At 66.4% G+C, this 228,608-nt stretch carries 206 protein-coding genes, 1 tRNA gene, 1 other RNA gene, 13 pseudogenes and 1 other annotated feature (2 of these 222 cut by a window edge); of the genes and pseudogenes, 122 read left to right on the forward strand and 99 right to left on the reverse strand.

Annotated features, from left to right (window positions below):
• The 4 genes in view from LTT66_RS20665 to LTT66_RS20680 are tightly spaced (at most 37 nt apart) and all read right to left on the reverse strand, a layout consistent with a single transcriptional unit that may run on beyond the window.
• Nucleotides 1-653, reverse strand: the start of a protein-coding gene (locus LTT66_RS20665) for a class I adenylate-forming enzyme family protein (protein WP_233060218.1). 997 nt of this gene lie to the left of the window's left edge; the window shows 653 of its 1,650 coding nt (coding positions 1-653); it begins with the start codon at nt 651-653; the stop codon falls past the left edge of the window.
• A 37-nt stretch (nt 654-690) separates the two neighbouring features.
• Nucleotides 691-1,737 (reverse strand): NAD(P)-dependent alcohol dehydrogenase, encoded by a 1,047-nt coding sequence (locus LTT66_RS20670; protein WP_233069346.1) that lies wholly within the window; start codon nt 1,735-1,737, stop codon nt 691-693.
• On the reverse strand, nt 1,737-2,894 hold the full coding sequence (locus tag LTT66_RS20675) for a serine hydrolase domain-containing protein (protein ID WP_233060219.1): 1,158 nt from the start codon (nt 2,892-2,894) through the stop codon (nt 1,737-1,739). Before LTT66_RS20675 ends, LTT66_RS20670 begins: the two co-directional genes overlap by 1 nt.
• Before the next feature lie 7 nt (nt 2,895-2,901).
• Nucleotides 2,902-4,269, reverse strand: a complete 1,368-nt coding sequence (locus LTT66_RS20680; RefSeq protein ID WP_233060221.1) for a flavin-containing monooxygenase — start codon at nt 4,267-4,269, stop codon at nt 2,902-2,904.
• Nucleotides 4,270-4,479: 210 nt separating this feature from the next.
• Here LTT66_RS20680 and LTT66_RS20685 point away from each other — a divergent pair, with 210 nt between their 5' ends.
• Both LTT66_RS20685 and LTT66_RS20690 read left to right on the forward strand, forming a co-directional pair.
• Nucleotides 4,480-5,094: a TetR/AcrR family transcriptional regulator gene (locus LTT66_RS20685; protein ID WP_233060223.1), complete on the forward strand. Its 615-nt coding sequence runs from the start codon at nt 4,480-4,482 to the stop codon at nt 5,092-5,094.
• A gap of 297 nt (nt 5,095-5,391) precedes the next feature.
• On the forward strand, nt 5,392-6,150 hold the full coding sequence (locus LTT66_RS20690) for a DUF6319 family protein (protein WP_195064796.1): 759 nt from the start codon (nt 5,392-5,394) through the stop codon (nt 6,148-6,150).
• Nucleotide 6,151: 1 nt separating this feature from the next.
• Here LTT66_RS20690 and LTT66_RS20695 read toward each other — a convergent pair whose 3' ends face one another.
• The 3 genes from LTT66_RS20695 to LTT66_RS20705 all read right to left on the reverse strand — a co-directional run bounded on the left by LTT66_RS20695 (nt 6,152) and on the right by LTT66_RS20705 (nt 8,816).
• Nucleotides 6,152-7,621, reverse strand: a complete 1,470-nt coding sequence (locus LTT66_RS20695) for a GGDEF domain-containing protein (protein WP_233060225.1) — start codon at nt 7,619-7,621, stop codon at nt 6,152-6,154.
• A 62-nt stretch (nt 7,622-7,683) separates the two neighbouring features.
• Entirely contained in the window at nt 7,684-8,250 is a 567-nt protein-coding gene (locus LTT66_RS20700; protein WP_233060226.1) for a hypothetical protein, read from the reverse strand.
• Complete coding sequence (locus tag LTT66_RS20705; protein ID WP_228819514.1) at nt 8,247-8,816, reverse strand: pyruvoyl-dependent arginine decarboxylase; 570 nt, start codon at nt 8,814-8,816, stop codon at nt 8,247-8,249. The genes LTT66_RS20700 and LTT66_RS20705 overlap by 4 nt, the downstream gene beginning before the upstream one ends.
• Before the next feature lie 168 nt (nt 8,817-8,984).
• Here LTT66_RS20705 and galK point away from each other — a divergent pair, with 168 nt between their 5' ends.
• The 3 genes from galK to LTT66_RS20720 all read left to right on the forward strand — a co-directional run bounded on the left by galK (nt 8,985) and on the right by LTT66_RS20720 (nt 12,310).
• Entirely contained in the window at nt 8,985-10,112 is a 1,128-nt protein-coding gene (galK, locus tag LTT66_RS20710) for a galactokinase (protein WP_233060228.1), read from the forward strand.
• Nucleotides 10,113-10,327: 215 nt separating this feature from the next.
• The gene (locus LTT66_RS20715) at nt 10,328-12,043 is read left to right on the forward strand and encodes a sodium:solute symporter family protein (RefSeq protein ID WP_233060230.1); all 1,716 of its coding nucleotides are present in this window, start codon (nt 10,328-10,330) and stop codon (nt 12,041-12,043) included.
• A gap of 12 nt (nt 12,044-12,055) precedes the next feature.
• Nucleotides 12,056-12,310, forward strand: coding sequence for a hypothetical protein (locus LTT66_RS20720; RefSeq protein ID WP_233060233.1), 255 nt, complete (start codon nt 12,056-12,058; stop codon nt 12,308-12,310).
• 258 nt (nt 12,311-12,568) lie between these two features.
• Here the strand turns inward: LTT66_RS20720 and LTT66_RS20725 are convergent.
• Nucleotides 12,569-13,018 (reverse strand): annotated as a pseudogene (locus LTT66_RS20725) (SRPBCC family protein); the annotation flags it as partial.
• Nucleotides 13,019-13,162: 144 nt separating this feature from the next.
• Entirely contained in the window at nt 13,163-14,119 is a 957-nt protein-coding gene (locus tag LTT66_RS20730; protein WP_233060234.1) for a hypothetical protein, read from the reverse strand.
• Nucleotides 14,120-14,704: 585 nt separating this feature from the next.
• Here LTT66_RS20730 and LTT66_RS20735 point away from each other — a divergent pair.
• Nucleotides 14,705-15,010 (forward strand): hypothetical protein, encoded by a 306-nt coding sequence (locus tag LTT66_RS20735; RefSeq protein ID WP_233060236.1) that lies wholly within the window; start codon nt 14,705-14,707, stop codon nt 15,008-15,010.
• A 158-nt stretch (nt 15,011-15,168) separates the two neighbouring features.
• A complete protein-coding gene (locus tag LTT66_RS20740; RefSeq protein WP_233060237.1) occupies nt 15,169-15,843 on the forward strand; it encodes a hypothetical protein in 675 nt (224 codons plus the stop codon).
• Between the two features lie 109 nt (nt 15,844-15,952).
• Here LTT66_RS20740 and LTT66_RS20745 read toward each other — a convergent pair whose 3' ends face one another.
• A complete protein-coding gene (locus LTT66_RS20745) occupies nt 15,953-16,312 on the reverse strand; it encodes an Rv2640c family ArsR-like transcriptional regulator (RefSeq protein WP_043696278.1) in 360 nt (119 codons plus the stop codon).
• 98 nt (nt 16,313-16,410) lie between these two features.
• Between LTT66_RS20745 and LTT66_RS20750 the strand changes: the two genes are divergently transcribed.
• Nucleotides 16,411-16,941 (forward strand): ArsI/CadI family heavy metal resistance metalloenzyme, encoded by a 531-nt coding sequence (locus tag LTT66_RS20750; RefSeq protein ID WP_233060239.1) that lies wholly within the window; start codon nt 16,411-16,413, stop codon nt 16,939-16,941.
• Between the two features lie 113 nt (nt 16,942-17,054).
• Here the strand turns inward: LTT66_RS20750 and LTT66_RS20755 are convergent, their stop codons facing one another.
• The 5 genes from LTT66_RS20755 to LTT66_RS20775 form a co-directional block, all read right to left on the reverse strand.
• Nucleotides 17,055-17,813, reverse strand: a complete 759-nt coding sequence (locus LTT66_RS20755) for a hypothetical protein (RefSeq protein WP_233060241.1) — start codon at nt 17,811-17,813, stop codon at nt 17,055-17,057.
• A 98-nt stretch (nt 17,814-17,911) separates the two neighbouring features.
• A complete protein-coding gene (locus tag LTT66_RS20760; protein ID WP_233060242.1) occupies nt 17,912-19,384 on the reverse strand; it encodes a PepSY-associated TM helix domain-containing protein in 1,473 nt (490 codons plus the stop codon).
• Between the two features lie 320 nt (nt 19,385-19,704).
• Nucleotides 19,705-20,268: a hypothetical protein gene (locus LTT66_RS20765; RefSeq protein WP_233060243.1), complete on the reverse strand. Its 564-nt coding sequence runs from the start codon at nt 20,266-20,268 to the stop codon at nt 19,705-19,707.
• A 148-nt stretch (nt 20,269-20,416) separates the two neighbouring features.
• Nucleotides 20,417-22,075, reverse strand: coding sequence for an acyl-CoA synthetase (locus LTT66_RS20770; protein ID WP_233060244.1), 1,659 nt, complete (start codon nt 22,073-22,075; stop codon nt 20,417-20,419).
• Nucleotides 22,076-22,251: 176 nt separating this feature from the next.
• The gene (locus LTT66_RS20775) at nt 22,252-23,877 is read right to left on the reverse strand and encodes an acyl-CoA synthetase (RefSeq protein WP_195064782.1); all 1,626 of its coding nucleotides are present in this window, start codon (nt 23,875-23,877) and stop codon (nt 22,252-22,254) included.
• A 252-nt stretch (nt 23,878-24,129) separates the two neighbouring features.
• Here LTT66_RS20775 and LTT66_RS20780 point away from each other — a divergent pair, with 252 nt between their 5' ends.
• A complete protein-coding gene (locus LTT66_RS20780) occupies nt 24,130-24,729 on the forward strand; it encodes a carboxymuconolactone decarboxylase family protein (RefSeq protein ID WP_233060245.1) in 600 nt (199 codons plus the stop codon).
• Here the strand turns inward: LTT66_RS20780 and LTT66_RS20785 are convergent.
• Nucleotides 24,697-25,197 carry an ArsR/SmtB family transcription factor gene (locus LTT66_RS20785; RefSeq protein ID WP_181719766.1) on the reverse strand — a complete coding sequence of 167 codons (501 nt, stop codon included), beginning with the start codon at nt 25,195-25,197 and terminating at the stop codon, nt 24,697-24,699. The two genes, LTT66_RS20780 and LTT66_RS20785, sit on opposite strands and share 33 nt — an antisense overlap.
• A gap of 85 nt (nt 25,198-25,282) precedes the next feature.
• The gene (locus LTT66_RS20790) at nt 25,283-25,855 is read right to left on the reverse strand and encodes a hypothetical protein (protein ID WP_233060246.1); all 573 of its coding nucleotides are present in this window, start codon (nt 25,853-25,855) and stop codon (nt 25,283-25,285) included.
• A gap of 309 nt (nt 25,856-26,164) precedes the next feature.
• Here LTT66_RS20790 and LTT66_RS20795 point away from each other — a divergent pair, with 309 nt between their 5' ends.
• A complete protein-coding gene (locus tag LTT66_RS20795; protein ID WP_233060247.1) occupies nt 26,165-26,332 on the forward strand; it encodes a hypothetical protein in 168 nt (55 codons plus the stop codon).
• On the forward strand, nt 26,332-27,243 hold the full coding sequence (locus LTT66_RS20800) for a phosphatidylinositol mannoside acyltransferase (protein WP_233060248.1): 912 nt from the start codon (nt 26,332-26,334) through the stop codon (nt 27,241-27,243). Before LTT66_RS20795 ends, LTT66_RS20800 begins: the two co-directional genes overlap by 1 nt.
• Before the next feature lie 465 nt (nt 27,244-27,708).
• Here the strand turns inward: LTT66_RS20800 and LTT66_RS20805 are convergent, their stop codons facing one another.
• Both LTT66_RS20805 and LTT66_RS20810 read right to left on the reverse strand, forming a co-directional pair.
• Entirely contained in the window at nt 27,709-28,932 is a 1,224-nt protein-coding gene (locus tag LTT66_RS20805) for an acyl-CoA dehydrogenase family protein (RefSeq protein WP_233060249.1), read from the reverse strand.
• Nucleotides 28,933-28,965: 33 nt separating this feature from the next.
• Complete coding sequence (locus tag LTT66_RS20810; RefSeq protein WP_408638655.1) at nt 28,966-30,360, reverse strand: acyl-CoA dehydrogenase family protein; 1,395 nt, start codon at nt 30,358-30,360, stop codon at nt 28,966-28,968.
• A 231-nt stretch (nt 30,361-30,591) separates the two neighbouring features.
• Between LTT66_RS20810 and LTT66_RS20815 the strand changes: the two genes are divergently transcribed.
• Nucleotides 30,592-31,290 (forward strand): Uma2 family endonuclease, encoded by a 699-nt coding sequence (locus LTT66_RS20815; protein ID WP_233060251.1) that lies wholly within the window; start codon nt 30,592-30,594, stop codon nt 31,288-31,290.
• Nucleotides 31,291-31,363: 73 nt separating this feature from the next.
• Here LTT66_RS20815 and ftsX read toward each other — a convergent pair whose 3' ends face one another.
• The 6 genes from ftsX to LTT66_RS20840 form a co-directional block, all read right to left on the reverse strand.
• Nucleotides 31,364-32,269: a permease-like cell division protein FtsX gene (gene ftsX / locus LTT66_RS20820; protein ID WP_181719759.1), complete on the reverse strand. Its 906-nt coding sequence runs from the start codon at nt 32,267-32,269 to the stop codon at nt 31,364-31,366.
• Nucleotides 32,269-32,958 carry a cell division ATP-binding protein FtsE gene (gene ftsE, locus LTT66_RS20825; RefSeq protein WP_043696231.1) on the reverse strand — a complete coding sequence of 230 codons (690 nt, stop codon included), beginning with the start codon at nt 32,956-32,958 and terminating at the stop codon, nt 32,269-32,271. The genes ftsX and ftsE overlap by 1 nt, the downstream gene beginning before the upstream one ends.
• 84 nt (nt 32,959-33,042) lie before the next feature.
• Nucleotides 33,043-33,168: a hypothetical protein gene (locus LTT66_RS37105; protein ID WP_267468508.1), complete on the reverse strand. Its 126-nt coding sequence runs from the start codon at nt 33,166-33,168 to the stop codon at nt 33,043-33,045.
• Between the two features lie 16 nt (nt 33,169-33,184).
• Nucleotides 33,185-34,045: a mechanosensitive ion channel family protein gene (locus LTT66_RS20830; RefSeq protein WP_195096630.1), complete on the reverse strand. Its 861-nt coding sequence runs from the start codon at nt 34,043-34,045 to the stop codon at nt 33,185-33,187.
• Nucleotides 34,046-35,161, reverse strand: a complete 1,116-nt coding sequence (gene prfB / locus LTT66_RS20835) for a peptide chain release factor 2 (RefSeq protein WP_181719757.1) — start codon at nt 35,159-35,161, stop codon at nt 34,046-34,048. It abuts the gene before it with no gap.
• 426 nt (nt 35,162-35,587) lie between these two features.
• On the reverse strand, nt 35,588-36,448 hold the full coding sequence (locus LTT66_RS20840) for a helix-turn-helix transcriptional regulator (protein ID WP_233060252.1): 861 nt from the start codon (nt 36,446-36,448) through the stop codon (nt 35,588-35,590).
• A 142-nt stretch (nt 36,449-36,590) separates the two neighbouring features.
• Between LTT66_RS20840 and LTT66_RS20845 the strand changes: the two genes are divergently transcribed.
• Together LTT66_RS20845 and hisN are read left to right on the forward strand one after the other, a co-directional pair.
• Nucleotides 36,591-37,187 (forward strand): NADPH-dependent FMN reductase, encoded by a 597-nt coding sequence (locus LTT66_RS20845; protein ID WP_233060254.1) that lies wholly within the window; start codon nt 36,591-36,593, stop codon nt 37,185-37,187.
• A 115-nt stretch (nt 37,188-37,302) separates the two neighbouring features.
• Nucleotides 37,303-38,088: a histidinol-phosphatase gene (gene hisN, locus LTT66_RS20850; protein WP_233060256.1), complete on the forward strand. Its 786-nt coding sequence runs from the start codon at nt 37,303-37,305 to the stop codon at nt 38,086-38,088.
• A 60-nt stretch (nt 38,089-38,148) separates the two neighbouring features.
• Here hisN and LTT66_RS20855 read toward each other — a convergent pair whose 3' ends face one another.
• Together LTT66_RS20855 and LTT66_RS20860 are read right to left on the reverse strand one after the other, a co-directional pair.
• Nucleotides 38,149-38,679, reverse strand: coding sequence for a GNAT family N-acetyltransferase (locus LTT66_RS20855; protein ID WP_233060257.1), 531 nt, complete (start codon nt 38,677-38,679; stop codon nt 38,149-38,151).
• Between the two features lie 69 nt (nt 38,680-38,748).
• Nucleotides 38,749-39,720, reverse strand: a complete 972-nt coding sequence (locus LTT66_RS20860; protein ID WP_233060258.1) for an NHL repeat-containing protein — start codon at nt 39,718-39,720, stop codon at nt 38,749-38,751.
• Nucleotides 39,721-39,907: 187 nt separating this feature from the next.
• On the opposite strand from LTT66_RS20860, the gene recQ reads away from it, so the two are divergent.
• The 5 genes from recQ (at nt 39,908) to LTT66_RS20885 (ending at nt 44,647) form a co-directional block, all read left to right on the forward strand.
• Complete coding sequence (recQ, locus tag LTT66_RS20865; protein ID WP_408638656.1) at nt 39,908-41,791, forward strand: DNA helicase RecQ; 1,884 nt, start codon at nt 39,908-39,910, stop codon at nt 41,789-41,791.
• Nucleotides 41,792-41,867: 76 nt separating this feature from the next.
• Complete coding sequence (locus LTT66_RS20870) at nt 41,868-42,947, forward strand: metallophosphoesterase (RefSeq protein WP_233060259.1); 1,080 nt, start codon at nt 41,868-41,870, stop codon at nt 42,945-42,947.
• Nucleotides 42,948-43,014: 67 nt separating this feature from the next.
• Entirely contained in the window at nt 43,015-43,257 is a 243-nt protein-coding gene (locus LTT66_RS20875) for a hypothetical protein (protein WP_233060260.1), read from the forward strand.
• Between the two features lie 56 nt (nt 43,258-43,313).
• The gene (smpB, locus tag LTT66_RS20880) at nt 43,314-43,787 is read left to right on the forward strand and encodes an SsrA-binding protein SmpB (protein ID WP_195064766.1); all 474 of its coding nucleotides are present in this window, start codon (nt 43,314-43,316) and stop codon (nt 43,785-43,787) included.
• Nucleotides 43,784-44,647, forward strand: a complete 864-nt coding sequence (locus LTT66_RS20885; protein WP_233060261.1) for a DMT family transporter — start codon at nt 43,784-43,786, stop codon at nt 44,645-44,647. The genes smpB and LTT66_RS20885 overlap by 4 nt, the downstream gene beginning before the upstream one ends.
• Before the next feature lie 101 nt (nt 44,648-44,748).
• Here LTT66_RS20885 and LTT66_RS20890 read toward each other — a convergent pair whose 3' ends face one another.
• Both LTT66_RS20890 and LTT66_RS20895 read right to left on the reverse strand, forming a co-directional pair.
• On the reverse strand, nt 44,749-45,873 hold the full coding sequence (locus LTT66_RS20890; RefSeq protein ID WP_233060262.1) for an ABC transporter substrate-binding protein: 1,125 nt from the start codon (nt 45,871-45,873) through the stop codon (nt 44,749-44,751).
• 185 nt (nt 45,874-46,058) lie between these two features.
• The gene (locus LTT66_RS20895; protein WP_233060264.1) at nt 46,059-47,372 is read right to left on the reverse strand and encodes an ABC transporter substrate-binding protein; all 1,314 of its coding nucleotides are present in this window, start codon (nt 47,370-47,372) and stop codon (nt 46,059-46,061) included.
• Nucleotides 47,373-47,871: 499 nt separating this feature from the next.
• Here LTT66_RS20895 and ssrA point away from each other — a divergent pair.
• Nucleotides 47,872-48,242, forward strand: a transfer-messenger RNA (tmRNA) gene (gene ssrA, locus LTT66_RS20900).
• Between the two features lie 716 nt (nt 48,243-48,958).
• The gene (locus LTT66_RS20910) at nt 48,959-49,849 is read left to right on the forward strand and encodes a phosphotransferase (RefSeq protein ID WP_233060266.1); all 891 of its coding nucleotides are present in this window, start codon (nt 48,959-48,961) and stop codon (nt 49,847-49,849) included.
• Between the two features lie 224 nt (nt 49,850-50,073).
• Here the strand turns inward: LTT66_RS20910 and LTT66_RS20915 are convergent, their stop codons facing one another.
• Entirely contained in the window at nt 50,074-50,826 is a 753-nt protein-coding gene (locus tag LTT66_RS20915; RefSeq protein ID WP_233060267.1) for an SDR family oxidoreductase, read from the reverse strand.
• A 101-nt stretch (nt 50,827-50,927) separates the two neighbouring features.
• Here LTT66_RS20915 and LTT66_RS20920 point away from each other — a divergent pair, with 101 nt between their 5' ends.
• Complete coding sequence (locus LTT66_RS20920; protein WP_233060268.1) at nt 50,928-51,815, forward strand: helix-turn-helix transcriptional regulator; 888 nt, start codon at nt 50,928-50,930, stop codon at nt 51,813-51,815.
• 26 nt (nt 51,816-51,841) lie between these two features.
• On the opposite strand, the gene LTT66_RS20925 is transcribed toward LTT66_RS20920, so the two are convergent.
• Complete coding sequence (locus LTT66_RS20925; RefSeq protein WP_233060270.1) at nt 51,842-52,750, reverse strand: EamA family transporter; 909 nt, start codon at nt 52,748-52,750, stop codon at nt 51,842-51,844.
• Between the two features lie 220 nt (nt 52,751-52,970).
• Here LTT66_RS20925 and LTT66_RS20930 point away from each other — a divergent pair, with 220 nt between their 5' ends.
• Both LTT66_RS20930 and LTT66_RS20935 read left to right on the forward strand, forming a co-directional pair.
• Nucleotides 52,971-53,369: a hypothetical protein gene (locus LTT66_RS20930; protein WP_233060272.1), complete on the forward strand. Its 399-nt coding sequence runs from the start codon at nt 52,971-52,973 to the stop codon at nt 53,367-53,369.
• Between the two features lie 71 nt (nt 53,370-53,440).
• On the forward strand, nt 53,441-54,346 hold the full coding sequence (locus tag LTT66_RS20935) for a universal stress protein (RefSeq protein ID WP_233060274.1): 906 nt from the start codon (nt 53,441-53,443) through the stop codon (nt 54,344-54,346).
• A gap of 3 nt (nt 54,347-54,349) precedes the next feature.
• Here the strand turns inward: LTT66_RS20935 and LTT66_RS20940 are convergent, their stop codons facing one another.
• Nucleotides 54,350-54,805 (reverse strand): hypothetical protein, encoded by a 456-nt coding sequence (locus LTT66_RS20940; protein WP_233060275.1) that lies wholly within the window; start codon nt 54,803-54,805, stop codon nt 54,350-54,352.
• Nucleotides 54,806-54,958: 153 nt separating this feature from the next.
• On the opposite strand from LTT66_RS20940, the gene LTT66_RS20945 reads away from it, so the two are divergent.
• Together LTT66_RS20945 and LTT66_RS20950 are read left to right on the forward strand one after the other, a co-directional pair.
• The gene (locus LTT66_RS20945) at nt 54,959-55,921 is read left to right on the forward strand and encodes a GlxA family transcriptional regulator (protein WP_233060277.1); all 963 of its coding nucleotides are present in this window, start codon (nt 54,959-54,961) and stop codon (nt 55,919-55,921) included.
• 108 nt (nt 55,922-56,029) lie between these two features.
• Nucleotides 56,030-56,644 carry a dihydrofolate reductase family protein gene (locus LTT66_RS20950; protein WP_233060278.1) on the forward strand — a complete coding sequence of 205 codons (615 nt, stop codon included), beginning with the start codon at nt 56,030-56,032 and terminating at the stop codon, nt 56,642-56,644.
• A 20-nt stretch (nt 56,645-56,664) separates the two neighbouring features.
• On the opposite strand, the gene LTT66_RS37110 is transcribed toward LTT66_RS20950, so the two are convergent.
• Nucleotides 56,665-57,105, reverse strand: coding sequence for a MarR family winged helix-turn-helix transcriptional regulator (locus LTT66_RS37110; protein WP_269821965.1), 441 nt, complete (start codon nt 57,103-57,105; stop codon nt 56,665-56,667).
• Between the two features lie 107 nt (nt 57,106-57,212).
• Between LTT66_RS37110 and LTT66_RS20960 the strand changes: the two genes are divergently transcribed.
• Nucleotides 57,213-58,382 carry an MFS transporter gene (locus LTT66_RS20960; protein ID WP_233060280.1) on the forward strand — a complete coding sequence of 390 codons (1,170 nt, stop codon included), beginning with the start codon at nt 57,213-57,215 and terminating at the stop codon, nt 58,380-58,382.
• 7 nt (nt 58,383-58,389) lie between these two features.
• Here LTT66_RS20960 and LTT66_RS20965 read toward each other — a convergent pair whose 3' ends face one another.
• The 3 genes from LTT66_RS20965 to LTT66_RS20975 all read right to left on the reverse strand — a co-directional run bounded on the left by LTT66_RS20965 (nt 58,390) and on the right by LTT66_RS20975 (nt 61,117).
• Nucleotides 58,390-59,523 carry an IS630 family transposase gene (locus tag LTT66_RS20965; protein WP_223520231.1) on the reverse strand — a complete coding sequence of 378 codons (1,134 nt, stop codon included), beginning with the start codon at nt 59,521-59,523 and terminating at the stop codon, nt 58,390-58,392.
• Nucleotides 59,524-59,610: 87 nt separating this feature from the next.
• The gene (locus LTT66_RS20970; protein WP_233060282.1) at nt 59,611-60,531 is read right to left on the reverse strand and encodes a hypothetical protein; all 921 of its coding nucleotides are present in this window, start codon (nt 60,529-60,531) and stop codon (nt 59,611-59,613) included.
• Between the two features lie 70 nt (nt 60,532-60,601).
• On the reverse strand, nt 60,602-61,117 hold the full coding sequence (locus LTT66_RS20975; protein ID WP_233060284.1) for an ester cyclase: 516 nt from the start codon (nt 61,115-61,117) through the stop codon (nt 60,602-60,604).
• Between the two features lie 140 nt (nt 61,118-61,257).
• On the opposite strand from LTT66_RS20975, the gene LTT66_RS20980 reads away from it, so the two are divergent.
• Nucleotides 61,258-62,049 (forward strand): DJ-1/PfpI family protein, encoded by a 792-nt coding sequence (locus LTT66_RS20980; protein ID WP_233060285.1) that lies wholly within the window; start codon nt 61,258-61,260, stop codon nt 62,047-62,049.
• On the opposite strand, the gene LTT66_RS20985 is transcribed toward LTT66_RS20980, so the two are convergent.
• The 3 genes from LTT66_RS20985 to LTT66_RS20995 all read right to left on the reverse strand — a co-directional run bounded on the left by LTT66_RS20985 (nt 62,030) and on the right by LTT66_RS20995 (nt 65,050).
• Entirely contained in the window at nt 62,030-62,560 is a 531-nt protein-coding gene (locus LTT66_RS20985; RefSeq protein WP_233060287.1) for a thioredoxin family protein, read from the reverse strand. The genes LTT66_RS20980 and LTT66_RS20985 overlap by 20 nt on opposite strands.
• Nucleotides 62,561-62,682: 122 nt before the next feature.
• On the reverse strand, nt 62,683-63,621 hold the full coding sequence (locus LTT66_RS20990) for a serine/threonine dehydratase (protein ID WP_233060289.1): 939 nt from the start codon (nt 63,619-63,621) through the stop codon (nt 62,683-62,685).
• A gap of 31 nt (nt 63,622-63,652) precedes the next feature.
• A complete protein-coding gene (locus tag LTT66_RS20995; protein ID WP_233060291.1) occupies nt 63,653-65,050 on the reverse strand; it encodes a bifunctional lysylphosphatidylglycerol flippase/synthetase MprF in 1,398 nt (465 codons plus the stop codon).
• A 541-nt stretch (nt 65,051-65,591) separates the two neighbouring features.
• On the opposite strand from LTT66_RS20995, the gene LTT66_RS21000 reads away from it, so the two are divergent.
• Both LTT66_RS21000 and LTT66_RS21005 read left to right on the forward strand, forming a co-directional pair.
• Complete coding sequence (locus tag LTT66_RS21000) at nt 65,592-66,086, forward strand: hypothetical protein (RefSeq protein ID WP_233060293.1); 495 nt, start codon at nt 65,592-65,594, stop codon at nt 66,084-66,086.
• Nucleotides 66,087-66,176: 90 nt separating this feature from the next.
• Entirely contained in the window at nt 66,177-66,884 is a 708-nt protein-coding gene (locus LTT66_RS21005; RefSeq protein WP_233060295.1) for a helix-turn-helix transcriptional regulator, read from the forward strand.
• Nucleotides 66,885-66,898: 14 nt separating this feature from the next.
• On the opposite strand, the gene LTT66_RS21010 is transcribed toward LTT66_RS21005, so the two are convergent.
• The 3 genes from LTT66_RS21010 to LTT66_RS21020 all read right to left on the reverse strand — a co-directional run bounded on the left by LTT66_RS21010 (nt 66,899) and on the right by LTT66_RS21020 (nt 69,057).
• Nucleotides 66,899-67,303: a VOC family protein gene (locus LTT66_RS21010; RefSeq protein WP_233060296.1), complete on the reverse strand. Its 405-nt coding sequence runs from the start codon at nt 67,301-67,303 to the stop codon at nt 66,899-66,901.
• 54 nt (nt 67,304-67,357) lie between these two features.
• Entirely contained in the window at nt 67,358-67,771 is a 414-nt protein-coding gene (locus LTT66_RS21015) for an arsenate reductase ArsC (protein ID WP_181719716.1), read from the reverse strand.
• A gap of 374 nt (nt 67,772-68,145) precedes the next feature.
• The gene (locus LTT66_RS21020; protein ID WP_233060298.1) at nt 68,146-69,057 is read right to left on the reverse strand and encodes an oxygenase MpaB family protein; all 912 of its coding nucleotides are present in this window, start codon (nt 69,055-69,057) and stop codon (nt 68,146-68,148) included.
• A gap of 109 nt (nt 69,058-69,166) precedes the next feature.
• Between LTT66_RS21020 and LTT66_RS21025 the strand changes: the two genes are divergently transcribed.
• On the forward strand, nt 69,167-69,913 hold the full coding sequence (locus LTT66_RS21025) for an SIR2 family NAD-dependent protein deacylase (protein ID WP_233060300.1): 747 nt from the start codon (nt 69,167-69,169) through the stop codon (nt 69,911-69,913).
• A 28-nt stretch (nt 69,914-69,941) separates the two neighbouring features.
• Here LTT66_RS21025 and LTT66_RS21030 read toward each other — a convergent pair whose 3' ends face one another.
• Together LTT66_RS21030 and LTT66_RS21035 are read right to left on the reverse strand one after the other, a co-directional pair.
• Entirely contained in the window at nt 69,942-71,240 is a 1,299-nt protein-coding gene (locus LTT66_RS21030; protein ID WP_233060302.1) for a D-arabinono-1,4-lactone oxidase, read from the reverse strand.
• Nucleotides 71,241-71,294: 54 nt separating this feature from the next.
• Nucleotides 71,295-71,975, reverse strand: a complete 681-nt coding sequence (locus LTT66_RS21035) for a TetR/AcrR family transcriptional regulator (RefSeq protein WP_233060304.1) — start codon at nt 71,973-71,975, stop codon at nt 71,295-71,297.
• Nucleotides 71,976-72,092: 117 nt separating this feature from the next.
• Between LTT66_RS21035 and LTT66_RS21040 the strand changes: the two genes are divergently transcribed.
• From LTT66_RS21040 to LTT66_RS21080, 9 genes and pseudogenes are all read left to right on the forward strand, one after another.
• Nucleotides 72,093-73,592: an MFS transporter gene (locus LTT66_RS21040; protein ID WP_195064742.1), complete on the forward strand. Its 1,500-nt coding sequence runs from the start codon at nt 72,093-72,095 to the stop codon at nt 73,590-73,592.
• Between the two features lie 753 nt (nt 73,593-74,345).
• Nucleotides 74,346-74,708 (forward strand): DUF190 domain-containing protein, encoded by a 363-nt coding sequence (locus LTT66_RS21045; RefSeq protein WP_233060306.1) that lies wholly within the window; start codon nt 74,346-74,348, stop codon nt 74,706-74,708.
• Nucleotides 74,705-75,004 (forward strand): hypothetical protein, encoded by a 300-nt coding sequence (locus LTT66_RS21050; RefSeq protein ID WP_233060307.1) that lies wholly within the window; start codon nt 74,705-74,707, stop codon nt 75,002-75,004. Before LTT66_RS21045 ends, LTT66_RS21050 begins: the two co-directional genes overlap by 4 nt.
• Nucleotides 75,005-75,051: 47 nt before the next feature.
• Nucleotides 75,052-76,695 (forward strand): phosphoglucomutase (alpha-D-glucose-1,6-bisphosphate-dependent), encoded by a 1,644-nt coding sequence (gene pgm, locus LTT66_RS21055; RefSeq protein WP_233060309.1) that lies wholly within the window; start codon nt 75,052-75,054, stop codon nt 76,693-76,695.
• Nucleotides 76,685-77,869, forward strand: a pseudogene (locus LTT66_RS21060) (MFS transporter); the annotation flags it as partial. The gene pgm and the pseudogene LTT66_RS21060, both read left to right, overlap by 11 nt.
• Before the next feature lie 781 nt (nt 77,870-78,650).
• On the forward strand, nt 78,651-79,352 hold the full coding sequence (locus LTT66_RS21065; RefSeq protein WP_233060311.1) for a DsbA family protein: 702 nt from the start codon (nt 78,651-78,653) through the stop codon (nt 79,350-79,352).
• Between the two features lie 846 nt (nt 79,353-80,198).
• Nucleotides 80,199-80,274, forward strand: a tRNA-Ala gene (locus LTT66_RS21070).
• A gap of 181 nt (nt 80,275-80,455) precedes the next feature.
• Nucleotides 80,456-80,605: a hypothetical protein gene (locus LTT66_RS21075; protein WP_195061857.1), complete on the forward strand. Its 150-nt coding sequence runs from the start codon at nt 80,456-80,458 to the stop codon at nt 80,603-80,605.
• Between the two features lie 48 nt (nt 80,606-80,653).
• Complete coding sequence (locus LTT66_RS21080) at nt 80,654-81,049, forward strand: hypothetical protein (RefSeq protein ID WP_054814856.1); 396 nt, start codon at nt 80,654-80,656, stop codon at nt 81,047-81,049.
• On the opposite strand, the pseudogene LTT66_RS37440 reads toward LTT66_RS21080, so the two are convergent.
• Both LTT66_RS37440 and LTT66_RS21095 read right to left on the reverse strand, forming a co-directional pair.
• Nucleotides 80,930-82,018, reverse strand: a pseudogene (locus LTT66_RS37440) (recombinase family protein); the annotation flags it as partial. The gene LTT66_RS21080 and the pseudogene LTT66_RS37440 sit on opposite strands and share 120 nt — an antisense overlap.
• A 238-nt stretch (nt 82,019-82,256) precedes the next feature.
• Nucleotides 82,257-83,398, reverse strand: a protein-coding gene (locus LTT66_RS21095; RefSeq protein WP_086007605.1) for an IS3 family transposase whose coding sequence is annotated in 2 segments (ribosomal slippage) — nt 82,257-83,131 and nt 83,131-83,398 — 1,143 coding nt in all. Because the reading frame shifts where the segments join, the coding sequence is not laid out codon by codon here.
• 81 nt (nt 83,399-83,479) lie between these two features.
• Between LTT66_RS21095 and LTT66_RS21100 the strand changes: the two are divergent.
• From LTT66_RS21100 to LTT66_RS21155, 12 genes and pseudogenes are all read left to right on the forward strand, one after another.
• Nucleotides 83,480-84,070 (forward strand): annotated as a pseudogene (locus LTT66_RS21100) (cytochrome P450); the annotation flags it as partial.
• Nucleotides 84,067-84,967, forward strand: a pseudogene (locus LTT66_RS21105) (NAD(P)/FAD-dependent oxidoreductase). The pseudogenes LTT66_RS21100 and LTT66_RS21105, both read left to right, overlap by 4 nt.
• Nucleotides 84,968-86,538: 1,571 nt before the next feature.
• Nucleotides 86,539-87,375: an MlaE family ABC transporter permease gene (locus tag LTT66_RS21110; RefSeq protein WP_043737830.1), complete on the forward strand. Its 837-nt coding sequence runs from the start codon at nt 86,539-86,541 to the stop codon at nt 87,373-87,375.
• A complete protein-coding gene (locus tag LTT66_RS21115; protein ID WP_043737831.1) occupies nt 87,376-88,242 on the forward strand; it encodes an MlaE family ABC transporter permease in 867 nt (288 codons plus the stop codon).
• A gap of 6 nt (nt 88,243-88,248) precedes the next feature.
• Nucleotides 88,249-89,301 (forward strand): MlaD family protein, encoded by a 1,053-nt coding sequence (locus tag LTT66_RS21120; RefSeq protein ID WP_043737832.1) that lies wholly within the window; start codon nt 88,249-88,251, stop codon nt 89,299-89,301.
• Nucleotides 89,298-90,317, forward strand: coding sequence for an MlaD family protein (locus LTT66_RS21125; RefSeq protein WP_043737834.1), 1,020 nt, complete (start codon nt 89,298-89,300; stop codon nt 90,315-90,317). The genes LTT66_RS21120 and LTT66_RS21125 overlap by 4 nt, the downstream gene beginning before the upstream one ends.
• A gap of 65 nt (nt 90,318-90,382) precedes the next feature.
• Complete coding sequence (locus tag LTT66_RS21130; protein ID WP_051047371.1) at nt 90,383-91,345, forward strand: MlaD family protein; 963 nt, start codon at nt 90,383-90,385, stop codon at nt 91,343-91,345.
• A 2-nt stretch (nt 91,346-91,347) separates the two neighbouring features.
• A complete protein-coding gene (locus LTT66_RS21135; RefSeq protein ID WP_043737862.1) occupies nt 91,348-92,451 on the forward strand; it encodes an MlaD family protein in 1,104 nt (367 codons plus the stop codon).
• A 77-nt stretch (nt 92,452-92,528) separates the two neighbouring features.
• Nucleotides 92,529-93,533 (forward strand): MlaD family protein, encoded by a 1,005-nt coding sequence (locus LTT66_RS21140; RefSeq protein WP_043737836.1) that lies wholly within the window; start codon nt 92,529-92,531, stop codon nt 93,531-93,533.
• 116 nt (nt 93,534-93,649) lie between these two features.
• Entirely contained in the window at nt 93,650-94,486 is an 837-nt protein-coding gene (locus LTT66_RS21145; protein WP_228815887.1) for an MlaD family protein, read from the forward strand.
• A gap of 32 nt (nt 94,487-94,518) precedes the next feature.
• Nucleotides 94,519-95,154, forward strand: coding sequence for a hypothetical protein (locus LTT66_RS21150; protein WP_228815885.1), 636 nt, complete (start codon nt 94,519-94,521; stop codon nt 95,152-95,154).
• Between the two features lie 105 nt (nt 95,155-95,259).
• Nucleotides 95,260-96,093, forward strand: a complete 834-nt coding sequence (locus LTT66_RS21155; protein ID WP_084538232.1) for an alpha/beta fold hydrolase — start codon at nt 95,260-95,262, stop codon at nt 96,091-96,093.
• Nucleotides 96,094-96,569: 476 nt separating this feature from the next.
• On the opposite strand, the gene LTT66_RS21160 is transcribed toward LTT66_RS21155, so the two are convergent.
• The 5 genes and pseudogenes from LTT66_RS21160 to LTT66_RS21180 all read right to left on the reverse strand — a co-directional run bounded on the left by LTT66_RS21160 (nt 96,570) and on the right by LTT66_RS21180 (nt 101,255).
• On the reverse strand, nt 96,570-96,734 hold the full coding sequence (locus tag LTT66_RS21160; RefSeq protein ID WP_233060312.1) for a hypothetical protein: 165 nt from the start codon (nt 96,732-96,734) through the stop codon (nt 96,570-96,572).
• On the reverse strand, nt 96,731-97,876 hold the full coding sequence (locus tag LTT66_RS21165) for an IS701 family transposase (protein WP_233060314.1): 1,146 nt from the start codon (nt 97,874-97,876) through the stop codon (nt 96,731-96,733). Before LTT66_RS21165 ends, LTT66_RS21160 begins: the two co-directional genes overlap by 4 nt.
• A 9-nt stretch (nt 97,877-97,885) precedes the next feature.
• Nucleotides 97,886-99,045, reverse strand: a pseudogene (locus LTT66_RS21170) (integrase core domain-containing protein).
• 182 nt (nt 99,046-99,227) lie between these two features.
• Complete coding sequence (locus LTT66_RS21175; RefSeq protein WP_051047379.1) at nt 99,228-100,865, reverse strand: MFS transporter; 1,638 nt, start codon at nt 100,863-100,865, stop codon at nt 99,228-99,230.
• A 54-nt stretch (nt 100,866-100,919) separates the two neighbouring features.
• Entirely contained in the window at nt 100,920-101,255 is a 336-nt protein-coding gene (locus LTT66_RS21180) for a DUF4873 domain-containing protein (RefSeq protein WP_014349813.1), read from the reverse strand.
• A gap of 256 nt (nt 101,256-101,511) precedes the next feature.
• Between LTT66_RS21180 and LTT66_RS21185 the strand changes: the two genes are divergently transcribed.
• From LTT66_RS21185 to LTT66_RS21205, 5 genes are all read left to right on the forward strand, one after another.
• Nucleotides 101,512-102,498, forward strand: a complete 987-nt coding sequence (locus LTT66_RS21185; protein WP_014349814.1) for an AurF N-oxygenase family protein — start codon at nt 101,512-101,514, stop codon at nt 102,496-102,498.
• Nucleotides 102,499-102,812: 314 nt separating this feature from the next.
• Complete coding sequence (locus LTT66_RS21190; RefSeq protein WP_233069348.1) at nt 102,813-104,294, forward strand: flavin-containing monooxygenase; 1,482 nt, start codon at nt 102,813-102,815, stop codon at nt 104,292-104,294.
• The gene (locus LTT66_RS21195) at nt 104,291-105,148 is read left to right on the forward strand and encodes an SDR family NAD(P)-dependent oxidoreductase (protein ID WP_014349816.1); all 858 of its coding nucleotides are present in this window, start codon (nt 104,291-104,293) and stop codon (nt 105,146-105,148) included. The genes LTT66_RS21190 and LTT66_RS21195 overlap by 4 nt, the downstream gene beginning before the upstream one ends.
• A 45-nt stretch (nt 105,149-105,193) precedes the next feature.
• On the forward strand, nt 105,194-106,225 hold the full coding sequence (locus LTT66_RS21200; protein ID WP_014349817.1) for a ferredoxin--NADP reductase: 1,032 nt from the start codon (nt 105,194-105,196) through the stop codon (nt 106,223-106,225).
• Between the two features lie 106 nt (nt 106,226-106,331).
• Nucleotides 106,332-107,075 carry a TetR/AcrR family transcriptional regulator gene (locus LTT66_RS21205; RefSeq protein ID WP_051047375.1) on the forward strand — a complete coding sequence of 248 codons (744 nt, stop codon included), beginning with the start codon at nt 106,332-106,334 and terminating at the stop codon, nt 107,073-107,075.
• Nucleotides 107,076-107,551: 476 nt separating this feature from the next.
• On the opposite strand, the gene LTT66_RS21210 is transcribed toward LTT66_RS21205, so the two are convergent.
• Nucleotides 107,552-108,208: a TetR/AcrR family transcriptional regulator gene (locus tag LTT66_RS21210; protein WP_171048474.1), complete on the reverse strand. Its 657-nt coding sequence runs from the start codon at nt 108,206-108,208 to the stop codon at nt 107,552-107,554.
• A gap of 220 nt (nt 108,209-108,428) precedes the next feature.
• Here LTT66_RS21210 and LTT66_RS21215 point away from each other — a divergent pair, with 220 nt between their 5' ends.
• The 4 genes and pseudogenes from LTT66_RS21215 (at nt 108,429) to LTT66_RS21230 (ending at nt 112,624) form a co-directional block, all read left to right on the forward strand.
• Nucleotides 108,429-108,959 carry a PaaI family thioesterase gene (locus LTT66_RS21215; RefSeq protein WP_051047376.1) on the forward strand — a complete coding sequence of 177 codons (531 nt, stop codon included), beginning with the start codon at nt 108,429-108,431 and terminating at the stop codon, nt 108,957-108,959.
• 38 nt (nt 108,960-108,997) lie between these two features.
• Nucleotides 108,998-110,176 (forward strand): cytochrome P450, encoded by a 1,179-nt coding sequence (locus tag LTT66_RS21220; protein WP_178128353.1) that lies wholly within the window; start codon nt 108,998-109,000, stop codon nt 110,174-110,176.
• Nucleotides 110,170-111,210: a BtrH N-terminal domain-containing protein gene (locus tag LTT66_RS21225; protein WP_043737843.1), complete on the forward strand. Its 1,041-nt coding sequence runs from the start codon at nt 110,170-110,172 to the stop codon at nt 111,208-111,210. The genes LTT66_RS21220 and LTT66_RS21225 overlap by 7 nt, the downstream gene beginning before the upstream one ends.
• Nucleotides 111,211-111,377: 167 nt before the next feature.
• A pseudogene (locus LTT66_RS21230) lies at nt 111,378-112,624 on the forward strand (IS3 family transposase).
• Nucleotides 111,659-111,790, forward strand: a sequence feature (AL1L pseudoknot). Its footprint overlaps the pseudogene before it by 132 nt.
• Before the next feature lie 29 nt (nt 112,625-112,653).
• Here LTT66_RS21230 and LTT66_RS21235 read toward each other — a convergent pair.
• The 3 genes and pseudogenes from LTT66_RS21235 to LTT66_RS21245 all read right to left on the reverse strand — a co-directional run bounded on the left by LTT66_RS21235 (nt 112,654) and on the right by LTT66_RS21245 (nt 116,170).
• Nucleotides 112,654-113,037 carry a hypothetical protein gene (locus LTT66_RS21235; RefSeq protein ID WP_127516259.1) on the reverse strand — a complete coding sequence of 128 codons (384 nt, stop codon included), beginning with the start codon at nt 113,035-113,037 and terminating at the stop codon, nt 112,654-112,656.
• Nucleotides 113,038-113,062: 25 nt separating this feature from the next.
• Nucleotides 113,063-114,576 (reverse strand): annotated as a pseudogene (locus tag LTT66_RS21240) (MFS transporter); the annotation flags it as partial.
• A gap of 259 nt (nt 114,577-114,835) precedes the next feature.
• Entirely contained in the window at nt 114,836-116,170 is a 1,335-nt protein-coding gene (locus tag LTT66_RS21245) for an NtaA/DmoA family FMN-dependent monooxygenase (protein WP_043737848.1), read from the reverse strand.
• Between the two features lie 232 nt (nt 116,171-116,402).
• On the opposite strand from LTT66_RS21245, the gene LTT66_RS21250 reads away from it, so the two are divergent.
• On the forward strand, nt 116,403-117,593 hold the full coding sequence (locus LTT66_RS21250) for an IS110 family RNA-guided transposase (RefSeq protein WP_043737874.1): 1,191 nt from the start codon (nt 116,403-116,405) through the stop codon (nt 117,591-117,593).
• A 262-nt stretch (nt 117,594-117,855) separates the two neighbouring features.
• On the opposite strand, the gene LTT66_RS21255 is transcribed toward LTT66_RS21250, so the two are convergent.
• The 7 genes and pseudogenes from LTT66_RS21255 to LTT66_RS21290 form a co-directional block, all read right to left on the reverse strand.
• Nucleotides 117,856-118,602 (reverse strand): nitroreductase, encoded by a 747-nt coding sequence (locus LTT66_RS21255; RefSeq protein WP_233060316.1) that lies wholly within the window; start codon nt 118,600-118,602, stop codon nt 117,856-117,858.
• Between the two features lie 306 nt (nt 118,603-118,908).
• A pseudogene (locus tag LTT66_RS37445) lies at nt 118,909-119,816 on the reverse strand (SMP-30/gluconolactonase/LRE family protein).
• Between the two features lie 69 nt (nt 119,817-119,885).
• The gene (locus LTT66_RS21270; RefSeq protein WP_043737852.1) at nt 119,886-120,479 is read right to left on the reverse strand and encodes a TetR/AcrR family transcriptional regulator; all 594 of its coding nucleotides are present in this window, start codon (nt 120,477-120,479) and stop codon (nt 119,886-119,888) included.
• Between the two features lie 1,021 nt (nt 120,480-121,500).
• A protein-coding gene (locus tag LTT66_RS21275; RefSeq protein WP_098085337.1) for an IS5 family transposase occupies nt 121,501-122,309 on the reverse strand; the annotation gives its coding sequence in 2 pieces (ribosomal slippage) (nt 121,501-121,959 and nt 121,962-122,309; 807 coding nt in all).
• Nucleotides 122,310-122,334: 25 nt separating this feature from the next.
• The gene (locus LTT66_RS21280) at nt 122,335-124,113 is read right to left on the reverse strand and encodes a recombinase family protein (protein WP_187687319.1); all 1,779 of its coding nucleotides are present in this window, start codon (nt 124,111-124,113) and stop codon (nt 122,335-122,337) included.
• 138 nt (nt 124,114-124,251) lie between these two features.
• Nucleotides 124,252-124,608: a hypothetical protein gene (locus tag LTT66_RS21285; RefSeq protein WP_068049976.1), complete on the reverse strand. Its 357-nt coding sequence runs from the start codon at nt 124,606-124,608 to the stop codon at nt 124,252-124,254.
• Nucleotides 124,609-124,968: 360 nt separating this feature from the next.
• On the reverse strand, nt 124,969-125,574 hold the full coding sequence (locus LTT66_RS21290) for a GNAT family N-acetyltransferase (RefSeq protein ID WP_232110912.1): 606 nt from the start codon (nt 125,572-125,574) through the stop codon (nt 124,969-124,971).
• A gap of 265 nt (nt 125,575-125,839) precedes the next feature.
• Here LTT66_RS21290 and LTT66_RS21295 point away from each other — a divergent pair, with 265 nt between their 5' ends.
• From LTT66_RS21295 to LTT66_RS21320, 6 genes are all read left to right on the forward strand, one after another.
• Entirely contained in the window at nt 125,840-126,769 is a 930-nt protein-coding gene (locus tag LTT66_RS21295) for a cytochrome P450 family protein (protein WP_156516443.1), read from the forward strand.
• Between the two features lie 89 nt (nt 126,770-126,858).
• Nucleotides 126,859-127,947 carry a GAF domain-containing protein gene (locus tag LTT66_RS21300; RefSeq protein ID WP_043735737.1) on the forward strand — a complete coding sequence of 363 codons (1,089 nt, stop codon included), beginning with the start codon at nt 126,859-126,861 and terminating at the stop codon, nt 127,945-127,947.
• A gap of 148 nt (nt 127,948-128,095) precedes the next feature.
• Nucleotides 128,096-128,542, forward strand: a complete 447-nt coding sequence (locus tag LTT66_RS21305) for a hypothetical protein (protein WP_138456826.1) — start codon at nt 128,096-128,098, stop codon at nt 128,540-128,542.
• Between the two features lie 90 nt (nt 128,543-128,632).
• The gene (locus LTT66_RS21310; protein WP_043735740.1) at nt 128,633-129,139 is read left to right on the forward strand and encodes a hypothetical protein; all 507 of its coding nucleotides are present in this window, start codon (nt 128,633-128,635) and stop codon (nt 129,137-129,139) included.
• The gene (locus LTT66_RS21315) at nt 129,136-130,344 is read left to right on the forward strand and encodes an MAB_1171c family putative transporter (RefSeq protein ID WP_043735742.1); all 1,209 of its coding nucleotides are present in this window, start codon (nt 129,136-129,138) and stop codon (nt 130,342-130,344) included. Before LTT66_RS21310 ends, LTT66_RS21315 begins: the two co-directional genes overlap by 4 nt.
• 5 nt (nt 130,345-130,349) lie before the next feature.
• A complete protein-coding gene (locus LTT66_RS21320) occupies nt 130,350-131,783 on the forward strand; it encodes a cytochrome P450 (RefSeq protein ID WP_086007582.1) in 1,434 nt (477 codons plus the stop codon).
• Between the two features lie 70 nt (nt 131,784-131,853).
• Here LTT66_RS21320 and LTT66_RS21325 read toward each other — a convergent pair whose 3' ends face one another.
• From LTT66_RS21325 to LTT66_RS21340, 4 genes are all read right to left on the reverse strand, one after another.
• Complete coding sequence (locus LTT66_RS21325) at nt 131,854-133,161, reverse strand: DUF2130 domain-containing protein (RefSeq protein ID WP_054814853.1); 1,308 nt, start codon at nt 133,159-133,161, stop codon at nt 131,854-131,856.
• Nucleotides 133,162-133,252: 91 nt separating this feature from the next.
• A complete protein-coding gene (locus LTT66_RS21330) occupies nt 133,253-133,954 on the reverse strand; it encodes a class I SAM-dependent methyltransferase (RefSeq protein WP_051047160.1) in 702 nt (233 codons plus the stop codon).
• A gap of 132 nt (nt 133,955-134,086) precedes the next feature.
• A complete protein-coding gene (locus LTT66_RS21335) occupies nt 134,087-134,788 on the reverse strand; it encodes a hypothetical protein (protein ID WP_194989595.1) in 702 nt (233 codons plus the stop codon).
• A gap of 88 nt (nt 134,789-134,876) precedes the next feature.
• The gene (locus LTT66_RS21340) at nt 134,877-135,209 is read right to left on the reverse strand and encodes a hypothetical protein (RefSeq protein WP_043735745.1); all 333 of its coding nucleotides are present in this window, start codon (nt 135,207-135,209) and stop codon (nt 134,877-134,879) included.
• Between the two features lie 514 nt (nt 135,210-135,723).
• On the opposite strand from LTT66_RS21340, the gene LTT66_RS21345 reads away from it, so the two are divergent.
• The 9 genes from LTT66_RS21345 to LTT66_RS37450 all read left to right on the forward strand — a co-directional run bounded on the left by LTT66_RS21345 (nt 135,724) and on the right by LTT66_RS37450 (nt 144,725).
• On the forward strand, nt 135,724-136,224 hold the full coding sequence (locus LTT66_RS21345) for a hypothetical protein (RefSeq protein WP_138456828.1): 501 nt from the start codon (nt 135,724-135,726) through the stop codon (nt 136,222-136,224).
• A gap of 20 nt (nt 136,225-136,244) precedes the next feature.
• On the forward strand, nt 136,245-136,970 hold the full coding sequence (locus LTT66_RS21350) for a hypothetical protein (RefSeq protein ID WP_138456829.1): 726 nt from the start codon (nt 136,245-136,247) through the stop codon (nt 136,968-136,970).
• A 74-nt stretch (nt 136,971-137,044) separates the two neighbouring features.
• Complete coding sequence (locus LTT66_RS21355) at nt 137,045-138,814, forward strand: BTAD domain-containing putative transcriptional regulator (protein WP_054814851.1); 1,770 nt, start codon at nt 137,045-137,047, stop codon at nt 138,812-138,814.
• A 1,001-nt stretch (nt 138,815-139,815) separates the two neighbouring features.
• On the forward strand, nt 139,816-140,991 hold the full coding sequence (locus LTT66_RS21360; protein WP_043735057.1) for an AAA family ATPase: 1,176 nt from the start codon (nt 139,816-139,818) through the stop codon (nt 140,989-140,991).
• 43 nt (nt 140,992-141,034) lie between these two features.
• On the forward strand, nt 141,035-142,735 hold the full coding sequence (locus tag LTT66_RS21365) for a VWA domain-containing protein (protein ID WP_054814850.1): 1,701 nt from the start codon (nt 141,035-141,037) through the stop codon (nt 142,733-142,735).
• Nucleotides 142,736-142,816: 81 nt separating this feature from the next.
• Nucleotides 142,817-143,062, forward strand: coding sequence for a hypothetical protein (locus tag LTT66_RS21370; RefSeq protein ID WP_043736129.1), 246 nt, complete (start codon nt 142,817-142,819; stop codon nt 143,060-143,062).
• A 170-nt stretch (nt 143,063-143,232) separates the two neighbouring features.
• On the forward strand, nt 143,233-143,925 hold the full coding sequence (locus LTT66_RS21375) for a hypothetical protein (protein ID WP_156371218.1): 693 nt from the start codon (nt 143,233-143,235) through the stop codon (nt 143,923-143,925).
• Between the two features lie 76 nt (nt 143,926-144,001).
• Nucleotides 144,002-144,463, forward strand: a complete 462-nt coding sequence (locus tag LTT66_RS21380) for a hypothetical protein (RefSeq protein WP_043736127.1) — start codon at nt 144,002-144,004, stop codon at nt 144,461-144,463.
• 22 nt (nt 144,464-144,485) lie between these two features.
• Nucleotides 144,486-144,725: a DUF4314 domain-containing protein gene (locus LTT66_RS37450; RefSeq protein WP_218017685.1), complete on the forward strand. Its 240-nt coding sequence runs from the start codon at nt 144,486-144,488 to the stop codon at nt 144,723-144,725.
• Nucleotides 144,726-144,926: 201 nt separating this feature from the next.
• Here LTT66_RS37450 and LTT66_RS21385 read toward each other — a convergent pair whose 3' ends face one another.
• The 3 genes from LTT66_RS21385 to LTT66_RS21395 all read right to left on the reverse strand — a co-directional run bounded on the left by LTT66_RS21385 (nt 144,927) and on the right by LTT66_RS21395 (nt 148,737).
• Entirely contained in the window at nt 144,927-145,880 is a 954-nt protein-coding gene (locus LTT66_RS21385; protein WP_138456831.1) for a hypothetical protein, read from the reverse strand.
• 309 nt (nt 145,881-146,189) lie between these two features.
• On the reverse strand, nt 146,190-147,641 hold the full coding sequence (locus LTT66_RS21390) for a cutinase family protein (protein ID WP_068049982.1): 1,452 nt from the start codon (nt 147,639-147,641) through the stop codon (nt 146,190-146,192).
• Between the two features lie 427 nt (nt 147,642-148,068).
• Nucleotides 148,069-148,737, reverse strand: a complete 669-nt coding sequence (locus LTT66_RS21395; protein WP_051047221.1) for a hypothetical protein — start codon at nt 148,735-148,737, stop codon at nt 148,069-148,071.
• A 546-nt stretch (nt 148,738-149,283) separates the two neighbouring features.
• Here LTT66_RS21395 and LTT66_RS21400 point away from each other — a divergent pair.
• Complete coding sequence (locus tag LTT66_RS21400) at nt 149,284-149,676, forward strand: hypothetical protein (RefSeq protein WP_043736124.1); 393 nt, start codon at nt 149,284-149,286, stop codon at nt 149,674-149,676.
• 505 nt (nt 149,677-150,181) lie between these two features.
• Here LTT66_RS21400 and LTT66_RS21405 read toward each other — a convergent pair.
• The 7 genes from LTT66_RS21405 to LTT66_RS21435 form a co-directional block, all read right to left on the reverse strand.
• Nucleotides 150,182-151,195 (reverse strand): C40 family peptidase, encoded by a 1,014-nt coding sequence (locus LTT66_RS21405; protein WP_051047220.1) that lies wholly within the window; start codon nt 151,193-151,195, stop codon nt 150,182-150,184.
• Nucleotides 151,195-152,076 (reverse strand): replication-relaxation family protein, encoded by an 882-nt coding sequence (locus tag LTT66_RS21410; RefSeq protein ID WP_197986985.1) that lies wholly within the window; start codon nt 152,074-152,076, stop codon nt 151,195-151,197. The genes LTT66_RS21405 and LTT66_RS21410 overlap by 1 nt, the downstream gene beginning before the upstream one ends.
• 186 nt (nt 152,077-152,262) lie before the next feature.
• Complete coding sequence (locus LTT66_RS21415; RefSeq protein ID WP_082393322.1) at nt 152,263-154,779, reverse strand: type IV secretory system conjugative DNA transfer family protein; 2,517 nt, start codon at nt 154,777-154,779, stop codon at nt 152,263-152,265.
• Nucleotides 154,780-154,791: 12 nt separating this feature from the next.
• Nucleotides 154,792-157,824, reverse strand: coding sequence for a PrgI family protein (locus LTT66_RS21420; protein ID WP_082393304.1), 3,033 nt, complete (start codon nt 157,822-157,824; stop codon nt 154,792-154,794).
• The gene (locus LTT66_RS21425) at nt 157,821-159,359 is read right to left on the reverse strand and encodes a hypothetical protein (protein WP_051047219.1); all 1,539 of its coding nucleotides are present in this window, start codon (nt 159,357-159,359) and stop codon (nt 157,821-157,823) included. The genes LTT66_RS21420 and LTT66_RS21425 overlap by 4 nt, the downstream gene beginning before the upstream one ends.
• Before the next feature lie 389 nt (nt 159,360-159,748).
• Entirely contained in the window at nt 159,749-160,156 is a 408-nt protein-coding gene (locus LTT66_RS21430; protein WP_228792423.1) for a pilin, read from the reverse strand.
• Nucleotides 160,147-161,409 carry a replication-relaxation family protein gene (locus tag LTT66_RS21435; protein WP_162240368.1) on the reverse strand — a complete coding sequence of 421 codons (1,263 nt, stop codon included), beginning with the start codon at nt 161,407-161,409 and terminating at the stop codon, nt 160,147-160,149. The genes LTT66_RS21430 and LTT66_RS21435 overlap by 10 nt, the downstream gene beginning before the upstream one ends.
• A gap of 536 nt (nt 161,410-161,945) precedes the next feature.
• Here LTT66_RS21435 and LTT66_RS21440 point away from each other — a divergent pair.
• The 9 genes and pseudogenes from LTT66_RS21440 to LTT66_RS21480 all read left to right on the forward strand — a co-directional run bounded on the left by LTT66_RS21440 (nt 161,946) and on the right by LTT66_RS21480 (nt 171,655).
• Nucleotides 161,946-162,614: a hypothetical protein gene (locus LTT66_RS21440; protein ID WP_043737879.1), complete on the forward strand. Its 669-nt coding sequence runs from the start codon at nt 161,946-161,948 to the stop codon at nt 162,612-162,614.
• A gap of 104 nt (nt 162,615-162,718) precedes the next feature.
• Nucleotides 162,719-163,672 carry a TRM11 family SAM-dependent methyltransferase gene (locus LTT66_RS21445; RefSeq protein ID WP_082393303.1) on the forward strand — a complete coding sequence of 318 codons (954 nt, stop codon included), beginning with the start codon at nt 162,719-162,721 and terminating at the stop codon, nt 163,670-163,672.
• Between the two features lie 129 nt (nt 163,673-163,801).
• The gene (locus LTT66_RS21450) at nt 163,802-164,278 is read left to right on the forward strand and encodes a hypothetical protein (protein ID WP_156371217.1); all 477 of its coding nucleotides are present in this window, start codon (nt 163,802-163,804) and stop codon (nt 164,276-164,278) included.
• A 134-nt stretch (nt 164,279-164,412) separates the two neighbouring features.
• Nucleotides 164,413-165,012, forward strand: coding sequence for an NUDIX domain-containing protein (locus tag LTT66_RS21455; protein WP_082393302.1), 600 nt, complete (start codon nt 164,413-164,415; stop codon nt 165,010-165,012).
• Nucleotides 164,984-165,493 (forward strand): AAA family ATPase, encoded by a 510-nt coding sequence (locus LTT66_RS21460; RefSeq protein WP_043737884.1) that lies wholly within the window; start codon nt 164,984-164,986, stop codon nt 165,491-165,493. The genes LTT66_RS21455 and LTT66_RS21460 overlap by 29 nt, the downstream gene beginning before the upstream one ends.
• Nucleotides 165,494-165,773: 280 nt before the next feature.
• Entirely contained in the window at nt 165,774-166,208 is a 435-nt protein-coding gene (locus LTT66_RS21465; protein WP_068049986.1) for a GNAT family N-acetyltransferase, read from the forward strand.
• A 64-nt stretch (nt 166,209-166,272) separates the two neighbouring features.
• A complete protein-coding gene (locus LTT66_RS21470; RefSeq protein ID WP_157227746.1) occupies nt 166,273-167,379 on the forward strand; it encodes a DUF4238 domain-containing protein in 1,107 nt (368 codons plus the stop codon).
• A 209-nt stretch (nt 167,380-167,588) separates the two neighbouring features.
• Entirely contained in the window at nt 167,589-168,416 is an 828-nt protein-coding gene (locus LTT66_RS21475) for an IS5 family transposase (protein ID WP_408638657.1), read from the forward strand.
• A 223-nt stretch (nt 168,417-168,639) separates the two neighbouring features.
• Nucleotides 168,640-171,655: pseudogene (locus tag LTT66_RS21480) on the forward strand (Tn3 family transposase).
• 19 nt (nt 171,656-171,674) lie between these two features.
• Here the strand turns inward: LTT66_RS21480 and LTT66_RS21485 are convergent.
• Nucleotides 171,675-172,322 (reverse strand): TetR/AcrR family transcriptional regulator, encoded by a 648-nt coding sequence (locus LTT66_RS21485; protein ID WP_043737888.1) that lies wholly within the window; start codon nt 172,320-172,322, stop codon nt 171,675-171,677.
• 188 nt (nt 172,323-172,510) lie between these two features.
• On the opposite strand from LTT66_RS21485, the gene LTT66_RS21490 reads away from it, so the two are divergent.
• From LTT66_RS21490 to LTT66_RS21505, 4 genes and pseudogenes are all read left to right on the forward strand, one after another.
• Nucleotides 172,511-174,034, forward strand: coding sequence for an MFS transporter (locus LTT66_RS21490; protein ID WP_210747209.1), 1,524 nt, complete (start codon nt 172,511-172,513; stop codon nt 174,032-174,034).
• On the forward strand, nt 174,031-174,474 hold the full coding sequence (locus tag LTT66_RS21495; protein WP_043737890.1) for a universal stress protein: 444 nt from the start codon (nt 174,031-174,033) through the stop codon (nt 174,472-174,474). Before LTT66_RS21490 ends, LTT66_RS21495 begins: the two co-directional genes overlap by 4 nt.
• Before the next feature lie 21 nt (nt 174,475-174,495).
• Complete coding sequence (locus tag LTT66_RS21500) at nt 174,496-175,023, forward strand: PaaI family thioesterase (protein ID WP_051047383.1); 528 nt, start codon at nt 174,496-174,498, stop codon at nt 175,021-175,023.
• Nucleotides 175,024-175,161: 138 nt separating this feature from the next.
• A pseudogene (locus LTT66_RS21505) lies at nt 175,162-175,287 on the forward strand (recombinase family protein); the annotation flags it as partial.
• A 94-nt stretch (nt 175,288-175,381) separates the two neighbouring features.
• Here the strand turns inward: LTT66_RS21505 and LTT66_RS21510 are convergent.
• From LTT66_RS21510 to LTT66_RS21520, 3 genes are all read right to left on the reverse strand, one after another.
• On the reverse strand, nt 175,382-177,604 hold the full coding sequence (locus tag LTT66_RS21510) for a tyrosine-type recombinase/integrase (protein WP_051047384.1): 2,223 nt from the start codon (nt 177,602-177,604) through the stop codon (nt 175,382-175,384).
• Entirely contained in the window at nt 177,601-177,900 is a 300-nt protein-coding gene (locus LTT66_RS21515; protein ID WP_228792424.1) for a tyrosine-type recombinase/integrase, read from the reverse strand. The genes LTT66_RS21510 and LTT66_RS21515 overlap by 4 nt, the downstream gene beginning before the upstream one ends.
• Nucleotides 177,901-177,996: 96 nt before the next feature.
• Nucleotides 177,997-178,791 (reverse strand): site-specific integrase, encoded by a 795-nt coding sequence (locus tag LTT66_RS21520; protein ID WP_232110913.1) that lies wholly within the window; start codon nt 178,789-178,791, stop codon nt 177,997-177,999.
• A 360-nt stretch (nt 178,792-179,151) separates the two neighbouring features.
• Between LTT66_RS21520 and LTT66_RS21525 the strand changes: the two genes are divergently transcribed.
• From LTT66_RS21525 to LTT66_RS21545, 5 genes are all read left to right on the forward strand, one after another.
• Entirely contained in the window at nt 179,152-179,706 is a 555-nt protein-coding gene (locus LTT66_RS21525) for a GNAT family N-acetyltransferase (RefSeq protein ID WP_043737892.1), read from the forward strand.
• Nucleotides 179,707-180,047: 341 nt separating this feature from the next.
• Nucleotides 180,048-180,833, forward strand: coding sequence for a phosphotransferase (locus LTT66_RS21530; RefSeq protein ID WP_253807870.1), 786 nt, complete (start codon nt 180,048-180,050; stop codon nt 180,831-180,833).
• 17 nt (nt 180,834-180,850) lie between these two features.
• Nucleotides 180,851-181,579, forward strand: a complete 729-nt coding sequence (locus LTT66_RS21535; RefSeq protein WP_054814845.1) for a HalD/BesD family halogenase — start codon at nt 180,851-180,853, stop codon at nt 181,577-181,579.
• Between the two features lie 42 nt (nt 181,580-181,621).
• Nucleotides 181,622-182,386, forward strand: a complete 765-nt coding sequence (locus tag LTT66_RS21540; RefSeq protein ID WP_232110914.1) for an alpha/beta hydrolase — start codon at nt 181,622-181,624, stop codon at nt 182,384-182,386.
• Between the two features lie 41 nt (nt 182,387-182,427).
• Nucleotides 182,428-183,045: an acyltransferase gene (locus LTT66_RS21545; RefSeq protein ID WP_232110915.1), complete on the forward strand. Its 618-nt coding sequence runs from the start codon at nt 182,428-182,430 to the stop codon at nt 183,043-183,045.
• Between the two features lie 13 nt (nt 183,046-183,058).
• On the opposite strand, the gene LTT66_RS21550 is transcribed toward LTT66_RS21545, so the two are convergent.
• Both LTT66_RS21550 and LTT66_RS21555 read right to left on the reverse strand, forming a co-directional pair.
• Complete coding sequence (locus LTT66_RS21550) at nt 183,059-183,793, reverse strand: glycosyltransferase family 25 protein (RefSeq protein WP_043737899.1); 735 nt, start codon at nt 183,791-183,793, stop codon at nt 183,059-183,061.
• Nucleotides 183,790-185,010, reverse strand: coding sequence for a hypothetical protein (locus LTT66_RS21555; protein WP_082393300.1), 1,221 nt, complete (start codon nt 185,008-185,010; stop codon nt 183,790-183,792). The genes LTT66_RS21550 and LTT66_RS21555 overlap by 4 nt, the downstream gene beginning before the upstream one ends.
• A 446-nt stretch (nt 185,011-185,456) precedes the next feature.
• Here LTT66_RS21555 and LTT66_RS21560 point away from each other — a divergent pair, with 446 nt between their 5' ends.
• The 3 genes from LTT66_RS21560 to LTT66_RS21570 are packed head-to-tail and all read left to right on the forward strand — an operon-like array spanning nt 185,457 to nt 190,879.
• Nucleotides 185,457-186,416: a PqqD family peptide modification chaperone gene (locus tag LTT66_RS21560; RefSeq protein ID WP_138456833.1), complete on the forward strand. Its 960-nt coding sequence runs from the start codon at nt 185,457-185,459 to the stop codon at nt 186,414-186,416.
• A gap of 24 nt (nt 186,417-186,440) precedes the next feature.
• Nucleotides 186,441-187,835, forward strand: coding sequence for a radical SAM protein (locus LTT66_RS21565; protein ID WP_051047388.1), 1,395 nt, complete (start codon nt 186,441-186,443; stop codon nt 187,833-187,835).
• A complete protein-coding gene (locus tag LTT66_RS21570) occupies nt 187,832-190,879 on the forward strand; it encodes a glycine--tRNA ligase (protein ID WP_051047389.1) in 3,048 nt (1,015 codons plus the stop codon). Before LTT66_RS21565 ends, LTT66_RS21570 begins: the two co-directional genes overlap by 4 nt.
• A gap of 116 nt (nt 190,880-190,995) precedes the next feature.
• On the opposite strand, the gene LTT66_RS21575 is transcribed toward LTT66_RS21570, so the two are convergent.
• Nucleotides 190,996-191,406, reverse strand: a complete 411-nt coding sequence (locus tag LTT66_RS21575) for a DUF397 domain-containing protein (protein ID WP_051047393.1) — start codon at nt 191,404-191,406, stop codon at nt 190,996-190,998.
• 2 nt (nt 191,407-191,408) lie between these two features.
• Nucleotides 191,409-192,290, reverse strand: coding sequence for a helix-turn-helix domain-containing protein (locus tag LTT66_RS21580; protein ID WP_233060319.1), 882 nt, complete (start codon nt 192,288-192,290; stop codon nt 191,409-191,411).
• A 513-nt stretch (nt 192,291-192,803) separates the two neighbouring features.
• Here LTT66_RS21580 and LTT66_RS21585 point away from each other — a divergent pair.
• Nucleotides 192,804-193,589: a hypothetical protein gene (locus tag LTT66_RS21585; protein ID WP_043737903.1), complete on the forward strand. Its 786-nt coding sequence runs from the start codon at nt 192,804-192,806 to the stop codon at nt 193,587-193,589.
• Nucleotides 193,586-193,921 (forward strand): hypothetical protein, encoded by a 336-nt coding sequence (locus LTT66_RS21590; RefSeq protein ID WP_157112997.1) that lies wholly within the window; start codon nt 193,586-193,588, stop codon nt 193,919-193,921. The genes LTT66_RS21585 and LTT66_RS21590 overlap by 4 nt, the downstream gene beginning before the upstream one ends.
• Before the next feature lie 29 nt (nt 193,922-193,950).
• On the opposite strand, the gene LTT66_RS21595 is transcribed toward LTT66_RS21590, so the two are convergent.
• Both LTT66_RS21595 and LTT66_RS21600 read right to left on the reverse strand, forming a co-directional pair.
• Nucleotides 193,951-194,886, reverse strand: a complete 936-nt coding sequence (locus LTT66_RS21595; RefSeq protein WP_082393299.1) for an SUMF1/EgtB/PvdO family nonheme iron enzyme — start codon at nt 194,884-194,886, stop codon at nt 193,951-193,953.
• A gap of 66 nt (nt 194,887-194,952) precedes the next feature.
• Entirely contained in the window at nt 194,953-195,732 is a 780-nt protein-coding gene (locus LTT66_RS21600) for an aminotransferase class IV family protein (protein ID WP_043737908.1), read from the reverse strand.
• 200 nt (nt 195,733-195,932) lie between these two features.
• On the opposite strand from LTT66_RS21600, the gene LTT66_RS21605 reads away from it, so the two are divergent.
• The 15 genes and pseudogenes from LTT66_RS21605 to LTT66_RS21670 all read left to right on the forward strand — a co-directional run bounded on the left by LTT66_RS21605 (nt 195,933) and on the right by LTT66_RS21670 (nt 210,104).
• On the forward strand, nt 195,933-196,136 hold the full coding sequence (locus LTT66_RS21605; RefSeq protein ID WP_043737910.1) for a hypothetical protein: 204 nt from the start codon (nt 195,933-195,935) through the stop codon (nt 196,134-196,136).
• A gap of 6 nt (nt 196,137-196,142) precedes the next feature.
• The gene (locus LTT66_RS21610) at nt 196,143-196,424 is read left to right on the forward strand and encodes a hypothetical protein (protein ID WP_068048176.1); all 282 of its coding nucleotides are present in this window, start codon (nt 196,143-196,145) and stop codon (nt 196,422-196,424) included.
• Complete coding sequence (locus LTT66_RS21615) at nt 196,402-197,370, forward strand: nucleoside hydrolase (protein ID WP_157227750.1); 969 nt, start codon at nt 196,402-196,404, stop codon at nt 197,368-197,370. Before LTT66_RS21610 ends, LTT66_RS21615 begins: the two co-directional genes overlap by 23 nt.
• Complete coding sequence (locus LTT66_RS21620) at nt 197,370-197,597, forward strand: hypothetical protein (RefSeq protein ID WP_043737912.1); 228 nt, start codon at nt 197,370-197,372, stop codon at nt 197,595-197,597. Before LTT66_RS21615 ends, LTT66_RS21620 begins: the two co-directional genes overlap by 1 nt.
• Nucleotides 197,590-198,420: an SAM-dependent methyltransferase gene (locus tag LTT66_RS21625; RefSeq protein WP_051047391.1), complete on the forward strand. Its 831-nt coding sequence runs from the start codon at nt 197,590-197,592 to the stop codon at nt 198,418-198,420. The genes LTT66_RS21620 and LTT66_RS21625 overlap by 8 nt, the downstream gene beginning before the upstream one ends.
• 92 nt (nt 198,421-198,512) lie before the next feature.
• A pseudogene (locus tag LTT66_RS37455) lies at nt 198,513-199,055 on the forward strand (D-sedoheptulose-7-phosphate isomerase); the annotation flags it as partial.
• Nucleotides 199,038-200,516, forward strand: a complete 1,479-nt coding sequence (locus tag LTT66_RS21630; protein ID WP_408638861.1) for a PfkB family carbohydrate kinase — start codon at nt 199,038-199,040, stop codon at nt 200,514-200,516. The pseudogene LTT66_RS37455 and the gene LTT66_RS21630, both read left to right, overlap by 18 nt.
• Complete coding sequence (locus tag LTT66_RS21635) at nt 200,513-201,490, forward strand: NAD-dependent epimerase/dehydratase family protein (protein WP_043736640.1); 978 nt, start codon at nt 200,513-200,515, stop codon at nt 201,488-201,490. The genes LTT66_RS21630 and LTT66_RS21635 overlap by 4 nt, the downstream gene beginning before the upstream one ends.
• Nucleotides 201,491-201,504: 14 nt before the next feature.
• The gene (locus tag LTT66_RS21640) at nt 201,505-202,614 is read left to right on the forward strand and encodes a hypothetical protein (protein ID WP_138456835.1); all 1,110 of its coding nucleotides are present in this window, start codon (nt 201,505-201,507) and stop codon (nt 202,612-202,614) included.
• Nucleotides 202,615-202,766: 152 nt separating this feature from the next.
• Nucleotides 202,767-203,891 carry a cytochrome P450 gene (locus LTT66_RS21645; RefSeq protein ID WP_138456836.1) on the forward strand — a complete coding sequence of 375 codons (1,125 nt, stop codon included), beginning with the start codon at nt 202,767-202,769 and terminating at the stop codon, nt 203,889-203,891.
• Nucleotides 203,888-205,162 (forward strand): PLP-dependent aminotransferase family protein, encoded by a 1,275-nt coding sequence (locus tag LTT66_RS21650; RefSeq protein WP_051047262.1) that lies wholly within the window; start codon nt 203,888-203,890, stop codon nt 205,160-205,162. The genes LTT66_RS21645 and LTT66_RS21650 overlap by 4 nt, the downstream gene beginning before the upstream one ends.
• Nucleotides 205,159-206,310, forward strand: coding sequence for a glycosyltransferase family 9 protein (locus tag LTT66_RS21655; protein ID WP_043736645.1), 1,152 nt, complete (start codon nt 205,159-205,161; stop codon nt 206,308-206,310). Before LTT66_RS21650 ends, LTT66_RS21655 begins: the two co-directional genes overlap by 4 nt.
• Nucleotides 206,311-206,314: 4 nt before the next feature.
• Complete coding sequence (locus tag LTT66_RS21660; RefSeq protein WP_051047263.1) at nt 206,315-208,039, forward strand: carbamoyltransferase family protein; 1,725 nt, start codon at nt 206,315-206,317, stop codon at nt 208,037-208,039.
• Entirely contained in the window at nt 208,036-209,406 is a 1,371-nt protein-coding gene (locus LTT66_RS21665) for a GDSL-type esterase/lipase family protein (RefSeq protein WP_051047264.1), read from the forward strand. Before LTT66_RS21660 ends, LTT66_RS21665 begins: the two co-directional genes overlap by 4 nt.
• A complete protein-coding gene (locus tag LTT66_RS21670; RefSeq protein WP_043736648.1) occupies nt 209,403-210,104 on the forward strand; it encodes an HAD family hydrolase in 702 nt (233 codons plus the stop codon). Before LTT66_RS21665 ends, LTT66_RS21670 begins: the two co-directional genes overlap by 4 nt.
• A gap of 156 nt (nt 210,105-210,260) precedes the next feature.
• On the opposite strand, the gene LTT66_RS21675 is transcribed toward LTT66_RS21670, so the two are convergent.
• Nucleotides 210,261-210,620: a hypothetical protein gene (locus LTT66_RS21675; protein WP_043736650.1), complete on the reverse strand. Its 360-nt coding sequence runs from the start codon at nt 210,618-210,620 to the stop codon at nt 210,261-210,263.
• A gap of 237 nt (nt 210,621-210,857) precedes the next feature.
• Nucleotides 210,858-211,361, reverse strand: coding sequence for an HIT family protein (locus LTT66_RS21680; protein ID WP_043736653.1), 504 nt, complete (start codon nt 211,359-211,361; stop codon nt 210,858-210,860).
• Nucleotides 211,362-211,473: 112 nt separating this feature from the next.
• Between LTT66_RS21680 and LTT66_RS21685 the strand changes: the two genes are divergently transcribed.
• Nucleotides 211,474-212,247, forward strand: a complete 774-nt coding sequence (locus tag LTT66_RS21685; protein ID WP_043736656.1) for a class I SAM-dependent methyltransferase — start codon at nt 211,474-211,476, stop codon at nt 212,245-212,247.
• Between the two features lie 164 nt (nt 212,248-212,411).
• The gene (locus LTT66_RS21690) at nt 212,412-213,245 is read left to right on the forward strand and encodes a dihydrodipicolinate synthase family protein (RefSeq protein ID WP_043736659.1); all 834 of its coding nucleotides are present in this window, start codon (nt 212,412-212,414) and stop codon (nt 213,243-213,245) included.
• 12 nt (nt 213,246-213,257) lie between these two features.
• Here the strand turns inward: LTT66_RS21690 and LTT66_RS21695 are convergent, their stop codons facing one another.
• The 7 genes from LTT66_RS21695 to sigJ form a co-directional block, all read right to left on the reverse strand.
• Nucleotides 213,258-213,869, reverse strand: a complete 612-nt coding sequence (locus LTT66_RS21695) for an AAA family ATPase (RefSeq protein ID WP_051047265.1) — start codon at nt 213,867-213,869, stop codon at nt 213,258-213,260.
• A 55-nt stretch (nt 213,870-213,924) separates the two neighbouring features.
• A complete protein-coding gene (gene sbcD / locus LTT66_RS21700; protein ID WP_113975353.1) occupies nt 213,925-215,427 on the reverse strand; it encodes an exonuclease subunit SbcD in 1,503 nt (500 codons plus the stop codon).
• Between the two features lie 126 nt (nt 215,428-215,553).
• Nucleotides 215,554-217,029: a hypothetical protein gene (locus tag LTT66_RS21705; RefSeq protein WP_043736662.1), complete on the reverse strand. Its 1,476-nt coding sequence runs from the start codon at nt 217,027-217,029 to the stop codon at nt 215,554-215,556.
• Between the two features lie 401 nt (nt 217,030-217,430).
• Entirely contained in the window at nt 217,431-217,766 is a 336-nt protein-coding gene (locus LTT66_RS21710; protein WP_197986988.1) for a helix-turn-helix domain-containing protein, read from the reverse strand.
• 743 nt (nt 217,767-218,509) lie between these two features.
• Nucleotides 218,510-218,725, reverse strand: coding sequence for a hypothetical protein (locus LTT66_RS21715; RefSeq protein WP_233060322.1), 216 nt, complete (start codon nt 218,723-218,725; stop codon nt 218,510-218,512).
• Between the two features lie 280 nt (nt 218,726-219,005).
• Nucleotides 219,006-220,193 (reverse strand): NAD(P)/FAD-dependent oxidoreductase, encoded by a 1,188-nt coding sequence (locus LTT66_RS21720; protein WP_233060324.1) that lies wholly within the window; start codon nt 220,191-220,193, stop codon nt 219,006-219,008.
• An 82-nt stretch (nt 220,194-220,275) separates the two neighbouring features.
• The gene (gene sigJ, locus LTT66_RS21725; RefSeq protein ID WP_233060326.1) at nt 220,276-221,217 is read right to left on the reverse strand and encodes an RNA polymerase sigma factor SigJ; all 942 of its coding nucleotides are present in this window, start codon (nt 221,215-221,217) and stop codon (nt 220,276-220,278) included.
• A gap of 245 nt (nt 221,218-221,462) precedes the next feature.
• Here sigJ and LTT66_RS21730 point away from each other — a divergent pair, with 245 nt between their 5' ends.
• From LTT66_RS21730 to LTT66_RS21745, 4 genes are all read left to right on the forward strand, one after another.
• Nucleotides 221,463-224,222, forward strand: a complete 2,760-nt coding sequence (locus LTT66_RS21730; protein WP_233060328.1) for an ATP-binding protein — start codon at nt 221,463-221,465, stop codon at nt 224,220-224,222.
• Entirely contained in the window at nt 224,219-224,815 is a 597-nt protein-coding gene (locus LTT66_RS21735; RefSeq protein ID WP_233060330.1) for a hypothetical protein, read from the forward strand. Before LTT66_RS21730 ends, LTT66_RS21735 begins: the two co-directional genes overlap by 4 nt.
• Before the next feature lie 106 nt (nt 224,816-224,921).
• A complete protein-coding gene (locus tag LTT66_RS21740; protein ID WP_233060332.1) occupies nt 224,922-225,119 on the forward strand; it encodes a hypothetical protein in 198 nt (65 codons plus the stop codon).
• A 17-nt stretch (nt 225,120-225,136) separates the two neighbouring features.
• The gene (locus LTT66_RS21745; protein ID WP_233060334.1) at nt 225,137-225,571 is read left to right on the forward strand and encodes a hypothetical protein; all 435 of its coding nucleotides are present in this window, start codon (nt 225,137-225,139) and stop codon (nt 225,569-225,571) included.
• A gap of 150 nt (nt 225,572-225,721) precedes the next feature.
• Here LTT66_RS21745 and LTT66_RS21750 read toward each other — a convergent pair.
• The 4 genes and pseudogenes from LTT66_RS21750 to LTT66_RS21765 all read right to left on the reverse strand — a co-directional run.
• Nucleotides 225,722-226,003 (reverse strand): annotated as a pseudogene (locus LTT66_RS21750) (type 1 glutamine amidotransferase domain-containing protein); the annotation flags it as partial.
• Between the two features lie 126 nt (nt 226,004-226,129).
• Entirely contained in the window at nt 226,130-226,447 is a 318-nt protein-coding gene (locus LTT66_RS21755; protein ID WP_233060335.1) for a hypothetical protein, read from the reverse strand.
• Between the two features lie 384 nt (nt 226,448-226,831).
• Nucleotides 226,832-228,091 carry a SpoIIE family protein phosphatase gene (locus tag LTT66_RS21760; RefSeq protein WP_233060336.1) on the reverse strand — a complete coding sequence of 420 codons (1,260 nt, stop codon included), beginning with the start codon at nt 228,089-228,091 and terminating at the stop codon, nt 226,832-226,834.
• Nucleotides 228,088-228,608: the 3' portion of an alpha/beta fold hydrolase gene (locus LTT66_RS21765; RefSeq protein WP_233060337.1), read on the reverse strand. Its footprint extends 289 nt past the window's final position; only the last 521 of its 810 coding nucleotides appear in the window; its start codon lies beyond the right edge, outside the window; it ends in the stop codon at nt 228,088-228,090. The genes LTT66_RS21760 and LTT66_RS21765 overlap by 4 nt, the downstream gene beginning before the upstream one ends.

Here is a 228,608-nt window from a genome sequence, read left to right on the forward strand (position 1 = left end):
ACCAGGTTTCGGTGCGAATGCACCGCGCCCTTGGGTCGCCCGCTGGTGCCGCTGGTGTACAAGATCACCGCGGGGTCGTCTTCGTCGATCGGGGTGTCCGGCAGGACGTCGGTCCGGTATTCGGCGACGAGCGCGGGTACGTCGTGCTCCATGGTGAGCACCGGGATCCGGATGTCGAGTTCGGCCACCAGCGCGGCGCGCTTCGCGTCGACCACGAGCACCGCGGGGCTGGTGTGCTCGACGCCGTAGGCGATCTCGCGCGGCGCCCACCACGCGTTGTAGCCCACCGCGATCGCGCCGAGCGCCTGGGCCGCCCAGAAGGTGAGCACCCACTCGGGTGTGTTCGCCGCCAGAATGCCGACGCGGTCGCCCTTGCCGACGCCGTATCGGTCGCGCAGTGCCGTGGCCAGCGCCGCGACGGCGGCGGCGTGCTCGGTGAAGGAGATCCTGCGGTCCGCGGTGACCAGGTAGTCCCGATCGCCGTGCGCCGCCGCGGCGACGAGCACTTCGCGCAGTGAGCGCTTGCGGTGGCGCACCACCGGCATCGGTGCGCCGAGCACGTCCTCGACCACCATCTCGAATCGACCGCCGGGTCCGGTGAGCCGGCCCGCGGCCTGTGCCACGAACGCCTGCGGGTCGATGGGCTTCGTCATATCGGGTACTTCCTCGTCGCTGCGCTGGGTTGATTCGTCAGGGCTCGGGCACCAGGACCGCTCGGCCGGTGACCAGGCCGCGTTCCAGCCGGTCGAGGGCGTCGCGGCCCTCGGTCAGCGGGTAGCGCTCCACCTCGACCCGTAGCTTGCCCGACCCGGCCAGTGCCACGGCGTCGATCAAGTCGGATTTGGTGCCGCCGTACGATTTGCGGACCGAGGCGCCCCACGGCCAGCCCGTGCCGCTCGCGGGCGCCGCCGTGATCTCCGGTGCGCCGCCGCCGAGGCCGATCATCCGGTACGCACCGTTGGGCGCCACCGACTCCACCGCGAGCCGTGCGGTCGCGTCGACGCCCACGAAATCGAACACCGCGTCCGCGCCGCGGCCTGCGGTGCGGACGAGGATCTCGCGTGCGGTGTCGTCGCTCGCGAGGAGTCCCTCCGCCGCACCGCACCGCGCGGCGAGGTCGAGCTTGTCGTCGCTCACGTCCACGGCCAGCACCCGCGCCGCGGTGGTCGCGGCGAGGATCTGCACCGCGACATGGCCGAGGCCGCCGATCCCGACGACCACCGCCACCGACCCTGGTCCGAGCTGCTCGCGAGCGCCGCGGATGGCGTGATAGCTCGACAGCGCGGCGTCGGCCAGCGGCGCGGCCTGGCCGAAATCGAGGTCGCCGATCGGCACGAACGAGCTCGCGGGGATACGGATGTAGTCCGCCATGCCGCCATCCGGCCCGAGGCCGGGGCACGGCGGCATGGCGGTGCGGCCCGCGGCGCGGCAGACGTTCTCGTTGCCGCCGACGCACTCCCGGCAGACGCCGCACGACCAGCACAGGTACACGATGCCGCGCTCGCCTGCACGGCGGCCGTCCACCGCGACGCCCACGGCCTCGACGGTGCCGGCGATCTCGTGGCCGAGGGTCAACGGCTCCTCGCGCATCCGGAAGGGGATGTGCAGCACGTGCAGGTCCGAGTGGCAGATGCCCGCCGCGCCCACGCGCAGCAGCAGGTCGGTGGGACCGATCTCCGGGATCGGTACCTCGCGCAGTTCCAGCACACCGGGCTCGGTGAGCTGCAAGGCCCGCATCATCCGCGGATCGCCGCGAACGTCGCGCGCAGATAGGCGTCGGCGCGGTCCGAGCCGATCAGGCCGGGAGCCATCCGGTTCATCGCGTAGGCGAACGTGGTGCGGTGTTCGAGGTCGTTGACCACCATCGCGCCGCCGTATCCGGCCCACCAGCACACCCGGCCGCCGGGCACTTCCGGGGCGGTCCGGCGCTGGGGCAGGCCGTAGCCGATGCCGAACCGCAGCGGCACCAGCAGCGCGAGATCCACGCCGTCGGACTGCTGCTGGAAGATCAGCTCGATCGTCTCCTCCGACAGCAGCCGCCGTCCGGCGAGTTCGCCGCCGCAGGACACCAGTGATTGCACCCGCGCCACCGAGCGCGCGTTGCCGTGACCGTTCACCGCGCCGATCTCGGCCTGCCGCCATCCCGCGCTCGCCGTCTCGGCGATGTCGAGCAGCGGGCTGGTGAGCGTCTTGACCAGCACGCTGTCCTGGTCGAGCGCGGCCATGTCGAATTCCGGCATGGTGGGCGGGATCAAGGTGGCGATCCGCCCGTGGTGCTCGGGTGCGGTGCCGATGTGGAAGTCCGCGCCCAGCGGCCCCGCGAGTTCCTCGGCGAAGAACTCGCCCAGCGAGCGTCCGGTGACGCGGCGGATCACCGCGCCGATCAGATGGCCGTAGGCGAGGGCGTGATACCCCGACGCGGTGCCCGGCTCCCACCACGGCGGCTGGCTCGCGAGGCGGGCGGCGGCCGCTTCCGTGTCGTAGATGTCGGCGAGCTCGATCGGCGGCTGCCAGCCCGAGACACCGGAGGTGTGCGCGAGCAGATGGCGGATCTCGATGTCGCCCTTGCCGTTCGCCGCGAACTGCGGCCAGTACCTGGCCACCTTCGCGTACACGTCCAGTTCGCCGCGCTCGACCAGCAGCAACGCGCTGAGCGCGGTCATCGTCTTGGTGATCGAGAAGACGTTGACCAAAGTGTCCTCGGTCCACGGTGCGGTGCGCTCGGGATCGCGGTAGCCGCCCCAGAGGTCGACGACCGGTTCGCCGTCGACCGTGACGCAGATCGACGCGCCCAGTTCCTCGCCGGAGGCGAGCCTGGTCTCCAGCTCCGTTCGGACCCGCGCGAATCGCTCGGCGCAGAATCCCGACGTCACGGTTCCTGTCGTAGTGGTCATCCCGGCCTCACACGTGTTCGAGCGTCCGAGCCGGCACCGGCAGGGCGTTCCCCGCGGCGGCGGCGCGTTTCGCGCCACGTGCCAGCTCCCGCCGCAGGTCCCGCACATACGGTTCGAATTCGATCTGGATGGTGTGCCGGGGCGAGTCGTAGTAGCGCCCCGTCCTGGCCGATTCCGCGGACCGGATGGCCGCCCGCATCTCCTCCGCCGACGGCGGGTGGTAGCGGCCGGTCAGGTAGGCGGCGACCAGCTTGCTCTGCTGCTCGGCGAAGTTCACCAGCGTGGGCAGCGGCTGGGCCAGGCCGAGGAAGAACAGATTGTCGATGCCGGGCTTGATCATCTGCTTGAACAGCGGGAAGCGATTGTCGCTGTCGGGTAGCAGTTCGGGGTCGGTGAAGAACGGGAAGGAGATGCGGTACCCGGTGGCGCAGACGATCACGTCCACCTCTTCGGCGCTGCCGTCGGCGAAGCGCACCCGCGGCCCCTCCAGCGCGGTGATCGCGGGCTTGAACGTGACGTCGCCGCAGCCCGCGCGGTGCAGGAACTCCTCACTGGCCGACGGATGCGCCTCGAACGGTAAGTGGTCGGGCTTGGGCAGGCCGTAGTCCTCCATGTTGCCGCGGAACTTGCGCACGAAGCGCTGCTTGAGCCGAAGGCCCAGTTTCGGCGGCATCCACCGCGGCATCGAGCGCTTGTCACCGACCTTGCCGTTGACGTACTTGGGCAGCACCCAGACCCCGCGCCGGGCGGAAACGAAGAGCTTCGCGGCGAGAAAACGCTGCGAGAGCTCGGAGGCGATGTCCAGGCCGGAATTGCCCATACCGACCACCACGACGCGTTTGCCCCGCATGTCGACGGGGTCGAAAGGGTCGTTGTAGGCGTGGCTGTGCAGCAGCGTGCCGTCGAAATCACCCGGGTAGTCCGGTATCCGGGGGTCCCAGTGATGGCCGTTGCAGACGACGAGCGCGTCGTAGTCGCGGGTGCGCCCCTCGCTCGTGGTGATCAGCCAGCGACCGTCCGCCCCGCGCTCGGCCGCGGTCACCATGGTGCCGAACACGATCCGGTCGCGGATGCCGAAATGGTCGACGTAGTCCCGGAAATACTGGAACAGCTGGGAATGGTGGGGGAAGTCCGGCCACTCGTCGGGGGCCGGAAAGTCCTCGAACGCCAAGCGGAACTTGGACGTGTCGATGTGCAGGCTCTGGTAGCAGGCCGACATGCCGTTGGGGTTCTTGAAGTACCAGTTGCCGCCGACTTCGTCGGAAGCCTCGTAGCAGTCGAAGGGGATGCCGTGGTCGTTCAAGCGTTTGGCTGCGGTGATCCCGGAGGGCCCCGCGCCGATCACACAGACCCGGGGGAGTGCGGTTGACGTCATTCACTGTCCTCGTGCTGGAGGCCATCGCACAGGACGGCCGAACGTCCGATGCGGGTCGCGCACCGGAGTGACGTAGGCAACAAAATAACATTGGGTAGACATCATGTCTAGTGAGTGACGCGCTGTCTATCAAGGCTGTCCGCGCGTAGACTCGGTCGGCGGCAGCCGCACGTCAGCCCACCTTTTACGGATACGAGGTACCTGTTCACCATGCGCACGAACGCGAACCTGCGGGAGGGGCAGAAGCAGCAGACCAGGGCCCGCCTGCTGGAGGCCGCCAAAGAGTTGTTCGCCACCCGCGGTTACGCGGCGGTGCGGGTGGACGACATCGCCGCGGCGGTCGGCTGTAGCCGCGCCACCTTCTACCTGCACTTCCCGGGAAAACTGGAGTTGCTGCGCGCGATCGCCGAGCAGGGCACCGCGCCCACCGCGCTGCACTTCTATCAGGATCTCGACCGGGTGCTGGAGACCGGTTCGCGCGCCGAGTTCGCCGGCTGGATGACCCGCGCGATCGAGTGGTTCCACGAGTACAAGGACCTGCTGCCCGCGTGGGACGAGGCGACGGCGCTGGAGCCGGAGTTCCGCGAGATCGCCCGCGACGGCATTCTCGCCCTGCCCAACGCGATGACCGCCTACCTCGCCGGGTGGCCTGCCGAGCGGCGCGACGAGGCCCGGTTGCGTGTGGAATTGCTTGTCGCGCAATTGGAACGGTTCTTCACCCGTTGGGCGATGCAGGGCACCATCGACGTCTCGGTGGACCAAGCCGTCGAAGTGCTCACCGACATCTGGTTCCCCGCGCTGCGCGCGCCGTCGGCGGCGAGTTGATCGCCACGGCGGCGACCCGGATGCGGCGCGCGGTGCGCCACGTGGACCGCGTTGGGGCGGCGCCGGATCGCCGGTGCGGGCAAACCGATTCGCCGGAATCAACTCACGCCGCGCACCGGGAGCCGAAGCGGGCTACCGGGCTGCCGCTCGCGGCGCTGCCGCGACTGTTGCCGAATATTCGCTGAAGGTTCGGATCGGGTTCTGTGCCGACCCGATTCGACGGTGGCTCGCGAATCTGTCGGCGGCGTGGGGCATCATCTGTGCACGCAGCCAACCACGAAATCGCTCGGAGTCACCATGCCGTCCCCACGAACCAAGCCGCAACCATTGTCGGACAGCGAGATTCGACAGATCGCCACGGACATAGCCGGTGGCCGCCCGCCCATGGTGTGGTTCACCTCGGCCGCGGTGGGCGTTCCGGAGGGGCGCTCGGGCAAGGTGATCGCGCTCGGCGACCCTGCCGACGGTGACTTCCTGCAGGTCCGGCCGACCGGATCGAAGGATGTACTGTCCTTTTCTCCCACCGAGGTGACCTTGACCAAGCCGCCGCGAGGGGCGGCGGGCGCCACTGCCCAGCCGAAGTCGTCAACCAGGAAGGAATCCCCTGTGACCCAGCCGTCGACCGCGACGAGCACCGCGCCGCAGCCCGCTCAGGCGAGCGCCCCCACGGCGGCTGCCGCCCCGAAGCCGGTGGAAGCCACCGGGGAAGCGAGCCGAGCCGAGAGTGCGGGCAAGCAGGCCCCCGCGGCGCCCAAGCCCGCGAAGGCGGCCGCTGCCCGCAAGGCCAAGGCGGCGCCCGAGGTCACCGTGACGCTCACCGGCACCGCCGACGGCGAGTGGTCGGTCGACGTGGTCAGCGGCAAGAAGCGCACCCTGCGCGGCCTGCCGGTGGCCGGTTCGGCGGTGGCGCAGGCGGCGAAGATCCTGCATCCCGAGGTCGCCGAGGTGGTCGCGGGGGTCCTGGACGCGCTGCGCGGCGTGCAGGAGGCCAAGGTGCAGCAGTTACAGGCCGAGCTCGAGGAGGCCAAGCGCCTGCTGGACGAGCTGAGCGACTGAGTCACACCGCGGGACTGGCGGATCGGGTAGCCGTGCGCCAGATCCGGCGCTCGGTGTCGGCGGGCGGGCGGCGCACGTCGTCGTGGAACGCGTAGCCGAGTGAGTCGTGCTTCGCGTGATACATGGCCGCGTCCGCGTCCCGGAGCAGGCTGTGCAAGTCGGGGTCCGAGCTGCGCGGACCGACACACGCGACACCGACGCTCGCGGTGATCGGGATCTCGCCCGCGCTCAGCCCGAACGGCCGGACGAACGCGCCGAGCAGGCGTTCGGCCAGCACGGCGGCCTCCGGCCGGGCCAGTGCGGCGAGCACGACGAATTCGTCGCCGCCGTAACGGCTCACCACGTCCTCGGGGCGCACCACGCGCCGGATCCGGGCCGCCGCGGTGGCGATCAGTTCGTCGCCGACGGCGTGTCCGTAGCTGTCGTTGACCCGCTTGAAGCCGTCGAGGTCGATGAACAGCAAGCAGATCGGTTGCTCGGTCCACTGCGGGCCACGCTGGCGCAGCGCGCGCAACAGCGCGGACCGATTCAGCAGTCCGGTGAGCATGTCGTGGTCGGCCTGGTACTGCGCGCGCCGCTCGCTGCGGGCGCTGCGCACGATCGCGCGCTCGCTGCGCACCAGCATGCCGATCAGCAGCAGCGCGAACAGTGACGACACCACCACCCGGTCGAGCGGGTGCAGGCTGGACCCCACCACCGGCACCAGCGAGGCCACGATCATCGCGATCGCGATGAGGCTGGCGCGCTGCCGGGAGTGGTGCGGATGGATGCGCCGCGGCGTGCCGAGTGTGGCCATGGTCGGGTGCAGGGCCGCCACCCCCACGGTGGCGTAGGCCGCGAGCAGGGGAGCCAGCAGCACCTCGCGCCCGAATGCGGTCGCGCCCGCGGTCTCCAGGCTGTAGCCGAGATCGCCGAGCAGCACCGCGATCAGTCCGGCGTGCAGCAGCCACAGCGAGGTCTCCGCACGCGTGGAGGTGGCCATCGAGTGTGCGACCAACGTGAGCAGCAACGCGTCCAGCACGGGGTAGGTCGCGGCCACGAGCACGTTCAGTCCGGTGTCGGTGGACTGCAGGATCGGTGAGATGAGGAAGGTCCAGGAGGCGAGCAGCGCGCCGAGCCCGATGAGGGCGGAATCCAGGAGCAGGTCGTAGTTGCCGCGTACTTGGCGCGGCCACAACCAGATCAGTGCGGCGAGCCCGACGCCGAGATAGCCGAGCAGGGTGAACGCGTCGTCGAGCGGGTGGACCGCGTGGTCGCCGATGTCACGCAGCGTGGTGCCGACGGCGAACAGCACCGCCGAGCCGGACAGCAGATACCACGGCAGCGGGTGCGCGGGCCGGTGCGTGTGCACGCCGACGGCGATCATGGCGAGGGTCTCGCCGACGATGACCACCATCGTCACGAACGCCACGAGCTCGGAGTCGAGCGCCAGGTGCACCGCGATCGCGGCCCCGCTTCCGCCCAGAAGCACCGCGTGCCAGCCTGATCCGAGAGTCGGCCGGCGGCTCGTCTGTGGCTGTTCACTGGGTGTCATCAGCCCCCCTTGGTCGCTCCGTCCCCGGTGAACCGGGCCGCGTAGTAGATCTGGGAATCCTCCACCGCGACTTCGACGTTCGCCTGTTCGTCGAGCACCGCCCGAATACTGTCGGCGAACGAGAACCGAGTGTTGTTGTACGAGCAGATGTCCCAACCGACCGCAGCGCGTTCGGCAACCAAAACATGGACAACTGATTTGATCATGGCATGGAACGCCGCCCCTTCGCGGGCACTTGGCGCAACAAGGGTGAAACCCGCGTAGTAGATCGCGTCGCGCGCCGCGTGTTCGGGATAGCGGGCCGCGAAATAGTCCGGGCTGATCCACGGCACGGTCTCCAGATGCTTGGTCAGCGTGGTCACGCCGATCGGCTGGCCGCCCGCGTGCGCGACGTACTTCTGCACGCGGGGGTCCACCATCTCCTCCCGGAACTCCTCGGGATGCAGCACCTGTCGCGCGATGGCCTTCGCGCGCAGCGGGCCGAACGCCTCCTCGTAGAGGCGATGGAACACCGCGATCCGTTCCTCCGGAATCGTTCCCTCGACGGTCACGCGGATTTCGCTCATCGCGGGCCCCACGGAACCGTGTGGTAGGCCGCGAGGACCAGCGCGCAGGCCGGATCGCCGTCGGAGGTGGCGTCCACCGTGCACAGCTGGACCGGGCCGAAGCCGCCGCCGCGGTGGCGGGTCATGTCCGCCAGGCTGGCCCGGATCAGTGCGGCGACTTCCTCGCTGGTCTCGGCCTCGTGCTCGACGAAAAGCCCGGCGCCGGAGTCGTCGTCGCGCAGCGCCCAGCCGATGCCCGCCGCGGCGGTCGAGCCGCGCCCGTAGGCGTGCCGCACGGCGTACACGCAGTAGAGCCGGTCGCCCCAGGGGATCGGCTTGCGCACCCGGCCGATGCGTTCGACGGTGGCGCGCGGCGGAATGACCGATGACAACCGGATCAGGTTGGCCTCACCCACCCCGAGGTCGCGCAGCGCCGCGTCGAATGCCGACATGGCGGTCGGTCCCGCCCCGGTCGCCGCGCCGATCTCGATGGTCAGCGGCGCCGGGAGGGGACGGTCCAGCGGCGGCCGCAGCCGATCCGGGCGAGACCGCGCGCGTAGGTCGCCGCGTGGGGTGTCGTGAATCATGATGCCCTCCCGATCCGACGCGGCCACCAGGTTTTTGCAGGCCGGTCTTGCTTCGAAATCGACTGTGCGTCACGAACCGCGATCGCGCACCCGAGAGCGTCGAAAACAATGCTCGTGCGGCGTGTCTCGTACCCTGGCACCACCCCACGAGAACAGCGAGGAACGAGCGTGCGGACATGGGTGGCGCCGGGACGGGTCAACATCATCGGTGAGCACACCGACTACAACGACGGCTACGTGCTGCCGATCGCGTTGCCGCTGGTGGTGCGCTGCGCGGCGGCGGAGCGCACCGACGGGCGGGTGCGGGTCGGGTCGCGGCAACGGCCCGGCGAGCCGGTGCTCGTCGCGGTCTCCGACCTCGCGCCGCAGCGGGCGCGGGTGCCCGGGTGGGCGCGCTATCCGCTCGGCGTGGTCGCCGAGTTCGCCCGGCGCGGCCACCGGATTCCCGGCGTGGATCTCGACCTCGACGGCGCGGTGCCGATCGGTGCGGGCCTGTCGTCCTCGGCGGCGCTGTCCTGTGCGGTGGCGGTCGCGCTGCGTGATCTGTTCGCCCCCGAACTGACCGACCGGGCGCTGATCGACGTGGCCCGCGCCGCCGAGAACGACTACGTCGGCGCTCCGACCGGCCTGCTCGACCAGTCGGCCGCCATGCTGTGCACGGCCGGGCACGCGCTGCTGCTGGACGTGCGGGCATTCGCGGCCGACGCCACCGCGCCGCGCGGGGCCGGGTACGAACAGATCTCCTTCGATCTCGGCGCGTTCGGACTCGAACTGCTGGTGATCGATACCGGACAGCCGCACGAGCTGGTCGACGGCCGCTACGCCGAGCGTCGCGAGCAATGCGCGGCGGCGGCCGGGGCGCTCGGCGTCGCCACCTTGCGCGAGGTGATTTCCCCCGCGGACGCCGACCGGATCGCCGACGGCGTGCTGCGCCGCCGCGCCCGGCACGTGGTGACCGAGAACGCCAGGGTGCTCGCGGTTGCCAAGAAATTGCGTGCGGGCGTCGACCCCCGCGATATCGGCCCCGTACTGACCGCGGGGCACGTCTCGCTGCGGGATGACTTCGAGGTGTCCACCCCGGCTTTGGACGCCGCGGTCGAGGCCGCCCTGACGGCGGGGGCGCACGGCGCGCGGATGGTCGGCGGCGGATTCGGCGGCAGTGTCATCGCGCTTGTCGACCACGACCGCACCGCGATCGTGGTGGATTCGGTGCGGCAGCACTTCGCACGGGCGGGTTTCGCCGAGCCGCGCACGTTCGTCGTCGTTCCCGCCGCGGGAGCACACCGGATCGGCTGAGCGACCGTCCAGAATTTGTGGGCGAATGTGCCACGCCGGTACGGCATGATCACGCAGAGTAAACGTCAGCCGACACCATTCGGCGGGTGACGAGGAGGTCGCGCGCGCCGGGCAGCACCAGCACGACGCACGATCTCGCTCGAAGCCCCGGTTTCACCGCCAGGAGGAACGCTGTGCCGCTCGCCGATCCATCCGTTCTCGCTGCCTTGCCGAGCATGTCCCCCCTGGCCGCATCGCCCCCGCTAGCCGCCGAGACTCTGCGGCTGGATGCCCAGCCGGTCGATTACGCGCTGGTGGCACTGTATTTCGTGTTCGTCATCGGCATCGGTCTGCTGGCCAGGCAGCGCGTGTCCTCCAGCATCGATTTCTTCCTGTCCGGACGCTCGCTGCCCGCTTGGGTGACCGGTCTGGCGTTCATCTCCGCGAACCTCGGCGCGGTGGAGATCATGGGCATGTCCGCCAACGGCGCGGAGTACGGGTTCCCGACCTTCCACTACTTCTGGATCGGCGCGGTGCCCGCCATGCTGTTCCTCGGCGTGGTGATGATGCCGTTCTACTACGGCTCGAAGGTGCGCAGCGTGCCGGAGTTCATGCGCCGCCGCTTCGGCACCGGCGCCCACCTGGTGAATGCGCTGAGCTTCGCCGTCGCCCAGGTGCTCATCGCAGGGGTCAACCTGTACCTGCTCGGCTCCATCCTGAACGTGCTGCTGGGTTGGCCGCTGTGGGTGTCGGTGATCGTGGCCGCCGTGATCGTGCTGTCCTACATCACCCTCGGCGGGCTCTCGGCCGCGATCTACAACGAGGTGCTCCAGTTCTTCGTCATCGTGGCCGCGCTGCTGCCGCTCACCCTGGTCGGCCTGCACAAGATCGGGGGCTGGGACGGTTTGCGGGAGAAGGTCGCCGCGTCGCCCGGCGGTCCGGAGCAGCTGGAATCCTGGCCGGGTAACGCGCTCAGCGGGTTCACCAACGACTTCCTCTCGATCCTCGGCATCGTGTTCGGGCTCGGATTCGTGCTCTCGTTCGGGTACTGGACGACGAACTTCGTCGAAGTGCAGCGCGCGATGGCGACGCATTCCATCGCGGCGGCGCGGCGCACCCCGATCATCGGCGCCTACCCGAAGATGTTCATCCCGCTGATCGTGGTTATCCCCGGGATGATCAGCGCGGTGCTGGTGCCGCAGATGGCGGAGTACAAGGCGGCGGTCACCGCGAATCCGGACTTCGAGAGCGACACCACCTACAACCAGGCGCTGCTGTACCTGATGAAGGACGTGCTGCCCAACGGCCTGCTCGGCGTGGGGCTGGCCGGTCTGCTGGCGGCGTTCATGGCGGGCATGGCCGCCAACATCTCCGCGTTCAACACGGTGTTCAGCTACGACCTGTGGCAGCAGTACGTGCGGCGCGACCGGCCGGACGGCTACTACCTCGGCGTGGGCCGGCTGGCTACCGTGGGGGCGACCGTGGCCGCGATCTTCACCGCGTTCATCGCCTCCGGGTTCAGCAACATGATGGACTACCTGCAAACCCTGTTCAGCTTCTTCAATGCCCCGCTGTTCGCCACGTTCATTCTCGGGATGTTCTGGAAACGGATGACGCCGACCGCGGGCTGGATGGGCTTGGTCTCCGGAACAGGTTCGGCGATCGCAGTTTTCATCCTGCACGAGATGAAAGTGTTCGAATTATCCGGCCAAGGGGCGAGTTTCGTCGCCGCCGGTGTGGCGTTTGTGGTCGACATCGTGGTCAGCGTCGCGGTCACCCAGGTGACCGAGCCGAAACCGGCGGCGGAACTGGTCGGGCTGGTGTACTCGGAGACGCCGAAGGAAGTGCGCACCGACCCCGAGGCGGGCACGCTGCCCTGGTACCAGCGTCCCGTCCTGCTGGCGGGCATCGCGTTCGTGCTCGTGCTCGTACTCAACATCGTCGTCGGATAGGGAGCCGCCGCAATGCTTTTCGATATCCGCACCATCGTCGGCACGTTGCTCGGCTGCTACGCGATCGTCCTCGTCGTCACCGGACTGGTGCACGACACCGCGGCCCAGCAGGCCAAGACCGGCGGCGTCAACGTGAACCTTTGGGCCGGGCTCGGCATGGGCGTGGTGGCCATCGCCTTCGTGGCCTGGGCGCTGCTGCGTCCGGTCCAGGTGCCACCGCAACCGCATCCGGTGGACCACGCCGATGAGGAGCCCGACTCCGCCTGACACGGGCAGCGCCCCCTGGGAATCCCAGGGGGCGCTGGTTGTTGTCGCGCGGCTCAGGCGTCAGGGGCGGGTAGTGCCGCCGGGCCAGTTGCCGGCCCCGCCCTCGCCTGGGATGCCGGTTCCGCCGGCACCCGGGCGGGGGGTTTCGCCGGGCATGGTGCCGGTTCCGCCGACGCCACCGGGGCGAGGAGTTCCGCCGGGCATGCCGCCGGTCTCGCCGGGGCGGGGAGCCCCGCCGCGCTCCGTGGCGGTTTCTCCGGCGCCCGGGCGCGGAATGTCGCCGCGCCAAGCACCCGTTTCGCGACCTCGTTCTTCGACGAAGTGCTTGAAGCGCTCCAGGTCACCGCTCACCCGGTGCTTCAGCACGCCGAGCTTGTCGGCGACGTTTTCCACGAACCCTTCGGGGTCGACATCCATCTGCGCGGTCACCCTGGTGTGGGTGTCGTCGAGCCGATGGAAGGTGACTACCCCCGCGTGCTTGGGTCCGCTGTCGGACTTCCAGGCGACCCGTTCGTCGGGATGCTGTTCGGTGATCGTCGCGTCGAACTCCCGCGTCGACGGGCCGACATGGACACGCCAGTGCATATGCCGGTCATCGAGCTGGTCTACCGCTTCGACACCCTCCATGAACTGCGGAAACGACTCGAACTGCGTCCACTGGTTGTAGGCGGTGCGAACCGGAACGTCGACGTCCACCGTGGCGGCCATTGTGCTCACTTGCTACCCCTTTCCTCGCCCACCCGCACCGATCGCGCGGACGGGCGTCTTTCGGTTGACAAGCGCTCCCTTGGGGGCGACTCGGGACATTCATCGCATACCCGGGTCCTCCGGGGACAAACAGGCGGAGGACTTCTACGCCAACACCGTCGCCGCGTAGACGTCCAGATCCCGGACCGGCCGCGCCGTAGCCCACGGCTCGAACTTCTCCCTGGTCTGCGCGTACGCCTGCCGCAGTCGCGGTGAGGTGTTCCGCGCGGCCAGGTCCAGCGCACGCTCGGCGGCCGCACACGCGCGGTCGATATCACGCGTGATCGTCAGCTGTGCGAGGCTGAGATTCCACAGCGCCCGGTCGCGGGTCGCATGGGCCGGAATGAGCCCCAGCACCGCGTCGATCGTGTCGGCCGCCACGTCCAGCTCGCCGCCGGTTTCCAGGCAGCGGGCGGTCATGGCGCCGGTCGTCCACGCACTCTGGTAGTAGCAGTACGACTCGTCCGGCGTCGTCTGCTCGGTGAATTCGTCGCTCACCTGGAGCAGCTGGCGCCACGCATCGGACCTGCGTCCATCGGACGCGAACGCCTGCGCCGCGCACAGCTTTCTGAAGTCGTCGACACGACCGTCCTGGACGGGTGGTCGCAGCATTCGGTCCGCGATCGTGGCGGCTTTCGGAAACGCGCGCATCTGAACCGCCAATTGTGCTCGATGGCAGAGGATTCCGGTCGCGATGTCGATGTCGCCGGATTCTTCCGCGTGCTGGTAGGCGGTGCGGAACAGTTGTTCCGCCCGCACCAGGTCGCCCTGATCCCACGCGGACCATGCGCTGCTGGCCGTGGCCTCTCCGGTCAACGATTGCAGTGCGGGCCGCAAACCGGTCGGGCAGTCGCGCAGCAGCGCCGCGCACGTGTGTGCTTGCGCTTCGATGATCGGCCGGGCGGCGTCGGAACCGAGCTGATCGTCCAGCACCTGTGCCGAGTGCACGGTTTTTCGCAGATGCCCGATCGCGTCCGGCGTGACGGTCGGAGAACCACCCCTGCTCATTGTCGCCGTGCCGATGACCGCGCTGGTGGCGGCGATGAAGTCTCGCCGGTTCACGTCTGGGTCTCCAATCAACGCCCGGAAACGTCTGTGCGCCCCATGGTCCGCATCTTTCAGAACCCTGTCCAGCCGCGCTTGATGGCTGATACTCACCCGGCGGTACGGTCGGCTTTCCCAAAAGCTCACCGTTCGTTGCGCGCAACGCAGCAGCTCCGCGAGCTCGCTCTGGGTCAACCTGCACGCGTCCCGGAGCGTCTTCACATCCGCGCCGGTCCACATCGTCACTTCTGCCACGGTGCCCCCTTACCCTGCCGGACGGTCATTGCTGCCGATTGCTCGAGTCTGCGTGTCCGTTACCTTCCACCAGGCATTTTGCACCGGCACTCTGTAATCCGTACCCGGAACCGGGAAACCCTGTCGCACAACCGAACCCCGTGTGACGGGACATCCGAATCGTGCACGACGCATCGTGACGGGTGGCGTCCCCGCCCCGGTTCCCGGTCGACCGACGACCGCGAGGGGCCGGACAGTGCAGAACATCCAGGTGTCGCCGCCTCGTGACGAGTCACGGCCTCCCGGACGGGCCGCCGCGGCCATCCGGGGCTGCGTACGCGCGCGGGGGCGTCGTCGGTTGGCGACCGCATGACCTACGACGACCGCGCCGAAGCCGAGATAGCCGTTCTCGCCGACGTGATCGCCGCTGTCGACGCGGCCCTGAGCGATGTGGCCCGCCGGAACCCCGGTGAGCAGCGCGCCTATGTGCTCGCAACAGTGCTCTACGAACTGATCGCCAGCGCTCGAACCGCGGTCGGGCCCGACAGCGGCCGCCTCTACGCCGCTCCGATTCTCGATTCGATCATCGAGAACGTGGCCGCCGCCGACGAGCTGACCCTCCTCGACATCCTGGTGTCTTTCCTCGTCGCCCGGCACAAAACCACGGACCCCTGAACGAGACCGGTATTTCGTCTCGCACCCCGGAGCAATTCCTCGCACACGTCGCGCGGTCCCCGAGGACCACCCGAAATGTGCGAGGCCGACTGACCCGACCGTGGTCAGGGTTGATGGCGAACACCAATCCGACCATCGAGTGACGGAGGGTTACCAGGATGAAGCGAGTCGAGATCTTCGAAAGGCCCAGCCGGAGCGAGATGCGCAACCCCGAGGCGCTGAAGAAGCGCATCCCGGCCACGAACGGCGGCCGGGACGACGCGTACGACGCCTACCGCCTCGCCTGCATGATGGCTGCCACCGAGGCGGAGGAGAACGGGGGTGACGACCAGACCTGCCTCAGCCACTTCGAGGGCGCGCTGCCCGGCTGGTTGAGCCGCCTCGGTGTGCATCTGGACGTCCACGTCTACGGCATTTGCCACGTGGAGGATGACAACAGCGCCGATCGCGGCGACGCGTCCTCGATCTATTGGACGATGTCGGGGTTCAGCGACCGGCCCCGCGTCTACGAGGCTATCGCGTTCCCCGCCGGAACACCGGCGCCTTCCGGCTCGCTGCGGGAGCAATACGACGAGTGGGCGCAGAGTGCCGCCGCGCTGGCCGACCGTGAGTCCAGCGACTCGGCGCGGTTCTCCGCGTTCGTGGCAGCGATGTCCAGCTCGCTGAACTCGTCAGGCAAGAATTTCCCTGGGACCTCGTTCGGCTACTACAACAGCGACGGCGACGAAATGTACACCCCCAGCATCAATGAAACCCGAATGCTCTGGAGCGTGGCCCCTATGTACTACCTCGACGGCCACATGTACGAATGCATCACCGCCCTCCCGAAGTAGGCGTCCGGTAGGAAATCGAGTTACTCCTCGCCCGCGCCGCGACGTGTGCGAGGAGTGGCGCGATTTCCGCCACGGTGATACCCCCAGGGTGCGGTCGAGACCCCGTTGTTCAGCGGCAGCAGTTGGGGTCGAGCACTACGCACAACGCGGCCAGGGCATCGCGGCGAGCGCGGTGAAAGGTGTTCATGCCGCGACGTTCGGACTCGACCAGTCCGGCCTTGCGGAGCTGGCCGAGATGATGACTGACCGTCGATTCCGACAGTCCCACCGCCGCGGCGAGGTCGCCGCCGTTCTCCTCGCCGGGAGCGCTGGTCAACAGCAGTGACAGCAGCTTCACCCGCACCGGGTCGGCGATCGCCTTCAACCGCAGCGCCACTTCCAGCGCGGCGTCGTCGCCGACCGGCCCGGCCGCGACCGGCGGGCAGCACACGGGAGCGGACATGTCGATCACGGGCAGCGTCTTGGGCATGCGATCGACATTACCCGCGGGATTGACATATGTCGAAAAGGTGGCAGACTCGGCATCGAACCAGTTCTTCGATATATGTCACACAAGTGGAGGTAGTCATGTCCCGTATCCAGCTCGCCCTCAACGTCGACGACATCGACCAGGCCGTGCGGTTCTACTCGACCCTGTTCCACGCCGAGCCCGCCAAGCGCAAGCCCGGCTACGCCAACTTCGCCATCGCCGAGCCGCCCGTGAAACTCGTGCTGATCGAGAACCCCGGCCACGGTGGCAGCGTCAACCATCTCGGCGTCGAGGTCGAAACCTCCGACCAGGTGCACGCCGAGATCGCCCGCCTGTCCGAGGCGGGGCTGTTCACCGAGGAGCAGATCGCCACGACCTGTTGCTTCGCGACGCAGGACAAGGTCTGGGTCACGGCCCCGGACTCCGAACGCTGGGAGGTCTACACCGTCCTGGCCGACAGTGAGACTTTCGGCACCGCACCCGAACTCGGAGGCGCAACCGAGGTCTCCGACGCCGAGGCGGTCCAGGCCTGCTGCGGCACCGCCGAGGAAGCCGCCGCCGAAGGCACTTGCTGCGGCACCGCCGCGAAGAAAGAAGCAGTCGCCTCCGGAGCGACTTGCTGCAACTGACCCGCCGCCGCAGCGAGTCCACCGGTTGCGCTTCCCCCGCACCAACCCCGCGAGTGGCACACCACTGCGGCGAACCGCGAGTAGACCTCTCGGTGGTGTGCCACTCGCGCGAGTTAGTTGAGGGGTTTGGTGGGCATGGGCGCGTTGATCGTGGAGAAGTACATGATCGCCGCGCCTATGGCGACGGGGGCCGTTACGAGGATTTGGCCCGCGACCGTGCCGAGGGCGCCGACGGCGACGATGCCGCCGAGGCAGCCGACGGCGGCGGCCGGGATGAACGGGCCGAACATGCCGACGATGGTGGCTGCGGCGACGGTCGCTCCGGCGATGCCACCGAGGATGCAGCCGACCGAGGCGCCGCCGATGCCGCCGACCAGGGTGCCGATGGTGGCGCCCATGCCGATGGTGCTGGTCATGCGCGACCAGGCGGCCTGTTCACGGTCGTATTCGGTCTTCCACGGCGCCTTGTCCTCGAACGGCAGGGCGACCGGCTTGTAGGCCGCGTGCGCGAGGTCGAACTGCGGGGTCAGCGTCGCGGTGCGCTCGGAAATCTCCGCGGCGATGGGGAATTCGAACTCGTCGACCCGGAAGGTCAAGGGCGCGCCCGCGACGACGGTGCCGTCGGCGGCCTTCACCTTCAGCACCTGGTCCTCGACCACCAGTGAGCCGGAGTCGATGCTGATGATGCTCGCGGTCTCCGTGGCGTGCGCCGTGAAGCCGACAGCCTCGGCGGTAGCGGTCTCGGTAGAGGTGGTCTCGACGGACGTGCCGTCCACCGAAGCGGCCTCGGGAGCGGCGGAACCGGTGCCCGCGGCGATGCTGACCGCTGCGGTCGTGAACGCGGCGGCCAGGGCTAGTTTCGTGATCTGCATGGGAAATCCTTGGTTTCGAAGGCATGGCGAAGCGACGGCCATACCGATGACGTTCGATAGGTCGTGTGAGTACCGGGCTTTCGCCCGCGAATCCGGGGTCAGGCGGTGGCGCGCATCCGTCCGGCGAGGCTGATCAGCACATCGATCGCGAGGAAGGCCAGCAGGCTCACCCCGACCAGCGGGACGAACCAGCCGACCACCAGCGCGGCGGCCACCAGCGGTACGACCAGCCACAGCGAGGTCTTGCGCAACGCGCCGCGCCGCGGAGCCCGGCCGAGGGCGAACCGGCCCGCATCCCGGGTCGGCCGCCTGCGCCACCACATCAGGTAGCCGCGCACGACCACGGTGATCAGTCCGATCATCGCCGCGAGCAGCAACAACTGATTGAGCAGCCCGAACATCAGGCCCATGTGGAACTGGATGCCCCAGTTGGTGAGCTTGGCCATCAGCGGCCAGTCCGCGTAGGCCAGACGATCGGTGACGGCGCCGCTCGCACCGTCGACGGCGACCGCGTCGACGGTGTAGGTGCCCGGCATCCGGCGTTCCTTCACCGCGAACGCGTTACCCGGCGCGGCCGGGACGGCGATCTCCGCGGCCTGGGTGATGCCTTCGGCGCGTGCCGTGGCGTACACCCGATCGAGCTGGGCGAGCCGGTCGGTCGAGTCGGCAGGCGCGTGCTCCGCGTGGCCGCCGCCGTGGTGGTCGGAGCCCGAATCATGGCCCGAAGCAACGGTTCCGGGCAGCGCTGTGCTGACCGCGGGCGTGGTCCAGCTGAGCTGCTCACGCAGTTCGGTGATGTTCTCGCCCGCGTAGGTCGACCAGGTCATGCCGGTCGCCGACAGCAGCAGGACCAAGGGCAGCACCCACATCCCGACCGCACCGTGCCAGTTCAAGGTGCGGCCTCGTGCGCGCTGCGAACGATCGGCCGCGAACAGCCAGCCCCAGCCGTTGCGGGCCCGCCGGCCGCGTACCCGGCGAATCCAGATGACCAGACCGGCCAGCGCGACGAGCCACAGCCAGGACGCGGCCAGCTCGCTGTAGAGCCGGCCTGGCTCGCCCAGGTGCAGGTCTCGGTGCAACTGATCGATCCAGGTGCGCATCGGTAACGCACCCGAACTGCCGTAGACGACGGAATCGCCCACCGGCTGCGCGGTATACGGGTTCACGAACACTGCCCGCCGCTCGGATTCGCCCAGCGACGGGTCGCTGAACAGCACCCGGGTGGTGTCCTCGGCGCCCCCGGCCGGGGCGACGGCGACCAAGTGGAGATCCGGCCGGGTGGCGACGGCCGCGCCGACCTGCTCGGTCAGCGGTTTCGGCGTTCCGGTCTGCGTGACCGTCAGCAGGTCGCGCGACACGATCGACTCCAGCGTCGGTGAGATCGCGTAGAGCGCGCCGGTGATGGCGGCGATGAGGACGAACGGCCCGACGAACACTCCCGCGTAGAAGTGCAGTCGCATGGCCAGCGCGTACAGGCTGTTGCGCGCGGTGGTCCGGCGTGCGGCGGGGGAGTCCGACGGCTCCGGTAAGTCGGCGTCGGAAGTGATGGTTTCTGTTGTACTCACGGTCATTTCGTTTCTGACGGCGGAACCCGGCTGGGGCGCAAACCGTTGTCCCGGTGTCCGTGGGCGCGAGCCCATGACGGCGCCGGCGCATACCGCGCGGACAGGATGCCACGGCGACAGCACGCAGGCCGTGGCGAACACACGCGAGGAAGCGTGGTCTCGCCGCGGTGCGCGGAAGGATGGTTTGCGACCCGGACTACGGCGTCGCGTCGGCACGCTCAGGCGTGGGCACGAAGGTGCGGGGCGACGCTGTGCCGCACGGTGAAATGCCGTGGCCGTGAGCAGAACTCACGCCACGTGCTCCGTGCGCCGGGTATGGGAAGAGTTCAGAGAACGACCGCGAGCGGCGGAGCCCGGGTGCGCAGCGCCTCGGTGGCGAACACACGCAGGACAACCCGGTCGCGATGGACCGTACGCAAAGGAGCGCGGTCCGCGACGACGGGCGGAGTATGCCGCAGCGGAAACACGCGGCGCAGCACCGCGGTCCCGATCCGGTAGGCAGCTTCCGCGCCCCGGATCACGATGGCCGCCGCGAACGCCGCGCACACGTGCGCGGTGAGCATGGCCGGAGTCAGCTGGGCGTCACCGTGATGCAGGTGGCCCGAGTTGATTCCCATGGTGAAGTGACCGAGCAGCTGTCCGGCGACCAGCGCCGCGACCAGCCCGGCCGACGTGTCGCGCAGCGGAGCCAGACCCGCCACCAATGCGCCGATCACGGCGGACGCGGCGGCCAGCAGCGCCAGAGCGGTGGTGTCCGGCAGCATGCCGCCGGAAGCCCAGCCGTGCGCCGCGACGGAAATGGCCCCCGAGATCGCACCGGCCGAACCACCGCGCACCCGCGCGACGGCGCCGCGACGTTGCGCGGCAGACCGGTCGAACTCGTAACTCACCCGCTGATGATAGCCGACCGATTGCACACGATCGACCGCATCGGCCGGCGCCGACCGGCTTGGCGACGTGCGGTTTCCAGGTTGAAGTAACTGGGTCTGCCGGGCGGGCGGCGGGCGCACCGCGCGGCAGACCCCGGACGCGCGCCGATCAGCCCGCGTCGACCTCCATCTCGATCAGCGGCTTGCGCAGCAGCTTGCCGGTCGCGTTGCGGGGCAGCTCGTCCAGGAAGACGACCTCGCGCGGGACCTTGTAGCGGGCCAGGTTCGCCTTGACGTAGTCCTTGATCTCCTGCGGGTCGCGCTTGGAATCGGGACCCGGAACGACGAACGCGCGCAGCCGTTTGCCGAACTCGCGGTCGTCCACGCCGACCACCGCGGCTTCGAAGATGTCGTCGCGGCCCGCGATGAGATTCTCCACCTCGAGCGGGAAGACGTTCTCGCCGCCGGAGACGATCATGTCGTCGTCGCGGCCGTCGATGTAGAGCAGGCCGTCTTCGTCGAAATGCCCCACGTCGCCGCTGGACATCATGCCGTCGACGACTTCCTTGGTGCGGCCGTCGGTGTAGCCGGTGAAGGCGAAGCCGTTGTCCACGAAGATGGTTCCGGTGACGTTCGGTTCGGTGATCGGCTTGCGGTTCTCGTCCAGCAGCACGATCCGGATGCCGACCGGAGCCTTGCCCGCCGTGGTCGGCGCCTTGCGCAGGTCCTCGGGGGTCGCGACCGTCATGACGGCGCACTCGGTGGAGCCGTAGAGGTTGTAGAGGCTGTCGTTGAAGTGGTCCAGCGTGCGGGTCACCACGTCCGGCGCGATGGCCGAGCCCGCCGCGAAGATCACCTTGATGCTGCTGACGTCGTACTTCGCCAGCACGTCGTCGCCGAGGTCGAGGATGCGTTGCAGCATGGTGGGCACCACGACCAGCGAATCAGCCCGGTACTTCGCGATATTCGCCAGCGTCAGCTCGGGGTCGAAGCGGCGCTGCTGGAAGATCACCCGGTTGCCCAGCGCGAGACCGAGGGTGAACTGGGACAGGCCGGTGCCGTGGAAGATCGGCGCCGCCATGATCATGGTGCCGCCGTTGGGCAGCGGCACCCGGTCGATGAACTGCGCGGAGGCGAACGGGCTCACCCGGTCGCGCGGCGCGCCCTTCGGGGTGCCGGTGGTGCCGCTGGTCAGGATGATCATGCCGCCCGGCTTGGCGGGGGTGGGCAGCGCGGCATCGGACTGCCCGGCGATCAGCGAGTCGATGGTCGCGATGGCAGGGTCGGCGTTGTCCTTCTCGTCCACCCAGGTCAGGATGCGCGGGATCGTGGCGGGGATGGCGCTCATCAGGTCGATGAATTCGCTGTCGTGCAGCACCGCCTTGACGTGCTCGCGCTCGGCCACGTCGGCGAACTGCGGCTTGGCGAACCCGGTGTTCATCAGCACCCCGCGCACGCCGAGCTTGCCGGTGGCCAGCAGGCTCAGCACCATGCCGCGGTGATCGCGCGCCAGGATCGCCACCACGTCACCGGGATTGATGCCCTTGCTCTGCAAGCCGCGGGCCAGGGCGTTGGACTGCTCGTTGAGCTGACCGAAGGTCAGCTCCCCGCGTTCGTCGACGATCGCCGCGGCCTCCGGCCTGGTCTGCGCGGCGTGCATGACGACACCGGCGAACGGTCCGAACTTCAAGACGTTGAACGCCGAGCGCGCCGCATGGTCGGGGCGCAGCGGATTGAACAGCCGCCGCTTGACCATCACGTTCACGCCGAGGGCAAGATCGCCCGCCTTGCGAGCGGTGCCACCCAGCGCGGGGAGGGAAAGAGACATCGACGACAACCTTCCGACGGTGCCACCCGGTGATCCTCCGAGTGGTGCGAACCGCAATTTCGAGTGCCAGTGCTGGTGCTTACACTAGCAAGCTCCTGTAACCGGATGTGTCACGTATCTCAGCGCAAGCTACCCGCTGGTAGCGGGGTGAGCGCGTCACTCACCCCGCCCGTCGATCAGGCCTGGACCTCGTAGTCCACCAGCACGCGGCGCAGCAGCTTGCCGGTCGCGTTGCGCGGCAGGTCGTCGAGGAAGACCACCTCGCGCGGCACCTTGTAGCGCGCCAGGGTGTTCTTGACGTACGCCTTGATCTCCTCGCCGTCCGGCGAGTGGCCCGGCTCCGGGACGACGAAGGCGCGCAACCGCTTTCCGAACTCCACGTCGTCCACGCCGACCACGGCGACGTCGAAGATGTCGGGCCGTTCCAGCAGCAGGTTCTCCACCTCCTGCGGGAAGACGTTCTCGCCGCCGGAGACGATCATGTCGTCGTCCCGGCCGTCCACCATCAGCAGGCCGTTCTCATCGAAATGGCCGACGTCGCCGCTGGACATGTAGCCGTCGATGATCTGCTTGTGCCTGCCGTCGGTGTACCCCTCGAACGGCGCGCCGCTGCGGATGAAGATCCGGCCCGTGGTGTTGATGGCGGTGACGCGCTGGTCGTTGTCGTCGTAGAGCCGCACCTCGCAGGTGATCGGCGCGCGCCCGACGGTGCCGGGTGCGAGGGCGAGGTCCTCCGGGGTGCCCACGGTCGCGACGGCGCACTCGGTCGAGCCGTACAGGTTGTAGAGCACCGGACCGAACGCCTCGGTGGCCTTGATGGTGAGTTCGGGGGACAGCGCCGAACCGGCCAGCACGATCGCCTTCAGCGAGGACGTGTCGTATTTCGCCCGGATCGCCGGATCGAGCTCCACCATCCGGTGCAGCATCGTGGGCACCGCCACCAGCATGTCGGCCTTGTGCTCGGCGATCAGGGCGAGCGTCGCCTCGGCGTCGAACCGGCGGCGCACCACCACCTTGTTGGACAGGGCCGCCCCGACCAACCAGGTGGCCAGACCGGTGCTGTGGAAGATCGGCGAGACGATCACCTGGGTGCCGCGCTGCGGGAACGGGATGCGGTCGACCAGCTGCGCCGTGGACAGCGGCGTGACCTTGGTGCGCGGCGCGCCCTTCGGCAGGCCGGTGGTGCCGCTGGTGAGGATGATGAAGCCGCCGGGCTTGCTCGGCGCGGGCAGCGGATCGGTGGAGTTGGCGGCGACCAGGTCGTCGAGCGTCTGCGCGCCGCCGGGCAGTGCGGTGCCCTCATCGACCCAGGTGAGGTAGCGCGGCAGGTCGGCGGGCAGTGCGTCGAGCAGGCCGAGGAACTCGCTGTCGTGCAGCACCGCCTTGACCTTCTCGCGCTCGCACACCTCGGCGAACTGCGGCTTGGCGAACCCGGTGTTCATCAGCGCCACCCGCACGCCGAGCTTGCCCGCGGCGGCCATGGACAGGATGAGGCCGCGGTGATCGCGCGCGAGGACGCCGATCACCATTCCCTCGGTGATGCCCGCCGCCTGCAATCCGCGTGCGATCGCCGTGGACCGGTCGTCCAGCTCGCGATAGGTCAGCGGACCTGCCTCGTCCACGATGCCCGGCGCGTCCGGGGCCACCCGCGCGGAGTGCCGGATCAGCGTCGCCTGGGGGCCGTAGATGCGCGACTCCTTCATCGTGCGCAGCGTCTCCAGCGGCTTCCTGGGATCGGAAACTCCCCGGCTGCGCAGCACCCCTAGCGCCTTCACGGCCTCCAGCGTGTGGGCCAAGTTCATGTCGCATAACCTCCACAAAACCCTCGCGTCGGTCCTCGACCTAGCGAACCGGTACGGCGTGTTGACTTGCCACCGTAGCAGTGCGGAGTGTGACAGGTCACAACTAAAACGGACAAATCCGTCTCGGTTGGGTTGCGTCCGCCGCAGGTGGGGGGCGATTCTCGGTCCGATTCGGCTTTTTTGCCCGCAGTTACCGGCCGGTAGGGATAACCTCGCAACGTCTCGAAGACCGCTCGAAGGGAGACGCGGCCAATGTCCGATCCGACGGATCGTGCACCGTTCATCGACATTCCCGGCGATCTGCCCGGCATCCGGGGGCTGTTCGCTTTCAAACCCGAAACCGGCACGGCGCTGAGCGAATTCGCACAGACTCTGCTGCGCGGGACTTCGCCGCTCACGCCGGGGGAGCGGGAAACCATCGCCGCCTACGTGTCGTCGCGCAACAAGACCTACTTCTGCACGCAGTCGCACGCCGCGACCGCGGCGGCGCTGGTGGAGGGCGGTCGTGAGCTGATCGACGCGGTCATCGAGGACGTGGAGTCCGCCGCCATCGATCCGAAACTCCGCGCGCTGCTGAGGATCGCGGACAAGGTGCGTCGGTCGGGGCTCGACGTCACGCCGGAAGACGTCGAGAACGCGCGTGCCGCCGGCGCCAAGGACGAGGACATCCACGACGCGGTACTGGTCGCGGCCGCCTTCTGCATGTTCAACCGCTACGTCGACGGTCTGGCGACGGTCGCGCCCCGGGAGCGGGCGACCTACGAGCAGATCGGTGGCCTGCTCGCGACCGGCGGTTACGTCGCCGCGGCGGCGCCCGGCTCAGCGCCGGGCGCTGGCCAGGGCGACCAGTAGCGGAACCACCCGGGCGGCGGGGACCTCGAACCGCCCCTGGCCCGCGGTGTGCAGCCAGCCGACCGCGGCCAGCTGACGCAGGTGGTGATAGATCTGGCCGGAGGTGCCGACACCGTCCACCCCGGCCAGTTCCGCCGCGGTTCTGCGCCCGCCCATGATCTCGCGCAGCAGGCGCAGCCGGACCGGGCTGCCCAGCGCGGCAAGACATTCCGCGGTCTCGGCCCAGTCGTCCTCGATGAGGTCGCCGGTGGTGAACCGGGCCTGCCATTCGCGTTGCTGATCGTTGGGCAGCCGGACCGACCCGGCGAAGACGACCCCGCCGTTGGGCTCGTCGGCCGCCGCGAACTCGTCCTGCAGGCGGGTCACCGCCCACTGCTCGGTGTCCGCCGGGAGGTTCTCCGGCCGTAGGTTCTCTTCCAGCGCGCTGAGCCGCCGCTCCAACTCGGCGACTCGGTCTTCCAGGCTCACGAAAGCAAAAGCTACGGATCTACGTGAGGTCCGACAAACCGAAGGCTCCAGCCCCCGTGGCGGCGGGAAGCCGGAGCCTTCGCGCTCAGTTGTAGACGGCGCCGAACGACGGCACCGAGATCGTGCCCAGCCGGTAGGCGTACCCGTCCGGGTTCACGTCGCTCACGGGTACCGACCAGCGATGCCACAGCGATCCGTACACCGCGGCGACCACCGGTCCCGCGCCGGTGTCGAGTGCGCGGGTGCGGATGCTGGTGTCCACCGGAACGTCGTTGTGCTCGTAGAGCAGTTCGGTGCCGCTGCGCCCGTTGGCGAGGTTGATCCACAGCACCTCGAGCTTGGCGCCGCCCTGATTCGGCGAGATGGTGCCCGGCCCGCCGAAGAACCCGATCCGGAATCCGTCTACACCCAACGCGATACCGGACCCGTACACACCAGGCCCCTCACCGCGGCCGATATCCGACTGCGCCGGAATCTGGAACGGCTGCGCGGGCAAGGCCACCAGCCCGGCCTCGGTGAGCTGACCGGAGGCGATCAACCGGTCGATCGCCTGCTCGGCCGCCGGATTCCCGGCCGCGGCGGCGCGTAATTTCTGGGCGGAGACGGTCCAGTCCACCGTGGCGGGCTGTGCGGCGGCGGGCCCGGCGAAAGGCGCCACGAACACCGCGGAGGCGGCGAAAAGAGTGAAATACGTTTGCTGACTTGTCGATCCAGCGACTCAGGGCGATAGGCTGCCCGGTCGGTGCGGGCCCTGTCCAGGGGCGAGCGCCGAATGGCGAGATCGTGTCATTGACTCATCGACGCAGCGGCGTTGCGGGCACATCTTCGATAAAACCGTTCCGTATGTTCTGGCCAAGGTAGTGTGGGTTTTCGAGGCGACCGCCGAATCCGCGGCGTTGGTGACCGCGTATGGCGGTATGCCACCCATTTGGGCGTCATCGATCGCGAGTGAGCGGAGAATCCAGAAATGCATCGAAGTAACCGGGCACCCTTGTTCAGTCATCCGAGTGAGCCCGCCGAGGTCAGCGCGCCGGTAGTCGGAGCGGTCCGGCTGCCCGTATTCAGCGACATCGTCGCGGCAGCGCCTTCCGTGGCGACCGACGAAGCGGGGTCGGCCGAGTCCGGCGGCGAGTAGTGCCTCCGGCCGGCCGGGTATGGGACCTGGGTTACGCCGCCGGCTGGCGGCTGGTACGCGCCCTGCCCGAACCGCTGGCCGTGCGCCTGTTCGACACCGGAGCCGAACGCGCCGCCCGGGACGGCGGGCCGAACCAGTTGCGCCGCAACCTGTCTCGGGTACTGGGCACCGCGCCGGAGGCGGTGCCACAGACACTCGTCCGTGCGAGCCTGCGCTCCTATGCCCGCTACTGGCGCGAAGCCTTTCGGCTTCCATCGATGGACCCGGTGCGACTGGCCGACACCATCGAGTCCTCGGCCACCGGGCTCGAGCACATCCACCAGGCGGTCGAACGCGGTACCGGTGCCGTACTCGCCCTGCCGCACAGCGGGAACTGGGACTTGGCGGGGGTGTGGCTGGTGCAACGCGTGGGCTCGCCAACTGTCGTCGCGGAGCGGCTCGCCCCGGAATCGTTGTTCCAGCGCTTCGTCCGCTTCCGCGAACGCTTGGGATTCGAGATCATTCCCCTCACCGGTACCGAGACGCCGCCGTTCGCGCAGCTGGTCACCCGGATTCGACAGGGGCGGATCGTCGGTCTGCTGGGTGAACGCGACTTGTCCGGCACGGGCGTACCGGTCACCTTCTTCGGGGAACCGGCACGGCTGCCTGCCGGGCCCGCGCGGCTGGCGATCGACACGGGAGCACCACTGCTTCCCGTGCACTGCTGGTACACGCCCGACGGGTGGGGGTTCCACGTCGATTCCCCCCTCGACACCAGCGGTGGCGTGCGCGATACCACCCAGGCGCTGGCCGACCGATTCGCCGCCGGTATCGCCGCGCACCCCGCCGACTGGCACATGCTCCAGCCCCTCTGGACGGCCGATCTCACCGCTGCCCAGCTCGCTCGCCGCAACCGGAACGCAGCGCACTGAACCGCGTGGAATGCGTGCGACGGGCCCATCCTCAGTCGCCGGGCAGCCCCCACGCGAATCCAGCGGCAATCACAACACAACTGACAATCGAGATAAGCACGATGCTCCACATGGGTGCGAAGGCTACGGACCATTCGGTTCGAGGTCTATAGCGGCGGGGACACCAAAAATGTTGGGCGGCTGAAGTTGTCCGCTGGCCTACCGCCGAGTTGTGGAGCTGTCGATCGCCGATCCGGGTGCCGGAGCTGAGCGACTGGGTGGGATCACGTACCGATCCACTCCAGTAGCGGGACCGGTTCGAAGGCGTCGAGCTGAGTCAGGACAGGCCAGGCTGAGCTGGAAGCATCCCCGGACGGCCGACAGGCGGCCTGAGCGAGCTGTAGACCGATGAGCCGATCTTCGGACACGAAAAAAACCGGTGCGAGTCGATGAGTGGACTCGCACCGGTTTCCGTTGTCTACCAGGTCACTTCAGCTCGGCGCTGGTCTTGCCGAGGATGCGGCGCGCCACGATGAGCTGCTGGATCTGCTGGGTGCCTTCGAAGATGTCGAGGATCTTCGAGTCGCGGCCCCACTTCTCCAGCAGGGTGCGCTGCGAGTAGCCGATGGCGCCGGCCAGTTCGACGGACTTCAGGGTGACGTCGGTGCCGGTGCGGCCCGCCTTCGCCTTGGACATGGACGCCTCGAGCGAGTTGGGCTTCTTGTTGTCGGCCATCCACGCGGCGCGCAGGGCGAGCAGGTAGGCGGCCTCGTAATCGGCTTCCATCCGCAGGAATTCGGCGGCGGCGGCGTGCTGGTTGTTGGCCGGGCTGTCGTAGGAGATCTCCACGCCCGCGGCGGTCAGGATCGAGCGCAGCTCTTCCAGCGCGGCGCGGGCGACGCCGATCGCCATCGCGGCGACGAGCGGACGGGTGTTGTCGAAGGTCTGCATGACCCCGGCGAAACCCTTCTCTACGTTGACTTCCGGGCTGCCGAGGATGTTGTCCTTCGGAATCCGGCAGTCCTGCAACAGCAGCACGGCGGTGTCGGAGGCCTTGATGCCGAGCTTGTGCTCGAGCCGCGCCACCGAGAGGCCGGGAGCGTCGCGCGGCACGACGAACGACTTGATCGCCGCGCGGCCGAGGCTCTTGTCCACCGTCGCCCACACCACGATGTGGGTCGAGCGCTGGCCCGCGGTGACGAAGATCTTCTCGCCGTTGAGCACCCACTCGTCGCCGTCGAGCACGGCGGTGGTGGACACGGCGGCGGAGTCGGAGCCGAAGGACGGCTCGGTGATCGCCATCGAGGCCCACACCTTGCCGAAGCGCTGCAGTTGCTCGTCGGTGGCGACGGCGGCGATGGCCGCGTTGCCCAGGCCCTGGTAGGGGATCGACAGCATGAGGCCGACGTCGCCCCACGATGTCTCCAGCGCGTTCAGCAGCGCGGACATATTGCCGCCGTTGGTGTTTCCGAGCAGCTCGGTGGCGTGGCTGTCGCTGTCGTCGGAACGGCCACCGGCGGCGCCGCCGATCTTCTGGGTGCCGGAGTCGGCCAAACCCTCGACCATCGCGGCCATGGTGTCCAGCTCGACCGGGTAGTCGTGCTCGCCGAGGTCGTACTTGCGCGAGATCGGGCGGAAGATCTCCTGCGCGACCTGATGCGCCTGATTCGCGCTGGCCCGCAGCTTCTTGGGGAGTTCGAGGTTGATCATGGGGGAGTTCTCCTGGAAAACGGAACGGGCCGGTTAGATGAGCACGACACCTTCGGCGATGCCGATGGCCCGCAGGTCGCGGTACCAGCGCTCGACCGGGTGTTCCTTGGTGAAGCCGTGACCGCCGAGCAGCTGCACGCCGTCGAGGCCGATCTGCATGCCCTTGTCGGTGGCGAGTTTGCGGGCCAGCGCCGCCTCCCGGCCGAACGACAGGCCCTGCTCCGCGCGGGAAGCGCCGCGCAGGGTGACCAGCCGCAGGCCGTCGAGTTCGATCGCGATGTTGGCGACCATGAACGCCACCGCCTGGCGGTGCGAGATCGGCTCGCCGAACGCTTCCCGCTCGTTCACGTACGGGATCACGTAGTCCAGCACGGCCTGGCCGGTGCCCGCGGCGAGCGAAGCCCAGCCGAGACGGGCCAGGCGCACGGCGTCGGCGTACTCCTCTACACGGGTCGTGGCGTCACCGTCGCCCAGGATGGCATCGGCGCCGACCGCGACGTTGTCCAGGATCAGCCTGCCCAGGCCTGCGGCGCGCAGACCCATGCTCGGGTCGGCCTCCACGACCAGGCCCGGTGCGTCCGACTCGATGATGAACAGTGCCGGACGTCCGTCGAGTTCGGCGGCGACCAAGAACAGCTCGGCGTCGGCCGCGGCGGGGACCAGGCTCTTCACACCCGAGAGGCGGTAGCCGCTCGGTGAGCGCACCGCCTTGGTGTCCAGCGCGAACGGGTCGAACAGCGCACGCGGCTCGCTGATCACGACCGAGGCCTGCGGCACGTTCTCCCCGGTGAAGGAGGGCAGGTAGGTCTTCTGCTGCGCGTCGCTGCCCCACTGCGCGAGGGCGACCGCGACGCCGCTGGGCGCCAGGATGGGCAGGGCGAGACCCATGTCGCCGTGCGCGAGCGCCTCGGCGACCAGTGCGTTGGTCACCGCGCCGCGCTCGGAGGCCGCACCCTCGAGTTCCTCGGGGACGTTGATCAGGGTGATGCCGAGTTCGGCGGCGCGCTCGAGCAGGTCGCGCGGCGCCTTGGCGGCGTTGTCGGCCTCGTAGGCGGCCGGGCGCAGGATCTCGGCGGCGAATTCCTTCACCGTCTCGACGATCATCTGTTGTTCGTCGGTCGGCGTCAGGTCGAAGTAGTCCTTGTTCTTCGCCTCGTTGGCGGCCAGGCGCTTCGGCGCACCGCTGCCCGCGACCTTGGCGAAGGCGCGCGTCGCGGCGCCGAGCGTGCGGAAGCCGGTCTTGGTGCCCTCGTAGGTGACGCGCTCGATCGGCTTGCGCAGGTTGTACTTCTCGGCGAGTTCCGACCCGGTGAGAGTCGTCATGACCCGCATCGCCGCGCCCATCCAATCCCGCTTGGGTTGGTTCAGGCCGACCGCGGACGTGTCTGGACGTCGCTTCGTTGCGCTGTCTCGAGTGCTCATCATCACCTGTTTTCTCGGATGGGTTCGGTGCGGTCTGTCCCCAGCTATCTTACTCCGGAGTAAGGCTATCTTACTGCTGAGTAAGAACGGCGTCGAGGGGAAGAATACGCAAGGAATCCGCGCTTTGCTGGACGAGTGCCCAAAGTTGGGCAGTCGATGGTCGGCCGTCGTCTGCCCCCGGGTTACCGCTGTCGCCAGGTCTGCCGCACTATCCGCGCGCGATCCGGTGCAGAAGGTATGGGCGGGGTAGCGGTACTGCGCAGCGGCTCGGCTCCAGCGGCTGAAGACGTAGTCGTGACTACAATCCGACGCATGTCAGCGATCTTCGACTGGGCTCGGCCGGACAACGTCCAGCCCGAGCCGATCACAGTCGACATCTGGCGCGAACTTCCCGACGAGTTCTGCCGCTTGGTGGAAGTGGTGAACGGAGACGCGGTCCGTTGTGAATCACCGACACGGGCGCACCAAAAAGCCGTCCACCGGCTATTGGCGATGCTGGAGGTGGCGGCTCGGGAGTACATGGCCGAAGACCCTTCGGCTTGTCTGGACGCCAATCACGATTTCGATGTAGTGCTGTGGGAAGTGCCTCGTGCGACGATCCGACGTCCTGACATCGCGCTGTTCGAGTGCGTACCGGCCGATCTCCGGCCGATGCCCGCACGGCACCTGAAGATCGCTGTCGAAGTGATCTCGCCCAGCCATGTGAAAACGGACCGGCTCGAGAAAATGGGTGAGTACGCCGCCGCAGGGATTCCCTGGTACTGGCTGGTCAGTGTGTCGGATACCGACGTGACATCCATCGAGACCTACGGCCTCGACCACAGCGTGGGCCATTACCGCCTCGCCCGCGTGCTGAAGCCGCAGACCGGCTTCGCCGTCGACCTGCCGATTCGCATCCAACTCGACTGGGATCAACTGACCGACCTGGTGCTGTGAGCCCGGGGCCGCCCGAAGCGGGCTCAGCTGCCCGCGGTCGAGCCGGTGGCTCGGCGGCCACCGGCTCGGGCGATCACTCGCGGACGTAGTAGCGCAGCGTCGCGTAGGCCGTGATGGCCGCGAAGACGATGCCGACCGGGGCGATGACCAGCGCGGTCATCGCGATGTCGTCGCCGGTGATACGCGGGAACACCTTGCTGGCGAACAGGTCGCCGAGGGCGCGGTCGATCACCAGCGGGCGGGCGATGAGCAGGCCGATCATCGCGAGCAACGAACCGGCCAGCGCGGCGGCCACGGCCTCGAGCAGGAACGGCAACTGGGTATACCAGCGGGTCGCGCCGACCAGCCGCATGATGCCGACCTCGGTGCGGCGGGTGAACGCGGCGATCTGCACCATGTTCGCGATCAGCATCACCGCGGCCAGCGCTTGCAGCACGGCCAAGCCGAACGCCGCGTTGCGCAACCCGTCGAACAGGCTGACCAGCCGGTCCACGATGTCCTTGTCGTTGCGCACCATGCCGACGCCGGGGCGGTCGTAGAACTTCTCGTAGATGGTGGGGTAGAGCTCCGCGTTCTCCATCTTCACGCGCAGCGAGGCGGGCAACGGCGTCTCGCTGACGTACTTGGCCAGTTCGGGCTGGTCCTTGAAGGTCTTCTCCTTGGCCTCCCGGACCGCCTCCTCCCGGTTGAGGAACTGGACCGCCTCCACGCCGCTGGTGGCTTTCAGATCGGCCATGAGCGCGCGGCACGGGTCCTGCGAGCAGTCCGGGTCGTTGGCCGAGACGTCCTCGGTGAGGTACAGCCGCACCTCCAGCCTGTCGAGGAAGTACTGCTCGGTCTTGTCCGCGATACGCACCGCCAGCAGGCCGCCGCCGAGCATGGTGAGCGAGACCGCGGTGGTCAGGATCATCGCGATGGTCATCGTGACGTTGCGGCGCAGGCCCGCGAAGACCTCGCCGAACAGGAAGCTCGCGCGCATTACCGGCCCACCCCGTACACGCCCGTCGCCTCGTCACGCACCAGGCGTCCGTGATCGAGCTCCACCACCCGCCTGCGCATCGCGTCGACGATGTGGTTGTCGTGGGTGGCCATCACCACCGTGGTGCCGATGCGGTTGATCCGCTCCAGCAGCATCATGATGTCGCCGCTGGTGTCGGGATCGAGGTTGCCGGTCGGTTCGTCGGCCAGCAGCACCAGCGGCCGGTTCACGAACGCCCGCGCGATCGCCACTCGCTGCTGCTCACCACCGGAAAGCTCGGTGGGCAGCCGGTCGGCCTTGCCGCCGAGGCCGACCATGTCGAGCACCTCGGGGACGGTGCGGTCGATGAACTGGCGCCGCTTGCCGATCACCTCCAGCGCGAACGCGACGTTCTGGTACACGGTCTTCTGCTGCAACAGCCGGAAGTCCTGGAAGACGCACCCGATGCGCTGGCGCAACTTGGGTACCTTGCGACCGGGTAACCGGTCGACCCGGTAATCGGCGACTCTGATCTCGCCCGCCGTGGGCGTCTCCTCCTTGAGCAGCAACCGCATGAAGGTCGACTTACCCGAGCCGGACGGTCCGATGATGAAGACGAACTCGCCCTTGCCCACATCGACGGTGATGTTGTCCAGCGCGGGTCGCGTCGAGGTCTTGTACGACTTGGTCACGTTCCGCATGGTGATCACGGGGAGCCAGTGTAACCAGCAACCGGATGCGGCCTGCGTCGTCAACCATGGGTGACAGCGCGGCGGCGGCTCGGCCCGCCGGGCTCAGCGGGCGGGCGCTTCGGTGAACACCGCTGCGGGAACAGCATTCACCAGGGTGGCCGGCGCGATGCTCGTTTCATCGGGTTTGACGAATACGTACAGCACGAACGTGGCGACCCAGGTTGCCATCAGGATCGCCGTGGATCTACGTGGTCTCACTGATTCCCTCCCGGCGCAGCGCCGCGGCGACTCGCACCCGCAGCTCGCGTCCGACTTCGAACTGTTTACCCGGCAACGTCCGGGCAACCATTCGGATGTTCATCTGGTCGACGGTGAGGTCTTCCACACCCATGACGGTGGGCTCATCGAGCAACAAAGGCTTCAGCCGAGCGTCTTCGTACGCCTTTGTACCCACCTCGTGCAGGATCTCGTTGACCCTGGTGATGTCAGCGCTCGCGGCCACCGGTACGTCGATCGCGGCACGTGCCCAGTCCTTCGACAGGTTCGTGACCTTCACGATCTGGCCATTGGGCACCGTGATCACTTCACCGTCCGCGTTGCGCAGCGTGGTGATCCGCAGCGTGACGTCCTCGACCGTACCCTCCGCCTGCTCCGCGGCTCCAGTCACCGCGATGCGGACCACATCGCCGAACCCGTACTGCCGCTCGGCGATCAGGAAGAACCCGGCGAGGATGTCCTGCACGATGCGCTGCGCGCCGAAACCGAGCGCGGCGCCGAGCACCGCGGCGGGCGCGACCAACCCGGTGACGGCGAAGCCGAGCCGCCGCAGCACCTCCATGGTGATCAGCACGTAGACGATGGTCAGCACCACCCAGGTGATCACCTGCGCCAACGCGTGGCGGTGCTTGGCCGCCTCGGTGCGCACCAGTGCGTCACTGCTGCGGAATCCGGCGTCGATCTTGCGAGTGATCCGATCCCTGACATAGGTGGCGAATCGGCTGAACAGGACGGCCCCGAGAATGAGCAGCACGATCTCCAGGCCGGAACCGCGTAGCCAGGTGGTGAAACCGGTGGACGCGATAGCCTGGATTCCCGCGACATTCATTTAGTTCGCCTGCTCTCGCATTCTCCAGCGGATACCCGACTCGATGAACCCGTCGATGTCCCCGTCGAGCACCGCGGAGGGATTGTTGACCTCGTAGTTCGTCCGCAGGTCCTTGACCATCTGGTACGGATGCAGCACGTAGGAGCGCATCTGATTGCCCCAGGACGCACCCTCGTTGGTCTTCAGCGCGTCCATCTCGGCGCGCTCTTCCTGCCGCTTGCGCTCCAGGAGCTTGGCCTGCAGCACCCGCATGGCCGAGATCTTGTTCTGGAGTTGGGACTTCTCGTTCTGACAGGTGACCACGATCCCGGTGGGCAGGTGGGTGATGCGGACCGCGGAGTCGGTCGTGTTGACGCTCTGGCCGCCCGGGCCGGAGGAGCGGTACACGTCGACGCGGATCTCCGTCTCCGGGATCTCGATATGGTCGGTGGTCTCGACCACGGGTAGCACCTCGACTTCGGCGAAGGAGGTCTGGCGGCGGCCCTGGTTGTCGAACGGGCTGATCCGCACCAGCCGGTGCGTGCCCATCTCGACCGACAGCGTGCCGTAGGCGTAGGGCGTCTTCACCGCGAAGGTGGCGCTCTTGATGCCCGCTTCTTCGGCGTAGGAGGTGTCGTAGACCTCGACCCCGTACTTGTGCCGGTCGGCCCAGCGGATGTACATGCGCATCAGCATCTCGGCCCAGTCGGCGGCGTCCACGCCACCGGCGCCGGAGCGGATGTTCACCAGCGCGTCGCGCTTGTCGTACTCGCCCGACAGCAGCGTGCGGACCTCCATCGCCTCCACGTCGCTGTGCAGCGCGACGCGCTCGGCGTCGGCCTCGGCGAGCGCGGCGGCCCTGGCCTCGCCCTCTTCGCCCTCCGCCAGTTCGTAGAGCACCGGCAGGTCGTCGAGCCGCTGGCGCAGCTCCTCCACCCGGCGCAATTCGCCTTGGGCGTGGGACAGCTCACTGGTGACCTGCTGAGCGTGGTCCTGGTCGTTCCACAGGTCGGGGTCGGCGGCCTGATGCTCGAGCTCGTCGATACGACGGCGCAACTCGTCGATGTCGAGCACCGATTCGACCGTCTTCAGGGTGGCGTCGAGTTCGGCGAGATCAGCGGAAACGTCAGGATGCACGATTGTCAAGCCTAGCTGCCCCTCTGCGGCGGCAGCACACGAGTGCGCGCCGGGTGGCCGGGGACGGCGTCACCACGGGTGGGCGCCGTCGTTCGAGGGCCGGACGGGGTGATCGCCGGGACGTCACGCACTCGGTCCCTACCCGGCCCCTGGCCGGTGCGCTGTGACGGACGCCTCATGGGTTCCTACCCTAAACGGCGACCGCGCTTGGCGCAGTTGCTGTTTGGAATTCGCAGCCGAGGCGATCGGCGCTTCGCCGGCTCGGCGCCTGCCGCGCCCGTTCCGTTGTGCTGCCCGACCGGCGGGTTCGGTGTGGCGCGCGCGGTGTGTCGAACTCCACTTCGTCCACGCTGGCGAAGGCGTTCGTGCTCCGTGTTCGAGGTGTGGTTCGTTCGCGCGGTCTGTCGCCGAGGACGGTTCGCCCGGTCAGCCCGAGACCGCGTGCAGTCCGCCCGGGCGGCGTCCGTTGAGGGCGTCGAGGGCGGCGGCGGTGGCGTCGTCGGCAGGCAGGTAGACGATCACCCGCTGGTCGTCGTCGGCGGAGAGTTCGAGTAACTCGTAGGCCAGGCGCAGAGAACCGGCCTCGGGATGGACGAGGCGGTTGATACCGGTGGCGGCGGCCAAGCTGGGCACCGTGTCGACCCGGTCGGCGAACGCCGGGCCCACCGTGACGGTGAGCTCGTCGGCGAGGGCGGCGATGTGCGGGTCGGCGCGGAACGGGCCCTGCTTCAACGTGGCGACCGTCTCGTCGGCCACGTGCTCCCAGTCCGCGTAGAGGTTCCGGGCACCGGGCAGGCAGAAGACGAAACGCGCCAGGTTCGCCGGGGTATGGGGTCCGTCGAAGAGCCCGGTCGGCGCCATCAGCCGGTAGTAGCCGTCGGTGTAGGCGAGAACTTCGGTGAGGCGGTTGACCACCACGGCGGGCGCGGGTTCGAGTCGATCCAGGATCGCGCGCACGGTCGGCCGCACCTCACGCAGCGGCTGCGCGTCGCCCATACAGGTGAACCCGCTGTCCACCGACTTGCTCAACCGGTGCAGATGGACGCGCTCGGCGGGGCTCAGCCGCAGCGCGTCGGCGAGCGCGGACAGCACCGGGGGCGAAGGATGCCGGTCGCGACCTTGCTCGAGGCGAGTGACGTACTCCACGCTCACCCCGGCGAGGGTAGCCAGTTCGGCGCGGCGCAACCCGGGGGTGCGCCGCCGTGGACCGGCGGGCAGGCCGACCTGAGCGGGCGTCACCGCTTCACGGCGGGTGCGCAGGAAGAGCCCGAGTTCGTTGTCGCTCACCCGTCGAACCTAACAAGGCCCGACGTCGCGAGGGTGTCCCTGGCACTACCACTCTTACGGCGGTCTCCCTGCCCTGCGTGCCGCAAAGCAGTGTGGGTTCCGCGGCCCGCCCGGGTCGTTCTGTGATCCGAGGAGATGCGACATGTCCAACACCCCACTGAAGCTCGCGGTGATCATCGGCAGCGTCCGGGAGGGACGCTTCGGACCGGTCGTCGCGTCGTGGTTCACCGAACAGGCGCGGCGGCACGGTTCGTTCGAGGTGGACGTCATCGATCTGGCCGAGGCGCACCTTCCGCTCGACCTGCCCGCGGTGCCCCCGGCGCTCGATCCGAATCCGCCGCGCCCGGAGGGCATGGCGGAACTCACCCGTCGGTTGGACGCGGCCGACGCGTTCGTCATCGTCACGCCGGATTACAACCGCAGCGTCCCCGCCTCGCTCAAGGCCGCCATCGACTGGCATTTCACCCAGTGGAACGCGAAGGCGATCGGCTTCGTCGGCTACAGCGGGGCCTCCGGCGGCTTGCTCGCCATCGAGCACCTGCGGCAGATCTTCAACGAACTCAACGCGCATACGGTGCGCGACTATGTGTCTTTCCCGCGCTACTACCTGCTCTTCGACGACGAGGGAACGTTGCTGGAGCCCGAAGAGCCCGCGGCTGCCGCGACGACGCTGCTCGATCAGCTGCACTGGTGGGCGAGCGCGTTGGCCGCGGCCCGGTCGTTGGAGACCGTGGGGTAGGCGCTGGGGACGCTGTCGCCGAGCGAGGGCAGCTGATCGTGCTCACTCGGCTGTGTCCTTCGCCCAGCCGGGACGGAAAGGGGGCGTGACCGGGCGGGCCGATAGGGTGCGGGGCGTGGCTGTGTACTCCTCCGATCTCGAACTGGCCCTGCGGCTGGCCGATGCCGCCGACGCGATCACCCGGGCGCGCTTCGGTGCGCTGGACCTGAAGGTCGACGCGAAGCCGGATCTGACGCCGGTGTCGGACGCCGACCTGGCCGTGGAGCGGGCGATCCGGCAGGTGCTGTCCGAGGCCCGGCCGGACGACGCGGTACTGGGCGAGGAATTCGGCGGCGCCGCCGAATTCAGCGGAAGGCAGTGGGTGGTGGACCCGATCGACGGCACGAAGAACTTCGTGCGGGGAGTGCCCATCTGGGCGACGCTGATCGCGCTGCTGGAAGACGGCGAACCGGTCGTCGGCGTGGTGAGCGCGCCCGCGCTGGTCCGGCGCTGGTGGGCGGCCGCGGGGTCGGGCGCCTGGACGAGCTTCGAAAAGGGAGCGGCCGAACAGATCTCCGTCTCCGCCGTCGGCGAACTCGGCTCGGCCAGCCTGGCGTTCTCCAGCCTGTCCGGCTGGCGCGAGCGCGGGTTGCGGGAGCATTTCCTCGCCCTGACCGACGACGTGTGGCGCGTGCGTGGCTACGGCGATTTCTTCAATTACTGCCTGCTCGCCGAAGGCGCGGTCGACATCGCCACCGAACCGGAGGTCTCCCTGTGGGATCTGGCCGCCCTGGACATCCTCGTCCGGGAAGCGGGCGGTCGTTTCTCCTCGCTGGACGGTAAGCCCGGTCCACACGGCGGCGACGCGATCGCCACCAACAGCCTGCTGCACGACGAGGTTCTCGACCGCCTGCGCGGTTGACCGCCCCATTTCACGCCGCCGTGCTCGGACCCGAGACGGCATGGTCGCGGGCCCCATCAGCTAAGGCACCTCTGGTGCATCCAGGAGCTTCTCCATCAGGACGACGTGAGTGGTGCCGTGGAACTGGGGCGGCAGTCTCGTCTCCCGGAGTTCAGTGAAACCCTGTGCGGCGTAATACTTTCGGAGCACCTGGTTGTCCGACGCGGTGTCCAGGCGTTGACGGGTGACGCCGTGAGCCAGTGTGTGCGCGGCGCAGAACCCGAGGATTCGCGGGCCGAGCCCGCGGCCCCGGTATTCCGGCGCGACCATCAGACCGTGCACGTAACCGGCCTCGGTGTCGTCGTCCGCGCCCCAGAACTCCGGGTCCCGCCAGATCAGGCGAACGGCGGCCACGAGCGCCGCGGACTCGTCGTGCCACACGAACCATTCATCCCGCGCGATCTCCTCCGCGACGACCGCCACCGCGTACTCGCCCGGCACCCATTGCCCGATGCCGTTGTCGACCATCCACCGCGCCAGCCGATCGCGCAGTCGTGCGATGTCCTCGGCGTCCAGCGCGGTGGCCGCCACCATCGGTGCTGTTTCGACCACGGCTTTCCTTCCTCCGACGGGTATCCCAGGCCGGTCGGTGACCTGGGATTCCCCGAAGTACCCGCAGAACTATCCAGCCCGCGTGGGATTCGCGGGAGTGAGGTCGGTGCCCGCCGGTGGGCGCAAACGCCGCAGCGTGCCGTCCATGCTGGTGACGAACAGCGCCCAGGAGTCACCGTCGCGGGCGATGCGGACCGAAGTGGCCCCGTCCGGCGGGTTGCGGAACGGGCCCGGCTTGATCAAGCCGGTGATGATCGCGCAGGTGGCGCCGGTGGTCGTATCCACCCGATAGACGGCGCCGAGAATATGGTCGGCGACGAAGAGCGCGCCGGCCCGGGTGGCCTCCATGTCGTCGGGCAGGGCGACCAGGTCCGGGATGCCGGAGACGACCGTGGGGTGCGCCGGATCGTCCAGCCGGACGCGCAGGATCTGCATCGTCATCGTGTCCACGTAGACCGACTCGCCGTCCGCGGCCAGCGCGAGGCCGTTGGCGGGCGGCAGACTCGACCAGTCCCGCTCGTACTCGTTCGTCTCGGGCCAGTAGCGGGAGATGCCGTTCGTACCGTTGAGGCCGATGGTGGTGAACAGCAGGCTGCCGTCGGGCAGCAACAGCAGGCCGTTCGGCCCGTTCAGCCCGGTGAGCAGGACACTGACCGCGCCGGTCTCGACGTCGTAGCGCTGGAGCGTGCCCGGCGGTTCGCTGAGCCCGTCGCCGGTGAGGAAGTAGACGTAGCGCCCGGCGGCGCGCACACCTGCCGGGCGGTGCACGTCCGTGACCAGCTTCGCCATCCGCCCGGCGGAGTCGACATGCGCCAGGTAGCCGTCCATCAGGCCGGTGACGTAGAAACCGCCCTGCCCGTCGGAATCGAGATTCTCCAGATTGCCGACTCCCTCGACGACGGTGCCGGCCTCCCAGCCGTCCGAGCACATCGCGGGGAATGTCTCCGCCCGCGCCGCGGGCAGTGCCGCGGTGACCGCGGCGGCCACGGCGACGGCGACGAGCATCGCCGCGCGTGCCCTGGTCCCGATTCCTGTTGACATGCGCCACAACATAACAGCGCCGCAGGGAGCCGTCCGGCTGGGAATTTCCACCAGGGCGGGGAAACCCCGAGGTCAGCGAGCCAGGACGGGAAACCCCGGCGTTGGTTGTGCACATGTGCACAACTCGGCCGTCCAGCAGGGCGAACGCCGAACCGTACCGGTACCGCGCCGCCGAGGCGCTCGTAGGATGGGCCGGGTGACTCCCCCCGATGATTTCGCGGCTGTAGCGATCGAAGACGCGTCCGGATCGGACGCCGGATCCGTTGCGGCGCAACAGGTTCTACGCCGAGTCTTCGGTTACGACAGCTTCCGCGGCGACCAGGGCGCGATCGTCAGGCACGTGATCGACGGCGGCGACGCGCTGGTGCTCATGCCGACCGGCGGCGGCAAGTCGCTCTGCTACCAGGTGCCCGCTCTGGTACGCCCCGGCGTCGGTGTCGTGGTCTCGCCATTGATCGCCCTCATGCAAAATCAGGTGGACGCGCTCAGCGCCCTCGGCGTGCGCGCGGGGTTCCTCAACTCCACCCAGTACCCCGACGAGCGCCGGGCCGTCGAGGCGCAATTCCTCGCGGGTGAACTCGATCTGCTGTACATGGCGCCGGAGCGATTGCGCCTGGACTCGACCGCGCAGCTGTTCGACCGCGGCAAGATCGCGCTGTTCGCCATCGACGAAGCACACTGCGTTTCCCAGTGGGGTCACGACTTCCGTCCCGATTACCTGGGCCTTTCCGTGCTGCACGAGCGGTGGCCGGACGTCCCGCGGATCGCGTTGACCGCGACCGCCACCGAGAAGACCCGTGACGAGATCATCCAGCGTCTCGACCTCGGCGGCGCCCGCCGCTTCGTGTCCAGCTTCGACCGGCCCAATATCCAGTACCGGATCGAGCCGAAGAACCGTCCCGAGCGTCAGCTGCTGGAATTCATCCGCACCGAGCACACGGGCGACGCGGGCATCGTCTACTGCCTCTCGCGCAACTCGGTCGAGAAGACCGCGGCGTTTCTCACCGAGAACGGCGTCTCCGCGGTGCCGTACCACGCGGGCTTGGACAACCGGACCCGCGCGGCGAACCAGTCGCGCTTCCTGCGCGAAGACGGGCTGGTCGTGGTCGCGACCATCGCCTTCGGCATGGGCATCGACAAGCCGGATGTGCGCTTCGTCGCCCATCTCGACCTGCCGAAGTCGGTCGAGGGGTACTACCAGGAGACCGGCCGCGCCGGTCGCGACGGCTTGCCCTCCACGGCGTGGATGGTCTACGGGCTCAGCGACGTGGTGCAGCAGCGCAAGCTGATCGATTCCTCCGAGGGTGACGCCGCCCACCGCCGCCAGTTGCAGCTGCACTTGGACGCGATGCTCGCGCTGTGCGAGACCGTCGCCTGCCGCCGCACCCAGTTGCTCGCCTACTTCGGCGAGCCCGGGCTGCCCTGCGGCAACTGCGATACCTGCCTGGCTCCGCCGCAATCCTGGGACGGCACGGTGGCCGCGCAGAAGCTGCTGTCCACGGTGCTGCGCTTGAAGCGGGAACGCGGCCAGAGCTTCGGCGCAGGCCACATCGTGGACATTCTGCTCGGCAAGAAGAACCCCAAGGTCGTGCAGCACGACCACCACGAGCTGAAGGTCTTCGGCGTCGGCACCGATCTGCGCGACACGGAATGGCGCGGCGTGGTGCGGCAATTGCTGGCCCACGGGCTGCTGGCCGTCCACGGCGACTACGGCGTGCTGACGCTCACCGAAGCCAGCAGTGAGGTGCTGTTCGACGGACGGCAAGTACTGCTGCGCCGCGAACCCGAACGCGCGCCCAAGCCCGCGCGGGCCGCGAAGGCCGCCAAGGCGGCAGCCGCCGACCTGACACCCACCGATCTGCCGCTGTTCGAGAAGCTGCGCGAATGGCGCGCGGCCACCGCGAAGGAACAGGGCGTTCCCGCCTATGTCGTCTTCCACGACGCCACCCTGCGCGAGATAGCGGCCCGCAAGCCCGCGAGCCTGGCCCAACTCGGCGGCGTCAGCGGTGTCGGCGAGAACAAACTCGCGAAATACGGAGAGCAGGTGCTCGAAGTGCTCGCCGCCGCGTGAGCCGTCGTCAGCGCGCGGTGCACCGATGGGCGAGGATGGTCGGCGTGGCGGACCGCCGAAGAATGGGGAGGACAGCGTGAGCGAAAGCGAGACGATCGGGCGCCGGGAGTTCCTGGCCGGTGCGGCCACCCTCGCGGCCGGGGCGACGCTGGTCGGCCGGACACCCGCGCAGGCGGTACCCGTAGCCGAAGGCGTCACCAAATTCCCCTTTCCGGACGACCGCCGGGTGCGGGTGCTGGTGACCGGCGACGCGGGCACCGGCACCCGCACCCAATGGGCGGTAGCCGACGCCATGCGCGCGTACCACGGCCGTGAACCCGTCTCGCTCGCACTGGGTCTCGGCGACAACATCTACGAGCACGGGCCCGACAGCGCGGCCGACGTCCAGTTCGCCGACAAGTTCGAGAACCCCAACGCCGGACTGGACTTCCCGTGGCTGATGGTGCTGGGCAACCACGACAACAGCTCTGTTTTCGGTGGCGACGGCGGGTGGCTGCTGCGCGGCAATGCCGAGGTGGAGTACCACGCCAACTCGCGGCGCTGGTGGATGCCGAGCCGCTACTACTCGGTGCGGATTCCGCAGCGCAACCCCGTCGTCGAGTTCTTCGTCCTCGACGTCAATCCCTTGGCTTCCTACGTGCCACCGATCTTCTCGCCCTATTGGGCGGTCGACGGCCAGTTCATGAACGAGCAGCGCGCTTGGCTCGACCGCGCCATCGCCGAGTCGCCGGCCCCGTGGAAGATCGCCTGCACCCACCAGCCGTATCTGAGCAACGGCCCGCACGGAGACGCGGGCCGCTACGAGGGCCTGTCCGTCGAGCCGATCAACGGCGTGCACGTGAAACGCTTCATCGAAGACCATGTGATCGGCCGGTGCCAGTTCATCCTGTCCGGGCACGATCACTCGCTACAGGTGCTCGAACCCACGGCGGCGTCGAAGGGAACCAGGCAGATCGTGTCGGGCGCGGCCGCGAAGACGGCCGGCGCCGAACAGCGGGTCGGCGCGAGCGCGGGCCACAGTGCGCTCTACGAGAACCACCACGAGCTGGGCTTCATGGTTCTCGAACTCACGCAGGGCGGAGTCGAGCTGGGCGTGCACACGGTCGACCTGGCGACCGGCGCATCCGCCGAGGCTTTCCGGCGGCGCCTGGCCTGAGTTCCAACTATGTTGCGCGGGGCGGGAATTGCGGCGCGTCGCCGTCGTGGCGGCTACCGTGCTGGCTATGGCACCGGGTGAGGGTTCCAGCGATGAGCGCGAAGATATTTCCTCCGGCTCTGCGGGGGGTGAGGCTGCGGACGCGCCGCCGCACGTCCGAGGCAGGAGCGATCCGTCGGTCGAGAACGTGTGGCTGCGGCGCCGGCCGCCGCCGGAGCGGCCAGGCGCACCGCGGATGTCCACGGTGGCCCTGCTCGTGGTGTTCCTCGCCGTCCTCGCGCTCTACATCGTGCTGCATCAGGGTGGCTAGCGCGTCCGCGACCTGCGGGAATAAATTGGTTGCCGGGTCACTTAGAGTGGACCGTTATGAAGGAGAAGGGGCGCAAGGTCATCGCGACCAACCGCCGGGCGCGGCACAACTACACGATCCTGGACGTCTACGAGGCCGGGATCGCGCTGGTCGGCACCGAGGTGAAGAGCCTGCGGGAGGGTAAGGCCTCGCTGGTGGACGCCTTCGCGACGGTGGACAACGGCGAGGTGTGGCTGCGCGGGCTGCACATCCCCGAGTTCAGCCACGGCACCTGGACCAATCACTCGCCGCGCCGGGTGCGCAAGCTGCTGCTGCACAAGCGCGAGATCGAGCGGCTGGTCGGCAAGTCGCGGGAGGGCAACCAGACGCTGGTGCCGCTGTCGATGTATTTCTCCGACGGCAAGGTGAAGGTCGAACTGGCGCTGGCCAAGGGTAAGCAGGACTACGACAAGCGCCAGGACCTGGCTCGGCGCACCGCCGAGCGAGAAGTCACCCGCGAGCTGGGACGGCGGGTCAAAGGTATGAAGTGACCGCCGTCCTGCTCGCGCTGGCAGCCGCGGTGGGCTACGGCGTGAGCGATTTCTACGGCGGTGTGGCGTCGCGGCGGGTGACCGCACTGCGCGTCGTCATCTACTCCTATCCGTTCTCGGTGCTGCTGGTGCTCGCCCTGCTTCCGTTCGTGTCGGGCACGCCGGACGCCGCGTCGCTGGCGTGGGGAGCGGCGGCGGGCGTCGCGAGCGGCGTCGCGGTGTGGTGGTTCTACGCGGCGCTGGCCAATGGTCCGATGGCCGTGGTGTCGCCGCTGACAGCGGTGCTCGTGGCGGGCATTCCGGTGCTCGTCGGGCTGCTGACCGGCGAGCGACCCGGTCCGCTCGCCTTCGCGGGCGTCGTGTTCGCGCTGGTCGCGGTGCTCCTGGTGAGCCGGGAATCGCCCGACGAGGTGACCGAGGAGATCACCGGCGGACGCGAACTGCGGTTCACCCGCACCGTCGCCGCGCTGACCGTCGGATCCGGCGCCGCGTACGGCTTCGCCTTCGTCTTCCTGCACAAGACTTCGGCGGACTCGGGACTGTGGCCGCTGCTCATGCAGCGCGTCGCGGCCACCGGCGTCGTCTGGCTCGCCGCGCTGGTCGCCAGGGAGTTCGGCAGGCTGCGCGGCGAACCGTTACGGCTGGCCTGCTATATCAGCGTGCTGGACGTCGTCAGCAACGCGGCGCTGCTGTACGCCTTCCACGGATCGCTGCTGTCGCTGGTGAGCGTGATCGGCTCGCTGTATCCGGCGGTGACCGTGCTGCTGGCGATGGTGCTGCTCGGCGAGCGGGTCCACCGGCAGCAGCAGGTCGGCTTGGTCCTCGCGCTGGCAGCGGTCGCACTCATCGCCGCCGCCTGACTCCCACTGACGCTGCCGCCCAGCCGAATCCCGTTGCCGCAGGCCAGATCACTCGGGCGGCGGGCGCCACAAGGCCTGCCCGCCGCCCGAGTGAGCGCGAATCACCGCGTGCAGGGCTCGCGCATCGCGATCCGCTTCAACGTGGGGCTGCGGTAATCGGCGACCACCGTGCGCGAACCCAGTGACGTGGACGGGTCGGGCACGTTGACCACCGCGCGCTGCGCTGCCACGTCGGGTTCGTCACGGCCGTAGATCTGCGGCGCCGCCATGCCTTCGGAGTCCACGGTGAGCCCGGCCAGTGCCTTGCGCAAGGTCGGCCGGTCCAGACCGCCCGACTCGGCTGCCTTGGTGAGCAGCGCCTTCATCGGATAGGAGATCGCCCAGCCCAGGTTGTAGCCGAAGTTCGTCGGTTCGCTGGTCGCGGCGTTCCTGGCGCGCTGGGCTCCGGTGCTCGTGCCGTCCCAGCCGTCGAACGGCGAGGTGTAGTTGTACAGCGCCGTGAGCGCGGGCGCGGCCGGTGTCTTGAGCAGCGCGCTGTTCCAGGTCGGAGTGGACCCCAGGAACCGGCCCTCGTAGCCGGATCTCGCCAGTTTGCCGACGATCTCGGCGGCTTCGCCCGGCCCGGTGGCCAACAGGACCACGTCGGGCGGGTCGGCCATGATCTCGGCGACCGGGTAGTCCTGATTGCCGACCTCGGTGTTGGGCCCGGTGTCGATGCGCGAGGTGATCGTCGCGCCGTTGTCCAACGCCCACTTGAGCGCCCCGCTGGCGTAGTCGCCGCCGTAGTTGCCGCGGTAGGCGACCACGCCGAGGCTGCGCGGCTGATAGTGGTTCTGCGCGAACCAGTCCAGGCCGAGTACGGCTTCGGTGCAGTACGAGAATCCGTCGTCCAGTACCAGGTCGCGATCGGTGGAGCGATACTGCCAGCCCGACCAGAGCGTGCCCGCCCCGGTCACCAGGTCCGCGTCGTCCATCTCCTGCAGAACGGCCAGCGTCTGCGCGGTTCCGAAACTCATCGCGAGCGCCAGCACGTGCGGCGCCACATTCGCGAATTCCGTGACGTGCCTGCGCGGGTCGTAGGCGGTGTCGCGAGTGTAGGCGGTGATATCGATCTCGTACCCGCCGATACCGCCCTGCTTGTTCACCTCGTTCCAGAACGCGAGCTGCCCTTCCTGCAAGGACTTTCCGAGCGGGGCGAAGGGGCCGTTGTTCAGGTCCGACAGCACGCCCAGATAGATACAGCCCTTGTCGCGGTGGATCGCGCGGGGGCATGGTTCACGAGTGACACCCGGTGTGGCGGCGGGCGTCGAAGTCGAACACCCGGCGGTCAGTACGAGCCCGAGTGCGAGCGGAACGACTACGAGTCGAAGTAGTCGACGGAAAACACGATGAATAGGCATATCTGGCTCGCTTACGGCTGCACGCAGGGCTCGGTGAGGGTGATGCGGTCCTGAGTCGGGCCGTGATACGCGACCGCCAGGGTTTTCGCGCCCAGCGGCGCGGTCTGCTCCGGCGCTTCGATGACCGCCCGCTGACGGGTGAGATCGGGTTTGGCGGCGCCATAGATGTATTCGGGAATCGCGCCCTCGTAGTCGACCCGCAGGCCGTGTACCGCGTCCCGGACGCCCTTGCGGGTCAGTTTGCCTTCGTTCACCGCTCGGGTGAGCAGCGCCTTCATCGGGTAGGAGAACATCCAGCCCGCGCTGTAGCCCCAGGTCGAAGGCTCCCTGGTCGCCGAGGCCCGCGCCTTCTTGGCGCCCGCGCTGGTCCCGTCCCAGCCGTCCAGCGGTGAGGTCATGTTGTAGCGTGCCGTGATCGCCGACGCCGCAGGGCTTTTCAGCAAGCCGCCGTTCCAGGTCGGGCCCGAGCCCAGGAATCGGCCAGGGAAGCCGGCCAGCGCCGCTTTGCCCATGATCTCGCCCGCCTCCGCGGGCCCCGTGGCCAGGAGCACGAGATCCGCTCCGGCGTTCAGGATCCTGGCGACCGCCGCGTCCTGATTGCCGATCTGCGTGTTGGGCTCGGTGTCGATGTGCGCCACCATGTCGACACGGTTGGCGGAGGCCCATTTCTTCGCGCCGGTGGAGTAGTCGCCGCCGTAGTCGCCCTGGTAGCTCACCGTGGCGATCGAGTTCGGCTTCGCCAGGTGCTCGGCGATCCAGTCCAGGGCGATGATCGCCTCCGAGCAGTAGGAGTAGCCGGACTCCAGCAACAGGCCCTTGTCGCTGTTCTCGAATTGCCAACCCGACCAGAGGGTTCCGGCGATGGCGATCATGTTCGCCGCGTCCATCTCGGGAAGGACCTTCTGCGTCTGCACGGTGCCGAAACTCATCGAGAGCGCCAGTACGTGCGGCTCGATCCGCCGGTAGGCCTCGGCGTGCTTCTGCAGATCGTAGTTCGTGTCCTCGGTGTAGGTGGCGATGTCCACCTCGTACTTGCCGCCGATCCCGCCCGCCTCGTTCACCGCCTTCCAGAACGCCAGCTGGCCGTTGTGAATGTCCTTGCCCAGCGCGGCGAACGGCCCACTCGTCAGATCGGACAGCACGCCCAGATGGATACACCCCTTGCGGGTGTCGACGGCGTTCGGGCACGGGTCCGCGGTGACACCCGGCTCGATCCCTTCGGCCGACTCGTCGCGCAGCGCGGAGCACCCGGCTAGGACGAGTCCGGCGATGACGGTGAGGGCGGACAGGCGCAGCAACCTGTCCCGAATGGTGCGAACTGCCAAAGTGTTTCCTTAGTCTGAAATCGAGATCCGCTGCTCAGAGCCGATCGTACGGCTCGTGCAGTGTAAGTCGGGTTGGCCGCCGAGCCGGGAGAATCGACTACCAGCATCCGGGAAGATTTGGCGGGTCGAACGCGCAGTGTTCACCAAGGCGTAGTGGTGGAGAGATTCGGTGCCGATCATGGGAGGTGGCCGACAGACGTGCGCGCGGAGCGCCCGGTCGATCGTCGCCCGATCTGCGGGCATGGCGAGGCCCTCCGGCTTGTCGTGACCCGCCAGCGGTTCGCATCGGTGCCTTCGAGGCCGACCGGAATGCCGGAGCCGGGGCGATGCCCCCGCCCCGATGGCGGTACCCATCGGGGGGTCCTGAACTGCGCCGATGCCCTGCGGCGGCCCGCCGGTCGATGCGGCTGGGCACACCAGCCGCGCCCACCGGATATCGGGATGATCCTGGCTCTCGCCGGTGTTAACATGAACAGCCCGGCAAGGTGCCGGGGCGTACGGGGCTGAACGGTTTCGACTGCGTACGTAGATTCAGGGGAAGCGTGTCGGTGCAGGCAAGAGACCACCGTAAGCGTCGTTGCAACCAATTAAGCGCCGATTCCAATCAGCGCGAGTACGCTCTCGCTGCCTAACCAGCAGAGCGTCTCTGTCGGCCCGGGGCATGCCCTCGGTCCCGGTGCCGGCATCAGCTAGAGGGCTAACCGTCCTACTCGGTCGCGGAGTAGGACGGGACATCGAACAGCGACTGGGATCGTCATCCGGGCTTGTTCGCGGGACCCGGAGATCCGAGTAGAGGCACAGCGGACTGCACACGGAGAAGCCCTGAAGACGCGGCGGAGGACCCGGGTTCGATTCCCGGCAGCTCCACAAGGCCCCCGATCTGATACCAGCAGGTCGGGGGCCTTTTTCATGCCCCGACCACCCGTAATCGGGCCGTGTGGGCACATCTGGGCACATCTCGCCGCGGCATCGCGGAATCCGGCGCCCATCCGATCGGCCACGCCGTCGAGGTCGTCGTCGAACAAATGCCCGTAGTTGTCGAGCGTCATAGTGGCCGACTTGTGCCCGCAGTCGTCGATCTGCCAGGTTGTGATTGCAGGCGCAGACGGCCTATGGCCGCTTGCCTCGCCCTCGCCTTCGAGAATGTTGCTCGAAAATTGCTCTGCGACGGTTCCGCTTTGTTGAATACAGAACCAGAAGTCTCTGGGTGCGGCTGTGCTGGGTGGCCACGCCTGAGGAAGGATGCTCCGCCCGCCCGTGGCATCACCGCCTGAGTGAGTGCAGACGACCTGCGCGAAGGCCTCTTTTGAGCGGCTCGCGGGGCGGGCTCGGCAAGGGCTCCTTGTTCGAGCGGGTGGTCGTCCGGGGGCGGACGAAGGTGATGACCCGCGGCTGAGAAAACGTCAATTCGGGCGAAACGGGCGGATTCTGTTTGGTTGCTGACTGCGGTGGAATTGCCGGGGTAATGTCCACTGAGCAGGGAAAATGGGGTGTTAGCCCCCCGGTATCTGGATGGCTGCCATGAAGCTCGAAGCCGAGATGCGTTACTGCTCCTCAGCGGGGAGCGCGGGGCTTGGGAGGCTGACATGACCGCAGGGATCGCGGGTAACGGGATGCGGTCGATTCTGCGTGCCGCGTGTGTGAGCGTCGGGATCGATGCGAACGGTGCCGAGGCGGCGGGGACGCAGGGCGTCTACCGGCTGCGCGACGGCATAGTCGTGCGGATCGGTGAGCGTGGGCAAAAGCTGGTGACGGGGCGGGAAGTCGCCGTGGCTCGATGGCTCGAGACCTGTGGGGTGTCGGCGGTGCGGGTGGTCCCGGACATCCCGCAGCCGGTGGTGGTCGACGGATGCCCGGTGACCTTCTGGCAGGACTTGCCGCCACACCATCCCGGTACGCCCGCCGAGGTGGCCAGGGCGCTGGGGCAGCTGCACCGGCTGCCGCTGCCCGGGTTCGAGCTACGCCGGATGACGCCTTTGGCCCGGGTGGAGGAAGAGATCGCCGCCGCGCGCACCGTGTCCGACGACGACCGGCGATGGCTGCACAAACACCTGGAGGAATTGCGCGGCCGCTGGAAGACGCTCCCGTCGGGCCTGCCATGGTCGGTGGTCAAAGGCGCAGACTGGGACCAGAGCGTGGTGGTCGGCGACGACGGGGACTTGATCCTGGTCGGCATGGGGCACGCGGTCATCGGCCCGCCGGAATGGGACCTGGTGCACGCGGCGATCGAGTGCTGGACCGCCGCCGAGATCACCGCCGCGCAGTACGCCGAATTCTGCGCCGGGTACGGGCGTGACGTGATGCGCTGGGACGGCTTCTACCTGCTGCGCGACATCCAGGAGTTCCGGATGGCGCTGCAATCGATGCGTGCCGCCGCCATCGACTCCACCTACCAGCTCCAAGCGCTGCGCCGCCTCGCTTATATCCGTGGTGACGAGGGCATGCGGCCTTGGCCTGGGTGGGCGGACCTCGACTAGCTGAGCCGCCAGGCCGCAGCCGGGTTTCGTCTCGGACGTCCGACTACGCGCCGCTGGTGTCGATGGACGCGCGTGGACGGTAACCAGGGTGTCGGGGACGGTGCGCGTCGCGCCAGCCCGGGGCCAGATCTCGGCGACTGCCGAGGTGTCCTCGGGCCGGGCGCGGCGCAGTACCGGGGCAATGTCCGTCATCCGCCGGACTGTAGCGGCGGATGAGCCGGTGATCAGCCCTGCTGGGTCGGGACGACGACGAGTTCGGCGATGTTGACGTGCTGGGGCACACCGACCGCGTAGGTGATCGCGGCGGCGATGTCGGCGGGTTCCAGGATCTCGATCGCCGTGCGCCACTGCTCCAGCCCGGCGCGCTGTTGCTCGTCCTGCATTCCCGCGCCGAGCTCGGTGCCGACGAAGCCGGGTTCGATGTTCTTGACCCGTACGCCGCGCGGCCCGAACTCGGCCCGCAGGTTGCGGGTCAGATGCGCGACCGCGGCCTTGGTGGCGGTGTACACGGCGTAGTTGGGGAAGACCGTGTGCCCGCCGATCGAGCCGACCAGCACCAGATCCGCTTGCCCGCCCTCCGTCGCGGCCGCGAGCAGGTCATCGATGAACGCTCTCGCGGTGTAGAGCAGGCCGGTGATGTTGGTGCCGACCATCTGGTCCCACTCGTCGGTGAGCGCCGACTCGAACGGTGCGGCGAGCATGACGCCCGCGTTCGCGACGACCAGGTCGACCGGCCCGAATGCCGCCCGCACCGTGGCGGCGGCGTCTCGCACGGACTGCTGGTCGCCGACGTCGGCGACCACCGCGAGCGCGTCTGCGCCGATCTCGGCGGCGAGTTCTTCGATGCGATCCTTGCGCCGCCCCAGCAGCGCGACTTTGGCGCCGCCCTGTGCGAGCTGCCGTGCGGTGGCGGCGCCGATTCCACTCGATGCTCCGGTGACGACCGCGACGCGGCCGGTGAGGTTGTTGTTCGTCATGCCGACTACGTTCCGCCTCCGCGCGCCCGCCTGACAGGCTGCGGACTTCCTGGTAGTCGCGGGGCCACCCAGGCGCGGTGCGCCTCACCTAGGCTCGGACCATGAACTCCGACAATCGACTGGGCGCGTTCCTGCGGGCGCGCCGCGAGCTGGTCCGACCGGAGGATTTCGGGATGTCCGGTGGCGGTCAGCGGCGGGTCGCCGGACTGCGCCGGGAGGAGATCGCCCTGCTCGCGGGAGTGAGCGCCGACTATTACGTGCGCCTGGAGCAGGGGCGTGACCGGCATCCCTCCGAACAGGTCATCGCCGCGCTGGCGCGAGTGTTCGCCCTGGACGAGGAGGGCACGGCGCATCTGCGGGAGCTGGCGCGGCCCACGGTCAAGCGATCGCGGGCGCCGCGACGGCCCGAACGGGCGGCCCCGGGGCTGGTACGGCTGATGAACGCGTGGCCGAACACGCCCGCGCTGGTGCTCGGCAGATACCTGGACGTTCTGGCGGCGAATCCGCTGGCGGCCGCGGTCAACTCGTGCTCGGTTCCGGGCGTCAATCAGGTGCGCATGGTCTTCCTCGACCCTGAGGCGCGCGAGCTCTACGCCGACTGGCCGACCATCGCGGCCGACACCGTCGCGAGCCTGCGGGCGACCGCGGGCGCCGACCTGGACGATCCGCGCTTGACCGAATTGGTCGGGGAGCTGTCGCTGAAGAGCGAGGAGTTCCGGCAGTTGTGGGCGCGCCACGACGTGCGAGCGAAGACCGGGGGAGTCAAACATTTCCGCAACCCCATGGTCGGGGATTTGACGCTGTCCTACGAGACGTTCAGCGTCAACGGCGCGCCGGGCCAGATACTGATCGTCTACCACCCGGAACCGGGGTCACCCTCCGAGCGCTCGCTCGCCCTGCTCGGCAGCTTGATCGCGGACGACACCGAGTCGGCCCGGGACGAAAGCCGCGACGCCGGGCAGCCGGGCGCGTCCCGGCAGGCGCGCTGAGCACGAGTCCTCGCCCGGCCGCCGGTTCAATCCTTCGCTTCGGTCCGCGTGGCCCCCGCCGACGCCGCGACCACGCAGGCCACGCCCGCCCACTGCCCGAGGTTCATGACCTGGCCGAGGACGACCAAGCCCGCGATCGCCGCGACCGCGGGCTCCAGGCTCATCAGCACGCCGAATACGCGGGGCGGGATCCGTCGCAGCGCTTCCAGTTCCACCGAGTACGGCAGGACCGACGACAGCATCGCCACCGCGAAACCGGTGGCGAGCACGGCGGGCTGCCACAGCGCGGCGCCCGCGTCGGCGAGGCCGACCGGCAGCATGATCAGCCCGCCGAAGGCCATGGCGAGCGCCAGCCCGCCGCCGCCACTGGTCTGCTCGCCGAGTGCGGCGCTCAGCAGGATGTAACCAGCCCAGCACGCCGCGGCGGCCAGCGCGAACAGCACGCCGACCCAGTCCACGTCGCCGTCGGCTCGGGTCAGCAGCAGCACCCCGGCTCCGGCGAGCACCGCCCACAGCGGGTCGATCCACCGCCGCGATCCGGCGAGCGCGACGGTCAGCGGTCCCAGGAATTCGATGGTCACCGCCATGCCGAGCGGAATCCGGTCGATCGCCGCGTAGAACGAGAGGTTCATCAGGGCGAGCACCGCGCCGTACCCGAGCACGACCGGCAGCGCACCCCGCGCGACCCGCAGCGACGAGCGCCAGATCACCAGCAGGACGATTCCGGCGAAGACCAGCCGCAGCATGACCGCCCCGGCCGCGCCGGTCGTCGAGAAGAGCTGTTTCGCCACCGCCGCGCCCACCTGCACGCTGACGATCCCCGCCAGCACCAGTGCCGTCGGTGGTACGCCGCCGAGCCCTTGACCGGCGACCGAACGCCAGACCGACACCGTCCTCGCCGCGCGCACCCTCCGCTCGAAGTCGATCGCTACCAACGCCGTACCTCCGTCGTTCTCGCCGAACCCCTTCGGACACACAACCATGTGGCGACGACATCACCCGATCAGGCGGCCTCGGATGTGCCGATGCGATCGAGTTTCGGCGGTTCGCGCCCCGCCGAGGGCGTGCGGGAGTGAGGATCTAGTTTGTCGCGCCGGTGCGCGTGGCCGGCGCCCGTTCGACGAAGAGCGAATCACGACCGACAGGACCACCCGAATGCGCAGACGAGTTGGTGCGATAACGGCGGCGATCGGAGCCATCGTGGCGGTCACGATGGCCGGCCCGCCGTCGGCCGGAGCCACGGTGACCCAGGTCGGGATGTATCCCGGCGTCAATTTCGGGTTGGCGACGAACTACGGGACGGGCTGTCGCTACACCGCGCGGGCCGCCGTGACCGACGTGGTCACTCCGGTCGTGTTCTACGACAACGGGCTTCCGTTCGGCGTGGTCCGGCCCTCCGGCGGTGTCGCCCTGATCGACTGGGTGCCCGCCACGGAGGGACCGCACACGATCAGTGCGGTGCAGGAGCCGGACCCGCCCTATGTGGCGAGTATCGACCTCCGGGTGGGTGAAGGCGTCCATCTGGGCTATGCGTGCGCCGTTCTCGGCGGTTGAGGCCGACGTCGCCGCGGCGCCGGTAGCGTCGGGTGCCGAGCTCGATTCTTTCGTCCGGAAAGGAAGTGAGCATGCGAAGCAACGGCCCGATCGTCGTCGGTGTGGACGGGTCCGCCGGTTCCGCGGCAGCGGTCGCGTGGGGAGCCCAGGCCGCCGCGCAGCACCGGGCGCCACTGCGTCTGGTGCACGTTCTCGACCCGGTCGCCGATTACGGGCCCGGCGTGACCGAGCCGCTCACCAGCACCGACTACGCGCGGCTGCAGGGGCACGGCCGCTGGGTGCTGGACACCGCGCGCGAGGAGGCGCGCATCGCGGTCCGCGCCTTGCGCGACATCGAGGTCAGCGCCGAGCTGGTGCACGAGCCGGTCGGTCCGGCGCTGCTGGACCGCAGCGGCCCGGCGCGGATGATGGTCGTCGGCACCCGCGAACGCGGCACCGTGCGGCGTGCCCTGCTCGGATCGGTCAGCGCGGCGCTGGCTCGGCGGGCGCGCTGCCCGGTGGTCGTGGTCCGGGAGGGCGCGCCGCTCACCGGGCAGGCGAGGAAGCAGCTGGTCATCGTCGGGGTGGACGGCACCGAGATCAGCGAACCCGCCATCGAAGCGGCGCTGATGGAGGCCTCGGCGCGGAGTGTGCCCCTGCTGGCGCTGCACGGGTGGACCGGCGTCGAGGTGCCCTCGGCCGGCGCCGAACACGCGGCCGACGCCGAGAAGCAGATCGTGCTCGCGGAAAGCCTTGCCGGATGGCAAGAGCGTTTCCCCGAGGTGGAGATCCGGCGTGAGATCGTGACCGACCGGCCCGAGCGCTGTCTGCTCGAACGCTCCGAGCAGGCCCAGTTGCTCGTGGTCGGCAGCCGGGGGCGCGGCGGCTTCGCAGGCATGTTGTTCGGCTCGACCAGCCAGGCGCTGTTGCTGTCGGTGGCCTGCCCGATCATGATCGTCCACGGCCGCACGATGGCGGTCCGCACCCTGCCCGACTGAGTCTCACGCTCCGGTCGTGGAGCCCGGCCGGACGATCATCAGGACGGTGACCACCGCCCACAGCAGGTTGAACACCCCGGCGTCCATGGCGAGGCGGCGGATCAGCGTGGGAGTGGCCCCGGTGATGTCGGCCAGGACCTTCTGCTGGCCGGGCAGCACGAGCATCGCGAGCACGCCCGCGGCGGCGGCGGTCAGTCCGATCGACACCACCAGCCAGGCGTCGCCGAGCACGCCGAGGCTGAGCGCGGTGAGCAGACCGAAGGCCGGAACGACCAGGCCGAGCAGGGCGTAGACCCGGCAGATGCGGTGCAACGTGCCGAGGACGGCGGGGCTGTGGCCGGTCCCGGGGTCGGCGAGCGCGCGGCGGGTGGTGGCGGGAAACATGCTGGCCGCCACCGTAACGGGGCCTACGGCGATGATCGCGGCGAGCACGTGGACCGAGAGCAGGAACTTCGTCACGCCGGTCGAGACTAGCCAGGATGGCGTGCCGGAGGAATTGGCGAAAGTGCCATATACCGATCAATTCTCGCCAAATATGATGAGCTGCGAAAATTGGGCGAAACCGAGGTGATCGGCGTTGGCTGGAATCGACCGGCCTACTACGCTATTGCCATGCACACCGTGGTCGTACTCGCCCTGGACCAGGTGATCGCGTTCGATCTGGCCACGCCGGTGGAGGTGTTCGGCCGCACGCGGCTGCCCGACGGCAGGCCGGCGTACCGCGTGCTGGTCTGCGCGTGCGCGCCGACGGTGGACGCGGGTGTGTTCACGCTGCTGGCGCCGCGCGGGCTGGAGGCGCTGGCCGAGGCGGACACGATCGTCGTGCCGGGCTGCGCCGACCCGGGCCTGCCGGTGCCGGACGAAGTGATCGACGCCCTGCGCCGGGCGGCGGCCGCGGGCACCCGCATCGCGTCGATCTGTTCCGGCGCCTTCATCCTGGCCGCGACCGGATTGCTGGACGGCCATCGTGCCACCACGCACTGGCTCGCCGCCGCGGCGCTCGCGGCCGACCACCCGTCCATCGACGTGGACCCCGACGTGCTGTACGTGGACAACGGCTCGCTGCTCACCTCGGCGGGCGCGGCGGCGGGAATCGACATGTGCCTGCACATGATCCGCAAGGACTACGGCTCGGCGGTCGCGGCCGACGCGGCGCGGAAATCGGTGGTCCCGCTGGAGCGGGAAGGGGGACAGGCGCAGTTCATCGTGCACGACCAGCCGCCGACGCCGCGCGGCTCGGCGTTGGAACCGGTGCTGCGGTGGATCCAGGACAACTGCGCGCGGGATCTCTCCCTCGACGACATCGCCGCCCATGCCGGGATGAGCACCCGCACGCTCAACCGCCGCTTTCGTGAGCACACCGGAACCACGCCGTTGCAGTGGTTGCTGCGCGCGCGTATCCGGCAGGCTCAGCATCTGCTCGAAGCCACCAGTCATCCCGTCGACCGGATCGCGGGCCAAGTCGGGTTCGGTTCGCCGACCGCGTTCCGCGATCGCTTCAAACGGGTGGTCGGAACGAGTCCGCACAGCTATCGGGCGGCCTTCCACGGTTCGGATGTGCACCGGGCCGGATAGCAACGCCTTCGGGCGGAGCCGAATCGCGCACGCCCACCGATGAGTTCTCCCGCGCCGCCCCGTCGGATCAAGCGACAGCAACCGCCACCTGATCCAGGAGCAACGCACATGAGGAAAATCACCGCAGGTCTGTTCATCGCCCTCGACGGCGTCATCGAGGACCCGCAGGACTGGCACTTCCCGTACTTCGACGACGCCATGGGTGCGGCGGTCGATGCCCAGCTCGGCGCCGCCGACACCCTGCTGCTGGGCCGCAAGACGTACGACGGCTTCGCGGGCGCGTGGCCGGAGCGCGAGGCTGCGGGCGATGCGGACGCGGCGTTCGCGAAGAAATTGGGCGACGCGCGCAAGATCGTGGTGACGCACCAGGATCTCGACTTCACCTGGCGCAATTCCGAAGTGCTGCACGGCGACCTGCTCGAAGCGGTGACGGCGTTGAAGAACGAACCGGGCGGGGACATCGGCATGAGCGGCTCGGTCTCGGTGGTCCGTCAGCTGCTGGCCGCCGGGCTGTTGGACGAGCTGCACCTGCTGGTGCACCCGATCGCGGTCGGCAAGGGCGAGCGCCTGTTCCAGGACGGCGCGCCCACGGTCGCGCTGCGGCTGCTGTCCTCGGAGACCTTCGACACCGGCGTGCTGCACCTGGTCTACACCCGCGACGAGGCGGCGCCCGCCGGGGACTACGAGGACGCGAAAGCCCATCTGTCGCAAAGTGTTCGGTAGGCGCGCAGGGCGGGCCTCGATCAGCTCTCGGTATCGGCGGCCATGGTGAGCAAGAGGTCGCGCAGGGCCTCTTGCTGAGCGTCGGTCAGTGCGATCAGCGGTGAGTTCGCGCCGAGCAATTCGAGCGCGTCCTCCCGCCGCCGCTGACCGGCCGGTGTCAGCACGATCTGTTTCGCGCGCCGGTCGGTGGGATGCGGCTCGCGGCGGACCAGGCCCTGCTGCTCGAGCCGGTCCAGCACGAAGGTCGCGTTGGACGGCTCGCACGACATTCGCGCCGCCAGCTCCCTGGCGGTGATCGCCTCGGACAGTTCGCGCAGGGCGATCACTTGCGAAGGGGTGAGGTCGAGTTGCTCGGCGACGCGGCGGACATGCACGTCGAGCCGGTGGGTGAACTGGTGCACCAGCTTGCACACGTCGCGGTCGAGTTCGGTGTCCACCACGGGGTCCGGCTGCCGCGTCATTGCTCCGAGTCTAGCGTCTTCGGTTCGAACTGTGATAGTTCTAGTTCAAATCATTACAGTTAGAACTATCTGGAGGGCGTGTGATGCGGTCCGCGGTGTTCTCTCTCATGCTCGTCGTATTCAGCCTGACCACCGGCGAATTCGTGATCGCGGGCATCCTGCCCGACGTCGCGGACGGCTTGGCCGTCTCGGTGGCCGCGGCCGGCGCGCTGGTGACGGCGTATGCGGTCGGCATGATCGTCGGCGGTCCGGTGGTCACCGTGCTGACCGCGCGGGTGGCGCGCAAGCCGTTGGTCATCGGGTTGGTGCTGGTGTCGATCGTGGCGAACGCGGGTTCGGCGGTCGCGCCGAATTACGTGGTGCTGCTGGTGATGCGCGGTGCGGCGGGTTCCGTCGTCGCTACCTTCTTCGCGGTCGCGATCGCCACGGCCGTGTCGACCGCTCGGCCTGGATCCGAAGCCGTGGCGGTGGCGCGGGTGGCCCTCGGGATGAATCTGGGCATCGTCCTCGGAACGCCGCTCGGCGCGGCCATCGGCCAGAGCCTGGGCTGGCGAGCGACTTTCGCGTCCGTGGCGCTGTGCGCCGCGCTGGCGCTTCCCCTGGTGCTGCGCTTCATGCCGGACTCGCCGGGGTCGGCCGCCGGTTCGATCGGGCGGGAACTGCGCGTGTTCACCGATCGTGATGTGCTCTGGGCGCTGGCGCTCACCGCCGTCGGAAATATCGGCGTGGTCATGGTCTTCACCTACATCACGCCGCTGCTCACCGAAGTCGCCGGCTTTCCCGCGCGGGCGGTGCCGATCCTGCTGCTGGTCTACGGCTTCGGCGCGGTGGTCGGCAACCAGCTCGGCGGCAAACTCGCCGATCGGGCGCTACTGCCCTCGGTGACCGCGCTGCTCGCGGCGCTCGGCATCGTGCTGGTCCTGCTCTGGACGGCGGGTGACGCCTGGATTCTCGTCGCGCCGCTGATCTTCGCGCTCGGTGCGCTGGCCTTCGCGATCATCCCGGGTATGCAGACCCGGGTGATCGCCGCGGCCACGGCGGCGCCGACCCTGGCCGTCGCGGTGAACGCGTCGGGATTCCAGCTCGCCGCGGCGGGCGCGGGCCGGATCGGCGGCTGGGTCCTGGGCGACTGGACGGGTCTGCGGTCGCTCTACCTGGTCGGCGCGGCACTCACCGGCCTGGGCGTCGCTGTCGCGGTGTACCTGCTCCGGCGCGATCGCCGGGTCGGTGCCGGCCGTCGAACGATCGCGCTCGCAGCGGAATTCGAGAGCAGCTAGTGCCGCATCAGGCTACGTTTGCCCTGTTGACGATTTCGTGTAGCCGTTGGTCTTCGACGTGCTTGTTCCGCCAGATGATGTAGCGCCGGATCATGGACGCCTGTTCACGATGACTGCCGTGGTCGGTGCCGTCGAGCGCGAAGTACCGCAACGCGGTGAACTGCGCCTCGATACGGTTCAACCATGAACTATTCGTCGGCGTGTACGCGATCTCGACGTTGTTCTCCTCGGCCCACTGGGCGACCCGTTGGCACTTCTTCGTCGTCAGATGCGGCGAGAAGTTGTCGCACACGATCGCCATGCGGACCTCGGCCGGATACAAGGTGCGCAGGTACCGGCAGAACTCGAGAAACTTCGTGCGGTTCTTCGTGGCCTTGACATGCCCATACAGCTTGTCCTTACCGAGGTCGTACGCGGCGAACAAATGCCGTACCCCGTGCGGGCGGGTATAGGTTGCCCGCCGACGGCGCCTGGGTTCGCGATCCGGATCCTTATGCTTGCCACCGCGTTCGGCCCACTGCCGGCCCGGATGCGGCTGCAAGTTCAAAGGCCCGAACTCGTCGAGACAGAAGATCACCTGTGGCTCATCGGAGTCGGGCACGACCTCACCGTCGGCGATGGCGTACAGGTGCTCGACTCGGGCCTTCTTGGCCTTGTAGTCCGGGTCTTTCGACCGCTTCCAGGTTTTCACTTTTTGAAACGAGACACCCTCCTCACGGAGCAGCACGCGCAGACCCTCGTGGCTGATGTCGTCGACCACCCCCTCAGCGACCAGGAACTCGGCGAGTTTGGTCAGGCTCCAGGTCGAGAACGGCAGATCGTGTTCGGTCGGGGCAGATTTGGCGAGCTTCTTGATCTCGCGGCGTTCGGGCAGCGTGAACGTCTTCGGTCGGCCACCGGCGTATTTCGGGTACAGCGAATCGAATCCGTCGGCATTGAAGTTGTGGATCACATCGCGGACCCGGTCAGCACTGGTGAAGCTGACCTCGGCGATCTTGGGCACCGGCATGCCCTGAGCGGAGAGCAGGATCATCTGAGCGCGCCGCCAGGTCACCACCGATCCGGTACCGCGGCGAATGATCCGCACCAACCGTCTGCCTTCATCGTCGTCGAGCTCTCGCACCCGTACTCGTTCTGCCACCCGACCAGGCTGACCGATGCCCTGACCGGCACGCCGCAACCTGTCGGCGTGTCGGTTACAACAGGGCAAAGGTTCCCGGGCGCGGCACTAGTGGCCGAGTGCTTTCGCGACGATGCCGCCGGTGACCGCTTTGATCAGATAGCTGGTGGAGTCGTGCGGCGACGCGCCGTTGTCGAAGTACTGCGCGGTGACCGGAACGACGGCGCCGCCGGGACAGGGCGGGAAGAACGGCGTGAGGTCCAGGTGCGCCGCCACGAGATCGTCCTCGTCCACCAGGTTGTGCCAACCCGTCACCGATTTCGGCACGGTGCTCGGCTGCGGGCGCAGCCGGTCGTAGACGACCGTGCGCAGGCCGAGTGGCGAGCCCATGGTCAGCAGGGTCACCGGGTGGTCGGTGCGGTGCAGCGCCTCGTAGGCCACCACGCTGCCGAGCGAATGCGCGACGACCAGGCGGGTGTCGGGACCGACCTGGTCGAGCACCTGCCGCTGGGCGTACTCGCGCACCTCGTCGTCGGTGAAGTAGCGGGCGACCTGGGAGAGGGCGCGGATGACGAACTTCTGCGCCAACCCGAAACCGAACGGCGCGAACCACCGCAACCGCATCAGCGCGTTGAGCGCGGGCCGCAGGCTCGCCTGCGCTCCCTGCGCCACGGCGTCCGGCGGCGGGGCGGTGCCGAGGCGGCGGGCGGTCGCCCGGTCACGCTCGTCGCCTGCGTGGGCCGCGGCGGTCGCCAGCCATTCGGCGGCGAGCTGTTCCATCAGGTCGAGTTGCGCGTCATCGAGTTCGGTCCCCGTACCCTGCGCGCCCTCGACCAGGAACTTGTTGCCGTAGAAGGCCATGCGGGCCGACAAATCACCGGGGGAACCGTTGCGCCACAGGCGATCCGCGAGCTCGGGGGCGCCGTGGTTGCGTACCCCGCCCGCGAGTCCGGGCAACCAGCGCGCCTCCAAGGTGTCGGCCGATTCCTGTTCCTGCGCGATGCCGTGTACGAGGACGATCGTCGCCACCGTTCCACCCCTTTCGATCCCCGATGTCGGGAACAGTGTCCCTCACCGCGGCTGGTTCGGCAGCACCGGATCATCGTCCGGAACGGTTCCTCGCGCGGATCGCTTTGCCGAGTGGGGCAATCGAATTGGCGAGCCCGAACAGCACTCGCTCGGCGATCGAATGCTGCGGGGGCAGGACGGCGAGCTGCCGGGCGAGGTCGAGCCCGTTGACGATCGCGGTGTTCGACTCGATCAGCCCTTCGCGCACGACGAACACGTCGGTGCCGAGCAGGTCGAGCCGCCTTCCGTTCGGCGCCAATCCGATCAGCGCCGCGGTGCCGTCGAACCGGCCCCGCATTCGCCAGTGCACCACGGCGCGATCGTCCTGCGCGGTGACCGAGAGGATGTGTACCGCCAGGTCGGGGACCGCGGCATGCACATCGCGGAAGAAGGCCACGATCTCGTCCGGAGCGCGCAGATCGGCGACGCCGACGAACACGTCGAGCGCGCCGGGCCGCCAGCAGTCCGCGACGGTCTGCCAGTCCTGCTCGCCGATCGCCTCGACATAGCGACGCGCGACCGAGCTCGGGTCACTCGGGTTGGTCACCGGTAGTCCTTTCCTCGGAACGCAGCGGAGTTGCTCCGCTGCGCACATCATGGCGCTCCCGGCGGCGATTGACACCGGTTCGGCACAATGAAACGCTGATTCTCTTCTCTTCTCACAAAGTTGGGCGAACGGGGTCGACGATGACCGGATCCGAAGGACGCGCACCGGGCAAGGCGGTGCGGATCGCGATCGTGACCTACCCGGGGATGACCGCGCTCGACGCGATCGGCCCGTACGAGGTGCTGCGCTTCGCGCCGGGCGCCCAGATCCGCTTCGTCTGGCACGAGCCGGGGCCGATCACGACCGACAGCGGAGTGCTGCTGCTGGGCGCCACGCATTCGTTCGATGAGACGCCCGCGCCGGACATCCTGCTCGTGCCGGGCGGTCCCGGCTCGGCGGCGGCCGCGGTCGACGACGCGCTGCTGGCCTGGCTGCGCAGCGCGCACCGGGGCACCCGCTGGACGACATCGGTGTGCACGGGTTCGCTGGTGCTGGCCGCCGCCGGACTGTTGAACGGACGGCCCGCCACGACGCACTGGCTGGCCCAGTCCGCGTTGCGCGGGCTCGGGGCCGACCCCAGACCGGACGAACGGATCGTGCGCGACGGAAGGATCGTCACGGCGGCGGGGGTATCGGCGGGCATCGACCTGGCGTTGTGGCTGGTGGGGGAGACCTTCGGCGCGGAGCAGGCCGAAGCGGCTCAGCTGATCATCGAGTACGACCCGCAACCGCCGTACGACGCAGGCCACGTCGGCAAGGCGTCGCGCGCGGTCCGGCGCGCCGCCACCGCCCAGCAGGCCCGTGCCGTGATCGAGCCGGACAATCTCGGGGAGTTCGCCAAGTTGTCGGCCGCCGTGCCGCAGCTGGCTTGGCGCTCGGCGGTTCGCCGGGTGCGCGAACGCGGGAAGGGACTCAGGCGTCTCGCCACTTGATCGAGCAACCCATGCTCGGGCGGTGCGGTTCCGGGGCGGGCCCGCCCGCGAGCACGGCTTCGACGGCCGTGCGCAAGTCGTTCCCGGTCAGTGGTTTCCCGTTTCCGGGCGTCGATTCGTCGAAGGCGCCGCGGTAGGCGAGTTCGAGGTTCGCGTCGTAGAGGAAGAACTCGGGGGTGCAGGCGGCGCGGAAAGCCCGGCCCACGTCCTGGGCCTCGTCGACGAGGTAGGGAAAGGTCCACCCCGCGCGGATCGCCTGGTCGCGCAGCCGCAACGGTGCGTCGTCCGGGTAGGCGGACGCGTCGTTGGTGCAGATCGCCACGGTCGGCATGGACGGCAGCGAGTCGACCAGTTCGCCGAGCGCCGCCTCGATGTGTTTGACGTAGGGGCAGTGGTTGCAGGCGAAGACGACCAACAGACCCGGCCCGTCCGCGAAGTCGTCCCGGGAGTAGATCCGCTGATCGAGATCGGGAAGGGAAAAGTCGGGTAGTGGGGTGCCGATGGGAACCATGTGTGAGGTATGCGCCACAATGTGCCTTCCGTCGGGATCGAAGACGACAGCGAGCCTAACGCCGTGTCGTCCGATTCGTCGGAAATACGCGGACCAACCGTCACACGGCGTGGCGGCCGGTCCTACCTGGCCAGATCCGATGGATCGGTGTTCGCTCCGCAGAGCACCACGCACACCCGCTCGCCCGGCGCGGGCCGGAACGCGGGCTGCTCGGCGAGTACCGCCGCCAGGGCCGTCGCCGCACCGTGCTCGACGGCGAGTCGGTGTTCGTCCCACAGACCGCAGCGCGCGGCGACGATCGCGGCGTCGTCGACGAGCACCGAGTCCACCTCGTAGCGCCGTGCGGCGGTCAGCGCCATCTCCGCGGCCCGCCGGGCGCCGAGCGAGTCGGCGGCGACCGAGTCGACCTCGACGTCGACGACTTCTCCGGCTTCGATCGCCGCGTGCAACGCGCGGCAACGGACGGGCTCCACGGCGACGGTCCGGACGCCGTAGTGGGCGGCGGCGGTGGCGACACCCGAGAACAATCCGCCTCCACCGACGGCGACCACGACGGTGTCGAGATCCGGAATCCGCTCGTGGATCTCCGTCATCAAGGTGCCAGCGCCCGCGGCGATGAGGGGGTTGTCGTAGGCGTGCGAGAGCAGGGCGCCGGTGGCGTCGGCGAAATCGCGGCTGGCCGCCAGCGCGTCGGCGTACTGGGTGCCCACCAGACGGACGTCGGCGCCGTAGGAGGCGAGGCGGTCTACTTTGACGCGCGGTGCGGTGGTCGGCAGGAACACCGTGGCGGGCACGCCCTGACTGCGAGCCGCCCACGCACAGGCGAGTCCGGCGTTGCCGCCCGAGGCGATGGTCACGCCCACCTGCGCAAGCGTGCCGTTCTCTCGGTGCGTGCGCAGGAAATTCAGCGCGCCGCGGGCTTTGAAGCTTCCGGTGTGCTGAAGGAACTCCAGCGCGAACCACAGCTCGCCCGTATGGTCGGCCTGCGCAACGGCGACCGGCCTGACCAGCCCGGCCAACCGCTCCGCCGCGGCCTTGACGTCGCTGTGGGTGAGTTCCATGAATCTCCTCGGGACACGGGTCGGTCGACGCTCAGTACTCGTGGCGGTGCGGGACGAACTCGAGGGTGAGCAGCGCCGCGGCGGCGACGAGCACCTCGCGCCAGCGGACCAGCACGTAGCGCTCATCCGACAGCGCGTGGAACTTGCGCAGGAAACGGTAGAGCGATTCCAGCCGGATCAGCGGATCGCCCAGATGGGCCAGCAGGTAGAGGCCCGCCCGTGTCGTGCGGGATTTCCGCTTCTCGGCGAACAGTTCCGGGAACGGGGCGAAAGCCAGCGAGATCCGGCGGATGCCGTGCGCGGCGGCGTACTCGACCAGATCGATGATCATGCGCTCGTCCAGGCCGTTGGGCGCGTCCTTGCGCCGCCACGGCACGTCGAGACTCAGTTCCCGTCCCCGCCCGGAGACGCCGTAGCGCTGGAAGCCCGCGGGGCTGCCGTCCTCCTGGCTGGCGATCACCACCAGCATGTTCGGGTTCCGCCCGTCCAGCAGATGGTCCAGGATCATCGAGAAACCGCGGGACTGCCTGCCGTGTCGCCATTCGTCGACGATGGCCAGCAGTTCCTGCCGCCGCGCCTCCGTGAGCGCGGATTCGGCCACCACCTCGGTGCTGACGCCGAAGTTCTTGGTGCGGCTCACGGCCTGGCGCAGGTTGCGGAACTTGCGGCCGATCAGGTTGAACTCGTGCACGTCGAGCACGACGTCGCGCCCGATCGGGACCGCGCGCAACCCGCGGTGCTCGAGCGCCCGCAGCCGCCACAGCTCGGCCAGCTCCGGGCTCGCGCCCAGCACGGCGACGCGCCAGCCGTGGTCGACGGCGAATTCGGAGAACGCCGTGATCAGCTCCGGGAACGCGGCGCGGTTGCCGATCGGATCGCCCGCCACGACCGCGACGCCGAAGCGAGTGCGATAGCCGATCGCGGCGGTCGAGGACGAGTCGAAGAAGTAGGTCTTGGCGGAATGCAGAGCGAACGGCGCCAGCGGGTCGCCCTCGGTGCGGCGCACCAGTTCGGCCACGCGATACAACTGTTCGGGCTGCGGTTTGCTCGCCAGCGGCCGTACCAGGACGAAGCCGCTGGCGGCGAGCAGGACGAAGCCGGCGCCGGGATGCTCGGCGCGATAGGCGAGGTGGGCGACGACCACGACCAGCACCGTGGCCGTGACGTGCGGGAGGGTGATCGGCCGGCGCAGATGCAGCCCGCGGGCGACGAACACGCCGGACAGCGCGAGGGCGACGAACCAGCCGTGGTCGACGCCGTCCTGGGAGGTGGCATCGGACTCGTAGGCCAGCACCACCGCGATCAGCAGCGCCGCGATGATTCCAGCGGTGCGTGTTGCGGGCGTGGTGGTGAACGCGGCTTCCCGGTAGCCGCTGAGCCTGGCGGTGCGCAGCGTGCGCGAGCCCGAGGTTCCCGGTCCGTCAGCCACGACCCGGACCTGATCCGCTCTCGCGTTCCGCTGCCCACGACACTTTCGCCATGGTGGCCCTCCAGATGATCGCCTACGGACACACTATCCGGACCCGTCGGCATGAGGGGCAACGCCTTTCCGAATCGGCCGCTGACCGGGGCTGCGCGAAGCCGTTCGCGTCCTCGATCGCCTTCTGCGGGTGAGCGCCGCGCGCAGTGGACCGAGCGCCGCGAAGAACCGTCGCGTGCGTCCGGGTCGGTAGTCGCGCATGGGCAGCACCGGCGCGCGGCCGGAGCGGTAGAAAAGGTTCGGCACCGAACGGTGCATCGGCCACATCGATTGCTCGGACATGATCTGTGATCCGATCGAGGGGATCGGTAATTGAACCTGATTTCTTTCTCGGTGGGGATCTTTCGGGTGATTGCGGTCGGATTGCTGATTTCTCGGCGTGTATCCAAGATTTTCTTCTTGCTCGTTGTCATGCTCAGTGCCTGGCTGATCCGAACCAATCGCCTGGTGAGTGGGCACGACGAGAGGTCTGACTGTGAAAATGAGCTGGATGGCGATCCCCGCACTGGTCGCCGCCACTGTGGCCGGGTGCTCCGACGACCCGTCCGCGAGCGGGGAATCGACCTCGACGAGTGCCGCCGTGGCCCCGAGCACTCCGGCGACGACGAGCGAGGCGCGTGACGAGGCAGCGGCGGACAGCGGTATCCGGATTTTGCTGGGCGAAGCGAAGATAGTCCCCGTACCTGCCGACGCGGTGCTCGATATCAAGGCGCCCGCGGCGTGGGGACAGGCCGCGAACGCCATTCGCTGCGCGGTGACCGATAGTTCTGGGCGGAACGAAGATCTGCGTTCGTCGGATGCGAAGAAGACCGAGACGATCGGCGGAGCGGAATGGGTGACGGTGTGGACGTTTTCCTCCGCGCCGAACGGAGACGTCACCGTCGCGTGCAAAGATCCGGAATCGAAGATCGCTGCGGCTCATCGCGATCCGTACCTGCGAGTGGTGCCGCGCGAGATCGTCCCGATCGCACAGCCGCAGCGCTGACCCTCCGTCCATCGGGACTGCCCGGCCTGCTCGGGCGCGTGCCGCGACGACACGCGCGGCCTGTCGGTAGGCCGGAGTAGCGTCGGCGGCGTGAACGAGGTCGCCGCCTATCGAGAGCGGCCGTCGCAGGTCGAGGGCGCCGTGCTGTGGACCAAGACCGTCGATGGCCGTGGCCCGGCGCTGCCGGTGCTGCCCGACGGGTGCATGGATCTGATCTGGATGGCCGGTCGCCTGATCGTCGCGGGGCCGGACACCCGCGCCCATCACCCTGGGGTGTCGTCCGGCGGTCGGTACGTCGGCGTCCGATTCTTCCCGGGCACCGCGCCCGCACTGCTCGGCGTCTCCGCACGCGAGTTACGCGATCAACGGGTCGATCTCACCCAAGTGTGGCCGTCTGCGACGGTCCGGTCGCTGGTCGGACGGCTGGCGGACGCCGACGACTCGGCGGCAGCGCTCGAAGAAATCGTGCTGCGGCGCGCGGCCGACGCCGAACCGGCCGATCCGCTCCTGCGGCGGGTGGTCGGCGCGCTGGAGGCCGGTCGGCCGGTGGCGGCGGTCGCCGAGGCGGCGGGGCTCGGCGAGCGCACCATGCACCGGCGCTGCGTGGACGCTTTCGGTTACGGCCCCAAGACTCTGGCCAGGGTGCTGCGCATGCAACGCGCACTGGCCGCGGCACGCGGCGGCGTGCCGCTGGCCGACACCGCGACGCTGGCGGGGTTCGCCGACCAAGCGCACCTGTCCCGCGAGGTGCGCGCACTGGCGGGAACCTCGATGGGGGATTTGCTCGCTCGGTCCTAGCGTGATCTTGCCGGCTATTCGGCGCCGGTGGGCAGCGCGGCGTACAGGTCGACGCCGTTGCCGTCGGGGTCGAGCACAACGGCGTAGCGCTGCCCCCAGAAGGCGTCCCACGGCTTCAGCTCACCGTGGTACCCCGCCTCGACGAGTTCGGTGTACATGGCGTCGACTTCAGCGGGATCGGCGCACCGGAAGGCGATCCCGAGCCGGCCCGCGGCCGTCGGCGGCGTCCACCCGGTGTGAAACGACGCGATGACGGCTTCGGTGTCGAGCGTGAGCCGCAAACCGTTGGACAGGGCCGCCTCGGCGTGCCCTTCTTGTTCGGAGCCCGCCGGGAAGTCCAGCCCGAGGCGGCGATAGAAGGCCACCGAGGCGGCCATGTCGCTGACGACGATGCCGATGACGTCGAGTTGTGGAGTCATATCCGCAGCGTAGGCAGTGCGACGCCGAGCCGTCTTGAACGAATCGGACAGCGCTCAGCGGGCCGGCGCCGGGACGAGTTCGGCGATCAGGTTCTCCACCAGGATGCGGATGTGGTCGCGAATGGTACGCACCACGTCGATGGTCTGGTCCGCCGGATCCGGCAGCATCCAGTCGCGGTAGCTGATGCCGGGGAAGAACGGGCAGGCATCGCCCGCGCCCATGGTGACCACCACGTCGGAGATGCCGATCGCGTCCATGGTGAGCGGTTTGGGGGTGCGGCCGGAGATGTCGATGCCGATCTCGGCCATGGCGTCCACCACGATGGCGTTGAGTGTCTCGGCGGGCGCGCTGCCCGCCGACCGCACGTCGAACCGGTCACCCGCGAGGGCGGTGAGGAACCCGGCGGCCATTTGCGAGCGGCCCGCGTTCTGCACGCAGACGAACAGCACACTGGGCTTGTGGGACATGGAGAGCGCCTTTCGATGTGCAAGGTGGAGCATGAGTGTGCCGACGGTCCGGCTGCGGTGAGCCGAAACGTTCTCGTAGCGTACGAGATACGTATACCAGCGCGCCGTGAATCGTTACGGCGCGCCGTGCTCTCGCGTGCCCGCGCGGACGAGCAGCGCAGGTCAGCGGCTCGAATCCGTTGCGGCACAGCTCTTGCGGCCCCTGCCGGTGCAGCGGCGCCGGAGTGGACTGGACAGTAGTTGCGGAGTGTCTTGATGTTTCGGTCTTCAACCCGCGCACCCCCGGTCGACACGGGTCGACCGGGGGTGTGGTGGAAAGTCAGCGCAATAGATGGTCTGGCGGGACTCCCCGGGCAGCGGCTCGCGCGGACGGGTCAGATCGGGCGCAGGTCGATCATCTTGCGCAGCCGCTGCCGGTCGCGTTCGAGGCGGCGTGCTTCGTAGGCGATCGGGAAATAGCGCAACCGCTCCGGCAGCAGCGGGACCAGTCGCGCGATCAGCCAGCCGAGCACGCGGAGCTTGCGTTCGTCGGCCGCGGTCCAGGTCAGTCCCAGCTTCTGCCGCGCGACCTCGGGCGTGGTGCCGACCGTCACGAAGTGCTGGAGCCGGCCGATCGGCGCCACCGCCGCTTTCCAGGCCGGATGCAGCGCGCGCGGCAGCTGCTTCGGCGCAGCCACGGAGCGGATCACCCGCAGGTAATCACGCGCGGTGTCGGTGGCGACCAGATGGTTCGCGACGGTGTCGTCGAAGAACTTCTCGAACTCGGCGTAGTTCGCGGGGATTTCCTTGGGCGCCACCGAGAAATTGCGCAACAGCTGCAGTGTCTCCTGGAAGTACGCCTCCTTGTCCGCCTCGGTGAGCGGGCGCTTGGCGAAGTACTTGGCGCTCTCGGTGAAGGCGAACGTTCCGGTGTGCAGCACCCAGGCCCACGGAGCGCTGGACAGCGCGGTGTGCCGGACGCCGTTGGCATCGGTGGTGTTCAGCGACGCGTGCAGCTCGCGCAGCCGGTCGGCCTCGGCGAGCGCCTCCTCGCCGCCGTAGACCCACATCATCACCGACGCCAGGCTGCGCATGGCGCGGCCCATCGGATCGGTGCGGAAGGTGGAGTACTCGTCCACCACCGCGGAGATGGTCGGCTCCATGGTCTGCAGAAGGAAGGCCGAACCAGCGGTGAGGGAGAAGGTGACCAGTCCGGTCTGGTCCCACATCTGCGTGCCCGGTTCGATCGGGCGGCGGGGCGGCAGCGTTCGCGCGCCGGTGGTTTCGTGTGCGACGGACGCGGTCATCGTGATCTCCCTTGATCGGCCGAAGTTATACAATGAGATGATAACCATAACAATCTCTCATCGTCTATCCGTCGCGGCGGACTCGTCGCCGCCCCTAGGCTGTGCAGATATGACGATCGAGTGGCGCAGTCGTACCGGGCGGATCGGGGTGCTCACGGGCGCGGGCATCTCCACCGATTCCGGCATTCCCGATTTCCGCGGCCCGCGCGGCGTATGGACGAAAGACCCGATCGCCGAACTGCTGTCGACGTATCAGAGCTATGTGGCCGATGCCGCCCTGCGGGAACGCGCCTGGCTCGCGCGGCGGGACAACCCGGCTTGGCAGGCCGTGCCGAATGCCGCGCACCACGCCCTCGCCGACCTGGAGCGGGCCGGGCGGGCGGTCACCATCATCACGCAGAACATCGACCGGCTCCATCAGCGAGCGGGGTCCTCGCCGGAACGGGTGATCGAGATCCACGGCAACATGTTCGAAGTGGTCTGCATCGAATGCGACTACCAGACCTCGATGGCGGCCACCTTGGAGCGGGTGGCCGCGGGCGAACCCGACCCGCCGTGCCCCGGCTGCGGTGGCATCCTCAAGGCCGCCACCGTCATGTTCGGTCAGCAGTTGGACCGCCGCACCATGACCAAGGCCGCGCTCACCGCGGAGACGAGCGACATCTTCCTGGCCGTCGGAACGTCGTTGCAGGTGGAGCCTGCCGCGTCGATGTGCTCGATCGCGGTGCAGAGTGGCGCCGAGCTGGTCATCGTGAACGCCGAGCCGACTCCGTACGACGCCATGGCCACCGAGATCATTCGCGAACCCATCGGCACGGCGGTGCCCCGCCTGGTCGCGGAACTGCTCGCCGGGTGACCGGCGCGGCGTCGCGGGTGGATCGAGCTCAGCCGACCGGGCCGAGTATCCGGTCCAGGTAGGGGTTGGCGAAACGCCCTTTCGGGTCGAAGCGCCGCCGCACCTCGGCGAACCGATCCCAGTCGGGATAGCGCTCGCGCAGCGTCGCGGCGGTCTGGAAGTGGCGCTTGCCCCAGTGTGGTCGCCCCTGGTAGCGGTCGAACACCGCTTCGCAGGCCCGGAAGTACGGCTCGAAATCCATGCCGCGGTATTGGTGCACCGCGATGTAGCAGGTCTCGCGGCCGCCCGCGGGAGAGAGGAACGCGTCGTCGGGCGCGACCCACCGCACCTCGATGGGCATCGGGGTGTCGAAGCGAGCGGTGAGTTCCTTGATCTCGCGGATCGCGTCCACGGAGTGCTCGCGCGGGATGGCGTACTCCATCTCGGTGAAGCGAATCAGGCGTGGCGAGGCGAACACCCGGTAGGAGCGGTCCACTTGACGCCGGTAGCTACCCGCGTAGGCGGCGCTGCGCTGGATGAGGGGGACCAGGCGCGGCTGTCTGCGGCTCACCCGGCACAGCGCGTCGAACAGGTGATTGGACATGAGGATGTCGGCGAACCAGTCCACCGCCTTGCCGCGCGGCTGCTCCCGCAGGGCCACGCGGTTGTTGCGCTTGGTCATGGCCAGTGCGCTGTGCGCGAACATGTAGAACTCGAAGTGCTCGTTGCCGTCGACGAACGAATCCAGGTCGGCGAGCACCTGCTCCACCGGGATCGGTCGTTCGATGCCCTCCAGGACGAAAGACGGCACCATGCGCAGCGTCATGGCGGTGACCACCCCCAGGGCGCCGATGCCGACCCGCGCCGCCCGCCAGCCGTCGGGATCGGTTTGCTCGTTCAGTTCGACCCGGCTTCCGTCGGCCAGCAGCAGCTCGACCGAGTGCACCGCGGCGGAGAGGTTCGGCAAGGCCGCGCCGGTGCCGTGGGTGGCGGTGGCGGTGGCGCCCGCGACGGTCTGCACGTCGATGTCGCCCAGGTTGGGAAAGGCGAGGCCGTGCTCGTGCAGGGCCGTGCTGGCGGCGTTCAGGCTGATGCCTGCCTCCACCCGGGCCAGGCCGCTGGTCCGGTCGACGTCGAGCACTCGGTTCAGCTTCGCCAGGTTCAGCAGCGTGCCGTCGGTCAGGACGGCGTCGGTGAACGAATGACCGGTGCCCGCGACGCGGACGGTGCGGCCGTCGGCTTCGGCCTCGGCCAGCAGGTCGGCCACTTCCTCGACGGAGCGCGGTGTGGCGATGATCGCGGGCGCGCACTGTTGATCGCCGGCCCAGTTCACCCACGAATTGGTCATGTGACCAACTTTACGGGAGCGAACGTGACGCGCGCTACTTACGGTTCGATTTCGCTACCGTTTGCGCCAGCCGCAGGTCAGGTGCTGCTTGGCTTGCTCGACCTCGTCGTCGGTCAGCGGCGGGACGACCAGATGCTGGCGCGGCGTACCGTCGCCGCGCAGTCCGTTCAGCATGATCGCCATATACCGTTGCCACACATCGGGATTGACCGGCCTGGCGAATTCGGCGAGGCCGTCGACCATGTGCACGAGCGCGAAGAAATCCGAGGGCTCGATGCCGTCGGCGAGAACGCCCGCGTCGCGCGCCCGGGCGCAGATGGCGGTCACGGTGGGCTTGATGCGATCGCGCACGACCGTGAACCGGTCGGTCTCGCCGTCCTCGAGTTCGAGCATCACTTCGCTGAACCCTCGATTGGTCGCCATGTGGCGACACGCGTAGTCGAAGAACTCGACGAGTCCGAACCAGGGATCGGGATGCCGGTAGGCGGCGTCGGCCGCGTCGGCGAAATCGTTCAGGTTCTGGTCGAAGACCTCGACGATCAGTTCCTTCTTGTTCGCGAAGCGGCGGTAGACCGTCCCGACGCCCACACCCGCGCGCTCGGCCACGTCATCGAGGGTGATCTCGAGTCCGTGATCGGCGAACAGTTCGCGGGCCGCGGCGATGATCCGCTGCTGGTTACGCGCGGCATCGGCCCGCAGGCGCCGGGGTGGAGAGGCGACCGTGGCGTGATTCACATCTTCATTCTATCAAGTTCCGGGATTAACCGGAGGCGTTGTCTCCGTTATCGTGATAGCTTCTTGAATTAACCGGAGGCAATGCCTCCGGATCATGGCTCGAGACAAAGGGGACAAATGACTACCGCGATCGACCGTGGGGCCCCGGCCCCCCAGCAAGCGGGAAGCGGCAGGCGCGGCTCGCACGCGCTGCGCTGGTGGGTGCTCGCCGTCCTCGGCGTCGCTCAGCTCATGGTCGTGCTCGACGCGACCGTCGTGAACATCGCGCTGCCCGCGGCGCAGCAGGACCTCGGCTTCAGCGACGGCGACCGCTCCTGGGTGGTCACCGGCTACGCACTGGCCTTCGGCAGCCTGCTGCTGCTGGGCGGGCGCCTCAGCGACCTGTTCGGCAGGCGCAATACCTTCATCGTCGGTTTGGTCGGCTTCGCGGTCGCCTCCGCCGTCGGTGGCGCGGCCACCAGCTTCGAGATGCTCGTCGCGTCCCGGGTCGGGCAGGGCGTCTTCGGCGCGCTGCTGGCGCCCGCCGCCCTCTCGCTGCTCACCGTGACCTTCATCGAGCCGTCCGAGCGGGCGAAGGCGTTCGGCATCTTCGGCGCCGTCGCGGGCACCGGTGGCGCGATCGGCCTGCTGCTCGGCGGTGCGCTCACCGAATGGGCGTCGTGGCGCTGGGTGATGTTCGTGAACTTGGCCTTCGCGGCTGTCGCCCTGGTCGGTGCGGTGCTGCTGCTGGCCAAGCACGCGAGCACCGAGCGGCCCAAGCTCGATATCCCCGGCACGGTCGTGGTCACCGCAGGCCTGTTCGGCATCGTCTACGGGTTCTCGCACGCGGAGTCGGACGGGTGGACCAACGGCGTCACCCTCGCGTTCCTGCTCGGCGGCGCGGCGCTGATAGCGGTGTTCGCCTGGCTGGAGACCCGGGTCGCGCACCCGCTGCTCCCGATGCGGATCGTGCTCGACCGGATGCGCGGCACCTCCTACCTGACGGTGTTCGTCATGGGCATCGGGATGTTCGCGATCTTCCTGTTCCTCACCTACTACATGCAGCTGACCCTGGGCTACTCGCCGATCATGACCGGCGTGGCGTTCCTGCCGATGGTCGCGGCCATGGTGGCCTCCTCGACCACCGCCCCGTCGCTGCTGCTGCCGAAGCTCGGCCCGAAGATCGTGGTCAGCGGTGGCTTCCTGATCGCGGCGGCGGGTATGGCCTGGCTGACCCGGATCGGCTTGGACACCGGCTACGCCACCCATATCCTGCCCGCCCTGATCCTGCTCGGTCTCGGTCTCGGCGGCGCGATGGCGATCGCCTTCCAGGGCGCGACCTCGGGCGTGCAGCACGAGGACGCGGGTGTGGCCTCGGCCATGATCAACACCAGCCAGCAGGTCGGCGGGTCGATCGGCACGGCGCTGCTGAGCACCATCGCGGCCTCCGCGGCGACCGACTATCTGTCCACCCGCAAGCCGGACCCGCTCACCATCGCGCAGTCCGCGATCGAGAGCTACACGACCAGTTTCTGGTGGGCCACGGCGATCTTCGTGGCGGGCGGCATCCTCACCGCGGTGCTCATGCCGAGCACGACGCCGGTGCCCGCCGAGGGAGAGCCGGTACTCGCTCACTGACCCGAGTGCGGCACCGCCCACCCGGTGGCGGAACCCCACGGCCGCCGTTCCCGCGCCTCGTCGCGGGAACGGCGGCCGTCGTCGTCGGATCACCCGCCACGCAATTCCGTTCGCCCGCCCGGAACCACACACTCGCGAGCCTGCGACCTAGGCCGCCGGACCTGTGGCTGTGCGATTGCCAACGGCCGGGCGCTCGACGGTCGAGTCTCGGCCCGAGGCGAATCTCCGCACCGTGCGCGGTGGCCTGAATTCGGGTCGGCCGCGGTGCAGCCCGGCATCGAGCGTGACCTGCGGTCCCGTGGACCGTGCACCGCAAAGCGCTCCCCGATCACTATTTTTGGTGCAAGATACGACGAAGTCGGATGTGGCGGGCTGTGCTGAACGCCGTCGGCATCGCGCTCTATCCGGTCTCGTGCAGGCGTGCACGGTCCCCTGTCCGACCGACGCGGTAAAAGTCATGGGATGCTTTGCAATCGGAATCTCGATGATTCCGGCCGCCGCGGTATGGGTAGCCAAGGGACTGCTGCATACCCTTCTCGGCATCGGCGTACCCGGCGGTCGCACCACCCTCTCCACCCCTCCCTCGAGGTTCGTAGACTCCTCGGACCGGGCGCGGTGCTCCCCGCGCTCGTCCGCCTCGGGGAGTGGCGGTGGCGTGGCCGGGACGTCGGGGCCCGGCGCGGGCATGGCACGGTGGACACCTGGTTCGGCTCGGCGATCGACGGGAACGGCACGACGGAAGGGGGTCAGGCGATGAGTGGTTCGCAAGCGGGTGCTGCCACGGCGGGCCGATGGCGGCCCGCCGCACGGCTCACCGTGCTGCTCGACGAGGACGACAAGTGGCGGCACACGCCCCTCTACCACGAGGTCGTGCGCAGGGCCAGGGAAACCGGGCTGGCCGGCGCCAGCGTGTGGCGCGGTATCGAGGGTTACGGCGCGTCCGCGCAGGTCCACACCACCCGACTACTGGATGTCGCCGTCCATCTTCCGCTGATGCTGGTGGTGGTCGACGAGCCGGAACGCCTGCGCGCCTTCGTCGAGCGGAATGCCGAACTGTTCACCTCGGTCAACGTCACGTTGGCGCAGGTGGACCAGTGGCAGGAAGGTGAGCGATGAGAAGACCGCGTGGCCGGCGCGACCCCGGCGCCGGATTCCCCGTTGGGCGAGCGGCGCCAGGCGATTTCGCCTCGCCGATGCCACCGCGCACGGCGGCCGTTACCATTGTCGGTTCGGCGCGGCTCGGTGATCTGAGCGGCGCGTCGGCGGGCGATCGGCCGCTCGCCGCCGCGGCAGCAGGCTTCCGCACCGTGCCGACCACGTTCAGCATGTGCGGCTACGAGAGGTTCCGGCGGGTGGCCGACGTGAACGACGTGGCCGTGGGGTCGGCGGTGACCGGGTGGTCGGGGACATGATCCTGATGACGAGCCGGGCGCAGCCGATACGGAAGGGAGACCCGAGCATGGCCCACGATCGAGCCGGGCGTCCCGCACGTCCCACCGACCTGGAAGACATCGCGCACCTGGTGACGGCGTACTACAGCCGCGTTCCGGATGCACGGGAACCGGCCCAGCGGGTGGCGTTCGGAACGTCGGGACATCGCGGCTCCAGCCTGGACGGCGCGTTCAACGAGGCGCACATCCTCGCGATCACCCAGGCGATCGTGGAATACCGTGCCACCCGGGGCATCACCGGTCCGGTCTACCTGGCCAGGGATACCCATGCCCTGTCCGAGCCCGCTTGGACCACCGCGCTCGAGGTCCTCGCCGCCAACGACGTGACCGCGGTGATCGACGCCCGCGGCCGCTACACCCCCACGCCCGCGCTGAGTCACGCTGTGCTGCGCCACAATCGGGGCGGCACCAAGCATCAGGCCGACGGCATCGTGGTCACCCCGTCGCACAATCCGCCCCGCGACGGCGGCTTCAAATACAACCCGCCGCACGGCGGCCCGGCCGACAACACGGCCACCGACGCCATCGCCGCCCGCGCGAACGAACTGCTGCGCGACGGGCTCACCGAGGTCAAGCGCACCACGCTCGAGCGCGCGCTGGCCACCGGCGTGGAACGCTACGACTACCTCGACCACTACATCGACGACCTGCCCAACGTGCTGAACCTGGACGCCATCCGCGGCGCGGGCATCCGGCTCGGCGCCGATCCGATGGGCGGCGCCAGCGTCGACTACTGGGAGGAGATCGGCCAGCGCTACGATCTCGAGCTCGAAGTGGTCAATCCGTTCGTGGATCCCACCTGGCGGTTCATGACACTCGACAGCGACGGCAAGATCCGGATGGACCCGTCCTCCCGCTATGCGATGGCATCACTGATCGCGATCAAGGACGATTACGACATCTCCACCGGCAACGACGCCGACGCCGACCGGCACGGCATCGTCACGCCCGACGGCGGGCTGATGAATCCGAATCACTTCCTGGCGGTGGCCATCGAATACCTGGTCGCCAACCGGATGGGGTGGGACGCGCTGACCAAGATCGGCAAGACCGCGGTGACCTCGTCCATGATCGACCGGGTGGTCTCCGTGCTCGGCCGCGACGTGCACGAGGTGCCCGTCGGCTTCAAGTTCTTCGTGCCCGGATTGTTCAGCGGCAGTCTGGCATTCGGCGGCGAGGAGAGCGCGGGAGCGTCGTTCCTGCGGATGGACGGCACCGTCTGGACCACCGACAAGGACGGCATCCTGCTCGCGCTGCTCGCCGCCGAGATTGCCGCGGTCACCGGGCAGAGCCCGTCGGCGCGCTACGTCGAACTCGAACGCCGCTACGGCAGCCCCGCCTACGCGCGGATCGACGCACCCGCCACCGGGGAACAGAAAGAGCTGCTCGCGAAGTTGACTCCGGACATGATCACCACGAAGGAGGTCGCCGGAGAGCCGGTCACCGCCGTGCTCACCAGGGCGCGGGGCAACGGGGCGCCGCTGGGCGGCCTCAAGGTGACCACGGAGAACGCGTGGTTCGCCGCCCGCCCCTCCGGCACCGAGGACAAGTACAAGATCTACGCGGAGTCGTTCCACGGCGCCGAGCACCTCGTCGAGGTGCAGGCGGCCGCGGAGGAATTGGTGGGACAGGCGCTGTCCGGTGACCGGTAGATCCAAGCCCCTGCCCACCGAGATCTGGGTGTTGGTCGGGGGCGCGTTCGTCATCGCCATCGGATTCGGCTTGGTCGCCCCGGTGCTGCCGCAGTTCGCGCGCGGCTTCGGCGTCGGTGTGGCGGCCGCCTCGGCGATCGTCTCCGCGTTCGCCCTGATGCGTTTGCTGTTCGCGCCGGTGAGCGGCCGGCTGGTGCAGCGACTGGGGGAGCGCTCGGTCTATCTCGGCGGGCTGCTGATCGTCGCGCTGTCCACCGGCGCCAGCGCGCTGGCCCAGAGCTACTGGCAGCTCATGGTGTTGCGCTCGCTCGGCGGCATCGGATCCACCATGTTCACCGTGTCGTCTCTGGCGCTGGTCATCCGGATGTCGCCGCCCGAACAGCGCGGCCGGGTCTCCGGGTTGTGGTCGACCAGCTTCCTGGTCGGCTCGGTGAGCGGGCCGCTGGTGGGCGGCGGGCTGTCCGGGCTCGGGCTGCGCTGGCCGTTCGTGATCTACGCGATCGCGTTGCTGGTCGTCAGCGTCGTGGTGTACCTGAGTCTACGGAATTCGGAACTGGCCGCGCCGGAACCGGTCGGCGGTGTGCGCATGATGTCGTTCCGGGAGGGCTGGGCGCGGCCGGAGTACCGGGCGGTGCTGCTGTCGAACTTCGCCAACGGCGCGGCCGTGTTCGGTGTCCGGATGGCGCTGGTGCCACTGCTGGTCGTCGAGGTGCTGCACCAAGCGCCGGGCATGGCGGGTGTCGCGCTGACGGTGTTCGCCGCGGGCAACGTCGCGGTGCTGTTCGCCGCGGGCCGCTTGTCCGACCGGTGGGGGCGGAAACCGTTCGTGATCATCGGATCGCTGGTGTGTGCGGCGGGAACCGCGGGGCTCGGCCTGGCGACCGACCTGCCCTGGCTGCTCGCCACCTCGTTCGTGGCCGGGCTCGGTTCCGGCATGTTCACGCCCACCCAGCAGGCCGCCGTCGCCGACATCATCGGGCCGAGGGCGCGCGGCGGGCCGGTTCTGGCCGGTTTCCAGATGGCCGCCGATCTCGGCACCGTCATCGGGCCGGTCGCCGTGGGCGCCCTGGCCCAGCAGGTGTCCTACGGGCTCGCGCTCGGCGTGACCGGCGCCCTGCTCGCGGTCGCGGCGCTCGTCTGGGCCGTGGTTCCCGAACCGCTGCGGCGGGGGAGTCCGGTGCATGCGGGGGCGCCGTCCGAACGTTTCGCCGGTGTGGACGACACCGAGCGGCTACCGGCTCGGATCGACCGTGCGGTGAGCGAGGTGTCCGCCGCGCCGGTGGCCGACAGCCCGGTGCCGGTTGTGGCCGATTCCGGGAGGGCGGGTGATCGTCACGGGGGCACGGAGGGTTCGCGTGCGGTGACTGATCAGCCGGGATCGGTGGCGGGTGGTGTCGTCGGAGCAGTGGAAGCGTCCGACGGGCTGACGGGCCGTCCCTCGGCTCTGGCAGGTGATCGCTGCGGTACGGCTGCCGATTCCAGGCAGATGAGGACCGCGCCGGGCACCGCCGCAGTGGTCGACTCGGACGAAGAGGGATCCTCCAGCCCTGCGGGGCGACCGATGTCCCGCCGCAAACCTAGGCGACCGGAGCGACGTAGCCGCCGCAAGCGCTGAATCGCTCGTGATGGGTGTCGGGGGCGGTCGGGTTCGTGGGCCGGAGCGGCGTAGTCGCTGTACGCGCTGAATCGCTCGTGATGGGTGCCCGGGGCGGTCGCGTTCGGTCGGCGTCCTCCGTCCGGTGGCGAGTGAAGTGCCTTCCGTGCTTCTGTCCTACTGTTCGCAGACTCCGTAAGCCGTCCGAACGAGCCCGGCTTCGGGTCCTTGAAATGGCGTCCTGTCGGAGCACGGGGACGGCCGCCACATCTCGGATGCGTGGCCCGGCGGCGTGCCGGGTGGCTGATTGCGGCAAAGTGTCGATGTGAGCGAATCGCGTTCGAAGTACACACCGCGGCCGATGTCCAGTGCGACCACCTATGCGCTGGGCGCGGTCGCTCTCGCGCTGATCGTGCTGATCGTCATCGCGGCGATCCGATGGGGTCGAGACGAAGCGGCTGTCCGCAATGACGGCTACGGTTCGGTGCGCGACCCGGCGGTGCACTCGGTGCTCGAACAGAACGGCTCGATTCTGCTCGGCCGCCCGGACGCGAAGAAGACCATCGACATCTTCGAGGACCCGCTGTGCCCTGGCTGCGGCAGCCTGGAGCGCATCTACGGCCAGGAGATCGCGCAGAAGATCGACGCGGGCGCGTTGGCGGTGCGCTATCGCCTGGTGAATTTCCTGGACGGCCGTTCGCGGAGCAAGGACTACTCGACCCGCGCCGTCGCCGCGAACCAGTGTGTGGCCGAAGCTGGTTCGGGCCCGGTCTACTCCAAGTTCCACACCGAACTGTTCACCACCAAGCGTCCCAGCGAAGGTGGTGCCGACCTGAGCAACGAGGAGCTCGCCGCGATCGCCGGGGACGCCGGAGCCGCCGAATCCGTGCGGCAATGCATCGCGAACGGCGCCAAGGTCGACTTCGCCCGCACCACCGCCATGGCGCAAACGGCGGCGCTCGGCACGGCGCTGGGTGGCTCCGCGGCCACTCCCACCGTCTTCGACGGCACGACCAGAGTCGACACCAATGACGAGAACTGGGTGGTCTCGCTCACCGATTGAGCAGTGGCCCCACCGCCGAGTGCGGACATGCTGCTCGATTCAGCCTTCGGCATCACGACCGGACGATTCTGCTGACCCGCTGACCCGATCATCGAACGCGTGAGTGCCGGTTCAGGTGGCAGCGCGGCCACCGCGGGCAACCGGCGGCACGACTGAGGCGAACAAGGGCGATCGGAAATTGCGCCCACGATTACTTCGTGATCGCCGTTACCTGCACGGACTTCGCTCCGCGCGGCCGAGCGCGATGTGATTCGGCTCCCTACGGCCCAGCCGCCCCAGCGAACGGACGGGCCGGGTACGTCGACTCCACCAAATCGACGCCCCGGCCCACTCGACGGTGCGATCCGACATCCCCAGCCCCCGAGATCGCCGCCCGCCGAGTTTTTCGGTTGGCCTGGGGCCGGGCAACGGCTCCACCTGCCGCCGCCCGGCCCGCGCACTCGACAACGCGATCCGGCCCCCTGTCCCTAGACCGCGCCTCGAGATGTCTCACCGTTCCCTGTCGCGAAACCCTTTCGGCTCCTCGACATTCAGCCGCCGGTCCGGCCGGTCGGACATACCGCGATCAGCGCAGCCGCACTCGGCGCGAGCGCCGACGCGCGCCCAACACTCACCCGCCGGACACTCGGAACGGGCAAACCAGCAACCCCATCTGCTCTATCCGTTCCGAGCGTCCCACCGGCTACCGCCGACGTTCCCACCATCGAACCGACTTCGAACACATGTTCGATACTAACCACATCGACCCTCGTCTGTCACCCCCGAATCGAGGCGATTTGGTGGCCGACGCACCGTTGGTGTAACTTCATTCAGGCGCGGCGGGGAAGCCCGGAGCGCAACCGACCAGGGGCTATGGCGCAGCTGGTAGCGCACCACACTGGCAGTGTGGGGGTCAGGGGTTCGAGTCCCCTTAGCTCCACCATAGGGTCACTACTAGAACCCGGGGCTGAATGAACGCCCTGGAGTAGGACCCCTACTCCTCCCTTCATTCGGGAGTTGCCTGATTCAGGAGCATCCCGGCTTGTCTTGTGCCGGGTTGCGCCGCATGTTCCTGCTTGTGCCCGTTGGGCGGCGTGTAGCTGTCCGAAGGGTTCGTGCAGGCGGTGGCCGTTGATCTGCTCGTCGTCGATGTAGAGCTGTTGGAAGATTGCCTGATTGAACAGGCGGCGCTGGTGTTCGTTGCAGCGGCGATACAGTTCTTGGGGGTTCTCCAGCAGTGTGAGCGCGGCGTCGATGAGTCGGGCGCTGGATGACAGGTCTTCGGTCGTTGTTGCCAGGCGTTCGGTCAGTCGTCGCCGTTGGTGGGCGATGTCGCGGAGTTTGGCTTTGATCTTGGGCTGCGGAAGGGTGGCGTCGGCTGCCAGGTCGATGAGGTTCTCTTCCTGGGCGTCGAGTGCCTGCAGTTCGGTGGTCAGTTGTTTCTGGAGGAGTCGGTCGGCGGTCTCTTGAGCGTTGATGGCTTCGGCGATCTGGTTGCGGATGCTGGTGATGAAGTCGCTGCGGAATCGGATCGTCGCGTAGTGCGCCTCGACGGCGTCTTCGACAAGGGCGACGTTGATGTGTGGCGCGTTGCAGGTGCCCTTCTGTTTGTTGCGGCAGAAGAAGTAGAGGTATTCGTTGCCGTGTCGGTTGGTTGTTCGCTGGATGATCATCCGCCCGACGGTCCCGGTCCGCTGGCAGCGTCCGCAGAACAGTGACCCTTTGAGGTAGTGGTGGTGGACGCGTCGGCGTTCGTGGGCGTTGGTCCGGGATTCGAGGATCTCTTGGACGTTGTCGAAGAGGTTCTCGTCGATCAGCGGCTCGTGTCGGCCCTGCATCTCCTCGCCCTTGTAGATGACGTAGCCGAGGTAGTAGCGGTCGCGCAGCATCGTCGAGAGCTTGTTTTTGGATACTCGTTGGGCGGGGTGGCGGTGGGTCGGTCGGGTGCGCAGTCCGCGGTCGTAGAGTTCCTCGGATAGTTCGTCGAGGGTGTAGTCGCCGGTGGCGTACAGCTGGAACGCGAGCTGGACGAGCGGTGCGCGTTCGGGGTCGACGCCGATGGTGCGGATCTCGCGGCCGTCGAATCGGTCGAAGATGTTGAGGTACCCGAGCCGGGCGCGGCCGAGTGTGCCGCCGTTGCGGGCTTTCTGGCCCATCTTGTAGGAGATGTCGGCGCCGGACTCGCGGGACTGGTACTCGTTGAAGGTGGCGAGGATGCCGTGCATGAGCTGGCCGACCGGCGAGTCGTCGATGGATTCAGTGGCGGAGACCAGGGTGACGTTTCGCTTGCGGAGGTCGGCCATGACGATGGCGTCGTCGAACCGGTTTCGGGCCATACGAGACAGTTTGTAGACGATGACGTAGTCGACGTCTTGATGGTTTCGAATTCGAGCGAGCAGTTTTTGGAACTCGACTCGTTTCGACATTTCGGTCGCACTCCGGCCAGGCTCGATGTATTCGTCGACGATGGTCAGGCCGAGTTGATTTGCCTTGTTCTGGCAGGCGACACGTTGAGCGGGAATCGATATGCCTTCCGGGTCGTAGTCTGTCTTGAACTGCCCCGGCGATGAGACACGTAGGTAGATGACAGCACGGTCGCCCGCCTTCAAAGGTGCTGGCAGTGATGGGAGTTCGGATGCCAAGTCGTCATCCGCATCGTTCCCCGGGCCTACGTACGCGCTCACCATGGAGATTCCTTATTCTCGACGTCACGGTATTTTCGCGATCGATATTATTATGATTCGACAGAGGGTGTTACATTCCCTGACGGTCGTCGATTCGAGATCCGTTGTATTTGCGAATCGGGGAGGTTAGGGCAAACTTTTGCCGGAGTTTAATTATGTAGTTTCGTCCAGGATTGATAATTTGGCCAGTCCCCGATAACGCGACCACCCGGTTTCAGAGTCGGTGTCGTTCGGTCGGTGTTCAGTTGATGTCGCAGCCCACGGGGTGGTGGGTGTGGGTGCAGGCCGCAGCGTACTCGGCCGGGGTGCGGTAGCCCAGCGCCGAATGCCGGTGCCGGTGGTTGTGCTCGTGCTTGAAATCCGCGATCACCACCCTCGCTTCGAGCAGGCTGGTCCAGTGGTTGCGGTTGAGGCATTCCACGCGCAGGCGCCGGTTGAACGATTCCACGTACCCGTTGTTCCAGGGGGTACCCGGCGGAATATACGAGATCCCGACCCGGTCTCGGCAAAATGTTTGCAGTGCTGCCGAAATCATTTCCGGCCCGTTGTCCAGGCGCAGCACCTTCGGCGCCCCGTGGACGGCGAAGACCCGCTCGAGTTCGGCGACCAGATGCTCGCCGGTGATCGACCGCTCGACCAGGTGCAGTAGGGATTCGCGGGTGTGCTCGTCGATCATCGACGCGATCTTCACCACCCGCCCGTCGACGGTAGAGTCGAACTGGAAATCCAGCGCCCACACCACGTTCGGCGCATCCGCATCCACCGCCGGCACCGACGAGGTGCCGGCCCGTTTACGCGGGTGATGCGCCCGCACCTGCAAACCTTCTTCCCGCCAGAGCCGGTGGACTTTCTTGATGTTCATCCGGTGGCCTTCGTCGAACCGCAGCACTGCCCAGGCCCGGCGGAACCCATGACACGGGTTCTTGGCCGCATAATTCCGCAGCCACGCCCGCGTCCCGGCGTCGGGGTCTGCCGGTGTTTGCGTGGCAGGGCACCGGCGGTATGTCGACCGAGCGAGCCCAACGACCTTGCACGCGAACCGTTGCGACATGCCCATGACCTCGCTGAGCATGTCCACGGCGCGGCGCTTGGCCGCTGGGCCTAGAATTTTCCCTTCGAAATCTCGCGCAGCGCGTCTTTCTCCAGTTCCGCGTCGGCGAGTAGCCGCTTCAATCGGGCGTTCTGTTCCCGCAGTTCCTTGAGTTCTTTGGCGGCGTCGGTGTCCATGCCGCCGTACTGGCGACGCCAGTTATAGAGTGTCGCCGCCGAGACTCCCAGGTCAGCGGCGATTTGCTCGCCGGTCAAGCCTTCCGCGGCCAGTTCATCGGCGCGCCGCAGCTTGCGCACGATGTCCTCCGCGGAATGCCGTTTCCGTCCAGCCATGGTTCCCATAGTCCCTTCTAACCCCTGATCAGGGCCAACGAGACTCTAATTCCGGCTGGTCGCATCCATGGGGGACGGGTCATGATCACCATGTTGCAGGGTAACGAGAACACCAAAAATCTGATCGACCGCCCGATGGAGTTCTTGGGCAACCTCTTGTTGCTGATCGTCGGTGGCAACGACACGACCCGGAACTCGATGAGCGGCGGTGTGCTTGCACTCAACCGCTTCCCTGACCAGTTCGATAAGGTGAAGGCGAACCCGGGCTTGATCCCCAATATGGTCTCGGAGATCATCCGGTGGCAAACTCCGCTGGCCTACATGCGCCGGATCGCCAAGGCAGACACAATTCTGAACGGCCAGTTCATCCGCAAGGGCGACAAAGTGGTGATGTGGTATGCCTCGGGCAATCGCGACGAGCGCGTGTTCGAACGACCGGACGAGTTCATAATCGACCGGTCCAACGCCCGCAACCATATCGCTTTCGGCTTCGGCGTCCACCGCTGCATGGGCAACCGGCTGGCCGAGCTGCAGCTTCGGATCCTCTGGGAGGAGCTGCTTCCTCGCTTCGAGAATATCGAGGTCGTGGGGGAGCCCGAGTACGTGCAGTCCAACTTCGTGCGGGGCATCAGCAAGATGATGGTCCGCCTCACTCCGAAGGCAGACGTATGAGTGTACAGCGAGCTCTCATCGTCGGGGCCGGCCATGGTGGAGTCCAACTCGCGGCCAGTCTGCGCCAGGATGGGTGGACGGGCGAGGTCGTCCTCATCGGTGAGGAGCCGACTCTACCCTATCAACGCCCTCCGCTGTCGAAAGCCTATCTGGCCGGGAAGAGCACAATTGACGAGCTCGCGATCCGCAGCGCGGAATTCTATCGCAAGCAGGGAATCAAACTCGTGGATGCGACAGTAGAGGCGATCGATCGATCGGCTGGTCGCCTCGCACTGAGCACTGGCGACGCATTGCCCTATGACAAGCTCGCGCTGTGCACTGGTGCCCGCCCTCGTCGGCTCGCCACCTCGGGCGCCGATCTGGCAGGGGTCTACTACCTACGCACCGCCGCCGATGTCGAGATGATCCGAGCCGCTGCCCGCCCCGGGCGGCGGGCCGTGATCGTCGGCGGCGGCTACATCGGACTGGAGACGGCCGCCTCCCTGCGAGCGTTGGGACCCCGATATCGTCGCGGCTGGGGACTGCGCCAGTCACCGGATGGCCCGTTATGGCCGCCGTATACGCCTGGAGTCGGTGCCGAGCGCCAGCGAGCAGGCCAAGGTCGCAGCCGCGACCATCAACGGGAAGTCCAGGAAGATAGCGGCGCTTCCGTGGTTCTGGTCGGATCAATACGATCTCAAGCTCCAGATCGCCGGCCTCAACACCGGATACGACGAAGTCGTCCTCAGCGGGGACCCATCCGGGGACCGCGACTTCACCTGCTTTTACCTCCGCGCCGGCGAGCTCGTTGCCGCCGACTGTATCAACCGCCCCCGCGACTTCGTATTCAGTAAGCGGGCAATCACGCAGCAACTCCACATCAACCGGGACGAACTGTTGCTCGCCGGCTCGGCCTGAGGCCACGGTCTGTTGGGTGATGGCTACGCGGCAGTGCGTGGGGCGTAGGCCGGCTCAGCGGTGGCTGACCCGCTCTTGCTTCGATGCACCGGTTTTGCCCAACCCTCAGCCGATTGCGCGACGTTCAGTGCATAGCAGCCCGTCTCGTGTTCGGCCGATGGTTGCAGCCCCAGCAGTGCACGATTCGGGACTTAACCAGCCGACTCAGTCCTCGCTGAGGAGCTCGACGTCGTCGAGCCGGGTGAGCGGATCGGCGCCGAAACAGGAATCGCTGGGGATCGCGTCGGTTGTGTGGAGCCGCATCGTGGTTGCTGCCTACGCGTTGGCGTAGGCGTCACCGCCGACCCGACCGACCCGATCGACCGTCGGAGATCCGAGACCGCCAGTGTCTCCACGAGTTTCACTGCGGTGTATCGAGACCTCACATCGGAATGATGTATCGCTCCACCGACCGGAAGACCTTTGCGAGCCCGCAGAGCCACCGCGGGCCGGATCGCCTTCTCCGCAAACGTGGCGTCTTCGCTGGTCGAGCATTCCGAGCCGAGGACGCAGCCGGCGTAGGCATCGACGACGAACGCGGTAGACGAACATCGGTGATCAGGCGGATGTAGGTGAATCGGCCATGAGCCGCATGTTCTGCGCCAGAACCCGAAACTGCCGGTCCGCCAGGTCGGTCGCTCTCGACGCGGCCTGGTTCGGTTTGGTCATGCCGACCTTCTTGCCGCGCACGATCAGCCACTGCTATCGCGGGTCGCTAGTCGCACGAAGAAAGGTGTTGCCGCTTCGCGGATTCCGATCGTTCCTCGGATTCCCTATTCGTGCAGTGCAGCTGGCGAATCTCCCTCGCTGCCTCGGTCGACACGCCTTCGGCGCCGCCGGTGTCGACCGCGGCGCGGCGCACCCAATTGCGCAGGGCTTACGGGTCGCTCCGAGCCTCGCAGAGACCGCTTTCATCCCGCCGAAATGCGTGGGCACCATACCCGGGCGGTTCATCTGCCGGGGCTACCTGGTCGCGATCATTCCCGTCGATCAGGGCTTATGGGTGGAGTGGCAATGCCGAAGCAGGCAGTGCGAAACGGCGCCACCTAGCGACGGAAGCGCGGAGCAAAGTGCAGCCGGAGTAGTGACCGAGGGAGTATCTTCGGTGGCCGATGCCTGCCAACCCGCCCCTGCACCACAACCGCACCTTCCTCGGCCGTAGATGGGCGAGACTGCTCATGTGGATGGTGTCGTCGCACGTCGCGGTTGCTATCGGCCCGACTTTCGCCGGGGCGATATCGCTCGGTTGCCAGAGGGCCGCTCGCGCGTCCCGGGATCGATCGAAATCCTCTATTGACACTGCGTGAGCAGCACCACATACTCATACCCTGAGTATCTGGTACTTGCAGTAGTGCACAAGGAGGTGCCGTGAGCAGGGTGCGCTCGATAATGACCCGACGAGGTACGTCATACCGGCGAAGCCATTCCGATCATTCGGAGAACGAGCTATGCCGGATCGTCGACACTTTCATAGCGGGCGCGCCAGTTGCATTGCGGAGCGATACTCTTGGTTGGGACGGGAATCTGTGGTAATGCCTGAACGTAGCGCGCTATCGACGTCGACGAGGTTGCTCAGGGAAAACTTTTCCGAAACCGTAGTGTCGGCGCTCAGAACTTTTGGCCGGTCGACGCAGATGGCTTCTGAGTCGGCTGCGGGAGCAGTAAGCGATATCGTTCGTTTGAGATTCCAGTGGCGAGAGGCACTGAATCAAGCTTGGTATCTGATCACGGTTACTGCGATTCCGGCCATCCTGATGGCCGTGCCTTTCGGTGTCATCGTTTCCGTCCAGGTCGGAAACTTGATTCATCAAATCGGGGCGGACTCCCTGCTCGGTGCCGCTGGTGGATTGGGTGTGATCAAACAGGGCGCCCCCATGGCAACAGGGCTGCTGCTGGGTGCGGCCGGAGCGGCCGCAATCGCGGCGGATCTGGGTGCACGTAACATTCGCGAAGAAATCGATGCCATGCGAACGATGGGCATCAGCCCCTTGCACCGACTGGTTATTCCTCGGATGGTGGCGATGGTTTTCGTCGCGCCGATGCTCAATATCTTGATCATCTTCACGGGCGTGATAGCTGGATATGCGGTCGCAATCGGCCCCCAGGGAGTGACCCCCGGCAGCTACTGGGGAACGTTCGGCTCTTTCACCGTCGTCGCGGACATCGGTGTCTCGATAGCCAAGTCCGTGCTGTTCGGATTCATCGTGGTCGTGATCGCGTGCCAGCGGGGGCTCGAGGCAAAAGGCGGTCCGCGTGGAGTGGCGGATGGCGTGAACGCGGCTGTAGTTCTCTCCGTAGTTTCCATCGCCATCACGAACCTCATAATTACTCAGCTGGTGTCGATATTCCTTCCGACGAGGCTGGCCTAGATGTCGGAGGTAAAGGTTACTCCACCCCGGCTGGCGAGGCTCAGGAGAAGAATAGCGCCGTTCGGAGCGCGCATCGCGCCCCTGGAGTCGATCGGTTTCGTACTCGCGTTCGTTTGGGAGGCGCTGTCCGCGATCCCGTTCACGATCAGGCGATATCGAGCCGAGACTATGCGCGTGATCACGGATATGACATGGGGCCAAGGGTCCATTATCGTCGGCGGTGGAACTGTACCGATGCTGGTGGTACTCGGTCTGGTGATCGGAGGCTCGGTCGGTGTAGAGTCCTTCACCACTCTCAACCTGATCAGCATGGGGCCGGTGACCGGCATCGTTTCGGCCTTTGCCAATACACGGGAACTTGCACCGATTGCTGCGGGCGTCGGGTTCGCCGCACAAGCCGGATGCCGTATTACGGCCCAAATCGGCGCTATGCGGATCTCCGAGGAGATCGATGCACTCGAGTCGCTTGGACTGCGATCGATACCGTTCGTTGTGACCACCCGGGTCATAGCCGGGGCCGTGGCAATCATTCCGACATTCTTGATCGCCTTGATCCTGAGTTATGCCGCTTGTCGCGCGGTGATCGTGCAAATTCATGGCCAAGCCGCCGGTGTCTACGATCACTATTTTTATCAATTCATCAGCGGCTGGGATGTGACGGCTTCGGTGATAAAGGTTCTCGTATTCGGGACGGCTGTGATTCTTATCCACAGCTATCATGGGTTCTTCGCCGTTGGTGGGCCAGAAGGCGTCGGAATCGCATCTGGACGTGCTGTCCGTGCCAGCTTTGTGGCAATCATCGGTTTGGATATGGTGTTGACCCTCCTCTTGTGGGGCGTCAACTCCTCCATCGAATTTACGGGGTGAGAAACGATGTCTCGCTATGAAACGCCGGGTGTGTCGACATCGAAGCGGTCATCGGTCATGCTGGGTGTTCTCGCCGTGATCATAGTGATCGTAGTAGCCTTGACCTGGACTGTTGTGATGGCCCTCCAGGATGATAATCGAATAGTGGTACTGCTGCGTACCGAGTCCATCGGCGACGGGATCACCGTCGGAACACCCGTTCGATTCGACGGTATCGAGATAGGTGATGTTTCGGGGATCGAATCGGACGATGGGGCGAAACAATTGATTCTCAGACTGGAAAGCGCCGAATCGGCAGGTCTCACGGACGGGCTATTCGTCGACTACTCGCCATCGAACTTGTTCGGCATCAGTGAAATTGCGCTGAAACCAGGTGATGGTGGGGCTCCATTACGGGATGGCAGTATCGTCGATTTGACGGGGCCGCGAGCAGACCGGCAACGAGACGCAACGATGGGTGTTCTCATCCGCAGCGTGGCTCAAGCAACTGGAGACATTCTCGTCCCGGAATTGACCGAGATCCTGACACGGGGCGCGACAATAGCCCGGCAATTCACACCTCTCATGGAGGCAATCGTTGTATCCAGCCGGAACATTGCTGAAACCCAGACGATGCCGATATCGCAGCTGCTGGACCAATACGGTTCCATGCTAGTCGGGACTGCATCGATGATCGACGGTACGGTCGGCCTCATAAATCGGCTCACCACGATCGAGATCTTGAATACGGATCGTGAGCTGTTCGATACGACTGTCAATACTGTAGGTCGGGAGTTCTTTCCTGGGCTGGCGGAAACTCTATTCGCGGCTCAGGGTCATCTGTCGGACTATGCGGCTATGCTCGCTCCGGTTCTGTCAACGGCCAGCAGAATGGTACCTACGCCCGGCGTCTCGAGCACGCAGCTCACTGAACTCCTATCACGTCTAGACCGATCATTCACGTCGACTCCAGACGGTCCGATTCTGAACATCGAGTTGGTTCTCGATATGGTTCCACCGTTCACCGCGTTCTTGCCGGGGCTTCTTCCGCCTACATCCAACATCGGAGGTGGCCGATGACAAGACAGCGTAGTCTTCTGGCGACCAGCGCAAAACTTATTGTGTCTGCCGTCGTGATCACTGTGCTGCTCGCAATCATCGTTCAGACGGTGCAACGCCCCGTATCTGGAGACGCGGTAGAATTCTCGGCTGAATTCGTCGACGCGAACGGCCTCAAGGCCGGCGACGATGTTCGTATGGATGGTCTCCGAGTTGGCGAGGTACGATCGATTACCTTGGATGCCAGGGGTCGAGCGGTGGTTGGATTTGCGGTCCAGCGCAATCACCCGATCTACGAGAACACTGTGCTGGCGATTCGCTATCAGAACCTCGTAGGACAGCGATATCTCGATGTTCAACAATCATCGCCGACCACAGCGGAGTTGACGGCCGGACATAAGATCGATATTGCCAACACGATCCCGTCGTTCGACATTACGAATCTATTCAACGGCTTACAACCGGTACTCGCAGAGCTGTCGCCCGAAGCGGTGAACAAGTTCGCAGAGAACATGATCGCTGTCATCGAGGGAGACGGAGCGGGCGTCGGTTCCGTCCTCGACTCTATCGAAGCCTTGTCCAACTATGCGCTGGACAGGCAAGCGGTAGTCACCGTTCTGGTCGGAAATCTCAAAGAGATATCCGACCATATCGGTGGCCGATCCTCGCATCTCGTCCGACTTGTCTCGGAGCTGGCCTCGGTTGTGTCCACGTTGCGTAGCAAGGTGGATGGAATTGTCGAATTCGCCCTCATGGCACCAGACGTGATCGCGCCATTGAACGGCCTTCTCGAGGCCTTCGGCTTGACGACCGGACCTAACGCCGATGCCGATGCCCTGTTGGGGGCAGTATTTCCGGACCCGGAACAGGCGGTCGAGGTGCTGCGGAAGCTGCCGGCCGTTCTCGAGACACTGAATGCGTGGGTTCCCGCCGATGGACCGGTCATCAATCGTAACTGCTCGAACGGCAACGCTGAAGTTCCGGCGCCGTTACATATGTTGATCAGTGGGCAAAGGATCTCGATATGCGAGCGGTGATCAGTAAGCTACTCCGTGTTCGCGGAGGAACCGCGTTGCAGTCGGTGAGTGCTCCTCTTCGAAGCATGGACCGAGAATTGCGCTGGGCTGGCGTCGGGGCCGCAGTGATGGGAGCGGTCTTGACGGCGAGCGTAGTAGTCTACGTAGTACCTTTCGACGAGTCCACATACTGGGCGGAAATGCCGGAAGTGGGCTCGGTCAAGGTTGGCGATGACGTCCGAATCGCGGGTGTGCCGGTCGGCGCGGTGAAGTCCATCGAGCTGAGCCGAAGAAACGTTCGAATGAGCTTCACCGTCGACAGCGACATCTTCATCGGTGACCAGACGAGTCTCGATGTCCGTATGCTGACACTGATTGGCGGCCGCTACCTCGCGGTGACACCGGCGGGGAATTCTGCGTTACATTCGTCCATTCCCGCCGAGAGGGTCCATCTTCCGTACAGCCTGGGTCGGAGTTTTGAGGACGCGATTCGGCCGATCGATGATATCGATGGCGATACGTTGCGTCAGAATTTGACGAACATGAACGCTGCGATTGCCAGTGGACCGTCCGGCATTCGCCGAGCAACGGAGGCATTCGGATCTCTGGTCGACATCCTCGACCGCCAGAACCGTGACATTTCGGACACGCTCGCGATGGCGGACGAGTATCTCGGCGCGATCAACGAGTCGAAGGCGACACTCGGCGGAATGATCGACAGCGTCAATCTGATGGAGACAGTGGGCCTCGACAAAAAGGCCGAGATCTACGAAGCCGTCCGGCTGATGGACGAGCTTCTCGCGCGTATCGCGGGCCTCGAGCCGGCGTATCGATCCAGGTTGCAATCCGTTGCGCGAGCCCTGGCCGACGTCATCCCTGAGCTGGAAAGTCTGGGTGAAGAGATGGGACAGGTTGTCACGAATACGCGCGACCTACTGGCGCGGCTCCAGCCGATCGCGTCGTCGAAGGAAGGGCTCGTGGTCGACCAATCCGCGACAGTTGTCCCGGTGCCGTCGGTGTGTATTCCGGTCCCCGGAAAGGAGTGCTGACGATGAATAAGCTCTTGGCGTCCCGGGGTCTCATGTCCGTTCTCGGTGTCGCGGTCGTATGTGCAATTCTGATCGTCGGATACTTCGTGATCATCGAGCCTCCCAAGAGGATGCGTAGCTACTGCGCGAATATGCCGGATGCAATCGGCTTGTACGCCGGGAACCATGTCACCATGCGAGGGGTCAGAGTCGGCTCGGTGACGCGTATCGAACCTCATGGTGACATGGTCCGTGTCGAATTCGAGGTAGAGGTAAACCATTCGCCCCGCGGTCAGGTGTCAGCTACTACCGTATCCGACACAATCGTCGCGGATCGATCGCTTGCATTACTCGATGACAGCGAAGCCGAGCATGAATGGGATTCCGGACAGTGCATTACCCGTACACTGACACCAAAGAGCATGTCGCAGACTATGAATGCGCTGGGCAACCTCGCTGCAGAGATCACCGATGGAAATGGTTCGACACAGCGTGAAAGGCTTGCGGATGAGCTCGCGGCCTTAGATGCCGCATTATCCGGAACAGGACCTGAAATGAATGATACGATCCTCAAGTTGGGTCGTGCTCTCAATTCCCCCAATGCTGCTATCGGGCATATCGGTGCGCTTATCGACTCACTGCGATCATTATCGGACAGCATGGCCGGCGGATGGGGCGATATCAAGGCCATGATCACTCGTCTGGCTCCAGGTCTCGAAGTGATCGATCGTGGCATCTTTGAGCGCACCGTGTCGATTATCGATTCGTTGCGGATCATTGTGCCATGGTTGAACGAGATTACTTCAATGTTTGGTGACCAAATTCTCGAAGCGCTGAACGCGACAGTCCCATTAGCGCGTCTCGCCCGTGCGAATATCGGCTCGGTACAAGAAATAATCGACCTGACGCCACCGCTGGTGCAGGCTTTTCAGAGGGCGACGGCGCAGGAGGGTGGTTCACCGATCTTGACTTACGCGGCGCCGGTGGCTCAGCTGCCGCCGGCGGACGCAGAGCGGGTATGCGCGACCATCGAGCGTGTCGTGCCAGGTAGCTGCAAGTCCGCTGAGAACGGGTTGGAGAAGGTTTCGGTTCTTCCGTTGATATTCGGGACGGCAGGTGCGCGGTGATGGTTCTGCGACGAGTCGTATGGGCGCGATCTGCTCGTGAGCGTGGTGGTCGGTTCATCGCTGCGGCCGCGGTGGCAATGGTGTGCATAGTTCCCGGATGTGGATTCGATCCCGCGGAGGTTCCCGTTCCGGGGACCGGAATTTCTGGAGACCGGTACGGTATCCGGATTCTGTTCGCTGACGCCTTGAATCTGCCAGCGCGAGCGAAGGTTACAGTCGATGGTCTGCGAGCAGGGGTCGTGCGCGATGTGTCACTGGTCGACGCGGGCAAGGACCACGACGGGTATGTTGCCGTCGATGTCGACCTGATGGCGTCGGTTCGATTGCCGGTCGGCACCACCGCTGAACTCCGCCAGCCGACGATACTTGGCGATGTCTCCATCGCGCTGATGACTCCGCCGACCGGCACGCAGGATGCCCTTCCCCCGGGCGCCACCATCGGATTGGACAAGACGAAGCCGCTGCTGCAGGTTGAGGACACCATGAACGTACTCGCGACCTTCGTCCAAGGAGGAGGGATTCAACAGGCTCAGGAGATAATGAACCGCGTGAACGGGGTGCTGCCGATCGACACTCGGCAGACTGCTTCGATATCCGAGGTAGTCGGTGCGGATATCATTGACCTGGCCAACCACCTGGATGCCGTCGACGCAATGCTGAACGGTCTGCGCGCGAACACGGACGTGGTGCAGCGTAGAACCCCTGAACTGGAGTATTTGCTGACCGAGTCGGGGGTGAGCCAGGCCGCTGCTTCGATGACTTCCATGATCGGGTTGATCACGTTGTACGACGGATTCAAATTGCTCACAGAATCTCTCCGGTGGGTCGGCCCCCTGGCGCAATCGGGCAATGAGGCCGCACGTGCCTTCGTGCCGCTATTGTTCACTCGCCGCCCGCTTGATCTGAACGCCCCCTCGAATTTGAACAAAGCCGTGGCCATTTTGCGCGAAAAGGTTATTCCATTTGTTGAGCGCGGTCCGAAGGTTGATATTGTAGGCATTGAAGGCGTCGGCCCCATATCGGACGACGATCGGATAGACAGTATTCTTGCGTCGCTGCGGATGATCGGAGTGGTTCGATGAAGCCAAGTTCCGTGCTATCCCTGGTGTCGATCGGAATCGTGCTGGTCTTGGGCACCGCATACCTAACATTCGGTGTGCTTCGAGTTGATTGGTTTTCTGGCAGGACTGTTGTGACCATGGCTCTGCCGAGGACCGGGAGTTTGCTACCCGGTTCCCCGGTCCTGTTGAGAGGAGTGAAGGTAGGAGAGATCGACTCTATCGACAAGGCCGAGCGTGGTGTCGAATTGGTGCTGAGTCTCGATCCCAAGTACAGGGTTCCTGCGACCGGCAGCGCTACTGTTGAGGACCTGTCGGGGTTGGGGGAGCCCTATATCGAGTTCGTACCGAATACTGATGCCGGGCCCTACCTGGCCGACGGTCAGCGTATCGACGCGGTTGAAGTGGCTCTACCCCGCTCGATACCTGATGTGGCGCATACTGTCACCCATCTGGTCGAGCAACTGAACCCACAGGCGATCAGCAATATCGTCAAGACCTTGGATCAGACGTTGTCGGGGACGGAAGCCGTGATGCCGCGTCTGGCGGCATCGACAACGCTGCTTTCGGAAACGATTCTGAGTAGGTCACCCGAAATCCGGAATATCTTGAAGAATTTGCAAACAATGGGTGCTGATATGGAGTGGGCCGAGCAGTCGATGACCGCCGCCGGCCCTCTGTGGGAGGAAGCCGGAGCGTGGGGCGCACTCATCGCGGACTCTCTGGCGCGACTGTCTCGAATCGGCAATATGCCCGGGGACTATATCGAAGGAAACGGACTTATTCCCTTCCTTGATAAAGTGACGTCTTACATCAATGAGATCGGCCCCGATCTTCGTGATCTGGTCCCGGCGGTACAGCCACTGGCGGAAAGCGCGTCGAACTCCATGGCGCAAATCAACATAAGCGACCTGATAGATCGTGCACTCAGTGTCACGGGGGACGGTGCTTTGCGAATGCGGATCGCTGTCAAATAGATGTGAAAGAACGAGAGACACCGGAGCTGATTATGCCCACAGAAGATTCTCATGATACTGACCGCGAAGCTGCGGAAGAAAAGCCGGTTGACGCGGGTGTGCCTCGGACGTCGGTCAAGGGTGGCTCGAGCGCACGCGGGTCGGAGAGGTCGTTCTCGATAAGCCTGCGTTCTCTGGCCTTGGGAACCGCAGTAGCCCTCCTTGTTGTCGCGGTGGCCGTTTCGATTCCGTTGTGGCTCTCGGCTAGGAGCGAGTTGAAAGATCGGGACGCTGTCGTAGCCTCGGAGAAGCGCGCCGAAGAAGTAGCGTCTGAGTATGCAGTCGGAGCCTCGAATATCGACTATCAGAATTTCGACCAGTGGGTTCGTGGTTTGAAGTCCAACGTCTCGCCCGTTCTTGCAAACAAGTTCGATGCCACTGCTCCGCAGCTGAAAGAAATTGTGCTGCCACTGAAGTGGAGTTCTAGTGGAGTTCCCATCGCGGCGACAGTGCGCTCCGAACGATCGGGTGTCTACGTCGTCAACGTGTTCCTGAATGTGACATCGAAGAGTGCGCAGATACCGGAGGGTGCGCAAACGACTGTTACCTATACCGTAACAGTTGACAAGAATCTGGATTGGAAGGTAACAGATGTCGGTGGTGTCGACTCGGCACTCCCGGCCAAATAGTCACCGGGGTTTTTCGACGTTGAGGAGCTTGGAATAATGACTTCGATTTCCAGCGCGGGTGTTCCCTGCCGCCGACTCGCTCTCACACGGGACGACGGTCCGACATTGCAGATCACCGAATGGGGCTCGCAGACCCCGCGAGTGACTATGGTCTTGACCCATGGACTCGCGTTGTCGCACGAGAGTTGGGAGGACGTTGCTCAGCTTGTGATCGCTGCGGACCCGACTATTCGCGTCGTCACCTACGACCATCGGGGACACGGGGATTCGGAGTCGGCTCCGGCCAGCCTCGAGATTCTTGCGGATGATCTTGCGACTATTCTTTCGGAAACTGTGCCTACGGGTCCGGTCGTATTGGGTGGTCATTCGATGGGAGGGATGACTCTCATGGCCTTGGCTGAACGTCACAGTGAGGTGCTCGGACCGAGAATCCTCGGCGTCGCGTTGGTGTCGACAGGGGCGGGCGATATTCTGGGAAATATGATGCGCAGCAAATTCTGGCGAAGGCTGATAATGCTGGGTCTGGAGGCGCTACCCTATATCAGGATTCCTTCCCGGCCGCTTTTCCTGATGCGGCAGTCGACACGAGGCATCCTATTCGGAGCGCGTCCTCGTCGGCACGATATGAACCGTGCTGTGCTGCAGCTCGCGAAGAGCAATTCTCGCAATGTCGCGGAGCTGACCCGTTCGATACTCTCTCACAAACGTTACGGCGTGCTGGGCAGATTCAGCTGTCCCGTCGTCGTGCTGGTCGGGTCTCGTGACCGCCTGACCCCCGTTCATCACTCGCGTGCGCTTCGGCATCGTATTCCAGGGAGTCATTTGGTCATCTTCGAAAAGGCTGGGCACTACCTGCCCTACGAACGCAGCGGTGAGGTGGCCGTCCATCTCCTCGGATTGACTCGGGAAGCGCGCATACGCGAAGCAACCGTCGCATAGCGGCATTAACATTCGTCATACGCTGAGGGTAACGATAGGCGAATAGTTCGCTATCAGAGCTTGATATCGGTCCGGGAACCGCGGAACGCCCTTTCTCAACAGCCGGATGATGACTGTCAGGGTAGTGGGTGCAGCCGCAGCGCGCTGGGGCCGATGTCGTATAGTCCAGCGTCGGCTGCCGGTGCCGCTAGTTGTGGTCGGCTTTGAAGCCACCGATTTCAATGCGGGTTCCAGCTGGCTGTTTCAGCGGTTGCGGCCCGGCGCGCGGGTTCGCAACCTTGTTGTCGAACGTCTCGGCGAAGCTGTTGTTCAAGGTTGTGCCCGGCGGCAGGTACCGAGCTACAGAACATGCTGGTCACCATCATCGGTCCGCCGCCCCGGTTTTAGGTTGGACAACGGTCGGGAGATGATTTCGGTTGCCCTGCAACCAGTTCTGCGCCGACCGGGTCGGAGTATCCTAATACTGCAACGGCGTTTCAGTTGAGGGGGTGGCCGCGGCGGCGGTAGTGGCTGAGGCGGGCTTGGTGTTGACGTCGCCGCCGCCAGGTCGACCAGGCCCAGATGTGGTCGGCGGGGTGGTCCTCGCGCAGGACCAGCCGTGCGAGCAGACGGCGGATCTCGGGTAGTGTGAGAGCGATCATGCCCGGATCGTGGACGGTGAGTCCCCTTTTGTGGCAACGGCTTTGGAAGCAGCGAGCCAGGCCAGAGCGAGCATCGACAAGGTTATGTGTGCATACCAGGCCCGCCAGCTGCGGACCTGGTAATGGTCGAGCCCGGCTTCGCCTTTGGCCTGCTGAAACGCTTCTTCCACGTGCCAACGGGTCCCGGCGACCCATGCCAGGTCCACCAGTCGAGAGCGGGCCGGGCCGTAACAGAGGTAGTAGGCGATCTCGAGTTCGCCTTTACTGTTGGGGGTGAGTGAGCGGCGCGCCAGCAGCCAGTGCCCACGCCCGCGTTTCCAGGTGCCCTCGATCTGGCGGTATGCCCAGTGGTATTCGCGGGGCCCGTGCGCACCGGCACCGACCGACAGCCGCTGCCACCGGCTCGCGGGCAGTTCGGCGACCAGGGCGTCGGCACGTTCGACGCGATCTGCGCGGGTGGTCATCGCCTCGTCGCAGCGGGTGGCCATCACATAGGACACATCGTGGTCCTCGAGCCATTCGCGCAGGTATCGGGCCTGCCCGTAGGCCTCGTCGGCGGTGAACCACGAGAACGGCACCCCCGCGGCCAAGGCACGCTCGAGCATGGCGATGGCGTGACGGGGCTTGGTCGCGAACTCCACCGTGTCGGGAATCCCCGCCTTGCGGCAGCGCTGTCGGTCCTCGATCCACGACGCCGGGATATACAACTCGCGGTCGATCAGCGCGTGGCCCCGCGTCGAGGCATACGCCAGGAACGTGCCGATCTGACAGTTCTCGGTGCGCCCGGCAGTGCCGGAGTACTGCCGTTGAACCCCCGCCGAGCGGGTGCCCTTCTTCAGGAATCCGGTTTCATCGCAGATCAACACCGCCTCGGGGTCACCGAGCTGTTCCACCACATAGGCGCGCACGTCGTCACGAACCCCGTCGATGTCCCACTCGGCCTTGCGCAGCATCCGCTGGATCCCGTCCGGGCACACCGCGCCGGCATGCTCGGCCAGTGTCCACCCGTTCTTCCGCTCCAGACCCGTGACCAACCCCGACACGTACTCCCGAGCACGCGTCCGCGGCTCCACACGCCCGAACCGCCCCGCAATCCGCGACATCAACGAATCCAACTCGGCCACAACACGATCCAACACCACACAACAGATCTACCAGCACCGACCGCCAAACGCCGTTGCAGTACTAAGCGGTGACGGGACCCGGTAGTCGGTCCGCCGCGTGTGAGAACCGGTTGTAGGGGATGCAGGGTTGTAGCGTATCCGGCTGGGGCGTTGCAGCCCAGGCCGGAATCTCTTCGGCGGTGATTGTATTCTTCCTTCCAGTCGCTGATCACGACGCGGGCTTGGGTCAACGACCAGAAGCTGTTGATGTTGGGGCATTCGTCGCGTCGGCGGCGGCTGAACCATTCAATGTAGCCGTTGCGGCAGGGTCGGCTAGTGTGACGAACGCTGAGCAGACCCGTTCCGCCGCCCAGTCGCCTGGCACGCGAAATTGGTCTGTTGCCGCAGCGCAGGGCGGCGGGGTAGCTGCGATCGACAGCGATTCGTTGATGAGTCCGTCGGCGGTGATCGATCGTTCCACCAGCCGGCCCAAGCATTCGCGGGTGTGTTTCATCGACGATGGAGACGATCTTGACCGGGCGTGCGTCGTCGCTGGCATCGAATCGGAAGTCCACTGCCCATACACGGTTGGGTGCCTTTGCCTCCGTGGTGGTGGTGGTTTCCAGGCGTTTCGGCGCCGCAGCGGCCCTCGTAATCCCTCGTCGCGCCAGAGGCGTTGGATTTTCTTGTGATTGACTGTCCAGCACTCGCTGCGGGCGCCGTGGTAGGCGCGGCGGAATCCTTGCCGTGGATGGGTTTCGTCCAGGCACGCAGCCATTCACGCAAAGCCGCATCGGGATGTGCATTGGTGTCGGTGGTTCGAACGCGCCGTTGTATACTTCGATGTTCGCCGGTAACCGGCAGGCGAACCTTTCGCGGACCCCGAGCACCCGCACCAGGTGCGCCACGGCCGCCCGCCGGCGTTCCGGGTCTAGAAGGTTCCCTTGGCGATCTCGTTCAATGCAGCTTTCTCTAGCTTCGCCTCGCCGAGAAGACTTTTCAGAGTGGAGTGTTCGCGTTCGGGGCCCTTCAACCGTTTGCCGTCGCCGGCCTTCAGCCCGCCGAACTGGTTGCGCCACCGTTAGTAGGTGGCCATGGTGATCTGCAGTGACGGCGACTTCCTTATTCTCGCCCAGCAGGTGGACGGCCTTGCTCAGCTTGCGCACGGCCTGTGGAGGTGTGTGCCCTTTTCGTGTCGCCATAGTCATCGAGCGTTCCTGCCCACTACGTGGGCGGCAATGCTCTCACAGCCGCCGGACCAAATCTCATCGGGTCAGGTCAGACGAATTCGCAAAGCGCGCACCACTTGAACCTACCTATCCTCGATGATCAGACACTGCCCATTCGACCTACGGGTCGCTATGCGATGCATTGGGGACAACGCAACTGACTATGGATCGAGTGTTCGCCGCACTGATGCCATCGATCGGTCATTGGCGTGGGCATCCGATCGACTGGTTCGAGCGGCGTGTGTAGGCCAGGGGAGGTGACGTCGGCGGCGCCGTCGGATACCGCTTTCGGCGGCTTTTCGTGGAGGGGAAAGTGGGACGAGGATCAGAACCCCGGCTATGGTGATCGCTGCCAGCGCGAGCGCCGAATGTTCCACCCCACTCCAAAAGGCATCCTTCGCATAGTCGGCGAGAGGTCTTCCTACATTACCGGCACGCTCAGCGACTTCAAGGGCACCGGCCAGGGAACTGCGGACCGGAGCGCGCGCGGGCTCGGGAAGGCGGTCCAGCACCTCGTTGATCCTCGAGGTATAGCTCGCGGACAAAATGCTACCGGAGACGGCAATGCCGATGGCCGCGCCGACTTCGCGAGTCGCGTCGTTGACCGCAGCGGATACCCCGTGCTTCTCCAACGGTGTGTCGAGCATGATCGCGTTGGTCGCGGGGGCGGCCGACAAGCCCAGCCCGGCGCTCATGATCAACAGGGGCCAGAGAACGTCGAAGTACGACGAACCGGTGTCGAGGCGAAGGATGGCGAGTAAGCCGACGGCGATGGTCAGAAGACCGGTCGCTGTCGTCACCCGCAATCCCGCCCATGCAGCGATTGCCGGCGACACGAGTGACATCACGATGAGCGGAACGACCATCGGCGCCAGCGCCAGCGCCGAGCCGAGGGCATCGAACCCGAGGATGAGCTGGAAGTGCTGTACCAGTAGGTACATCACACCGAAAGTCACGAGAAACTGGATGGTTATCGATAGCGCGCCGCTTGAGAAGCCCCGGCGGCGGAACAGGCTCACGTCCAGTAGCGGGTGCTCGGCACGCACCTCGGTGAGGATAAATGCCACGGTGCCGATTACTCCCGCCGCACCTGCGACAAGAACCCGGACATCCGTCCAGCCGCGCGACGGACCCTCGATGACCGCGAACACCGACGTGCCGATGGCGAGCACGACCCAGAACATGCCGAGAAGATCGAACGGCGGGAGTTCGGCGTCCTGTGAATCGGGCACGGTGAAGGCCAGAACCAGCAGTAGTAGTGCGACGACGGTCAGACCGACGAAGATCGAATGCCACGACCACTGGGTAAGAAGCAGACCGGATCCCACCATGCCGATCACGCCACCCGAGCCGGCGATCCCGGCCCAGACTCCGACCGCGTACGACCGCTTCTCCACTGGGAGGTTGCTTGTCAGAAGCGAGAGGGTCGCCGGCATGACGAAAGCTGCTCCTGCGCCCGCCAAGGCCCGGGAGGCAATGAGTGCCGCAGGAGTATCGAGAAATACAGGCACAACTGAAGCGGCCGCGAAGACCGCCAGGCCGACGATTAGAACGCGTCGGCGCCCATACCGATCGCCGATCGCGCCAGCGGGCAAAACCAAGCAGGCGAGGACCAGCGTGTATCCGTCGACGATCCAAGTGAGAGCATTTTGATCTGCGCCGATGTCGAGCGCAAGGGCAGGCAGAGCGGTGTACAGCGCTGCCATGGCCGCAACAACCAATGCTACTGCGGCACAGGTTATGGCCAGCGTCCAAGCCGCGGAGTTGCGGTCGCGAAGCCGGTCTCCAAAGCTGATCATGTCGGTATCCTGGTCCCTTCGGGGCGTCGTCGGCATTCGCGTAGGTCCTACGGCTCAGCTTTGCGTAGCTTCTACTTCCTCCAGCGTCGTCGGCACGTGATAGGGCGGTCGTCCTCTGCCCTGAACTCGATAGCGGCCCCAGAAGTCACGATCGCCGATGGTCGCCGGCGCCTCGCCCGTACTGGTCCGGATCAGCACGGAACGTCGGCGTCCCCCTAACAGATTGTCGAGTTCGTCGTTCTGGCGGATGCGCCCGTACCAGCTGAAGCGGCCGTCGATGGGTTGGAAATAGCCGCGCAGTTCGACTTGCACCTCGACGTCGTCGGTTGCGATCACCACTGTGGCCGGCCCGATGTAGTCAGAGGCATCGTGCGGACTCTGAGACTTCACTGTGAACTCCTCCGTTTGGTCGATAGTCGACGCCAGCGATCGGATCGCCCGGCACTGGGGCCAAGTAGCCCGGCGTCGGGATCGGGGCCGGCCCTTGACAAGCCGCGCCGCCGGGGTCAAAGTTACCTCATACCCCAAGTATCCGCTACTGCCCGTATTGCACTCTTGAGCGGATACCGGGTTACTGCCACCGGACGTTGATCCGGACAGGATGTATCGATGCAGAGTCATCGATCGAGTCTCAAAGGAGCGACAGATGACGACCAGTGACGTCAGGGCCGAGACCAACGGGCAGATTGCCGTAACCACCGACGGTATGGCGCGCGTGAGCGGTCGGCGACCCATTGACCTGCAACGATCGGCCGGACGACTGCTCAAGACTTCCGTAGAGAAGTTCTACGACGCCGAAGTCGACATCGACTGGGATAGTCCGTGGCTGCCGGATAAGGCGTGGTTCCCCGAGCATCGCCTGTCCCTCTACGGCACCGGTCTGTGGAACCGGCTTTCCGAGGAACAGAAGATCGACCTGGGCAAACATGAGTTGGTGAGCATCCTCAGCTTCGGGATCTACGCCGAGAATTTGCTGAGTATGGCGTTGCTACGGCTGAACACGACGGGTGATCTCGTCGACAACAAGGCCCTATACGCACTTGCCGAGGTTGGCGACGAGAGCCGCCATTCCACAATGTTCGCGCGTCTGATCGCCAAAACGGGGATCCCGCCCTACAAGCTTCCGCCGGGGTTTCTGTCGCTGGCGAAGATCCTGCATTTCGTCCCGCTCGGGCCCTCGATCCAGGGCGCGACCTTGCTGATCGAGGAGATTCTCGATCGGGCACAGCGTGAAGCGATGAACGACGAACGCCTACAACCGCAGGTCCGGCAGTTGATGAAAATTCACGTGCTCGAGGAGGCCCGCCACATCACGTTCGCGCGCTCCGAGCTTGTCGAGGGTATGCGGTCGCGAGGCCGGATCTCGCGGGCATGGCACCGCGGCGTCCTCGCAGTTGTCGCGAACCTGTCCTACCCGATCTTGATCAATCCCAAGCTGTACCGTGCTGTCGGCGTGCATCCTCTGCGGGGGTTCCTCGCTTGCCAATTCGGCCCGCACTACCGGGAGAACCTGCAGTTCATGTCCGAGCCGATGATCCGATTCTTCGATGAGGCAGGAATGATGGAAGGTCGCTTCACCATGTTCCTTTGGCGCCTGACGAGGAGCCTCCCCGACGATATCGCCCGGCGGTGAACAGACTCGGACCGGCGTGAACAGCACCACGCATATTGCTAAGCGCAAGTCGCGCCGTGATATGTTGCGGCGGGCACTCGTCGAATCCCGCGAACTCCTCGGTCCCGCCCCCGGTCCGACATATCCGCAGTAGCTGAGTAGCTATCGAAAATTGTGGCCACCTGTACCGCACGTGAGCCAACGTTCAGAGGAAATCGATGAGTAATAACCGTTCTGCCAAATACACGGGAAAGACCAATGGTTCGGGAGGTCGTGCAGCGAGCGAGAGGGTGCACACAACAGAGGTCCTCATAGTCGGGAGCGGATTCTCCGGCATGGGAATGGCGATTCAACTGCTGAAATCGGGAATGAATGACTTCTTGATAATCGAGAAGGATTCCGAAATCGGCGGAACCTGGCGCGACAATACATATCCGGGCTGTGCCTGCGATGTCCCTTCTCACATGTACTCGTACTCTTTCGAGCCCAAGCCGGATTGGAGTCACTTGTGGGCAGGACAGGATGAAATTCAGCAGTATCTCCTGAGTCTCGCACGCAAGTACGATCTCTATAGCCGCACGCATTTCGGGCGGGCCTTGCAATCCGGATACTGGGATCCTAGTGATTCCGCGTGGCATGTTGCGACCTCCGACGGCAACGAGTACGTCGCCCGATTCCTGGTTTCAGGCGTAGGCGCACTCCATATACCGAATATCCCCCAGATCAAGGGGCAGAAGAAGTTCGCTGGTGCAGCATTTCACTCGGCGCAGTGGGATCATGACTGCACATTGGATGGCAAGAAGGTCGCTGTTATCGGGACCGGTGCGAGCGCAATCCAATTCGTTCCGGAAATTGCCAAGGTAGCCGATGAACTGCATCTATACCAGCGGACGCCGGCGTGGGTACTGCCCCGTAGGAACGTCAAGGTCCCGAAGGTGATCCAAGCCCTGCTCACGAGGGCGCCGATCCTCGCCAAAGCCCTCCGGACTGCCATCTACTGGTCAGCGGAGTCACTGTCGATAGGACTGAACGGACATATCAATTTCATGCGTCCGCTCGAGAGTGTCGCCAAGTGGAACATAGCGCGGGGAATTGATGATCCCGCGCTGCGCAAGAAGCTCACCCCCACGTATCGCATCGGGTGCAAAAGAATCCTCGGTTCCAGTGACTACTACCCAGCGCTGAATCGGCCCACTACATCCGTCATCACCGACGGGATCGCCGAGATCACCGAGGACGCCATCATATCCCAGTCCGGTGACAAGCGTCCGGTCGACGTGATCATCTATGCCACCGGTTTCCACGTAACCGACGGGTTCGACCACCTCCGGCTCAAGGGTGCGTCCGGTCGTGAACTCTCCTCCGTATGGTCGGACGAAGGGATTCAAACCCATCTCGGCATCACCACCGCAGGTTTCCCGAACTTGTTCTTCCTGCTCGGCCCCAACACCGGGCTTGGTCACAACTCGGTGGTATTCATGATCGAATGCCAGATCAGGTACATCATCGGCGCGATTCGGCTCGCGAAGCAACGCGGCGCAGCTGCGCTCGAGGTGCGTGAACCCGTTCAGCGGGAATTCAACTCGGACATCCAGCGGAAATTGGTGAACGGGGTCTGGAGCAGCGGGGGGTGCACTAGTTGGTACCTCGATGCACAGGGTGTCAATCGGACGGTCTGGCCAGGTTTCACCTGGCAGTATTGGCGGCGTACCCGCAATGTCGCGGACTCTGATTTCGCGTTGGTCGGCGAGTCGACAGGTGATCGAAGCGGCGACCTCCTTCCGAATTCGATCAAGAAGGGTAGCTTGCCGAGATGAGAGAGTTCAGCGACCGAGTCGTCTCGGTAACCGGGGCAGGTTCAGGAATCGGCCGTGCAGTTGCAATTCGACTCGCCGGCGAGGGCGCGCGGCTGGCCATTGCCGACATCGACGGCGAACGGGCCCGCGAAACCGCCTCCATGTGTACCGCGCTGGGTGTCGAATGCCAGCACTATCAGCTCGATGTGGCCGATCGTAGCGCATTCACGGAATATCGTCGTCAGGTCCTCAGCGACTTCGGTTCGGTCAGTATGGTAATCAACAATGCCGGGGTCGCACTCGGCGCCGACATACTGGATATGCAATGGATCGACTTCGAATGGTTGATGTCGATCAATTTCTGGGGAGTCGTGAACGGCACGAAACTATTTCTTCCGGATCTGATCGACTCGGGCGACGGCCATGTTGTCAACGTGTCGAGTGTCTTCGGACTGATGGCCATTCCCAGTCAGAGCGCATATAATGCTTCCAAATTCGCCGTCCGAGGCTTTACCGAGGCGTTGCGCCAGGAGATGCGAATTAACCGGCTACCGGTGGGCGTAACATGCGTGCATCCGGGTGGTGTTCGCACAAATATTGTGCGCGGAGCTCGAGGTGTCGGCGCGATGGGTGATCAGGAGAAGATTGTCGCCGGTTTCGATCGTATAGCGCTCACCACTCCGGAAAGCGCCGCCGAAACGATCCTGAAGGGCGTGCGACGGAACAAACCTCGAGTCCTTATCGGACCCGATGCCCTGGGTTTCGATTTCGTCGCCCGCGCGGTGGGGCCGAGGTATCAGGACCTGAACGCTCCGCTGGCCCGTGTCGGCTATGCGATCGGCCGTCGTTACGGCCTTGTCAAGCGCGACAGTTGAATCTGGGCCACGGGCCGGAATAATAGAGAAGGAATATCCTGGAAGATGAGCATGCCATGTGAACTCACGGTCTCCCGTGTAGTGCAGGAAACAGCGGATGCGGTGTCCATTTGGTTCGAGGTGCCCGAGCAGCAATTGGGCGTATTTGCCTACGACCCCGGGCAGTTTCTTACGTTGCGTATTCCCGGAGCCGGTGACGGGGAATATGTGGCCAGATGCTATTCGCTCTCGAGTTCCCCGCATGCAGACGACTCGCTAGCTGTCACAGTGAAACGCACGGAGGGCGGGTACGGATCTAACTGGCTGTGCGACAACATCAAGGTTGGAGCTGAGGTAACCGTTCTGCCGCCCACCGGGCACTTCACACCGAAAGACCTGGATGCGGACATGGTTCTGTTCGCAGCTGGTAGCGGAATCACCCCGGTGTTATCCATCGTCAAGTCGGCTCTGCTCGAAGGCGGCGGCCATCTCGTTCTCTTCTATGCCAACCAGCATGCCGAGAGCGTCATCTTCGGTGAAGACCTCCGTTACCTCGCCAAGCAGTTTCCCGAGCGACTGACTCTCATCGAGTGGCTGGAGAGCGAGCGTGGGCTACCGGACCGAAGCGCAATCCTTGAAATCTGCCGTGAGTACCGAAATCGGATGTATTTCTTGTGTGGGCCGGCGGCGTTCATGGATTTGGTGGTAGACGCGGCGCGCGAAGCCGGCGTGCAGCACCGGAACCTACACCGAGAAGTATTCCAATCTCTGCACTCCGATCCCTTCGACGTGGAGAACTACGTCAAGGAATCAATGACGAACGAACAAGCCCGTCTAGTAGTATATCTCGATGGTGATCGCGCCGAGCTGGAATGGCCGAAAGATTTGACCCTCGTCGAGGTCTTGTTGAACGAGGGGTACTCGCCTCCGTATTCCTGCCGGGAAGGCGGATGCGGTGCATGTGTGTGCAAGGTTATCGACGGCGATATAGAGATGAGAGTAAACGAGGTACTCGATGATGATGATATCGAGGAAGGTGATCGACTGGCATGCCAGTCGGTACCCGCCACCAATTCGGTGACTGTGACATTCGACTGACCATGCGTTCGCGTAGGCCCCGTAACGGCGTTCATGCTCGCCCGATCCAGCGCGCAATCGCCGCCCGCGATATCGGTCACTTGTCCGATAGCGTATACTCGGCCAGATGGCGGGCGCACAAAAGCGGATTCGGGAGGTCGGTAGCTCGGTGGTTCGGCGAATTGACGCACGCTCGAGCCGATGGGAAGAGCACCGGGTCCTGGTTCGAGCAGAACTGGTCGACGCAGCGTACCGTGCCTTCGGCAAGTACGGTCCGGACGCGAGCATGGACGACATCGCTCGGGAGGCGGGTGCGACAAAACCCAAGCTGTATCGCCACTTCAAGGACAAACTGGGCCTTCGTGCAGCTGTTATCGAACGTGCGAAGGAACTCATGTGGTCGAATGTGCTTGCTACCGTTGATTTCGGATCCGATCCGATTCGAAATGTGATGAATCAGCTCGTCGAGCAATACGCGCAGCTGGTCGACGAGCACAAGAACGTCTTCCAGTTTCTCGTTCGTAGTCATTTTAGCGACAATTCATCGGGATCGGATCCAGCTCTTGAGAACGCACGTGAACTGGCAGGTTTCATTGCGGATCATTTCGTCACGGTTTTGGAAACCGCTGGGGCTGACACGTCGGGCATAGACTTGGTGGTGCAGTCGATCGTAGGGGCGAGCCTCTCCGCGACGGATTGGTGGATAAACTCGCAATCCGATCCGACCTCGGCTATGCCGAGAAAGGCTTTCGTCGAGCATCTCAGCGCAATCATTTGGGGGATTATCGATTCCTCGGCGCGAGCTCGTGGAATCCGGATAGACCCGGATTCGACTTTGCGGATTGAGAATATTGGACTGATCGAGGCTTAGATGAGCGAATTCGAGCCAAACGCCGGTCGAAGACGACGCGGGATGAGCTTATCTGCCATAGCGCGGTGACACTGCCGGATTGCATCCCCGCGGGGCAAAAGACCCGTGAGCAATGCCGTTGTCGCGCCATCGCCGGTGGGCGGGACGACCGCCGATCGGCCTGGTCCGCATCGATTGCTCGGTGCGTCAGCGTCGTCGGTGCTGCTCTACCCAACGCAGCAGCTGGTTGGGCTTGCCCGGCTTGTGCATGACAGCTCATGTGTCATTTGATAGTTTCGGGATTGCTTTCGTGCGAACCTGCGGACCCGAATCGATGGATCCGACGCGAACTTGGTTCAGACCGCCCGCAACCGCTGGCGACCACTTCGCGCTCGACGTTCCTCCGGCCGAGTCCGAGCTACGTTTCGAGAGCGTCGCCGCCTACTTGTCGTTGAACCAGCTGCTGTGGAATCAAGGGAAACGAGGGTACCGCTGCTTCAATGGCTCGGTACCGCGTTGTGGCATGCAGCTGAGGCATCTGGTCTGAGACCCGCAGAGCCCACCCCGAGATAACGTAGGGCAATCTCGGAGATCCGGCGTGCCGTTTCGGCGCTGTCGCTGGCCGGTAGTACGAGATGGCTGATCGTCAATCGAATGAGCGCATCGACTGCGTCGGCCACGTCATTGGCGTCGATGGTGGGGTAGTGGTGGAGGAACGCGGTGACCAGTCGCTCGGACGCGAGTTGAAGCATGGAGGCAGAGGTTGTCAACAGGGGGAGGACGCCGGTTTCATCGCGCGGGCCGCTACCGGGTGTAGTCAGGACGGCTTTGAGTAAGGGGCTGGTTGCAGCCTCGTCGAGCGTGTAGCGAACTATCGCTCGGATCGATTCAGGCAACGCGCTGCGGTTGGAAGCAAGCAAATCCTCGATCCCGGTCAGGAATTGCTCCGCTTCGTGCAGAACGAGTGCATCTCCAAGCCCTTGCTTGTCGCCGAACTCTCGATACAGCGTGGCGCGTGATACTCCGATCAGACCGGCTACCTCGCCGAATCGTACACGTTCCCAGCCCTTCTCGACCGTCAGGGCGCGGGCGGCGCGGATTGCTGCCTCGCGGAGGTGTCGCCTGAACGACAGCCTCACCGATTCTTCCACCACCCCTCGGATGGTAACAGAACGTGGGTTTTGTTCATGAGTGGACAAACTCCCGGACACTTCGTCATGTCCGCGCGTTGCTTGATCGCGAGCTATGCGCGACAAGTAGCGGAGATCTGATCAATTGTTGACAAAATGGTTCTGATTGTCTCCAATGTAGTTGTATCGCGGTCCTGCTCGAGTCTGATGTTGGGCGCGCGTTAGTCGACAGAGAGGTCTGGCCATGGACAAGGCTTCGGATGCGGTCAGTAGGTTGTCTGACCCAGGCGTGGAGGACTGGGTGCGCTCGTTCCGGCTCCTGGAATCCGGATCGCCAGAGTTGCCGCCGCACCATCCCGACTGTCTTGGTTGTGGGCCGGCCAACCCTCACGGACATTCCCTATCGGTGCGGCGTTGCGGGGGCGGCGTCGTTGCTCACCATCTTTTCGACCAGCGTCATGTCGGAGCGCCGGGGATCGCGCACGGTGGCGCGGTGGCGACCGTCATCGACGACCTGTTCGGCTTCTTGCTGTACACGGTCGGCGAACTCGCCGTGACCCGGAATCTCGACATGGATTATCTCGCCCCGGTACTGCTCGATACCCCCTACACGCTGCACGCCGAGGTACGGTCGCGGCATAGCCGTAAGTTGAATCTCGCGGCCAGGATGGAGGATCTAGAAGGGCGCTCGGTCACTACGGCAACCGCCGTGTTCATCGTGGTCGAGGCCGAACACTTCCTGCAGTCGCGGGCGAAGGCTCGGAGGCAGGCGTGACTGCTGGACCAACTGAGAGGGAACTACTCCTCGACGTCTTGCTGACCGATCACGGCTCAGCCGGCCCCTACGAGGCGTTCCGACGCTTGCGCGAGACTCAGCCCGTGCTTGTCACGCGATCGGGGGTCCTGGTACTGAGTCGCTACGACGACTGCGCAGCTGCGCTCCGTAACCGTAGCCTCGGCAAGGCCGACGAGTCGCTGGGATTCGGCTTGTCGGAGATTCCCGAAGAGTTGCAACGTCAGGCTATGCATCGATTCCGGCGCACCATGCTGTTCCGCAACCCGCCTGACCACCACCGGCTGCGTCGGCTGGTCGCTGACGTTTTCACCCCTCGGCACATCGACGAGTTGCGCGGCCGCGTTGTCACGCAGATCCGTGATCTGATCGATGTCATCGAGGACCAGGGTTCCGCCGATATCATCAGCGATCTCGCCCTCCCGCTGCCCGTGAATGTAATAGGCGATCTTCTTGGAGTGCCAGTGACCGATCGAGCCGTGGCCGCTCCTCTGGTACGCGCCCTGGTCGCCTCGCTCGAGCCCAGCGCGGACGCCGCGGCGCTGACTGCCGCGTGTGAAGCGGAAGACCAACTCGCAACGTACTTCACAGACCTCCTGGCGGCCAAACGCGCCCACCCGGACGACGACCTGCTCAGCCGTCTCGCCGTGGCGCATGGCGACGACGTCTTGGACGACGACGAATGCGTTGGCACCGCGATACTGTTGTTCGCGGCAGGGTTCGAAACCACCACAAACCTCATCGGTAACGGCGTTGCTGCACTGCTCGCCCATCCCAGCCAAATGGACCTATTGCGGGCCAGGCCCGATCTGGCGAGCAACGCCGTCGAAGAATTGTTGCGTTACGACTCGCCGGTCCAGACCAATGGGCGCACGGTGCTCGAGCCAACACGGGTGGCAGGAGTCGACCTGGATCCTGGCCAGGTTGTATTGACCTTGCTCGGGGCGGCCAACCGAGACCCGGACCGATTCTGCGACCCCGATAGCCTCGATATCACCCGAACCGGGACCCCGCCGCTATCGTTCGGTGCCGGCATTCACTTTTGTCTTGGCGCGCCGTTGGCGCGGCTCGAAGGAGCCGTACTGTTCCCACTCCTCACGGCGCGTTTTCCCGGTCTTAGGCTCGTCGAACAACCTCGCTGGCGTACGGGGTTGTCCTTTCGCGGGCTGTCGAGTCTGAAGGTGGTCACCGGATGCTGATCCAGCCTTACCCGCACCTGAAGGGCGGCCATTGTGGTTCGGGTGCGTTGCGCGATCTTATGTCCTGGGCCGGGCTTGGCTGGGACGGCGAGCTGAGCGAAGGACTCGTGTTCACACTCGGCGGCGCACTCGATTTCGCTTACCTGCGCGCCGATGCGATCAATCCTCCGATATACCTGGTGGGGCGTGGTGGGGATTTGGAGGTCGACCTGTTGAGGCGCCTCGGTGCGAAGACCGAACTACGTCAGACCGAGGATCCCGACCTCGGTTGGAAATGGGTGAGGACCGAACTGGACTCCGGACGGCCCGTCATGGTCTGGGCCGACATCGCTGAACTCCCATACCTGCGGGTACGACTGCGCATGAGCCGCCACGACATCGTTATCGTCGGCTATGATGACGAGGCTCGCGACGCGTATATCGTCGACAACGACCGCGATGAGATCCAGACGGTGTCGTATGACGCATTGGCACGGGCACGAGCCTCCACGGGGTTCCCGACACCCACACGCCACGCCACGTACATAGTCGATTGGCCGTCCGACGTGCCTGACCTCCCGTCCATGGCTGCCGCAGCGCTCGAACAATCGGCGGCAACCCTGAAACATGGGGGCCCCAGTTCGATTGCCGCGCCGGCCTCGAACGGTGTCTCCGGCACCGGGCTCGACGGCGTTCGCCGCTTCGCTGAAGACGTCTCCAGTTGGCCCGACATCTTCGGAGACGAAGACCTCGAGGCTGTGCTCAGGTCACTCGCTGCCTTCATCGAAAAAGCGGGTACCGGAGGCGGTCTGTTTCGACGCCTCATCGCTCAAGGGTGCGTCGATCTCGCCGATTACACGCGCAATCCGAAGGTTCACGCGGCCGCACGCGCAGCACGGCTGGCCGCACAGTCTTGGACGAGGCTCGCCCAAATCGCCGTCTCCGATGAAACCCCATCGCGACGCTCGGTTCAGGTAGCCCGGCATGCCGCCGTGCTGCCAGAGTTGGAGGAAACCTTGGCAGATCTTCTCGCCGCCGCCGCCAACTCACTCTGAACCAGCTTGTCTGCAGACAGGTACATCCGCTACGGCTTCGAGACCGGTGGTGAAGTGCGCCTGTGGGGGATGGGGTAGCCCCAGGCGGTGGCCCGGGACCGGGCCGACGACGTGAACCGTCCTGGACTGGCTGGAGACTCCTGATTTAGCAAGGGAGACTGTCAGCCATGGCGGCACCACGGAAGTTCGACGAGGAAACCCGCGCTCGGGCGGTGAGGATGTATCAGGATCGGATCCGCGAGCACGGTGACTCGATGGCCGGTGCGCGCCGGCATGTCGGTGCGCTGCTGGATATCAACCCGGCGACTCTGCGGAACTGGGTCACCCGCGCCGAGCAGGGCGAGACCGGGCCGGCGGCCGCGGCGGAATCGGAGTATGCGGAGTTGAGGGCTCTGCGGCGTGAAGTAGTCGAATTGCGCAGGGCGAACGAGCTTTTGCGGACAGCGAGTGCGTTTTTCGCGGCGGCGGAGGTCGACCGCCGACTGCGGTGATCGTCGACTACATCGACGACCACAAGGGTTGCTTCGGGGTTGACCCGATCTGCCGCGTGCTGACCGAGCACGGGCTCAAGATCGCCCCGTCCACCTACTATGCCGCCAAACAGTGCGGTATCAGCGACGCCACCTGGGCCGATGCTCACACCGCGAACGTGTCGTTCGACCTGTGGAGCGCGAATCGGGGCCTGTACGGGGTGCGCAAACTCTGGCACACCGCCCGCCGCGCCGGTCACAATATCGGCCGCGACCAGGTAGCGCGGCTGATGCGGCTGACCGGGATAGACGGGGTTGTGCGCGGGTGACGGACCACGAGAACCACCGAACCCGGGCCCGCGTCGACGCCGCGGCATCCGGACCTGATCGGGCGCGCCTGGTCGACGCCGATGCGTCCAGATCAATGGCGGGTTGCCGATTTCACCTACTGCTGGACTCTGGCCGGGTTCTGTTACACCGCGTTCTGCGTGGACGTGTATTCGCGACGGATCTTGGGCTGGCGGGTTATGTCGTCGAAGACGACACCGTTGGTTATCTCGGTGCTCGAACAGGCGTTGTTCACCCGCCGTAGAACCGCTTTCCGTTTCACCGCAACAGGATTGATACATCATTCCGATGCGGGGTCGCAATATACGTCGCTGGCCTTCACCGAGGCATTACGGGATTCGGGAATCGCCGGATCCATAGGCAGCGTGGGAGATGCGCTCGATAACGCGCTCATGGAATCGGCGATCGGGCTCTACAAAACCGAGTTGATCGACCGGCACACCACGTTCTCGGGGCGGGCCGAGCTCGAACGGGAAACCGCATCATGGGTGCACTGGTACAACACCCAACGGCTACATTCCGCGATCGGATACCGGCCACCGGTCGAATACGAACACCTCTACCATCAACAGACCATCTCGGCCGAGGTGGCCTGAACTAGGGTCTCCACCGCATCCAGGACGGTTCAAGGCGACGCGACCTGCGCGGCGAATTCGTCGAACGTGGCGATCTGGTCGCCCAGCGCGTTGGGCGTCTGCCACCCGAGGCCGGGGTAGGACCCACCGGCGAGGGCATACCCGTCAGCGAGCAGTATGCTGCTCACCTCGGCCGAGTTGGCGTTCTGGGCGGGGTTCGACGGTCCGGGGTTGTAGCCATGGGAGAAGAGCAGCACGGTGCCGTTCCAGTTGGCCGGCACCTCGAACAGATAGGTGGATCCGTCGGGCAGTGTGCCGGTGATCTTGCGGGCAGCACCGTCCGCCGTTTCAGCGCATCCGACGTTACTGCCGGCGAGTGCCGCAACTGTGATGGCGGCCGCAGCCGCGATAAGAAACTTCTTCTTGGTGCGCATCAGGAACAGACCTTGCTTTCTCTGAACTATGAGGGATATGGGTTGCCGGCCTCGCCGGCGGCAGGGGGAGAGAAAGTGCTGCCAGGACGAGATTCAGGAGCGCTGCACCCGCGGCGATCAGGAATGAGATGCGGAAGCCGTCCAGCGTGGGTATCTCGGTGTTCTCTACGTGTTGAGCCGTGCCGGCGAGGACCACGCCGACGACGGCGCTGGACATCGCCGTGCCGATGGCGCGCATCAGTGAGTTCAGTCCGTTGGCCGCGCCCGATTCCGACGGGTCGACGGCGCCGAGGATGAGGGCGGGCATTGCCGCGTAGGCGGTGCCGACGCCGCTGCCCGCGAGGACGGCGACGATCACGATCTGCCACACCGCACCCAGCAGCATGGTGCCCGCGAGATATGCGACGGCGAGCAGTGCGAGCCCTGTCATCAGGGTGACCTTCGGCCCGCGCGCGGCCGAGAGCCGGGCGGCGAGCGGGGCGGCGATCATCATCGCGAGACCCATATGGGCAGCGCAGAGGCCGGTGACGATCATGGACATCCCCAACCCGTACCCGGTGGACTCGGGAAGCTGCAGTAGTTGCGGCAGGACGAGTGTCACCGCGAAGAACGCGAGGCCGGCGGTGATCGCGGCCAGGTTGGTCAGGAGGACCTGGCGGCGCGACGCCGTGCGCAGGTTCAGCAGCGGGTGCTCGGTGCGCAGTTCGAAGAGGACCCACAGCGCGAAGATCACGACGGTGGCGGCGAAGAGTCCGAGCGTGGTGGTGCTTGTCCAGCCCCAGTCGGCGCCCTTGGAGATGGGCAGCAGCAGGGCGACGAGGCCGAGGGCGAGTCCGAGCGCGCCGATCACGTCGAAGCGGCCGGGGGCGCGCTGCGCGCTCTCGGGGACGACGGCGAAGATCGTTGCCATGGCTGCCGCGCCGAGGGTGGCGGCGCCGAAGAACAGCCAGTGCCAGTCGAGGTTCTGGGCGACGACCGCGGCCAGCGGTATGGCGAGCGCGCCCCCGACGCCGAGCGAGCTGCTTATCAGGCGCCATTGCCGATCCGTGCCGTTCGGGCGGTAATTCGTCCCGGATGATGCCGATGCCTAGCGGGATGGCGCCCAATGCGAAGCCCTGTATGGCGCGGCCCAGGACCATCGGCACGAGGTCGGAGGTGAATCCGGAGATCAGCGAGCCCCAGCACCATCAGTGCGAGGCTGACGAGGACGAAGCGGCGCTTGCCGTAGAGGTCGCCGAGGCGTCCCATGACCGGAGTGGCGACGGCGCTGGACAGCAGGGTCGCGGTGATCACCCAGGCGGCGTTGGACGTTGTGGTGTCCAGCAGTCGGGGGAGGTCGGCGATGACGGGGACGAGTAGTGTCTGCATGACGGCGACGACGATGCCGCTGAAGGCGAGGACGGGGACGAGCCCGCTCGCTGTGGGAGTTGTGGCGGCGGGGGAGGCCGATATGGCCGATGTGGACACCGCGGCGGCGCCCTGGGGCGGTTCGTCACTACGGAAGGTGCCATGGTCGGTGGCCAGCGGAGCGTGAACCATGCGGGGGTCCTCCCGGGGCGGCGCGAATGGTCCGCCGTGCTGCGCCTGGTCGCTGCCGGAAGTGACGTCGGGAAATTGGGCGAATGAGCGTTTCATGGTTGGTTTCCTTGCTGCCGGCCCCGATGAAGGTCGCGGGAGATGTGTTCTGTGGCGTCCTGTGGTCAGGCGGCCCGCGTGGTGTGCGTACCGAAGGAGCGCTCGTGGGTAGATGAGGGGCCACGGGCCGTCCGCGCCCGCCTCGCCGGTGGGGTGGTCATGCTCAGGCCGGCTCGGTGAGGCGCGGGTCGAGGCCGTATTGCGCGTGGGCGCCGAGGTTCTCGCGCAGGGTGGATCCTTCGTAGTCCTCGTGGAACAGGCCACGTTCCTGCAGGATCGGGACGACCTGGTCGACGAAGGCGTCGAAGCCGTCGTGGAAGGCGTCGAGGGCGATCGAGAAGCCGTCACAGGCCCCGGCCTCGAACCACTCCTGCATGTGCTCGGCCACGTCGGTGGCGGTACCGGCGACCACGGGGTGATAGTCGATCACACCGTGGGCGATGACATCGCGCAGCGTCCAGCCTTCCCGGGCCACTTCCAGGGCGCGGCCGGAGCGCGGGTCGCGCGGACTGGGCACCGCGGCGGCCAGCTGCTGCACGGTGAGCGGCTGGTCGAGTTGTTCGGGGCCGAGCCGGAGGCCGATCATGGCCCCGAGATAACGGACGCGCTGGTCCAGGTCGACGACCTCGTCCAGGAAGCGTCGTCGCTCCAGAGCGGCAGCGCGGGAGCCGGCGATGGTCGGCATGAAGCCGGCGAGCATTTTCACCTCGTCCGGGTCGCGTCCGGCGCGCTCGGCGGCGTCCCGCAGGGCCTGGCGCTGAGCCCGGGCATCCTCGATGCTGTACGGGTTGGCGTACACGCCACTGGCGTAGCGGCCCGCGATCTCGAGGCCGTAACCGCCGCCGCCCGCCTGGAAGATGACCGGCTGACCCTGTTCGGACGGGGGGATGGGCAGCGGGCCGCGGGAGGCGACGTGGCGGCCCCGCAGGTTGACCGGCCGGATCCTGTCCATATCGGCGTAACGCTTGTTCTCGACGTCGAGCAGCAAGGCGTCCTTCTCCCAGCTGCCCCACAACGCCTGCACGATCTGGATGACCTCGTGGGCGCGCTCGTACTTCTCCGCGCGCGGCGGGACCTCGCTGCCGAAGTTCGCCGCGGCAGCGGGATCGGAGGTGGTCACCGCGTTCCAGCCGGCTCGGCCGTGGCTGATCACATCCAAGGCCTTGAACTGGCGGGCGAGGTTGTAGGGCTCGTTGAAAGTGGTGGAGGCGGTGGTGACCAGGCCGATCCGCTCGGTCTCCCGCGCGAGGACGGTCAGCAGCAGCAGCGGCTCGATCGCCTGGCGCGGTGCGTGGTGGGTGAGGTCCATATCCAGGACCGGGGTGTCGGCAATGAACAACAGTTGCACCTTGCCGCGTTCGGCGGCCTGCGCGTAGCGGACGAACTGGTCCATGTCCGTGTAGCTGTTCAGGTTCGCACCCGGCAGCCGCCAGGCCCCGGGCTCGGCCCCGTAGCCGCCGCTGAACTGCATGCCCAGGATCATCTGCCGGCTTGTCATGGTTGCCCTACCTTTCTGAGTAGGTCGTAGGGGCGGGTCGTAAAGTCCCTGAGGCCCAGGGGAATCGGGTGTGGCTTACATGGTTGTGCCGCGTGTGGCTCCAGGAGCTTGGCCGCCCGGTTCCCCGTGACGACCCGGCCGCATATTGGGATGTGCGAGCGAATCGCTGTGTAGGGCAACGTCGGCGCGGTCGTCTGTGGCGTGAGGTTCCAACGAGCTGATGGAGGCGGGCATGGCCCAGATCTGGGCTGGTGTGGACATCGGGAAGACCGGCCACCATTGCGTGGTCATCAACACCGACGGCAAACGACTGCTGTCGCGGCGAATAGCCAACGATGAACCCGAGCTGGTAAAACTCATCGACGAGGTTCGGGAGCTGGGCCAGGACACGGTCTGGGCGGTGGACCTGCCCGATGGCGGTGCGGCGCTGCTGATCGGGCTGCTGGTCGAACGCGATCAGCAGCTGCTGTATATCCCCGGCCGAACGCTGAACCGGGTCGCCGGCGGCTACCGGGGCGAAGGCAAGACCGACGCCCGCGACGCCGCGATCATCGCTGATCAAGCACGGATGCGCCGCGATCTGCATCCGCTGCGCCCCGGTGACGAAGTCACCATCGAGCTGAAGCTGCTCACCACCCGCCGCGCTGACCTGGTGGCCGACCGAACCCGCGCGATCAACCGGCTGCGTGGCCTGCTCAGCGGGATCTTTCCCGCGTTGGACCGCGCGTTCGACAACCTCACCCTGGTCGGACCGCTGACTCTGCTGACCGGCTATCAAACCCCTGCCGCTCTGCGCAGAACAGGTGCGTCCCGACTCGAAACCTGGTTGTCGACCAGAAAAGTGAGAAATCCCGGCAAGGTCGCCGCCGCAGCGATCGAGGCCGCGGCCCGCCAGCACACCCGCTTGCCCGGCGAAGCGCTGACCGCGTCGATGGTCGCGGCGCTGGCCGAGGAGGTGATGGCCCTCAACGAGCGAATCAAAGAAGCCGACAAGCTCATCGAGGGCCGATTTCACCGCCACGAACTCGCCGAAGTGATCATCAGCCTGCCCGGCATCGGCACCTTGCTCGGCGCGGAATTCCTCGCTGCCACCGGCGGTGACATGGACTACTTCGGGACCCCGGACCGACTCGCCGGATTTGCCGGGCTCGCACCCGCTGCCTGGGATTCCGGTCGAATACGCGGAAACCTGCACCGCCCCAAGCGATATCACCGCGGACTCAACCGTGTCTTCTACCAGTCGGCGATGATCTCGATCAGCTGCAGCCCCGAATCGCGCACCTACGACAGGAAACGCGGCGAGGGCAAAAAACACACCCAAGCCGTCCTCGCCCTGGTCCGCCGCCGCGTCAACGTGCTGTGGGCACTCATCCGCGAGAAACGGCCCTACCAACCGCTGCCACCCGTCGCGGTGGCAGCCTGATCCCGTCATCGGAAATCAACTTCCGAGGTTGACAACTTCATTGGGAAGCTCCTCCCAACGAGGCAATGGAAACGGAGGGTGCCTCCGTGGACTCCCAAGAATACGGAGGCAGCCTCCGAATTGTCAAGTGGTGCGATCTGCCGGCGGGAGGAACCCGAGACGGATGCCGCGCGTGTGGACCGAAGTGAGCGCGGGCTCCGGATCCGGGCCGGCCGTGTGGCGGCCCGGATCCACGCGCCGGGGGCATCTGTGGGCTGACGGACTATTGACCTTCGAGGACGCCGGGAGTGCCGTGCAGGATCACACTCTGCTGGAGCAGGATGCGTGTCCTACCGAACGGATTCACCGGCCCCGCAGGGTCGGCCGTGCCGAAGGAGATACCGAACAGCAGCTTGAGATCCTCACGAACATCCAGGAACTCGCGGACGGTATCGGCATAGATCCCGAGCATGGTCTGCGGAATACCGGCGAACCCCCGGGATGCCAGCGAGAGCAGGAAGTTCTGCGCGTACATACCGATGTCACCGGCCGTCCGCACCCCGTCGCCCAGGGCTGGCATGAACAGGAAAGCGACATGGGGAGCCCCGAAGAACTCCAGGTTTTCGCGGACCGCCGCCCTCCTGCCTTCGAGATCCGTGCGCGCGACGCCGAGGGATCCGTAGTAGCTCGCGGCCAGGGCCTGCGCCCGCTCGAGATAGATGCCGTCGCCGTAGCCATCGGTGAAATCCGGGGAGGTGCGTCCCTCCGTGTCGGCCTGAAGCAGTTCCTCGGCGAGCGCGTCGCGCTCCGCGCCCGAGACAACATGCACGGTCCACGGCTGGGTATTGCTGTTCGAAGGGGCCGTCTGCGCGTCTTCGAGCACGCCGCGGATGTCCGCCGGGGAAAGCGGGGCGGGCAGGAACTTGCGGGGGGAGCGCCGGGAGCGTACGAGGTCGGTGAAGAGGGACGCTGTGCCGGACAAGGCGTTTCCTTTCCAAGGCGCGCAGTCGCCGACAGGGCGGCCGGGCACAATGCTGTCTGCTCCAAGGCGACAGCCGTCGTAAGGGCCGGGTGTGGCACGCACTTTGCAGGTACCGGCAGGCTGCTTGCAGACCGCGGCACGGCACGACCACCCGGTCGAAGTGTGGGGACTGCGCGCTCTTCGTGTTCGTGTATGTGACGTGTTGGGTGTACGTGACGTACCAGCGGGGTCGGTCGGCGGCGGGCGGGGCGCGATTCATCTCCACGATGGGCTGCGAGATGGCAGTAGCCGGGAGGGCGCGAAACGCTCCGGGACGCTGTCGCGGAGACGATCGCGCCGACGCATGCGTTGCCGTCAGTCCCGGATTCCCGCCACCTCGACCTCGATGGCTTCGATCCGGCCCGTGGTATCGAAGCCGTTGACGAGGCGCTCGGGGCTTGTATCCGAGATGAGCAGGTAGAGGGTCCGCATCTCCGGTCCGCCGAGGATCGCGTCCACGGCGAATGTGCCGCCGTCGGGATACGCGGCGTCGGGTTCGATCCGGATGACGTCGGTGACCTCGCCGCCTTCGCGGACACGCCGGAATTCACCGATCCATGGGAAGGCCGCCCACACCGCACCCTCACTGTCGATGCCGATGCCATCGATGGACTCGGTGTCCGTTGACCCGAATTCGGCGAACACTCGCTGGTCGGTCAGCGCACCGTCGTCGGTCACGGTGAACGCGGTGAGCCTGGTACGTGGTGCCCGGAACGATTCTGCGACGACCAGGGTGCGCCCGTCGCCGGAGATCGCGATGCCGTTGGGAATATCAGGTCCTCGCCGCCCGTGTCGATCCGGCCGTCGGGATGGCGGATGATCAAACTCACGCCGACGGGATCGGTTCCGAAGGGAAAGCCCTGCGGGCCGATATATGCGCGGCCCTCCCGGTCCACTGCCATATCGTTGGGATGGAACGCGACCGGCGCGAGATCGGCGAGTTCCTCGAGCCCACTACTTCCCACGCGCAGCAGCCGTCCGTCGTCGATGGAAACAACCATCGGTGTCCCATCGGGGCCGAACCCGAGACCCGAGGGGCGCCCGGGTACATCGGCGATATCCTCGGGTGGCTCGCCAGGGGAGAGGCGACTGATCTTGCACCGGGTCATATCCGAGAACCAGAGCGCCCCGCGGTGCCACCGGGCGCCCTCGAGGTAGCCGAGATCACCCTGCGCCACAATGCGGCGAGCGTCGGCGGGCCAAACCCTTGGCGAATGACTCATAAATCCTCCTTGATGAAAACTGCGGTCCCGGACGTCGGCGGCTCGAGCCTGAGCGCGGGGCCCGGCGTTTTACGCCTTCTCGTCCCGCTGGCGGTAGCCGCTCGCGAGGAGGGTGCGGAGCCGGTCGAGTGATTCCTCGTCGGCGCCGTTGCCCTTGATCCAGGCAATGGAACAGGCTGCGAGGAACAGGTCGTAGCCACGCACCGACGCGCGTACCTGTCCCGTGCTCTGGGCTGCTTCCACGTATTTGTCGGTGGCGGCGATGAAGATGTCGCAAGGAATGGTGAGCGGATTGTCCGGGTCCTGCTCCTGGGCCGCGGCCATGAGCGGGTCCGGGAGCCCGCTGAAGGCGCTGAAGTACTCCTCCATTGCCCGTAGCCACAGTTCCAACGCCTCGCCGGCATCGCCCAACTGTTCGATGTCCGCTCGGCGGGCCACCAGCTCCTCGGAGCGTGTCTGCAGAACGGCCGCCAGCAGCGCTTCCCGGGTGGGGAAGTGCCGGTACAGGGTGCCGGGCCCGACGCCCGCCTCCTTGGCCACCGCCTCCAGGGAGGTGCCGACCCCATGCTGGAGGAAGTGACGCTGCGCGGTCTCCAGCAGAGCCGCGCGGTTGCGCTGGACGTCCGCGCGGGGCTTGCGCCCCCGTTGCTCACTGACGTTCATGTGCCCTCCTACCTCCGGTGATACTGCTGCCATTCAAAACGGATGCGACCTCCGTATGAAATTCGAGCATAAAGCGGAGGTGGCATCCGGTCAACTCGTGGGTCGGTCACCGAGGTCTTACCGTGACCCTGGGGACGGTTGTCTTATGTCCGAGGGACTGTTCCTGCTGGACGATGGGCGCGACCTTCTGGCCTCCGCTACGGCGGAAAATCGGACCGCTCCTGACACCGTGCTCGCAATCGTCGGCGGCACGAACACCGGTCCGCACCGCCAACCGAATCCGCCTCCACAAGCGGCGATCGACAACGCAGCCGCAGTTCACGCGGTTCACCACTGCACGATCTGGTCGAGTTCGGCGCGACGCGTTGGTAACTGTTGGCCGGGTGGTCACGGTCCGGGCGGCCGAACGAGATTCCGAGAAGTACAGCGCGGTCTGCAAGGATTTCGAAGAACTGCCGCAGGAACGGGGCGTAGGTGGCGAGTGCTGCTCGAGGTGTGGCCCACAGGCTCAAAGGTGGGCGCAGACTTGAGCAAGCCCCGCGGTTACCCCGCGCTTTCGTTGTCGAGGTGGCGTCGGCGTCAGGTGTCTATCGGGGGAGGGCGATGCTCGTGGAGTCGAATGCGCATCGCCGGTCGTGTAGCTTTTCCCTGGTCGGCCGTCTGTTGAGGTGTCGTGCGTCGTCTTGGGCGTAGCCGGCCGGCCGCTGTGTGGTTTACGGGTCGACTTGACGTCTGACGACAGGTCATCGAGGGGCGAGTGTTCGTTGTTGCGGTAGCTTCCGGCTGGTTCGCCCCGGGGCCCGTGCGGTAGGGTCCCGGCGGTAGTTTCTCACTGGGACGCTGTATTCTGTTGTGGCTGGACGTAATTGCCCGGATTGCCGCGTGCTGGTGTGCCCGTCTGCGTTGCCATCGCAGGGACCGGTCGCTGGGGTCGATGCCGAACGTCGATACCGCGCCCGGTCGATGAGTCTTATGAACCTCTTTGTGGGGGTCAGGGGTTCGAGTCCCCTTAGAGGACGTCTTACGTGGTGAGTTTCTTGTAGCAGGTCAGCGCTGCGGCGAGTTGTAGAAATGCTGCGAAGAGGCGGCCGTGTCGTTCGTAGCGGATCGTCAAGCGCCGGTATCCGGTCAACCATGCAATGGTCCGTTCGATCTTCCAACGGTGCTTACCCAGCCTCGTGGGATCCTCGATCCCACGACGAGCGATCCGAGGCACGATCCCGCGAGCACGCAGCCACCGGCGATGGACATCGAAGTCGTAACCCTTGTCCGCCCGCAGTTTGGCGGGCTTGCCGCGACGAGGGCCGCGCTGCGAGCGCACCCGCGGAATCGATTCGACCATCGGGGCGAGCATCACCGAGTCGTGGGTGTTCCCGGCAGAAACACCGGTGACCAGCGGTATCCCGTTCGCGTCCGAAATGACGTGGATCTTGGATCCTTTCTTGCCACGGTCGACCGGGCTGCGGCCGGTCAGCGATCCCCTTTTTTCGCTCGCACACTCGCCGCGTCCAGGATCGCCGCGCTCCAATCGAGATCGCCGGCGAGGCCGAGCCGGTCGAGGATCGCCCGATGCAACGCCTCGAATACCCCGGCATCAGCCCACACCATGAACCGGCGATGTGCGGTCGGAACGCTCACACCGAATGACGGCGGCAGATGCCTCCAAGCGCAACCGCTGGTCAATACGAACACCACCGCAGTGAAGACCGCTCGCTCGTCCGCCGGAGCTGTCCCGCCGCCCTGAGGTCTCGGCGTGAACTCGGGGAGCAGCGGTTTCACGATGTCCCACAACGCATCCGGGACCAGCCGTTGAGCAAGCCTGTCGACCACGGGTCACATCATGCCGGACAACGAATTACACCCACGTAAGACGTCCTCTTAGCTCCACCATAGGGTCACTACTAGAACCCGGGGCTGAATGAACGCCCTGGAGTAGGACCCCTACTCCTCCCTTCATTCGGGAGTTGCCTGATTCAGGAGCATCCCGGCTTGTCTTGTGCCGGGTTGCGCCGCATGTTCCTGCTTGTGCCCGTTGGGCGGCGTGTAGCTGTCCGAAGGGTTCGTGCAGGCGGTGGCCGTTGATCTGCTCGTCGTCGATGTAGAGCTGTTGGAAGATTGCCTGATTGAACAGGCGGCGCTGGTGTTCGTTGCAGCGGCGATACAGTTCTTGGGGGTTCTCCAGCAGTGTGAGCGCGGCGTCGATGAGTCGGGCGCTGGATGACAGGTCTTCGGTCGTTGTTGCCAGGCGTTCGGTCAGTCGTCGCCGTTGGTGGGCGATGTCGCGGAGTTTGGCTTTGATCTTGGGCTGCGGAAGGGTGGCGTCGGCTGCCAGGTCGATGAGGTTCTCTTCCTGGGCGTCGAGTGCCTGCAGTTCGGTGGTCAGTTGTTTCTGGAGGAGTCGGTCGGCGGTCTCTTGAGCGTTGATGGCTTCGGCGATCTGGTTGCGGATGCTGGTGATGAAGTCGCTGCGGAATCGGATCGTCGCGTAGTGCGCCTCGACGGCGTCTTCGACAAGGGCGACGTTGATGTGTGGCGCGTTGCAGGTGCCCTTCTGTTTGTTGCGGCAGAAGAAGTAGAGGTATTCGTTGCCGTGTCGGTTGGTTGTTCGCTGGATGATCATCCGCCCGACGGTCCCGGTCCGCTGGCAGCGTCCGCAGAACAGTGACCCTTTGAGGTAGTGGTGGTGGACGCGTCGGCGTTCGTGGGCGTTGGTCCGGGATTCGAGGATCTCTTGGACGTTGTCGAAGAGGTTCTCGTCGATCAGCGGCTCGTGTCGGCCCTGCATCTCCTCGCCCTTGTAGATGACGTAGCCGAGGTAGTAGCGGTCGCGCAGCATCGTCGAGAGCTTGTTTTTGGATACTCGTTGGGCGGGGTGGCGGTGGGTCGGTCGGGTGCGCAGTCCGCGGTCGTAGAGTTCCTCGGATAGTTCGTCGAGGGTGTAGTCGCCGGTGGCGTACAGCTGGAACGCGAGCTGGACGAGCGGTGCGCGTTCGGGGTCGACGCCGATGGTGCGGATCTCGCGGCCGTCGAATCGGTCGAAGATGTTGAGGTACCCGAGCCGGGCGCGGCCGAGTGTGCCGCCGTTGCGGGCTTTCTGGCCCATCTTGTAGGAGATGTCGGCGCCGGACTCGCGGGACTGGTACTCGTTGAAGGTGGCGAGGATGCCGTGCATGAGCTGGCCGACCGGCGAGTCGTCGATGGATTCAGTGGCGGAGACCAGGGTGACGTTTCGCTTGCGGAGGTCGGCCATGACGATGGCGTCGTCGAACCGGTTTCGGGCCATACGAGACAGTTTGTAGACGATGACGTAGTCGACGTCTTGATGGTTTCGAATTCGAGCGAGCAGTTTTTGGAACTCGACTCGTTTCGACATTTCGGTCGCACTCCGGCCAGGCTCGATGTATTCGTCGACGATGGTCAGGCCGAGTTGATTTGCCTTGTTCTGGCAGGCGACACGTTGAGCGGGAATCGATATGCCTTCCGGGTCGTAGTCTGTCTTGAACTGCCCCGGCGATGAGACACGTAGGTAGATGACAGCACGGTCGCCCGCCTTCAAAGGTGCTGGCAGTGATGGGAGTTCGGATGCCAAGTCGTCATCCGCATCGTTCCCCGGGCCTACGTACGCGCTCACCATGGAGATTCCTTATTCTCGACGTCACGGTATTTTCGCGATCGATATTATTATGATTCGACAGAGGGTGTTATATTCCTTGTGGTCCTTAATTCTGTGGTCGTTAATTCGAGATCTATCAAATTTGTGAATCGGGGGATTTCAGGCGGCCTTTTTGTTGGAGTTGAATTCTGTAGTTTCATCCAGGATTGATGAATTCTTCGGAGGTTGTGCCGCGTCTTCATTGCGTGACTCTTCTGCCGTGGTCAAGAGGCTGGACAGCAGGCGGGCAAGCTTGCGGGTATCGGGCGGGTCTCGGCGGGTGTCACGTACAGAAACGCGCTGCGCCCGTGGCTTCGCCTGGCTATCCCGATGTTCGACCCGACCGGCCGGATGCTTATCCGGGCGTGGCTCATCGGTTTCCGCAGGCACGGGCTCGACAGCGGCTTCGGTCGACGAGTCGATCGGGTCGTGCCCCGATGGCAGGTTCACTCCGATATGGGGGTCGGGTCGGTTCACGGTGGTCCTCCAGTGTCCAGATCTGTCCACCGGCACCAAGGCGGTGCCGAGGCGGCCTCTACGGGTAACTCCTCGTTTTCGGCCCCGGATTGGACACACCAACCCCCGTAAACCACTCCACCGACGGCCGGTGGAACGGCCGGATTCGACGTAGTGGCATGCCCGGAGGCCCTGCGTCGCGGCGATCGAAGCACACCTCGGCGCGGGTCCGCAGGGCTGTGTGATGGTTGCGGCCTTGAGCGGCAACCGTAGGCGTGGCCAGGCTCGAGGCGCTCGATATCAGCCCGGCGCCTCGCATCGGGCAATCGGCTTCTCCGGCTGGCTAGTTGTCTTCTCGCCCCGATTCCGGGGCTGGCGGCTTCACATGTTGATGGTCATGGCCCACATGGTGGGCCTGGCACCTACTGGTAGATGGAAGCTTTCAGTGGTCGCGAACCCCAGTCGCTGGTAGTAGGGGGTGTTGTCTTCCCGGGTGCATACGAGGTAGGCAGGGGTGGCGGGAGCCGATGTCAGGCGATCGGTGATCAGGCGTGTCGCGTAGCCGTGCCCTTGGTGTGCGGGTGAGGTTCCGATGTTGGCTAGGTACCAATGTTCGGGCTGGTGGGGGTGGTGTCGATCGAGGGTGCGCCGGACGGTGATCGCAGCGAATGTGCGGCTGGTGAGGGCGGGCAGAAGGTCGGGTGCGGCACGCAGGGTGGTGCTGACGGGTTGGTCCCATCGGGCGGGTGGGTCCCAGACGGCGACTGAGCGGATGACTCCGTCGGGGTCGGTGGCGACGCGAACTCCTCCGCCGGGGAGGTGGAAGTGGCGCAGGGAGGCGGTGAAGTACCTGGGCAGGGCGCGGTGGCGCTGCTGCGGGTTGGGCCAGATCGCGCTCATGAGCGGGTCGTCGCGGAAGGCGTCGGCGAGTACCTGGGCGCAGTCGGTGATGTCCGCGGTGGTGGCGGCACGGGTGGTGATCGGCACGGCGGACTCCTGATGGGTTGGCACACTGATGGGTATGAAGATGGGGCGGTGCCCGTTCACGGCGGGAATTCATGCGGTCGACGAACTTCACGAGGATCTCAGAACCAGTGAACCCGGTGTGCACGAGGCCGAGCTACCGGACGGGTCACCGGTGTGGGTGGTCACCGGATGGGACGCGGTGACCACACTACTGGCCGATCCCCGGATGTCGGCGGCCAAGGCCGACTCCACCACCGGCTTCCGAGGCCAGAACCTGCCCGCGGCATTGGAGGCGAACCTGCTCAATATCGATGGGGAGCAGCATCGACGTGTACGGAAACTGGCGGCCGAGGCGTTCGCGCCCGCACATCACGCCTCACAGGAACAGGTGGTGCGGGCTGCCGTGACGGAGTTGGTCGACGCATTGCCGGCGACTGGCGATATCGACTTGATGGGCGGGCTGTGCGAGCCGTTGCCGCCGCAGGTGATCGGCACCTTGCTCGGGTTGCCCGCCGACAAGCTCGATGCCTTCCGTGCAGCGGCCCGGCCTCTGTTCTTGATCGACACATCGACGCACGGCGCGGCGGTGCAGGGTGCGATGGGGACGATGTTGATGCTGGTGGCCGGGGTGATCGACGACAAGAGGCGCGATCCTGGCGATGATCTGCTCTCGCGCTGGCTCTCAGCCCGCGACGGGCAGGACCGTCTCAGTGAGGACGAGTTGATCAGTTTGGCGTTTGCCGTGATCATCGGCGGATTCGAGAACGTCACCTCGCTGACGTCTGCGGTGCTGGATGAACTGGTCCGGTACCGCTGCGAGGAGGCGCGCGAGTTACTGGGGTCACCGCCGGAGTTCGCCCGGCTGGTGCGCAAGGTGATGGGTGCCGTGGCGCCGGTGAACTATGCGCTGCGCCGGTTCCCGCTGACCGACATCGATGTCAACGGAATCCGAATCCCCCGAGGACACACCGTGATCTTGTCCCTGCGGTCGGCTCATCTCGACCCCGCCCGGCGGGAACGTCACGACCTGGTATTCGGACACGGTCGACATTTCTGTATCGGTGCCGCCTTGGCGGAGATGCAAGCCGTCCATGTCGCCCGCGCGGTCTTGGAGAAGTACCCGGTACTGAAACCGGTCAAGCCGCGCGAGCAGTATCTGTTGCGGCCGTCGTGGCTCACCTATGCCCTCGCGGAACTTTCCGTATCCACCGCGTGACCTGCGGTTCGAGCACCGTTGCGGCGCGCTGTTCTAAGATCGTTGAAAGATTCAACCAGGAAGGATCAGCGACCTCGGAGATCGACGCGATGCCGAAAAGCGGATGGACGCTCATCGAAACCTTGGAGCCGGGTCGGCTCACCGTCGTTGCGCGCGATCACGAAGCCCGAGATCGAACCTCCTTCGAGCGAGCCGTCACCGACCAGCTGGGAATCGGCAAAGCCCCAGGGCACGAGGCTGCACAATGGCTGGAAGCGCTGATCGCCGACATGCGGTCGCATCCCGAAGCGGCGGCCACGCATCGCGTCCTGCGCAACGGTCACACGGTCAGCGCCCGTCTCGTGCCGGTGATCGGGCCGGACAATGCGCTCCACGGCGCGCATGTGTGGTTGGGTCCCGATGGGACCCAACCACAGCAGCGGCCGGTGTCGGCCTTCGCGTTCACCTGGGACTCCCACCTGCGGCTCGCGGAATTTCCGGCGGCGCTGACCGGCGGGACGCCGCGCTCGCAACTCACGGCACCAGAAATCTTCCGCTTCGTCGAACCAGCAGACGGGCTTTCACTGATCAGGGCGCTGCTGTCGTCACAACCGGGTGACAGCTGGAGCGGTGCGGTCACCGTAACAGTCGGCAAGAACAACAGGCCGGGTCATGTCGTCATGGCCGCTGGCACGCCCCCACAGCCTCCAGCGAAGTGGCGTGGACTGCTGTTCGAAACCTCGACTCCGATGGCCGGGATGAGCTTGGAGGCAGCGGCACTGGCCGCGATACCGCGCATATCGCAGGTCCATATGGTGCTGGTCGACATCGCCAAGATGCGGTTGATCCGCTGGATCACCGATCCGCTACCCGACGTCCAGTGGAAAGGGCAGGTCGACCAACGCGACACCCCACACCCTGACGACGTGAAACGCATCTTCGCCGCCGCCGCCGACGTGTTCACCGGCAAAGCCGAATCCGCTGAAGTGCACGATGTGCGGTTGAGGCGCCGCGGGGGTGGATGGGTTGTCGTTGACGGCTCCGGTGCCATAGTCGGAACCTCTGACGCGGGTCCCGCGCTTGCCGTGCTGCAACTGCGGGTGACAGGGCACTCCGACGAACCCGACCCGGTGGCCCCCACAGATGCAGGGCATCCCGGGCTTGACGATCCAGAACAGCCGGACCCGCTCCCGAGCTGACGGAATGTGAACACCTACCACCTCGGATAGGCGTTTGTTATGATGGCGAAGTTCTGATTCCCGGTACCAGTCTCTGACGGACGCCGGATGAGCGCTCGAGTCCTGCGGACCGAGCGTGGTCTCATCCAGGCAACCAGGGAGGGTACCGATGAAAAGCTCGCCCATTGATCAACGGCAGTCAGCCACAATGGCCGACGAGATCATCGAGTTGCCGACGAGGGTGAACCGGCTGTTCAGCACGTTCCACCCTCGCACGGAACCCGAGCAAGACCCGGCAGATGTCGCTCGCAGTGTCAGCGCCATCGTCGGCGAGACCATACTTGCCGAGGAAATCATCGCGCTGCGGACCGGCAGCACGAGCGGTGGAGTCGACCCCACGGTGCTGCAGGCCATTGCCCAGCACTTCCACGTCCTGCCGGTGTATCTCACCGGTACCTCTGACGAGGCTCGCCCCGTCGACCGCCAGTTGCGGTTGCTATCGGCGGCACGCGATGCCGGCGTCAGGCATATGGCGTTGCGCGGCAACGACATCGATATCACCGCTTTGACTCGCGAGCTGTCCAGGCTCGCGCCTCCAGACCACAGCGCAGCCTGACCAGAGGGACCGGGCCGTGCTTTACCGACACAACGCCGAATGCGAAGGAGATCGCCGCACACGCGACGCCACCGGGAGGGATGAATAGCAATGAACGACACGGCAGTACATGTCCAGGAGACCGCACGGATCGTGCCGGTGCCATGGCCGTGGGATCCGAACGAGTACGTGAAGCGGGTCGCGGAGTATCGGCAACGGCCGATCACGGTGTGCCCCATCGACGCGAATGCGTTGTCGGGAGCCGGGTGCGGGACCGGTAGCGGGTTGTGGATCGCTCGGGAGTACGACGACATCATCATGGTCGGGGCCGAAACCGAATGGCACGCTGGACACATCATCGCCCACGAGATCGGGCACATGCTCCTGGGACATGGCTCGTCCACTCCGGAGCCCGACGGTGATGTACTGCCGTTGCAGACATTGATGCCCTTACTGGATCCGGCGTCGATCCGCAGCGTTCTCTGGCGCCGGGACTATGGGACCGCCCGCGAACAGGCTGCCGAATCATTCGCCGGGTTGGTGATGGTCGAGGCGACCTTGCCGCGGCGACGACCCTCGCCGTTCCGATCCACCTTCTTCCTCGGGCGGCACCGATGACCTCGCCGATTCCCGGCCTACTGGCCTGGCCCGTGCTGTTCGCTGTCACCGCGATCACCGCCGGACGGTGGTGGCTGCTGGGCGACAAGGTCGTCGATCGGCTGATCAACCGGGCTCTGCTGGCAGCGATTGCGGGACTACTGATGCGGGAAGCGTGGGCCGAAGACCTGGCCGCGCGCCTCGTGTGGTTCGTCGGTGATGCCGAGATGGTGCAGCTGTGCCGCCAAGCTTCGTTCGGGGCAATCCTGGTATCGGTCTCCTATATCTATGGCATTGCGAAATTGTGGGACGGAGCGGACCCTGCAGATACCTGGCGTCGACAGCGCGTTTATGACCTCGTCGCCCTCTCGGCGTCCGCGGTGATCCTGATCGCCGGCACCCCCGCGCGCCGTGCCGATCAGCTGATCGACGAGGCATTGGGCTGGCCGGCGGTGATCGCGTGGGTGGCGTTCTATCTGCCGCTCGGAATCACCGCATGGGTAATCGCCCGCATCAGCTTCCGCGAGTTGCGCAGCGACGCGTTCCTGCGCGAGCGTGTGCTGTACCTGGGTGTACTTGTTCTCGCCGCCGGACTCGGGCTCAGTTCGCTCGCAATTCCATTCCAGACCGGGTTCGCCGTCGTGCAGAACCAACCGTCTGCGGACCCGGATATGAGCAGCAAAGGCTGGACCTTTTTCTTGGCCAATGTTGTCGCGTCTGCTGCAGTAGCAGTGCCGTTGGTGAGCACAATCCTCATAAGAACCGGACACGACCGGACCAGCCGCTATTGCCGCCGCCTGCAGCCCGTGTGGCGCGACCTGACCGCCAGTGTCCCCGAGATCGTGCTCGCCCCACCAGGAGATGGCGGCGGGGTGGAACCGGCGCTGCGGCTTCACCGGATGATCGTCGAGATCCGCGACGCTCTCCTGCACCTCAAGCCTTACACCACAGCCAGATACCCGGCCGGCCCTGACCGTGAGGGCATGCTGTCCTATGCAGTGGCAATTCTCGCGGCGATCGACCAGAAGAACGCCGGGCGAGCACCGCAGGACGAGCCCAGCCCCGGGCTCCAACCGGTTCGGCTCGGTCCGCGAGACTTGACCACCGACCTGAACGAACTGCTGGACCTGGCCGGTGTGTGGCCGACAGCCCGACATATCGCCTCGATCGAAACGCCCTTGAGCACTCGGTGCGCGACACCTTCGACCAGTAGGAGCACGATGTGATGGCGATGAGTCCGCCCCGGACCGGCAGGGACGAGGCGGCAGTATTGCCGCATCCGAGGTGGAGGCTGCCTGTCGTCGGTGACCTGTTCACCATGAACGTGGCCAAACCCACCCAGACATCGCGGCGGGATGCCCGAAGGCTGGGGCCGATCTTCGAGCGGCGCATCACCAATTGGCCGATGATCGTGGTCTCCGGCGCCGACCTCATCGCGGAAATCAACGACGAACACCACTGGACCAAGCACCTCGGAGTGCCCCTGCGCAAGCTGCGCCGAGTCGCCCGGGACGGACTGTTCACCGCCCGCAACGACGAACCGGCCTGGTCGGCAGCACACAACATCCTCGCGCCAGCCTTCACCCAAACAGCAATGCGTTCCTACCACCAGACGATGGCCGCCACCATCGGTGAATTGCTCGACACCTGGGGCGACACGCACCACATCGCCGACATCGCGGAGGAAATGAACCGGCTCACCCTGGAAATCATCGCCCGCACCGGGTTCGGCTACTCGTTCGATTCGTTCTCCTACACCCCCGGCCAAGCGCACCCCTTCGTCGAAGCCATGCTGCGCGGCCTGACTTACATCAACCGCAACGCCAACCTCCCCCCGCTGTTGCAGAACACCCTGGGACGGCGCGCCGCCGGGCAGCATCGCCGCGACATCGCCTTTATGCACCGAACCGTCGACGACGTGATCGCCGCACGCCGGACCAGTGGCACCGTCGGCCAGCACGACGATTTGCTCGACCGCATGCTCACCACCACCGACCCTGACACCGGCGAGCATCTCGATGCCACCAATATCCGCAACCAGATCCTGACGTTCCTGGTCGCTGGCCACGAGACCAGCGCGGGCGCACTGGCCTTCGCGCTCTACGAGCTGGCGAAGAATCCCGAGGTCGCGGCACGAGCGCGCGCCGAGGTCGACGACCATTTCCCGGGGCGCGACCGGCCGATAACCAGCTACGAGGACGTCGCGAAGCTGCGGTATCTGCGGCGGGTGGTCGATGAAACGTTGCGGTTGTGGCCGGTCGCGCCCGGTTATTTCCGCGAGGCGCGCCATGAGGTCACGATCGGTGACGGCAAATACCGCTTCCAGCAAGGCGATTGGGTATTCGTGCTCACCTGGTATGCGCACCGCGACCCGGAAACCTGGGGTCCGGACGCAGAACGTTTCGACCCGGACCGATGGGCCCCTCAGCGGCAGCGTGAGCTGGACCGCCGTCGCGTATACAGGCCGTTCGGGGTCGGGCACCGCGCCTGCATCGGCCGCCAATTCGCCAATCACGAAGTCCTGCTCACTCTCGCCCACGTCCTCCACCAGTACGAGATCCACATCGACGGTGACTACACCCTCGACGTCGCAGAGCAGATCACCCTCAAACCAGCCGGACTGCGGGTACGAGTCGACCGCCGCACGGATCTGACGACGCATTAACCGGCCGACCCTGCGATCAAGCGTGCCCGCCGTCCAGGCCACCTGTCTCAGCAAGTAGATATCGCCGGATTCAGTTTCGAGTCCGGGAGGCCGTCGATGTCGGGTGTCGGGTCGACGGGCCCTCCTTTCGTGCACCGTTGGGAGAGGCCGACCGATGGTCGGTCACATGTTCTGAGTGCAGAGCGGGTGGGACGGCGACGCCGGCTGCGTCGAGCTCGCCGAACATGGTGAACATTCGGTCGAGCACGTCCTGCTGGTGCTGGTCCAGCTTGGCGAGAGCAGCGTGTACTTGATTTCGCAGCTTGGCCCCGGTCGCCAGGGTTTCGCGCGCGTCTTGGACGATCCGCTGCAGGTGGGCGAAGAACCCGCCCCGGTCGACGTATTCGAGCAACCGGTCGGCACGCCCACGACGGGCCTTGCCCGCAATCGCGTGACGTTTGTTGTCGATCACCGCCTGCCGCAACGGAATGGACATGTACGTTGCCAGGTCGGCGGCACACAGGAGGATGCCGTCGCGGATTGCCACACCATCCACCGTGGCCGGCATCGACGCGCTCACGAGCACTCCGAGACCGGCGTGATCACGATCAACATCACGGACAAGCTTAGGAATCCACGCCGAGCTGAAGTGCTTGGTTCTCTTGCACTCCCACAAAATAGATCCCCAGCTTCGGCCGTCGACACGCACGATCTGGAGGACATCACCGCCCTTCTGACCGTTCCGAATCACCGAAATCTCATCTTCGGGGTAGCGGCGCTGCAGTTCCTCAGCGAATGCGTGCTGGTAGGCGACTCCCGTCGGCTGTGGTGGTGGCCCCGGCGAAATCTTGCTCTCAGCCAGAGCAAGCTGGTCCAGCGCCCGCTTCTCCCGGTTCTGGTACTCCAGAATCACCGGACGATACTTCCGTTCGGCCTCCTGCTGCGCCCGTTTGCGTTCACTGCGAGCGATCTGATCTCGCATCCGCGACTGCTCGGCCTGCATCTGCTCGAGTTGTTCCTGAGCCTCGGCCAGAGCGACCGTCGCGGCCTGAGCCCGCTGCTTCTCCGTTGCCGCGGTTTCGCTACTTCGCTGCGCTTGGTTCCGCAGCCGATTGACCTCGTTTCGCATCCCGGCGCGGACCCGTGTCAGGACGTCGTTCTCCATGGCTTTCTCTCGGGCAGCGAAATCCTGTTCCAGTTCGAGGCGCACTCTGGCGACCTGCGGTGCTGCGAGCTGTTCGATAAAGGCAGAGCCGAGCTCTGCGCCGCACCGTGGACAGATTGCTGCCGGCTGGAAGCAACCAAGACACTCGAACGGGCCCAAGTCCGGCCCCTGGTGGTAGGCGAGTTCAGCGGCCTCGACGATCACCTGCCGCCGCACATCCCACGCCACGTCCATCTCGAGCTCCTCCCCGCTCGTGCTCGCGCTGCACCTCGTGGTAGCCGAGCCCGTCCACCAGGATGGCAGCTCCGGATCGACCGCTGAGCGGTTATCGACGCGGTTGTGAGGCGGTGAACAGGGTGACGTCTCCGATGTCGGTCAGGTGATACTCGCCGAAGGCCGCGTCGAGTGCTGCGGCGAGGTCCGCCCGGGTGTCGTGGCGGTTGTTGAAGGCGCCGACGCGCCGGTAGGTGGTGGTGAGAAGCCGGCCGAACCCGGTGTGCGGTGTGTGGTCTCCGAGGATGGTGGAGCCGAACAGCGTGCCGTCATCCGCGAGCACCCGGGCAAGGTGGCTGAACGCAATACCCTTCGCGGTGAAATCGCCAGGGACACAGTGTAAAACGAAGTTGATGCCGATCGAGTCGTAACCCGCTCCGGCCGGGGCGGGCACTGGCTCGAGAACACTGGCGACGGTTTCGTGCACGGTGTGTCCTGCCTTGCGCAGTCGACGGGCGGCGTAGGCGAGGGAGGTTCGGTTCAGATCCGTCAGCGTGATCTCGGCGTCGTCGGGGAATCGGGTGTGGGCTGGATACCAGCCTGAACCGGGTCCGACTTCGAGGTGGCGGCGGCCGGCGTGGCGGTGATATGGGGCGAGCATGGTGTCCGCGGGGCACCGCCACCCGAATCGGTTGCTCAGCCGGATCACCCAGATGTCGTAGATGGCCAGAAACGGCAGGCAGTACGGTGCCGCCGCCCTGCGGACTGCATCGCCGGACACCGGCGACCCGGTGTCATTGTGGGAACCGCCCATCACCACCCCGTATTGTCTGCTCGTTGTCAGTCCCGGGACACAGCTTTGCACACGCCTACCCCGGTGCCCAGGGTGTTGTGGATTTCGCCAGAACCGCAGCCATTTCGGGCCTATCAGGGTGAGGCCCGGCGTTCAGTTCGGAGCGACCGCGCGAGATGTGGTCGCAGCGTCCTGGTTGCGTTTCTGGAAGCGCTGTTCGAATGCTTGCTGCAGGGCATCGTCGAGATCTTCCGCCCGTCCGATGAGCCAGCGCCGGTACAGCTTTTCCGTGGCGTCGGGGTCATCTGGGGAAACCGGCGCGGCGAGAGATTCGCCGAAGGCGATCTCGACGAGCGGATGGACTTGGGTGCCACGGTTGGCTTCGAGGACGCTCGTGACGAACGGGCCGACAATGCCGCTGATGGCATCATCGAGCTTGCCGATCGCGTTCGGCAGCTCGGCGATGGGGGCGGTTCGGAGAAACCGTTGGGCATCCAGTAGTGGCAGGAGCTGTTCGAGGCTGAGGCTGATGCTGGATGCGCCTGGCTCGAACGCGGGAGTGTCGGACTCGACCGGCACCGGTGGCCGACGGTCGTAGTAGGCGGCCCGCGCTGAGCCCTCCTGCCATCCGAGGCCGGTGTCGAACTTGGCGAAGGTACTCGGCCGCACATTGGCCGACAGCTCGCAACGGTCGGCCCGCTGCTGGGCAGGGACCGCTGGTCCGCCGCGCTGGTGCACCTCCGGCATCGTCAGATTGCCCAGCTGCTGACGCCGCTCGCGCACCATCCGGGCGAAGAACTCGTCGTGGGCTCCCATGAGCAGAACTGTACCCGTAAAGTTCGGAAAAGTCGCCATCAGGAGCCAAATCCCTCGGCATCCAGAGAAAAGTTACTGTTTTATTCTTGAAAAGTTCGAGATACGTGCATAGTTTGGGTGGTGTATCTCACGACTTGGTGGGAGGAGGGGCCGCCCCGGGGTCGTGACCGACGCAGAGAGCGAGGTAAGTCATGACTACATCGATGAACAGCCGTTCGGATGCTGCGGTGTCCGGCGCGGCGGTGGTGGCGGCAGCGCGTGCTGCCGGAGGGGGCCGTAGCTCCTCCGTGGGGATCTGGGTGATCTGGATGCGCGGCAGGCGAGTGGTGAGTTGCGAGGCGGTGTTCCGGCTCGACCAGGACATTCCAGCGTGCCGACCGGACGGGGTCGACGCTGCGGTGGTGGTTGTCGTCGCGCCGTCGCGGTTGGCCGACCCGGTGATCGGCCGTGCTGAGGTCATTGTCGACTACCTCGACGGGCAAGGCGTCGATGTTCGTGTGGTACACGCCTGCGCCTTGCATCCAGGGGCGTTGTGGACCTCGTTGCGCGGTCCTGCGGTCGGTGGGGTCATCGGGGCGACCGGACCGGTGGTGCACTCGTCTCGGAGGCATCGGTGGCTACCTGGATTCGGAGCCTGTGCAGGGCATCGTCTAGCGATGGCCGCGCTTGTCCCGTTGGCGGCGGCGGTGTTCGCAGCACCGGTTGCGCATGCGGGTCCAGTGGGTCAGCCGGGAGTGATCTCGGACCCCCGGCCAGGACAAGCGGGCGTCGTAGGCCCCGTGGTTCCGGAACCGCGGACCAGGACCATTCCTGTCGGGCCGGACCGGTCGACTCCCGATGAGAAGACCGATACCCCGGCGCCCGCTCAGATGCCGGCCCCGATCTCACCGGCACCCCAGGTCCTGCCCGAGCCGGAGGCCGTTCCCGAGCCCCGGATAGTTCCTGAACCCCACGTGTGGTCGGAGCCCCCGTCGGTGTCCCGGCCCGAAATGGGCTATGAGCCGCAGGTGGCGATCGAGCCGCAGGTGGCTGTGGAACCCGCGCAGCCAGTGGTCGAGGTATACCCGCAGCCGGGCACCAGCGACGGTTACGCCGAGGTGCAGGCGTCGGTGGTGGGCGAGGATTCGCTGCATTTCGGTGGGGTGAGTGTGCCGCGGCCAGAGGGGATGTCATCCGAGGTCGCGCAACGGGAACGCGACTGGAACGACATCGTGGTCGCCGAGGCCGCCGAGGTCTTGGATCAGGCTGGGCTGGCGGACCCTGATGTGGATGCTGCGCTAGGTGTCGGCACTGAGCCTGTGCCGCTCCCGGTGGTGGTCGCGGAGGTCGAGGCCGCGGTACCCCAGCCGATCGTCGAAGAGGTGACGGCGGTGGTGGTCAGCGAACCTGTCGCCGACGTGGTCGAGACGGTCGAGTCCCAGGCCGCGCAGGTGCTCAACGACGTGCTGGCGCAATGGCCGCCGGCGCTCGGCTGACCAAGCGGGGTGCATCGGTGATGAGAAGAATCGACCCCCAGGACGAGTCGAACGATGACCGGCAGATCGTGCTCGACGGGCCGCCGCCGACCGAAATAGCCGAATGGCTGGCCTCCGCCGGTGCACCCGATACCGCGGAAGATCGACGCTGGCTGACTTCCGAGTACCGCACCGGCGGGCCGGGTAGGGCGCGAGCCGTCCTGGGCGGCGTGGTGATGCTCGCTGTGGTCGCTGCCACCGTGGTGGTGGCAACCATGCTCATCTCCGGCATCGACGGCGTAGACCACGGTGTTGACGTGCCGATGTCTCTCACCGTCGCGCTTTCGCTTTCTCCCGGTGGCCTCGAACACGCACTCACCGTCACCGGGAGCACCGCCGCTTGTGGTCCCGAAACCATCGAGGCCACCGAAGCCGTAGCCGGGCCTCGCCCCCTACGGCCGGCCACCGGCGCAGCGGCAATTGCTGCGTTCGAGGCCGCCTACTACCACGCCCGCGACGGCGTACTCGCTCGCGAAGTCGTCGCGGCCGACGCCGCGATATCGGATGCCGCCACCATCCAGGCCGGCATCGACTCGGCGCCGCTGGGCACCACCTACTGTGCCCGGATCCGCCGGTTGAACCCCGGCTTGTACGCGGTCGAGATCACCGACACCCCGCCCGGTGCGGCACCACGGGTGTGGCGGCAACGGATCTCCACCACACAACTCGACCGGCACTCGGTGATCACCGCGATCGTGTCCGAGTAGCCGGGCCCCATCCCTGTACCCCATCGTCGACCCAACGTGACGATTGGATCGGCGACCAACAACCAAAGGGGGCGGTGACCGTGCTGATCGCACTCACCGGACTGAATCCTCACACCGGAGTGACTACTACCGCGGTCGCCCTCGCCAACGCATGGCCGGGCACGAAACCCGCTGTCGTGGTGGAGGCGGATCCTGCCGGGGGACGACTCGCGCGACTCGCCGACGCCGACCCGCACCGCGGACTGGCCAGCCTTGCCGCTGCCACCACCCAGTCACCAGGAGATTCTCCGGTTTCGACACAGTTGTGGGAGCACGTCCAGACGCTGGGTTCGGGTGTGCCGTTCCTCGCCGCACCTCCAAGTGCCGATGCCATGGCAGCGACGCTGACGGCCCCGGTGAGCATGCCCGCCGCCGCAGTCCCAAGGCTGGCAGATCTGGTGGTCATCGCCGACTGCGGTCTCGCCGATCCGGCCTCGCCCGCCACTCCGATCGCCGCTGGCGCCGACGTTCTGATCGTCGTGGTCCGTGGCGACCTCGCCGACCCCGTCCGCGCCGGCCGGCGCGTCCGCGAGGTCACCGCCGGCTGTCGGCGCTGCGCGGTGCTGCTGGTCGGCTCGGATCGCACGGGCGAGTTCGCCGAGCCTCTCGGAGTCCCGGTGCTCGGCAGGCTTCCACTCGACCGCCTCGGTGCCGAAGCGCTGCTGACCGGCGCCCGATACTCCCGCCGAGGACGCAACGGGCTCGCAGCGGCTGCCCGCGTCGTTGCCGCCGCACTGCACACACAACTGACCCCAGCACACTCGAATCCGCTTCTAGGCCGGCAACCGTCACCGTGGCCCCGGTTACCGGGCCGGTGGCGTCACGGTCTCGGGGTCTGCATCCGGGCGGATTCGCCCCGGGTGTATCGAGCCCGCCAGCCAGTTCCCGATCGAATCCCGGGCCAGGACGCCGCCCCGGCCGTATCCCCAGTAGACGACCTCGGTCTCGAGGTCACCGAGACCGGCCAGCCCCCTACGGAGACAGTGCCCGTTGCGCGTGATGCTACCCCCGTCGCCACCACGGCAAACGAATCGGCACCGGGTGGGCCGACCCTGGCAGTCGAGGTGTTCGGGCCGCTACGTGTCTGCTGGCACCGCGACGACGGCGTTGTCGACATCACCACCCACTTGCAGCCCCGGAGCCGCGAACTGCTGGCCCTGCTGACCCTGCACCCAGAAGGGATTTCCCGCGAGGCCCTGATCGCCGATCTGTGGGGGGAACGATGCCCCCGCCGACCGGTCAACGCACTCAACACCGCGATCAGCCGACTCACCGCCTCCATCAGAGACGCGACCGACGGCACGGTGCCCCGGATTCTGGCCGGCGACCACATCCGCTATCAGCTCGACCACACCATCATCGCCACCGACTACCAGCAGTTCGCTCGCGCGGTACGTCAACGCCGCCACGCGGGCAACGGCACGGAGCGCGGTGAAGCGTGCCGCCACATCATCGACACCTCCTGCCGAGGGATCCTGGCCGCAGATCTCACAGCGGACTGGGTAGCACCGATCCGGGAATCCGCCCGCCGCGACACCATCACCGCGGTCGGCGCCCTGGCCGCCACCGTGGTCGAGCAGGACCCACGCCGCGCCCTGGACCTCCTCGAAACCGCCCTCGACCACGACCCGCTCAACGAACTCCTGTGGCGCGACATCCTTCGCCTGCACGCCCGCCTCGGCGAACACACAGCCATCGAACGCACACTCGGCCTCCTGGCACACAAACTCTCCAAAATAGGAGAAGAACCCACCGCAGAAACACGAGACCTTGCAGAAAGGCTCCAAAAACAAGCCCGGCACTGAAACCGGAGTCTTCTATCCGAGATGCGTAATGGCCGAGAAAACGCCTCGGCGAACACTCGAGATGAGATAGGCGGAAACGCTGGGTCTAAGGTAAAAGCTCGTCTGATGAGGCGGAGGCGAGGATGGGGAAGTCTCTCGCCTGACTCGAGTGCGGAATCCGCGCGGGACAAAGGCTAACATCCGCCTCGGGAATTCGAGGCGACACCCGCCGCCAAGTATTGACGGTACGCAATAATAGCCAGAAGGTGTGCGTGCTTCTCGGCGTTCGTCGGGTAAGGTATTAGCCCAGTAGGGTTTGCGGATATCTGATCGCTATTTGTGGAATTCAATTGAGAATGGGATTCCGTACGGCAATTTCACGGCACAACGGGTGGATGTTCGCAATTTCTTCGGGTTGTCGGAGATCGCCGCCACGGGGGGTGCAGCTCGCGTTATCGCGGCCTGGCTGATCGTGGAGATCGTTAGGTGGGTCGTTAGGTGGGTCCATTGGCGGGTCGCTAGGTGGGTCAGTCAAATCAACCCACCCCGATGCCGCAAACTACCAGCTAGAAGCCACTATCCGACCCAACTGGCTCCCCAGGATTACCCGCAGGGAACAGAAAGAACACGTTGGGGCGGGCGTGGCCCGCTGGCGTCGCTGCCATCGTTCGGCTGGCCCTGCTGATATGACTCCGCTATTCAACTATCGATATCCGTCCTCATTCGATGCATTCCAATCGGTTTCAAATCAATAGTTTCCTCATGTACGGTCTGCTGCCGGCCTGGCCGCGTTAACGCATTCCATTCTGTGCTTGCCATGCAATTGTTGCCCTGATCTGCGGAAATTGGTTGAGAAAAGGTTGAAAACGGGGTTGAATTCCCGGGATGAGTCGAGATAGCGTCGACCCACACCCCGGGGAAACGAATTGTCAACCAATCCGAAATGACCACCGCGCCACCGCTGTGCCAGGATCCGCCGTGAGCGGCGCAACAAAATTCGTGCAGTGCGAAGGAGAAACGAGATGACTTCCCCCACCGGCCCGGCCCCCGCACCGGCCAACCGCCTCGGCAATGGCGAACTGCGCCGCATGGTCGCCAAAATCCTCACCGACAACCCCGGCACCGAATACACACCCCGCGAAGTCGCGAAACTCACCGGCCGTTCATCCGGTGCGATCGGAAACGCGATGAAAACCCTCACCGCCGCCGGACACGCCGACCAGACCAGCGCCAAACCGCTGCGCTACCGCGCCAACACGAACACCAGCAGCGCCGCGACCGGAGCCCCCACCCCGGCACCCGCCACCGGCACGCCCGCCGCAACCCCGGCCAAGCGGCCCGCCGCCCGTCGGGCGCGTAAGGCCCCCGCCGCGCCATCGGGCACCCCGAGCCCGGCCCGCACCGGTTCGGCCGTGACACGGCCGAACGGGCAGCAATACCACCTGCGGACCCTGGCGGGCCGCGCCGATGTGGACGTGCTGCGCACCATGCGCGACCACGAGGTCCCGGTCCTGCTGTACGGCCCGCCCGGCACCGGCAAAACCTCGCTGATCGAGGCCGCCTACGGCGACCTTCTGACGGTCCAGGGCGACTGCGACACCACCGTCGCCGATTTTGTCGGGGAATACACGCAAAACCCCGACGGGACCTTCGCGTTCGTGCACGGGCCGCTGGTCCGCGCCATGCGCGAGGGCCGGGTGCTGTTCATCGATGACGCCACCCTCATCCCGCCGACCGTGCTGTCATGCGTGTACCCGGCCATGGACGGCCGCCGCGAGATCGTGATCAAAGCCAACAGCGGCGAAATCGTGACCGTCGCGCCGGGGTTCTTCGTGGTGGCCGGGCACAACCCCGGCGTTCACGGCGCGATCCTGTCCGACGCCCTCGCCAGCCGGTTCGCGTTCCAGGTACAGGTCGGCTCCGACTACGACCTCGCCAAACAGCTCGGGGTGGACCCGAAAGCAGTCCGCGCCGCGCGGAACCTGGCCACCCGACAGGACAAAGGCGAGATCGGGTGGGCACCCCAGCTGCGCGAACTGCTGGCGTTCCAGAAAATCGCCACCGCCACCGACACGAACACCGCCGCCGCGAACCTGATCGGGGCCGCACCCGAAGACGACCGCGCCATCGTCGCCGACGTGGTGCGCACCGTGTTCGGCACCCGGCTGGAACCCCTGGCCCTCGGCCCCCGCATCTAACCCACCCCGGCCCGCCCGAACACGCCCGGAAGGAACCCCCGCGATGACCGGCCACCTGATCGCCGACCCCACCACCACACCCACACCACCGCCCGCCACCGCCGGATGGGATGCCCTGTCTGCCGCCCTAACCGATGAAGCCCCACCGATCGCAGACCGCGACGACCTGGTCGTCACCATTGCCCCCGGCGCGGCGCACGGGCACCCGGCGGTGTTCATGCCCCACAGCGCCGCCATCGAAATCGACGGCACCCGCCTCGGCATCGACCCGGCCACCGCGCGGCCGGACCGCAACAGCGACCGCGCCCGCTACGCCGCCGTGTGGGGCGCGTTCGTCCACGAATGCGCCCACGCCCAACATTCGGTGTGGGAAGCGCCGCCGGTGGCGAATCCGGCCGTGGTCGAGGCCGCCCTGCTGTTGGAGGAATCCCGCATCGAGGCCGCCCAGATCCGTCGCCGCCCCGATGACCGGCACTGGCTGCGCGCCAGCGCGACCGAGATCGTGATCGGCGACAACGGCGGCACCGATGCCGCCGCCCAGATCCCGCCCACCGATTATGCCGCCGCCCACAACGCCGCCCTCCTGCTGGGGCGCGTGGATGGCGGCATCCTCACCGCGTCGGAATGCGCGCCCGCCGCCGGGGTCATCGAGTCCATCCTCGGCAGCGACAAGCTCGAGAAGTTGCGCGCGATCTGGCAGCAGGCCCACACCGTGGCCGACGACGACACCAACACCATGCTCGAACTCGGGCAACGGTGGCTCGATATCGTCGGCCCCGACCCGCACGCCGACCCGGATCCGAACTCGGTCCTGTCCGCCGCGATCGGTGACACCGTCACCAACATCAGCAACGCCGTTGCCGCGCAACCGGTCCCGGTCGACCCTGCCGAAGCGGCGGCCACCGCGCAACGAGAGGCCCAGCGTGCCGCACGGCGCGCGGCGGCGCGGGCGCAGAAGGTGTTCGGCAACGGCAACGGGACCGGCACCAGTGCCAGCACCCGCGCCACCCGCACGCCGCACCCGGACGAACGCGCCGCCGCCCGGGTGCTGGCCCGCGCCCTCAACAACGCCGCACAGCGCGAACGCGCCACGATCAAAACCACCTCCGCGTTGCCGCCCGGCCGGTTGCGGATGCGCGGCGCACTGGCCCGCGAAGCCCAACGCGCCGCCGGGGCGCTGCCCACGGCCGAACCGTTCACCCGGACTACCCGCAAAACCGTGCCGATCCCGCCGTTGCGGGTCGGTATCGCCTGCGACGTGTCCGGTTCCATGAGCGACTACGCCGACCCGGTCGCCTCGGCCGCATGGATCATCGCCCGCGCGGCCGAGCTGGCCACCATGCCCGCCGCTACCGCCACGGTCACCTTCGGCGCATCGGTGGCACCGATCACCTACCCGGGCACCGCGCCCGCCCGGGTCACCCAATTCAGCTGCCCCGATTTCCTGCACGCCATCGACAACGCCATCGAGGCCCTCGACGGTGCCCTCGAGCTGTCGCGCCCGGAAAACACCCGCCTGCTGGTGATCATCTCCGACGGCTACTACGACGGCAGCAACCGCGACCGCGCCCAGAAACTCCTCGATCGGCTCCGCGCCACCGGCTGTGCCGTGCTGTGGCTGGCACCCGACACCGGCACGGCACCCGACCCCCTCAACGGCGCGAACCTGCACCTGATCACCGACCCCGCTACCACCGCCCACGCCATCGGCCGCGCGGCCACCGCCGCCGTACGCACTGCCTGACTCCCGTAGCGGCAGCCAATCAGCCACCAGCGGGATCCAACTGCCCGCGCCGAACCCACCACCGAACGAAGGGGCAAGAACATGGACACCCACGGCACCACGCCAACAGCAGCGGAAGCACCCGATCCGCAGTCACCCACCGAATCCGACAGCGAAACCTTGATCGGCTCGACCACCCGGCCGATCTGGTTCCACGGCGTACAGCTACCGGCCGGAACCCTGGTCCGCATCGTCCGATTCCGCCGCGACGGCACCGCCGAGATCATGCGCACCGACGTGTTCGGCCTGTCCAAGCGTGTCGCAACGGATGCCCTCGACTGCCCATAGCGCACCGACCGAGACGAAATCGGCACACTACCAACCTCTTTAGGAGTTCGGCCATGATGAACAGCGACACCACCCCGACGGTCAACCAGGCACCGGTCAGCGCGGCGAACACCACCGGCGATCAGGTCAGCCGATTCGGGGCCGAGTGCCCGATCCGGGTCGGTGACGAGGTGACCGGTCGTGACAACCCGACATGGCGCGGCCGGGTCCGCTCCATTTACCTCAACGACGAGGTCGCGGAATGCGCGATCGAAACAGCCGACGGCAGGCGGGGCTTCGCGCCACCGTGGGCCTTGGTGCCTGCCGATACGGAACCGTCCCGCGAATGGCGAGACCGGATGCAGACCTTCAAGAAGGCCCAACGTGACCAAGCGATGGAGGCGCTGCGCCGAAAGCGGCACGAGGCCGCTGAACACGCCGAAGACCTCGCCGGGCGGCTGAACACCATCGCCACCGCACTCCGAGATGGCGACACCCCCGACCCCGGCGAACCCGTGGAAAACCTCGCCCATACCTTCGCCTTCGCGCTGCATGAAGTGACTGAACTCGATGACAGGGTCGTCGCCGCCGGGCTGTCGGCCACCGACGAGCCTCAGCGACACAGCGCCGCCGAACCGGCCGGTTCCGACGAACTGCTCGCATGGTTCCGCGTCCTGCAACAGCGCATCCGCGACGAGATCGACTGCTACAGCACCCGCGAAGACGGCACCGAGGACTCGTCTGCCTGCGCCGACCACCACGACCGGCTCGAAGCCCTGTATGCCGAGGCCAACGACACCATGGCCGCGCTCGATAGCCACCTGGACACCGGCGGGCCGCTACCCGCCGCATGGGCACACATGCCCACGCCCCACCCCCACTGATCCCACTCCGGCGGCCCCGCCACCCACCGCGTCCAAATCACCTGCGGCCACCGAAAATGCCCCGAGGAGCCACGTCATGAACTGGAACGAATCTGCGACGAGCAGCGCATCGGCCACCGGTCCTGCCCCAAGCCACCAGCACACCGACGCATTACGCGCCCAGCTGGAAGCCGCGTACGACCTGCCCTTCGGGCGTGCACGGGAACAGCGCATCACCGACCTTGTCCTCGCGATCATCACCGCCGAGATCGGCCGTCGCAATCCCTCGATCAGCACCGTGCTGCTCGACTGGGCACCCTACGGCGGGCTCGGCGTCGCCGGATTCCGCGACCACGACGGCAACAACATTCGCGACCACGAACTCGACCTCGACATCAGTTTCTACGCCAGCGATATCCGCGCCGCCGACAGCAACAATGCACTGACCCAGCCACCACACGAGCAGGGGCTATTCCGTCTCGACCTGCACGACACCATTCCCGCCGCCGATGAACGAGAAGAAGGAAACAACCGCGATGATCACACCCCGCGTCGGTGACCGCGTTCGTATCACCGGGCTCATGCCCGACGATCCCGCGCCGCTGGAAATCGGAACAATCGGAACGGTGACACGGATCCCCAGTTCATGCCCCGGCCAGATCTTTGTCGACTGGGACAACGGGAGATCACTGATCCTGCTCGAATCCGACCCGTTCGAGATCCTTCCGACGCACTCGCCGCCACAACCTGGCGATCGAGGGGCCGCTTTACCCGGCCCGGCTGCCGCCGACACCAGGAGCAGCAGACGCGGGCCATATTGACCCGCGCGGAATGCAGCACCGCTGATGCCCTGGGGCCGCCATACCAGCGGCCCCAGGGCATCGTCAGCGCCCTGTTCAGCTGTCTGCGTTCGGGTGTCCCACCACGCGCCTGGCGACCGGCTGGCCCAAATCAACTGGGGCACCCACCCCGCCGCCGGGTATGACACCGGCGAACCTGTCATCGAAGGGCCCGACTGGCGATCACCAATAGTCCGCGCCACGTCGCCACGGCGGCACGGGTACCGTCCAGCTCCCGGACTTGTCCTTTTCCCTTTCTCGCCGGAGTTCGTCGCGCTCGCGGCGAACCTGTTCGGTGATGTCGTAGATCACATCGAGGTCCGCGGTCGTGCCGCCCATCACCTCGATACCGACCATGCCGTCTTCGACCTCGTAGTCGAAGTAGACGATCTCCTCGGCAGCGTGCCGGGGGCACCCGGGGACGGTGACGATAACCTCGTCATCGAAGATCCGGACGCGCACCCGGACCTCACCGCCACCACATGGTGAGTACCCCCAGCCCAGGCGACGGGAACGGTCCGAGCCGAGCAGGCACCCGCGATTGTGGACGGCTTCAGCCGTCATGGACAGCACGGCAGCCGAGTCCAGGGCGGAATCGAGCAGGTCGCTCAGCCGCTCCCCGGTGATTCGATCCAGCCCTCGCAGCTTGACATCCACTCCGTAGTAGGCGGCGGCAACGGTCCTCCACTCGACACAGCGGATCTCGGCGTCGGCACGCACGCGCTTCAGGTCGTCGAGTACCTGCGAGACCTTCGTGCGGAATTCCTCGTTCAACTCGCTTTGGCTCAGTGTGTCTCGCTGCCAGTAGGGCACGACCACGGTCGTCGGCGTCAACTTGGCGGACTGAAGTGCGTGGACCTTCGGCAACAGCACATCAGCTGCGGCGAGGACATCCTCGCAGGTGGGATCCGCCAGGCCGTCAGGCCCCAGCTGTTCGGCATCGGCACGGCGCCAATACTTCCCGGTCCCGTCGACGCTGATCTTCAACGGACGCAGCCGTGAGTTCCTCTCGGCCTGCTCGCGTGCCTGCGCGGCCTGCTTTTCGCCGCGTCGGAGAGCTTCGGCATATTGCACGCCGTCCTCGGCTGCGATCCTGCGAGCGCGACGGCGCCGCCGCGCACTGCTGTTCTTCGGCATGTTCTCGTCCATTCCCGGCAGAGGCGCCCACGCCACCCTGCCTGCAACGAACAAGCATGCGAACAGGGGAAGTGTGAACGCGGGCCCCGGGAAGGACCTTGGCCATCAACGTCACCGAACCGGCGTGGGCGAGGCAACTCAGGCGAGAACGAGGAGCGCGTGCGCGGCCTGTCACTCCGCAGGAGAGCTTATCCTCTCGCGTGCTCGTCGAGAACCAACTTCGCCGAGACCACCATCCACGAGCAGGGGCCCGGCGTCTGCCGGGCCCCAAGCTGGCCGCCCTGTGAGGGTCCGGCCGGATTCATAGGTTCACTTGCTGTTGTCGATGCTGCTGGCGAGCGAGTCGAGAACGTCCTGGACGCCGGGGCCGTAACCGGTTTGGTGTACTCCCGAGGTGTAGAACTCGGCCGCGTCGCTGCCTTGGCGGACAAGGTCGGCCATGTCGGACAGGGCAGCGCTGGTCGCGGGGTCGGTGCGGGCGGTGAGGTCGGCGACCAGACCGGTGAGCTGGCTGGCTCCGTCTCCGACGAGCGCCGAGGCCGCGGTGGCGGCGAGGTCGGCGGCTACCGGGACGAGTCCGGTCAGTTCGAGGCCGGCGCCGACGGGATCGCCGAGGGCGAGTTTGTCGACGGCGCGCCAGGCGACTTCTTGGGCGAGACCGATGTCGGTGGCGACGCGGCCGAGGTCGACTCGGCCGATGATGCCGACGACTTGGGCGGCTACGGCGGTCCAGCCGCTGGGGTCGGCGGCTGCGGCCATCGAGAGTGCACGTGCGACGAGGCGTAGGTCGACCTGGTCGGCGATGCGAACCAGCGGGCTGAACAGGTTGTTGAGTTCGCCGCTGATGCGGTGGGTGCCGCCGATGTCTCCGGCCAGCACGGTGGGCGGCAGGCGCAGCACGTTGTCGCCGATAGCGGGCAAGTTCGCGGCGAACTCGGCGAGACCGCCGAGCACGAGGATGACCTGCCGTGTCACCGAGGAGGGATCGAGCACACCGGTCGAAGACGAAGTGGTGGTGGTGTCGTCGAGGAGGGAGGAGTTGCCGGTGAACGCGCGGCCGACAGCGGCAAGTCCGGGCGATTCTTCCGGCGAGGTGGCGCAGTAGAGGTCGCCGGCGGCGCAGACGGTGCGTACTCGGTTGGCGAGGCTGCCGAAGTTGTCGCGGGGGCCGGCGATCCCTTGCCCGTCGACCGGTTGTCCGAGCTGCGGTGTGCTCGGGTCACGGTTCGGGTCGGACAACAAACCAACGGCGAGCACTCGCGAGGCCGGAATCGGATCTTGGCTGCGGCCGATGGTGGAGGTGACGTCGCCGACGACATCGGCACCCTGTGAGTACCCGGCCATGACGACCTGAGTGGTCGGACACAGCCCCGCCAGCAGCCCGGACAGAGCTTGTACTCCACCGGATTCCGACTGCTGGTACGGGGCGGGGGCAGCGGCATAGGCCAGGGACCGTACGTCGATGTCGTTGCCGTAGCGGGCGCGCAGCCCGTCACCGATCGGTGCCAGCATGCCCACCGATCGGGTGGGGTCAGCGCCCGGATTGGTTTCGCCGGTGCCGGGCACCAGGACCGCCGTCCATCGGGGGCATGCCGCGCTGCCAGGTTCTGCGGTGGCAACTCCGGTCGCGACGGTGGTGACGGCGGTGGCGCCGACAACCACCACAGCCGCAGCCGCTACCGCACGCGCGGCGAACCGAGGGGCTGTTGCACGGTTGCGGCGGGCGGGCGCACGCCACGGTGTGAGTCGGAGATTGAACATATGGGGCTCCCAGGGACGTCGTATTCGGTCGTGCGGGTGAGTTCTCTCGCCGCACTGGGAACTCCGGGATTTCAGGGGTCTTTTGGACACAACGGGTCAGCAAAGCCATCGAGAGGAACGGACGGGGCGAACGGAAGACGCCCTTCAGCGGGTCTGACGGTGGGTATGCGACTCAAAGGGGTGTTCGGATGCGTTGCCCGGCGAATCAGGATGGTCAGGGTCGGCGCGCAGAACCCACCGAATCTGCGCCAGGCGGTTGTCGTTCGCGCGCCACAGGAGACGGGGCGATGGGGATCGGGGACGCGCGTTCGCGACGGCTGGGCGGGCATCGACGGGCGTACGTCCTGGAAATGGCGAGAGCGGGAGTAGGGCGGTTGCCCTTTGACAGGGTGGCCGCTCTACTCCCGCCGGGTCCGGGTGGTTCGGTTCAGGACTGGGAGGACGGTGCGAGTGCGAACTTCTTGGGGCGCGTGGTGGTCATCTCCGCGACCCCGGAGTCGGTGAGCCGTACGAGGGCATTGTGGACTGCGCCCGAGGACCGACCACCGAGCGCCTTGCCGATCTGGTGCGGGGTGAACTCCTGGCCCGGGTGGTCACGCAGGTGATCCTCGACCAGCCCCCGCAGTGCACCGGGAGCGAGTTTGTCCGGATGCGGCGACCCTTCGCCGGTATGACCGGCTGGTCCCGCATCATCGGTGTCGGTGTCGGTGGCCGGTTCGTCCGAAGTTGTGGCGTTGTCAACGATTTCGTCGATGTTCGGCGGGGGCGGGGTGGAGTCATCGAGATGCGAGGCGTCGGTCTCCGGTGTGCGGGGCTGAGTTTCAGCATCGTCAGGGGCTTCGCCGTCGCCGGAGGTGTCGGTGTCGGGTTCGGTGGTGGGCGCGATGCTCCAGCGGGCGGCGGCGTGGGGGTTGGTCTCGTCGGTGTGGCGGGAGATGCTGCCGTCGGCGGCCCACATGTTGAGGAGCTTGCGGGTCTTCGACTGACTGATTCCTGCGGCGGTCGCCAGTTCGGCGGCGGGTTTGGGGTCAGCGCTGATGACCGCCCACAGGGCGTCTTCGACGGCGGTGCGGGCAGATTCTGTCGTGGTGGACATGACATTCTCCTGGGAAATGGTGGCTGGTGGTGTGTTTCGTCATGTCCCGGCCGGGACGGCACCCCGGGAATTCGGATTCGTGGGGCGCCGGTCTCCATGGACGCTCGATACGGGGTGAATTGTCAAGCGGAATCGGGAACGAAGCGGTCATATCGGCGGTATGTCACTGAAATGGCCGTGACTGTCTGCATGGGAATTGATTCCGTTTCGGTGTGGTCTTGACAAACCCGGGTCTATCGAGCGTCGATGGTCGTGGAAACCCGTGGTTCGGCAATCCTGCCGATGAATGGGTGACCACCCCGGCCGGGTCGCCAATCACGATTCCCTCGATCGAACTCCGGAGAAGCCGCATGCCCACTGACCACGACAATCGCGAAACCAGCTGAGTCGCAGCATCTTCTCAAGTCGGGCTCGGGAACGACCGTTCCTGGCGAAGCTGACTGGCCCCGGCGTGGGCAGCGCAGATCATGTGCGCGATGTCGGCGGAGGGGCCCTCGTGAAATCACTCGCTACGCACAACTTTTCGGAACAGTTTGGAGACTTCTCATGGATAACACCGTTCTCACTGCAAGATTGGACGAGTCCTACACCGTCATCGGCACCAGTGAATGCGTCCACCGCATCCGGGAAGTTACTTTCCAGGTGACTTGTGTGGATGATTGCATCCATAGCGAGGGCAGAATCTGCACCGAGTGTGCGCCGTCGTGGCAGCTGGATTATGAATTCGACGAGCCGTTCCCGTTCGAGCGTGTGGCCCGGGTGACCGTCCGCGATCTGCTCGACGCGGGACACGTGCGTGTCGGCGATCGATTGGCCAGTCCCGACAGCGAGGTCACGGCGGTGATCACGGGCTGCGGTGGCTTGATGCTGCCCGACGGCCGCATCTTCACCAATCCTTCCGCCGCTGCCAACGCCGTCGGTGGTAACCGAAACGAGTAGCCCGCAGACGTGACCCGCGCGGCTCGCTTCCCTCGCGTGGGCCGCGCGGGTCACGTGCGTCGCGGCATGCATATGCGCCCGGCGCGAGCGGTGGATATCGCCCCTTCTGTGCCGCGATGCTCGGTGCTCTGCATGGCGGTTGGGTGTGCCGGGCCTATATGCCGTTGCCGCAGCATCCAGTGGTTGGCCCTCGTCCGGATGAACGTCTTCGCGGGCACCGTTTTCAGGTTCTGGGATTGTCGGGATGTTCGTGATCCCAGGGAAGGGGTTCGGCGAACAGGTGCTGGGATTTCCACAGGGGGGGGCGCATTCGGCGCAGATGGTGTCTTGGTGCTGGCATCGGCGGGGGTCGGCGATGGGGATCTCGACTTCGTCGATGTGGTGCACGAGTTCGGTGCCGCCGGGCGGGATGTGGGCGAAGTCCGCCAGCGCGGTGACGGTGGCCGGTAGAGTCATGGGGAAGCCTCCTGTCGAGATGTGACGGCTCGCTCTCGGACCGATCGGTCTAGAGCTGCGGTGCCGGACCGGCAGCGGGCGGCGCGAGGTCGGCGGGGCGAGTGGCCTTGTAGTAGTCATCGCCGCGCCAGCGGTATTCCGAGATTTGAACAGGCTCGTTGAAGGTCGGCGCGTGCAGCATCTTCCCGGCGCCCAGGTAGATGCTGACGTGGTGCACGTCGGCGTCGGTGCCGTAGAAGAGGAGATCACCGGGCAGGAGTTGGTCCTCGGGGATAGAGGGCCCGGTGTGGACTTGGTCGTAGGTGGTGCGTGGGATGGCGATGCCGGCGCGGGCGTAGGCGGCTTGGGTGAGGCCGGAGCAATCCCAGCCGCCGGAGACCTCGGGGCCGTTGCCGCCCCAGACGTAGGGTTGCCCGAGTTGCTGGCAGGCGAACGAGATCGCTGTCGCGGCAGCGGGACTCGCGGCCCGTAGGTCGGCGCAGTCACCGCTGCCGGGCGGTGGTGCGGTGGCGTGCGTGGAGTAGCGGTCGGCCTGGGCGAGAACGTCGCGGACGTACCAGTCGGCGTGGTTATAGGCGAAGATCGCCGCGTAGAGATCGCCCGGCGCGCCGGAATCACACAGGTAATGGGCGGCTGCGTGGACGGCGTCGTGCGGGTTGTATCGCGACGGAGGTGTCGCCCCGCCAGCGGGCAGCGGATGCCGGGCGACGACGGAGTCGAAGGTGGGGGCCAGGAACTGCATCGGTCCACCGGCTCCGGCGAAGTTCTCCCCGGCGGCGACGCCGGGCAAAGTGGAGCGGCCGTGGTCGGTTTCGATCTTGCCGATCGCGGCGAGTACCGACCAATCCAAGCCCGGACACGAGCCGGCGCCTTGCTGATACAGCACCAGCATCTCCGGCGGGATATCGGTCAGGGCCTCGGTACTCGGCGCAGTGGCCGCGCCCGGTGCCGGAGCCGGGGTGGGAGCATGGTCGTAGACGGCGACGGTGGCGACGACCGCGGCGATCACGACCGTGCAGAACACGACCGCGGCCGAACCGACACCGAGTGCTTTGGCGAACATCACGAACCTCCGGTCTCGCAGGGCGGCATCGGTGACGGCGGGTCGAGGACCGCCGGCCCACTGGTCGTGGTCGGCGCGGAGTACTGCGGGATGCTCGCCGGGGGCGGGGTGAGATGCGGCCACGAGGCGGGGAGCTGGTGCAGCGCCAGTCGTTCGCCGCCGTGACCATCGAGGGACAGCCAGACACGGTCGGCGGGGCTCGGATGTTCTGCGGTGGGATCGAGAAGATCGGCAGCGGCGGTTGCGACCGGCACCGCGCCGGGGTCGGGCAGCGTTTGCCACGTCTCGAGGAGGGCACGGCGGGCGGTGGTTTCGCGTCCGGTGGTCGGCACCCACAGCAGAACGGGAGTGACGATGCCCGTGGAGCGGGCGAGTTCGGCGTAGCCGGCGAGCTTGCCGGCCACCGAGGAGAGGGTGATGGTGCCGAGGTCGAATTCGAGGAAGAAGTCCAGGGTCGCCCCGGTGTGGGTGTAGCGGCCGTAGGCGTCGGGGCGGACGAGATCACCCCAGAGCCCTCGGCTGCGGCCTTCCGACCACCACGCCAGCACCCGCCCGTGGCCGGGAGTTGTGACGAGGGCGGTGAACCATTGGTTGACGCCGACGGTGTGTGCGAGGTGCAGGCTGTGGGCGATAGCGAGGGCGCGCTCGTGGCGGTAACGCAGCTCACGGACCTCGATACCGGCTTCGGCGGCGACCACCGCGGCGCCGGCGGGAGCCAGGACCCAGTGCCCCGGGGCGGTGCCTCGCGCACGGAGGGGCCGGAACCGGTCGACGACCCGATACCTGTGCAACAGGGTGAGGCGGCGACGGGCTTTGATGATGGTGGGGAAGGCCAACTCGGCGAGCTGGGTGGTAGTCAGGACGCGATGCTCGAGCAGCATCCGCAGAATCCACCGATCCCTGCCGGTGAGCCGCACAGCCAGACCGGCGTGGCCGATCGCCGACGGTGCCCGGGTTGGTCGGGGTGCTCGCAGATCCCTCTGCCTATCCGGGTGATTGATCATCGCAGCAACCTCCGAGAGTTGAATTACCTTGCTAGACAGGTGAATCCGTGTGGACTCACTGGGTCAGGACAGGCGGGGATCGCCGCCACCGACCGGTGGAGCAGCAGATTTTGTGAGATCCGGCCCCGGTTCGTCGGTGTCGGGTTCTGCCGGCTCCGTGGTTGGAAGCGGTGCGGCGAGGCGAGCACGGGCAGCGGCGCGTATCTCGCGGGCGCGCCCCGGCACGGCTGGTGGCAGGGGTTGGGTGGTGAGGGTGAACGGTGGCGCCTGCTGGCCGCGGACCAAGACCCGGGCGGCGGCGTGGAAGGCGTCGAGGTGGGTCAGGTCGTGCTCGGACAACCAGGGAGTCGTGTGGCGAGCCAGGTCTCGGGCATCTTCGGGGGACGCGGTGAAGATGACCTTGTTGCGTGCATTGGCCGACACCGCCGCCCGCATGTCTGTCGGCAGCTGTCCGAGGTTTTGGTGCGCGATGACCAGAGACAGGCGCAGGCCGCGGGCCTCGGCGAGCATGTCCTCGAGTGGGGTGGCGAGGTTGAGGAAGTTGTGGGCTTCGTCGAGGGCCAGGGTGGCGTCGGGGCGCTGGTCGGGGTGGGTGCCGACGCGGGCGGTGGTGGCCTGCCAGGTGCGCGCTACGAGCAGCGATCCCATCAGGCGGCTGGTGTTCTCGCCGAGAGAGCCTTTGGGTATCCGGGCCAGGCAGATGCCGCCGTGGTCGAGCACGTCACCGAGATCGACGGTGGAGGGTCCGGCGGCGAGTGCGTCGCGTACGAATTGCCGGAACAGAAAGTGCCGCAACTTGTTCAACAACGGTCCGATGACCTGGTTGCGTGCGGAGTCGGTCAATTCCTCATACGAGGACCAGAATCCACGCAGGACGGGGTCGGTGGTGGCGCGGGTGACCCGGGTGCGGAACGCGGGCTCGGTCAACAAGCGCGGTAGATCGGTGAGGGTGGCGACGCCGGGTTGGCGGCACAGGGTGAGCAGGCTTGCTCGCAGGACGTCGTCCGTGCGCGGGCCCCACCATTGGGCGAAGGTGCGGTGGAAGATGGTGGCCAGGTTGTCGACCGCGCGGTCGGTCCCCGCTCGGTCGGCGGGGGTGTCGAGCGGGTTGAGGCAAGGCGGGCGGCTGCGGGAGTCGGCGTCGAACAAGACGACTCGGTCGGCGCAACGCCGGGGCAACCGGGCGAGGATGTCGGTGATGAGGTCGCCTTTGGGATCGACGACGACCACGCCGCGGTCCTGATCAGCCTCCTCGAGGATCAGCCGCCCCAGCAGTGTTGACTTCCCGACGCCGGTTGGGCCCAGGACGTGCAGGTGGTGGCGGGCGTCGGCGACGCGCACCGCCACCGAGCGTCCACCGGGACTGTCGGCAACGCCCAGGGGTTTCGAATACGGTCCCGCCGCAGGGATTTCCGGGGTCGGTGCGATGGCGCGGGCTCCGGCCCGCTGCACACCAGGAATGGCCGGATCATGCGGAAGATGGGCGAGTGCGGCCAGCTCCGGCACCGACAACAGATCACCGCGGCCCAGCCGCCGCTGCGAGAGCGCCGAGCCGAGCCGCCGCGTGCGGCGGTGCCGGTAGTAGTTGTGATCGGTGCAGGACCCGAACACCACCGCCAGCGCATCCGCCCGACCCCGCGCAACGGCCCGCGCCGCGACCCGGTCACCGGTATCGGGCACCGACACGGCATAGCGGATGACGGTCTCCCAGTGCGCACCACGGGCTTTACCGGCGGCGGCCCGCTGCTCGGTCGTCTCGCGCATCGCGGCCTGCCGATCACTCGACTGGGCCGCCGCCGCGGCACGGACGCGGCCAGCGCGGCGGACCGGGCCCGGGGTGAGCAGATCGAGCACCTCCCGCAGCAGCGGGATAGGCCATGCCGCACCGGTCCCGGTTCGGGTGCCGCGCCGCACGCGGCGGCCGGTGACCGGTCGCGCCAGTACCTGCACGCAGGCGGCCTGCCCGGGGCCCAGATCATCGGCGGCGGAGATGAGATCACGAACCAGGTCCGCGCCGCCGTAGTCGGTGCGGATCGGCAGTGCTTCCCGGCGCCCGAGCCGCAGCTCACCTCCGGACAGCAGCCGACGATCCTCAAGCCCAGGAGGTGTGAGCGGCGGGGAGACCGTATGGGCGGTGCGGGTGTGCGCGCCCGGCCACGCGGAGGCCACCGCCCGCTCGACCAACCCTGGCGGAATCCGGCCGGGTACCCAGAGCCGAATCGCCACCCCGTGCTCGGGGGTGATGCTGTACTCGAACCCCAGATGCGGTTGCCCGAACAGCATCCGCCGCCAGGACGGGCGCAGCTGCCCGGTCAGATGCGCCCACAGTGCCTCCGCCCCCTTCGGATCGACCTTGGGAGGCGTGAGGACGGTGACCTGGCGGGCGTCGGTGGCCAGCCGGTGCCGGCGCAGTCGCTCGGCAACCCTCGCCGCGGCGAGCACGCCCACCATCAGCCCCACAGCGATCACCGCCGCCGGACCGGTCACCACCCGTAAAGCGGTGTCGGCGAGTTCGCGCATCGCTGCGGCGGGGTCGAGCAGCAGCTCGCCCACGATGCCGTGGTCCGCCGCAAACAGCATGAGGGACATGGCCTATGCCGCCTGCACATCGACGTAGACGTCCCCGTCGCCGTCCTCATCCGCCAGTCCGGTGTCGACATCGGCGTTGTCGTCGGTGACAATCGGAGTGAACGGGGCGGGTTCGGTGATGTCGAGACCTGACTCCTCGGCATCTGCGGTGTCGGCGAGTTCGCTGGGATCGGTGGTGACCAGCGCGTGCTCCTCGACGGAGGCCATCGAGGCGAACACGGCTCTGTCAGTGCCGTCGAGAGCGATCAGCCCTTGCCCGCGGGCCGCCGACAACAAGAACTGTCGTTCTCCGTCCGAGAGCTTGAACGCGGTCGCGACCTCGTCGATCGCCTGCGGCGCTTGATGCAGCAGGATCTGGGTGGCCGCATTGGACACGATCGCCTTACCGAGTTCGGTGCCCAGCACATCCGCACAGTCCTGGGTGGCGACCGTGAGGCCGGCCCAGTACTTGCGGAACGACTTCGCGGCCCGGAACAAGAACTCCGCACCGGCGGTCTGGCGCATGATCAGCCACGCCTCGTCCACGGTCACCATCCGCGGCCGACGATTCGCCGGGTTGGCGACTCGCCGCCAGGTGGCATCCAACACGAGCAGCGTCCCGATCGTCTTCAACTCATCGGGCAGCTCCCGCAACGAGTAGGCGACCATCGCCGCATCCGGGCTGACCGTCGTCGGCCCATCGAGCAGGCCCGCGAACGCGCCCTCGCCGACGAACGGAGCCAACGACGCGGCAAGGTCATCAGCCACGGCCGAACCGAGCGCGGCCAACTGCTCACACAGGACACCCAGGGTCGGGGCGGGCCTGGTCCACGTCGCGGGGTCCTCGGTGATCCCCGCACTCGCGTAGGTGGCGGTCACAGCGGTGTCGAGCGTGGCACGCTGCGCAGCCGTCTGGTCACCGAGCAGGACCCGGATCACGGTGTGACAGAATAGTTTCCGTCGATTCAGTGCATCCGACGGTGCGGTGCGGCGGCCGTCGGGGCGGGTATGGACCTCCAAATCGAAGGGATTGAGCCGGATCCCGGGGGCGCCGAGGTGGATATAGGTGCCGCCGACCGCCTCGGTCAACGCGCGATACTCGTCTTCGGGGTCGATGATCACCTGTTCGATCCCGCGATACAGCGACCGCAGAATATCGGTCTTGACCAGGTAACTCTTACCGGCGCCGGAACGGCCGAGCACGACGGCGTTATGGTTGTGCGCCTCGGGACCGAACCGGTCGACGAACACCAGCCCGGATGCGGCGTCTCGCCCGTAGAGCACCCCTTCTGGCGATGCCGCGCGGGCCGGATCACCAACAGGCAGTTGCGGACTGGAGAACGGGAACGCCGCCGCAAGGGCATTGGTGTCGAAGGTGCGGCGCACCTTCACCAGATCCAGACCCAGCGGAAGCGTGGAAACCCAGCCCTGGGTGGTGCGGTAGGACAGATGGCAGGTGTCGACGAGCAGACTGGCTGCCAGGGCGCGGACGGCGGCGACCTCGTCGGCCAGCTCGGCTTCCGAGCGGGCGTGCACGGTCAGATACAGGCCGATTCGGAACAGTCGAGCTTCGGCGCGTGCCACCCGGGAGGACAGTTCTGCGGCATCCTCGGCCGCGACCTCCACCAGGGGATCGGTGCGGCGGCCGTAGCTGGCATCGTGAAATCGGGTCGACTCCAGCCGGGCGAGCTGGCGCCGCAGCCGGGAGGCGGCGGTGACCGGGTCGACCGGATCGATATGCAGGGCAACGTCGAGGCGGCCGGGGTGCGACAGCAGCGGAGCCAGCCAGCCGGCGGTGACCTCACGCGGATACCCGGTGACGGCGAGCGTCGCCACCCATCCTGTCCCTACTTCGAGGTGCCGTGTCCCGATCGCCAGCGAATCCGGCCCGAATCCAGCTGCGGCACCGGCGATCTGGCGACGTCGGCGACGCAGGGATCCTCGCCGATGCGGGTGTGCGTCGATATCGTCGGCCAGTTCGATATCGGTGGAGGTCTCGGTGTCCGGGCCGTCGGTGGTGATGACGGTGTGGGGGCCGGCGATGTCTGCGGAGGAGGGAACGAGACTGCCGGGGTTGCAGGCGCCGGTTACCACGGCGGTGGCCTGCGCGTCATCGAGCGGTGTCACGGTGACACCCATCGGGGCGAGGAGGTCGGCGGCCTCATGCACCCGCCGCAGTAGCCGGGCCTCCGCGGCGCGCCGTGCCGCGGCCGACAATTCCCGTCGAGCACGCCGACGCCCCGCGACCAGCCAGCCCAGCATCGCCGCCGGCGTCGGTCCACCCAGCCTGTCGCTCGTCGCCGGGAGGTCGAGGGGTTCACGCCAGACCAGCAGTACTTGCCGGTGCATCAGGTCCTCCCCGGCCGCGAGTCCGGCCAGGTGGTCGGCGTGACCGTGCGCGGCAGCGGCCAGCTCCGGTGACATCTCACCGACCGAACGCCACAGACTCTGCAGCTGGCCGGTCAGATCCAGGCGCGTCGACCGCAACAGGATCTGCACCGGTTGGCGCAGCGTGTGCAGCCAGCCCCCGAGCTGTGAGACCAGGGCATCCTGCTCCTCGGGAGTGCGCAGGGCGAGGTTGACCGTCCCGGCCGCTGCGACCACAGCCAGCCCGTCCGGGCCCAGATCGACCACCCCGACCCCGTTGGCGCTGGTGACCGCCTCGGGTAGCTGTAATGCTTTGGCCGACAAAGGCTGCGGCACCAGCGGCTTCTTCCCTCGACCCGCAGCGCGGGTGAGCCACCGTGGTGCCGTAGCGATCCCTTCGGGCGCGGCTACCAGGCGAGAAGGCCGCAGACGTTGCCGTACGGCGGCCAGCAGCAACCGGTCGCCCGACAGGCCGTCGCGGGTGGTCAAGATCAGCACCGCGACCGCGGTGCCCAGCGGGACGGCTCCGGCCAAGAACGCTGCGGGGGCGATCACTTCACGAGTTGCGGTCCACGCGAGATACAGCAGTAGCGCGGTGACCGCGAGGACTGCGAGCTGGCGGGCGGTGAATGGGCCGATCAACCGGTCTTGCCGGTCGACATCGGCAGGAATACGAACGGGCGTGCTCATCTGGGGTTTCCTCCTCGGGGAGTGCGGCGTGCGCGCCGGCGGACAGGGAGATCGGGCAGCGGCAGATGCAGCTGACGACCTGCCGGTGTCGAGGGACGTGGCGGCGGAACCGGTGGCGGCGTGCTCGCTCGCTCGGCGGGCCGGACCCGGGTCACCGGGAACGGCAGCCGGTACTGGCCGCTGCGCAGCGGCCGGTTGCCCTCATACGGATCGGGCGGATCGAACTCGAACGCCAACTGCGTGCCCTGCCGAGGACGCGGCGGCGGCGACGCCGACGCCGGTGCCGGCGCTGCGGGAGGCCCGGCAGGGGCGGGTGTCCGTCGGACCCGGGCAACAGGGATCGGCAGCGGGTACTGGCCGCGGTGATTGGCGCGAATCCCGCTGTAGGGGTCTGGCGGGGTGAAATCGAACGCGAGCTGGCGGCCTCGCGATCTCGGGCGGGTCGTCGGCCCAGGGGCGGTGCCGGGTGAGGCCGGAGCCGATGTGGTGGTGGCCGACTGCGACGGTGGTGTTGCAGGACCCTGCGTTCGCCGGACCCGGTGGACTCCTTCGAGGGGCAACATCAGCTGGCCGTCCCGCGTCGACCGTGTCCGCGCATACGGGTCGGCGCTGCCCACTGCAGCGGCGGCACCTCGGCGGCCGTTGCCCACCCTGTTGGCAGTGGCTGCGTTGCCCTGTGGGGTGGGGCGTCGAATCGCCGTGGCGGCAGCCTTCTCGCCGCTCTTGAGTAGGCCGAAGGTCTTGTAGGCGACGTATCCGCGGACCAGGGATCCGACCATGCTGCGGCCGTGGCCGATTCGCATGGTCGACATCAGCCAGAACGGGATCTTGATCAACACGCCCATCAGGGCGAGCCCGATGATCAGGCTCACGACGCCGTCCATGTTGGGCCCGAAGAATCCCCATCCTCCCGGGGTGAGGAAAACCCGCAGGGTGGTGACCAACACCAGCGACTGGACCACCTGAATCGCCAGACACGCGGCGAAGGAGCGCCACCACCAGCGAGCGATCGAGTCCAGACCAGGCAGCGCATGACACATCAAAGCCAGTGGTGCCGCTACGATCAGGATGATGGTGATCGCGACGCGCACGACGTAGGTGATGAGCAGTACCACCAGCATCACGACAAGCGCAGTTCGCAGCAGAACCAGGAAGATTCCGTTCCCGGTGACCGACCCGGTCAGTTCCTTCAGCGCGGTGGTGGCAGAGTCGGACTCGACCCCGCTACCGGCGAATGCCTCGGCCAGCGCGTTCGCGAACACGATCGCCTGGGTCGCCAGCAGCATGCTCATGGCACCGGCAATGAACCCGACCACGATCCGTGGCAGCAGTTCTTGCAGTGACCAGCGGGTCTGCAATGTTTCGCGGACCATCAGCAGGATGCCAGCGGCCACCACCAGCAGCCCGTACATGGCCAGCATCAGATGCCACGACGAGTCCCACAACTCACCGACCCGCGGCAAGTCACCGGGCTCCGGGGTGGTCAACAGTGTTTGCGACAGTAGCTCGAGCAGCGGATTGAGCGCCGAATCCACCAGGCGGGCAAAGAAACCGTCGATAGCATTCGCGACACAACCGGAGATATTGCGAATTCCGCAGTCGGAATCACCTGTATCCGACGGCTCAACCGGTACTTGACTGGAGTCGCCCGGCCAGGAGCCGCGCGGAGTAGGCGACGGAGTCGCGGGTGTGCTCGGACCTTGCGATGTGGGCGGAGGCGTGGGCGTCGGCGCGGTCGGTGCCGGTTGCTGGGGTGTCGTCGCCACCGGCGGCGGTGGCGGTGGGGCGGTGGGCTCGGCGGCGGCAGTCGCACCGATGCCAACCCCGACCACCAGCATCGCGACCACGGCCGCCACCACCCGCAACGGCCAGCCTGTTCGGGGGTTCGGTGGTGAGGTGCCGATTGGGAAGGCCGCGGTCATGGTCAGGCACCCACGATCGACTTGAGAACGGCGACGATCACCGGCGCGAGCATCGCCAGGCCGTAACCCAGGCATGCAGCGCGCAGCGCGGTCTTGGACTTCTCGACCTCGCTGGGGTCGCCGGAGGCCAGCACATAGCGGGCGCCGCCGATGGTCAGGAACACCGTCGCCAGCCCGGCAAGGATGCCGACCAGCCAGTTCCGGATATTGTCGAGTACCTGGTCGAACGACTCAGCGATGGCGAGTACCGAAACGGGTTCTGCCGCAGCGGTACCCGCGGTCGCTATGGCGGTCAGCGCCACCGCCGCGAATACCGCGATCGGGGCAAGGGCCCGCCGGATGGTGCCGGGCTGGGCCGTCCGGTGTGACGAGGTCGCAGAACGAACTTCAGGGAAACCGATCATGCGCATCGGCGATTCACCTCCACCTGGGTTGCCGGTTGTGCGGGGGCAGCCGATGTCCGCCCGCACTGGCTACTCCGCGTTTGCGAGCCACATTTGGACCTGGGAGTGTCCGGAAAATCGCCAGATCGGCCAGCGCGGGTAGTCGGCTGCGAGGTGGTGAAGGCGGTCTCCGCCGCGGGAGTACCTGTTGAACCCGACCGCCGCGGTGCGTGCTCGCCAGTGATCTCGCCGTGCCGTGTGGTGTTGTGCAGGCCGACAGCGAGGATCGCCGAGCCGAGCGGGCTGAGGGCGTACTGCCACGGCGGCACACCACGACGCCCCACACCGGGGCGGGTACGACGGCAACGGGTGAGCACCCCGCGACGGGTCAGCGCCGTCAGCCTTTTCCGTGCGGTGTCGACGCTGGGGAACAACAGGTCGGCGACCTGGTCGGCACTCAGACCCTGCTCAGCATCGAGCAGCCGCAGCACTTCCAGGTCCCGCTCGGTGAGTCGCTGTCGCTGCGCGGCCACTTCTGAGCCCTGGTCGTCGGCCGAACAGGACAGGAGTTGCAGGGCGCGGTGCTCGACGGTGCTGGTGCGTGCCGGATCGGTGGCTGCCGTGCGCGCGACCAGCCAGTCGAGGAGATCGTGTTCGCCTCGCTGGCGGGTCTTGCGCAACGCCCAGTGCGACAACCCCGTCGAATCGCTTGCCAGAGAGGTCACCGACCGCCCCTCCAGCCGGGTGGCGGCGATCAACTCGGCGACCTCGGCGGTAATCACGTTCTCCGCGACCGCCTCGGCGAGAATCTGTTCGGGATGCCCCGCCGGGGCCCACATCACCTGCACCGGTTCGTCCGCTCTGGTGTCGATGTCGGCTCCAGTGCCGACATCCGCACCGGGCACGGGGGCAGCGGCCTCCCGCCGCACCCAAGCCCGGCCACCACGGAACAGCGCCCACCGCAGTCGGAACCACAGAAACGGGCGCTCGACATCTATGCGCGGCAATTCGGCGAAGAACTCGGCCAACAGATCGGCCTCGATGTCAGCGCGGTCCTCGCGCCGGCGAGGTCCGAACACGCTGGCCATCCCCGCCAACATCGGTGCCGCCATCCCGGCACACGCCAAGGCTGCATCCGAACCGTGGGTTCGAGACCGGCCGATCAGCCACACCCAGACCGCATCCACGGTCTCGATCGGCAGCGCCGGGTCCGACAGCACCTGCCGCAACTGGCCCCAGGTATCGACCTGCCTGCCGAGTCCCGATACCTGATTCCTCACGACAGGTAGCGGGTGATCGGCTATCCGGTCGAGCGCCGACCGCACGACCGCCAGCGGCGAAGCTTCCGCATGATCCGGCCTCTCCGCAGAAATACTGTAATTCGCATTCATTGCCATTCCCCTTGCTCGAAGCGTTGATAAATCCGACTCGGCAAGGACACAGAACGGCCGCCACCAAAAAGCCTCCGAATAACCTCCAAACGACCTCGAGATGACCTCCGGCCGATCACCGATCAGCCGGATTCGACCACACGGAACCGGTACGGGAGCTTGAGCGCGGTGCCGGGAAACTGCTATCTACCAGGGGTTGTGTACGTTTGGTGGCGTTCCGGTGGCGCTGTACACCGCGCGAGAAGCTTTCGGGTGGACCGTCGAAAAATTGGCGTCAGATGTGGCGCTCTACAACTGTGGATATCGAAGATCGATCAGTCGATTTGCATAGTTTTCGGGACGGTTCGATGTCCAAAAACGGCGAATTCGTGAGGAGTTGACCAGTGCACACATCCCATGCACTGGAATCGACAAGGACCGCGCCGATGACCGAACACACCCCAGTCCGCCGCCGTCGCCACACCGGCTCGTCCGGCTCGCGCCGCGCTCCGGCGGCCGAGGTTCCCTCAACCATCTGGGCCTCCGGAACCGACCCGATCGACCCCACCGACCAATGGCCGACGCCGATCGTCTCCCGCGCCGTCACCGAGTTCTCCCGCCCCGGAGACCAAGTGCTGCTGGCGCCCCCGGCCTCAACCGCCCCCGACACACCCTTCCCGACGCCGGACACTGCCGACGTGCTCGCCGTGATCGACAGCCTCGGCCGCGACAGCCTGATCGAACGCCCCGATGCTCACCAACATCGGCCACCGCACGAAGGAGCTGTTGCCCTCGTCCTGGCCAGCCTGCTCGCTCCCGAGGCCACATCACCTTCGGCAGTCGACGAGATCGTCGCGCTCGCCGCAACCCGGTTGAACCCCGGCGGCGTGCTTGTCGTGTTCACCCGCTGCACGCACACCCGCGACGGTGTCCTGCTCGATCCGACCGGCTGGACAGTAGCCGCCGGTCAGGCCGCCGACCTGCTGTTCCTTCAGCACATCGTCGCCGTCCCGATCGCGGGCGACACCGTCGCGGCACCCGGACTCGACAACACCGGGCACGCCCGCACGCACAGCATCGTGCATACCGATATCACCGTTCTTTTGCGCCCCTGATCGCCGCAGTGGCCCTGCCGTACTGGGCCCCGCCGTACGACGCTGGGCACACGATGGCGGCATGTAGCTCCTGACCACCGAATCTCGAATCGAGGCACCTTTCGATGACCGCAACCCACAAAACGGAGAACAACATCGCCGCGGTATCGGTATGGCCGACCGCGCAGGCCGCGCCCGCTACTCAACGCACCGGCCGCTACCACCCCGACAGCGTCAAACACCCCGCGAAAATGCTGCCCGCCATCGCCGCCCACGCCATCGAGGCATACACCCACCCCGGGGACCTGGTCCTGGACCCGATGTGCGGCATCGGCACCACCCTCGTCGAGGCCCTGCACCGAGGCCGCCGCGCCATCGGCGTCGAATACGAAACCCGATGGGCCGACCTCGCCCGCACCAACATCGACCTCGCCTACGGTGCCGGCATCGACCTCGACGCTGCCGTCTACCAAGGCGACGCCCGAAAACTTCCAACTCTGCTTCCTGCCGACCTGCGCGGCCAGGTCGACCTCGTCATCACCTCACCCCCATACGGCGACTCCACCCACGGTCACGTCCGAGTCAAGCCCGGCGAAGGCGTCCGCAAGTACGACCACCGCTACGGAGCCGTCCTCGACCGCGGCAACCTCGCCAACGTCGGCATCGGCCGGCTCCTGACCGGATTCACCAGAATCCTCACCGGCGTCGCCGACTACCTCAAACCCGGCGGACACGTCGTCATCACCGCTCGCCCCTGGCGACAGCACGCCGAACTCATCGACCTACCCACCCACATCACCACCTGCGGCACCCTTGCCGGACTCACCCCCGTCGAACGCTGCGTCGCACTCCTCGGCCGCCTCGCCGACGACGACATCATCGCCCGAAGCAGCTTCTTCCAGCGCGACTTCATCGTCAAGAACCGCCGCGGAGGGCTTCCCGTTCACCTGATCGCACACGAGGACGTCATTGTGCTCGAGCGCAGGGACGTGCCAGATTCGTTGCAGCTCAAGCAAACTCATCCAAACCGGAGTTTGGTGTCGACGGCTGCCTGGGTCGACCGCAAATGGGCGGCATGAACTACGAGAATAGCCACGCGGGAGAACCGGGTTCGCCGGAACCCGGTTCTCCCTGCCTCCGGAAGCAGGTCTCGCGAGGCCGTGGCCGTGCCGGAATGGACATCGCCGCCGCGTTCTAGGATCAAGCCAGTGGGGAACGTTGTAGAAACCGCTGAGCTGGCCTCGTCATTGACAAGATGGCTCTCCGAAGTCCGGGTCACCGGCCTGTCCGCGCGGGAAGCGACAGCGTTGATCACCCAACACACGGTCCGGTGGGGGCACGCCAACGGTTGGACGGTCGACCTCGAGCGAGAGGCATTGATCGCCAGGCGTACCGGACGGCGGATGTACCACGGCCATTTGGACGTCTTCTGCTGGCGCGACGACCATTTGCCGTGCATCGCCATCGAGATCGACCGCTCGAACAAGCGATGGTCGGTGGAGAAGCTGCTCGCCGAGGCCGACACCGGCAACATCGCACTCTGGGGGCGCTGGTACGGCACGACACGAATCGCCGTGCCGGACACCGTCGGCCTCGTCGACATCAGCGCTACGGCAGGGTTCGAACGCCCCAGAAAGGAAGCCCGCCGGAGGGAACGGCGAGCGCCCGGCGCACCCGGCGCATGACCACCCTGCCGCGTCAACCGGCCATCTGTCCAGGCTGGTGTACCGGCAGGCCCGGGTTGGTGAACCGGAGGCGGGGAGCACCGAAAGGGCAGGGCATTCCGAGGTGTCGCAGGGCGTGATTATGCTCGCGCGACATGGAGCCCGCCACCGCAGCCATCGCTGATCTTGTTGCCGCGATCACGCCTATCGACGAGGTTGAACAGCAACACATCGAGCAGACACTGGCCTGGCTCGCCCAAACCAATGACATCTTCCGCCGAGTTCCACCAGCGACTCCACCGCAGCACTTGGTCGCGTACGTGGTCTTGGTCGACCCCACCGAGCGCGGCATCTACCTCGGTAGACACCGCAAATCCGGTCTCGAACTCCCGATGGGCGGGCACCTGGCTCCCGGCGAAGACCCATGCACTACGGCGCGGCGGGAAGCACGCGAGGAACTCGGGTTCGACCCGAGATTCGATGTCGTTGGGGATAAGCCCCTGTTCCTGACAGTGACTCCCACCGTCGGCCCCACCGCTGGCCATGTTGATATCTCTCTGTGGCATGTCGCTCGGGGTGACCGGGCCCAGCACTACGACCTCGATCCCGCCGAGTTCGACGGGGGCCGCTGGTGGGACCTCGACCCCACGGCCTGCCGAGCACCGATCCCCACCTCCCACGCTTCATCCGCAAGCTCGACACCGTCCTCCAACCCGCTGCCGCTCGATGACTACGCTGGTCGTCATCCGCGGTAATTCCGCGTCGGGCAAATCGACCGTCGCCGCCGGCCTCCAACGTCGCTTCGAGCACGGCCACTGCGCGGTCATCGGTCAGGATGTAGTGCGACGGCAGATTGTCCGTGAGCGCGACGAGCCCGGCGGGTGGAATATCGAGCTGATCGAACATATCGCGACACTGTGCCTGGCCCGTGGGATGGTGACGATCGTGGAAGGCATCCTCGACGCCGATCGCTACGGGGCGATGCTGCACCGTCTCGCCGACACCGCCGGCTGTGCACTCCACTACGGCTTCGACCTCACCTTCGACGAAACTCTCGCTCGCCATGCCGGCCGGCCGCAGGCCGCAACGATTCCTCCTGACCAGATGGCCGAGTGGTATCACGGTTGGCAACCCCTGTCCTACGTTGAGGAGGTCCGCATCGACTCCAGCTGGAGCCGCGACTCCATTATCGAGCGGATTCACACCGACATCCTCGCCACCGACCGACTCCGCTGACGGTCAAATGAGGCGCGGCAGGCAATATTGGATTGCCTGCTGGCGCAGTGAGTCCTGATCGTTCTGTACATGATCGTGCGCCGCCTGACCGCCGACGGCTGGCAGACAGCCCGAACAGTGCGCCTCGACGCACTCGCTGGTAGCCCCGCAGGCACCTTCTCCACCACCTACGAGCAGGCACTGGCTTGGAGCGTCGACCAGTGGAAGCGCTGGACCCGGACTCGGGCGATGTTCGTCGCTGAGGAGCACGACACAGTGCTCGGATCCGCCGCCGTGCGCGTTGCAGGAAACGGACGAAAAAGTTGTCCGCGCCGCGCATCTCGAATTGGCCGAGGGCGATAGCTTTCCGTTTGCATTGGGTCTTGAACCCGATATGAGCTGGGCGGACTATCTCCGCGCCCGGGAGGAACAGCGGCAGGGTGCCAATCTGCCGGATGGCATCGTGGCCTCCACATATCTGCTCGCAACTGTTGACGGCCAAGTAGTCGGTCGAACCTCGATCAGACACACCCTCAACGAGGGCCTACGTCGACGAGGCGGGCACATCGGGTATGCCGTGCTGCCCCAGTACAGGCGGCGTGGGTACGGTGGCGCCATTCTCCGCCGCAGTATCGTCGTTGCCCGGTCGATCGGTATCGACCGGATACTGCTCACCTGCGACGATTCGAATCTCGGATCGCGACGGATCTTCTCTGAACTGTCTGGGCTTCATTGACTGCCAGAGTTCGTCGCACTGCCGAATTGAGTCGCTCGCGGCTGCGCGACCTACAATGCAGACTGTGACTACCGTCAATCGTTGGCTAACCGACGTCGAGATCGAAAAATCCAAGGAAGAGACTCGTAAAAACGCCCAAACCACATTCCGACACCACTACGTGCCAAGAATGTATCTCAAGCGGTGGACTACCGACGGTAGCGGGGAAATTCAGGTCACAAACGTTGACACCAAAGAATCAAATTGCGTACCCATAGAATCGACAGCCGTCGAGGATAACTTCTATCAAATATCGGCACCCGACATCGATGCCGACGCAAATCCAGACATGTGGTTCGAGACCCACATGGGACGCATAGAGGGCCGGGCCGCGAACTGGCTTCGCGCGCTCGACGGTCAGCCCGATGGGAGGATCAAGGATAAAAACCTAATCTCCAACCTAGCCGTATACATCAGCCTACAAAGCCAGCGCACCCAGCGTGGGCGACAGACCGACGTGGGCATCGACGCAGCAGTGAACCGTTACGGAGCCAGCCATATTCTGAACATTACCGGCCTGCTTCCGATCTTATGTCGCGAGTACGGCATTGAGTACTCAGAAGCGAGACACCAGGCTATCGTGAATCAGATACTCGCCAAGCGGGCCGTCAGCAGCGAAACCAAGCCCAAGGCAATCGATGCAGCCATCGGCGCCTGGAAGAACGTTCTCGCCCCGCTGATTGAAAACGATCGAGACTACTGGCTGGCAAGCTCCACAGGCGATCTATTGACCTGCGATGAACCCGTACTCGGAATTCCAACGAAGCGAAACACTCGCCAGTTTCCGGTCTCGATAAGAAATTCTGAAATAATTGTATTTCCGATCAGTCCTAATCGACTCCTAATTCTGAGCCGGAAGAATGTGAAGATCAAGCCCCCGTTCGAACTATCTTCGACTGAGGCAAAGTTTCTAAATCGCGAATTCTGCTACAACTGCAATCGGCTGGTTTTCGAAAAAAGCGGAACCTCGATCGCATCGCAGATTCAGATCCCCAACTACCCAGAGAAGCAGGACTGGTCAAGTAGCATCACCTCCGCTCCGGAGTTCGCTCGCGCCGTTCTCCTGCCGACCCGATGGACCGACGCGCCCCATTCGCCGCAGTGGCCCTTATCTCGATGGACCACTGACTAGGCCGCGTTTCATAAGCCCGATGGTGTGGGGACGGAACCCGTTGTCCGGGTTGAGAAGTTGGTGATATGGCGAGGTCTCCGGTAGTTGGTTGAACGACCAAGCACAACCGGAAACCAACCGGAGACCTCGTGAACAGCGTAACGGCAACGTGCCGTGCGGATCTGACCGATGCTCAGTGGGCGAAACTGGAACCGCTACTACCTGCTGGTATGAAGCCGGGCCGGCCACCGCGGTGGTCGAAACGACAGTTGATCGACGGGATCCGGTGGCGGATCCGGACCGGCAGTCCGTGGCGTGATATTCCGAGCGTGTATGGGCCGTGGCAGACGGTGTATGGGTTGTTCCGCCGCTGGCAGCGTGACGGCACGTGGGAATCGGTGCTGACCGCACTGCAAGCCCACGCCGATGCGGGCGGTGAGATCGAGTGGACGGTGAGCGTGGACTCCACGATCGCCCGCGCGCACCAGCATGCGGCGGGTGCGCGCCGCGACTTCGCCGGCCAGGTCGAGGCGGCGGGTGGTTTCGACGACGAACCCGCTGACCACGGGCTGGGACGGTCGCGGGGCGGGTTCACCACGAAGCTGCACCTGGCCGCCGACCAGGGGCAGCGGCCGCTGGCGCTGGTGGTCACGCCTGGTCAGTGGGCTGATTGCCCACAGTTCACGACGGTGCTCGGCGATATACGGGTGCCGCGGCTCTCGGTCGGTGGTACCCGGTCGCGGCCGGATCGGGTCCTGGCCGACAAAGCCTATTCTTCGGCGGCCAACCGTGCTTACCTGCGGAAACGCGGGATCAAGGCAACCATCCCGATCAAGGCGGACCAGGCAGCGCATCGTGTGGCCAAGGGCAACGCCGGTGGCCGGCCGCCGGCGTTCGACCCTGGTCTCTACAAACTCCGGCACGCCGTGGAATGCACGATCAGCCGCCTCAAACAGCACCGCGCTGTCGCCACCCGCTACGACAAACTCGCTGTCCGTTACCTGGCCACGGTCCGCGTCGCCGCAATCAACCTGTGGTTATCCGGCCAAGGCTTATGAAACGCGGCCTAGGAGCACGATGCGGACACCCTGGCCACCGGAGTCGGCGGCGCTACCACCTATCGATCCCCTAAAGGGGTAGCCGTAGCATCCGCCGAAAATCAGGCGGATATGGCGTAGCCGCCTGGTAGGCATCGGGTTTCGGGTTCGGCATGCGCTGTCGGCTGGTTGGTGCTTGGCTGCCGGTGTTGGTGTTGGTCGGCGCTGGTGGAGGCTGGGGTTCGTGGCGACGCGGATGTTCGCGGACGAGGAGTTGGAACGTCTGCGGGGATTCCCGGAGATCAGCCGCGAGGAGCTGTTTCGATACTTCACGCTCACGTCGGCGGATCTGGCGTTCGTGGATCCGGGCCGCGGCAGGGGACCGGCCGAACGGCTGGGCTTGGCGATCGCGTTGTGTACGCTGCCGTGGCTGGGATTCGTGCCGGATCGGCTGGTCACGGCCCCACCGGGAGCGGTGGCCCGCCTCGCCGAGCAGCTGCGGGTCGACCCGGTGGTGATCGGTGCCTATGGCAGGCGAGCCAAGACCCGCACCGAGCATGTGCGCCTGGCCGCGCGGTACCTGGGATGGCGTGCGGCCGGTGCGCTGGAGTTCAAGGAGCTCGACGAGTTCCTGCTCGCGCGGGCGATGGAGCACGATTCCCCGACTCTGTTGTTCCGGCTGGCGTGTGAGTATCTGATCTCGGCGAAGGTGATCCGGCCGGGCCCTGTCACCGTGGTGGAGCGGGTCGCCCACGCCCGGCACCAGGCCCAGACCGAAACCTATGACCGGCTCGCTCACGAGTTCACTGCGGCGCGGTGTGCGGAGTTGGACGGCTTGCTGGTCACGGACGCGTCGCTGGGGATCTCGCGGTTGCGGTGGCTGTCGACCGGGCCGGTGGAGGCGTCGGCGGCTGCGGTCCGCGCCGAGGTCGACAAGCTGGGGTTTCTGCGGGGTTTGGGTGCTGATCGGCTGGATCTGTCGGTGCTGCCCGCCGAGCGGCGCCGGTTCTTGGCCACGATGGGCCGGCGTCTGAGTCCGCAAGCCCTGGAGCGTCGGGATCCGCAGCGCCGGTATCCGATCCTGCTCACGGTGCTGGCCCAGTCGGGCACCGATGTGCTCGATGAGGTCGTGGTGTTGTTCGATCAGGCGATCTCGGCGAAGTTCGGTGCCGCCGAACGGAAGATGCAGCAGCAGCTGGCCGAGCGCGGCAAGACCGGCGAGGACCGCCAGGCGCTGCTGGACGATCTCTTGGAAATCGTCACCGACCCGACGGTGGCTGATGAGGAGATCGGCGCGCTGATCCGCGGCGAGAAGATCGGGTGGGAGCGCCTGCGCGCGGCGATCGCCCAGGCCAAACCCAGGTTGCCGCGTGATCACGGGCATCTGGCAGCGCTGGATTCCTCCTACAACTACCTGCGCCAGTTCACCCCCGCAGTGCTTGAAGCGGTGCGCTTCGCCGGCGGCACCGCCGCTACCGAGCTGCTGATCGCGGTGAACATGCTGCGCGAGCTGAACGCGACCGGGCGGCGCAAGGTCTTCGACGACGCCCCGACCGGGTTCGTGCCGACGAAATGGCGCGGCTACCTCGACGAGGCCCGAAAGACCGGTAGCGCCACCGCGTACCGGCACTACTGGGAATTGTGCGTACTGCTCGGACTGCGCGACGGGCTGCGCAGCGGGGATGTGTTCGTGCCCGGCTCGCGCCGCTACGCCGACCCGGCCGCCTACCTGATCACCACTGGGCAGTGGGAACCGCAACGCGGCGAGTTCTGCCGCCTGGTCGGGCGATCCGCCGATCCGGGCGTCGCGCTGGCGGCCGTGGTCGCCGAACTGCACGATGCGGTCGGTGAGCTGGAGGCGGTGCTGGCCGGCGGGGACGGCCCGGTCAGGGTGGACGAGGGCGGGGATCTGGTGATCTCGCCGCTGAGCGCGGAAGATGTTCCCGCCGAGGCGATCGCGCTCAAGGCCGAGCTGACCGAGATGCTGCCGTTCGCGCCGATCGTTTCCTTGTTGATCGAGTTGGACAAGCGCACCGGCTACCTGGACTGCTTCACCCACGCCGGCGGCCAGGCCACCCGGACGCCGGAGCTCAAACGCAATCTGATCGCGGTACTGCTGGCGCACTCGACGAACCTGGGGTTGACCCGGATGGCGCAGGCGTGCGGGATCACCTACGACATCCTGGCCTGGACCGATGAGTGGTATGTGCGCGAGGAGACCCTGCGCGCGGCCAACCTCGTGTTGATCGGCTACCATCAGCGGCTGCCGCTGACCGCGGTGTTCGGTGCCGGAACGCTGTCGTCGAGCGATGGGCAGCGGTTCCCGACGCGTGGGAAATCAACCACGGCCAGGCCGTTGAGCCGGTATTTCGCCAGCGAGGGCCTGTCGACCTACACCCATGTCACCGATCAGCATGCCACCTACGGCACCAAGGTGATCGTGGCGACCAAACGTGAAGCCCATTACGTGCTCGATGAGATCCTGGGCAATGCAGCGGATCTGCCGATCACCGAGCACGCCACCGACACCCACGGGGTCACCCTGGTCAACTTCGGGTTGTTCGACCTGCTCGGGATGCAGCTCTCGCCGCGGATCCGGGATCTGGGCCGGATCACCCTGTACCGGCCGGGCCCGCGCGCGCAGGCCGAGGCCCGGTTCCCGCACGCGGGCCCGCTGATGACCCGCAAAGCGAATCTCGGGTTTGATCGCCGAGCACTGGGACGATCTGCTCAGGTTGGCCGGATCGTTGAAGTTCGGGCACGCCACCGCGTCGCTGCTGGTCGGCAAGCTCTCGGCGTCGGGGCGGCAGAACACTCTGGCCGCGGCGCTCAAGGAGTACGGGGCGCTGCGGCGCACCATCTACGCCGCGAGGTACCTCTCCGATCCGGACTATCGGCGCAAGATCTCGCGGCAGCTCAACAAGGGCGAGTCGCTGCACGCGCTGCGGCGCGACCTGCTCTATGCCCATAAGGGGATGATTCGGGCACGCCATCTCGAGGACCAGACCGAGCAAGCCTGGTGCCTGACCTTGGCGACCAACGCTGTGATCGCTTGGACCACGGAGTATTACGGGCTCGCTGTCGATCAGATGCGTCGGGCCGGGCAGCGTATCGATGACGAGGTCCTGGCCCACATCAGCCCGGCCCACAGTGCCAACATCAATTTCTTCGGCGCGATCGAGGTCGACATCGACGCCGAGCTGGCCCAGCTGGGCCCGACCGGGTACCGGCCGCTGCGGGTGCGTGACACCTTGTTCTGACTGCGCGGCCGATCTGTGGTTACGGCCTGCCGGTGCCGGTCGGGCTGGTTGATGCGGTGGCTGTTGAGTGAGCGGTGAGGAAGTTGTCGACGAGCCGGGCGCAGTCGTCGTGGTCGATGGTGCGTAGTCCGGTGAGGCGGGCGAACACGATCGGGCCGAGGAGTTCGATGATGGCGAAGGTGGTGTCGAGTTCGCCGAGTGTGGCGCGGGCGTCGGGGCTGGTGAGGATCTGGTCGAACGGTCGGCGGTATTGCTCGATGACGCGGGCGCGTAGTGAGGTGAGCGCGGCCGGGTCGGTGTGGTTGTCGTCGATGGATCCCATGGCCAGCCAGGCCAGGGTGGTCATCTGTACCGGGGCCTGTTCGATGAGGTCGGCTTGGGTGGTGAGCAGCGTGAGGAGCTGCTCGCGTACCGGGGTGGTGCCGGTGAGGGCGTCGACGTGGGGGAGCAGCCGTTCGAAGGTCGCCGCGAGCAGATGGGTGGTGCTGCCGAAGTGCCGGTAGAGGGTGGCGCGCGCGACTTTCGATACGCGGGTGACCGCTTCGACGGTGACCGCCTCGACACCGCCGGTGGACAGCAGATGGGTGGCCGCGTCGAGCAACCGGTTGCGTGAGCGTGCCAGCCGCGGATCGGCCTGCTCGTCGTCCGCGGGGTGCGGGTCGGTCATGGACGCGTGTTCCTCCGGATTCGTGCCGTGCGGCTGTGGGTGTGAGTGGACTCTATCCCACACCCCGACCCCTATGATACGAATGGTCTCGCACAGAGACTATCGGTCTCTAAAGTCGGGAGGTGCCGGTGGACACGCCTGGGACGGACACTGTCGAGATCGCCCGGTGGACCCGGGCCGAGTGGTGGATGCTGACGGTGTCGTGCCTGGCGGTGGCGCTGGTGGTCGCGGCGATGGCGGCGTTGTATTCGGCGTTGCCGCAGATCGCGGTCGCGACCGGGGCCACCCAAGCTCAGCTGACCTGGATCGTCGACGGCTACACACTGGTGCTGGCGTGTCTGGTGCTGCCCGCCGGCGCCGTCGGTGACCGTTACGGGCGACGTGTGGTGCTGGTGGCGGGATTGGTGGTGTTCGCCGCCGCCTCGGCGCTGCCGCTGCTGCTGGACGAGCCGGTGTGGCTGATCGCGACGCGCGCCCTGGCCGGGGCGGGCGCGGCGCTGGTGATGCCCTCGACGCTGTCGATCCTGACCGCGGGGTTCGCCCCTGTTCATCGCGGCCGGGCGGTCGGGATATGGGCCGGGGTCGCCGGATCCGGGGCGGTGCTGGGGATCCTCGGTGCCGGGGTGCTGCTCGAACGATGGTCGTGGCCCTCGGTGTTCGTCGGGTTGACCGTGGCCGGGACGGTGCTGGCGGTGCTGGCGTGCACCATCGCCGAATCCCGCCACCGTGAGCATCCGCCGGTGGACTGGGTCGGCGCGGGCACGGTGGCGGTCGCGGTCGCCGCGATCGTGTTCGCCGCGATCGAGGTCCCCGCACGCGGCTGGGCCGACCCGCTCGTCGCCGCCGCGGCCGGGATCGGTGTGGCCGCGGCGGTGGCGTTCGTGGTCGTCGAACTGCGCAGCGCGGCGCCGCTGCTGGACGTGCGGTTGTTCACCCGCCGCGGTTTCGGTGCCGGGTCGCTGTCGGTGACCATCCAGTTCCTGGTCACCTTCGGAGTGTTCCTGCTGCTGGTGCAGTACCTGCAGCTGATCTTCGGTTACGGGCCGCTGGCCTCGGCGCTGGCACTGGCACCGATGGTGGTGCCGCTGGTCGCGATCTCGGTGATCGCGCCGTGGCTGTCGAGCCTGGTCGGATTACGGGTGATGACCGTGACCGGCCTGCTCACCATCGCCGCCGGGCTGGTGCTGGTGAGCCGGTTGACCCTGGCCGCAAACTATCCCGACCTGCTGTGGCCGCTGCTGATCATGAGCGCGGGCCTGGGATTGTGCACCGCCCCGGCGACCTATGCCATCGTCGCCGACACCCCAGAGGCCAAACACGGGGTCGCCGCCGCGGTCAACGACGCCGCCCGCGAGATCGGCGCCGCGATCGGGATCGCCGTGGCCGGCAGCGTCCTCGCCGCCGGCTACACCCACCGCATCCAGCCCGCCTTGGCCCGGCTACCCGAGCCCGCCCGCGGCCCGGTCGCCGATTCCCTGGCCGCCGCCCTGCAAGTCGCCGACCAGGCAGGACCGGTAGCCGCGCCGCTGGCCGAGTTCGCCCAAGCCGCGTTCGTGCACGGCAGCGGCCAGGCCGCGCTCGCACTGGCCGCCCTCACCACCGCCACAGCGATCGTGCTGGCCGTCCTGGCCCCCGGCCGCACGCCACGCCCGCACATGAGAACCTCTCCCCCCTCCTCACACGCCTCTCCTCGTGAAAGACGCCCGTCATGACGGCCTACCACACGATCATCGTCGACACCGACGGATCCGACCGCTCCTACCGTGTGGTCGAGCACGCCGCAGAACTCGCCCACGCCACCCACGCCCGGCTACTGATCGTCTGCGCTCGCCACCGCATCGACGAACACACACCCAAGGCCCACCTCGACCGGCCCGGACCCGAGACCTCCCCGCTGCACGGCAGCACCCCCGCCGACACCGTCCTGCGCATCGCCCACCAGCACGCCCTCGCCCACGGCGCCACCGACGTCGACACCCACATCCTGGACGAACCCGCCCTACCCGCGCTGCTGCACCTGGCCGCGGCCACCGCCGCCGACCTCATCGTCACCGCCAACCCCCACCGGTCACCACTGCTGGCCCAGCTGCTGTCCACCCCACCGATCGAGCTCGCCCGCAAAACCCACTGCGACATCCTCATCACCGCCTAAACACACTCACAGAAAGCACCCATGACCGAGAACACACCCAGCACCCACACACCCGAGCCCCGCCAGGTCCCGGACTGGATCCCCGCCTTCCCCGTACACGCACCCGACTCCGCCGACCTGCCGCCCCACCACGACCACTGCCTCGGCTGCGGACCGGCCAACCCCCACGGCCACCAGCTACGCGCCCGACGCGACACACACGGCGTCTACGCCCACCACCGCTTCGACTCCCGCCACGTCGGCGCCCCAGCGATCGCCCACGGCGGCGCGGTCGCCACCGTCCTCGACGAACTGTTCGGACTCCTGCTCTACACCGTCGGGGAACCCGCCGTCACCCGCCACCTCGCCATCGACTACCTCGCCCCGATCCTGCTCGACACCCCCTACACCCTCCGCGCCCACATCCACTCCCGCGACGGCCGCAAACTCCACCTGAAAGCCACCATCGAAAACGACCACGCCCACGTGGTCACCACCGCCACCGCACTGTTCCTCATCGTCGACGTCAACCACTTCCTCACCCCACAACAAACCCCCACACACCGATAACACCCCCTGACCTGTTCCGTAACCCGATCGTCCACCGGAACACCACGCAGAACGAACATCGGCCCAGCACACCGGTGTTCCGTAGAGGTGTTCCGCAAACTGTGCCGGTCAACCCCCGCCATCTGGAACACTTTCGGCATGGGTGAGCCGTTCCGCATCGGATACTGCCGCTGCTCCACCGACGAACAAGACGTCGAGATCCAAACCGAACAACTACTGGCGCTCGGAGCGCCGCGCGAGCGGATCTTCATCGACAAAGGGTTCTCCGGGACCACCCGCAAGAACCGGGCCGGCCTGGACAACGCACTCGCCGCCGCCACCTCCGCCGCAGCGGCCATCGACGAGCGACAGGTAGTGCTCATGCTGGCAGGTAGTTCCGTATGCGCGCCCGCATTCGCCGAGCGCAACCTTGCGGCGCTCGAAATGGCCCAGGAATTCCTCCCACTCGGCATCGGTAGGGGTGCGGTATTCCTCGCTCGGCCGCGTTCCTCGGCGCCGCGTGATGAACGCGCGGTGGCCGTTGATTGCTTCTTGTGGGTAGACGGCCTTGTAACCCATGGTGGTGGATATGTCGTTGTGACCCAGCAGCATGCGCAATGTGCGGGGGCATCCCGTTCAGAATTGCGTCCGTGGCAAATATTCTGCGCAGGTCGTGGGGCACGAAGTAGAGCGGTTGGCCGCCGGCGTCTTTTATGTCCGTCGACTCGAGTATTTCCCTGATGCATTTGCGGATCGTCGACGCCGCTATGGCTCGCGTATGGCTGCCGTTGTTCCACTGGAACAGCAGCGGAGCCGGCGTGGCCCAGCATCGTTCGGAGAGGTCATAGAAGGGGACCAATGGAATGGCTCCGTCCTTCTGCCGAACTCGGGCGATGATCGCGGATATGACATCGGCCAGCTCCGGACTGACGACGAGGAGGCGTTCCTCGTCGGTCTTGGACGGCGCGACGTGCAGCAGCGGGATGATCTGCCCTGCTTGGGGGTGTCGATACTGGATGATGCTGTGATGGCTCGTTTCGAGCATCTCCTCGACCCTGACGCCGGTGTGCCGAAGAAACTCGACTGCTGCCCAACCCCAGAAGGCACGATGGTCCTCGGCACGAAGGTGGCGGCGGCGGCCGGTCGAGTCGAAGACGCCCGTAACCATACTGAGCCGCTGATTTTCGTTTCTGCGTGCGGAGACTCTGGTGAAGGTCTCGCCGAAGACGGTGAACGGCTTGCCGGGTTCAGAATTCAACGCTGCGTCCAGTCGGAGGCGGGCCTCCTCGGTGCGGCGTTCGGCGGTCCGCACCAGAACTGGCAGCAAGGGCAGGCGTTCGCGGGTCCGCTGGTCCATGCGCGCCTTTCGGCGCGAATTGACCTTCCTGGTCGAGTGCGCGGTTTCCGACGCGCGGATGGGGCACGGAACGGCCCATCGCGGCCATCGCGCAGAATCCTCGGTAGCCCATTGCGCGATGTCCAGGTAGAACGCCCGGACTGTGGTCAGGAGTTGGAGGTAGTTCACCCGTGGGACGGTGACCTCGACGGTGGTCCCGTCCGGCAGGCGCTTATTCTGGATCTTGACGCGGAGGCGTTCTTTCCACGCATGCGCCACTTTCGGGTCGAGGTCGAGCGAGTCGATGCCTGGATGGTGTGCTTCCAGATCCGTCCAGAAATTCATAACCAGCACCCGCGACAACGAGTCGAGTGTGGTGTAGTCCAGGGCGACTTGCCGTTCCGCCAGGTAGCTGACCAGCAGGTTGCGGACCTCGGGATCAGCGACGTGATACCGATCCACGAGTCGCTCGATGCTGGATCGTCCGCCATAGTTCATGATTGCGCGCAGGGTCACCGGCGCACCCTGCGGAAGGAATCCCGCAGCCTCGAGCAGGGTGTAGAACAGATAGCGCCCCTTTCCGGGCAAACCGATGGCTATCTCCTGCTTGCGTAACTCGACACAGTCTCCGACGGTGATGTCGCGAACGCCGCCGCCCTTGGTCAGCAGCAGGACACAGAGCTGCCATCGGATGACGGGGAGGCAGGTGCTCGACCGGATTTCGGGCGTCATCGCCGTCTTGAGTAGCCCGAAACCCGACGGATCGCGATACTCGGCGATCCTAGTCGTCCAGGTTCCGGTTCGGTTGATAGTAAGCAGGAATGTCGGGCTGGGACAGATGATCCTTGCAATGGACAGCAGCATCAGCGCGGTCAGCAGCTGGGACTTGTCGCCTACCCGGCCGTGTGCCCGGTGCCATTCCGCGGCGGCCGCAGTCCAGTGCGGCTCAGCGGTTTCGGCACCGCTGGCCTGCCATCGCTGCTGCCAGGTCTCGCCAGGGAAGATCTCCAGCCTGCCGAGCAGCCTCTTGACACACAGTCTGCGACGAAAGCGCATATCGTCCGACACCGGAGGAAGCCGTAACCCCTCGAGCCGTTCAATGGTTTTCTCGACGGTCAGGGCCTGACGCGAAGCGGAAAGCACTGGTCGAGCGGGAAATTGATCCAGGATGGTCTCGGCGAGCACTCCACGCGCTTCGCGCGTCAGTTCCTGCTTTCGGCTGGTCGAACCGACCTCAGCCGTCGCTGTGGTTGTCGATGATTTCACTGCGTCCTGCCGAATATGACGTCGAGAGAACGTGGGTCGTAACCCGACGCTGGCGGCTCCGGTGGGGCTGCCGCGCGCTCGTTCTGGCGCGCGTGGTGGGCGAGCGCAGCCGTGATCACCTCACCGTGGGTAGGGGTGGTGTAGAGCTGCGTGGTCGTCAGATCGGCGTGGTCAAGGATCCACTGGACGTCGGTGATGTCCATGTCCGGGTCATCGGCCATGCGGTAGGCCGCGGTGTGCCGAAGGGCGTGGAGCGGATAGTTGGAGCCGAGCGCTTCCTGGGCGCGGGTGAACATTGCTCGGGCCGCGTGATAGGACAGCGGCCGCCAAGGTCGGCGTAGCGTGAACCAGAGTGGATGGCGGTGACCGCGGGAAGCGCCCTTGCGCCAGAGTTATTCCTGGTAGAGCCGCAGCCAGACGAACGCATCAGGCGAAGCCGGCAACTGCTGAGCTTTGCGAGAACCCTTTCGTGTAACCGTGATCAGTTGCTGGCCGGGATCCTCATCGCCCTGGCAGGCGGACAGTAGTTCTTCGGCGCGGGCGCCGGTGGACACCCAGAGCGCCAGCAGGGCGCGGTCCCGGTTCGACTTCAGTGCCGCGAACACCGTGTTGAATTGCTCGTCGGGGATCTTCTTCGGGATCCGCTTGGGAACCTTCGGCCGATAGCGGCCGACCCGCTCCTTCCGATGCGGATCCATCGGGTTGTGGTGCGCGTGAGCCCGCCTTGAGCGTCGTGAGCGGTCCAGCGGGAATGGGTTGATCAATGGGCCTTTGCCGAGTTCCAGCTGGAAGTCGTAGAACGCCCGCCAGACGGTCTCGGCGTGCGCCCGCGACGCTGGCGAGTACTTCGGTCCCGGGCTCGGCCTGCCAGTGACGGCATTGACGACCTGGCTGGGGCGGCCGCGGGGCAAACCGGGCAACTGGCCGTCGGTCCGGTGCCGCCAATGAACTCTCATCGGCTTGTCCGCCAACAACCTCCATCGTCCGAAGTCGCGCCCCTCCATTGGCGTTACTTTGTCCCACGACATGCCGATCGCGGCGAGGAACCGCCACCAGCGAAGCAGATCGCTGCCATATGACCGGATCGTCGACGGCTGCTTGTCGGTGGCCTGTAGCTCGGCGAAGTACCTCGCCGCGGGTTCGATGACCGCGCCGTTCGCGTCGAGAAGCTGGTATGGCTCCCACACGTCACCGGTCCTTTGGAGCCGACCGACGTCCGGCACAACGAGTCTCGACAGATATCGCTCGCCGCCCTCTTCGCACATGGCGAGGAAAGCTAGCAGAAACCTAAGCTGACCTGCAAGGATTACGAAGTTAGTTCAGTCAATACGTCATCGAGGCTTGCGGCGGGGTCTTGGAGGGGGTCGAGCTTTGGGCCGACGGCAGCACGATGCGACGGTACTGGATCGACTAGAGGCGCCATTGCTCGATCGTGGTCCCACCGCCGTCCCGCACCTTGGCGGTGAAGCCATTCCGTTGGCCGAACCCGCAGATCTCGGGTGTGAAATGGGCGTGCGCCTGCGTGGGCATCTCGGCAGGATGCGAGCATGGTTGCCCCGTTGGATATCCCGCGTTTGACTGCAAACGACAGATTTGTGCTCCGCTCCTGGGAGATCAGCGACCTGCCTCTGGTTCGAGAGGCGTCGAGCGACGATCACATCCCGTTGATCACGACCGTTCCGGCGGTGTACTCGCGAGAAGCAGGCGAAGCCTTCGTGCGTCGGCAGTGGGAGCGTGTATCGACCGGCAGTGGGTATCCGTTCGTCATCGTGCGGGTTGAGGACGGTCGGCCGCTCGGGTCGGTCGGTCTGTGGTTGCGGGACCTGGACGAGGGGCGTGCGATGCTGGGCTACTGGGTGGTCAAGTCCGCTCGTGGTCAGCGGGTCGCTGCGGAAGCGCTTCGAGCGGTCACTGCCTGGGCCCTTACTGACCTGGAGATCCGCCGCCTTCACCTATATGTCGAGCCCTGGAATGCCGCATCCCAGCGGACGGCTGAGCGTGTGGGTTTCCAGTGTGAGGGCCTGCTCCGCAGTTGGCAGCTGGTCGGCGAGGAGCGTCGGGACATGATCATGTATTCGATGTTGGGTTCTGATCTGTCCTGATCGGCCGCCTGTTGGCTGACCTCGGTGGGCACCTCCAGATTCGGTACCGTCGCTTACGACCATGACGGCCTCCTACTCGGTCAGGGCTACTATGACCCGCTATCGCCCGGGACGACGATCATCCCGGACGGGCTGCCGAGCGGGAAATTAGCTGGTGAAGGCCGCTGTTCGCGCGGCACTATTGTCCGATGACCGAGATCGAAATCCCGGTGTCCCGGATCGCGTGGAGCGAGCTGCCCATCTCGGTGCGAGGCGAGATCGAGAGTCGCTTGGGCGCGGGAGTGCGTTCGGGATCGACCCAACCGGGCGGATTCAGCCGCGGAATGGCATCCCGGCTAGCGATGGTGGACGGTCGCACGGTGTTTGCCAAAGCAATCCCCATCAGAGACCGTTTCGCCCACCGGTACCGGATCGAAGGCGACACCGCGACTCAGCTCCCAGCAGAGATCCCGGCACCAGCGGTGAGGTTCATGCTGGAAATCGACGGGTGGCGAGTCCTGGTATTCGACGACGTCACCGGTCGCCATCCCCGTTTCGACCAGCCTACGGAATTGGCGGCGGTGCTCGCCGTGGTCGAGGACATGGCACGGATGCTGACACCGAACCCACTACCGGACGTACCGACCCTGGCCGATGATCTCGGATCGGACTTATCAGGTTGGCGGAAGCTGGCCGGCGGCGAGCTGGCCGGTAACTTGGACGAGTGGTCGGCCCGGAACGTGGATCGGCTCGCTGTTCTCGAATCCGGGTGGGAGCGTGCCACGGTCGGGCAGACGTTGCTGCATACCGATCTTCGCGCCGACAACATGCTGGTGCGCCCCGATGGCACGGTGATGATCGTGGACTGGTCCTGGCCATCCGTGGGTGCGGCGTGGGTGGATCTGGTGTTCCTGGCGACCGCCTTCGCCCTGCATGGGGTCGATCCCGAACCGATCCTGGGCTCGCACGCCCTCACCCGGGGCGTCGATCCTGATGCGATCTCTGCGCTGGTGTGCGCGCTGGCGGGGTACTGGATCCGAGAGAGCCGTCGGCCTGGAGGGTCGCAGTCGGTGGCTCTGCGTCGGCACCGCGCCGAGTCAGGTCGCGCAACGGTTGCGTGGTTGCAGCGGCGGGTCGGGTGGAAGTGAGCGCAGCGCGGTCCGCTATGACCGGTGGTGTGAACACGAGGTACGAAGTCGAACATGCGCAGCGGATCGCCGCCGCGCATGACGACCTGGAGCGGCACGGTGCCGCGGTGGTGTCCTGGCTCTTTCCCGCGTCAGTTCGGTATGCGATTGCGGCTGAGGCCATCTGGTTGGCGGAGCAGTTGGGCGTCCGTCGGGACTTGGCTTTCGCCGAGACAGGTTTCACGCCTCGCCGGATGAGGAACGTGAGGCGGGCGCAGATCGCGGAGAGCGGAGTTGTGATCCGGGAGACGTATGCATCACCCGAGGTCGCCGAGGTTGTGGCTGCCGTGGCCGGTCAAGCTGTGTATTCATGCCCGTATGAGCCCGAACAGTTCGTGGTTACCCAGCTGGACCGGGTGGGTGACACGCATGGATGGCATTGGGACGATTACAGTTTCGCGCTGGTGTGGGTGGCCGAATGCCCGGACACCGTTGACGGCGGATTCGTCGAGTGTGTCCCGGGCACGGTGTGGGATAAGCAGCAGCCGGGCATCGAGCAGGTACTTCGTGATCGCGCGATCCACCGGCTGGAGGCCGGTCCGGGACAGGTGTATCTCATGCGGGCGAGTACGACGCTGCATCGGGTGCACCCGATTCGGCGGGGCCGCCGCACGATTGTGAACATGGCGTTCGCGGCGGAGGATGAATTGTCGCGGCCCGTATCGCACGAGACGATGGACGCACTGTGGTCCGAGCCTGGGGATTGAGCGGAGGAAACCTTGCCGGTTGAGAGCGTCACATTGGGATCAGTGGACGGTGTGCGGCTCGACGCAGCGGTCCATATGGCATCCGTTCCGGCCAAGGGGGTCGTGCTGCTGGTGCACGGGATCACTGTGGATATGGACGAGGGCGGTGGGATGTTCGTCCGCTTGGCCGAGCGACTGACCGCTGTGGGATTTGATGTCGTGCGGTTCTCGTTCCGGGGGCATGGAAACAGCGGTGGGACGCAACGCGGAGTGACCATTGCTGGCGAGTGCCTGGATCTGGAGGCTGCGGTGCAGTTCCTCCAGGGGCGGTTTCCGGGCCGGTTTTCGATTGTGGCGGCTAGTTTCGGGGCCGTGTCCACGGTGCTGTCGCTGCCGTGGCTTGCTGATGGGCTTGATCGGTTGGTGCTGTGGAATCCTGTCCTCGACCTGCGGCATACGTTCCTGGAGCCGGATTTGGCGTGGGGTGAAGAGAACTTCGGCGCGTCGCAGCGCAAACTATTGCACGACACCGGAGTCCTGGTGGTCGACGGGGAATTCGAACTCGGCCGCGTGTTGTTCAGCGAGTTCGCCCACTACGACCCACTGGCACGATTCCTCGACAGCACCGTGCCGTCGCTGATCGTCCATGGAGACCGTGACACCGCGGTCTCCTACGAGATTTCCGCTCGGGCCGCGATGTCGAGGCCGAATACGGCGCTGCGTACCATCGCTGGTTCGGATCACGGCTTCGACTCGCGGGAGCGCGAAGATCAGGCGATCTCGGAGACGGTTGACTGGCTGGTCGGCCAGGTCGCGCCCGCCTCGTGACTCCCAGGGACCTGCACGGGCCGATTCGGCTCGGTGATGATGTGATCATCGGCGAGCACTGCGTTCTGGGATGCCCGAAGGAAACGCGTCTGCGGGAAGCTCAACGTGGGCGATGGTCGGCGGGTACTCCTGTCGTGATCGGAGATCGGAGTCTGCTGTTCAACCAGGTCATCATCCAGGAAGGCACAGCTCTTGGCATGGAGTGCGTGGTAGAAGACCGGGCACGGATCGGGTACGGGTGTGTGATCGGCGACCGGACCCGGGTCGTCCACGGCGCCTACATCTGTGATCGCGTCACGATCGGCGCGGACGCGTGTGTCGCTGGGTTCGTTTGCGATGCGACGGTGATCGGTGACCGCGCGACCGTGATGGGCGAGCTGGTCCACGAGTACACGAGTCCGCATCTGGGTTGGTGGGGAGTGGATGAAGAACCGCCCGTGGTCGAGGCGGATTCGGTGGTCGGGTTTGGTGCACGAGTGGTCGGCGGCGTCCGGATCGGGCCTCGCAGCTACGTCGCGGCCGGCGCGGTCGTGACCAAGAACGTGCCGAGTGAGCACGTCGTCACCGGCGTCAATGTTCACACGCCGATCGGCGAGTGGCCCGGTAAACGTCTTTCGGCGCTGATCGAACACTGGACGGCACCGCGACCGATGCGGTGATCGAAGCCGCGCATCACCACCGAATGAAGTCGGAATTCTCGGTGTCGCTGCCGGCGTCGTCCTTCGGTCGTTGTGTGACCAGCGGCGGATCGAACGCTAGCGCGGTGAGTCGCGGTGCGAACCGTGCCCGCACATCGGGTCGTGGATGTGGTGTGTAGAGGGCGGGAAGGAACTCGTCGACCGGCACGATGGCCTCGGTGAGTTCGGTGGACAGTGCGGTACGCAGGCCACTGCGAGTGAGCAGATAGGCGTAGCTGCAGTGGCTGTAGCCGGGGTGGACGATCCCGGGAACCGGCGTAGGGGTGTCCGGCCGGAGCAGGTCGCGCCCGAGGTACAGCATGTCGAATGCGATATCGACTTCGTCGATCAGGTTCAGGGTCTGGAGAAGGCGTGGTGCGAATTCCGGTGGGAGGGTCGCGTCGTCTTCGAGGATCAGAGTGTACGGGGCTGCGCTGTGCTTCTCGGCGTGGTTCCAGCATGCGAGATGAGCGAGAGTGCAGCCTATTTCGCCGTATTTGAGCGGTCGATTCCACCACGGGTTGTCGGAGTCGATTTGCCAGTCGAACAGCTTGATTCCAAGCGCCTGGAGGTCGCTGGTGGCGAGTTGCCGGCCGTCGATGACCACGTCGAGGTCCGAGGTGTAGGTGACCGTCATTGCCGAAGGTAGCCGGGCGCTGATCCATGCTCGGCGGTCTTTCCGCCGTGGCAGATTCACGACATAGGTGGCGATGTCGTCCAGATTCGTCACGCCGTTTGCCCGGGGGAGCAGCGGTGATGGCAGGTGAAGCGTTTGGTGTTGTCGATCACGACTCCCCAGTTCGCGCCGTGGGGGCGGGACATGAGCAGCAGGGGCTCCATGACGGTGAGGTCGGCGACGTCGGTGATGCCGCCGACGCGACGGGCTTCGGTGACCACGACGAAGTCATCCTGACCGACGTGGTCGGAGAGGTATTCGACATTGGTGGGTCCTCGTCGTGGATCGAGTAGTGCGCGGGCCGCGCCGAGGACCCCGAGGGTGAGGCACCCGCCCAGCAGTAGCGCGGTGGTTCCCTGCACGGTGAGCCGGGTGAGCACGGCGAGGTCTTCGATCAGCTCGCCACCGGGTGTCCACCGTGGAGCCATACAGAGGTTGTCCAGTTCGGGTACGACGAGCGGGTCGTCCTCACCGAGCGGATTCGCATCAAAGTAGAAGGGTAACTGAGGGAGGAACTCCCGGTATTTGGCGTTCCACGGTGGGCCGCCGATCACCACGAGAACCTCGACCTGGGTATCGAAGTACTCCGAGGGCGCGAAGTCGCGCACAACCGCGGTGGGAGCGAGTTGCGCCAGTTGGGTGCGGACGAAGATCAATGTGTCCAAGTCAGCGAACTTGGCATACCGCAGGTAGTTCCGATCCTGTGGTGACGCATACTCTGGACGTTCGTCCACGGGGATTTCGGAGCAGACAATGTCGACGCCACCGCTAGGACGCAGGCCCCAGAACCGGCGCACAGCATCGTAGGGATCCTGTTTGCTGGCCCGGCCGTGGTGGCTCGGGCTGCGGTCGATGGCCTGCGTCTGTGCCCCGTCAGGAGCCGACGAGATCGTTACCAGGAGATAAGCCAGGGTGTCGAGGGCTTGGTCGGAACGGCGGCGCACGGTCTTGACCGCGCACTTGAGGTGCTGGGCCAGGGACTCTTGCCTGTCGGTGAGCGTCGGGTAACTGTGGTCAGGTCGAACGTTGAAATCCACTTCGGCGTAGACCCGCTCGCTCTCGGTGAGCTGACCGATCGCCTGACGCAGGATTGCGGCGAGATGTTCGATGTGTTCGGCAGAGCCAGGCTCGGTGTCGGAGTCGCGGCACAGATATGCCTGCACAGGTTCGTCGATGATGGTGAGCAGTGCTGTGGGCCGCGCCAATCCGAGTCCGCGGCGCACCCGTCTCAAGCTGTCCTTCACCTGGTCGATAGAGGGCGGCGCCAGCATCTGTCCACCTTATGTCCAGCGAAGGCGAATGCGACATCGGGTTTCCCGAGCGGCCGTACTACCTGTGTCCAGAAAATGTCCACTCCAGTCCAGGGTGTCCAGAAACTCGGGATGCAGCAGGGATAGCACATACAGCGCAGTGGACAGACACTCGAATCGTGGCTGATCGAAAATCTGTTCGGAAGTAGCAGGATTCGTGCACTCCAGCCACCGTCCAGGAGACCGACGGAAGGGAAAAGTCATGTCGGAGCACGCCACCACCACGGCCGAGCGTGGGGAGTACGAAGCCCCCAAGGTGGAGACGAAATCGATGATCAGCCGCCAGTGCGACTGAGATGACAACCCTGGTCGGCCGCGGTGTGGTCGGCCAGGGACCGGCGGCAACAACAAGGGGTGGTCGAATGCTGACCTTGTACGTGGGTGATCTCCACTTTTCGGGATGGTCGATGCGCGGTCGAGTCGCGGTGGCCGAGAAGGGCCTTCCAGTGGCCGAAAGGATCGTGGAGCTGGATTGGCCGATCCGGGAAAGTCCGGACGGGGTGCTGTTCGCCGGCGACGGGACCGACGAACGCGAGGCCGGTATCGGCTGCGCGTGTGATGCCGACGAACTCGCGGAAGCCGATGTCGAAGGCATTCTGGAGGACTCCGCGATGTCGCTGCTGCCTCGGGTCCCGATTCTGGCCGACACCGAGACCGGAGCCGTTGCCGGAGATGTGGTCTCGATCGCCGAATACCTCGATGAAATCGCACCGGACTCCGGTCCCAGCCTCATGGGCACCACGCGACGCCAACGGGCCTTGGTCCGCTCTATCTCCGCCTGGGCGAGTCACGACCTGCCGTACCTGCGCGAGGGCGCGTCCTACGCACGCTCGCTCCGTACCGCCCCCGGCATTCCTGGGCCCGGCGCGGTGGAGCAGGCACGGTGGCTGTGCGATGTAGTGTCCGGATTGTTGCGCCGTTCGGGCGGTCCGTTCCTCGTCGGAGACTTCGGGCTCGCGGATGTGATGGTGTCGACCTACTTCCAGCAGCTCCGCGGCTGGCATATCGGCATCGACGACCCCACCGTGCGCGACTACGCGGGTCGACTGCTGGAACGACCGTCGGTCGCTGACCACATCGACCAGGCCCGCGCGATCTACCGGGCCATCGACGAAGCCCCGACCGGGTCGCCGCAGTGGATCCTGCGCCACTACCGCTATCACCCGGGCAAGCAATTGCTGCACGACTGGCAACGCGACCGCTGCGAACAACTGGTCAACACCACCGCCGCGGAGGCAGTACAGCTGGCCTATCAGGGTCTCGACCTCGAGCAGATCACGCAGACGCTCGCCCAAACCTATGAGGTGCCGCCGGAGCGCGTTGCCGACGACGTCACCACGTTGTTCGCGCGGCTATCACCCGCCTGACCGCTCGACGCGAGGAGCATCGCTATGCCCGCCACCCTGTCCCGGGCCCTGACCCAGCAGCTGAGATACCGTGCCGACCTCGGCCTGCTGTTCGACCCACACACCGGCACCTTCCATCGACTCCGCAACGCGGTCGCCGAATCGATGGTGTCCCTGATGTTCTCCGGCGCCGATGACGACACCGTCATCGGCGATATCGCGCAGCGCTACAACGCCGCCCCCTCACGCGTCGCCGCCGACGCCGCCGACCTGGTCGCCACCCTGACCTCCCCGCAGCCAGCAGCCGTCCAGGACGACGGCCGCGGATCGTTGCTGGGCGTCGACAAGCGGTTCGACACGAAGCTGGACTTCCCGCTGCGGCTGGAAATCGAGCTCACCGCCGTATGCAACTGGGCGTGCGGATTCTGCTACAACGTGTGGAAGATCGACCCGGACATGAGCGACGCCGAGGTCCGGCGCGCGGTAAAAGCATTGCCGGAAAAGCATATTCCGACCGAGCTGGCATGCTCGATCCTCGACGAATGCGCAGACCGGGGCTGTTTCGTCATCCGCTACAGCGGCGGTGAGACACTGCTGCACCCCGATGCGATGGAGATCTTCGAACACGGTGGACGCCGCGGCCTGTACCAGGTGGTGTTCACCAACGGCCACTTCCTCACCGCCGAACGGGCGAAGCGGCTGGCAGCAGCGAACGTGCGCTGTGTCCTCGTCTCGATCCACGGCGACCGCGACACCCACAACGAACTGACCGGCCATCCCCGCGCCTATGACCGCGCGATCGACGCGATGCGACTGCTGATCGACGCCGGCATCACCGTGGTCGCGGAGATGACACTGGTCAAAAGCAACATCGACGGTGCGCTGGACGTCATCCGCGATGTGCATGCGCTCGGGGTGCGCGAGTTCGGCGTCATGCGCTACGTCCCGACCGGCCGCCACGACGACCGCTACGGCATTCCGGTGTCGGTCACCATGCCGCTGATCACCCGCATCGACCACCTCCTTGCCACCGAATGCCCCGGGATGACGGTGGCGTGGCCCTGCGCGCAGAAGGTGTGCACCTCCGATACCGACACCCCGTTACGGTCCGACGACCCAACCCTCGGATTGCGGCTGTCGCAGATATCCGGGCACTGCGAATCGGGAATGGTGTGGGGCAGCGTCTCCTACGACGGCCGATTGCGGAACTGTCCGCACTCCAACGTCTACTTCGGTTCCCTGCACACCGAACCCCTCGCCGGAGCATGGCCCGCCTTGACCGACGCCGTGCACGCAGCGGTCGCCACCAGGCCAACCTGCACCGGTTGCGCAGTCGCCGACGCCTGCCGCGGCGGCTGCCACCTGCCCAGCTTCTTCGCTCCAGCGACCGGAGTAGCGCTCGGAATGCCCGCTCTCGCCACCGATAGGATTTCCGGATGACCACGGCAACTGCCCACAACGACAACCCCTCCGTCCCCGTATCGATGCAGGAAGCGATCCTTCGTCTGCAGGCGTACTGGTCGCAGCGAGGTTGCCTGCTGGGTCAGCCGTTCAACACCGAGGTCGGTGCCGGCACGATGAACCCCGCCACGCTGCTGAGTGTGCTGGGTCCGGAAATCTGGAACGTCGCCTACGTCGAACCATCCGTACGTCCCGACGACTCTCGATACGGTAAGAACCCGAACCGCTTGCAGACCCACACCCAGTTCCAGGTGATACTCAAACCTGAACCGGGTGATCCGCAGGAGTTGTACCTGGGTTCGCTGGCCGCGCTCGGTATCGACCTCGATGCCCACGATGTGCGGTTCGTGGAGGACAACTGGGCTCAGCCGGCGATCGGGGCGTGGGGTCTGGGCTGGGAAGTCTGGCTCGACGGTATGGAGATCACCCAGTTCACCTACTTCCAACAGGTCGCGGGACAGAACCTCGACCCGATCCCGGTCGAGATCACCTACGGCCTCGAGCGGATCCTGATGGCGATCCAGGGCGTCACACACTTCGAGCACATCGCCTACGCGCCCGGCGTCAGCTACGGCGAAGTGTTCGGCCAGTCTGAGTACGAGATGTCGCGCTACTACCTCGACGACGCCGACATCGACACCACCCGTGGCCTGCTCGCCGCGTACTCGGCCGAAGCCGACCGGATGATCACCACCCGGCTGCCGGTCCCTGCGCATGTACATGTCCTGAAATCCAGCCACGCATTCAACATTCTGGATTCGCGCGGTGCGGTGAGTACAGCCGAGCGCGCGAAGTGGTTCGCGGTGATGCGCAAGCAATCCCGCGAGATCGCCGCCCTGTGGACCGACTTACGTGCGGAGGCCGGGTATCCGCGCGGAGTACACGCCCCGCCGCCGCTGGCCACTTCTCCCGTCGATCCCGCCACGATCACTTCAGCACCCGGATCGGTGCTGCTGTTCGAGATCGGCACCGAGGAACTACCGCCGCATGTCGTGACCGCGAGCATTTCCAGCGTGCGCGCCACACTCATCGAACTCCTTGATTCCACTGCCCTGCCGCATGGTGAGATCACCGTGCAGGCGACCCCACGCCGGATCGGCGTGCGAGTCGAGGGCATCGCCGATAGGGAACCCGACAGCGTGAACGTGCGCCGGGGCCCGAAGGTCGCCGCAGCCTACGATGCCGACGGTAAATCCACTCCGGCTCTCGCCGGTTTCCTTCGTGCGCAGGGTGTTTCGGCCGATGATCTGCAACGGATCGAAGTCGGCGGTGCCGAGCACGTCGCGGTCGAGAGCACTCGCGCCGGCCGTTCGGCGGCAGTGGTACTCACCGATGTCCTGTCCCGGCTCACCCTGTCGTTGCGGGCGGACAAGAACATGCGCTGGCGTGATCCGGAATTGAGTTTCTCCCGCCCTATCCGATGGCTCACCGCGCTACTCGGCGACCAGATCCTCCCGATCACCGCCGGCACATTGGTAGCGGGCCGCAGCACCCGAGGCCACCGCCAGTCCGCTACACCGACGTTCGATCTCCCTGCCGCCGACCACTATCTCCCAGTACTCGAGGCCGCGGGAATCGTCGTCGACCCGGTCGAGCGCCGCGCACGCGTCGTGTCCTCGGCCGCCGCTCTGGCTGAGGCCGCGAACGGCCGGATCGACGTCGACGGCGACGCCGACCTGATCGATGAGATCACCAACCTCGTCGAATCCCCGACCGGTATCCTGGGCCATTTCGACCCGAAATACCTCGACCTGCCAGAACAAATCCTCATCACTGTGATGCGCAAGCATCAGCGTTACCTCCCGGTCCGCTCCGGCGCGGGTGACCTGCTGCCGGTCTTCGTGACGATGGCCAACGGCGACTGCGACGCCGACGTCGTCCGCGGCGGCAACGAAAACGTGCTCCGCGCCCGCTTCGAGGATGCCGCGTTCTTCTGGAATGTCGACCTGACCATCGCCCCTGACCAGTTCCGGGCCCGGCTCGGGGCACTCATGTTCCACGAGAAGGTCGGCACCATGGCTGACCGCGCCGACCGCATTGCCACAGCGGCCTCCATACTTGGCACCCGCAGTGGCCTCCCTGCTGCTGACGCGGCCACCTTGACCCGCGCTGGTGCCCTCGCGAAGTTCGACCTCGCCACCCAAATGGTGATCGAAATGACCTCCCTCGCCGGCACTATGGCGCGCGAATACGCGACCAAGTCCCGCGAATCCGAACCAGTGGCCACGGCACTGTGGGAAATGGAGCTGCCCCGCTCGTCCGGAGACGACCTCCCCACCACCACACCCGGCGCGCTCCTTGCATTGGCAGACCGCTTCGACCTCCTGGTCGCGATGCTCGCCGTCGGCGCCAAACTCACCGGCAACGCCGACCCCTACGGCCTGCGCCGCGCGGCAGCCGGAATCCTGGCAATCCTGCGCGACCACCCCGAACTCGCCGACGTCACCATCCCAATCGGCCTCAGGACCGCCGCCGACCAACTCCGCGGCCAGGGCCTCACCATCGACCCCGCGGTCCTGTCCACTGCTGAGGAACTGATCACCACCCGCTACGAGCAGCGACTCCGCGACGAAGCAGTCGGTCCAGGACTCATCGCCGCAGTCCGTCCCTCCGCCGAGGCCCCGCATCGCGCGGACATGTTGATCGACCAGATCAGCGAAGCCAGCGAGGACAACCGATTCGCCGACCTTGTGGAAGGACTGCAACGGATCATGCGGATCCTGCCTCCCGCCGCGCCCACCACCTACGACCCCGCTAGGCTCATCGGCCCCGCCGAGCAGCAGCTCCTGACCGTGATGGGTTCGGTGCCTGTTGCCGATGGCAAGCCGTTGACCGAATGGATCCCCCACGGCCACACCCTGATCGAGCCACTGACCACGTTTTTCGACGATGTCCTGGTCATGGCCGACGACCCCGCCGACCGCACCGCACGGCTGGGTCTACTGGCCGCGATCCTGGCGAAAGCTCCAGCCGGAATCGACTGGCGAGAAGTCCACCAAATGCTGCAGAAGCGGGATGGATGACACTCGTCGACCCGGCACCGCGCAGGCGGCTGGAGCCATGGCGGATCGCGACGTCATTGTCAGACGGTCAGAGCTTCCGTCATGAGTTACCGCTGCCGCCGCGCGGGCCGCCGCCGTCAATTCGTGTTCGGCAGGAAATCGAATTCGCCGTCGCGGGCTCCGGCAACGAAGGCGGTCCATTCGCCATCGTCGAAGCGGAGCCTGATCGCGCCATCCGCAGTCTGGACGAGGGTGTCCGCTCCGTCCTTGCGGACATTGACGATGCCGTTGGCGCTGCGCGAGCCGCTGCGCGATTCGTCGATAAACGCGGTCCATGCGTGGAGATCGAAGGTGATCGTGCCGTGCGAGGGGTGCTTGCTGTGCCGCAGGTAGACGCGACTATCGCGGGGGGCGACGTCCACGCAGTTCTCACCGGCCCCGCTGTGGCTGGATGTCCGCCAGCCGGCGGAGGGGGCGACCTCGACGCAGTTCTCGCCGTTGCTGCTGTAGCTGGATGTCCGCCATTCGAGGCGGGTGCCGGTGTTCACCGTCACTCCTTGTCTGTCAGGGTGCTGATTCGGGCTCTGATGACTTCAGCGGAGTCGGACTCCGACAGCGCTGCCTCACAGAGCCGGTCAGCTGCCATTTTATACAACTGCACCTGGTCCTGTTCCTGCATGTACAGGGCGCCAGCCGGGTATTCGACATATCCGATCGATTGGGCATTGTCGAAGTTCAGCAGCATGAAGTCGCCGTCGAGTCCGTCGTGGACGGTGACGCTGAGCGGCATGATGTGCAGCTCGACGTTGTCGAGTTCCTGCAGTTCGAGTAGGCGCTCGAGTTGCGGCCGCATCACCGTAGAACCGCCGACCAGGCGATCGAGTACGACTTCCTCCAGGACGGCGCGATACCGCGGCGGGTTGTTTGCTGCGGTGAGGCGTTGTCGTGCCATCCGCGCCTCCACAACCTGAGGTGCATCGATCGGCGGAACTCTCAGGTTCCCCTGAAGAAGCGCCATTGCGTACTCGGGTGTCTGGAGCTGTCCTGGGAGCAGTGTCTGTTCGTAGGTGAATACCGAGGTCGCGAGCCCTTCGAGTCCGACGAAGGTGCGGAACCAGTTCGGGAAGGCGTCGCCGAACGGCGCCCACCAGATTGTCTGGTCGGCCTGGGACGCGAGCGCGGCGAGGCGTGTGATGTGGACGTCGTCGGCGCCATAGAGCTTGAGTAGGTGAGTTACCTCGTCAGGTTGTTGCTGATTACGGCCCGATTCGAGGTAGTTGATCTTTGTCTGGGTGCAGCCGAGGTGTTCGCTGGCCTGGCGCTGTGACATGCGGGCTCGTTCCCGAGCGTCGCGTAACTCCCGGCCGATGAGGAACCGCAGGGCATTCGGATCTGACCGGTCCCATCCTGGCGTCGTCATCGCGGCCTCCATTCATCGATCGTGCGTTAGCACCCTATCCCGCCTCTCAGGGTGGATCGCCCCATCCCTTGCGGCTGGTATATATACCAGCTACATTACTCTCAATGTCGTGGCATGAGTAACACATCAATACCGCGCACTCAGCGAGTGTTCGAGTGATCTCAGGAGTGATCAGCCATGCAACTTGTAACTGGAGCCGATACTGACCGGCTGTCCGCGTGGTATGTCGGGCAACAGTCGTGGACGTTGCCGTGGATGCAGGGCAGGACGGTGGACACCCTGGCCGCGAATGCGGCTGTTCATGCGGGTGAGGCACTACAGGCTGCGCCTCCACCCGGCGATCCCCGCTGGAGAGATATCCGCTTCGGTGCTGACGCGCTGGGGCTGACCGTCCATGAACTCGCGGTTGTACTGGGTGTCACCTGCACCATTCCTGATCTCCCACCGCGTCGTGCGCGGATCTGGCTACCGGGCGAGCGGAGGTGAGCGCGGGTGTTGTCGAACGCGGACCGAGAACCGTCGTTGATGTACGGGTACCTGCGCAAGGAACTGCTCGGTGACCACCAGAGCGATGTCGAACATCGACTGCGGGATCTGGCTGGGCTGAACGGGTTCAATATCGCGGCCCTCTTCTGCGAGACGGGCGCGGGGACCGGTGCGTTGTGGCAGTTGATGCGGGCCATCGAATCGACCGGTGCCCGCGATGTCGCCGTTCCGTCCGAAGCGCATTTGACTGCGGGCCGTAGTCAGCAGCGGACGAAGTTCCTCCACGATCTCGATGCCGTCGACGGCTTGCGTGTGTGGTGTTTGGACCTGAGCAACCGGTCGGTTGTGCTGAGCGGATTTCGCCGCAGCGTCGTCCTGCCGCGTGAGCGCACGTTGGCTCGACTCCTGCTGCGGACCGGTTCGGTGACTGTAGTGGAGGAGGCCCGCATGGACATCCTCAATACCCTGTCGAGAGCCAGGCTGCGGCACATGGTCGACGACGTCGAACACTTCGTGCTATCTGCTCTGTCCGACTTCATACCCGCAGACAGCGGCGGCAATCCGCCGATCTTCGCCGATCTCACAGCCACGCTGCCGAATCTGACCGAGTCGATCGTTCTGACGGTGTGGCTGTTGCTTCGGGGCCCGGCGTTGGAGGTGCAGGTTCTTCGGTCGCCGATGCTTTCTCTCGAACCGATCGGTCCCGACGTACTTGGCCCGGCAGCGGCTGGCCGACGCTCGCTACGCGGGGGCGCCCGAATCTCTTGGATCCGGCTGCCGATCGAGCCTGGTCAGTCACCGCTGGCGGCGGGGCGAGCATCATGAGGCGGGCATTGGGGATCGTCCGTCGCGATATCGCGGGGGTGGCGGCCGAAACGGTGGCTGCGGGGATCAGGGCGCTGGCGCGCGTGCACCGCATCCAGCTGGACGAGATCGTGTTTCGCGACTCCAGCGAAGGCTTGGTCCGGCTGCTCGCGAATCTGCCCGACTCGGTCGATTTGGTGATGATTCCGTCGGAAGCCCACTTGGGCGCGTGGATTCCCGCCGCCCGGCGCACAGCTGAGGTGTGGTCGGTCGATCGGGGCGTGTGCTGGCCCCAGGGTGAAGGCAGGACGCGGTTGATATCGCGCCCCGATCGCCTGCGGGAGATCCGATGACATCTCTCGCGGGCCACACGGAGTATCCGCTATCGGTCGACTTGGTCCGCCTCGTTCGCGAGGCCGGTTGCGACACATCGGAATCCGGTGTCGTCGTCGAGCATCGAATGCGCGGCGTCGTTGAATGCCGACGGTTCGCCTCGGTCGAAGGGGCTGGTGAAGGCACTGCCTTTGAGTTCGTACCGGCCGCTGGTGGTTTCGGTGGCGGTCCATTCCCAGGTGTTGTCGACGAGGTCGTATACACCGAATGGACTGACACCGCTGGCGTAGGTCGCGACAGGGGTTGTCGTGCCAGGGCCGGAACCGCGAATATTGCATTTGGCTGGGGTCGGTTGGTTTCCCCAGGGCCAGACGTTGCCGCGGGTACCTCGAGCAGCTTTCTCCCACTGCTGGCTGGTCGGCAGGGACTTCTGGGCCCATCGGGCATAGGTGGCGGCGTCGTCCCGGCTCACCCAGACCACCGGGTGATCGGCGATCTCACGGGCCGGAGCCGGACCGCCCCAGTGGTGGGGTGCGGAATACCCTTGGGCCGCCACAAATCTCGCGTAATCCGCGTTGGTGGTCGGGAAGACATCGATCCAGTACCCAGCCACCCATACGGGTTGGTCCTGTGGCCCCGCGAGGTAGATCCCTTCGGGAATCCAGGTCATGAGCTTGCCGTCAGCGGGATGGCGGGTGTCGGTGCGTTGCTCAGGTACGTCGGTATCGCGGGCGTCGCTGAGGACGGCCGGGGATATCGCTTCGACGAACCGGGTCAGTTCGTCGCTGCCCAGCCGCGCCAGGATGGTGTCGAGTGCTGCTTGGTTGACCGGGCGGGGGCGGATGTTCTTGCCGCCGGCCTCCCAGCGGGAGATCAGCCGAGGATTGACGCCGATGTGTGCGGCGAATTCGGTGATACTCATTCGCCGTGCGTCTCGCAGTGCGCGCGCTTCGGCGCCGGTCCAGCTGCGGACCACGATGCCCATCGCCTGTGTGCTCCCTTCCCCGAGCGGTGGGTTCCGAGCCTAGTCACAATAGTGGCGCAAAGCAGGTCAGATGCGTTGCGGGGGAATGGATTCGTACTCTGTCCGGAGCCTGGCGATCATCTCATGGTCGACGGGCAGGTCGACGTTGTCGATGCGGGCGATGGCGCGAACGCCGACCGCTGCGTTGGTCGCGACCGCGCCGTCGACATGCGGCAGTTCGGCCAGCGTGATGGGTTTGACGACGACGTCCTCATCGAGGGTCTGGCTGAGCAGGCGCATCGTGATGCCGGGAAGTACCTCGGCCTGCGGCCAGATCAGCTGGCCATCGGAGATCACACCGATATTGGAGGTCGCGATCTCGGTGATGGTCCCATCGGCCAGGGTGAACAGGACGTCATCAGCGCCATCGCGTTGCGCGAGGCGACGCTGGTAGAGACTGCCGAACAACCCGACATGCTTGGTTTTGGGCAGGTCGCGGGTGTAGACGGCCGACCGCAAAGTCAGCGGGGCCTGCGGGACGGCGGGAGCCTCCCGCGAGGTGACGAGGATCTGCGGGTCGGCGTCGGCTCCAGGTTTGCCGAGCCCGAGGTGCGGGTCGAACACAGTGACGCGAACAACCACCGGAGACGCCGTGTCCGGCAGCGCGTGACGGATGAGTTCGCGTACCCGGTCGGGGTCGAGCTCGGTGTCGAACACGGTGCGGCAGTCGCGGATGAGTCGGTCCATGTGCTGGCTGAGTCCGCGAACAGCGTGGTTCTCGACCCGCATGGACGTGAAGTGCCCGTACCCGACCAAACCCAATGCAGCGAGATCGGACTCGGTGATCGGCGACCCGTTGAGTTCCATGGGGCCAGTCTGTCATCGACCGGCCTGCCTGGAAGCAGCGCTGGGTGCTCAACGTCAGCGAAACGTCAGTGCAACGCCGTGAAGCGACAGTTCCGGCCAAGCGCCCGCACACCGATTCTGAGGTTCATGGAAACCACCGAGGGCAGGGCCGGGTTCGGTGCCCGGCCAGGCCGCTCGATACATGCGCAAGGGGTTCAGTGATGACCGACGATCTGCCGCAGCGTAATCCAGGAGCGACGTTGCCCACGCATTTCGAGCGGCTGGGCGAGGCGCTGGCAACGGTCATCGTCGCCCGAGACGAGTCCGGCGGCCCGCTAGCGCGGTCGTTCTCGTGCGACGAGGCGACGATGCGACGGGTCGCTGAGCAATTACCGCTATGGACCGGCGACCCTGCGGCCGATTGATCCGCCATGGAGCGCCGCCTGGTCGTTGACTTCGACATCCCGGGAGTGCCGGTACAGCACTACCGAGCAGAGCGGTGTGCCGCAGAGGCATTCGCCGCCGAAGCAACACGACAGGGACTGGCGCGTGTGACGGTCGACGATCTGGCGACCGACGAGATGAAACAACTTCCGTACCAGCGGCTTTTCCTACCCAGCAGAAGGGACGACCACACTGATGGACTCGATACGAGCACCGATGCGGCCTGGCATGCGGCCGATGGACCGCATGCCCGCCATTATCTGCACTGATGTCGGGCACGACCCGGACGATTTGCTGGCGCTCATCCTCGCTGCGGCGGCGCTGCCGCTGCGGCTGGTGGTGACCAGTGACGAATTCGGCGGCGGTCAACGCGCAAGGCTGGCGCGGTTCCTGCTGAACTTGTGCGGGCGAACCGGGGTCGTGGTGGTCGCCGGCGCGGAAATCGAGGGCGCGCAAGCGCGATGGGTGTGCGACGGTCTGGTGCCCGCCGGATTCCCGCCAGTCTCGGCGCCGGTGACCGGGTCGGTAATCGACGCCGTGCGCGCGGTGCTGGGCGAGACCGGGCGTGCGGCGTGGATCGGTCAGGGACCGATGAGCAACCTGGCCCACCTCTACGCCGACGCACCGGGGTTGGCGCGGCGGCTGACGATCATGCAGATGGGCGGCGGCTTCGCCCATCTGTACAGACGGCCCGATCGTGCCTCGCACAACCTGCGCATGGACCCCGCAAGCGCCCGGACGGTGCTGACCGCGCCCGATCTGGACGTAGCCTTGGTGACCTCCGATGTCACCTTCACCCCCGAGACCGCGATCGACGCGGACAGCGAGGTGTATCAGCTGCTCGCGGCGGCCAACGCGCCGAAGTGGGCGAAACTCGTCGCTGCGGGCTACGACCGATGGTTCGCCGGGGAACGTTCCGCGTCGATGGCGGCCGACCCGCTGACCGTGACCGCTGCGGCCGGGATGGGCTTCGTCGAGTTCGCCACCCATCACGTGACGGTGGCGCCGGACGCGCGCATGTACGACAACCCCGACGGTGTGGCCCTGTCCATGTCGGTGGCGGCGGACTATGCGGCGTTTCGGGCGTGGGTCACCACGGTGGTGCAGCATGCTCTCGAGGTCGGGATGCGATACGACCCCGCCTTGATCGGGCATAAGCCGGGGAACACCCGACCCGTGGCCACCGGGCACGCCATGCCGATCGGTACCCGGTAATGGCCGACAGCCTGGTGCGAGGGCACCTGAACCCGGCCACCTTGACACACACCCAATCCAATATCGGCGACTGCTTCGCCGACCCCGGCGCACTGACCTACGGCCAGGCCCTGCATGCCCAGACGCTGCACCAGTACTGCTCACCGAGCTGCGGTGTCCGCAACCGAATCGATGAACAGCTCGGGACTGCGGCCAGTGAAATCGGAGAGGCGAGCTCAGATGACTAGTCCCCGTCGCGCAGACAATGAGGCGATCGTGCTCGATCCGTCTCAGGCACACAGCGGACGCATTCACGACGTCCTGTTGGGTGCGGGCAAAGACGCCTATCTGGTGGACCTCGAGGCCGGTCACAAGCTGATCACCCACTCCCGCGCCTTTCTGGTCGCGGCCCGCGCGACACGTTTGTGGCTGCTGCGGGCCGTGCGGTACCTGGCAAGTGAACAGCTGGTACGGCAGTTCGTCGAACTCGGCAGCGGCTACCCATGCTCGCCGAACCTGCACGAGGTAGCCCGCAACTGCGCGCCGACCGCACGCATGGTCTACGTCGATCACGACCCGGTGGTCGCCGCCCACGGCCGAGTATTTCTCGCCGACGAACAAACTGAATTCGTCCACGCCGATCTGAGCGACACCGACGCCCTCGTCACCGAGATCACCGCTGCCATGGATCCGAGCGAGCCGATCGCGGTGTGTCTGTCGTTCGTCGCCGAATTCCTGCCCGACCCGGGCATGGTCGTGGACGCGGTCACGACCATGCTGCCGAGCGGCTCGTTCCTGGCACTCAGCCATATCACACGTGACGCTGATCCCGGCCCCGTCGACCGCGCGGCCGATATCTACACCGGATTCGGCATCGAATTCCGTTCTCGCAGTCGCGACGAGGTCGCGGCACTGCTGGCCGGCTATGACCTCGTCGAACCTGGGCTGGTTGCGCCACACCGTTGGTGGTCACCCCACGACGTCGACCAGCGTCGTGCCCGCAACCTCGGCTGGGAGCCGCCGCAGGCCGACGACCTGTGTTGCCGCGCCGCCGTCGGGCGACTGCGATGACGAGGTGAGCCCCGGCGAACGCCAACCCAAATGAGCATCAAATGTGCTGATGGACAAGGAGATCCGTAACCATGATCGAGGCGGGGAGACAGATGAACGAATCCGGCGCGGATCGCGTCGCGAAGTTGTCCGAAGCCCTGGAACGCACCGATCTGGACAAGGTCCGGTCGTGGGGCCAGATGGTAGCCAGCCGACTACGGCGCGGCGGGCGAGTGCTAGCCGTCGGAAATGGTGGAAGCGCCGCGCAGGCGCAGCACCTGGTTGCTGAGTTGGTGGGCCGGTTCGAGACGGAGCGCAACCCACTCGCTGCGCTCGCGCTCACCACTGACTCCGCGGTGGTGACTGCGATCGGCAACGACTACGGCTTCGACCAGTTGTATGCCCGGCAGGTCCGTGCACACGGTCGGGAGGGCGATGTGTTGATCGCGATTTCCACTTCCGGGTGCAGCACGAACGTGATCGCTGCCGCCACAGAGGCGAACGAGCTAGGGATGCTCACCTTCGCCTTGACCGGTCCCGCTGACAGCGTATTGGCGCGAGTATGCGACGAGGTGGTGTCAGTCGATTCGTCGGCGACCTCAACCATTCAAGAATGCCACCTTCTGATCGCGCACGAACTGTGTGCGGCGGTCGATGCGGCTTTGGCATCCGCCCCGTCGACGTCGCAGCCGACCGAAGCAGAGACCGCCGAGTCCGTCCCGCCGCCGACGGTTGAGCACGCTCGGCGCCTGGTGATTGTCGGTGACGTGCTGGCCGACTGTGACTGGTGCGGTGAGGTCACGCGGGTATCGCCGGAAGCGCCAGTGCCGGTGCTCAGCGCGGTGTCACGGCAGTGGCGACCAGGCGGGGCAGGCTTGGCCGCGATCCTTGCCGCCCACGATGGCTGCGAGGTCACGCTGGTGACCGCGATCGGCGCCGACGAGCCCGGCCTGCGGATTCTCAGCGACCTCACCGAGGCGGGGGTGTCGGTGATCGATCTGGGCATCGAGGCGCCGACCCCGGTGAAGATCCGGATGCGGGCACGCGGACAGACCCTGGTCATGGTCGACGACTCCGATCCGGCGGTGCCGGTGGGCGATCCGCCCCCAGAGGTCGCGCACGCCCTTGTCGAGGCACAAGGCGTACTCGTCGCCGACTACGGGCGCGGGGTAGCCGCCCAACCACGACTGCGAGTACTGCTGGCCACCGTGGCGCGGCGTGTGCCGGTGGTGTGGGATCCCCATCGTCACGGCCCGGCACCGACCGACGGGGTGAGCGTCATCGTCCCGAATGCGGAGGAAGCCGATCTGCTCACCGCCGAGGACGGAGCGGCCGGCGACCTCGACAGCGATGTCCGCCGGGCGCGCAGCCTTCGATCACGATGGCGATGCCAGTACGCGGTGGTCACCCGAGGCGCCGATGGCGCTGTCCTGGTCGGCGCCGACACCGATCCCGCGCACGTATTCCCGGCCCCACGCCGGGAGCAAGGCGATACCTGCGGGGCGGGTGATCGGTTCGCCGTGAGGCTGCTCGGTGAACTGATCGGTAATCGCACAATGTCGACAGCTGTGCAACGCGCCGTCACAGCGGCGGCCGACTACGTCGCCGGGCAACGCGCTACGGCGGGCAACCACCCGCGACCGGATGGCGCGGGTGACGGGTTCGCTGTGGCCGATCGGGTGCACGCAGCCGGTGGCCGGGTGGTGGCCACCGGCGGCTGTTTCGATGTGCTGCACGACGGGCACCGACAGCTGCTGGAGGCCGCTCGCGCCATGGGCGACTGCTTGATCGTGCTGCTCAACAGCGACGCGTCGGTGGCCAATTTGAAGGGACCGAACCGGCCGCTGGTACCGCAAGCGCAGCGGGCGGCGATGCTGACAGCATTCTCCTTCGTCGACGCGGTGCTGGTGTTCGACGAGGACACCCCGGCTGCGCTGTTGGAAAGGTTGCGTCCGCATGTGTGGGTCAAAGGCGGCGACTACGGAGCGACCGAACTACCCGAAACGGCCGTGGTGCAACGTCATGGCGGCCAAGTTGTCGTCGGCCCGTACCTGGAAGGGGTGTCGACGAGCGAGCTGATCGAACGCGCTGTCGCCGGGCGGGTGATGCAGCCATGACCCGCTCCGTGCTGGTCACCGGGACGGCCGGGTTCATCGGCGGGCATGTTGCCACCGGTCTGCATGCGGCCGGGTGGACGGTGACCGGAGTCGACCAGAATCCCGCGGCTACGGCGTGGCCGTGGGAATCGATCACCGTGGACGCTGCCGACCCAGCTGTGCTGGCTCGGATCGCTGGAGGGGAGTTCGCGGTGGTCGTGCACCAGGCAGCGGTCAGCGACACCCTCGCCGCAGATGACGAGCGGTTGCGGTGGGCCAACGCCACGGTGCCGCTGCGGCTGGCTCGCGCATGCACCGACTCCGGGACACGACTGGTGTATGCCTCCTCGGGCAGCGTGTACGGCGTGGTGCCGCACGGGGCGTCGTCCCGCGAATCCGACACCGAGGATCGTGGGCGCTGCTCGGGCCCCCTGAATTGTTACGCGAAATCCAAACTCGTCCTGGATCAGTCGATGCTGCGCCGCGCGGCGGTGTTCGGCCTGGATTGCGTGGGGTTGCGCTACACGAACGTCTTCGGTCCCGGCGAGGAATCCAAAAGCTCGATGGCCTCGATTCTGTGGCAGATCGTCACGGCCGTGGCGGCGCGGCGGCCGGTCCGGTTGTTCGACGACACCTTGACCGCCGCGCGGGACTACCTGCCGGTGCAGGTGCTGGTGTCGACGCTGGTGCGGCTGCTCGATACCCCGCAGGTCGCAGGCGTCTACAACCTCGGTTCCGGGACCGCGATCCGGTTCGAGACCTTGCTGGGCTGGTGTACGGAGTGGGCGGGCGCACCGGTGCCGCTGGTGGGGGTGCCGAACCCGATCCGTGACCGCTACCAGTACTGGACGTGCGCCGATATGCGGCGACTGCGCGCCGCGTTGCCTGGCCTGGAGCCGGTGGACACCGAGGTGATCCACCGGTACGCCCGCGACCTGTTCGACCACGCCCGCGCCGAAACCTTCGGCGTCGGCGAGCTTGTGAAGTCCCTGTGATCGGAGGAAACGCAATGTCTACCAGCACAACCGGCGTGCTCGCTGGCGAGAAGGCGCTACGCCACCGGCTCACGGCCTTGTCGCGGTCGCTGCGCGAGGTGACCGCGGTCGAGCACCTCCAAGAGCCGCGGTACATCAGCTACGACACCGTCCGCGATGCCGACGGCACCACCTACGGCCGCAAGAAGGCGATCCTGATGTCGGGCGGCTGTTCGGTGCCGACCTGCACCATGTGTCCGTTCACCAACTACAACAACTTCGGCCTGCACGGCGCGAACCCCCGGGGCTTGCGCGAGCAGGTCGCCACGCTGCTGGCACGCACCGATGACGAGCCGGACTACGACATGCTCGCCCTCTACAACGACGGGTCGTTCTTCGCCCGCCGCGAGGTACCGGCCGAGGTCCAGCTCGATATCGCCCGCCGCGTCGCGGTCACTGGTGTGCGCCGCCTGGTCGTCGAAAGCCTGCCCCAATTCCTCACGCCCGAGACCCTGGCACCTTTCGTCGAGGCCCTCGGCGATGTCGAGCTCGAGGTGGGAATCGGGTTGCAATCGGCCGACCGGCTGGTCCGCGAAACCCTGGTCAACACCCGAATCACCCGTGAGTCGTTCGAAGACGCGGTGGCGTTGATGCAGGCACACCACGTAATTCCCAAGGTGTACCTGATGATCAAGCCCCCGTTCCTCACCGACGGCGAGGCCATCACCGACGTGATCTCCTCCACCGAGTACGTGGCCTCGCTCGGCATCGGCGGAGTCACCGTGTGCCCGACGAGGCTGGCACCGAACACCGTGGCGTGGTGGCTCTACCAACGCGGGCACTACCAGGCGCCGAACCTGTGGACCGTCGTCGACGCCGTGCGCGGCGCGCACGCCAAAGCGGCGGTGCGGGTGGCCTGTATCAACATGCGCGGCACAGACTTCGACTCGGTGTACCCGGACTCCTGCGAGCGCTGCGCGAACGGCATCGTCGACGGGCTGGTGTCCTACAGCGTCACCGGTGACCTCGCCGATTTGCCCGTCACCTGCGACTGCCGGCCTGACATACGAGCGGTCGACCTCGACCATGACGCGATCCTTGCCCGCACCGCGGCATCCCTCGACGTCGGCGAGGCCACCCCGTGAAACCGCCACCTACCATCGCCGAACCACCACCAGGGTCGCACCTGCCGCAGATTCTGGCTGCTGCGCACGCTCGGCATGGCCCCGTCTTTGGTGTCGGCTCAACGACGGGGCCGCCGACGGTGTTCTGCATCGGGCCGGACTCGGTGCGGGAGATGTTCGACCAGGAACGCGCAGGCACGCTGAGGGTGTACAACACTGCGGCGGTGCAGGCGCTGTTCCGCAGAGCGGTGTTCACCCTCCACGGTGCCGAACACCTGCGGGCGCGCAGTTTCCTGTCGACCGGGTTGCGCCACGGTGCGGTCACCGCCTACCTGCCGACAATCGGCGCTATTGCGCACCGCCATGTCGCCCAATGGGCCACCCTGCCGACCATCGAGCTCTATCAGGCGGCGCGCGACTACACGATGGCAGTGTGCCTGGCCGCGATCATCGGCCTGGCCGTCGACGACCCCATCGCACAGCGGGTGCCGGACCTGTTCGACCGATTCGTCGCCGGAACCGAACTCCCACCGACCCGCACGACCGGCAGCGACCCGGCATACGCCGCCGCACTCGCCGCCGCCGAGGAACTGCGCGCCCTGCTCGAATCGCCCGCAGTGCGCATAGAGGGCAGGGCCGAGTCGGTGACCTCGAAGCTGGTCGCCGCCGGTCACGCCCCGGGCGGAAGCTTGGCTGATCATCTGCTGGCCCTGCTGATCGCCGCGCGAGAAACCACCGCCAGCCTGGTTACCTGGTTGCTGGTCGAGTGCGCGCTCGACGACCAGCTCGCCACCGCGCTCACCGCTGAAGCCCGCAGTCTGGTCGAGAACCCGTTGCAGGTGCTCCAGCACGGCGCTATCCCGCAGTTGCGGCACGTGCTGACCGAGTGCACCCGAGTCCATACACCCAACACGATCGCGACCCGGCGGGCCACTACGCCGGTGACGCTCGGCGGCTATCTGGTCCCAGCAGGCTGGCACGTCGCCTACAGCGCTCCCGTCACCCACCTTCTACCGCAGGAATATCCGGACCCGGAAGCGTTTTGCCCGCAACGCTTTCGCAGTGCCGAGGGCAGGCGCCGCGCCGCGGGGCTGCTCGCGTTCGGACGCGGCCCGCACGCCTGTGCAGGTCGCGGGTTCGCCGAGGCCACGACACTGTTGCTGGCGGCGGCTGTGCTGGCCGAACACTGGATCGACCTGCCGGCCCGACGACCAGAGGTCGGCCGATTCCAGCCGGTCCGGGCGCCAGCGGGGCCGGTCGAAGCCCGCATACGCACAAGGGAGGTGGCTGGCCGGTGAACATCGACGACATCGTCGACCGGCTCGCCCGGTTCGAAACCGCGACAGCAGCCCGGCTTCATCTGATCGCCAGCGAGAACCAGATGCCCGCCGACGCCCGGCTGCCGTATGTGAGCGCTGCCGCCGTCCGCTACTGCTTCGGCAGCGCCGAGGACACGCACTGGGCGTGGCCTGGACGCGACGAACTCGCCGAGCTGGAATCGGTAGCGGCCCACGCCATCGGAGAACTCCTCGGCGCCCAGCATGTGAACACCAAACCCGTCTCGGGATTGTCGGCGATGACGGTGGCGCTCTCGGCGCTGGCCGGGCCGGCACACACCGTGCTCAGCCTCGCCGAAGCCGATGGCGGTCACGGCTCGACACAGTTCGTCGCACACAGGTTCGGGTTGAACTGGCAGCCCCTGCCCGTCGACCCAGCCACTATGGGCGTCGACCTCGAGCTGCTGGCCTCCCAGGCCCGCCGGACCAGCGGGCCCGTGCTGGTGTACCTCGACTCGTTCATGGCGTTGTTCCCCCATGACATCGCCGGCATCCGGGCCGCGGTCGGCGAGGACGCGGTGATCCATTACGACGGCTCGCACACCCTCGGCCTGATCGCGGGCGGCGCGTTCCAGAACCCCCTAACCGAAGGCGCCGACAGCCTCGGTGGCAGCGTCCACAAGACCTGGCCCGGTCCGGTCGGCAAGGGCATCGTGGCCACCAACGATCCGAACCTCGCCCACCAGATCGACACCCACGCCGCCGGATGGATATCGCACCATCACCCCGCCGACGTCGCCGCGCTGGCGATCTCGACGGCATGGATGACCGCCCATGCCACCCACTACGCGACCGCGACCGTCACCCACGCCCGCCGCCTGGCTTACGCCCTCGCTGCAGAGGGGTTCACCGTGTGCGCGGCCGACCACGGATACACCCGATCACACCAGGTGTGGATCGACATCGCTCCCACGTGCCCGGCTGATACTGCCTCACGGCTGCTGTATGAGGCCAGGATCGTCGTCAACGCCATCCCGTTGCCCTACCTGCCCGAGCCCGGCCTGCGGCTGGGAGCACAGGAACTGACCTTCGCCGGTCTCGACGCCGCGGGTTTCGACGAACTCGCCGCGCTCATGGCGCGCGTACTCATCCACCGCGATCACCCTGAACAGGTCGCCCGCAACGTCGCAGACCTGCGCATCCGCTACGGCATCGGCGACGCCGCTGCGGCCGACCATACGGCGCAGGAGGTGCTGCGCCGAGCGTGGCGGCAGGAAGAGAGGACTTCATGAACGCCACTGATCTGCCACTGACCACCAGCGACTTCTTCTGGCGACCCGACTGTCGTCATTTCATCGGCGGCCTGCCGTGCAAGCACTGGCGTCCTTGCCCAGGGTGCACACTGTATGACCCGGTGACCCACCGCATCCTGATCGTGATGCTCAAACGGATGGGCGACATGCTCATCGCCTCCCCACTACCGGCCCGCATCAAAGCCGAACACCCCGGCGCACACATCACCTGGCTCGTCGGCGCCGAATCCGCCCCCATCGTGGAGATGATCCCGCACGTCGACCGCGTCCTGACCTGGGAGACCGAGACCGCCCACACAGTGCTCGCCGAACACTACGACGCCGTCTACAGCTTCGAACGCCACCCCGCCGTGGCCGGGCTCGTGCCCCGGATCAGCGCCGAGCACCACGCCGGCCTCGCCTACGGCGGCGAGAACAACAGCCTCTATCCGATCGGCACAGCGGCCCGGCACTTCTTCGCCATGAACACCTGGAACGACTTCCGCACCAGCGGAAACAGTAAGACGTGGACCGAGCTGTACTTCGAGGTCGCCGGCTACATCTACACCGGCGAGCCCTACCAGCTGTCGGTGCCGGACGCGGCCAAAGCCCGCGTCGCCGCGCGGCTAGGTACCAGCGGCGGCTGGGTCTGCCTTAACGTCGGCGGCTCCAAGACGACCAAGCTGTGGCCCACCGGTCACTGGGCCGACCTCGGGCGGCGACTGCTCGGCGACGGGCACCGGCTGGTCATCACCGGCGGCCCCGCCGACGCCCGCACCTGCCACCAGCTGTTACGAGAACTGGACACCGGAGTGGGCCGAGTGCGTCACGACGCCATGACCCTGCAGGAATTCGCCGCGGTCCCGGACTTCTGCGACGCGATGGTGACCGGCGACAGCCTCGGATTCCACCTCGCCCTCGCCTACGACCTGCCGGTGGTGCTGCTCCTGGGCCCGAGCAACGGCGCCGAAGTCATCCCCAAACACGCCGACAATGTCACCGCGCTGCGGTCGACTCTGCCGTGCTCCCCGTGCGCACACCGGGTCACCTGCGGCGGGATCGGCGGCTGCATGGACACCATCACGGTCGCCGACGTCCATGGCGCGGTCCGCAACTCACTGTCCACAGCCGCCGTGCGGGAGGGCTGACCGCGTGGGATACGTGCTCGGGCTCGGCGGCCCCTACCATCACGACGCCTCCGCCTGCCTCGTCGCCGACGGCCAACCCGTCGCGTTCGCCGAAGAGGAACGGTTCTCCCGAATCAAGCATCACCGCGATTCCCGCTCGGCCGCCTCCTCGGCCGCATGGTGCCTGGCCCAGGCCGGAATCCGGTGCGGTGATATCGACGAGATCGCGGTGGCCTGGAACCCGTACTGGCCGAACCCCGCCGATGAGATCACCGACCCAGACCTAATCGCTGAACTCCTCGGACCGCTCGGCACCGGCCCGGAAAGACCACGTCGACTGACCATCGTCGGCCACCACCTCGCCCATGCCGCCAGCGCCTTCTACCCCGCAGGTGTCGCCGACGCCGCGGTCATCGTGGTCGACGGCTCCGGCGACGGTGTCTCCACCAGCATCCATCACGGAACCCGAGCCGGTCTGCGATGCCTGCGAACCTTCCCGTTCACACAATCACTGGGCTGGTTCTACCAATTCGCCACCGAACACGCCGGGCTCGGCGACTGGACCCACGCAGGCAAACTGATGGGCCTGGCCGCCTACGGAAAACCGACCATCGACCTGAACTTCCTGCACCCCACCCGCGACGGCTACCACCTCGACCTCACCCCCTACGGCCTCGCACCCGAGGCCGACCACACCGCCGGCTACACCGACCTCACCTACTACCGAGCCCTGCGCCACGCCTACCGCAAGGCATTCACCGACGCCGGAATCCCGCGCCAAGCACCAAGATCGGACGACGCCCACCAAAGCCTCGCCGCCGACCTCGCAGCATCGGCCCAATTCCTGCTGCAACGCTGCCTGATCAGCGTCGTCTCCACCGCTCTGGAGGAAACCGGCGCGACCGCGCTGTGTCTGGCCGGCGGTGTTGGGCTCAACTGCACCACCAACGGCATCCTCGCCCGCACCCCCGACACCGACACCTTGTTCGTGCAACCGGCCGCCGGTGATGCCGGATGCGCTCTCGGCGCAGCCCTGGAAGTCGCGCACCGCCGCGGTGACCACACAGTGCCCGGTCCTCGCCAAGCACACGCCTTCTTGGGTCCGGCCTACGACAACCACGCCATCGAGACCGCCCTGCACGATGCCGGCGCGAACTTCACCACCCCACCCGATATCGCCGCGACCGCCGCCCGCCTGATAGCCGAGGGCAAGGTCATCGGCTGGCACCAGGGCCGCGCCGAAGCCGGTCCACGGGCACTCGGTGCCCGCAGCATCCTCGCCGACCCCCGCACCACCAGACTGCGCGACCGCATCAACCGCGACATCAAACACCGCGAACTCTGGCGGCCCCTCGCACCGAGCATGCTCGACCCGACCGGCTGGACCACCACACCCGACGGCCCGGCAGAATTCATGATCGTCGCCCACGAGGCCACACCCCGAGCACGCCAACAGATCCCCGGCGTCGTCCACGCCGACGGCACACTGCGCCCACAACACGTCGACCCCGCACACCAACCGGAATACGCCCGACTCCTGCACGCCCTCGAAGCCGAGACCGGGATCGGCGTCGTATTGAACACCAGCTACAACGGCCCCGGCGAACCGATCGTCGACACCCCAGCCGACGCACTCGCCAGCGGCGCCCGACTCGGCCTGGACGCCCTCGTGATCGGCGACTACCTCGTCACCACACCACCATCGGCACCCACCCATCAACAGCACCGACCACCGAGAAAAGGATCATGACCAGCGTGACCGACACCGACTCGATTGCCCTCACAGACCGAGTCCGCGCCCGCTACGGCGACGCGGTACACATCGGCGCCGACTGCGACATCGCCGACGACGTCGACTTCGTCGTCGACACCGACGCCACCATCACCATCGGTGACCGTGTCAGCATTCGCCGCGGCACGACCCTGCAAGCCAACACCGGCGGACACATCACCATCGGCGACGACACCGCCCTCGGCGAGAACGTCGTCCTGTCCGCCATGACCCGCATCCACATCGGACGCGGCGCAGGAATCTCCAACATGGTCGACATCCACGACCACAACCACCGCGCCCGCACCCCCGACACCCTCACCCCGGGTGAGCCCATCACCCCGTGGGCCAGCGGATTCGACACCGCTCCAGTCACCATCGAGCCCGGCGCGATCGTCGCGAACAAAGTCTCGATCACCGCCGGCGTCACCATCGGCCAAAACGCCCGCATCGGCGCCAACGCCGTCGTCACCGCATCCGTGCCGCCGAACACCACCGCCGTCGGCGCGCCCGCCCGCGTCACCGCCCGCCACCCCGGACCCCTCGACCCCGAACACCCCCGACCCCAACTGCGGATCGGCTGGTTCGGAACATCCCTGATGGAACACTACGAAGCCCACAACCCCCGCCTCGCAGTCCAAGCCGATCTCCCCGAGATCGGCGAACAGATCACGGTCACCGAATGGCGCAAACGCGGCTACGTCCATGTCCTGACCACCGGATGGTCCACCCGCTACCCATGGATCACCTTCACCACCGACAACCACGGCGAAGGAGGAGCAACCAGCCGCGACGTCCTGACCAACCTCCGAGCCGCAGTCGACGCCGGCGGCCGATGGGACCTCGCCGTCCTCGGAGTCGGCCTCAACGACGTCTGGCGACACCACCAAGGCCGGATGAGCGAAGCAGTCGGCATCGGCGAATACGACACCAACATCCGCACCGCCCTCGGGCTCCTCAGCGCCTGCGCCCGCCGGATCGTCGTGATCGGTGAACCCCCGATCGGCTGGGACCCCACCATCGACGTCGCCGCCGCCAACGGCGATCTGACCGAATACAACCAGCGCGCCCGCCGCGCCGCCGCCGACCACGACGCGGTCTTCGTCGACATCTGGGACGACATCACCTATGTCGCCACCTGCTTCGGATGGTCACCCGCCACCCCCACGGCCCCAGCCGCCGAAGCACCCAGCGTGTGGGCCGACGGAGTGCACCTCTCCGAACAAGGCGACGAAACCGTTCGACACATCACCGACCAAGCCATCACCGCCCACCGAGTCCTCGATGGCCTGCTCACCCTCGACAGGCTCGACCGCGCGACCGCGGCTCGGGAATACGCCCAGTGACCCTCGCCCACCCGGCGATCAAGACCATCGCAGACGTTATGCGAAGTGCGGACCCTCCTCGCGTCGTCTTCTGCGATTGGCACGGAGTGCTGTGCCGGAAACCGTTCTGGCACAGCATTACCGACGATCCGGATCACTCCCTTTACGCTGTTCTGAATCGAGAACTGGACCGGCTGTTCACGACAGGCAATCGGGAGGGCCGCGAATGGATGTGCGGAAAGCGCAGCTCCCGCGACATCCTCACCAACCTCGCTGCCACGCACTCGGGCCTCGATGTTGACCAGCTCCTGACGCAACTCGCACACGACATCGCCCACATGCCCGTAAACCAGTCGCTTCTCCGAGCACTGCGTGACGCCCGGTACCACTCGACCGTTGTCCTGGCGACCGACAATATCGACGCGTTCACCAGCACCTTTCACGCCGTCACGTCCAGTCATAACGAACAACCATCAGGCACGGAGACGCTGAAAGAGGCTGCCGCCGTATTCGACGACATCATCAGCTCGAGCGACACCGGCGTACTGAAATCCGAAGACCCTGAAGCCTTCTTCGGCTCCTGGCTGACCACCGCAGGGCTCTCCTTCGGCGAGGCGCTTCTGATCGACGACCGCGCCGACAACTGCGCGGCATTCGAACGATGCGGCGGTGCCGCCATCGAATGGACCCGATATCGGCTGGAAGAGCTGTCCGCCTGAACGAGCCACCGTAGACCTGCTGCCAAATGCAAACCGGAGCGTTCAACCGAGCAGCAGCAAGAACACGAAGCATCAGAAGAGAGCCGACGACCGATGGCCGGTGGATTGATCGGCCACCGGTCGAAGCCCTCTGATTTCTGTGTGGCAGGCCAGCCCCTACTTCAGCGCTTGCAGGGCGGTATGTACCTCAGCGACCTCGTCGAGCAGCATGTCGAGACGGTCGAGCAGGTCCGCCCGCCGTTGATGGGTGCTCACAACAGGCAGTTCCGAAGCCTCGCTGGTGCCGACTTCGGAGCGGTCGAGCGGCTGGTCCGTCGCCGGGGTCGTGCCCTGGTCTTCTCCGAAGATTGTGCTGCATAGTTGGCGGACACGTTCTTCGTCGTTGCGGGAGAAGCGCCACGCTTCACCATCCGAGGTGGGTGTGCCACCGAGTTCGTCCGCCGCGTCGTGGAAACGGCGGTCGTATGGTGCCTCGACTTCGACCTCGGACCCGACCGAGATGATTACACTTTGCATTGCGGAGCCCTTTCTCCGTACCTGCCCCGGTCTGGTGTTGGCCCACCAGCCGGGGCGTCTCAATTCTGGCGGATACGACGCTATATGTGCGCCCGGAGACCATCAATAGGTAATTCAGCGAAAAGATTTCCACAGCAATATTTTTCGCGAGTCCATCGGAAAACAATTTAGGGATTGGTCCTACACTTGGCGGTTACTCAGCTACCTGCGGATATGAATTCTTCGACGCATGGTGGTTCAGTTCGTGCCGTCGGCAGCCAAGGCGGCGCGGATGAGGCCGGCGAGTTCGACTGCCTGCTCCAGAGACCAGGACAGTATTCCGTTTTCCGCCATCAGGGCATGGAATTGCTGTTCGCGGTAGGGCACTCCAGGTGGTAGGGCGGCAACGTGCCAGTGGAGGTGAGCGTTGCCCTGTTGGCTGCCGAGACTGGCGATATATAGCCGTTCGGTGGGGACCACCGTTTGCAGTGCTCTCCCAACGCGGCGAACCATTCTCATCAGTCGCAGATATTCGTCTTCGTCCAGGTCGTCAACCACATGCTCATGGTGATGTTTCGGCGAAACGAGCACGTAGCCGGGCAGGGTCGGATACCGGGACAGGAACGCGATGTTCTCATCGTCCTCAGCAACGATCTGCTCAAGCTTCGAGTCGTGCTGTCCCGCGACGATGGCGCAGATGAAGCACGGTTTCGAGCGAACCCGCCGTTCATAGTCGTCGATGTCGAACGAGATGCGTTCCATGACAACGATTCTGCGCCGATCCTGCTCACGAAGGCGCCGGAACGGCACGATAATTACGCGGCGCGGTGCCGCCTGATCGGGGTGGTCGCGGTGAGCAGAAGGAGCTGAATCAATGATGTTCGACGACAAGTTGGGCGAGTTCCAGCAATGGCAGGCCAGCCCATGGGGCAGGCTGCGGTACACGGTGGCGATGGCGAACCTTGTCCGGCACCTGCCCGCCGAGCGAGGACTGGAGATCCTCGATGTCGGTGGTGGCAATGGTGTGGAAGCGGTTGAACTCGCTCGACGCGGACACCACGTCACCATCGCCGACCCCTCACCCCAGTCCCTCGCCGAAGCGAACACGATCGCCTCCGAGCGTGGCGTCCGCGACCACATCACCACATACCCGGCCGATATCGACTCCCTCGGCGCCACGCTGGGCACCGACGGCTTCGATGTCGTGCTACTGCATAACGTGCTTCAGTACCTTCCGGAGAGGGAACGCACCGCAACCATGCTGGCGGACCAGCTTCGGCCGGCTGGGGTGCTGTCGCTGATAGCACCCAACGCTGACACCGACCCACTGCTGAGTGCGGTGCGTGGCCTGGATCTGGACGAAGCACTGTGGCTGCTGGATAGCCCCACCCGGTACAGCGGCGCGTACGACACCAGAACTCACGCCTGCTATGCCGACCGGGTCGCGGCGGACCTGCGCACGGCGGAGCTGAGCGTTATCGGGAGGTACGGCATCCGCTGTGTCTGCGACCTCATCGTCGACGACTCCCGCAAGTCCGACCCGGATTTCTACAGCAAGCTCGAGCGGCTGGAACTCACCTTGTCCCACCGCGCTCCGTACACCCATACCGCACGGTTCTTCCACCTCATCGCAGCCCGCGCACAGTAGATGCTCCGCACGGCGTACGTCCCGAGGCGTTCGCCGAGCCTCTCGTCCGCACGATGCGCTGCGGAGAGCGTGGGAGGCTGGGGGCCGTGACCGAATCCTTCTCCTGTCCGATTGTCGCTACGGTAACGCCGTACCAACGTGGCGGTCACCTGGATCTTTCGGCGTTGAGCGACTATCTGGATCTGATTGGGGCTGCGGGTGTCGAGACGGTCCTGGTCAACGGAACCACCGGGGAATTCGCCAGTCTGACGGTGCGCGAGCGGATCCAGGTCGCCGAGCACTGCCGAAGCAGGTGGAGCGGTGTCCTGGTCGTGCACGTGGGTGCATGCGCGGTCGGTGATGCCGTGGAATTGGCGCGCCACGCCAGCGACTTCGCCGATGCGCTGGCGGTGATGAACCCGTTCTTCTTCGCCGAGGCTGCCGAAACCGGGATCGGGGCCTACTTCCGCGCAGTGTTGCCGCACTGCCTGCGCCCGACACTGCTGTACAACTTCCCACGCCACACCCAGGCACCAATCCCACCGCGGCTCGCCGCGCAGCTGGCCGGAGAGTTTCCGCAGCTGACCGGGATCAAAGACTCCGGGAAGGACCGCTCATTGACCTACGAGTATCAGCAGATCGGCCCCGACTTCCGGGTGTATCTCGGTGACGACCGGATCGGGGCCCGGATCGCGGAGATCGGGGCGGCCGGGGTGGTCACCGGCGCCGGAGGGCCGGTCGCGGAGCTGCCGGTAGCGGTCGCAGCGGCGGTGGCGGCCGGTGACATCGAGCGTGCCCAGGCCCGGCAACACGAATTCGACCGCTACACCGACGCCCGTAAACGACTACCCATCAGCGATGTCGCCTTCGCCAAAGCCGCGGTGTCGACCCGGCTGCCCGGGTTCCCGACCCTAGTCCGGCCACCGCTGACCTCAGCATCACCCGAACATGCGCGAGAGATCCACACGGTCATGAGATCGATACTTCCGCTACTCCACCGTGACAACCCGGCGTACTGATCAGAATCCGGTTCAGTTTTCGATCACGAGATCGCACACTGTGCGGGCCAGTTCCCGAACTCCGGAATCGAGAACACCGGACCGATACCCAGTCCAGTCCGCCAACTTGGGTGCGTCGCGGGCAGAACCCCGTGCGATCATCCGCTGTCGAACCTGTTCGGTGGGCGAGTCTATCCACACGGTCACGACCGGCAGGTCCGCCTCAGCTTCGGTGTGCTGTCGCATGAAAACTCCCAACGGAAGTCCTGCGGCGCCTGCCGCACGCATGGTCGACAGGAACGGTGCGTCCAGCACCACCGGGTGGTGGGTGGCCACGGTCAGGCCGGTACGGATGAGGCTGTCGTAGATGCCCGGCGCAACGACCTCGCGGTAGGTGTCGGAATCGCGATCGAACGGATCGCCGGTCAGCCGCGTCATTACCGACTCCTCCAACGCCGGTGCGAGTGTGTCCTTGTCCAACACGACCGCGCCCATCCCCGCGGCGAGCCACCGCGCGGCCGAGGACTTGCCTGATGCGGGGAATCCGCAAATCACCATCGCACCAGTGCTCCGGATCGGTGCCGCCGCCTGGTCGAGCTGCTCGCAGACCAGGGCGGCCAGGGACGTCGACTGCTGTTCTTTCATCACCGATGGACTCCATCACACTTGCTTGCGCTGGCGAATTCAAGCCGCGTGCTGGTCACGTTGCGGGAACCGGTGTGCGTGCGCGGTGGGCGCGAACACGGCATTTGCCGGAGCAGTACAGTGCTGGTCTGCCACCGCGGCGCTGTTTCAGTGGCGCCGCGCACCCCGGTGCGGCGCAGATCCCAAGACGGTTCGGGCGACCTTCGGCAAGGCCGGGCCGTTCGGCCGGCGTCGGCGGTAGGGTGTGGCAGCCGTCCCGGTGTACTGGCCACTGGCTTTCGGTGCGCCACAGCTGGCGGTGGGTGCCGTGGTCGTCGACCTCGTAGGGTTGATAGCCGAGCCGAGCCAGTTCGGCGGCGTCGAGTCCGCGTTCGCGATGGAAGGTGTTGATGGTCGAGGCGCCGATGGCGCTGCGAATCTGGAAGCAGGGGCGTCCAGGGTGCGCGCCGCAGCGTAGGCACGGCTGGTCCATTTCGCCGTAGAACCCGCGCCAAAGCTCGCCGGTCACAGGCATGCTTGTGGCGAGGGACGCGTGTGGTTCGGCTTCATCAGGATGAAGTGGAGTCACGCTCGCGGTGACGGGATCGACCCATTCCGCGCGAACCAGGAACGGGAACCGCCTGCGTAGCTGCTTCCATGCCCCGGATGGCCGAAAGGCGTCTGTCAGCGTTGCGTGCACGTAGTCCAGCGACCGCGTGGCGGCCGTGAGCTCGGTGAGGGTGCCTTCGACCCGGACCAGTCCAGACGGCATGAGTAGAGGGACTTCGGTGGTCGAGGTCAGCCCGTCTGCGCCGAGGTCGATCATGCAGACCGATTTCGGCGGGTCGAAATCGATGGGCCGCGGGCCGAAGTCGTAGACATAGGGCAGAGGCGAGCCCGAGTAGCGGACCGCGCGGGAGACCGCGTGCGGCCAGTGTAGGTCACCGAGCGCGACATAGTCGATTCCGGCGAACACCTCGACCGGGACCGTGTGACGGCTACCGACCCGCAACCGTTCCGGACCGCGTTCGGTGGGGTCGGCCACTGGAACATGACCGACCACCACCGAACGCGCTTCCGGACGGCCCGCCAGGTCCGCACGCACTCGCGTCATCGCGGTAAGCCAGCGATCGGCGTGCGACCGGCCCGCACCACAACCGAGCGCGGATCCAGTGAACTGCAGACATGGAACCCCGTACACCGCGACAGACCCGTGCTCGTCGTCGAACAACACCGGCCTGCCGATGCCGGCCACGCTGGTCACCAAGTGCAACCCGCCTGCGGCAGAGAACACTGCTCCGGCTCCCAGACGGATCGGTGAGTCATGGTTACCTGCTATTATCAGCAGCTGCGCGCCAGCAGCTCGGATCGCGGCGAACGCGTCCTGACACACAGCAACCTCGGCCTCAGATGGATCGGTTCTGTCGTATATATCGCCAGCGACGACCACGAGATCGACTTCCCACTCCTCTACGAGTGCTGGGATCTCCCCGACGAGTATGACCCGCTGAGCGGCCAGCAAGGGCATGCCACGCATCCGGAACCCGATATGCCAGTCGGACGTGTGCAGGATCCGCATGCGCGACAGGATATTCCGCGCCACTGACAACTCTCGCGGACCGGGGTCACAGTGCCCAGGGGTACCCGCAAGGAGTTCCAGCGGTGGGCCTTCGTGCGGCAGGCGCCGGCCGTTTCGCTGCTCCGATTACCAGCCGAAGTAGCTGCGGATGAGCAATTCGTCCGGGCGTGGCTCGGGTATATGGAGGTCTTTTGGCGCGCATCCGAGGAGTGGGTGGGCGTCTGCGGTGGGGTCGGTGGGGTGGTGGAACAGGATCAATTCGATCACTGTGTCGACGTAGGCGAGCGCCGTGGTCATCAAGGTGACCGCGAAGGTGGCCAAGTCGCCGACGGTCGTCGGTTCGGCCGACAGGACCGTGGTGCTGGCCTTCCAGACGCCGAGTTTGGCGACCTGTTGCTGGGTGAGTTTCACGTCGTCGAGCAGGTCGAGGTTTACGGCGATGGTGGTAGCGCTGCCGTATCCACGGCTCGGTACCGGCCCAGTCGGCAGTACGGCCTCATGGATGTAGTTGCGCAGTGTCGAGGTGATGTAGGCGTAGGTTCTGTATTCGACGATCCGGTCCACGATCTCACCGGCGGCGTATTTCTCGACGATGTGGCTGGTGATTAGGGGCAGAGAGTGCAGGCTCTTGGGTTCGTTCCTCTTCGGTCCCCGGCCGTCGTGCAGCCGTCTGAACAGTCGGCCGAATGTGTCGAATACTGCGGTCAGGTAGAGCAGTTCGCGGTCGAATGCCTCGCTGACCCGCTCGGTGGTATCGGCGGTAGGTGTGTGCGGCCCGTTGTGGGTCGACAGTGCGGCCAGCAACTCGTCGAGCGCGCGCAGCGCGCGCTGGGCCCGTGCCGAGATCGAGCCGAGGTCGGAGACGACATCGGTGTGCCTGCCCATCAGGGCGGCCACCATCAGGTGGCGAAGATGCGGGATGTGGCTCTCGATCCCGATGTGGTAGACCCCGCTGACCGATCCGGCGCGCAGATCGTCGTAGACGATGACGCCCGTTCGGTTGTACCGCAGGCTCAGGTTTCCCGTCATGCGCAGATAGTGACCGAATATCGGTAGCAGGTCGGGAGGGGTGATCATGGCGGCGATATCGTTGTCGGCGACTTCGGGTCGGCCCGCGGTCGGCGCCTCGGTCACCACAACGTCTAGCCCGAGTTTGAGGGCCACGGCCGCCAGCGCTGCGGCGCGGTAGCGGTCTTCCTCGGTGAGGTCGGATTCTGCCGACTGTAGGGCGTCGAGGTTGGCGTAGACGCCGAAGAACGGGCACCAGCCGCCGAAGGTCTGCTCGCCTGCGGTGTAGGTGGTCACCCAGACCTGCGACGCGTCGGCGATCTTTTCCAGTTCGCCGAAGCTGTGATAGTCCACGACATGCACGATCGCGCAATCGAGGCGCTGCCTCCACGGTTCGGTCAGATCGTCGTGTTGCTCGCCGAATACGAGGAACGCGGGCTCGATTTCCGGGCGCCGTCGCAGCACCGATACGAAGTCGGCGATATCGGGCGGCTCGGCCCCCAGGGTCGACAGATCCAGGCCGACTCGCAGCGGGCCGCGTCGCCGGGACGAGTGGATACAACGGCCGATGCTCGCCATGTGGTGCACGGACATACCTCATGAAGCGATGCTCCGGCGCGTCGTGGGGCAGTACCAGCCCCTCAGTGCCGGTCACGCCGAAAGTCTCTCCCGCCACGGCAGTCCGGCGCTACATCTGTTTCGATGACAGCGCCCGGTGTAGCGGGTCGGCCTGGTGGTGGTTCGGCCAGCCGCCTGTTCTGGTTTCTCGTCGGCGGTCGCCGTGCTCCGGCGGGGCCCGGCGGCCGTCGAACCAGCCGCGGACGGCGATGAATCGGAGCTGGCCGGGCCGTCCGCGTCTCATTCGATAAAGCCCGGCTCCATCGGCCGATGGCATCTCTACCCCAGGGGCTCATCGCCACGATCCGCCACCGACCGGTCATCCGGGCCGCAGTCTCGGAACACCTCTCCTTACGAGGCGATAGCGTAGCCACCGATTACACTCGCGCTCTCCCATGAGGATCCCGCGTGGGTATTCCGCGCCGACGAAGTGCCGTCAGGACGGTGGTGTGGTTGACGTCGAGATGGTTGCCGACCCGGGCGAGTGACCAGCCGAGCTTGTAGAGATGGATGGCGGTGTCGACCTGGTCGGGGGACAGCCCGCGGCGGCGCATCGGTACCTCGTGTCGGTGGAGGATATTGCTGACTGTGCGCCGTTCGATACCGAATCGGGCAGCCAGTTCATACACGGTTGCTCCGGCCTGGTAGCCGGTGATCAGCTCCGCGACTTCATCGGCGTCGAGTTGCCGTGCCCGCCGGGGTCTGATTCTCACCACAGGCGGTGGGGCCGATGTTGTGGGGTCGGGTAGCTTCTGGATCAGGTTTTCCAGGGCTTCCGCCTGCGTTTCAGGGCTTCTACCTGCGCTTTTAGGGTTGTAGTAAGGTCCCCCAAGGTCCACCTAAAATGGCAGGTCAGGACCGGTATTGCACCGATCCTGACCTGTTTTATTTGGCCCGACCCCACGAAAACCCCACGGTTTGGTATTTCGTTTCGGCTGTGGGCATCACCCGTGTAGGTTCTGCCGCCTACGAGTGACCTTGAGAAAGATGCTGGTTCGTGGTGGCTGTCGGTCAGTGTTGTTTGGATCGACCGGTTGGGCTTGCTTCGTCCGGCATGCAGCTTTGGTGGCGAAACGAATCCGTGCTCCTGTGGCCCGCGTACGCGGGGCAACGACGACTTAGCTGATCTGCTGCGTCCCAGTGTTGGACCATCCCCGCATGTGCGGGGCCGACAAACCCGGCGACCGGTCGACGCGCTCACCGACCGCACCGCCGACACGCTCGCGGCGTGGCCGCGTACCCATCCCGGAGTCGAGATCGTATGCCGAGATCGGGCCCGCGCTCAGAACTCTGTTCAGCATGAGTCGGCGTCTCGACAACCCGATCACCCGCGATACCGCGGCAAGTTCGTTGTGCGCGCTCAGCTTCCACTCGGCTGGTTCGGCAGTGAACGCGTCCTGCCGAACTCGGCGCCGTTCGTGCGCGGCTTATTCGGCTGAGCCGACTTCACGGCCGCTCATCGAGCGGCCGTGCCGCCTCCGCCTGACAGGCTGCTGATCGCGCAGACCAGCGCCACGAACGGGTCGGTGATACCACCACAGCTCCCTGCGACCGACACGGCCGGTGCGGGCGCCTGCGGTTCGAGCGGCAACGGCTCCGCGGCGGCCGCCCCAGCACCGGCCAGGGTTGCGGCACCGATCAGGGCGGCGGCAAATCCACGTACTGCGAACATTCGAACTCCTCGTGCATCGGGTAGACGGCCGAACCTAATCGGCAACCCCTTACCACGCATGACCCGAATTGTGTTGTCCTCGAATCAAGGGTGCAGAACTCAGTGATTGGTCGAAGCCAGGTCGTCGCGGGGCTCTGGGCACAGAGTCCGTGATTGACGCGGTGGCGTTCGACGCTGCCGAAACAAGGTTCCGCGCAGGCGCACTGATCGTCCTGCTGCATCTCGGTCCGCCCCAGCTCGTTCCGGCTGGGGCGGGCCTGTGCCGGTTCCGCACCCGCGCTCAGGCGGTCGCGACCGGAGCCGTCGCGCCGGTCTCGACGACCCGGCGACGCCGGCTCGGCACCATCAGGGTCGGGTGGTTGACGCTCCACACGGTGGCCTTGCAGATCAGCTCCTTCACGCGCGCGCCCTTGCGGCCCACGTCTACCTTCGAGGTCGGCTGATCCTCCTTGGTCACCTTCTGCACGACCGCATCGCGGCGGCCGAGGCTGATGCACTGGCTGTTGTAGCCGATCGGGGCATCGGGGACTGCCCGTCCGGTCAGCCGGGCGGCAATGGCGTCGGCACCCAGCCAGGCCATGGGAGTGGCGGTGGCGCAGCCCATGCGCAACGTCTTGCCTCCCACTCCCGCGGCGTGCGCGGCATCGCCGACGGCGTACACGTCCGGGTGCGAGACCGAGCGCTGGGTGGCGTCGACGACGATCCGCCCCGCCTCGGAGACGGTGAGCGTGCTGGCGGCCGCGATCGGGTGCACGGCGAATCCCGCTGTCCAGATGGTCATTTGCGCGAGGATGTCCGCGCCCGACCGGGTGGTCACACCATCTTCGGTGACGCGGGTGACGTCGGCGTGCTCGTGGACGGTGATACCGAAGCGTTCGAACGCGCCGCGCAGGTGGCTCTGCGCCTTCTCGTCGAGCCAGTCGCCGACACCGCCGCGCGCGGCCATGGCGACCTTCAGATCCGGGCGCGCCTCGGCGATCTCGGTGGCGATCTCGATGCTGGTCAGGCCGCCGCCCACGATCAGCACGGTTTCGTTCGCCCGCAGCTGGTTCAGGCGTTCCCGCAGCCGCAGCGCGGCCTGCTTGCTCGCCACCTGGTGGGCGTGCTCGACGACGCCGGGCACGCCGAAATCGGCGACGGTGCTGCCGAGGGCGTAGACGAGTACGTCGTAGGCGAGGGTTTCGGCCCCCTGCTCGCCGATCAGTTCGACGGTCTTGCGGTCCGCGTCGACCGAATCGACCCATGCGATGCGCACCTCGACGCCGGTGCCCGCGAATATCTTCCGCAGTGGGCGGACCGGCAGGTCCCGGCCGGCGGCGAGCTGGTGCAGGCGGATCCGTTCGACGAAGTCGGGATCGGCGTTGACCAGGGTGATCTCGACGTCGTCGCGGTGCAGTCGCTTGGCCAGGCGGCCGGCGGTGATGGCTCCGGCGTATCCGGCTCCGAGGACGACGATGCGGTGCTTCATGGTGTTGCTCCTGTCTCCGGTGGGTTCGGAACTTGAACCGGACAGCCACACGAATGCTGACAGGAGTCGACTGTGATGCGGGTCACCATAAATCGGGCAGGGGCGCTCCCGGTGCGTACGTGGCCCACTGGCGATTGGCGTGCGCCAGCTTGTCGGGGTTGACGTGGGCGTGCACGGCCGCGATGCCGTCGGCGGTCACCTCCAGCACCACGACGCCGACGATGCGATCCTCGGCCACCAGGACCAGTGCGGGCCTGCCATTGACGATCGCGGCGAACGGCGTGGGCTTGCCGCCGAGCTTGTCCCACTTGGCGCCCGTGGGTTTGATGGCGAGCCGCACGAACAGCGCGATGCGCTCGGCGCCGACGAGCGGCCTGTTCAAGGTGGCGAAGAAGGCGCCGCCGTCGCCGATGATGGCGGCGTCATCGGTGAGTAACCGCACCAGCTCGTCGGTCCGGCCGCTGACCGCCGCGGTCAGGAATTCCTCCACGATCCGGCGGGCGGCGGCCTCGTCCACCTCGATGCGCGCCCGTTCCACGGCCAAGTGCTGTTTGGCGCGGCGATAGACCTGCTGGCAATTGGATTCGGTGGTGTCGAGCAGGTCGGCTATCTCGTGGTGCGAGTAGCCGAAGGCCTCGCGCAGCACGTACACCACGCGCTCCTTGGCGGTGAGCCGCTCCATGAGCGTGAGCATGGCGATCGACACCGATTCACGCTGTTCGACGGTGTCGGCCGGGCCCAACATCGGGTCGCCGGCCAGCACCGGCTCCGGAAGCCATTGCCCCACATAGGTTTCCCGGCGCACGCGGGCCGAGGTGAGCTGGTTGAGGCAGAGATTGGTGAGCACCTTGGTCAGCCACGCCTCGGGCGTCTCCACGTACGCACGGTCGGCGGTCTGCCAGCGCAGATACGTCTCCTGCACCGCGTCCTCGGCGTCGCCGGCCGAGCCCAGCAAGCGGTAGGCGATCGCCTGCAGGCGGCCCCTGGAGCTTTCGAACAGATCGGCCTCGCGCGTGAGCAACATGTCAGCTATGGTCGGCCATGCGCACCGGTCGCGTCCAGCCGTACCGGACCTTCGCATCCACGCGAAAATCGGGCTTGCCTGGAGTGCGCTCCAGGTGTCGCCTGCCAGGGGAGTTTTCCCTGCTCAGTCGTCTCGGGCGTTACGGACGGTCTTGGGTCATGGGCCGGAAGGCTGGCCATCTACTGACCGTTCGCGGCGGGCTCGAATGAACAGCGGTCGCGGCCCGTTGTGCTTACGCTGCTGCTATGCACGTGGGCGGGTCTGCACTGATCGGCCGTGCCGCCGAACTCGTTCTGCTCCGGCAGGCACTGACCGAGGCGATCAGTGGACGGCCGCACATGGTGGTCTGCTCCGGTGAGGCGGGTATCGGTAAGACCCGGCTGTTGACGGAGCTGGCGCGAGATGCGGAGCGGCGGGGCGTGCCGGTGTTCTGGGCGCGGTCGCTGGAATTGCCGGACGCGCCGCCCTATTGGCTGTGGCACCAGGTGCTCGGCGCAATCGAGGGCGACGGGTCCGCCGACCGTGCGGCACTGTTCGAGCGAATCGTCGACAGGCTGGCCGAGATCACCGATACCACCGGCGGACTGCTGGTGGTGGACGATATCCAGTGGGCCGATGAGCCGTCACTGGTCGCGCTGCTGCATGTCGTGCGGTCGTTGCGTGGCAGGCGATTACTGCTTTGCGCGGCAGAGCGGCAGCACCGGGAATCGCCCGGGTGGCGTTCGGTGAAACCACGACTCATGTCCGAGGCGACGGTCGAAAGCATTGTGGTGCCCGGCTTTTCGACCGATGAGACGGGTCGCTATCTCGCGGTTCTCGCGGATCGCGAGATCGATGAGCCGCTCGCGCGAACGGTGCGTGCGCTGACCGGCGGTAATCCCTTCTTCATCCGCGAGCTCGGCCGGATGGTGCAGTCCACTCCCGATGCGGAGATTTCCGCGCTGCCGCCCCGGCTGGTCGATGTGGTGGGAACGCGGGTCGCGGTGCTGTCGGCCGCCACGCAGCATTTGCTCTCGGCGGCCTCTTTGCTCGGTGAGGAATTCCCGCTCGCCATTGCCGCCCGGCTGGTCGAACGCCCGATGATGGAGTGTCTGCCCATGGCCGACGAGGCGATTCGCGCGGGCCTGCTCACGCCGGGCACCGCGGCAGGCCAGGTGACCTTCAGCCACGGCATCGTGCGCGCGGCGCTCGCGTCCGTCCTGCCCCTGCATCAACGGGTGCTGTTGCACGGCCGCGCCGTCCAGGCGATCGAGGACCTGTATGCCGACGATCTCGACGAACATCTGGCCGAATTGGCAAGGCATGCGGGCGAAGCCGCCATTGCCGGTGGCCGGGATAGAGCGGCGCACTGGGCGCGGCGGGCCGCTGATCACGCCGCGGCGAGCCTCGCCTATGAGGAAGCCGATCGTCTCTACGGGCAGGCGCTCGGTCACACACCCGCGGCCGATTCCGTGGATCGTGTGCGGTTGCTGCTCGCGAAGGCCGCGGCCGCCGTGCGTTGCAGCCGGCTGGAATCGGCGGGTCCGGTGTGCGCGGAGGCCTTCGTCGTCGCGCGACGCCTCGACGATCCGGAACTGCTGGCCGAAGCCGCGCTCGTGCTCGAACCGATCGGCGAACGCGGCTGGGATCGTGATGTGCGCGACCGCTGCGATGATGCGCTGGCCCGCCTGACCGACGAACAGTCCGCCCTGTGCGCAAGGGTATTGGCCCGAAAGGCCGAAAGCTTGCTCTATCTGGGCGAATACCATGAGGTCCGGAAAATCTCGGCCACCGCCCTGCGCCATGCCTTCTTCTCGGGCGACCGGGATGCCTTCGCCGCCGCGCTCGCCGCACGCCAACTCGCCTGCAGCGGACCGGAATACGTCACAGAAAGGGAATCTCTCGCCGCCCGCATGATCGAAGTAGGCCGCGGGGCGCGGCGACCGGAGGTGGAGATGCGCGGCTGGCTGTGGGCGGCCGATACGCATTGGCAGCGCGGCAAACTCGACGAGGCCGACCGAGCCGTCGCTGCGCTGGCGTGGTGCGTCGAACGGGTCGGTGGCCCGATGGCGCGCTGGCATCTGCTCGTCGCACAGGCCGCCTGCGCCCAGGCGCGCGCCGACTTCGCCACCGCGCTGCGCCTGAGCCGCGCCGCCTTCGCGCTGTTGTCGGCCCTGGACCATCCCGCCGCCTTCGGCACCTACGCCTCGCTGATCGGTGCGATCGGCCATCATCATGGCTACCCCGAGCCGGCCCTGGTCTCGTTGCCGCCCGCCCGCCGGGCGGATATCCGCAATGAACTGCTCGGCCTCATCGGACCCGCCCTCATGTTGCTCGAACTCGGCCGCACCGCGGAGGCGCAGCAGCTGTACCGTCGTGCCGGCACACCCCGGAACTGGACCGTGCCACCATATTTCACCCTCGACGCGCTCGCCGTCGGCACCCATATAGCGGTCGCGCTGCACGCGGTCGACGATATCGAGCACTTCCGCGAGCGGCTCGCGTCGTGGCGCGGGCATCACGTCACCAGCAGCGCGGGAGCGTCGAACTACTTCGGCCCCGTCGAACTCCTGCTGGGCAAATGCGCTGCCGCCCTCTCGGATTGGGAGGCCGCCGATACCGACCTCACCGCCGCCACCCGAATCTGCACCGACATAGGCGCTCCCGGCTTCGCCGTCGAGGCGGAGGCCGAACGCGCCCTGCTCGCCGCGCGCCGCGGCGATACCGTTACCGCCCGCACCCTCGCCGAGCGCACCCTCCCGACGGCACGCGCCCTGGATATGCCGCCCTGGGTCACCCGCCTCGAACCACTCCTGAAGGGTGCGGGCGCACAACATCTTTCTCCCCGTGAACGAGAGGTCGCCGCCCTCATCGCCGACGGCCGCACCAACCGCGAAATCGCCAGAACCCTGGTGATCTCCGAACGCACCGCCCAAAACCACGTCCAGCACATCCTGGGAAAACTCGGCTACACGACGCGCACCCAGATCGCCGTCTGGGCGGCCCGCGAGGCGAGCCACGAATGAGCACCGCGGCCGCCGTCTCGGCCTTCGTCCAAATCATCACCACCCCGGCCGTCACATGCGCCCAATTCGAGACCGTGAACGCCGGTATGGGCAGCGAGCCCATCGGCGGCATTCTGCTGAGCGCAGCTGGATTCGTCGCCGGCAACCTGGTCACCCTCGACGTGTGGGACAGCCGGGCCGCCGCCGACCGTTTCGTCGCCGACCGCCTCATCCCGGCATTCGAACGTACGGGAGTGATACCCGAACCCGACAGTGCCGCTGTGGAGTTCGACGGCCGCATGACGGTGTCGGCCGCACCACCCCGCCGGGTGCACCTCCGCATTACGAAGGTTCCCGGAATCACCGCCGCCGAGTACGACAGGGTCGACAGTGTGGTCGGCGCCGCTCCGGTCACCGGCCAGTTCGTGCACCTCGCCGGTATCGCGGCGGGCGTGCTGTACGTCATCGATCTGTGGGACAGCCACGAGGCCGCCGATCGGTTCCTGACCGAGCGGCTCTACCCGGCGTTCGAACGCGCTGGAGTAATATCGGATCCGGACGTCACCATGGTCGAGTTCGACGCCCAGCTGTCACCGCCGGTGAGTAGCGAATGAGCAAGGGATGAGTAGTTCGGTCGATTCCGGGCTCCAGCGGGTCTCCGTAGCGTCGGACGTGCGCCCCGTTCGACGGGCGATGGATTCCATTGAAACGGAGATAGTCATGAGCTACCGCGATCCGGGAGAGGTGGCGCGGCACGCGTCCCAGCAGGCGACGGACGCGCTGCGCCGGGCGAACAATGTGCCGCCACCCCGGGCCTACTACTCGCCGGGAGGGGGCGACGACTCCGATGACGAGGCGATGATCGCCGCCGTGGTCGTCGCGGTTGTCGTCGTCCTCATCCTCTGCGCCCTCCTCTGATCGGGCCGGGAGTAGAGATGATGCGACGTTTTCTCGTGGCGACGGCCGCCGTCGGTTTACTCGCGAGCGGGGCCGCCGTGCCGGTCGCTCAGGCCGAGTCGCCGGAAGGGATCGTCTCGGTGAGCTTCCGCGGGACGAGCGGCCGAGATCGGGTGTCGTGCAACAATATCGTCACAGAGTTCAAGGTGTCCCCGAGTTCCGGAACGATCGAGTGGGACGCGACGGCACACGATATCGATATCAGTTTCGCGGCACAGGATCTCAGGCGCGCCGTGCTGCCGGGTGTGGTGATCACTCCGTCGTCCGGAATTCTGGGACCGGGCGAGAGCACGGTGGTGAAGGTCTCGGGGTCGGTGGCGACGCCGGCGAAGCGGTTCTGGGTGTGGGTCATTGCCCCGAACAGCACCGGGCGCGGGGGAGTGGGTGTCGGATTCACCTGCCAGGGTCGCTGAGCGCGCCGCCGGTCGTAGTTCCGTGCGGTAGAGATCCGGTTCGATCTACATGTCGTGGACGGCCGGAACCGCCGCGCGGACACGGGCTTCCGCGTCGTCGATGGCGGTGGCCCCGGCCTCGATATCCAGGCCGGGGAAATGCCGGACGAGTCACAGGAGGTCGGCGACCTTCTTCGCCGTTTCCTTGGCCGAGCCGGGGTTCTGCCCGGTCACGAGGTTCCCGTCCACCACGGCGTAGGAGACGAACGGCAGCTTGGCCTTCTCGTAGCGGGCGCCGCGCTTCTTTATTTCGTCCTCCACGTTGTAGGGCACGAGCTTGGCTACCCGGGCGAGGACTTCCTCCTGCCAGGCGAACCCGGTGAGCTTGCGCCCGGCGACGAGGTATGTGCCGTCGGAGAGCTTGGTGTTGAGCAGGCCGCAGTAACCCGTGGCAGTTGTTGACGAAGCCCCCGGACCGCTCTGGTTCGGGGCCTTCGTGTCGGGTTGATGAGTGTTGATGCCATCAACACGGTCGGCTTCCACGCCGAAAAGTGCGCGGACTCTTCCGCTGGGCGCGGGTCAGGCGCAGGCGCGATTCAGTTCGTCGGTGTAGGGGGTGAGTTCGGTGACGTTGTCATCGATCAGCGCGTGGGCGTAGGCCGTGATGGCGTCCCTTTCGGCTCCTTGGGTAAAATCGGCCAGACCGGTCAGCCGCTCGGACAGGGCTGTCGCCGTCGCTGGGTCCAGAGTGCCGCCGCTTGTATCGATCGCGATGTTGATCAGCTCGATAGCCTTGGCGCAGCTGGGGGACGAAGCGTGCGCGGGTGTGGCCGGAAGGAAGAGTAGAGCGGCGGCGGCCGCGGAGAGCACCGCGGCGATGGACAACGACTTGATCATGGTTCCCCTAGGGTGTGGGTAAATGGCTCTCGCGCACGCAGAGGCGGCAAGCAGCCCTTCAGGTGCGCGAGCGTTTCATATTATGCCCACCTCCCTCCTGGGGGAGGTGTGGACCGAGTCCACCGCCCCGGCCGGACCCGCCTGGTGTAGCCGGGCTGTTCGGGCAGGTCATCGACGTGGTGCGGTAGCCCGCCGATCCTGAGCCGTGGCTGGGACGCGAATGTCACAGGCGCGCGGTGCGTTCCATCTCCTCGATGACGGCGGGTCACCCCGAGAGCCGAAGTGAGGATCGTGAAATGCTCGAACCGAAGGAACTCGGCGAGCAGGGCATCGGTGGCGCACGGCGGCCGCAGGGACGCATCGATCAGGCCGAATCGCAGCCGCTCAGCGTGCGGTGCCGTGCGGTGGAGGCAGTGCGTGGATGGCCAGGACGGCCGTGTCGTCTTCCAACCCGGATCCGAAGGAGTCGAGCAATTCTCGGAGCGCTTCGACGGTGCGGGAGGCCGTGACCGGAGCGAGGGCGCGCACGAATTCGAGGAGAGCTCGGTCGCTGTAGCGTCCACCGTTCGCGCTGGTGCGAGCTTCGGTGAGTCCGTCGGTGTAGAGAAGCAGGGTGTCCCCGGCTTCGAGCCGGACGCTGCGGGTGACGATCTGGGCGTGCGGGATCGCGCCGATGAGCTGACCGCCCCGGGTGTTCATCTCCTCCACGTTGCCGTCGGGATGTATGAGCACGGCCGGGGGGTGCCCGCCGCCGGCCAGGGTGATGTCGCAGCCGCCGCGGTGCGGAGTGGGTGTGATCAGTCCGAAGATGATCGTGCAGAACCGGCGGTTGTGGCCGTGGTCCCGCTCGATGAGGGTGGTGTTGAGCGTGTCGAGTACGGCGGCCGGATCGCGGGTGTAGGCGGTGGCCGTGCGCAGTGTGTAGCGGGCCACTGAAGTGAGTACCGCGGCGGGGGCGCCTTTGCCGCAGACGTCGCCGAGGAACATTCCCCAGGTGTCGCCGTCGAGGGGGAACAGATCGTAGAAGTCGCCGCCGACCTCGTCGGCCGAGGCGATGTGGTAGTGCGCGGCGACCTCGAGGCCGGGAACCTCGGGCAGTTGGGGTGGTAGCAGTGTGACCTGCAGAGCCGCGTTCAGGCGTTGGAGGCGCTCGCGTTCCTCTTCGGCTTCGCGCCGTGCCCGTAGCAGCTCGGTCTCGTAGGCGCGGCGTTCGCGGGCGTCGAAGACTGTGGTGCGGATCAGTAGCGGCTGTCCCTGGCTGCCGGTTTTGACCAGGGAGGTCACCAGCACGGGTAGTCGGCGACCGTCGGTGGTCTTCATCTCCAAGGCGATGCCGCGGACTTCGCCCTGCATCCGGAGCAGGGGAGCGAAGTGGGTCTCGTGATAGAGGCGGCCGCCCACGGTGAGCAGCTCGGAGAATCGTTTGCGGCCGACCAGTTCTTCGCGCCGGTAGCCCAGCCAGTCGAGCAGCGTGGCATTCACCTTGGCGATGCGGCCGTCGAGCGAGGTGGAGAGGTATCCGCAGGGTGCGTGCTCGTATAGGTCCTCGACGCTGTCTTCGAGGAGTGCGGCGAACGCCGCGTGGTCGTCCGGCTCGGCTCCGAGGCCACAGCCGGCGTCGCGGTCGTCCGCTGCGCTCGTCATCCGGTCCCGCGGGCGAAGGTGGCGATGGCGGCGGCGGTCTCCGCCGGAGCGCTGAGCTGGGGGCAGTGGCCGGTCGCCGTGAGCGTGACCAGTCTGCTGCCGGGGATCTGCTCGTGGACGAAGGCTCCGACCTCGGGTGGGGCGATAGCGTCATCGGAGCATTGCAGAACCAGCGTGGGCACGCCCACCGCGCCGAGGTCGGCCCGGTTGTCGGAGAGGAACGTGACGCGGGCGAAGACGCGCGCGATCTCCGGGTCGGTGCGGCAGAAGCTGTTGGTGAGTTCCTCGGCCAGCTCCGGGCGGTCCGGGTTGCCCATGATGACCGGCGCCATCGCACCCGACCAGCCCAGATAGTTCGCATCGAGCGCCTCGAGGAGTTCCTCGATGTCGGCGGCGCTGAAACCGCCCCGGTATCCGGTGGCGGGATCATCGATGAAGCACGGCGAGGGAGCCAGCAGCACCAGTCCGGCGAACGCGGCGGGCTCGCGCGCGGCGGCGAGCACTCCCATCGTCGCGC

The organism is Nocardia gipuzkoensis (assembly GCF_021183645.1).
GTDB lineage: Bacteria > Actinomycetota > Actinomycetes > Mycobacteriales > Mycobacteriaceae > Nocardia > Nocardia abscessus.

Excerpts from the sequence above, each read along its gene's own strand:
- LTT66_RS20670 (WP_233069346.1), bottom strand. The coding sequence starts at position 1,737 with ATGCGGGCCTTGCAGCTCACCGAGCCCGGTGTGCTGGAACTGCGCGAG.
- LTT66_RS20675 (WP_233060219.1), bottom strand. The coding sequence starts at position 2,894 with ATGACCACTACGACAGGAACCGTGACGTCGGGATTCTGCGCCGAGCGA.
- LTT66_RS20680 (WP_233060221.1), bottom strand. The coding sequence starts at position 4,269 with ATGACGTCAACCGCACTCCCCCGGGTCTGTGTGATCGGCGCGGGGCCC.
- LTT66_RS20685 (WP_233060223.1), top strand. The coding sequence starts at position 4,480 with ATGCGCACGAACGCGAACCTGCGGGAGGGGCAGAAGCAGCAGACCAGG.
- LTT66_RS20690 (WP_195064796.1), top strand. The coding sequence starts at position 5,392 with ATGCCGTCCCCACGAACCAAGCCGCAACCATTGTCGGACAGCGAGATT.
- LTT66_RS20700 (WP_233060226.1), bottom strand. The coding sequence starts at position 8,250 with ATGAGCGAAATCCGCGTGACCGTCGAGGGAACGATTCCGGAGGAACGG.
- LTT66_RS20705 (WP_228819514.1), bottom strand. The coding sequence starts at position 8,816 with ATGATTCACGACACCCCACGCGGCGACCTACGCGCGCGGTCTCGCCCG.
- LTT66_RS20715 (WP_233060230.1), top strand. The coding sequence starts at position 10,328 with ATGTCCCCCCTGGCCGCATCGCCCCCGCTAGCCGCCGAGACTCTGCGG.
- LTT66_RS20720 (WP_233060233.1), top strand. The coding sequence starts at position 12,056 with ATGCTTTTCGATATCCGCACCATCGTCGGCACGTTGCTCGGCTGCTAC.
- LTT66_RS20735 (WP_233060236.1), top strand. The coding sequence starts at position 14,705 with ATGACCTACGACGACCGCGCCGAAGCCGAGATAGCCGTTCTCGCCGAC.
- LTT66_RS20740 (WP_233060237.1), top strand. The coding sequence starts at position 15,169 with ATGAAGCGAGTCGAGATCTTCGAAAGGCCCAGCCGGAGCGAGATGCGC.
- LTT66_RS20745 (WP_043696278.1), bottom strand. The coding sequence starts at position 16,312 with ATGCCCAAGACGCTGCCCGTGATCGACATGTCCGCTCCCGTGTGCTGC.
- LTT66_RS20750 (WP_233060239.1), top strand. The coding sequence starts at position 16,411 with ATGTCCCGTATCCAGCTCGCCCTCAACGTCGACGACATCGACCAGGCC.
- LTT66_RS20755 (WP_233060241.1), bottom strand. The coding sequence starts at position 17,813 with ATGCAGATCACGAAACTAGCCCTGGCCGCCGCGTTCACGACCGCAGCG.
- LTT66_RS20760 (WP_233060242.1), bottom strand. The coding sequence starts at position 19,384 with ATGACCGTGAGTACAACAGAAACCATCACTTCCGACGCCGACTTACCG.
- LTT66_RS20770 (WP_233060244.1), bottom strand. The coding sequence starts at position 22,075 with ATGTCTCTTTCCCTCCCCGCGCTGGGTGGCACCGCTCGCAAGGCGGGC.
- LTT66_RS20775 (WP_195064782.1), bottom strand. The coding sequence starts at position 23,877 with ATGAACTTGGCCCACACGCTGGAGGCCGTGAAGGCGCTAGGGGTGCTG.
- LTT66_RS20780 (WP_233060245.1), top strand. The coding sequence starts at position 24,130 with ATGTCCGATCCGACGGATCGTGCACCGTTCATCGACATTCCCGGCGAT.
- LTT66_RS20795 (WP_233060247.1), top strand. The coding sequence starts at position 26,165 with ATGCATCGAAGTAACCGGGCACCCTTGTTCAGTCATCCGAGTGAGCCC.
- LTT66_RS20805 (WP_233060249.1), bottom strand. The coding sequence starts at position 28,932 with ATGATCAACCTCGAACTCCCCAAGAAGCTGCGGGCCAGCGCGAATCAG.
- LTT66_RS20815 (WP_233060251.1), top strand. The coding sequence starts at position 30,592 with ATGGGCGGGGTAGCGGTACTGCGCAGCGGCTCGGCTCCAGCGGCTGAA.
- ftsX (WP_181719759.1), bottom strand. The coding sequence starts at position 32,269 with ATGCGCGCGAGCTTCCTGTTCGGCGAGGTCTTCGCGGGCCTGCGCCGC.
- LTT66_RS37105 (WP_267468508.1), bottom strand. The coding sequence starts at position 33,168 with ATGGCAACCTGGGTCGCCACGTTCGTGCTGTACGTATTCGTCAAACCC.
- LTT66_RS20830 (WP_195096630.1), bottom strand. The coding sequence starts at position 34,045 with ATGAATGTCGCGGGAATCCAGGCTATCGCGTCCACCGGTTTCACCACC.
- LTT66_RS20845 (WP_233060254.1), top strand. The coding sequence starts at position 36,591 with ATGTCCAACACCCCACTGAAGCTCGCGGTGATCATCGGCAGCGTCCGG.
- LTT66_RS20860 (WP_233060258.1), bottom strand. The coding sequence starts at position 39,720 with ATGTCAACAGGAATCGGGACCAGGGCACGCGCGGCGATGCTCGTCGCC.
- recQ (WP_408638656.1), top strand. The coding sequence starts at position 39,908 with ATGGGCCGGGTGACTCCCCCCGATGATTTCGCGGCTGTAGCGATCGAA.
- LTT66_RS20875 (WP_233060260.1), top strand. The coding sequence starts at position 43,015 with ATGGCACCGGGTGAGGGTTCCAGCGATGAGCGCGAAGATATTTCCTCC.
- smpB (WP_195064766.1), top strand. The coding sequence starts at position 43,314 with ATGAAGGAGAAGGGGCGCAAGGTCATCGCGACCAACCGCCGGGCGCGG.
- LTT66_RS20910 (WP_233060266.1), top strand. The coding sequence starts at position 48,959 with ATGACCGCAGGGATCGCGGGTAACGGGATGCGGTCGATTCTGCGTGCC.
- LTT66_RS20915 (WP_233060267.1), bottom strand. The coding sequence starts at position 50,826 with ATGACGAACAACAACCTCACCGGCCGCGTCGCGGTCGTCACCGGAGCA.
- LTT66_RS20920 (WP_233060268.1), top strand. The coding sequence starts at position 50,928 with ATGAACTCCGACAATCGACTGGGCGCGTTCCTGCGGGCGCGCCGCGAG.
- LTT66_RS20930 (WP_233060272.1), top strand. The coding sequence starts at position 52,971 with ATGCGCAGACGAGTTGGTGCGATAACGGCGGCGATCGGAGCCATCGTG.
- LTT66_RS20935 (WP_233060274.1), top strand. The coding sequence starts at position 53,441 with ATGCGAAGCAACGGCCCGATCGTCGTCGGTGTGGACGGGTCCGCCGGT.
- LTT66_RS20945 (WP_233060277.1), top strand. The coding sequence starts at position 54,959 with ATGCACACCGTGGTCGTACTCGCCCTGGACCAGGTGATCGCGTTCGAT.
- LTT66_RS20950 (WP_233060278.1), top strand. The coding sequence starts at position 56,030 with ATGAGGAAAATCACCGCAGGTCTGTTCATCGCCCTCGACGGCGTCATC.
- LTT66_RS37110 (WP_269821965.1), bottom strand. The coding sequence starts at position 57,105 with ATGACGCGGCAGCCGGACCCCGTGGTGGACACCGAACTCGACCGCGAC.
- LTT66_RS20960 (WP_233060280.1), top strand. The coding sequence starts at position 57,213 with ATGCTCGTCGTATTCAGCCTGACCACCGGCGAATTCGTGATCGCGGGC.
- LTT66_RS20980 (WP_233060285.1), top strand. The coding sequence starts at position 61,258 with ATGACCGGATCCGAAGGACGCGCACCGGGCAAGGCGGTGCGGATCGCG.
- LTT66_RS20985 (WP_233060287.1), bottom strand. The coding sequence starts at position 62,560 with ATGGTTCCCATCGGCACCCCACTACCCGACTTTTCCCTTCCCGATCTC.
- LTT66_RS20990 (WP_233060289.1), bottom strand. The coding sequence starts at position 63,621 with ATGGAACTCACCCACAGCGACGTCAAGGCCGCGGCGGAGCGGTTGGCC.
- LTT66_RS21000 (WP_233060293.1), top strand. The coding sequence starts at position 65,592 with ATGGCGATCCCCGCACTGGTCGCCGCCACTGTGGCCGGGTGCTCCGAC.
- LTT66_RS21010 (WP_233060296.1), bottom strand. The coding sequence starts at position 67,303 with ATGACTCCACAACTCGACGTCATCGGCATCGTCGTCAGCGACATGGCC.
- LTT66_RS21015 (WP_181719716.1), bottom strand. The coding sequence starts at position 67,771 with ATGTCCCACAAGCCCAGTGTGCTGTTCGTCTGCGTGCAGAACGCGGGC.
- LTT66_RS21020 (WP_233060298.1), bottom strand. The coding sequence starts at position 69,057 with ATGACCGCGTCCGTCGCACACGAAACCACCGGCGCGCGAACGCTGCCG.
- LTT66_RS21025 (WP_233060300.1), top strand. The coding sequence starts at position 69,167 with ATGACGATCGAGTGGCGCAGTCGTACCGGGCGGATCGGGGTGCTCACG.
- LTT66_RS21030 (WP_233060302.1), bottom strand. The coding sequence starts at position 71,240 with ATGACCAATTCGTGGGTGAACTGGGCCGGCGATCAACAGTGCGCGCCC.
- LTT66_RS21040 (WP_195064742.1), top strand. The coding sequence starts at position 72,093 with ATGACTACCGCGATCGACCGTGGGGCCCCGGCCCCCCAGCAAGCGGGA.
- LTT66_RS21045 (WP_233060306.1), top strand. The coding sequence starts at position 74,346 with ATGAGTGGTTCGCAAGCGGGTGCTGCCACGGCGGGCCGATGGCGGCCC.
- LTT66_RS21050 (WP_233060307.1), top strand. The coding sequence starts at position 74,705 with ATGAGAAGACCGCGTGGCCGGCGCGACCCCGGCGCCGGATTCCCCGTT.
- pgm (WP_233060309.1), top strand. The coding sequence starts at position 75,052 with ATGGCCCACGATCGAGCCGGGCGTCCCGCACGTCCCACCGACCTGGAA.
- LTT66_RS21065 (WP_233060311.1), top strand. The coding sequence starts at position 78,651 with ATGTCCAGTGCGACCACCTATGCGCTGGGCGCGGTCGCTCTCGCGCTG.
- LTT66_RS21110 (WP_043737830.1), top strand. The coding sequence starts at position 86,539 with ATGCCTGAACGTAGCGCGCTATCGACGTCGACGAGGTTGCTCAGGGAA.
- LTT66_RS21115 (WP_043737831.1), top strand. The coding sequence starts at position 87,376 with ATGTCGGAGGTAAAGGTTACTCCACCCCGGCTGGCGAGGCTCAGGAGA.
- LTT66_RS21120 (WP_043737832.1), top strand. The coding sequence starts at position 88,249 with ATGTCTCGCTATGAAACGCCGGGTGTGTCGACATCGAAGCGGTCATCG.
- LTT66_RS21125 (WP_043737834.1), top strand. The coding sequence starts at position 89,298 with ATGACAAGACAGCGTAGTCTTCTGGCGACCAGCGCAAAACTTATTGTG.
- LTT66_RS21130 (WP_051047371.1), top strand. The coding sequence starts at position 90,383 with ATGGACCGAGAATTGCGCTGGGCTGGCGTCGGGGCCGCAGTGATGGGA.
- LTT66_RS21135 (WP_043737862.1), top strand. The coding sequence starts at position 91,348 with ATGAATAAGCTCTTGGCGTCCCGGGGTCTCATGTCCGTTCTCGGTGTC.
- LTT66_RS21140 (WP_043737836.1), top strand. The coding sequence starts at position 92,529 with ATGGTGTGCATAGTTCCCGGATGTGGATTCGATCCCGCGGAGGTTCCC.
- LTT66_RS21145 (WP_228815887.1), top strand. The coding sequence starts at position 93,650 with ATGGCTCTGCCGAGGACCGGGAGTTTGCTACCCGGTTCCCCGGTCCTG.
- LTT66_RS21150 (WP_228815885.1), top strand. The coding sequence starts at position 94,519 with ATGCCCACAGAAGATTCTCATGATACTGACCGCGAAGCTGCGGAAGAA.
- LTT66_RS21160 (WP_233060312.1), bottom strand. The coding sequence starts at position 96,734 with ATGATCGCTCTCACACTACCCGAGATCCGCCGTCTGCTCGCACGGCTG.
- LTT66_RS21175 (WP_051047379.1), bottom strand. The coding sequence starts at position 100,865 with ATGATCAGCTTTGGAGACCGGCTTCGCGACCGCAACTCCGCGGCTTGG.
- LTT66_RS21185 (WP_014349814.1), top strand. The coding sequence starts at position 101,512 with ATGACGACCAGTGACGTCAGGGCCGAGACCAACGGGCAGATTGCCGTA.
- LTT66_RS21190 (WP_233069348.1), top strand. The coding sequence starts at position 102,813 with ATGGGAATGGCGATTCAACTGCTGAAATCGGGAATGAATGACTTCTTG.
- LTT66_RS21195 (WP_014349816.1), top strand. The coding sequence starts at position 104,291 with ATGAGAGAGTTCAGCGACCGAGTCGTCTCGGTAACCGGGGCAGGTTCA.
- LTT66_RS21200 (WP_014349817.1), top strand. The coding sequence starts at position 105,194 with ATGAGCATGCCATGTGAACTCACGGTCTCCCGTGTAGTGCAGGAAACA.
- LTT66_RS21205 (WP_051047375.1), top strand. The coding sequence starts at position 106,332 with ATGGCGGGCGCACAAAAGCGGATTCGGGAGGTCGGTAGCTCGGTGGTT.
- LTT66_RS21215 (WP_051047376.1), top strand. The coding sequence starts at position 108,429 with ATGGACAAGGCTTCGGATGCGGTCAGTAGGTTGTCTGACCCAGGCGTG.
- LTT66_RS21225 (WP_043737843.1), top strand. The coding sequence starts at position 110,170 with ATGCTGATCCAGCCTTACCCGCACCTGAAGGGCGGCCATTGTGGTTCG.
- LTT66_RS21235 (WP_127516259.1), bottom strand. The coding sequence starts at position 113,037 with ATGCGCACCAAGAAGAAGTTTCTTATCGCGGCTGCGGCCGCCATCACA.
- LTT66_RS21245 (WP_043737848.1), bottom strand. The coding sequence starts at position 116,170 with ATGACAAGCCGGCAGATGATCCTGGGCATGCAGTTCAGCGGCGGCTAC.
- LTT66_RS21250 (WP_043737874.1), top strand. The coding sequence starts at position 116,403 with ATGGCCCAGATCTGGGCTGGTGTGGACATCGGGAAGACCGGCCACCAT.
- LTT66_RS21270 (WP_043737852.1), bottom strand. The coding sequence starts at position 120,479 with ATGAACGTCAGTGAGCAACGGGGGCGCAAGCCCCGCGCGGACGTCCAG.
- LTT66_RS21280 (WP_187687319.1), bottom strand. The coding sequence starts at position 124,113 with ATGGTGAGCGCGTACGTAGGCCCGGGGAACGATGCGGATGACGACTTG.
- LTT66_RS21300 (WP_043735737.1), top strand. The coding sequence starts at position 126,859 with ATGCCGAAAAGCGGATGGACGCTCATCGAAACCTTGGAGCCGGGTCGG.
- LTT66_RS21305 (WP_138456826.1), top strand. The coding sequence starts at position 128,096 with ATGAAAAGCTCGCCCATTGATCAACGGCAGTCAGCCACAATGGCCGAC.
- LTT66_RS21310 (WP_043735740.1), top strand. The coding sequence starts at position 128,633 with ATGAACGACACGGCAGTACATGTCCAGGAGACCGCACGGATCGTGCCG.
- LTT66_RS21315 (WP_043735742.1), top strand. The coding sequence starts at position 129,136 with ATGACCTCGCCGATTCCCGGCCTACTGGCCTGGCCCGTGCTGTTCGCT.
- LTT66_RS21320 (WP_086007582.1), top strand. The coding sequence starts at position 130,350 with ATGAGTCCGCCCCGGACCGGCAGGGACGAGGCGGCAGTATTGCCGCAT.
- LTT66_RS21325 (WP_054814853.1), bottom strand. The coding sequence starts at position 133,161 with ATGGACGTGGCGTGGGATGTGCGGCGGCAGGTGATCGTCGAGGCCGCT.
- LTT66_RS21330 (WP_051047160.1), bottom strand. The coding sequence starts at position 133,954 with ATGGGCGGTTCCCACAATGACACCGGGTCGCCGGTGTCCGGCGATGCA.
- LTT66_RS21335 (WP_194989595.1), bottom strand. The coding sequence starts at position 134,788 with ATGGCGACTTTTCCGAACTTTACGGGTACAGTTCTGCTCATGGGAGCC.
- LTT66_RS21340 (WP_043735745.1), bottom strand. The coding sequence starts at position 135,209 with ATGACCTCAGCACGGCCGATCACCGGGTCGGCCAACCGCGACGGCGCG.
- LTT66_RS21350 (WP_138456829.1), top strand. The coding sequence starts at position 136,245 with ATGAGAAGAATCGACCCCCAGGACGAGTCGAACGATGACCGGCAGATC.
- LTT66_RS21360 (WP_043735057.1), top strand. The coding sequence starts at position 139,816 with ATGACTTCCCCCACCGGCCCGGCCCCCGCACCGGCCAACCGCCTCGGC.
- LTT66_RS21365 (WP_054814850.1), top strand. The coding sequence starts at position 141,035 with ATGACCGGCCACCTGATCGCCGACCCCACCACCACACCCACACCACCG.
- LTT66_RS21370 (WP_043736129.1), top strand. The coding sequence starts at position 142,817 with ATGGACACCCACGGCACCACGCCAACAGCAGCGGAAGCACCCGATCCG.
- LTT66_RS21380 (WP_043736127.1), top strand. The coding sequence starts at position 144,002 with ATGAACTGGAACGAATCTGCGACGAGCAGCGCATCGGCCACCGGTCCT.
- LTT66_RS37450 (WP_218017685.1), top strand. The coding sequence starts at position 144,486 with ATGCCCGACGATCCCGCGCCGCTGGAAATCGGAACAATCGGAACGGTG.
- LTT66_RS21385 (WP_138456831.1), bottom strand. The coding sequence starts at position 145,880 with ATGCCGAAGAACAGCAGTGCGCGGCGGCGCCGTCGCGCTCGCAGGATC.
- LTT66_RS21390 (WP_068049982.1), bottom strand. The coding sequence starts at position 147,641 with ATGTTCAATCTCCGACTCACACCGTGGCGTGCGCCCGCCCGCCGCAAC.
- LTT66_RS21395 (WP_051047221.1), bottom strand. The coding sequence starts at position 148,737 with ATGTCCACCACGACAGAATCTGCCCGCACCGCCGTCGAAGACGCCCTG.
- LTT66_RS21400 (WP_043736124.1), top strand. The coding sequence starts at position 149,284 with ATGGATAACACCGTTCTCACTGCAAGATTGGACGAGTCCTACACCGTC.
- LTT66_RS21405 (WP_051047220.1), bottom strand. The coding sequence starts at position 151,195 with ATGTTCGCCAAAGCACTCGGTGTCGGTTCGGCCGCGGTCGTGTTCTGC.
- LTT66_RS21410 (WP_197986985.1), bottom strand. The coding sequence starts at position 152,076 with ATGCTGCTCGAGCATCGCGTCCTGACTACCACCCAGCTCGCCGAGTTG.
- LTT66_RS21415 (WP_082393322.1), bottom strand. The coding sequence starts at position 154,779 with ATGCTGTTTGCGGCGGACCACGGCATCGTGGGCGAGCTGCTGCTCGAC.
- LTT66_RS21420 (WP_082393304.1), bottom strand. The coding sequence starts at position 157,824 with ATGAGCACGCCCGTTCGTATTCCTGCCGATGTCGACCGGCAAGACCGG.
- LTT66_RS21430 (WP_228792423.1), bottom strand. The coding sequence starts at position 160,156 with ATGCGCATGATCGGTTTCCCTGAAGTTCGTTCTGCGACCTCGTCACAC.
- LTT66_RS21440 (WP_043737879.1), top strand. The coding sequence starts at position 161,946 with ATGACCGAACACACCCCAGTCCGCCGCCGTCGCCACACCGGCTCGTCC.
- LTT66_RS21445 (WP_082393303.1), top strand. The coding sequence starts at position 162,719 with ATGACCGCAACCCACAAAACGGAGAACAACATCGCCGCGGTATCGGTA.
- LTT66_RS21455 (WP_082393302.1), top strand. The coding sequence starts at position 164,413 with ATGGAGCCCGCCACCGCAGCCATCGCTGATCTTGTTGCCGCGATCACG.
- LTT66_RS21460 (WP_043737884.1), top strand. The coding sequence starts at position 164,984 with ATGACTACGCTGGTCGTCATCCGCGGTAATTCCGCGTCGGGCAAATCG.
- LTT66_RS21475 (WP_408638657.1), top strand. The coding sequence starts at position 167,589 with ATGAAGCCGGGCCGGCCACCGCGGTGGTCGAAACGACAGTTGATCGAC.
- LTT66_RS21485 (WP_043737888.1), bottom strand. The coding sequence starts at position 172,322 with ATGACCGACCCGCACCCCGCGGACGACGAGCAGGCCGATCCGCGGCTG.
- LTT66_RS21490 (WP_210747209.1), top strand. The coding sequence starts at position 172,511 with ATGCTGACGGTGTCGTGCCTGGCGGTGGCGCTGGTGGTCGCGGCGATG.
- LTT66_RS21495 (WP_043737890.1), top strand. The coding sequence starts at position 174,031 with ATGACGGCCTACCACACGATCATCGTCGACACCGACGGATCCGACCGC.
- LTT66_RS21500 (WP_051047383.1), top strand. The coding sequence starts at position 174,496 with ATGACCGAGAACACACCCAGCACCCACACACCCGAGCCCCGCCAGGTC.
- LTT66_RS21515 (WP_228792424.1), bottom strand. The coding sequence starts at position 177,900 with ATGTTCACCCGCGCCCAGGAAGCGCTCGGCTCCAACTATCCGCTCCAC.
- LTT66_RS21525 (WP_043737892.1), top strand. The coding sequence starts at position 179,152 with ATGGTTGCCCCGTTGGATATCCCGCGTTTGACTGCAAACGACAGATTT.
- LTT66_RS21530 (WP_253807870.1), top strand. The coding sequence starts at position 180,048 with ATGGTGGACGGTCGCACGGTGTTTGCCAAAGCAATCCCCATCAGAGAC.
- LTT66_RS21535 (WP_054814845.1), top strand. The coding sequence starts at position 180,851 with ATGACCGGTGGTGTGAACACGAGGTACGAAGTCGAACATGCGCAGCGG.
- LTT66_RS21555 (WP_082393300.1), bottom strand. The coding sequence starts at position 185,010 with ATGCTGGCGCCGCCCTCTATCGACCAGGTGAAGGACAGCTTGAGACGG.
- LTT66_RS21560 (WP_138456833.1), top strand. The coding sequence starts at position 185,457 with ATGCGCGGTCGAGTCGCGGTGGCCGAGAAGGGCCTTCCAGTGGCCGAA.
- LTT66_RS21565 (WP_051047388.1), top strand. The coding sequence starts at position 186,441 with ATGCCCGCCACCCTGTCCCGGGCCCTGACCCAGCAGCTGAGATACCGT.
- LTT66_RS21570 (WP_051047389.1), top strand. The coding sequence starts at position 187,832 with ATGACCACGGCAACTGCCCACAACGACAACCCCTCCGTCCCCGTATCG.
- LTT66_RS21580 (WP_233060319.1), bottom strand. The coding sequence starts at position 192,290 with ATGGAGGCCGCGATGACGACGCCAGGATGGGACCGGTCAGATCCGAAT.
- LTT66_RS21585 (WP_043737903.1), top strand. The coding sequence starts at position 192,804 with ATGTACGGGTACCTGCGCAAGGAACTGCTCGGTGACCACCAGAGCGAT.
- LTT66_RS21590 (WP_157112997.1), top strand. The coding sequence starts at position 193,586 with ATGAGGCGGGCATTGGGGATCGTCCGTCGCGATATCGCGGGGGTGGCG.
- LTT66_RS21595 (WP_082393299.1), bottom strand. The coding sequence starts at position 194,886 with ATGGGCATCGTGGTCCGCAGCTGGACCGGCGCCGAAGCGCGCGCACTG.
- LTT66_RS21600 (WP_043737908.1), bottom strand. The coding sequence starts at position 195,732 with ATGGAACTCAACGGGTCGCCGATCACCGAGTCCGATCTCGCTGCATTG.
- LTT66_RS21605 (WP_043737910.1), top strand. The coding sequence starts at position 195,933 with ATGACCGACGATCTGCCGCAGCGTAATCCAGGAGCGACGTTGCCCACG.
- LTT66_RS21610 (WP_068048176.1), top strand. The coding sequence starts at position 196,143 with ATGGAGCGCCGCCTGGTCGTTGACTTCGACATCCCGGGAGTGCCGGTA.
- LTT66_RS21615 (WP_157227750.1), top strand. The coding sequence starts at position 196,402 with ATGCCCGCCATTATCTGCACTGATGTCGGGCACGACCCGGACGATTTG.
- LTT66_RS21620 (WP_043737912.1), top strand. The coding sequence starts at position 197,370 with ATGGCCGACAGCCTGGTGCGAGGGCACCTGAACCCGGCCACCTTGACA.
- LTT66_RS21625 (WP_051047391.1), top strand. The coding sequence starts at position 197,590 with ATGACTAGTCCCCGTCGCGCAGACAATGAGGCGATCGTGCTCGATCCG.
- LTT66_RS21635 (WP_043736640.1), top strand. The coding sequence starts at position 200,513 with ATGACCCGCTCCGTGCTGGTCACCGGGACGGCCGGGTTCATCGGCGGG.
- LTT66_RS21640 (WP_138456835.1), top strand. The coding sequence starts at position 201,505 with ATGTCTACCAGCACAACCGGCGTGCTCGCTGGCGAGAAGGCGCTACGC.
- LTT66_RS21645 (WP_138456836.1), top strand. The coding sequence starts at position 202,767 with ATGTTCGACCAGGAACGCGCAGGCACGCTGAGGGTGTACAACACTGCG.
- LTT66_RS21655 (WP_043736645.1), top strand. The coding sequence starts at position 205,159 with ATGAACGCCACTGATCTGCCACTGACCACCAGCGACTTCTTCTGGCGA.
- LTT66_RS21665 (WP_051047264.1), top strand. The coding sequence starts at position 208,036 with ATGACCAGCGTGACCGACACCGACTCGATTGCCCTCACAGACCGAGTC.
- LTT66_RS21675 (WP_043736650.1), bottom strand. The coding sequence starts at position 210,620 with ATGCAAAGTGTAATCATCTCGGTCGGGTCCGAGGTCGAAGTCGAGGCA.
- LTT66_RS21680 (WP_043736653.1), bottom strand. The coding sequence starts at position 211,361 with ATGGAACGCATCTCGTTCGACATCGACGACTATGAACGGCGGGTTCGC.
- LTT66_RS21685 (WP_043736656.1), top strand. The coding sequence starts at position 211,474 with ATGATGTTCGACGACAAGTTGGGCGAGTTCCAGCAATGGCAGGCCAGC.
- LTT66_RS21695 (WP_051047265.1), bottom strand. The coding sequence starts at position 213,869 with ATGAAAGAACAGCAGTCGACGTCCCTGGCCGCCCTGGTCTGCGAGCAG.
- sbcD (WP_113975353.1), bottom strand. The coding sequence starts at position 215,427 with ATGCGGATCCTGCACACGTCCGACTGGCATATCGGGTTCCGGATGCGT.
- LTT66_RS21705 (WP_043736662.1), bottom strand. The coding sequence starts at position 217,029 with ATGTCCGTGCACCACATGGCGAGCATCGGCCGTTGTATCCACTCGTCC.
- LTT66_RS21715 (WP_233060322.1), bottom strand. The coding sequence starts at position 218,725 with ATGTTCGCAGTACGTGGATTTGCCGCCGCCCTGATCGGTGCCGCAACC.
- LTT66_RS21720 (WP_233060324.1), bottom strand. The coding sequence starts at position 220,193 with ATGAAGCACCGCATCGTCGTCCTCGGAGCCGGATACGCCGGAGCCATC.
- sigJ (WP_233060326.1), bottom strand. The coding sequence starts at position 221,217 with ATGTTGCTCACGCGCGAGGCCGATCTGTTCGAAAGCTCCAGGGGCCGC.
- LTT66_RS21730 (WP_233060328.1), top strand. The coding sequence starts at position 221,463 with ATGCACGTGGGCGGGTCTGCACTGATCGGCCGTGCCGCCGAACTCGTT.
- LTT66_RS21735 (WP_233060330.1), top strand. The coding sequence starts at position 224,219 with ATGAGCACCGCGGCCGCCGTCTCGGCCTTCGTCCAAATCATCACCACC.
- LTT66_RS21740 (WP_233060332.1), top strand. The coding sequence starts at position 224,922 with ATGAGCTACCGCGATCCGGGAGAGGTGGCGCGGCACGCGTCCCAGCAG.
- LTT66_RS21745 (WP_233060334.1), top strand. The coding sequence starts at position 225,137 with ATGATGCGACGTTTTCTCGTGGCGACGGCCGCCGTCGGTTTACTCGCG.
- LTT66_RS21755 (WP_233060335.1), bottom strand. The coding sequence starts at position 226,447 with ATGATCAAGTCGTTGTCCATCGCCGCGGTGCTCTCCGCGGCCGCCGCC.
- LTT66_RS21760 (WP_233060336.1), bottom strand. The coding sequence starts at position 228,091 with ATGACGAGCGCAGCGGACGACCGCGACGCCGGCTGTGGCCTCGGAGCC.